This window comes from Klebsiella sp. CN_Kp100 (assembly GCF_040065315.1).
Classification (GTDB): Bacteria; Pseudomonadota; Gammaproteobacteria; order Enterobacterales; family Enterobacteriaceae; genus Klebsiella; species Klebsiella oxytoca.
Genome location: NZ_JBEAIJ010000006.1, coordinates 1 through 165,195, shown reverse-complemented (window position 1 = coordinate 165,195; position 165,195 = coordinate 1). Strand labels below are relative to the sequence as shown.

Below are 165,195 nucleotides of genomic sequence, written 5' to 3'. Positions count from 1 at the left end.
TAACGCTTAACGCTTAACGCTTAACGCTTAACGCTTAACGCTTAACGCTTAACGCTTAACGCGGGCTGAAAAATTACAGACCCGGCAGTCTGTCAGGCAGACGGATAGCCAATCATAATGTGTCTGTCATCGTACAACGATCGCCGCTTGCAAGGCCGGAGAACACAGATATGTTCTCCGGCCTTTTTACTTTTTGTCGCCGCTTCAGGAGCTCTTTCCGGCGGAACATTCGCGGTCCTCGAAGCTGTTATTTGGTATCAGGCTGCATCATTTTATTCATTTAATACAGAATGATTTAAAATGAAACTATCTTTTCAAATTTTAATAACGTTTGATATATCTATCCCGGGAATATATTTCGCTTAAATGTTTATTATATTACGATGATGAACTGATTCATTAATGTGATTTTTATCATTTATTAGCGTTTATGGTTATTATTTAATGGAGTGAAAATATATTTTTCAGAGCGGTCAGCTAGCATTGAATTTTATTTTAAGAACTTTAAGAATGAGATGAAGTACTATAAATTCATATGAATCATAGTTAATCCCTTTGTTTTTTAAGTGGTATTTTTTAATTGTGAAGGTTTTTGAAGTTTGTTTTAGTTGAGAGCTTTTTGTGAGATATAAAGACTTCTTTGTAAGTATAATATTAATCGAGACCGTAGTGCGTCTATCTTCAATTATTGCAATTTGTATTAGTGAGGTGATATTTTGTTTTTGCTCACCGTCTGGTGGGTATATATCCTGAGGAGGAGTAATATGGGTAATAGTTTTCAAAATGAGGTGCCAAAATCTCGAGTTAATCTTCAATTGGATCTTCACACTGGCGGGGCGGGAAAGAAAAGCGAGTTACCGTTAAAGTTACTTGCGGTAGGCGATTTTAGTAACGGAAAAGAACAACGGTCTTTATCTGAAAGAAATAAAATAAATATCAATAAAAACAATTTTGATAACGTAATGGCTGAACTCTTACCTACGGTCGATTTGCTGGTCGAAAGCACTCTGTCAGGAGAAGCCCGGGTAGAAAATATTAAACTTAACTTTGGTAGCGTCAAAGATTTTGAACCAGAACAGGTTGCTCGCAATATCCCATCGCTTCGTGCATTGATTTCTATGCGTAATTTACTACGCGATCTCAAATCCAACTTGCTGGATAACGTCGAGTTCCGTCGTGAACTGGAAAAGATTATGAAAGATCCTGCGATGAGTAGTGAACTACGCGCAGAGCTAACGGCACTCGCACCGTAAAAAAGTAATGGACAACGACCGGAATAAATACGGTTCATCAAGGAAATGAAGAGGAGGGCATGCTGATGTCTGTACAAGAACATGACGCACCGGTAGCGCAGGCGCAGGCTGTGACCACAGAAAATGTTTATCAGTCTCTGTTTAAAAAAATTCACCTGACGCCGGTTTCTTCTCTGAAACAACTCGGAGAGTGGCAAGATAGTGAAGCAATGGCGGAAGCATCAACGGAGGAGAGGGTCTCTGCAGCCATTCAGGTACTGCTTTCCTGCGTGGCGAAATCCGGAAAAAATGTTGAAAGGTTAGATAAATCACTGCTGGATTTTCATATCAGCGAGCTGGATCGAAAAATCAGCCAGCAGCTGGATGCCGTGATGCACCATCCGGTCTTTCAGGCGCTCGAATCGCTCTGGCGCGGCCTGTGGTTTCTCGTCCAGCGAACCGACGCTCGAAAGAATACCAAAATTGAGCTTCTGGATGTCAGCAAGGAAGACTTACGTCAGGACTTTGATGATGCGCCGGAAATTGTCCAGAGCGGGCTTTATCACCACACTTATGTGCAGGAATATGACACTCCCGGCGGCGAGCCAATAGCCTCAGTGATTTCCAGCTATGAGTTTGATAACAGCCCGCAGGACATCGCGTTGCTGCGTAATATCTCTCGTGTGGCCGCGGCTTCGCATATGCCGTTTATTGGTTCCGTCGGACCTGAATTCTTCCTTAAAAACTCAATGGAAGAGGTGGCTGCCATAAAAGATATCGGTAGTTATTTCGATCGTGCCGAATATATCAAATGGAAAAGTTTTCGCGACACTGATGATTCCCGCTATATCGGTCTTGTAATGCCCCGTGTACTTGGCCGTCTGCCGTATGGCCCGGATACGATTCCCGTCCGCAGTTTCAACTATGTGGAAGAGGTGAAAGGGCCCGATCACGAAAAATATCTCTGGACCAACGCGTCATTCGCCTTTGCGGCGAATATGGTGAAAAGCTTTGTTAACAACGGCTGGTGCGTACAAATTCGTGGACCGCAGGCGGGGGGAGCAGTCACCGATTTACCGATCCATCTTTACGACCTCGGTACCGGCAATCAGATCAAGATCCCCTCGGAGGTGATGATCCCGGAGACCCGTGAATTCGAATTTGCCAACCTTGGATTTATTCCACTCTCTTATTACAAAAATCGTGATTACGCATGCTTCTTTTCGGCTAACTCGGCACAGAAACCGGCGCTGTATGAGACGGCGGATGCCACTGCTAACAGCCGCATTAATGCCCGCCTGCCGTATGTCTTCCTGCTGTCGCGAATTGCGCACTATCTGAAGATTATTCAGCGCGAGAATATTGGTACCACCAAAGACCGACGTTTGCTGGAACTGGAGCTTAATACCTGGCTGCGTAATCTGGTGACGGAAATGACCGATCCTGGTGATGCGCTTCAGGCATCGCACCCGCTACGCGATGGAAAAGTGGTTGTGGAAGATATTGAGGACAATCCGGGCTTCTTCCGTATCAGGCTTTATGCCGTGCCGCATTTTCAGATTGAAGGAATGGATATCAGCCTGTCGCTGGTATCGCAAATGCCGAAGGCTAAATCGTAAGCCGCAGGCGCGATGAAAACCTCTCGTCTGCTGCGGGCTGAGGAGATCGACCTTCCTCTCAGCGGCGTTTCGTTGGGAAACCTTCAGTAAAAATGGCATTGCTCAACTCGCCATCTGCACTCCATCGGAGTGGCTGCTGTGGCGTTAGATAGCGCGGTGCTGGCGTTGAAAAAACTTAAAGATGCCATTCCTGCGCCTGTGTTTCCCCAACGATACGTTGATGGTACGGAAGTATCAGATGGGCTCTCTTCTGCTTGCGACCTGAATACGCGTGCGGAAGAGAATACGGTGGGCGCGGAGCAGAACATACCGTCGGAGGCGGCGGTACCTCAATCACACTAACAAGGAGAGTAATTCTCATGGCAATACCTGCTTACCTTTGGCTGAAAGATGACGGTGGCGCGGATATCAAAGGTTCCGTAGACGTACAGGGACGTGAGGGCAGCATTGAGGTCGTGGCGCTGGACCACGATGTGTATATCCCGACGGATAACAATACCGGCAAACTGACCGGCACCCGTACCCATAAGCCATTTACCTTCACTAAGGAAATCGACGTATCCAGCCCGTATCTCTACAAGGCCGTCACGACGGGTCAGACTCTGAAAACGGCAGAGTTCAAGTTTTACCGGATAAATGACGCCGGTCAGGAAGTTGAGTATTTCAACATTACGCTGGATAACGTCAAGCTGGTCAGAGTGGCTCCGCTGATGCACGACATTAAGGATCCTGCGCGCGAGAGGCACAATCATCTGGAGCGTATCGAATTCCGTTACGAAAAGATTACCTGGACCTACAAGGACGGAAACATCATTCATTCCGATGCATGGAATGAACGTCCTTCGGCCTGATAACCGCGGCAGACAGGCAACTGTCTGCTTTTTTATGCGTATTTGCTGATAAGCCGGTCCTTCCGGTGGGGCAAACCCTATCACATTCTGACAGAAACCTGCCAGGCACAGGGTTACGGCTACGGGCGGTAGCGTGCCTGAACAGGATTCAGTAAAGGAAAAATCACTACATTGAAGAAGGGATATCTATGACCGTAAACCAGCCAGCTGCACTGCTACGCCGCCTCAACCCGTTCTGCGCCCGCGCGCTAGACGCCGCCGCATCGCTGTGCCAGACCCGCGCTCACGCCGAGATTACTATTGAGCACTGGTTGTTGAAGCTGCTGGAACAGGGAGAAGGGGATATCACCGTCGTTGCCCGGCGCTATGAGTGGGATATGGAGATTCTCTGGCAAGCGTTGCTGGGGCATCTTGAAACGCTTCCACGCTCGGTACGTGAGCGTCCGCAGCTTTCTGAACGCCTGACGGCACTGATGACGCAGGCATGGTTGTTCGCTTCGCTGGAGAGCAACGAGCCGCAGATCCGTAGTCAGCACTTGCTGATGGCGCTGACGGAGAAGCCCGAACTGCTGGCTTGCGACGATCTGTGGGTGTTGTTGAGCGTGGGTCGCGTCCAGTTAGGGCGGCTGCGCGCGCTACTGGACGAGCAGTCGGAAGAGTGTCCGGTACGGCAAAGGCAGGCTGGCGAACCGCTGGCGGAAGATATAAGTGCAAATTCTTCTGCGCTTGCGGCGGATGATAGACAAGATGATGCGCATCGAGCGGTCCTTAAACGTTTCACCGCGAATATTACAGAAAAAGCCCGGATGGGCCAGATCGATCCGGTGTTCGGCCGAGATGTTGAGATCCGCCAGATGGTGGATATTCTGTCGCGCCGTCGCAAGAACAACTCGCTGCTTGTGGGCGAGCCTGGCGTCGGCAAAACCGCGCTGGTGGAAGGGCTGGCGCTGCGTATTGTAGATGGCAACGTGCCGGATAGCCTGAAAACCGTGCATATTCACTCGCTGGATCTGGGGCTGCTACAGGCAGGGGCTGGCGTTAAGGGGGAATTCGAGCAGCGGCTAAAAAACGTCATCGACGCGGTGCAGGCATCGCCGGAGCCGGTGCTGCTGTTTATCGATGAAGCCCATACTATCATCGGCGCGGGAAATCCTGCGGGCGGCGCAGATGCGGCTAATTTACTGAAACCTGCTTTGGCCCGCGGTGAGCTACGCACTATCGCAGCGACGACCTGGAGCGAGTACAAACAATATTTTGAGCGCGATGCCGCTCTGGACCGCCGTTTTCAATTGGTCAAAGTGGACGAGCCTGATGAGGACACGGCCTGCCTGATGCTGCGCGGGCTGAAGACCCGCTACGCGGAGCACCATGGGGTACACATCCAGGATAGCGCCATTCAGGCCGCGGTACGTCTGTCGCGGCGTTATCTGTCCGGACGCCAGCTGCCTGACAAGGCGGTAGATCTGCTGGACACTGCCGGGGCGCGTGTCCGGATGAGTCTTGATACCCTGCCGGAGCCGTTAACTCAGCTTCAGGGACATCTGGCCGCGCTGGATATTGAGCAGAAGGCGCTTGAAAAGGATCGCGCGTTTTATCCTGCATCCGCGCAGGCTCGACTGGCAGAGCTCGCCGACCAGCGGGATCAACTCCAGCAAAAGGCGGATCAGCTGGAGTATCAGTACCAACAAGAAAAAGCGCTGATGCAGCAGATTATAGCGCTACGCCGGGAAAGTCCGGACAGTGAACGGTTACCTCAACTACAACAGCAGCTGCTATTGCAACAGGGATTAACGCCATTGCTGGCGCTGGATGTGGATGCCCGGGCCGTCGCTACCGTCGTAGCTGACTGGACCGGCGTACCGCTCACTTCCCTGCTGAAAGATGAGCAGAGCGAGCTGCTGAATATGGAACAGATGCTCGCCAGGCGGGTGGTAGGCCAGGATGGTACGCTAAAGGCTATTGCGCAGCGGTTGCGGGCGGCAAAAACCGGGCTCACGCCGGAAAATGGCCCGCAGGGCGTATTTCTGCTGACCGGTCCTGGCGGCACAGGTAAGACCGAAACTGCGCTGGCGATGGCGGATGCGCTGTTCGGCGGCGAAAAGTCGCTTATTACCATCAATCTCTCAGAGTATCAGGAACCGCATACGGTTTCTCAGCTTAAGGGGGCGCCGCCGGGTTATGTCGGCTTCGGCCAGGGCGGCGTATTGACGGAAGCCGTCAGAAAACGTCCGTATAGTCTGGTTCTGCTCGACGAGGTAGAAAAAGCGCACCGCGACGTTATGAACCTTTTTTACCAGGTGTTCGATCGCGGTTTTATGCGCGATGGGGAAGGCAGGGAAATCGACTTTCGCAACACCATTATCCTGATGACCGCTAATCTCGGAAGCGATCACATTATACAACTGCTGGAAAAGAGGCCGGCGGCCACGGATCTGGATCTGCAGGAACTGCTGTATCCGCTGTTGCGGGAGCACTTCCAGCCTGCGCTGCTGGCGCGTTTCCAAACGGTAATTTATCGCCCTCTCGGGTGGGAGGCGATGCGGTTCATTGTGGAAATGAAGCTGGCGGCAGTGAGCCGCCGCCTGCGCGAACACTACGGTATGGAGACGGTGATCGGGGCCAGTCTTTACGATCAACTGGCCTCCTCCTGTCTGCTGCCGGATACCGGGGCGCGTAATATCGACAGCTTACTGAACCAGCAGATTCTGCCTGTACTGAGCCAGCAGCTGCTGGCGAATCAGGCGGCGCGACGGCAACCCAGGCTGCTGGCGCTCGGCTGGAGTCAAGAGGACGGCATCGTGCTGGAATTAGATACGGAATAACGGGGACGGCGATGAATGCGCTGTGCGCTGGGTGTTACGACTGCCGTTCCCCATTCATCCCGAAACCCGTCATGGCCGATAGTGCTGCAAGCCTTCCCCTTGCCGGGAAAATATTCCGGACCGGAAAAATCATCACCGATAGCCTAAGTTAGGGGGCGATGCGAATGAGTGAATTACTGCAGCAGTTAACCCGCAGCTGTTTTCCCGAACGGAATGCGCTTGAGGCAGGGCAACAACAGGCGGCGCTGTGGCAGACGTGGCTGCTGCCAGTGACGACGGAGTCTCCGGTCGGGAGAGACCCCGTCTACCACGACGATTTCCAGCTGATGCGCGACGAGCTGAATAAGCTTTCCGGCGCGGATACCGCTCTGATTTGTCAGCTTGCGGAATCCCTGCTGCTCACTCAGGCAAAAGATGTACGCATCGCCACCTGCTATATCTGGGCGCGATTGCACCGCGACGGCGAACGCGGATTAGCGGAAGGTCTCGCCCTACTGGCCGGGCTGGTGCAGCGCTTCGGAACGCAACTGCTTCCCTCTCGTCCGGCGGGCCGGAAAATGGCGCTGGAATGGTTAACTGGCGAAAAGATACTCGACAGCCTGGCGCGTTACCCGGAAGTGGCAAAAGAAGACTTTGCCAATATTGTCGCGGCTCTCAATCTGCTGGTCGCTTCTTTTTCTACATGGCCGGAAGAGCAACAGCCGCCGTCCCTGATACCGCTGATCCAGGCGCTGGAGTCGCGGCTGGCGCAGTCGGGCGGGATGAACGCGGTGGTGCCGCAGAACAGCGCGGCAACCGCTTCACCTCCGACAAATTCGCTACAGATACAGTCCATCAGTTCCGGGCGCGACCTGCTGGATCAGGCAAAAGCGCTGGCCCGCTACCTGAACGCGCAGCCGCAGGGCTGGCTGGCGGCACATCGGTTGATGAAAACTCTGCGCTGGGACACCGTGCATGAACTGCCGCCTGATGTGGATGGCAGAACCCGACTGGCTCCGCCGCGTACCGAGTCACGTACTCAGCTTAAGCGTTTGTACTCGCAACAGAACTGGACCGAGCTGCTGGAACAGGCCGACCTGATGTTCAGCGCCGGGGTCAATCATTTCTGGTTCGATATTCAATGGTATTTGTATCAGGCGCTGGGCAAAGCGGGCGCGCCGTGGGACAAGTGGACGGCAATTATCCGCCAGGACCTGATGCTGTTGCTTGAGCGTTTACCTGGGCTGGAGAGCCTGGCGTGGAACGACGGCACGCCGTTTGCCGATGAGGTGACCCGCAGTTGGATTACCCGGCAGGTGCTGCCGCAAGAGGAGGGGAACTGGCTTAGCAGGACGCCAACGGCCCCGGAGGAAGAGCCGGACAACGATGTGCTGGCGCTGGAACCGGAGGCGCTGGCGCTGGCGGACCGCGAGGGCGTTGATGCTGCGCTGGGCTGGCTCCAGTCCCGTGCGGGGATCGTCACGGCACGCCAGCGTTTGCTGTTGCGTCTGTTGATGGCTCGCATAGCGGAGCAGTACGGTAAAAGCGAAATGGCGCAGCTGCTGCTGGAAGAGCTGCATGGCGCTGCGCAGGGGCTGACGTTGACACAATGGGAGCCGGAGTTAATTTTCGAAGTCACGGCACGACAGCTGAAGCTGCTGCGCCTGCGGGCGCACCGCTATGCAGATAAAGCCCATCTGGCGCGGAAAATGGAAAATCTGCTGGCGGCGCTGGTGGCGATGGATCCTGCGCGGGCGGCAGTACTTTGTGATACGCAATATAAAGACTGAGAACTCACCCGGTATCGAGTTTAAAGGCGCCAATCCTGACGTTATTGCAAAGCCGAAATACGCTGCCGATAAGAAGCCGACAGAGACTTTGCCCGGCTTACCCTGACCGCGCACCATTGAGAAGATAAATAGCAAGCTGCGGCTGTTTCCGCTAAAGGATAAATAGTATGGAAATCGCTTCGTTATACCCAATGCCGACGTTTAATTTCAATCATGAATGGCCGCGAGCTCAAGGCAGTGAAAAGGATCGGCGGCTTCTTTCAGGGAGTCATAATATGCAATGCGCTCACTATTGCCGGGCGATTATGCATTATTTGCAGCAACAGGAGCGTATATGAAGACGCCGCATTCTTCATTTATCAGCCCGTTCCGCACGGGCGGCGATCCCTGTACCTTTCGGGAGGCCGGCGAACTGCAGGCCGAAATAGGCAAACTTACGCATCCGGCGCGGCCGGATGTGGACTGGGGCAGGGTAGAGAGCCTGAGTCTGGCTCTGTTTCGGCAAAACGGCGTGGAGTTGCAAACGCTGGTCTGTTACGCGCTGGCGAGGACCCGGCAGTATGGGATAGCAGGAATGGTGGACGCTCTGGATGCCCTCGCGGCATTGATAAACCAGCGCTGGGGAGATTTCTGGCCGCTGCAGGTCCATTCAAGGATCGCGCTGCTGGCGTGGCTTGCCGAGAAGATGAAGCAGGCGCTGCGCACGCAGGATCTTCAGTATCAGGATCTGGCGCAGATTAACCACTGCAGCCAGCACCTGACGGAAATAGAGAACGTGCTGCGGCGGTGCGAGGTCTGGCATATGTCAAAACTGGAGCAACTGGCCGTTCAGTTGCGAAATGCGGCGATGCGCCTGGAGCGGCTGGCGCCGCAGGGCGAAAAAACGGCGGCGAAGAAAATCGCCAGGGAGCGCCCCTGGCCGAGAGATGTAAAAAATGGGGCCAAAAAAACCGCTGAAGCGCAGGCATCGCGAAAGCATGACGAAAGCTTGTTATTGAAGAAAACTACGGAGAGTCCTCGCCAGCGGCGGGTATGGCCCGGTTTTATCGCCGGGATGCTGACGATGGTTTGCCTGGGAGGTTGCGGTTTCTGGGGTTGGTCATGGCTGAACCCGCCAGAAATGGGCCTACGGGAGGCACAGACCGCGACGTCGGTGTTGGCGTTGCCCTCAGCGCCGGAGAGGGATGGCAACAAGATGCTGAGCTGGGCGCAGGGAATGGCGACGACCCGCGCGCAGCTGAAGAGGCTGAATGACCTGCCGCCGCTGTGGCCCCTGCGCCAGGAAGAGGCGCTGCTCCTGGCCCTTGAAAGCCGCTGGCCGAATAATTCGCAAATTAAGGCGATGAGGGCCGAGTGGCGCAAGCTGCGGGAAGCCAGCGCGCTGCCGGTGCCTGAATTACAGCGCTATGCCCAGGCGCAGGCGAAGCTACGGCAGCTTTCGCTAAGGCTGGATGCGCTGGATGAACGCAAGGGGCGGTATATGACTGCTTCTGAGTTGAAATCGGCAATTTTCAGCATCCGGCAGCTGTTACAGACGCCGCCGCTGGAAGAACAGCTCAGGCAACTGGAGGCTCAGGTACGAGCCGGAAGTCTCTCACCGGTGCTGCAAATGCAGATTGATTTTCATTTTAAGCAGTTGCTAAGCCGCTACGCTATTTTGCTGGATAGCACGGAAGTGAAACCGAACCCTCAGTAGTAGGATGTCGGCTGCGGTAGAGTAAAAACAGACGGGAAAAGTTGGCCCAGGATTTTTTCAGCCCGCCATTTGATTATTGCTGTTTTAGCAAAAATCCTCTGCGTTAAACGATCTTTTTCTCGATCCTCTCGTTGGTCATAATGTTTCTCATTAACCGCTATTGATAAATAATGAGGAAAATCATGACAATCCCTGCATTTGGTCTTGGGACCTTCCGTCTGAAAGATGACGTAGTGATCGCATCTGTAAAAACAGCGCTTGAGCTGGGCTATCGCGCCATTGATACCGCGCAAATCTATGACAATGAAGCGGCCGTGGGCCAGGCTATCGCAGAAAGCGGCGTCGCGCGCGATGAACTGTTCATCACCACCAAGATCTGGATTGAAAATTTAAGCAAAGATAAGCTCATCGCAAGCCTGAAAGAGAGTCTGCAGAAGCTGCGCACCGAATATGTCGATCTCACGCTGATCCACTGGCCGTCGCCAAACGATGCGGTTGCCGTGGAAGAGTACATGGCTGCTCTGCTGGAGGCGAAACGTCAGGGACTGACTCGCCAGATGGGTATCTCTAACTTCACTATTCCGCTGATGGAGCGCGCCATTGCTGCCGTTGGGGTAGAGAATATCGCGACCAACCAGATTGAACTGTCGCCTTATTTGCAAAATCGTAAGGTCGTCGATTGGGCCTCTGAGCATGGCATCCACATTACCTCTTATATGACTCTGGCTTATGGTAAAGCGTTAAAAGATGAAGCCATTGCCCGGATTGCGGCGAAACACAATGCCACTCCGGCGCAGGTTATCCTCGCGTGGGCAATGGGTGAAGGCTATGCGGTGATCCCATCTTCGACCAGGCGCGAAAACCTGGCAAGCAACCTGAAAGCTCAGGAGCTGCAGCTTGATGAAGACGATCGCCTGGCGATCGCCGCGCTGGACTGTCACGATCGTCTGGTTAGCCCGGAAGGTCTGGCGCCTGAATGGGATTAAGCTAACCCCCTCTGTACTCTACAACCCTCTTACAGCTCCTGCGGGAGCTGTTTTACATGCTCACTAAGAAAGTCGATAAAAGCCCTGATCCGCGTGCTTACCGCCCTGTCGCTGTAGTACACCGCGCTAAACGGCATTTCAATCGGCAGCCGTTTGTCAGCCAGCAGTTCGACAAACGCCCCTTCAGCAATTTCTTTATCCACCATATAGTCCGACAGACAGGCTATACCGTTACCGGCCAGACACAGCTGCTTGAGCGTTTCCCCGCTATTGGAAGATATCTCGCTTTCGATTTCCAGCAGTTGGCCATCGCAGCAGGAAACTGGCCAGGTATTCAGGGATACGGGCTCGCTAAAGCCGAGGCACTGATGATGTTTTAGCTCGGCGACGCTTTGCGGCGTTCCGTGCCGGGCAAGATAGTCCGGCGAGGCGATAATTTTGCGGTAGCTATTGAACAGCGGCCGGGCGCGCAGGCTGGAATCGGTTAGCGTGCCGGCGCGGATCGCGACGTCCACTTTCCGCTCAATCAGATTGATAAAGGTCTCTGACGAGACCAGCGAAAGGCTCATTTCCGGGTAGCGCTCACGGAAGGGCCTGATCAAAGGCATCAGAAAATGCAATATCACCGGCGTCGCGGCATCAACGCAAAGTAATCCTCTTGGCGTCGTTCGGCTTTCCAGAAGCTCATTTTCGGCGGCGGCCATCTCCTGAAGCACAACCTGCACTCGGCGGAAATAACGCTCGCCCTCTTCGGTCAGGCTTAGCTGGCGGGTAGTACGGTTAAGCAGGCTGACGCCGAGCTTTGACTCCAGCTTTTTTACTGCCCGGCTGACGGCGGAATTAGCCTGACCAAGCTGTTCGGCAGCGCGACTAAAACTGCCGCTCTCTACCACGGCGACAAAAATGGCGATTTCTTCTGAGGTAGCTCTCATTGTTGCACCTGTGGCAAAATTCTATTGATACTTTGGCTATTTTTGTTATTAAAACATCTCTTCATACTACGTGTCATCTTAATCCTGTTGATACGGAGTACATTATGCCGCTGGCGCTACTTGCCTTAACTATCGGTGCCTTTGCGATTGGCACGACTGAATTTGTCATTGTGGGCCTGGTGCCTGACATTGCTGAGCAACTAGCTATTTCGCTACCTTCTGCAGGGCTGCTGGTTTCTATCTATGCGTTGGGCGTAGCGATAGGTGCTCCTGTGCTCACCGCGCTGACCGGGCGTATGCCGCGTAAGCAGCTACTGCTGGCGTTAATGGCGCTGTTTACCGCTGGCAATCTGCTGGCATGGCAGGCGCCGGGTTACGAGACTCTGGTTCTGGCGCGCCTGCTGACCGGGCTGGCGCATGGGGTATTCTTTTCGATCGGTTCGACAATTGCGACCAGCCTGGTCGCGAATGAGAAAGCGGCCTCGGCGATTGCGATTATGTTCGGCGGGTTAACCGTTGCGCTGGTGACCGGCGTGCCGCTAGGCACCTTCATTGGCCAACACTTTGGCTGGCGTGAAACATTCCTGGCCGTGTCTATTCTTGGCGTAATCGCGTTAATGAGCAGCCTTATTCTGGTTCCTAATAACATTCCTGGCCGCGTCAGCGCGGGTCTGCGCGCTCAGCTTAAGGTTCTGACCCATCCGCGTTTACTGATTATCTACGCGATCACTGCTCTGGGGTATGGCGGCGTATTTACGGCATTTACCTTCCTGACGCCGATGATGCAGGATCTTGCCGGATTTAGCCCATCGGCCGTCAGCTGGATCCTTCTGGGCTATGGTGTTTCAGTGGCGATAGGTAACGTATGGGGCGGAAGGCTGGCGGATAAACATGGCGCCGTGCCCGCGCTGAAGCTGATTTTTGCCGCCCTGGCTGCGCTACTGGCGATCTTTCAATTTACGGCCAGTGTGCATTATGCTGCTCTGGCGACGGTTTTGGTGATGGGGATCTTTGCTTTTGGTAACGTTCCGGGACTGCAGGTGTACGTGGTGCAGAACGCGGAGCAATACACTCCTGGCGCGGTTGACGTTGCCTCTGGCCTGAATATTGCAGCATTTAACATTGGCATTGCGTTAGGTTCGGTGATTGGCGGGCAGATCGTAGCGCATTATGGTCTGGCCCAGACGCCGTGGATCGGCGCTCTGATTGTGCTGGTGGCGCTCTTACTGGTCGGAATTAGCGGCCGGCTTGATAAGCCAGGGCTTCGCGCTAACGGCCCTGGCGTAGAAGGCTAAAGGTTTCTGGCAAATTGCATTGAAAGTGTCTACAAAAATCCCTATAACAGAAGAACCAGCCGCAGTCGGGCTGGTTTCCTGTTATCGAGGTTTGATGCCTAAATTGCGAAAGAATACCTATGCCATGCGCTATGTCGCCGGACAGCCTGCGGAGAGAATTTTACCTCCGGGGTCGTTTGCAGGCATGACTCCGGCTTTTCCGGCGGGAGTACCGTTAAGTTCGGATGAAAAAATCCGCGTACTGGTGTGGAACATCTTCAAGCAGCAGCGCGCCGAGTGGAAATCAGTTCTTAACAACTTTGGTAAAGATGCGCACCTGGTGTTGTTACAGGAAGCGCAAACTACACCTGAATTAGTGAAGTTTGCCACGTCCAACTACCTTGCAGCGGACCAGGTTCCTGCGCTAGTGCTGCCCCAGCATCCTTCCGGCGTGATGACGTTAGCCTCTGCGCATCCTATCTACTGTTGTCCTCTGCGTGAACGCGAGCCTATCCTGCGGTTGGCGAAGTCGGCATTAGTGACCGTGTATCCGTTACCGGATTCCCGCCTGCTGATGGTGGTCAATATTCATGCGGTTAACTTCAGCCTTGGCGTCGATGTCTACAGCAAGCAGCTGCTGCCGATTGGCGATCAGATCGCCCATCACAGCGGGCCGGTGATTATGGCAGGCGACTTTAATGCCTGGAGCCGCCCGCGAATGAATGCCCTGTACCGCTTTGCGCGCGAAATGTCGCTGCGCGAAGTTCGTTTCTCTGACGATCAGCGCCGCCGTACGTTTGGCCGCCCGCTTGATTTTGTCTTCTATCGTGGGTTAAGCGTACACGATGCTTCCGTACTGGTGACGCGTGCCTCCGACCACAACCCTCTACTAGTCGAATTCAGTCCCGGCAAGCCTGATTAATTAAGGTATGTCAGGCCTGCCACGGGGCAGGCCTGCGTATGCATGGTGCTGCCTTTATTACTCAAAAAAACCGAAGGACAATGCAATGACAACACGCTCTCATCATGACCATGTAGAAATGCAGTTTGGCTCACAGGCCAGCGCCTACCTGACCAGCGCCGTACACGCCTCCGGGCGCGATCTGCAACGTCTGGCCGAAAGGCTGGCGGATTTTCCTCAGGCGCACGTGCTGGATATGGGATGCGGCGCCGGCCACGCCAGCTTTGCGGCGGCAGGGCAGGTTGCACAGGTGACGGCGTATGATTTATCCAGCCAGATGCTGGACGTTGTGGCTCAGGCCGCACGTGATAAAGGTTTTGCTAATATTACCACTCAGCAGGGATATGCCGAGTCTTTGCCTTTCGCTGACGCCAGCTTTGATGTAGCGATCAGTCGTTATTCTGCGCATCACTGGCACGATGTCGGTCTGGCGCTGCGTGAAGTGAAGCGAGTGCTGAAGCCGGGCGGAGTAATGATTATTATGGATGTGATGTCGCCCGGTCATCCGGTTCGCGACGTCTGGCTGCAGACCGTTGAGGCCCTGCGCGATACTTCCCATGTCCGCAACTATTCCAGCGGCGAATGGCTGGCAATGACGAGCGAGGCCGGTCTGGTGATTAATCATCTGCTGACCGACCGCTTGCCGCTGGAGTTTGGCTCATGGATTGCGCGCATGCGAACGCCAGCGGCGCTGGCGGAAGCGATTCGCTTATATCAGGAGAGCGCATCGGCTGAGGTTAAGGCCTATTTTGCCCTGCAGCACGATGGTTCGTTCACCAGCGATACGATTATGTTTGAGGCCCACAAGGCGGCCTGACGCCGGGATAAAAAAAGGCACCGCATGGGTGCCTTTATCATGCCTGATGAATCATCAGGATTCTGGTCTGTCGCTGTTTTTCACGAACAGCGTCAGCTGATCGCCGGGCTTCAGGTTGCCAGTATCGCTATTCCAGCGCATGACATCACGAATGTTGACGCCATGGCGTTTCGCAATGCTCGACAGAGAGTCGCCTTTGCGCACGCGATAAGTGATGCTATCGCTGTTGTTAGCCAGACGCTCGGCGCTGCTGCCTGCGCCAATCACCAGATTCTGACCAACCTTCAGGTTAGAACCGCGAATACCGTTCCACTGCTGCAGATCTTTGGTTGATACGCCGAGACGCGACGCAATGCCGGAAATCGTATCGCCGGAACGCACCTTGTAGCTACGGCTGGTTAACGGCTTGTTGTCAGCCAGCAGCGTCGGCTGCACGGCTGCAATATCGCCGGAAGCCAACGATTCGCGCAGCTGTGCGGCGTGCTTCTGCGGCACCAGCACATAGTTTGGCCCATTCGCGCCCAGGGTTGATCCTTTGACGCCAGCATTGAAGGTCTTCAGCTTGCTGACCGGCATTCCTGCCATATCGGCTAACTGTGAAATCTCAACCGGGCTGTCGAGACGTACGCGCGCCAGAGCCCGGCTTTCGTCTGCCGTCGGCAGCCTCACGCCGTAGCGCTTGCTGTTCTTGAGGATATCGCTCAGGGCCAGCATTTTCGGTACGTATATTTTGGTTTCATGCGGCAAAGACAGCGACCAGAAATCGGTGGGTTTACCACGCGCTTTGTTCGCTTTGATCGCCTTCATGACCCGGCCTTCGCCGCTGTTATACGCCGCAACGGTTAACAACCAGTCGCCGTCGAACATTTTGTTCAGACGTTGCATCATGTTTAACGCTGCCGTGGTTGAGGCAACGATGTCACGACGCGCATCGTAACTGCGGGTCTGTTTCAAACCATAATTGCGCCCGGTGCTCGGAATGATCTGCCAGATGCCTGCGGCATTGGCGCCAGACGTTGCGTGCGGGTCAAAAGCGCTCTCCACTATGGGTAGTAATACCAGTTCCATCGGCATGTTACGTTTCTTAACTTGCCCGGCTATCCAGTACATATACGGCTCTGCCCGTAAAGTTACATCGTGGAGATAGCTCTTATTTCTTAAATACTTCTGTTTTTGTTCGCGAATCCGGACGTTTTCCGGAATTCCCATCTTTAGCTCGTCGCCTATCGAAGTCCACAGATCCTGGTCTTGCGCGTAGAAGGTTCCATCATCTAACCAGCGCGCTCGACTTGTGAACTTGCTTGCTTCCCCTTGACTCGCTGCAGAAAGGCTCTGTGCGTGCTGTTGTACGGTGCCATCGTTTTTAGACGCCTGGCACCCCACCAGCAGGACAGAGGCGAGTAAAATCGCTCGTGCCTTCATGTGTGTGTCAATAGTTGCTTAAAAGACGAGCAAGGATAACGGTGAAGTCCCCCGAAGACAAGAATTAAATCTCAGAAGTCGTCTTTCTTTGACCTTAACCACGCAAATCTCTGAACAGAGTGTTGCAAATTTGTTTCTTTGTTTATTTCTTCAATTAAATCATGATCATCTGTACGTAAAAATAAATTTATACGACGTTCATTTTTCAGAGTTACGGGTAGTGTCTTTTGTTTTTTTGCGCGTAACTCATTAACTTTGCGATAGTAATCATTTATATCCTTATCATGGGGCAAGATGCTCATTGCAAACTTCATATTTGCTAAAGTGTACTCATGTGCGCAACATATTAACGTTTCATCAGGAAGGGCGTTAATCTTGTTAAATGATTGATACATCTGGTCTGGTGTGCCTTCAAAGAGTCTGCCGCAGCCGCCGGAAAACATTGTATCGCCACAAAAGAGATAAGGTTTACTGTAGAAACAGATGTGTCCTAAAGTGTGACCTGGCGTAGCAAAAATAGAAAATTCGCGGCCCAAAACGGACAGGCTTTCTCCGTCCTTTACGATGCAGGTTGCTCCCTTATCCTGGGTTTCTGCCGGTCCGTAAACCGCTATTGCCGGGAATTTTTCACGTAGTTGTTTTACGCCGCCAACGTGGTCGTGATGGTGATGCGTTAAGAAGATGGCTTCTGGCTGCCAGCGGTTTTGTTCTATCGCGGCGAGCACCGGCTCGGCTTCTCCCGGGTCGACTATCAGACAGCGGCCGCTATCTTCACTGAGAACCCAGATGTAGTTGTCCTGAAATGCGGGAATACTGATAAGATTCATAAATTACCTCTAAAGCGTAGCGGAAGGTTGCGATGAAGCCGGCAAGGATACCTCAGACAGTTACAGCGCCAGAGCACTGGTCCAGCATGCCCTGGGGCGAATACTACCGCGAATCGCTGGAACGGCAGATGAAACCGTGGCTGGCTAAATTATATGGCTTTCATTTACTTAAGATTGGCAATCTGAGCGCGGAAATCAATACGGAGTCCTGTGCGATTTCCCATCAGGTGAATGTCTCTTTACAGGGTAATCCCGTGCAGGTAAAGGCCGATCCGCTGCATTTGCCTTTTGCCGAGAAGTCGGTTGATGCCTGCCTGCTGGCGCATACCTTACCCTGGTGTAGCGATCCGCATCGACTGCTGCGGGAAGCAGACCGAGTGCTGATAGACGATGGCTGGATCATTTTGACCAGTTTTAACCCCATGAGCCTGATGGGGTTGCGCAAGCTGGTGCCGGTCTTGCGCAATAAGCCCCCCTATAACAGCCGCATGTTTACTTTAACGCGTCAGATGGACTGGCTGGCGCTGCTGAATTTTGAAGTGATGCATCACGGTTGCTACCAGGTCCTTCCCTGGTCTCGTCACGGGGGGAAAATGCTCAGCACCCATTTACCTGCTTTAGGATGTTTACAGCTCATTATTGCCCGTAAACGTACGATCCCCTTGACGCTAAACCCGATGAAATCGGGCAAAGCAAAAAAACGGATACCGCAGGCAGTGGGCGCCACACGTCAGTGGCGCAAGGGGCAAAATTAGCGCTGCTCTGCCAGATAACCGGTATCATCCCGGGTGGGATGAGAGGCGGCCGCGCGCGCCAGTTCGTCGCAGCGTTCGTTTTCCGGATGCCCCGCGTGGCCTTTGACCCACTCCCATTTTATTTTGTGTTGACCCAGCGCAGCGTCCAGGCGCTGCCAGAGATCGACATTTTTAACTGGTTTTTTGTCCGCCGTTTTCCAGCCGCGCTTTTTCCAGTTGTGGATCCACTGAGTAATACCCTGACGCACATACTGGCTGTCGGTACTGAGGATCACTTCGCAATGTTCTTTCAGCGCTTCGAGGGCGACGATGGCGGCCATCATCTCCATGCGGTTATTCGTCGTGAGGTTAAAGCCTTCGCTAAAGGTTTTTTCTTTTCCGCGATAGCGTAAAATTGCACCGTAGCCGCCGGGGCCTGGATTGCCCAGGCAGGAACCATCGGTGAAAATTTCTACCTGTTTGAGCATCTCTGGTAGACTTCCTGTAATTGAAATCGATACGTAAAACGGTAAGTCTGACATAAATGACCGCTATGAGCACTGCAATTACACGACAGATCGTTCTCGATACCGAAACCACCGGTATGAATCAGATTGGTGCGCACTATGAGGGGCACAAGATAATCGAGATCGGCGCGGTAGAGGTGATCAACCGCCGCCTGACCGGGAACAACTTCCACGTCTATCTTAAGCCGGACCGTCTGGTGGACCCTGAAGCTTTTGGCGTCCACGGTATTGCGGACGAATTCCTCATGGATAAGCCCGTGTTTGGCGATGTTGTCGATGAGTTTCTCGATTACATCCGCGGCGCGGAGCTGGTCATCCATAACGCATCGTTCGATATCGGCTTTATGGACTATGAATTTAGCAAGCTGAATCGCGGCATTCCGAAGACCGATACTTTTTGCAAGGTGACCGACAGCCTGGCCCTGGCGCGTAAAATGTTCCCGGGCAAGCGCAATAGCCTTGATGCTCTTTGCTCGCGTTATGAAATAGATAACAGCAAGCGAACGCTCCACGGGGCTCTGCTCGATGCCCAGATTCTGGCCGATGTTTATCTGATGATGACCGGCGGCCAGACGACGATGGCTTTCTCTATGGAAGGGGAAGGGCAGCGGCAGGCCGGAGATACGGGAATACAGCGCGTTGTCCGGGCAGCCAGTAAGCTACGCGTAGTTTATGCCACTGATGAAGAGCTGGTGAACCATGAATCCCGCCTCGATCTGGTACAAAAGAAAGGCGGAAGCTGCCTGTGGCGGGCATGATTGGGCAGTAAACGCGTTAAAAATAATCTGATGGGTGATTTTTGCAGCAAGCGATTCAAAAATGAAGAAAAAGCGTTGACGGAGTAGAGGGGAAACCGTAATATTCGCCTCGTTCCCAACGGAACAGTATGTGGAGCGGTAGTTCAGTCGGTTAGAATACCTGCCTGTCACGCAGGGGGTCGCGGGTTCGAGTCCCGTCCGTTCCGCCACTATTCAGAAAGCCTGAATCAGAAATGATTCAGGCTTTCGTCGTTTTAGCCTGCTGAATCATTACTCTTCCCTCTTTTCGCCAGCGAGCGGTATGCCGCATTAACGCTTTTGCTCTGAGCAGCGTGAGTTTTCTCTGGGGTCTCAGGGGCGCGTTATCGCGGGGGTTTAAGGCATAAAGAAAGGGAGCACAGGCTCCCTGATATGCGGTTTTTAATTGAGCGTGAAGGGGTCGGCATCCTGCCAGGCTGGAAACTTCTCGCGATACTCGTTCAGCGCCGTCAATGAAAGCTCTGCGTCAAGGCGAGTGGCCTGATGCGGCTCGGCGGTGGCGATAATTTCGCCCTGCGGCGTAATTATCCGACTGTCGCCCCGGTAATGGTGGCCATTGCCGTCGGTACCGACGCGATTGCATCCGGCAACATAAGCCTGATTTTCGATAGCCCTGGCCACCAGTAGCGACTGCCAGTGCGTTGAGCGTGGTGCGGGCCAGTTGGCAACATACAGCGCTAAATCGTAGTCGTTATGATTGCGCGACCAGACCGGGAAGCGCAGGTCGTAGCACACCAGCGGCAGGATCCTCCAGCCGCGCCATGCAAAAATGACCCGTTCGTTACCCGCCTGGTAATGGTGATGTTCATCCGCCATGCGGAACAGATGTCGTTTATCATAGAAATGGATTTTACCCTCGGGCTCCACCAGCAAAAAACGGTTAACGGGCCCGCGTTCCGTTTGCAGCGCCGCGCTGCCGGCAATCAGCGCATTGGTTTGCGCGGCTTTAGCTCCCATCCAGGCAACCACTTCCTCTTGCGATAGCGACTGTTTTGCCGCCTCCATCGCGAAACCGGTGGTGAACATTTCGGGTAAAACAATGAGGTCCCGCCCGGTAATCCCTTCCAGTTGACGATCGAAATGACGCAGGTTGGCGGGACCGTCCATCCACACCAGCGGTTGTTGTAAAAGGGTAATTTTCAGTCCGGGCACGGTGGTAACTCCAGCGTTGTGAAAGGAATGATAAATACTTTAACACCATATCAGCAGGCGGAGGGCTCACGGAATAGTTTGTCAAAGAAATGACAGGACGGGATATCGCTTATGGAGAACTGCCAGAAAAAAGAGAGGCGGGAGGCCCGCCTCGATCGTGATGTGATTATTTTTTAGTTTTAGGCCGCTTCAATCTTGCGAACCTTCTCCGGCAGCTTTACCGGTCGGGTCGCCAGTTCATCCGGGGCGAAGTCGTCGACGTTAATGCTGCGCAGACGGCTGGTTTCAGCACGGACCAGGATGTCCGCCTCGTCCTGATTGATTAACCCTTTTGCCAGCGCGTTACGGGCCAATTCATCAAGTCGGGTAAAGGACAGATTCTTGCCCAGCTCTTTACAGATACGCTGGTGGATAGGATCTGCCGCCATCACATCAAGCAGCGCTTCCTCCAGCAGACCGACCGGGTTATGCTCGCTCGGCGTCAGATACTGACCGCGGCCGATACGAGAACGCGTCGCGCTCGGAACCTGCAGGATTTTCGCGACTTTATGATCCAGCTTGTCTGAAGGCGCCAGGTAATGACGTCCGGTCGGGAAGATAGCCACGCGAAGCGCGCCCGCTACCAGACGATTCGGGAAGTTCACCAACAGATCGTCAATCGCCTGCTCGGCCTGATACAGCGCATCCTGCACCCCCCAGTGCACCAGCGGTAAGTCCGCTTCGTTACGCCCCTCATCGTCATAGCGTTTCAGGACCGCCGACGCCAGGTAGAGCTGGCTCAGCACATCGCCCAGACGCGCAGAAATTCTTTCACGACGCTTCAGACTACCGCCCAGTACCGCCATTGAGACATCGGACAGCAGAGCCAGGTTGGCGCTCAGGCGGTTCATATGCTGATAGTAGCGACGAGTGGCATCGCGGGTCGGCGAGCTGCTGGTAAGGCCGCGAGTCAGGCCCAGCCAGAAACTGCGTACCTTGTTGCTTCCTACGTGGCCGATGTGTTTAAACAGCAGCTTATCGAAAGCGTTAACGTCGTTATTCTGCGCCGCCGCCATTTCATCCAGCACGTATGGATGGCAACGAATCGCCCCCTGGCCGAAGATCATCATGCTGCGGGTAAGAATATTCGCGCCTTCAACGGTGATGGCGATTGGCGCGCCCTGATAAGCCCGCGCCAGGAAGTTTCCGCTGCCGAGCATAATGCCTTTACCACCGGTAATATCCATTGCATCGATGATCGAGCGCTGGCCGCGGTGGGTACAGTGGTACTTCACGATTGCCGACAGTACCGCGGGTTTTTCGCCAAGCATAATGCCGTAGGTAATCAACGAGGCGGCAGCATCCATTACGTAGGCGTTGCCTGCAATACGCGCCAGCGGTTCTTCGATTCCTTCCATTTTACCGATGGAGATTTTGAACTGGCGGCGAATGTGCGCATAGGCGCCGGTGGCCATGGCGACAGACTTCAGGCCCCCGGTGGCGTTCGATGGCAGGGTGATACCGCGACCTACGGATAAGCACTCAACGAGCATCCGCCAGCCCTGGCCGGCCATGGTCGGGCCACCGATAATGTAGTCGATAGGAACGAAAATATCTTTTCCCTGGGTCGGACCATTCTGGAATGGAACGTTCAGCGGGAAATGACGACGACCGATCTCAACGCCCGGCGTGGTTGTCGGGATGAGGGCGCAGGTAATACCCAGCTCTTCTTCACCTCCCAGCAGACGGTCGGGGTCGGAGAGTTTAAATGCCAGCCCCAGCACGGTGGCGATAGGGGCAAGCGTAATATAGCGTTTGTTCCAGGTCAGACGCATACCCAGCACCTGCTGGCCTTGCCATTCGCCCATGCAGACCACGCCGGTATCCGGAATCGCGCCGGCATCTGAACCCGCTTCCGGGCTGGTCAGCGCGAAGCAGGGAATTTCCTGGCCGCGAGCCAGGCGTGGCAGATAGTGATTTTTCTGTTCTTCCGTACCGTAATGCTGCAGCAGCTCGCCCGGGCCTAATGAGTTAGGCACGCCGACGGTAATCGCCAGAATACCGGAGACGCCCGACAACTTTTGCAGAACGCGAGCCTGTGCATAAGCGGAGAACTCCAGCCCGCCGTACTCTTTCTTAATGATCATCGCAAAGAAGCGATGCTCTTTCAGATAAGCCCACAGCTCCGGCGGCAGATCCGCCATTTCGTGAGTGATTTCGAAGTCGTTCGCCATTCGGCAGGCTTCTTCAACCGGGCCGTCAATAAAGGCTTGTTCTTCGGCAGTCAGGCGCGGCTGCGGGTAGTTGTGCAGTTTCTGCCAGTCGGGATTGCCGCGGAACAGATCGCCTTCCCACCATGTTGTCCCGGCATCAATTGCTTCTTTCTCGGTACGCGACATCGGCGGCATGACCTTACGGAAAGCGCGGAAGGCTGGCACTGAAATCATAGATTTGCGCATCGGCGCAAAATTGAACGGCAGTAAAAGGATTGCCAGCGGGACCAGCAGCCAGATATTCCACAGCCCTGCAATGCCGAGCGCGGCGGTCCAGAGCAGCAAAATCGCGCTGCTGAGCAGCAGACTGATTCGGTGATAGAAGAGCGCACCGAGTAAAACAACGGTTGCAACAATACTCAAAATCATCATAGAGAAATGCTCCCTGTCTTGTAGGAGGTCTGACCACTTGTGATGATATGGTTGTAGTGGATGTAATTTGTTTTAGCAATGTGTTTACAAAATAATTACAACCTTGCTCACATTGTTGTACGGAATTGCGGCACATAAAAGCAAAACGCCAGAGGATAACCGCGCCTGCGGCTTCTCGCTTCGCCGGCTATCCGGTAAACTGCCTGGGTTATCCCACCCATACTGAAGGATTATCCTCATGTACCAGGATCTTATTCGTAACGAATTGAACGAAGCCGCCGAAACGCTGGCCAATTTTCTGCAGGACGAAGCCAATATCCATGCGATTCAGCGCGCAGCGGTGCTGCTGGCGGATAGCTTTAAGGCCGGCGGTAAGGTGCTCTCCTGCGGTAATGGCGGTTCGCACTGCGATGCGATGCACTTTGCGGAAGAGCTGACCGGGCGCTATCGTGAAAATCGCCCCGGCTATCCGGCCATTGCGATTTCAGACGTGAGCCACCTTTCTTGCGTGAGTAATGATTTTGGCTATGAATATGTTTTCTCGCGCTATGTGGAATCTGTGGGGCGTGCAGGGGACGTACTGCTGGGGATCTCCACTTCCGGAAATTCTGGTAACGTCATCAAAGCGATCGAAGCTGCCCGCGCTCAGGGCATGAAAGTTATTACCCTGACCGGTAAAGACGGCGGTAAAATGGCGGGCTCTGCGGACGTTGAAATCCGCGTACCGCATTTTGGCTATGCCGACCGCATTCAGGAAATCCATATTAAAGTGATACATATCCTGATTATGCTGATCGAAAAAGAGATGGTTAAAGCTTAAGAGGCTATTTTGTTAGCCATTTTGAACCCGGTCAGTGCTCAGACAAAACTCACCGAGTTTTGAACGCCCTTCAGGGCGGCCCGGAGGGTGAGCGTAGCGAATCATCCTCACGTACATGATGTACGCTCCGGTTTCTGTGCGCTGGCCGTGTCCAAACTGACAGCACCAATAACGCCTTTTATGTTTCAGTAAGTGGTATGAGGTGATCTATGTGCGAACTGCTCGGGATGAGCGCGAATGTGCCAACTGATATTTGTTTCAGCTTTACCGGGCTGGTTCAGCGCGGTGGCGGAACCGGGCCGCATAAGGACGGCTGGGGAATTACCTTTTATGAAGGTAAAGGCTGTCGCACATTTAAAGATCCGCAGCCTAGCTTTCAATCGCCCATCGCTAAGCTGGTGCAGGAATACCCCATTAAATCCTGCTCGGTTATCGCCCATATTCGTCAGGCCAACCGCGGTATTGTCGCGCTGGAAAATACTCATCCCTTTACCCGCGAACTCTGGGGACGTAACTGGACCTATGCGCATAACGGCCAGCTGGAGGGGTATGAGTCTCTCGAGACGGGAAATCTGTATCCTGTCGGGGAAACCGATAGCGAAAAGGCGTTCTGCTGGCTGCTACATAGCATCACCGAACGCTATCCGGAAATGCCGGGAGACATGGTTGAGGTTTTCCGGTTTATCGCCACGCTCGCCGGGGAGCTGCGTGAAAAAGGCGTGTTTAACATGCTGCTCTCCGATGGGCGCTACGTCATGGCGTTTTGCTCAACGAATTTATACTGGATTACGCGACGGGCGCCGTTTGGCGTAGCGACGCTGCTGGATCAGGATGTCGAGATTGACTTTCAACGCGAGACCACACCGAATGATGTGGTCACCGTTATCGCCACCCAGCCGCTGACCGGTAACGAAACCTGGCATAAAATCATGCCAGGCGAGTGGGCGCTATTTTGCCTCGGGGACCGTGTAGTTTGAAGCAAGCTGTGGCTGAACGACTTCGTGGCTGAGCGGTTTGCTCACTACGTAGCGGCCATCGACTACGGAAACCACCGGCGGCTTGTGCGTCAGGCGGAAGTAATCATACCCGGGTTTCAGCTGCTTCCAGAAATCCGCGAAGTAGGAAAACTTGTGGCGCGCCATGTTGGCATCGGTCATGCGGAAAGGATAAATACTCACCTGAACGTTGGGCTGACCAAAAACTAAGGCGCCGGTGACGAACTGGAAAATCTCGTCAATGCCGGTATCGGTCATGGCGTAGCAGCCGACCGATACGCAGGCGCCGTGAATCATCAGATATTTGCCTTCGTAACCATGCGCGCGATCGTAGGCGTTCGGAAAGCCGATATTGATCGCTTTATAGAAACGACTATCGGGTTTTAACTGGTTACGGGAAACATTGTAAAAACCTTCCGGGCTTTTGAAGTCGCCCTGACGCTGCTTTGGCCCGAGACCGCCGGAGTAGTTACAAATGCGGTAGCTGTCGAGAAGCTGCCAGGTTTCGCCCATCTTGACGTAAAGATCGAGCATGCGCTCTTCTTTAAAGATCTCAATGTAGACCGGCGAGCCCATGAGCTGCTGCTTATACTCTTTGCTCATCGGCGTTGTCGAGCTGTTACTGCTAAGTAGCCCTGCGAATGAAACGCATGGCAACAGAAGCATCGCAATAAATAATGCGATTTTGCGCATACTACTTGTTCCTTGATAAAACAAATAACCACATTGCCAGGACGGCAAGAGAGACCCGAAATCAGAGTATTCTGGTTTTAGAGCGCTCACATTAGCATCACGGCATTTTTTCGCAAGCACGACGTGCTGCGTTTACGTCTGAGTTTTCCGTTATAGCGAATCCTGGGGCAAAGCGCAGTCAGAACTTTGCGTAATAGCTCGCATTTTAGAACCACTTAGTGGCGGTTTGTCTACAGGCGCCGCTCACGAAATGTTACACTTGGCCCGCTAACTGTTCAGGGTAAGAAAGGATGCTTCTCTCCCGTCTTGTGAATCACCAGGACTATGATGTTCCTTTCTTCCTCATATATTCCATTAATTATGCTGGCCTCGGCCCGAAACCGGGGTTTAAGTAACGGATACCTGCTAACGATATGATTAAAATCACGAAAGGGCTGAATTTGCCCATAGCTGGCATGCCATCACAGCAGATTTCTTCGAAGACTGCGGTCAAGCGCGTTGCGCTGTTGGGTGAAGAGTACGTAGGTATGCGCCCATCAATGGCGGTGCGTGAAGGGGACCGGGTGCAAAAAGGTCAACTTCTGTTCGAAGATAAAAAAAATCCTGGCGTGCGTTTTACTGCACCTGCGAGTGGAACCGTCAGCGCCATTCATCGCGGCGAGCGCCGGGTTCTGCAGTCGGTCGTTATTGATGTGGATGGCGAAGAGTCCGTTCATTTTCCCCGCTATGAATTAGCCGAACTTGCCGGATTGACGCGCGAGAGCGTTCAGCAGCAGCTGCTGGAGTCCGGGCTGTGGACGGCATTTCGCACCCGCCCTTTCAGTAAAATACCTGCGCCGGGCAGCGTTCCTGCGGCCATTTTTGTCACCGCGATAGACACGAATCCGCTGGCGGCAGATCCTCAGCCAATCATTCTGGCCCAGCGCGAAGCGTTTGACGCCGGTTTGACGCTGTTGACGCGGTTGACCGACGGTAAAGTTCACGTGTGTCAGGCTGGCGGCGGCAAGCTTGGCGGGCATCCTGTCGGCCAGGTGACCTTTAATCAGTTTGCCGGTCCGCATCCGGCCGGGCTGGCGGGGACTCACATTCATTTTCTTGAGCCGGTCAGCCTGAAAAAGCAGGTCTGGCATCTTAACTATCAGGATGTTATCGCCATTGGCAAAGTGTTCCTTGAAGGGGAGTTGTACAACGAACGCATCGTTGCTCTTGGCGGCCCGCAGGTCAAAGAGCCTCGTTTGTTAAAGACCTGCTTAGGTGCCAGCCTTGATGAACTGCTTGAAGATGAGCTGCTGGACGATGAAAACCGCATTATCTCTGGTTCAGTCCTCAGCGGAACCCATGCGTGCGGGCCTCATGCTTTCCTTGGGCGCTTTCATTTACAGATAAGCGTTGTGAAAGAGGGGCGCGAGAAAGAGCTATTCGGCTGGGTGATGCCGGGGAAAGATAAATTCTCCATTACCCGTACCACCGTCGGTCACTTTCTGAAGCGTAAGCTATTTAATTTCTCGACGGATACCAACGGCGGCGAGCGGGCTATGGTACCGATTGGCAACTATGAGCGAGTGATGCCGCTGGATATTCTGCCCACCATACTGCTGCGCGATTTGCTGGCGGGCGATACCGACAGCGCGCAGGCGCTGGGCTGTCTGGAACTGGATGAAGAAGACCTGGCGCTTTGCACCTACGTTTGTCCCGGCAAGTATGAATATGGTCCGGCATTGCGCAGCGTGTTAACCCAGATTGAGCAGGAAGGATAAGTGATGGGCTTAAAGCAACTGTTTGACAAACTTGAGCCGCACTTTACGCACGGCGGCAAGCTGGAAAAATACTACCCGTTGTTCGAAGCGACGGCGACCCTGTTCTATACACCCGGTCAGGTGACGCGCGGAGCGGCGCACGTCAGAGACGCCATCGACCTTAAGCGGATGATGATACTGGTGTGGTTCGCCGTTTTCCCGGCGATGTTCTGGGGAATGTATAACGTTGGTCTGCAGACCATACCGGCGCTGGCTAAATTATATAGCGCTGAACAGCTGCAGCAGGTCATCGCCGGGAACTGGCACTACAGCATTGCCCAGTGGCTGGGGGTAAACTTCACCGCTGATGCCGGCTGGCTCAGTATGATGACGCTGGGTGCGGTATTTTTCCTGCCTATCTACATCACCGTGTTTCTTGTCGGTGGGTTCTGGGAAGTCCTGTTTGCTATCGTGCGTAAGCACGAAATAAACGAAGGCTTCTTCGTGACCTCAATCCTGTTCGCGCTGATTGTACCGCCATCGCTGCCGCTATGGCAGGCTGCGCTCGGGATCACGTTTGGCGTCGTCATGGCCAAGGAGATCTTTGGCGGAACCGGGCGTAACTTTCTCAACCCGGCGCTGGCGGGGCGGGCCTTTCTGTTCTTTGCCTGGCCGGCGCAAATTTCCGGCGATCTGGTGTGGACCGCAGCGGATGGCTTTTCCGGCGCGACGCCGCTGTCCCAGTGGGCTAGCGGCGGCGGTGAATCGCTGGTTAATGTCACAAGCGGACAGCCGGTAAGCTGGATGGATGCCTTCCTCGGCAATATTCCGGGCTCGATTGGCGAGGTTTCGACGCTGATGATTCTGATCGGCGGCGCCATCATCATTTTCGGTCGCGTGGCTTCCTGGCGCATTGTCGCTGGGGTATTCCTCGGCATGGTGGCTACCGCGACGCTGTTTAACTTCATTGGCTCTGATACCAACCCGATGTTTGCCATGCCGTGGTACTGGCATCTGGTTCTCGGCGGTTTTGCTTTCGGCATGATGTTTATGGCGACGGATCCGGTGTCCGCGTCGTTTACGGATAAGGGTAAATGGAGCTACGGCCTGCTGATCGGCGTGATGTGCGTCCTGATTCGCGTCGTCAACCCGGCCTATCCGGAAGGGATGATGCTGGCGATCCTCTTCGCCAACCTCTTTGCGCCGCTGTTCGATTACCTGGTGGTGCGGGCCAATATTAAGCGGAGGAAGTCGCGTGGCTGAGAATAAAAGTAACGATAGCATCGGCAAAACGCTGCTGGTGGTGCTGGTGCTTTGTCTGGTCTGCTCAATCGTGGTCGCCGGTTCTGCCGTGGGGCTAAAATCACGCCAGCAGGAGCAGCGCGCGCTTGATAAACAGCGCAATATCCTGGCGGTTGCTGGTCTGATGAAGCAGGGAATGAGCGCAGATGAAGTGGCCGATATTTTTAAGGCCCGCATCTCTCCACGATTAGTCGATCTCGCTAGCGGGGAGCTGCTGGATAAAGACCCGAGCAAATTTAATCAGGCCCAGGCCCTGAAAGATCCGCAGCAGAGCTTGCAGCTGGAAGCCAGCCAGGATCCGGCGGGTATTAAACGCCGCAGTAATATCGCCGAAATATATCTGGTGCGTGATGAAAAACAGCAGATTCAGGAAGTCGTACTCCCTATTTACGGCAACGGTCTGTGGTCGGTGATGTACGCGTTTGTGGCGCTGGAAACCGATGGCCGTACGGTAAAAGGGATCACTTATTACGATCATGGCGAAACGCCGGGGCTGGGCGGGGAAATTGAAAACCCCAACTGGCGCCAGCAGTTCGTCGGTAAACAGGTGCTTGATGATAAAGGGATGCCTGCGCTGAGAATCGTCAAAGGCGGCGCGCGTCCTGGCGACCTGCACGCCGTTGATGGCCTGTCGGGCGCAACGCTGACGTCAAACGGCGTGCAGCATAGCTTTGATTTCTGGATGGGCAAACTGGGCTTTGGCCCATTCCTGCAAAAGGTGCGAGAAGGGGAGCTGAATAATGGCTGATTTGGGCGACATGAAAGAAATGAAGCGCGTGCTGGTGGGGCCGCTTATCGCTAATAACCCTATCACTCTGCAGGTACTGGGCGTCTGCTCCGCGCTGGCGGTGACCACCAAGCTGGAGACCGCTTTTGTAATGACTATTGCGGTGACGCTGGTTACGGCATTCTCCAGCATGTTTATCTCCATGATTCGCCACCACATTCCGAATAGCGTGCGCATCATTGTACAGATGGCGATTATCGCTTCGCTGGTTATCGTCGTCGATCAGGTGCTACGCGCGTTTGCCTATGAGATCTCGAAACAGCTTTCGGTTTTCGTCGGTTTGATCATCACTAACTGTATCGTGATGGGGCGCGCCGAAGCCTATGCCATGAAGTCGCCGCCGTTGGCGAGCTTTATGGACGGTATTGGCAACGGTCTGGGATACGGGGCGATCCTAATCATCGTCGGTTTCCTGAGAGAGCTGATCGGCAGTGGTAAGCTATTCGGTATTACCGTGCTGGAAACGGTGCAGAACGGCGGCTGGTATCAGCCAAATGGTCTGTTTCTTCTGGCACCCAGTGCGTTCTTCATTATCGGTTTGTTGATTTGGGCGGTGCGCAGCTGGAAGCCTGAACAGCAGGAAAAGGAGTAACCGACCATGGCTCACTACATTAGCCTGTTTGTCCGCGCCGTGTTTGTTGAAAACATGGCGCTGGCCTTCTTCCTGGGAATGTGTACCTTCCTCGCCGTGTCGAAAAAGGTCTCAACCGCTTTCGGTCTCGGCGTTGCGGTAACGGTCGTACTCGGACTGGCGGTACCGATCAATAACCTCGTGTATAACCTCGTGCTGCGCGACGGCGCGCTGGTGGAAGGCGTTGACTTAAGCTTTCTGAACTTCATCACCTTTATTGGCGTGATTGCCGCGCTGGTACAAATTCTGGAGATGATCCTCGATAAGTACTTCCCGACGCTTTATAACGCGTTGGGGATCTTTCTGCCGCTGATTGCCGTTAACTGTGCGATTTTTGGCGGCGTCTCCTTCATGGTACAGCGCGACTATAACTTCACCGAATCCATCGTTTACGGCTTTGGTTCCGGCGTCGGCTGGCTGCTGGCGATTGTGGCGATGGCGGGTATTCGCGAAAAAATGAAATACGCAAACGTGCCTGCGGGTCTGCGCGGGTTAGGGATCACCTTTATTACCACGGGTCTGATGGCGCTGGGCTTTATGTCATTCTCCGGTGTGCAGCTATAAGGGCGGAAAGTATGGAAATAATTCTTGGCGTAGTGATGTTCACGCTGATCGTCCTGGTGCTATCCGGGCTGATATTGGCCGCGCGTTCGAAGCTGGTGAATGCGGGCGATGTGGTCATTGAAATCAATAACGAAGCGGATAAACAGATCCGTACTCCGGCGGGCGACAAGCTGCTGAATACGCTCTCCAGCAACGGAATCTTCGTCTCGTCGGCCTGCGGCGGGGGCGGCTCCTGCGGCCAATGCCGGGTGACGGTGAAAGAGGGCGGCGGTGATATCCTGCCTACCGAACTTTCTCATATCACCAAGCGTGAGGCGAGAGAGGGCTGCCGCCTGGCCTGCCAGGTCGCGGTGAAGCAGAACATGAAAATTGAGCTGCCGGAGGAGATTTTTGGCGTTAAGAAGTGGGAATGTGAAGTTATCTCGAACGATAACAAAGCCACTTTTATCAAAGAGCTGAAGCTGCGCGTGCCGGACGGCGACGCGGTTCCGTTCCGCGCAGGCGGGTATATTCAGATCGAATGTCCATCGCACAAGGTCGCTTATGCTGACTTTGACGTTCCGGATGAGTATCGCGGCGATTGGGATAAATTTAATCTCTTCCGCTATGTCTCGGATGTAAAAGAGCCTACGTTACGCGCCTACTCCATGGCTAACTATCCGGAAGAGAGGGGCATCATCATGCTCAACGTGCGTATCGCAACCCCGCCGCCGCAGGTACCTGATGCGCCTCCGGGAATTATGTCTTCCTATATCTGGTCGTTGAAGCCGGGCGATAAAGTGACGATTTCCGGGCCGTTTGGGGAATTTTTTGCCAAAGAAACGGACGCTGAAATGGTCTTTATCGGCGGCGGTGCCGGGATGGCGCCGATGCGCTCGCATATTTTCGATCAGCTTAAGCGCCTGCACAGTAAGCGTAAAATCAGCTTCTGGTACGGCGCGCGCTCTCTGCGAGAAATGTTCTATGATGACGAATTCGAGCAGCTGGCACGTGAAAATCCGAACTTTACCTTCCACGTGGCGCTCTCCGATCCGCAGCCTGAAGATAACTGGACCGGTCATACCGGCTTTATTCACAACGTCCTGTATGAAAACTATCTGCGCGATCACCCGGCGCCGGAAGATTGTGAATTCTATATGTGCGGGCCGCCGGTGATGAACGCCGCGGTCATCAAAATGCTGAAAGATCTCGGCGTTGAGGATGAAAACATCATGCTCGACGATTTTGGAGGCTAATGATGCTGACGGTATTTGTCGCGACCTTTGTGATTTTCGCGCTGGTTATTCTGGGAATGTCGCTCGGGTATCTGATCAAGCGAAAAACTATCCAGGGCAGCTGCGGGGGGATCTCATCGCTGGGTCTGGAAAAGGTCTGCGACTGCCCTGAGCCCTGCGATGCGCGTAAAAAACGCATGGCACGCGAAGCGCAGCGCAATCAGGATCGCATCATTTAACTAGCAGGCCGCACCGTGCGGCCTTTTTTGATTTACCACGTTTTCGCTTTTGCCGGTGAGTCAACCATTACGCCGTCGGCGCCAAGCTCGCTTGCCGTACGAAAATCATCAGCATTATTAATGCCGAAGAATATGATATGGGCTTTGCCCTGTGAGCGGAAACAGTCCATCGCTTCTTTATCCCAGGTGAGTGTGGCCGGCGATACGCCTTCGCCCAGGGTGAACTTCTCGATGACTTCTACTTTGCGTTTCAGCTCAAGGCCGTACCAGTGCTCGTCCCCTGGTGAGTTGGTGGGCTGACACTGGTGGCTAAGAGAAATGGTCGCCAGCTTTGTTCGCGTTTCGTCCCGGCTGACGAAATGGGGAATTGACTCTGGTAGCGCTGCGATATAGCGAGCGTCCGTTGAATACACGCGTACGCGGGCGAGGCTATGGGTTTTATTTAACACATCGCCAAGCCGAGCCGCCATTATCGCAGGGTCGGCATCAGGCGATTTGATATCGATATAAAAGAAGGTCTCCGGCCACTGTTCCAGCACCGATTGTAGCGTGGGAATCGTTGCATTTTTACCGCGCCAGGGGTGAGTTTCATCGCCCCATTTCCACCCCACGTCCATGCGTGCCAGTTCGGCTGCGCTATAGCTTGAGATTTTCCCTGTATGATTAGTCAGCGCGGAAAGATCGCCAGGACGATATAAAACCGGGACGCCATCCTGGCTTAATTGCACCGTTATCCAGATCGTCTCGGCCTTATTTTCCAGGGCGAGTTTTATTGCTGGAAGTGTATTTTCCGGGGCATCGCCGGTACCTCCGCGATGAGCAATAAGCTGAGGTGCTGCGCAGGCGCTGCTGGCAATAAGTAAACCGAGCGCAGTTACTATTGATTTCATGATTGGGTTTTACCTTACTTATTAATATAACTATATGAAAAATAAATCATATTTGTTGCATTTTTATGTTGTAGCACGTTTTTTAAGGTTGTGGATTTAAAAAGATTAAATTTCGCCATAGTTTGCTATACTGTATGCATGTACAGTCTAAGGTTTGGCTATGCGTAAAATCATCCATGTAGATATGGACTGCTTCTTCGCAGCGGTTGAAATGCGTGATAACCCGGCGCTGCGCGATATCCCTATCGCCATTGGCGGCAGTCGGGTACAGCGCGGCGTTATCAGTACGGCTAACTATCCGGCGCGTAAGTTCGGCGTGCGCAGCGCTATGCCTACCGCCACCGCCCTGAAACTTTGCCCACACCTGACGCTCCTTCCCGGCCGTTTCGACGCTTACAAAGAGGCCTCGAACCATATCCGGGAGATTTTTTCCCGCTATACCTCGTTAATCGAACCCCTATCGCTGGATGAAGCCTATCTTGACGTCAGCGACAGCGTCCATTGTCAGGGGTCAGCAACGCTGATGGCGCAGGAGATCCGTGAGACCATCCATCGCGAGCTCAATCTGACTGCTTCTGCCGGCATTGCGCCGGTAAAATTTTTGGCAAAAATCGCCTCGGATCTGAATAAACCTGACGGCCAGTTTGTCATTGCGCCGCACCAGGTAGCGGAGTTTGTCAAAACGCTGTCGCTGTCGAAGATCCCGGGCGTCGGCAAAGTCTCCGCCGCGAAGCTGGAAAGCATGGGCCTGAGAACCTGCGAAGATGTACAGAACAGCGATCTGGCAATGTTGCTCAAGCGCTTTGGTAAATTCGGGCGAATATTGTGGGAACGCAGCCACGGCATTGATGAACGAGAAATCAGCAGCGAGCGCCAGCGCAAATCGGTGGGGGTTGAGCGAACCCTGATAGAGGATATCCACGAATGGGCGGAGTGTGAGTCGATTATTGAGAACCTCTATCCAGAACTTGAAAGGCGCCTGGCGAAAGTTAAACCGGATTTGCGGATTGCTCGCCAGGGGGTCAAGCTGAAGTTTAATGATTTCCAGCTCACGACCCAGGAGCATGTCTGGCCCCGGCTGAATAAAGATGATTTGATTTCCACCGCGCATAAAGCCTGGCACGAGCGGCGCGGAGGTCGGGGAGTCAGGCTGGTGGGGCTACATGTGACGCTGCTTGATCCGCAGCTGGAGCGACAACTCGTTTTGGGACTGTAACAATGTTAACAATAAGAATGTACGAAGAGCGGGATTTTCCGGCGCTATGCGCACTATTTTTACGCGCCGTTAAAGAGACAGCCAGCGCCGATTATTCCCCCCGGCAAATTGCCGCCTGGGCGCAGGTTGATGAAGCCCGCTGGCGGCAAAAACTCGCGGCGTCACGCGTACTGGTGGCAATAAATGATGCCTCGCCGGTCGGGTTTATTACCGCCGTAGATGACTATATCGATTTACTCTTCGTTTCTCCCGACTATAGCCGCCAGGGCGTCGCCAGCGCGCTGCTCAATACGCTATTGAGGCAGCTTCCTGAGCGCATTTATACGGTAGAGGCCAGTATTACGGCAAAGCCCTTTTTTGCGCGTCATGGCTTCACGGTTATTCAGCCACAGGAAGTGGAGGCGCGGGGTGAACGTTTTCTTAATTATTTGATGCGGCGGCAAATCGGCTTACAATAGATTTAACGCCTGATTACCATACGCGCACTTTCACCTATTTATTAACTGCAAAGGAGGTTCGCCATGAATACAGATTTCCAGAACGCACTTTGCAGGCCTTCCCAGGAATAACTCTCTTTTTTGCCCTGGTAACGTCTGCCACATCCTTTATTTATTTTTTAATATGGATTGGTATATGGGCAATAATGTTCATTATACGTCTGAATCTATTTCTTATATTCGTTCAGACGATCTGTGGATCGAAGGTTTAGCGATCCAACAATTACACACGACGGCAAATTTACCCCACATGCAGCGCGTGGTGGGAATGCCAGACCTACATCCCGGGCGCGGCTATCCCATCGGCGCAGTCTTCTTCTCGCTGGACCATCTCTACCCGGCACTGGTGGGTAACGATATCGGCTGCGGCATGGCGCTGTGGCAAACGGATATCCTCGCGCGAAAATACAATGCGGATAAGTTTGAGAAGAAACTGTCCGCTATGGAGGACGTTGCGCAAGCAAGCTGGCTGGACGAGCATCTGCCGGAACATTTATTGACCCATCCCTGGCGCAGCGCCCTGGGATCGATTGGCGGCGGTAACCATTTCGCTGAACTGCAGCAGGTGGAGCAGGTTGTGGATAACGACCGTTTCCAGCAGGCCGGCCTTGATGCTCAGCGCCTGCTGCTGCTGGCGCACAGCGGATCGCGCGGCCTCGGGCAATCCATACTGCAGCGCCATATTGCGGCTTTTTCGCACGATGGCCTGGCGGAAGGTAGCGCTGCGGCTCGGGATTATCTGGCAGAACATGATGATGCGCTGGCTTTTGCACGCGTGAATCGTTATCTGATTGCCACCCGCATCCTGCAACAGATACGGGCCGACGGACGGAGCGTACTGGATATCGCGCATAACTTTGTCGAGTCCTGTTCTGTTGACGGGCTGCAGGGTTGGCTGCATCGCAAAGGGGCTACGCCGGACGACCGGGGCCTGGTGATAATCCCGGGCTCTCGCGGGGACCACAGCTGGCTGGTGCAGCCTGTTACCCGCGAGGAGACCCTGCATTCGCTGGCGCATGGCGCCGGGCGGAAATGGATGCGAACCGAATGCAAAGGGCGCCTGTCCGGCAAATATACGCCGGCTCAGCTGGCGCGCACCGAGCTGGGAAGCAGGGTGATCTGCCGCGATCGTCAGCTGATCTATGAAGAAGCGCCGCAGGCGTATAAATCCGTGGAAAGCGTACTTAACTGTCTGGTGCAGGCCGGACTGGTCGAACCGATCGCCCGTCTGCGTCCGCTGCTGACGCTGAAAACCAGCGGAGGGAAAAGCGCATGATTTTATTGCAACTCTCTTCCGCTCAGGGGCCGGATGAATGCTGTCTGGCGGTGAAACTGACGTTGGAGCGGCTCATAAAGGAAGCCGCAGAGCGGCGGCTTTCCCTGACGCTGCTGGAAAGTGAGCCAGGACGTCATGCCGGCACCCTGCGTTCTGTTCTGCTTTCGCTGAATGGCGACGGCGCGTTTGCTTTCAGCGAAAGCTGGCGCGGCACTTTGCAATGGGTCTTTTCCAGTCCGTTCAGGCCGCATCACGGGCGCAAAAACTGGTATGTTGGCGTAGGGCGCTTTTCCTGCGATGAACAGATGCTCTCCAGCGAGATCCGTTTTGAAACGCTGCGCTCTTCCGGGCCTGGCGGGCAGCACGTGAACAAGACCGATTCCGCGGTGCGCGCAATTCATACGGCAAGCGGCATCAGCGTAAAGGTGCAGTCGGAGCGGAGTCAGCATGCGAACAAACGGCTGGCGCGTCTGCTGATTGCCTGGAAGCTGGAACAGCAGCGGCAGAATGAGAGTGCGGCGTTGAAGTCTGAGCGGAGAATGTTCCATCATCAGATTGAGCGCGGTAATCCGCTGCGAACGTTTAGCGGGCGTTAATGAGCGAGTCGTTATAAAGAAAAGGCCCACTTCCTGAGGAGTGGGCCTTTGTTGTCTTACTTCGCCGGAATGGATTTCAGCAGCTCAGTCAGCAGCGTCCAGTACTGGCCCACGCTTTCGATATGCACCTGTTCATCCGGAGAGTGAGGGCCAGTAATGGTTGGCCCGATGGAAACCATATCCAGTTCCGGATACGGTTTCTTGAACAGACCGCACTCCAGGCCCGCGTGGATAATCTGGATATTCGGCGTTTTGTTGAACAGACGCTGATAGGTTTCACGTACCAGATGCATCACCGGAGAGTTGGCGTCCGGCTGCCAGCCTGGATAGGCGCCTTTGGCTTCGGTTTTCGCACCGGCCAGCTTGCCCAGAGAGTCCAGCATGCTCACGACGTAATCTTTACCGCTGTCAATCAGCGAACGAATCAGGCAGTGAATCTGCACGTTGTCGCTGGTCATGGTCACCACGCCGACGTTCAGAGAGGTTTCCACCACCCCTTTTGCCACGTCAGAGTTGCGGATGACGCCGTTCGGCGTGGCGTTAAGCAGGCGCACAAAGGTATCACGAGATTGAGTCGTCAGTGCAGGCTGGCCATTTTCCGCCGACTCCAGCAGCACAGCGAGATTTTTCTCTTTAGCCGCCAGCTCGTTTTTCAGGATCTCCTGGTACTCATTCGCTCGCGCTTTCAGCGTTTCCGCTTTGTCCGCGGCTACGGCTACCGTCGCGAACGCTTCGCGCGGGATGGCGTTGCGCAGGGTGCCGCCATTGAAATCGACCAGGCGCAAATCGAGCTCTTCAGCATGGCCCGCCAGGAAGCGTGCCAGCAGTTTGTTCGCATTGCCTAAACCGACGTGGATCTCGCCGCCGGAGTGGCCGCCTTTCAGCCCCTTAAGGGTCAGTTTAAAGCTCTGGAAACCGGCCGGAACGGCTTCACGGGTCAGCGCCAGGTCAGAGGTGAAGTCGATCCCACCCGCGCAGCCCATGTAAATTTCACCCTCTTCTTCGGAGTCGGTGTTGATCAGGATATCCGCCTGCAGCCAGTTGGGCTGCAGGCCAAAGGCGCCGTCCATGCCGGCTTCTTCCGTCATGGTCAGCAGCACTTCCAGCGGGCCATGAACAACGTTGTCGTCAGCCAGCACCGCCAGCGCGGAAGCCATGCCGATACCGTTATCGGCGCCCAGAGTCGTGCCGCGCGCTTTGACCCACTCGCCGTCGATGTAAGGTTGAATCGGGTCCTGAGTGAAGTCGTGAACGGTATCGTTGTTTTTCTGCGGCACCATATCGAGGTGCGCCTGCAGCACTACCGGTTTGCGGTTTTCCATACCGGCAGTGGCGCCTTTACGAATCAGAATGTTGCCAACCTGGTCGCGTTCCGCGTGTAAGCCTTTTTCTTTTGCCCAGCCCATAATGTGCTCAGCGAGCTGTTCTTCGTGATAGGACGGGTGGGGAATAGAGCAGATTTTGGCAAAAATATCCCACAGCGGCTGAGGGGATAATTGAGACAGTTCAGACACGATGAGTCTCCTTACAATCATCTGCAAAAGTCGTTTGCAGATCGAGGGTTAGCAATCAAATACACTACAAGCCCGGGCTTGCGCGATGGGGTTGAGAATACCACTTTCCGCGTACTCTGGTAGTGTAAACCACGTAAAAAGAGTCGTCGTGGCCGCTTAACGCTGGTTTTTAGCGCGTCAGATCTCTATAATCTCGCGCAACCATTTTCCCCCTCGAACATTATTTAAGCCGTATTACACAGGCTGGGACACTTCACATGAGCGAAAAATACGTCGTCACCTGGGACATGTTGCAGATTCACGCCCGCAAGCTGGCAACCCGCCTGCTGCCGGTTGAACAGTGGAAAGGCATTATTGCCGTTAGCCGCGGCGGTCTGGTACCGGGAGCACTACTGGCGCGTGAACTGGGTATTCGTCATGTTGACACCGTTTGCATCTCAAGCTACGACCACGATAACCAGCGTGAGCTGACGGTTCTGAAACGTGCAGAAGGCGACGGCGAAGGCTTCATCGTTATCGATGACCTGGTCGATACCGGCGGTACCGCCGTTGCTATCCGCGAAATGTATCCTAAAGCGCATTTTGTCACTATTTTCGCAAAACCGGCCGGTCGTCCGCTGGTTGACGATTATGTTATTGATATTCCGCAGGATACCTGGATTGAACAGCCGTGGGATATGGGCGTGGTGTTCGTACCGCCTATCGCAGGTCGTTAATTTCCCGCATAAATGCTAATTACCACGCCCGGTTTTGCCGGGCGTGGTTTTTTTTACCCTTGCGCAGGTTACAATAGCTTCAGTGGCAACATGATGGAGGCTGCACATGTCCCAGGCTAACCTTAGCGAAACGCTGTTTAAACCCCGATTCAAACATCCGGAAACCTCTACGCTGGTGCGCCGGTTCAATACCGGAGCGCAGCAACCGATCCAGTCCGCGCTCAGCGGCAATAACGTTGATCACTGGTATCGATTGATTAATCGCCTGATGTGGATCTGGCGTGGCGTGACGCCGCAGGAAATCCTCGACGTGCAGGCGCGCATCGTCATGAGCGATGCGGAGCGAACCGATCCGGAGCTTTACGATACGGTTGTCGGCTATCGCGGCGGCAACTGGATCTTTGAATGGGCGAAACAGGCGATGGACTGGCAGCAAAAGGCCGGCCAGGAAGAGGATCTGCTCATCAGCGGCCGCCACTGGCTGCATGCGGCAAACCTGTACAGCATTGCCGCCTATCCGCACATTAAAGGCGATGAGCTGGCGGAACAGGCGCAGGTGCTGGCATACCGGGCTTACGAAGAGGCGGCTCAGCGGCTGCCCGGCAAGCTGCGCGAGCTGGAGTTTTCCATCCCTGGCGCGGCGCCGATCACCGGGTTCCTGCATATGCCTCCAGGCGAGGGGCCGTTCCCGACGGTGCTGATGTGCGGCGGCCTTGACGCGCTCCAGACCGATTATTACAACCTGTATGAGAACTATTTTGCGCCATTGGGCATCGCTATGCTGACCGTGGATATGCCTTCAATTGGTTTCTCGTCAAAATGCAAGCTGACCCAGGATACCAGTATGCTGCACCAGTATGTGCTGCAGCATCTGGCCAATGTGCCATGGGTCGATCATACCCGCGTGGCCGCCTTTGGTTTCCGTTTTGGCGCCAACATTGCCGTACGGCTGGGCTATCTGGAATCTCAGCGCCTGAAGGCGGTTGCCTGCCTGGGCCCGGTGGTGCACGGCCTGCTGGTGGATCCGCTGCATCAGGGACGGGTGCCGGAAATGTATCTTGACGTTCTGGCTTCGCGTCTGGGAATGCACGATGCTTCCGACGAAGCGCTGCGCGTGGAGCTTAACCGCTACTCCCTGAAGGTTCAGGGACTGCTGGGGCGCCGCTGCCCTACGCCAATGCTTTCGGGCTTCTGGAAAGACGATCCGTTCAGCCCGGAAGAGGAGTCGCGATTGATCACTTCATCCTCATCCGACGGCAAGCTGCTGGAGATCCCGTTCAATCCGGTTTATCGCAATTTCGATCACGCCCTGCGGCAGATCGCCCGCTGGATTAGCCATAGATTTAGTTAATATATTGCTAAATTCTATCGATTTGGTAACGTCATGGCATCACCAAAGGAGATTGCAATGACGTTACCGAGTGGACACCTAAAGAGTAAGCTGATTAAGAAATTCACGGCGCTAGGCCCTTACATCCGTGAGGAGCAATGTGAAGACAACCGCTTCTTTTTCGATTGCCTGGCAGTTTGCGTCAACGTAAAACCGGCGCCTGAAAAACGCGAGTTCTGGGGATGGTGGATGGAGATGGAAGCGCAGGCATCGCGCTTCACCTATAGCTACCAGTTTGGATTATTCGATAAAGAAGGCGACTGGCGTCCGGTCGCGATTGACGATCCTGAAGTCACCGAAAAGCTCGAAAAGACGCTGCGCGATTTTCACCAACGAGCCGAAGCGCTATTGGCAACGTTTAACCTTAAGCTGGAACCTGCTGATGATTTTAGCGAGCCGGTTAAGCTGAGAGCCTAAGAGTCAACCTTCTGTTGCCATCCGGCTAGCAATAAAACCCGCGTTTCTACCAGCGTGGGTTTTGTCCCCAGGCAAACCCACACTAATTGCCGTTTAATACCCGATAGGGTTGACCGACGGCAATCATGCCTGCGGCCAGATCTTTGGTCACTACCGTGCCTGCCCCGACTTTGACGTTATCGCCTAGCGTGACCGCGCCGATCACCACGGCGTGGGCGCCAAATTCTACGTTATCGCCGATTCGCGGGCTGTTGCCTTCCTGACCCTGGCTATCGGTCACGCTGCCAATAGTGACCCCCTGGCGCAGAGTACAATTTTGGCCGATGATCGTTCCCCGATTAATAACGATGCAGTGCGGATGAAACAGCTTCAGCCCATATCCAATGCGCGCTCGCCACGGCAGCTCAATGCAAAATAAACACTCGTTAATCACGATATTGAGAATAACGAAGGGAATTGCGCAGATCTTCCACAGCGGGTTACGACTGCGGTAGAGCGTTGCCAGACGATAGAGCAGAAGCGCGATTTTCGCTTTAATGCCGCCGCAGGATTTGATTTCCCGTCCGACCAGCCTGATAGCCTCAAACATGGTTATTCCTTAAGGTTAAACGAAGCCAGTGAATACCATCCGTCACCGGTTTGACCTTCGTTAGCAAGTTGTATACGCGGTAGATTTTGATGGTTGGTCAGCGCCGCTTCCAGGCGGTACTGGCCGTCAGGCAGGCCCGCAGGCAGCGGCAGCGTGACGTTGCTTTGATGGTCGCCGGGCAGCCACTGGCGAACATCGTCCGACGTACGGACTTGCGTCATCGTCGTGCCCGCATCATTCACTATTCGCCACTGTACAAGCCACGGGAGATAGGCTGGAGCGACGCCGTTGTTACGCCAGGTAACATTCAGCGTAAGCGGAGTGCCGCTACGCACGGGCGTATCAAATTCCAGCCGGCTCACCCGGTAGCGATAGCCGATACGCAATAATGCGTTATCAACGATATCGCGATAGGCGGCCGGTACCGGACGCGATTTCAGATTCAGGGTACTGGCGTGCTGCGCTAATGCCCAGTCAAAGCTGGCCTGAACCTCCTCGCGGGTATAGTGCTGCACGCTTTCCCATTCCGCCATATAACCGCAAATTTCGAGGCTAACGGGAGCGTGCTGCCAGCCAGTGTTAAAACCGGCCCATGCCGTCTGCGCTGCGGCCAGGCGTTGAGGATAGTCATCGCGCATATGGCTCCACTCCGGGGAAAAGTTATGCCAGTCTCCCCAGCAGTCCGCGCGCCATCCGGCGCCCTTTTGGCTGGCCCAGGCCAGCGAGTCGCCGCCGCTGATTAACATAATTTTGGGCGTTTTCGGGAAACTGCTGAAGTGCATATCAACGTAGCGATTGAGCTGTTGCGGAGTGTACTTTTCCATCAACGGCGCGACGTCAGGGAAATTGGAGTTATGCCATTCGCCCCAGGAACCCACCATGCCGATATCGACAAACGCCAGTTCAGGATTGCCGTCATAACGCGCGCCGAGGGCGTTAAGCAGCTTTTGCGCATAGGCGATAAAAGTCGGATCGCTGAGATCCGGGACAAAGGTTTTGCCATTTTCGACCCATTGTCCCTGAATGCCTTTGGCGATAAGCCAGGCGGGGATTTTCGAGCCTGATTGTGGCTCATCGAGCGCCATGAAACGTAATCCGACGTTCATTGCCGGCTGATGTTGGGCGGCGACGCTGAAGGCATGATCGATCGGCGCAAAATTATAGACGCCTTCTTCAGGCTCCAGATCGCTCCAGTAAAAGCGATCGTATTCAAATCCGGTGTCCGGATACTCTTTCAGAGAGGGCTTCTGACCATAACCATCGTGGAAACTGGCCACGCCGATCCCAGGATTCGTTAACAGACCGGTGAAGGCCGGCGGGGTGACAACCGTACGTTCAGCCAGTACCGCTGCAGAGGGTATGGCTCCGGCCAGCAGTAGCGCCAAAAGCAGCGCGGCGCGGCGCAGTGAAAAAGAGCTCATCGTTAATTCACTTTATCGTGGAGGTTTACAAACCACGTCCAGATACCCACGTGGAAGTTCTTAAACACATCGATACCCAGCGCAGATTTAAGCATATAGAGCGCCAGCAGCACGGCAAGAATGGCGAACAGTACGGCAAACGTAATCGCCAGGGTGGAAAATATACGCCCGAGCAGCGTGCTTTCTCGCGGAATTTTGCGCAGATCGCGACCGCATAAAAAGACTACAAAATAGCGACGATGCAGAAACGGAAAGCTATGGCGAAAGTCGATACGATGGCGCGACGCCAGGCTCGATCTCACCAGCGCCTGTTCGATACCGCGTTTCTGCTCCGGCGTTAATGAGGCTTCTGTTTCCGGGTCAAGCGCGGAATAAAAGCGCTCGATGACCAGGTCGGATGTTGATTTTGTCACGGTTGACTCTTATTCGTTAATCGCTGATAGACCTGAGCCGTTTTCGCTGCAATGTCCGGCCAGCGGTATTTGGGCATTAACTGGCTGTAATCCACGGTCTCCTCGCCGCTCCAGGACTGCAACTTTTGCGCCAGCGCGGCGACATCACCTGCCGGGAAATAGTCCCCGGCAGGCAGGCCAATCTCCAGGTTAGCGGGGATATCGCTGACGATAACCGGCAGTGACCAGGACATGGCCTCCAGCAGGGCAATAGGCAGCCCTTCATGGTAAGACGGTAGAACAAAAAGCCCGGCCTGTGAGAACAGGGTATGCAACGGATCGCCGCTAATAAAACCGGTCATGATCACCCCCGGGGTAGCGGCCGCCTGTTTCTTCAGCCGCTCGCTATACTCATCCGGATGATCGGCATCGCCAATCAGCACCAGCGGCTGCGAGCAGTTGGCGGCTTTGTGGGCGGCAATCAGATCGTGCAGCCCTTTTTCTTCAACAAAGCGGGCGACGGCGACAACGTATTGCCCGGCTTTGAGAGAGTACTGATCCAGCGTGGCCTGGCGGGCCTCTTCGGCGGGAAGCTGCGGCTGGCGCACGCCGTTATAGATCACGTTCGCGTTATAACGGCCATGTTTGGTCTGAATCAACGTATTAATCACTTCCGAGATAACAATGACCTCGTTGGCATATTTCACCGCCCATTTTTCACCGAGGCGCAGCATCTCCTTCGCCATTTTCCCCCATTTCTGCCGGTCATAGTCCGGGCCGTGGTGGGTAAAAACGACGCGTTTGCCGAGCAGGCGCAGCAGCGGGACCACCAGGCCAGGCCCGACCGCGTGAACGTGCACGACATTTGAACCGTCGAACAGGGTACTGAAGGCGGCCAGCGTAGAGTGAATAATGGCTTCGAACTTGCGGCTTTTGGGCGCCCACAGGCTTTTCAGCTGTACGCCTTTATATTCGCTACGGCGGTAGTCGACGTACGGCGAGCGGGCAATGACGCAGATATCAGCATGATTCTGTTGATAGATTTCGGGATACAAATTCTGGCAATGGGTCTCCACGCCGCCCTGGACGTTCGGTATACCGCGGGTGCCGAGCACCGTCACTTTAAGCTTCATTTCGCTTCCCCCACAAGCTGCTGATAGAGTTCCTGCAGAACCTGCATATGCCGGGCGAGATCGTATTTATCCTCTAACCGCTGGCGTGCGTTAATGCCCATTTCACGCGCCTGCTGAGGATTGGCGGCCAGGCTATCCATGATGCGCGCCAGCGCGTCGGCATCTCCGGGTTCCACCAGATAGCCATCAATGCCATCGCGAATTTGCTCCGGAATACCGCCGATATTGCCGCCGACGACGGGGCGGCCGAACGCCATCGCCTCCAGCACCGACATCGAGCAGTTTTCATAATATTCGGAAGGGACGATCACCGCTCGCGCGCCGCGAATCAGCGCGTTGAGCGCTTCTCCATGGCGCATATAGCCGAGAAATTCCGGACCGCTAAAGTGGGCGCGCAGGTCGCTGCCGAGAGGGCCATCGCCGACAATTTTCAGCGGCATGGACTGCTGCATTTTTTGCTGCGCCAGCGCCAGGGTAGCCACGCCTTTCTCACGGCTCAAGCGGCCGATATAGAGGAAATAATCCCCCGTAGTATCGCCCGGGACCGTGGTGCTGGCATCAATACCGTTGACGATCACATCGATCCGCGACCTGGGTAATTTACGCAGCAGCGTCTGACGCATAAATTCGCTGGGAGCGATAATGCAATCGAGCATGGCGTAATTTTGCGCGAACTTTTGCCAGTAGGCCTCAAGCGAGAGCAGCAGGCTTTTAAAGGTGTCTCCCTGCTGGCAGCGATGGCGAAAGGCATTGCTCACCGAACCGGTAAGACAGTCATCGCAGATGTGGCCATCGCGCAGCATGGTGTAAGATGGACAAACGATTTTATAATCGTGCGCCGTCAGTACCGTTTTGCAGCCAAAGCGTTTAGCGACGCCAATCAATGCGGGCGTCAGCTGATGATAGATATTGTGAAAGTGCACAATATCCGGGCGCTGTTCCAGCAGCAGCGTATTGAGTTTATTGCAGGCCTCGGCGTTGTAGATAAAATCGATACCCGCTTTGAGCTTACCCGTCAGGCCGTGGCTTTGATGATAATCCACGTTATGTACGAAGAAATTCTCCCAGGGCGAAGGCTTATTTTCCGCATGCTGCATGCTAAAGTCGACAACCTGATAGCCGGCTTGCAGCATGGCGTCTCGTTCCTGAAAAAAAACGGTTTCCGCTCCGCCCTTAATAAAGAAGAATTTATTAACGAATAATATTTTCATGTTCTGTCTGGATATGTTTTGGGTTAGAGACGGTCACGGCGGGCTGTTTCAGCGGATCGCGAACGGGGTTAATGACGCCTCGCACCATGCCTGCGGAAAATAACGATAAGTTGATTACGCTCTGGACGCCGTCGCGCAGCGATTTATTTTTAATCGCCTTCAGCGCGATAAACGCCAGCAGCGGAAGCAGGGCGATGATAATCACTCCGGGATTGAACGTCAGCAGGCAAATAATCAATATCAGGATATACAGCGTGAATATCAGTTCGTTGCGAACAATCTTAAGCGCGGCGGGGAAATGCTTTTTTCCCCAGCAGTTGCGTAATAGTTCACCCGGCGCCCATAAAAAGCCGTTCTTCCAGCGATAGGCCAGCATTTTGAAGGTCGGCATGGTATAGGATGCATGGCTAAAATAGGGTGCGGCAAGACGATGGAGCTTATAGCCCGCGGCCTGCAAACGGATCCCCAGTTCAGCTTCTTCATAACCGTGAAGGTTCAGATTAGTCAGATAGCCTATTTTCTCGATTGCTGAACGGCGATAGAGCCCGCCGCCGCCAAGATGATCGGTATCGCCCTGCGGATAGATAAGATGCAGACGCTGCTTGCGCGATTTAAACTCATAGTTAGCGGCGTCATCCATCTCGACGCTGCCCGCCACGCCCGCATACTCGGGATGCGTTTCGAGAAAAGCCACAGCGGTGTCGAGAAAACCCGGCTCCAGCTCCATATCGCCATCCAGCAGCAGCAGGTAATCCCCTTCGCTGAACAACCAGCCCAGCTGATGACCCACGCCGCAGCAGCGATCTTTCGCGTTATCGAGGCAGACCACCATCGCGTCTTTGGCGACGGCCAGCTCCCGGGTATTGTCGGTGGACAGGCTATCGGCGACGATAATTTGATGCGGATAAGGCTGCAATTGCTTGCGGACGCTGTCGATCGTTTTTTCAATACCCTGCGCTTCGTTGAGGGTTTTAATGCTGACGGTAATTGATGGCGTTTTATTCATATTGGGTACCGGAATTCAGACGGACAGAACGATGAATGACAATAAGCGCCCCGAGGGCCAGCCATAATAAAAACTGTAGCATGGGAATGATCATCAGGATCTGGCTGTAGGGAAGACTGAGCAAACAGCCAATGGCAAAGACGTAAAATGCAGGCGCGGAGCTGAGCAGCTGTAAATCTTCACGTTTAAGATCGTAGCGGGAAAAGGTCTCTTTCGGCCGCATACCGACGAGAATAGAAGCAATCATGGCGATAAATAAGATCACCCCGATAATACCGACTTCCCACAGCAGCATGCTCAGCGCGGTGGAATCGAGAATAAGGTGATACCAGGCGCCAATATAGCCGGGGGAGACGGTACTGCCGCTGTTGGTGGCGTTCAGACCGTAACCAAACAGCATTCCGCCGGGGCCAAAAAGTTCGTTATGCTGGAGCCAGAAGAAAATAGTGGTAAATCGGCCGAGCTCGCCGCTTTCCATAATGTAGTTGGTATCAAAGATATAGCCGAGGGAATCGATAAATACCGAGAGCGCGCTTTTTGTCGGATCTCCGCCGAAGGCCGACGAGTAGTTGGACGCCAGAATAGTGATAGCGGCAAAAATTAATACCACCATGCCGGCGGCGATAATCATCAATGAGCGCAGGGTGACTTTACTGATACCGCTAACGTAAGCGGGCATGATCCACAGCAGCGCCAGTAAGAACGGCGACAGCAGAATCACGAATTTTACCTCGCCGACCACACAGAGGAAAAAGGCCAGCACGATATGCGCCGCCATCGACTTGAATGAGCAGATACCGTGCTTAAATTCGGACACCTTCAGCAGCATAATCAGCAGGCAGAACATCCCCATTGCTGCGGTATTGCCGCCGCCCATCGGGTCGCCGCCAAACGTGCCGACCACTGAATCCCACTTTTCATCCTCACCGCGTAGCGCCACGCGTTTTGGCACCACTACCAGCACCTGATAGATAGCCAGCGGGAACTGGACGTAGAATAGCCAGTAAAAAAGCTGTGTCAGGCGATGCAGCTGCGACTCGCGAAACATGCCGAGCAGCATGCAAAACATCACCAGCGACAGAGCCAGTTCGTTTTTAAAGCCGACGATAGCGGTGACGATGCCGGATTGTAAAACCGTGGCGCAGAGGCTGAGGATGATAAAAGTCAGGTACAGCGCCAGCACCACCTTCTCACGCGCGCTAAGCGCCAGCGGCTGCGCCCGGCTTTGCATCATCAGCAGAATCACCATCACCAGCACCATGAAAAAAGGAAGCCACAGTACGGCTGCCACGCCGGTGAAATACTGAATCGTGCCGCAGAAGACGATGGTCGTCAGCGCGAATGCTTCCAGATAGCGGCCGGTATTTAGCTGCATATTTTCTGCTCCTGCCGGGAGAGCTGTAGCGCCCGTTTGTTCATTTTCAGCAGGATGAACAGATAGCGAATGCTGGTCAGAAGAGAGAACGTCAGCAGGGCTATCTCATAGCTCTGGCCCAACTTAGGCAGAACGACAAAAGCGACGGCGATGATCAGCAACTGCTCTATCTGAATACGTAAAAAATAGCGTTTAGAACCAAAGATAAGCTCAATAACGGTCAGCGGACTGACGGCCAGCGCGGCGAACAGATAGGGCAACATATAGCGTGAGGTCGGAATGGAATTGAGCCACTCCTGGCTAAAGCCGAGGCGCATAACCAGCGGATAGAAAATCCAGATCCCAAGGATACAGATCAGCGCCGCGGCCATCAGCAGCAGGCGAATCTTTTTGTACTCCGGATAGTTAAAGGTGCTGTTGCGAAAATCCATCGACCATTTTGAAAAGATGGAGTTGCGCACCGCGTTACCGACAATCATCACCGGAGATAAACAGAAGCGGCTTACCACCGAGAAATAGCCCGCGACCAGCGGTGAAAACCAGACATTTATCAACATCGTCGGCAGGTTATTGCTGGCCATCGCCAGCACTTCCGCGCTGCCGACGCGACTGAGATGCTGCCAGTGCTGACGCGCAAAAAGAGCGTTCGCGCGCGGAGAAAAATGCGCTGGCGTCAGGGTCCTGAAGCGGAACAAGCGCAGCAGACAGAGGCTGAGCAGCAGCAAAATACCGGCCATCCAGGCGATATAGAACAGCGTGGTATTCGGCATCGCCAGTAGGGCTATCGCTACGACCAGCGACACGGCGATGCGCTGAAAGGTCAGAAACTGATAGTTGCCGCCGCGCAGCGAGAGGTTCTCGGCAATCAAAACCAGCGCATAGCCGAAGGTGAGCAGATAGAGAAACGCAATATTGAGATGGAAAATCAGCCCGGTGATGACCGCCCAGGGCAGCGCCAGAATCAGGCTTTGTAGCAGGCAAAACACTACGTTCTGCCCCAGCTCATGCTCCTCCTGGCGCGGGATCAGCAGCTGCGACGCAAAGGTGCAAACCTGAGCGCCAATCAGCACGTTGCTGTAGATCATCGCATAGTGTCCGACTTCCGCCATGCCGTAGCGATGGGAAATCAGCCACACGGAAAATGCGCCGATCGCCTGCGAAAGAACCGAGGAGCTGGCGATTGAAGAAATACTCTTAATTAAATTCATAATCGCTACTTCGGTGAAATCAGTTCGCCCATGCCGCGCTCGGGCAGGCGTTTGCCTTCCTGAGTCTCCAGATTCTCTTCTTGAACCCGGTTAAGCATGGTGGCGACTGGCGTAGGCGCGGCGGTTTGCAGACGATTCTGCGCGTCGCGAATGCGCGACGCCTGCTCGCCAGCGTTGATCGCCAGCAGGGTAATATCGACGTGCGGCGCCAGCAGCAGGGCGTCCTGCGCCAGCCCGAGCGAAGGCGCATTAATAATCAGATAATCGTAGGTCTGCCGCAGCGTCGTCAGCAGCGCCGGGAGCCGCTCAGAGGTGAACAGCAGCAGCGCGGAGTCGCTCAGCTCGCCTCGCGGCATAAAATCAAGCGTGTTGGCCAGGGGGACCACCGCCTGAGGCGCGGCGCTGCGGCCATCAAGACGCTCGCTAAAGCCCGTTTTATGCTGCGGATAGCGCGCGGAGAGCCCATCGCTTGCCAGGTAGTCCACATCAATGAGCAGTGTTTTACCTGACTTAGCGGCGGACCACGCCAGCATTTCGGCAATCAGGCTGCTGCCGGCATCGGCCTGCGCCGAGGTCACCAGTATCATCCCGCCATGATTATTCTGACCGAGCAGCGCCAGGCGCAGGCTGTGGATCATGTCGGCATACAGCAGGTTCTGGAACGTCAGCTTCGCGCTGTTCGCCTGAGGCAATTGCGGGAATTCACCGCTGGCATCAAGGCCCGTTTTAGCTTTAAGTTCGCTGATGCTGTTGACCGTTTTATCCAGCGCGGTGCTGACAATCAGGTACATAATGTACAGCGCCAGCGCCATCAGGGTCGCCATCACGATAAGCAGACCGCGCTGCGGTTTAGACGGTTGATTTGGCGGCACGGCGGCATCGTAGATCACTTCATCAGGAACCGAAAAGCTCTCGGAGAGCTTCTGCTCGTTCGCCCGCTGATACAGCGATTTATACAGCTCTTCGGTTTTGTTCAGCGCGGTCATCATGGTGTTGTATTTATCGCGCTTAGCGCCCAGCGCCTGGAAGTCGGCTTTCTGATCGTTGAGCATCTGCTGATAGTGCTGCTCATCGTCCAGCGCAATCTGATACTGCTGACGTAACCCATTGAGCAGTTCACCCAGCACCTGGCCTATTTGTCCGTTAACGACCTGCAGTTGGGCCTGAGCCTGGAGGTATTTCGGATGCTTAGGGCCATAGTGTTTTGCCGCTTCCGATAAGTTACGTCGCGTCTGGATCAGCGCGATCCGCAGATCCTGAATCTGCGGATGACCGGAAATTTCCGGCAGTGAGATGATCGCTTCCGGCGCTTTTCCCTGCTGGCGGCGCACTTTGTCCCATACCGTTTGCGCTTTCAAACGGCGCTGGGTCGCGTCAGCCAGATGGTTAATCACGATCCCCAGGCGCTCGGTTTCGTAGCCATCCATGCTGCGAAAAGTCAGCAGACCGTTCTGTTTGAGAAAATCATCGATATCGGCTTTCTGGCGATCGAGTTTATTGCGCAGATCGTCCATCATTTTTTCGTTCCAGCCCTGGGCCTGAAGTAATATTTTCTGCTTCTGCGCCAGGCTGTAATCGATAAAGGCCTGCGCCACGCCGTTGGCAATATCGGCGGCTTTTTGCGGCGATTTCGCCTCCATCGAAACGGATACCAGCTGCGTGGTGCGCACGCCGGAGATGGTCAGGTTTTTTTGCAGGGCGCGCACGGCATTATTGACGCGCGCGGCCTCATCAAGCTTATCCCCGCCGTTAAATTCCGGGTCCTGATCCAGCTTTAGCGCTTTCACTGCGGCTTCCAGTACCACGCGGGAGCCCATCAGCGCGTATTTGGTTTCATAGTAATCGCTGCGGGTGGAATCGTAGTTTTCCAGCCGCGGCAGGGGGGTTACATCCTGCGACTGCGCTTTAAACAGCACCGTTGCGGTTGCCGTATAGCTGGATGACATAAAGCGCGTCAGGATCCACGACGCCGCCGCAGCCACCACGACCACCACCAGGCACCAAATCAGCTTGTGCTTGATTTTGTTGAAATAAGGCGTGAAGTCGATAAAGCCTTCTTTCTTCTTTCCATTTTCAACTAATGAAATAGCCATATCAGAAGAAACTCATGCCAATGATGATGGTATCTCCGGCCTGTACGGCGGAGTCGGCGGCGACGTTTTCCAGCAGTTTACCGCTGCGAAACTGGCGAATGCGGATGTCATGGCGATCGGCGCGGTCGGTGAACCCTCCGGCCAGCGCAATGGCTTTTTCCGCCGTTAAGCCGGGCTCCCAGGCGTAGCCGTCCGGTTTTTTGACTTCGCCTAACAGATAAATTTTACGGTATTCGGCAATGCTCACGGTGACCATTGGCGCCTGCAGATAGCTTCCGCGCAGCTTATCGGCAATTTCATTGCCGACCTGTTCGGGCGTTTTTCCTTTCAGCATCAGGGAGCCTATATAAGGATAATCAACGCTGCCGCTATTATCGATTTTTACGCGCATAGTGAGATCCTGCTCGCCGGAAACCGCGATATTGATCTCATCCCCCTGGTCCAGATGATAAACGGCATCCGGCGGCGTTCGGATCGTCTGCGGCGGCGCCGAACAGCCCGCCAGCCATAGCGCCAGAAGAGAAACCACCGCCCGTTTTCCATAGCTAAGGATCATATTTGTACCTGCGTCATAAAAATAATGGCCGAGTCGTTGTAGCCCAGCGTGCGCTCGACCTCATGGTCATAGTCTGGCCCAATATAAAAGGCATCTTTTTCTTTATTCGAATGCATCGTGTTCCATTGCAGCTTCAGCTGAAAATTAACGGATGGTCGATAGTCGTAGTTGAAGGTCAGCGATACGAGGTTTGATCGATCTTTGCGTCCGTTGGTCTGGTGCTTGTAATCCTCTGTAATATAAGAGTAATCAACCAGGGTGGAGAATCTGTCGACCAGCCAGTGGTGCTCGTAGCCCAGGCCAAAATTGGATACCAGAATATAGCCGCCGGAGTCGGTGGGATCTTTTATCCGTTGTGAACTGTGTAAGTTGAGTTTTATCTGTTCAAGCGGTTTCCAGTCGGCATTAATATCCCAGTTCAGGCCGTTGAACCCCTGTGAGTCGGGGTTATGGATAAAATCTTTATACAGCCATGCGACGTTGCCGTTGATCTCGGTCTTGCCGGAAAGGCGGTTTTTCATACCCATCAGCAGATAGTATTCATTACTGTCTTTTAACGGGTTGAGCTCATAGCGACGCTGGTTGGTAATAAAACTGTAGCGATAGCGCAGCGTTTTGGCTTTTTGATCAAAAAGCTCGGCGACCAGGCTGTTTTCATGCCACTCCTGATCGTGCATGTAGTAATGAAAGTCGGCGCTGGCGTCCTCAATGCTGTCAAGATTGCGAAAGCGCAGGTGTTTATGCATCAGCGCAACTTCTGCTTTGCCGCGCCCTTCCGGCGCCCCGTAGCTATAGCGTAGTTCACTGTTAAAGAAGCGCGTGGCGATGGGTTTATTAATGCCAAACTCTTTGAACTGCTCGGGCAGAAACCCCTCGGTGGTATCGCGGCCGCGCTCTTCATGGCCGAACGTTTCATCAAGATCCAACGACAGGCCATGCATACTGCCGAAGCGCCACTTACCGTTAAACATAAAAAAATGGTTATCACGGTTATCAGCGCTATCGCTGGCGTAGCGGCGGTAATCGCCCGAGTACATCAGTAAATAGCGGTCTTCATAGCGCTCGCCGATCGCTTTAAAAATCGGCTTAATACCCTGCCAGGAGGAAGCAATTTCGTTGCCGCCGTAGCGTTGCCAGGTCACGTTGTCATTGTAACCGACGTCATAACCCACCAGGCTCTCGAAATCGATGCCAGCCACGCCGGTATGTGGTTTTGCCTGCAGGTCCGCCCATGCGTAAGGTATCGCCAGCAGACCCGCGAGGAAAGTGAGTTCAGAACGCATTTTTGCCCACAAATCCGCGGAAAAACGTTAAAAATACGATTTTGATATCCAGCAGCAGCGACCACGACTGAATATATTCCAGATCGTACTGAATGCGTTTTTCCATTTTATCAATCGTGTCAGTTTCGCCGCGAAAGCCGTGAATTTGCGCCAGCCCGGTAATGCCGGGCTTCACTTTATGGCGAATCATGTAGTTTTCCACCAGCACGCGATATTGCTCATTGTGCGCGACCGCGTGCGGGCGGGGACCCACTATCGACATGGTTCCCTGCAGCACGTTAAAAAACTGCGGCAGTTCATCAAGCGATGTTTTGCGTAGAAAGGCGCCGAAGCGGGTAATACGCGGATCGTTACGCGTGGCCTGGGTGACGACCGCGCTGTTTTCCATCACGCGCATGGTTCTGAACTTCCATACCGCGATCTGCTTACCGTTCAGACCATAACGACTTTGTTTAAACAGCACCGGGCCTGGCGACGTCAGCTTGATGCCGATGGCCACCGCGAGCATTACCGGCAGGCTGACGAGGGTGAACAAGGTGCCGAGAACAATATCTTCGATACGCTTGAGCACCGCGCCTTCGCCTTCAAACGGCGACGTAAAAATGCTGATGGTCTGGATATTGCCAAACATCCGCAGCTGCGAAATATGTGAGCTATAGGAAAACAGGTCCGGTACCAGAAACACATCTACGGTGGTATCGGAAAATTCGTTTAAGAACTGGCGAATGCGCTGCTGGGCGACCATCGGCAGGGCGATATAGACTTCATCTATCTCGCCTGCTTTTGCCAGCGCCAGCAGGTCGCGCGAGTTGCCTTTTTTCTCAATGCTGAGCAGGCGGCTGTCGCGCTGTACGGCGCGGTCCTCAAAGAAGGTAATTTCAATACCGTTATGGGTATACTCCTTAAACAGCGCCTGCTCAATGGCCAACCCGGCTGGCGTAATACCTAAAATAGCCACCTTGAGTCTGGATTTGAAAAAATAGCGGCTGGAGATAATACGAATAAGAAACATACTAATGAATATGGCCAGCGAGCATAGTGCAATCACTTCAGCCAGCAGCAGCGCGTTCGTACTGGCATGATTGTTCATTAATAGTTCAGCAATCACAAACAATAAAAACGTCAGCAGTCCGCTAATACAGACGCTAAAAAAAAGCTTCGTTAATTTTTTAAAATACTGACCTTTAAACTGGCCTGAATATAACTGAAAGTGCTCGTTGGCCCGGATAAAAATCAGGGAATATATTATTCCGAGGAACAGAGAGGCCGTAGATGGTTCGACGAGAAAGTATTTTAAATAAGCAAAAATGAACAGGTTAACGGCAAAAAAATCCAGTAGCTTCATTAGCTTACTGTAGCGGGCGTTATAAATTTTAATTGTGCTATCCGTCATCTTTTTGCTCGTTTTATAGTCAATAAAATGATGTCATATCCCGCTGAAAAGCAAAATTTATCTCTATGAATCTATTAAGAAATTAAGCTTCAGACCGGCGTTGATTATTGTAGCCTACGATTAATCCTATGTCGAACCTGCCCGGAATGGATGATTGATAACTTTTTCTTATAGCCAACGACCTTTTTCGTATTGTTATTAAGCATAATGAATGGCGCTGAGACGGGCAGGATATCGGGATGTCCTCATGAACCCAGCCGCGAAACGTATTTCCAGCTATTACCGAGGGAAATGACCGCTAAATAAGCTGCGCCAGCAGAAGCTGGCGCGAGGGTAGATTAAATCCCAATACACATGTATTTGATTTCTAAGTAATCCTCTATGCCATACTTCGAACCTTCGCGACCGAGGCCGGAGGATTTCACGCCGCCGAAGGGAGCCACCTCGGTGGAGATAAGGCCGGTATTAATACCGATAATGCCGTATTCCAGCGCTTCGCCAACGCGAAAGACGCGGCCCAGATCGCGGGCGTAGAAATAAGCCGCCAGGCCGAACTCGGTATCGTTGGCCTGAGCGATAACATCTGCCTCATCTTTAAAGCGGAAGAGCGGGGCGAGGGGCCCAAAGGTCTCTTCTTTCGCTACTTTCGCATCGCTGGGGACGTCCACCAGAATCGTGGGCTGAAAGAAGTTTCCGCCCAGCTCATGGGGTTTCCCGCCGGTAGCCACCCGCGCGCCTTTGTCCAGAGCATCGGCAATATGTTCCTGCACTTTGGCGATCGCTTTCTCGTCAATCAGCGGCCCGATGGTGACGTTCGGCTGCAGGCCATCGCCGATTTGCAGCTTACTGACCGCCTGCTGAAGCTTTTCGGCGAAGCGATCGTAGACGCCATCCTGAATGTACAGGCGGTTGGCGCAGACGCAGGTCTGTCCGGCGTTGCGGAACTTGGAGGCCAACGCGCCTTCGACAGCTTTATCCAGATCGGCGTCATCAAAAACGATAAACGGCGCGTTGCCGCCCAGCTCCAGCGAGACCTTCTTGATATCTTTCGCGCACTGTTCCATCAGCTGGCGACCTATTTCCGTCGAGCCGGTAAAGGAGAGTTTGCGCACCAGCGGGTTACCGGTGAGCTCGTTACCCACTTCGCTGGCCGAACCGGTCACCACGTTAAATACGCCTTCGGGGATCCCGGCGCGGTTAGCGAGCTCCGCCAGCGCCAGCGCGGAGAACGGCGTCTGGCTGGCGGGCTTGAGCACCATCGTGCAGCCTGCGGCCAGCGCCGGGCCCGCCTTACGGGTGATCATCGCCGAGGGGAAATTCCACGGAGTGATAGCGGCGGTTACGCCAATCGGTTGTTTAATCACCAGCAGCCGTTTGTCGGCCTGATGACCGGGAATGGTGTCGCCGTAAATGCGTTTACCCTCTTCGGCAAACCACTCGATAAAGGAGGCGGCGTAGCCGATCTCGCCTTTTGCTTCCGCCAGCGGTTTCCCCTGCTCCAGCGTCATCAGGCGCGCTAAATCGTCCTGATGCTCCATCATCAAATCAAACCAGCGGCGCAGGATAGTGGCGCGCTCCCTGGCGGTAAGGGCGCGCCACGCGGGCAGCGCGCGAGCGGCGGCATCGATCGCCTCGCGAGTTTCCTCGGCGCCCATTTTGGGCACGCGGCCCAGCTGCTGACCGTTGGCGGGGTTAGTAACCCCGAGGGTTTCTCCGCTGCTGGCGTCGCGCCAGCGTCCGTCAATGAATGCCTGCTGGCGAAAAAGGGTAGGGTCGTTAAGTTGCATGATTGCGTCCTGTCTTAATCTGTTTTAAACCGTGGATGCGCCTGAATCAGCTGCGTCAAACACCTGTCCCTGTTTAGTGTAGACGAACGCGTTCAGAGAACCGGGAGCAGTACTGGGTGATACAACAATAACCATAAATAATTTACGGATATTTGAACTGGCAGAACGTTATTGTGCAAACAATGCTGTATTTTTTATGCTCAATTTGCGAGAAAGGAGCGCCCTATGTCACAGCAAGAACGGTTTTGTCAGGCCTGCGGAATGCCGATGTCCGCCGAGGAGGCGAAAAGCGCAAGCGACGATTACTGCGCCTGGTGCTGCGATAGCGAGGGGAAGCTTAAGTCCTGGGAGGATGCCGTTTCCGGCCTGGCTGAGTTCCTCGATTCCTGGCAGAAAGTTGGGCCTGCGGAATCGCGCAAGCGAGCGATGCGCTATTTAACGGCCATGCCCGCGTGGGCTCATAAAGCGGAAGATTAACCTGCAGCCCGGAGCAAAAACTCCGGGCTTTTTAGCGCGATCAGAACTTCCAGGAGACGCTGCCGACGATACTGCGCTCTGCGCCAAAGTAGCAGTAAGAGAGCGAGTTACAGGCGGCAACGTAGCTCTTATCGGTCAGATTATTGACGTTCAGCTGCGCGCTGAGGCCTTTAATCCCGACCTGCGACAGGTCATAGCCAATCGTCATATCCACCAGCGTATAGGACGGCAGAGTGTGCGTATTCAGGCGGTCGCTGGTAATACCGTTGACGTAACGCACGCCGGAACCCAGCGTCAGACCATCCAGCGGGCCGCTTTTCACATCATAGCTCAGCCATGCGCTGGCCTGGTTGCGCGGGGCGTAAACGGCGCGCTTGCCTTGCTCTTCCGGGCTGCTTTTCTTATAGCGGATGTCGGTCCAGGTATAGGCCGCCTGCAGACGGAGGCTGTCGGTTAGCTGACTGATGGCCTCCAGCTCCACCCCTTTCGACTCAATTTCGCCAATCGAGCGGTACGGATCGGTCGGCTCTTCTTTGGTGGCGATATTGGTCTGATTGATGCGGAATACCGAGGCGCTGAACTGGCTGTTCATTCCTTCTGGCTCATACTTCAGCCCGGCTTCCCACTGCTTGCCTTTCATCGGATCGAGCACGTTGCCGTTTTCGTCGGCGAAGCTGGTGGGCGTAAAGGCGGTAGAGTAGCTGATGTACGGGGCAAACCCGTTGTCGAACAGATACAGCAGGGCGGCGCGGGTGCTGAAATTGTTCTTATCCAGATCGCTGCGCGTTTGATTCAGCTTATCGATATTCGACACGCTGACCTGATCGTAGCGCCCGCCCAGGGTGAAGCGCCAGCGGTCCCAGGACATCTGGTCCTGAAGATAGTAGCCGGTCTGGCGCAGCTTGTGTTTTTCACGGCTGTACATGGTGATGTAATCCGGCTTCGCGCCGTAAACCGGATTAAACGCGTCGATGGCCGGGAATGCGCCATAGTAGCCGGTGGTGTTGTTGCTGCGATCCTGATAGTCAATGCCTATCAGCAGGCGATGGTTCACGGCCCAGGTATCGACGCTGCCGTCGAGCTGGTTATCGAGAGTGATGGCGTTCATCTTTTCGTCCGAGCCGGAGTAACCGCGGTTCAGTTCGGTTTCGTTCAGCCAGCCCGCGGCATAGACCTGATTCAGCTCGACTTTGGTATGCAGGTAGCGCAGCTTCTGCCGCACCGACCAGCCGTTATCAAACATATGCTCGAAATTGTAGCCGACCATATTTTCACGGCGGTCGTACTTGTCGTAATCATCTTCACCTTCGAAGAAGGTGTTAGCAATTTTCTTGCCGTAGTGCGGTACCACGGTACCTTCATAGGGGAGACCCGAGTGGCTGCCGCCCTCCGGATCGCGATGCAGATAGGCCATTAAATCAAGGCGCGTCTGGTCGGTGATGCGCCAGGTCAGGCTGGGCATAATCGCGTAGCGCTGCTCTTTCAAGGTATCAAACTGGGAGTCCGCATAGCGGGTCATGCCGCTTAATCGCGCCGCCACCCGATCGTTATCGTCCAGCGCGCCGGTGACGTCAAACGCCGCCCCGCGCTGGTTGTTATTACCGGCAAACAGCTTGATTTCCCCTCCGGGATCGAAAGAGGGCTTACGCGAGGTGAGGGCGACGATGCCGCCGGGCGAAGAGCGACCATACAGCACCGAGGCCGGGCCGCGCACCACTTCGATATTCTCCAGGAACCACGGATCGACCACTAGTGAGCTATGGGAGTTGGTATCGCCCATCATTTTCAGGCCGTCAAGATAGACGTTATCCAGGCTGCCATCGGAGAAGCCGCGCAGGACGATATAGTCAAAGCGGTTGGAAGCGCCAATCTGGTTGCTATAAACACCGGGGGTGTAGCTCACGGCCTGACGGACGCTGATCGCTCCCTGCTCTTCAAACTGCTCGCGCGTGATGATGGATACCGATTGCGGGGTCTCAATATCCGGCGTGGCAATTTTGGTCGCGCCGCTTTGCATCTGCGAAGTGACGACGATGGTTTCGTTTTTTGTTGTTTCCTGGGCCAGCAGCGGGAAAGCGACGCCGCCGGTCACCCATCCTACCAGTAGCGCCAGGCGAGTTTTCGCAAACATGAACATCTCCAAAGGCATTTCTAATTGTTAATAAGAATTATTACCTTTTTGAGGCGTTCTATAGCTATGCGCAATGCCAGGATGCGTATGCGCGCTGCCAAAGCGGCGAAACAGACTTCGCGAAAAGGTGAAAAATAGATTAGCCCGTCTTTTGCACGTCGCAGGGGGAGATACCGTAGCGTCGACGAAAGGCGGTAGAGAAATTGGTGGCGTGCTGATAGCCCGACATCCAGGCCGCCTGCTGCACGCTGTACCCCTCCAGCAGATAGCCTCTGGCCCGCGCCAGCCGGCAATCGCGCAGGTAATCAAAAACCGAACAGCCGTAGGCCTGGCGAAACTTACTGCGCAAGCTGCTGGAGCTCATCGCGGCCCGCTGGGCCAGCTCGTTCAGGGTGTAGTCGTTTTCCGGCGCCTGCTCCAGCAGGCGGCGAACTCTCTCCAGGCGCAGCTGCTCGCCGCCCGCCGGGAGGATCTGCTTCGCGCTTTCATCCTGGCACACGCTCAGACCATGGCCGAACAGCTGCAGGATCAGCCCCTCCAGCATCAGTTGCCGGGAAACGCGGCCCGGCGCGCTCTGCTGGGCATATTGCAGGCCGCTCAGCAGAAAACCCGGTATCTGCCAGATGAGCGTTGGCGTCTGGCATCTTTCCCATTCGCGCATCAATGAAGCAAGCAGTCCGTCGCGCCAGGCGCCGTCCGGGTAGAGTCCAAGGGAGAGCGTGCGGAGCCTGCTGTTGGCATCGTGACGGGCGCACATGGCCTGATGTTCGCTAAGGCGTGAGGTGAACGCCATCCCGGAACGCACAAGGTGCTGCTCGCCGTTGAGAGTCAGGGAAACGCTGCCTTCCAGCACCACCAGCATATAGAGAGGGCTGCTATGGCGGGAGGTGGTTTCATAGGGCTGCAATACGTGAACATCTGAGTGGGTGATGCACATCCCGCAGGGCAGCGTCATCTCTTCCACTTCACCTTGCAGCACCGGGCTGGCGTGCGAGGGCTCCGGCGTTTGCAGCAGCGGAAAGCGATAGTCGATACCATAGCGTTCACCAAACGCCATAAACTCGCTGACGGAGAAGGTTCTTCTCAGCGCCCGGCGGGCCGGCTCGTTCTGCCCAGGAGTATTGTTCATGCGGTTTTCTGCACTGGAGATGAGGCTTCATCGGATGAGGTAACCTTACCATTGTGCGGGCAGGGCGACAATAAAGATGAGAATGATTATCAGTGTTTGCATTGCATGCTGCGGTTACTGCAGAACGGCGCGCGGATAGCCGCTATCCGCGCGCGGGAGAGTCAGGCGTCGGCGTTATCCAACGGCCAGGAGTCAAACAGGTAGCCGTCGAAGTAAATATCATCGACGTTGGAGAACTCCAGCAGACGGCGTTTAACATTTTCCAGATGCTGCCACATGGCGAGTTTTGCCGCCCGGGCGTCTTTTTTGATTAAGGCGGCAAGGATCCGTTTATGATCCACCAGCCACTCCTCACGGTAGTGAGTGTCGCCGAGATGGCGGTGCAGCTGGATCCACATGGGATTATTTTCCCGCCACTGCCATGACTGGCGGAACAGTTCTACCAGCATACTGTTGTGCGTCGCTTCGGCGATGGCCAGATGAAACTGCATATCGCCGCTTTCGGAACCGCCCGGCGCGCTGCTGGCCAGCTCGCGCTCTTCCAGCTGTAAGGCCTGGCGCATTTTGATGATATCTTCCCGGGTTGCCTGCAGGGCGGCAAATTCGGCGATATTGCTTTCCAGCAGTTGGCGGGCCTGCAGCAGCTCAAAAGGACCGGCATCATTACAATGCTTCATGTCCGCGCTCTCCACCGCGCCTTCCGCCGCGACGTTATCCAGCACATAGATCCCGGCGCCGCGGCGCACTTCGACCAGCCCTTTAATTTCCAGCATGATCAGCGCTTCGCGGACCACGGTACGGGTTACATCCAGCATCTCGGCGATCTCGCGCTCAGGCGGCAGGCGATCGCCAGGGTTATAGGGCGTCTTGACGATGAGATCGCGAATTAACGCGCCGACTTCCTGATAAGGTCTGTGCTGAGAAGTTTGTGATTTCATGGTGTTAAGTTGTGATATGCAGTAGCCCGGTGGTTGACTATAGCATTTGACCGGCGGGTTGGCATCACTCTCGGCCCGGAGAGGGAAAACGGGTCAACCAAATTATTGTTCAGTTGACCCGTGAAAGAAGGGAGATTACAGACTGGCGCTAACCGCCGCCACGCACTCGCGGGCGCCGCGCTCGCACAGCTGTTGATACGCCAGGGTAACCGCGTTGACGAAGTCGCCATTGTCCGGCAGATCGTGGGCAAAGATCCCGCTGATGGCCAGCAGCGCGGCGACGCGCTCCGCGCCCTGATAACGCTGATTAATCTGCTGGATCTCCGCTAGCAGCGGGTCGACAACATCAATGGGTTGTCCCTGCTCATCGCTTCCCTGGGTATAGCGCATCCAGCCCGCCACGCCGAGCGCCAGATGGCGCCAGTTGCTGCCGTTTTGCAGATGCAGACGAATTGGGTCAAGCAGGCGCTGCGGCAGCTTCTGGCTACCGTCCATGGCGATCTGCCAGGTGCGGTGACGCAGGGATGGGTTGCTGAAACGGGCAATCAGCAGCGTGGCGTAGGCCTGAAGATCGGTACCTTCCGGCATCGAGAGCGTCGGCGCCTGCTCCTGCATCATCAGGGCAAAAGCCGCTTTGCGGTATGCCGGGTTAGTCATGGTGTCGGCGATGGTTTCATAGCCGCCGAGATAGCCGAGATAGGCCAGGAAAGAGTGGCTGCCGTTGAGCATGCGTAGCTTCATCATTTCAAACGGCACGACGTCTTCAACAAACTGCGCGCCGACTTTGTCCCACTCCGGGCGGCCGTTGACGAAGCTATCTTCAATCACCCACTGACGGAACGGTTCACAGGCGATGGCGCACGGATCGTAGACCCCAAGCTGGTCAGCAATCTCCTGTAGGGTTTCAGGCGTTGCCGCGGGCACAATGCGGTCAACCATGGTGCACGGGAAGGTCGCGTGAGCTTCAATCCACGCCGCCAGCGCTGGGTCACGGGCCTGGGCCAGGCCAAGTACCGCCACTTTCGCCACGTGGCCATTCTCGCGAACGTTATCGCAGGACATCACCGTAAAGGCGTTTAGCCCCTCTTCGCGGCGCAGGCGCAGCGCTTCGACGATGTAGCCTATAGCGGATTTCGGCGTCGCCGGATGGGCGAGGTCGTGTTGAATCAGCGGATTATTCAGATCGAGCTGACCGCTGGCCGCATCGGTGCAGTAGCCTTTTTCCGTTACCGTCAGCGAAACGATCGCCGTTTGCGGTCGCGTCATGGCGCGCAGAATGCCGTCACAGCCGTCGATTTCCGGATGCAGCGCCTCTTTCATCGAACCGATAATTTTCAGCGTGGTGCTGTCAGCGCCTTTTTCCGCCACGGTATAAAGCAGCTGCTGATTTTTCAGATTCTCAATCAGGAGGCGGTCGTTGCCCGGCATCAGGTTGACTTCGCAGATGCCCCAGTCGCTATCGCTGGTTTCCAGCAGATGATGGGTATAAAGCGCCTGATGCGCGCGGTGAAATGCGCCGCAGCCCAGATGAACGATGCGGGATTCGAGACGAGAACGATCCCATGCAGGGCGCGTAACCGGCAGGTTGCTGTCGGCAATGGTTGCAGTCATAGCAAACTCCAGAGTGGGCCGCAACAGGCGGCCGAAGAGGAAAAGGCGGAGCCTGCTGCTCCGCCGGTCAGGAATTAGCGGCTAAAAAAAGCGCGCTGGATCGCCAGCTCCACGCCGCGGACTTCGGCCAGCCCTTTCAGGCGACCAATTGCGGAATAGCCGGGGTTGGTTTTCTTTTTCAGATCGTCGAGCATCTGGTGGCCGTGGTCAGGACGCATCGGGATAAGATCCTCTTTACCTTCCGCTTTACGGCGGTGCTCTTCTTCGACAATGGCCTTCACCACTTCATACATGTCCACGTCGCCGTGCAGGTGCGCCGCTTCGTGGAACGTTTTCGGGTTCTCTTCACGTAGCGTAGAGCGCAGGTGGGTGAAGTAAATACGCGGACCGAACTGCTTAATCATATCAACCAGGTCGTTGTCGGCACGTACCCCGTAGGAGCCGGTGCACATGGTAAAGCCGTTCGCCATGCTGTTCACGGTATCGACCATCCACTGCATATCTTCAATCGTTGAGACGATGCGCGGCAGGCCGAGGATCGGACGCGGCGGATCGTCCGGGTGGACCGCCATACGCACGCCAACCTCTTCGGCAACGGGAATAATCGCTTTCAGGAATACGGCGAAGTTCTCGCGCAGTGCGGCTTTATCGATATCTTTGTAGGTTGCCAGATGCTGGCGGAACTGGTCGAGGGTATATCCTTCTTCCGCGCCCGGCAGACCGGCAATGATGTTACGGGTCAGGCGCGCTTTATCCTCTTCGCTCATGGTGGCGAAGCGCTGATTCGCCTGGGCGACCTCTTCGGCGGTGTAGTCCGCTTCCGCACCCGGACGCTTAAGGATATGCAGCTCAAAGGCGGCAAATTCAATTTGATCGAAACGCAGGGCTTTGGAGCCGTCCGGCAGGACGTATTCCAGGTCGGTACGGGTCCAGTCGAGGACCGGCATAAAGTTGTAGCACACGGTACGAATGCCGCACTGGGCCAGATTGCGTAGGCTCTGCTGATAGTTAGCGATCCACTGCGCGTAGTTGCCGGTATGGGTTTTGATCTCTTCGTGAATCGGTACGCTTTCAACTACCGACCACACCAGCCCGGCTTCTTCCACGATGGCCTTACGCTTGAGGATCTCGTCAACCGTCCACACTTCGCCGTTCGGGATATGGTGCAGGGCGGTGACCACTCCGGTCGCGCCCGCCTGACGGACGTCAGCTAAAGTGACCGGATCGTTAGGGCCATACCAGCGCCATGTCTGTTCCATGCTTAACCTCTTTCACGTTTTGACCTGTTCCAGGCCGCTGCTTTGATGGGAGTGTCGGTTCCGGTCAACCATCGTAACGGAGAGAAACCAGACGATATGGCGTATAAGTTCCTCCAATTGGTCAAACATGTCAACCATAACAGCGAAATTGGTAAACCAAAATGTGATGGAGATTCGCTAATGGCCTGAGTGCTAACCCATCGATATTTTAGACTCGTTGCGTCGCGCGGAGAGATTCTGCTGAAGCTCAGGAGGGCATGAGGTCCCGCGAAGCGGGTCTTTATAAATGGTTAACCAATGGCGTCAACATATCGACCAGATGCGTCAGAAATCCGCTGGGCTTGCAACAGATCACACTTTTTAATTAATACGATTTCCTTATAAAAACTACGTGTTATCATTTCGCTGGTAAATATCTTTTCAACTCTCACCGAGGCTTTGATGCTGGAGAATGTCATCATTAGATAATCAGCTTCCCGACCTTATCAGGCCGGACTGGTTATCGCTGCGCTTAAACTTTACGCGAACACCCGTGGGTGTTGGCCCGTTTTTACGCATGATGATTAACAGGTTTCTTCAGTATGAATCTATCCCGTCAGGAACAACGTACCTTACACGTTCTCGCTAAAGGTGGCCGGATCGCGCATATTCGCGATGCATCAGGCCGCGTAACCTCTGTTGAATGTTACAGCCGCGAAGGGCTCCTGCTCAGCGACTGCACGCTCGCCGTTTTCAAAAAACTCAAAACCAAAAAACTCATTAAGTCCGTCAATGGGCAACCCTACCGTATCAATACCACCGGGCTGAACAACGTTCGCGCTCAGCTGGACAACCGCTAAGGAGCAACTGATGACAAACCATAACTTCACCTTTCACATCACCTCAGAGCGTGATGCTGATGATATTCGCGAAGTTGAAACCCGGGCCTTCGGCTTTAGCAAAGAGGCCGATCTGGTTGCCGCTTTGCTCAACGATGAAAGTGCTCACCCGAGCTTATCTCTGCTGGCCAAACATAATGGAAAAGCAGTTGGGCATATTTTGTTCACCCTGGCGACGTTCAAAGGGGTGTCTGACTCGCCGATGATGCACATTCTTGCTCCTCTGGCGGTGGTGCCGGAATACCAGGGCGTGGGCGTAGGCGGATTGCTTATCCAGCGCGGTATTGAGCATCTGAAAGCCGCAGGAAGCGAGGCGGTATTTGTTCTGGGACATGCCGCTTATTACCCGCGGCATGGCTTTGAACCCTGTGCCGGAGATAAAGGCTATCCGGCGCCTTATCCCATTCCCGAGGAGCATAAAGCCTGCTGGATGCTGCAGCGGCTTTCGTCCCGGCCGCTGGGGAGAACCGGTCAGATACAGTGCGCCCGGGCGTTAATGAAACCCGAGCACTGGCGCGAGTAATCAATAAGGAAATGATGATGACGATTAGTACGATTATCAGGGATTCCGCAAACGCAGTTTTGCCGGAGGAGGAGCGCAAAATCCCCTGGGATGAACCGGCGTTTAGCCAGCGTATGCTGGAGAATCATCTGTCGCAGGAGCACGACTGGGCCAGCCGCAGGCTGGCGGTTATTGAACAACAGGTGGCATGGCTTGCCGGGCAGCTGCCCGCCGGCGCGCGCATTCTGGATCTCGGCTGCGGGCCGGGTTTTTATACGCGCCAGCTGGCGGAGCGCGGCTTTTGCTGTACGGGCGTGGATTTTTCTCCGGCGTCGATCGCCTGGGCTCGTCAGCAGGCGCAGGCGGCCAGCCTTGATATTACCTATCACCAGCAGGACGTTCGCCACTACCAGCCGGAAGAGCAGTTCGATTTCATTATGATGACCTTCGGTGAACTGAATGTGTTCAGCGCGGCTGAAACCCGGGCGTTGGTTAATCGCTGCGCGCAGTGGCTGGTGGCGGGAGGAAAACTGCTTATCGAAGTTCATACTTATGCTGAAGTTAAACGGCAGGGGATGGCTGAACCCAGCTGGCAGCGCTGTCCGCAGGGGCTATTTCTGGATGTACCGCACCTGCTGCTGACGGAGCACGCCTGGGATCCCGCTGCGCAAACCAGCGCAACGCGATTTATGGCGATTGAAGAGAACGGCAACGTGACGCGCTTCGGCAGTCAGATGACCGCCTGGCAGGATGACGCCTGGCTCGACCTGCTGCATACGGCAGGTTTTACCTCAATTATCCGCCCGAATGGGGCGGCATGGCCGGTCAGCGATACTTTTACCGACAAGCTGTACGCGCTGCTGGCCGAAAAAAACGAATCTTATTCTCTTACTACCCACTCAATGAAAGGAATACCAACATTGGATATCCCACGTATTTTTACGATTAGTGAAAGCGCTCACCGCATCCATAACCCGTTTACGCCGGAAAAATACGCCACGCTTGGCCGCGTGCTGCGGATGAAGGCCGGAACGCGGATACTCGACCTTGGCAGCGGATCGGGGGAGATGCTCTGTACCTGGGCGCGCGACCACGGTATTAGCGGCACCGGCGTCGACATGAGCGCGCTGTTCAGCCAGCAGGCTAAGCAGCGGGCAGCAGAGCTCGGGGTTGCCGACCGCGTCACGTTTATCCATCAGGACGCCGCTGGTTATGTGGCCGATGAAAAATGCGACATCGCCGCCTGCGTAGGCGCAACCTGGATTGGCGGCGGCGTAGCCGGGACGATCGAACTGCTGAGTAAAAGTCTCAAGCCCGGAGGCATACTGTTGATTGGCGAACCGTACTGGCGCCGGGTTCCGGCAACGGAAGAGGTCGCGCAAGCCTGTGGCGCCTCTTCGCTCGCCGACTTTCTGACGCTTGCCGATCTGGTTTCCTCTTTCGATGCGTCTGGCTATGACCTCGTCGAAATGGTGCTGGCGGACCAGGAAGGCTGGGACCGCTACGAAGCGGCGAAATGGCTCACCATGCGCCGTTGGTTAGAGGACAACCCCGGCGATGAATTTGCGCCAGAAGTTCGGGCGGAGCTGACAATTGCGCCAAAGCGCCATGCGACTTACACGCGTGAATACTTTGGCTGGGGGGTATTTGCGCTGATCAAGCGGTAGTTGAAATCCCCGGCGTAGCAGGCAAGCTATGCCGGGGTATCGCGCTTAATGTTGCGGATGTTCTTTAATAAACAACGTCAGCACGAAGAAAATCGCCACGAAAGCAATAATCAAGTTGAAGCCCAGCGAGACGCCGTAAATCTGAGAAACCTGACCAATCAGCCAGCCTGCAAAGGCTCCGCCCATGCCTGAGGCGACATAGATCAGTCCCATCGTTGAGCCGCTTTTATCGGTGAGTTTTGTCGCCACGGCGGAGGCCGTAGGGAACAGTACCGACATCGCGAAACCAAATACCATAAACAGCCAGACAAACTGGCTGGCAAAGTAGCGGCTGGCAATAATGGCAATCAGCGAGAATAGTGAAAACAGGATCAGCGTTTTGCGATCGCCCAACTTCAGATTGATAAACCCGCCAATAAACCGGCCAACGGTGAACAGCATGGCAAAACTGGATATGACGTAGGCCGCCGTCACAATCTTCTCTTCTGCGGTAGCGCCGACGATATCCAGCGAGCTATAGAAGATAGGGAAAAAGTTCAGAAAAGCCGCTTCCGCAGCAACGTAGAACAGGATAAAACCAATCACCAGCATCAGGCGTTTCTGGCCAAGGATATGCATAAAATCAGAGAGCTGCATATCCATCCCCTGCGCTTTTTCCAACCGCAGACTGCTGAGTACCAGAATGATAATCGCAACAATAATGGCAATCCCGACATAGAACAGGCGCCATGAGACATGATGCGAGAAAAGCTGCTGTAAAATCAGCGGAGTGGCGATCATCCCCACGCCGAACATCGCGTTGGAAACGTTGAACATCATGCCGGCTTTTTCTTTGTAGAAGGTCGGGATGACGGTAATGATGGAGACCAGCATCGAGCCGATACCCAGGCCAACAATCAAATAGAAGCCGAAAAACAGCAGCACGCTGAACGCCAGGCTGGTGCCGACCAGACCAACGGCCATCATCAGCGAGCCAATCAGCATCATGATCTTCAGCCCCTTTTTATCGGTAAAGTAGCCGGTGAGCAGACTGGCGACCAGAAAGCCTATCTGGAAGAACATGATCAACGTGCCTATCTGCCCCATATTCAGATTGATATCGTGCTGGACCTGCTCAAGAATCAGACCCTTGGTGTTCTGTATGCCGCCAAGAAGGAACATGGTGACGAACAGCAGGAAAAATACTTTCCATTTTTGTTGGTTAGCCATTGTTTTATTTCCCTGTGTTAGCAAGTGGGCTTTTGGTAATGGTGGCCAGCGGCGTCGAAAAGCGACTGTTCCGCCCAGCCGTAGCAGTAATAGAGCAGGTCGTCGCAGTCGCTCTGTTCTGCCGCATCGATGGCTTCCAGTAGTGCCATCGGGGTCAGGTTCCACATCTGGATGCCGCTGTAAATGAAGGTGCCTGGCTGTGATTTTTCACGCACCAGATTGTTTTGCTGTTTTACAAATTCAATCGGGAAGCCTTCGGCTTTGAACTGTTGATAGCTAATGTTGTAAGGCAGTTTGAACAGGCGCATAAAGGCGCTGAAGGCGCTTTCACGCTGGGCATCATCTTTGGCGAAATGTTCAATGAGTCCCTGCACGTCCGCACCGCCGCCCAGCTTATGGTAGGGGAAGTGCTTGAGTGCTTTAGAATAACGGGTAAGAGACTGATAATCCTGACCTAAAATCCACGAGTAAGCCGGGGGCCAGAGATCGAGCCACAGTTCGCTGCCGCCAGCATCCCGGTCACTAATGCCGGCCAGCAGATTCTGTACAAAGCGGGAGACGCTATGCTGGCGGAATGCCATCCAGCGCTGCAGAAGTTCATCATTTAATAACGCATCGACGGTCGCATCATACTGGCCGCTGTGCATTTGCGCCGTGAGGGTGGCCAGACGTTGGCGGACCGCATCAGCATTGATGCCTGTCCGATGCATTTCGCGCTGACAGTGCGGGCAGAAGCAGGTGAATAATCCTCTGGGGCTCACGCTCTTTCCTGCCCAGTCGGGGTAGCGGATGCGGTCGATCAGAAACGTCGAATAACCGTACCGGGCCTTAATCGCGCTGAAGGTGTTGATCCACAGTTCAATGACGTCAGGGCCATTAGGGCATAGCCAGTGTTCAACCGGATTGCCGCGAAAATCGATCACCTGATTGTTTTCGATCTGCCCGGCAAAATCGCCGTTGAGAATATTCACCCAGGGGATCACTTTATAAGGGCCGCGATCGGTGGCCTGCTGCAGATCCCGCAGAGGATCGGCGCCCGCAACAATCGTAGGATCAACGCGCTGGTGCAGACGTAGTGGCGGCATATCGAGTTTGACATGCAGCGTGGCGGTACCTTGCACAAACTCATGTTTTGGATTGTGCGGCAGGCGGCCGGTAGGGTAGGGGTTACGTTCAAAAATGGTGTTAACCTCAACAAAGAGGCTATCGACGCCGTTCATTTTGTTAATACGTTCCAGTACTGAATCGACGCCTTCATCAAGAATATCGTGTGGGTGTAGATGGATCCCGGCCATGAGATGCTCCTTTTTTATTCCGGCTGCTGGTTTGTCTTTAAATAAGCTGCGTGTCGGGCATAAATTGAATCGAGGGATACACCGCATGGAGCGCCAGCATCGCCATTCCATACAGCGGTGCTTTTTCTTTTAAATCGGAAAGCTCAACGGATACCCGGGTATTGGCAAACAGATGCCTGTCGAGATTGGCTTGTACTCTTGGGAGAAAAAGCTCTGCGGATTGGGAAACGCCGCCGGTAAGAATGACTTTCTCAAGGTTGGCTATTGTCACCATATTGAGAATGCCGATGGTTAAGTAGTCCGCCATCTCCTCCAGCAACATGGCGGGTACCGTTTCCCCCTGGGCTGCGGCGATAAGTATTTCATGGGCGTTCATGCTTTGGCCGCTGAGCGCGGACATTCTCTCTTTGAGTCCGGAGCCGGAGCAGTAGTTTTCGAAGCAGCCCTTATTTTTCCAGTTCTGAGTCAGATGGTTGCGTTCGAAGAGCATATAGCCGATCTCACCGGCAGCATTATTGATACCCCGGATAATTTTGCCATCCATCAGCAGCGCCGAGCCCAGGCCGGTGCCGATACCAATAAGTGCGGCGCTATGAACGTGGCGACATTTCCCCTGCCACATTTCGCCAATCAGCGCTGCCCGAATATCATTTTCCAGTACCACCCTGATGTTCAGACGCGCGTTGAGCTCATCGGCAAGCGGAATGTTGTCCCAGTCAGGGAGATTGGGGGAGCCTTCAAGCACCGTTCCGCTACGGTAATCAACGATGCCTGGCGTGGCGATGCCGATGACTTTCAGCTTGTCGCGAGAAATAGGCTGCCGTTCGATAAACGCCTCGATACTGGCGCTGAATCGGTCGAGAAACTCCCGGCGAGTCGTGACCTCATAGGTTGATTCCTGATGCTGGGCCAGAAGCTGCGCATTGAGATTGAAGAGGGAGAAGGTGATTTTCGTTCCGCCTAAGTCAATGCCGATCCCAAGGCCATGGTTGGGATCGAAGTTAACCAGAATCCCTTTGCGCCCGAGACCGCCTTCTTCGCTGACGCCGCTTTCGTAGATAATTTTCTCTTCCAGCAGGTCGCTCACGATTTCAGAAATTGTGGCTTTAGTAATGCCGGTTGCCTTGGCGATCTGAGCGCGAGAAAGAGGAGAGTTCTCACGGATGACGTTGAGGACTACAGAGGCGTTCATTTGTCTTAATGTGTTGGGAACATTCAGCTTCAAGATGTTATTCCTTTAGTTTGTAAACCAAACTAATTAATCAAAAAAAAGCTTTTTTAGCTTGTTTAAAACACATTAACGCTTTTTGTTTCGGCTTATAAAGCGTTATTTTTGATCATATAGTTTGTTTTGTATATTTTATGGGGGCGATCACAAAATGTACTGTACGGCCATTATCGGGAGGGGCCACGGATGGAACCACGCCCTCGGTCATAGGCAGAGACTGATAACGAACACGCTCTGGAAACACCCACGCTATAGCATTGACAGCGTCGCCTGTAACGTTACACTAAACCGTTGTAGTGCATAATTTATAATAAGATGGCAGCGTTGACCGTTATGCCTGATGCCATTCATTCATTGCCGCAAAGGAGAGGTATGGCGAACATTCGTGATGTCGCAAAACACGCTGGCGTTTCCGTGAGCACCGTATCCAACGTGCTAAACGGTCGTACCGATCAAATGCGGGCTGAAACGCTGACGCGCATCCAGCAGAGCATGCAGACGCTGAACTACTTCCCGAATCGCGTGGCGCAGCAGTTGAAGACCGGCCAGGCCAAAATGATTGGCTTGCTGGTTCCCTCCATTGTGAATCCCAGTTTTGCCGCGCTGGCGCGTGAAGTCGATTTGGCGGCGAAAGAACGACAGTACCGGGTACTGATTGGCAACACCTATCGGCAAATCGAAGAAGAAGCAGCCTTTCTTGATGATATGTTCTCCCATGGCGTGCGGGGGATTATCGTCGCCGCTTGCGATATCGAAAAGCCGCATTTTGCCCGCGCGGTAGAGCAGGGCATGGTGATGGTGAACTATGATGGCCGTATGCCTGTGCGGGCACAGGCGGATAATTTTTCCCTCGACAGCGTCTCAATGGACAACATTGCTGCGGGGCGAATGGCCGCAGAACATCTTATCGCGCAGGGGTGTCGTCGTCTGGCGTTTGCCACCGTGGCTGGAATGACGCCGAGCCGCGCTCACAAAATAGAAGGGTTTCTTTGCGCGGTGAAAGAGCAGGGGATATATCGCGATGGGATGATCGTGGAAGGACAGGCGATGGCGGCCTATGGCGACACCGAAATGACCGAACTGGGGCGCTCGCTGGCGTTAAAAATCAGCCAGCAGCCTACGCTCCCGGATGGTATCGTAGCGATTAACGATGCGCTCGGCATCGGGCTGATGACCGGCCTGCACCAGGCCGGAATCACGATACCGCAGCAAATTTCCCTTGTGGGCATCGATAATATCTCCCTTTCCGGGTTGATTTTCCCGGGTCTCACTTCCATCATGCCGCCGCTGAAAACGATGGCAGAGGTGATGGTAGACCGGTTGATTATGCGCATAGATAACCCGTCTATCCCGCCTGCGGAGTTTTTATTCCCGCCATCGCTGGTTTCCCGGCAATCTGTGCGTAGCCCGGAGGCCTGAGCCCGGAGCGGCAGAGAAGAACAGGCTGTTCTTCTCTGCATTTCATACCAGCGTTGGGGCCACGGTCAGAAGAATGTTGGCGAAACGGCGCGTTTCACCAGAAGCGATGACCAGCATGGTGTCCGGCGATTTCGCCTGTAAATAAAATGCATTACGCTCAACATGTTCAAATTCGATGGTTTCTGCCAGCAGGCTACGATACTCACGCTCAATAGTGTTATCGAATTCCGCCGGGCTACTCATCAACGTTGCTTTTTCAACATTTATATACCGGAGAATTTTCTCGAGTATAATTACGCTACCGATCAGCCCCGGTGAAAAATTAAGCCAGATAATACGTGCCTGCGTTGAAGTATTGGTTAAAAAAGAGTAATTAGCGTCGGTGATTAAAATTTTCGCCTTATGCCCGCATTGCGCCAGCGCCTGTAATAAATCAGGATGAATAATCTCTGCGTTGATCATATAGCCTACCTTTTAAAAGCTGGCGGGCATAAATACCCGCCACGTTTTTATGCCCGATAAACTCCACCATTAATATCGATGGTCGCTCCGGAAACAAAACCGTCATATTCGGATGCGAGGAAGCAAATAACCCTTGCTACATCTTCCGCGGTGCCCGCTCTGCCTAAAGGAATCTCCTGAATTGTCCGATCGGCAGAGGCCTGGGTTGTATGCTGGTTATGAAAACGTGTCCCCAGAATCAGCCCCGGGGCAACGGCATTAACGCGGATGCCGTGTTCGCCCAATTCCGCAGCCAACGAGCGCGTCCAGGTCAGTACGGCTCCCTTGGTGGTGGAATAGACCAGAGATCCAGCATGCCCGCCAGAACGTCCGGCTAAAGAAGCCAGGTTAACGATACTTGCGCCTTCGGAGGCCGCTTTCAGCCAGGGGAGCGCCTGTTGGGTGACGTTCATCATCGTGGTCATATTGACGTCGATGACCGTGCGCCAGAAATGCGCGTCAATCTCTCCCAGCCATTTGCGGGCAATAATGCCGCCGACGTTATTGACCAGAATATCAATGCCGCCCAAAAATTCTGCCGCCTCCGCCACGCATCGTGCGGCATCGTCCTCATTGGTTAAATCAGCGAAACCGCAGGCCGCGCGAGCTCCCCGCTGTTCGGCAAATGCAATTAATTCCCTGGGGCCTTCCTCGCCGCTGAAATAATGTATATAAATATCACATCCGGCCTCGATCAGTTTTTTCGCGCTTTCTTTACCAATACCTTGTTCTGCGCCGGTAATAAACGCTTTTTTACCCGTTAATAATCCCATCTTATACTCCTGTTATTCAGTGTGAGACGGCGCCAGCTTATTATCTGGCACAGTGTTAGCGTTTTCTTCGCGTGGTTATCCCTGCCAGCTGAACGAGGCAAATAGCAGGGTTTAATAACTAATAGCCGGCGAGTCCTGGCAACCAGGTGGTTAAAGGGGGAGCCATGGCGACAATAATGATGCCGACAAAAACCACCGCCAGATATTTCGCCATGGGTTTAATCACGTGCTTCATCTCTACGCCGCAAATAGCGCAGGTGGTATATAATCCCAGACCGATCGGGGGGGAAAACAGGCCAAAACCCATCGCCATGATCATCACGATGCCAAAGTGCAAGGGATTAAAGCCAAGCTGAATGGCAATAGGCACCAGGATAGGAGCGAAAATAATCAGCGCAGGCGCGCCTTCGAGAACCGCGCCAAAGATTATCAAAATCACGATGGTTAATATCAGGAACAGCCAGGCACCTTGCTCCATACCAATTCCGACCAGCAGTTCAGCGATCTGCTGGGGGATCATTTGTATCGTCAGGGCATAGGACAAGCTGGTCGCGCAGGCCACGATGAACAGTAAAACACCCGACATCGCCGCAATATCCACGAACATTTTTATCGTCGCTTTCAGCGTCAGCTCACGAAACGCCAGTCGGCCCACCACAATGGCGTAGATGACGGCAAAAGCTGAAATTTCCGTTGATGTGGCAATCCCCATCATCACTCCACGGCCAATCATGAAGATCATAACCAGACCGACGGCGGCGCCAAGATAAAGCTGGGTTCGCGGGCGCAATTCCGGGTACGCTTCGCTGACGTTGATTTTCCCGCCGAAGCGGTTGGCGGCCACCATTAACAGCACCAACAGGCAGGCTGCCGGCACCAGACCGGCGATAAACAGCGCGCCGATAGAGATATTGGCGACGAACCCCATCACAATCAGGTTCACGCAGGGTGGAATGGTTTCTGCCATTACCGCAGATGCGGCAAAGACCCCAGCGGCCTCTTCGCCGTCTTGTTTCGCCCGGCGCACCGCAGGCATTAACACGCCGCCTACTGCCGCCACATCCGCCAGCTTTGAACCCGAGATGCCGGAAAAGAAGGCCATCGACAGTACGGTTGTCATATTCAGGCCGCCGCGAAATCGTCCCATGCCACGCACAATAAGCTCCACCAGACGCGTTGACATGCCGTTGATTTCCATCGCCGCACCGGCAAGTAAGAAGAAGGGAATTGCCAGCAGGACAAAGTGATCAACCCCAGCCGCGACCTGTTGAGAAAAGAAAACAAACGGCAGGGAAGGGTCGCAGATAAAAAATACCATTGCCGACATGCCGAGCGTGAAGGCAATGGGCACGCCGGCGAGGATGCCCATGACAAAGCAAATCAACATGAGTCCGGCAGCCGCGCTGGCCGGATCGGCCATCAGCGAGAGTTTCAGATAACCCAGTGCCGCTAGCGCCAGGATCCCCGCACCGCTGAGCAGAACGATCTTTGCTCGTTCGCGTAGGGCATGTTCCAGCGCAGCCACCATCATCACCACGGAGCCGATCAGGACCGGGATCACATAGATGGTTTGCGGTAAGCCCGTTTCGGTGGTTTGTAGCCGCGCAGCCTGGACGAGATCGTAGCTGGAGATGACCAGGCCGACGGAGACCAGGAACAGGATCCAGCGACTGGCATGCACGACATACGGTCTAATGGCATCAGGTAGAAAGCGCAGGAAAAGATCGACGCCAATATGTCCTCCTCTGCCCGTTGAGGTAGCGACACCAAAAAAGACCAGCGCTATCATCAGCGCGCGCGCCACCTCTTCTGCCCAATGAATGGGCGAATGCAGCGCGTAACGCCAGATAACGGAAGCAAATACCACCAGGACGTTGATAAATAACACCAGCGCTCCGGCCCAGGAGGTGAAGCAGGTTAAGCATTTGCTTAGCTGCCCCAACAGCGTCAACAAAGTATTTTCATCCTTTGTTTTCATAGAGATATCAGCCATGATGAACTCCTCACAGGGTTTATAGCTTTATCGTCAGCCTGGTTGAACCGCGTGGGCCGACGCTCTCCGGCTTAGGGTTTAGCGCTCGACGCCGTAGCGCTGAACTCATCCATCATCGGTTTTAAATCAGGATATTTATCAAGGAAGGTTTTCCACACGGGCTGTACGGCCTGCGCAAAGTAAGCGCGATCGGTTTCCCGAAAGGTCACTCCTTTAGCCTCGAGGTTTTTAATTGCCTCAAGCTCTTTTTGACTGGCCTGCTGACGTTCGTACTCGGTGGCTTCTTTTGCCGCGGCCAGTACGTCTGCGCGTAAGGGTTGCGGAATTTGCTCGAAGCTTTTCTTGTTCATGGCAATCATCAGCGGGTTATAGCTGTGGCGAGTCAGCGTACCGTTTTTGATAATTTCATAGTATTTGCTGGCGTAGATGGTTGGGGCATCGTGTTCCACTCCGTCGATAACGCCCATTTGCAGGCTGGAATAGACTTCCCCGCCCGGCATAGGAATGGCAACGGCACCCATGTGATTTAGCGTGGCGATAAAGTTGGGAACCGGCAGCACGCGGATTTTCAGATTTTTTAAATCCGCCGGTTTTTCAATCGTCTTTTTGGTATACACGTTACGTGCGCCGAGGTTATAGCCATAGCCCAGTACCATAACGTTTGCTTTATCCATCATCAGGCTGGAAAGCTTTTCGCCGACTTTGCCATCCAGCGCTTTTCCCACCTGATCGTAATCTTTGAACAGATACCCCAAATCCAGTACGCCAATTTCGGGTACCAGCGTCGCCCAGATTGAAGTGCCTGAAATCATCATGTTAATGGCGCCGATACGCACCTGCTGAGTAGCATCAGCCTCTTTTCCGAGCATCGCGTTTGCGAAGTAATTGAGCTTGATCTGGCCTTTTAACTTCTCGTTTTTATTGATATTTTCCTGGAAACGATTGAACCAAATATAGTGGGCGGAGGAATCATCAGCCGGCAAAGAAGAGTACACACGAAAATTGATGGCGGCCTGTGCTGAAGCGGTCAGTACACTACCTGCTATGAGCGCGGTACCGAGGCAAGCGAGTGCCAGAAAGCGCCTGGCGGAACGAAACGGTTTTGTTTTCATCATGATAATCCTTTCTCACAGTGTAGGGGTCGCGATAAGGTTCTCTGGCATGGCTGAGTCAGCCAGTAGGGTTAACGAAAAATGGTTGTTTTCTTTTTCTGTAACGTTTTAGTGTAACGTTACAGACGCTATCTGACTCATTCTGCAAATGCAAGATGCTTGCTTTATCATTGGGAGTGATATGTGAATTTTGTGGCGGGTATCGCTAATTTTTTGGGGCGTGTTACAAAACGGAAACGAGGCTTTCGCTGTTTAGTCACTGTTTAGTTGAGCTGGCCTGCTATAGATATGCACGGGTCGACGGCAGCACCTGACAAGCAGTCGATGCGCAGCGCCGCGCGAGAAGCCTTTGCCTGATCTATCTTGCCATGCTTTGTAAGATATCCACTTGATTATGTGGGAAAATTATTCTGACTCGTAAAACAACCTAATTTCTCGCTGCTATCCTATGAGATTTAAAAAGTCAGGAAGACGTTTAACTTCGTCCTTCGATATTCAGTAGAAATCTGATCGTCTGGCTCAATTTGCATCCAGAGAAAAAGGAGTGCGATGATTTCTCATCTCACTCCGTATTTATTTGGTCATCCCGTCGGACCGGGACCCAATACCCGGCGCTTAAACTTGATAAAGTAAGCCCATATTTTGGATGTTCACCATCGTCGCTCATTCTTATTAGACCTGACGGTAGCGGTCCGTTTTATCAGAATTTGATGGTTACCTGATTGCCGACAACCCACGCGTTTTTAATCTCTTCGCTTCCTCCCGGATGAACGAGCAGCTGCAGGTTAGGGCGGACGCTCAGCCATGGCGTCGCGCGAAAGCTATAATGCAGCTCTGCGGCATACTCGGCTCTGCGAACCGGGACATACAGGGGGTTATCATAATCATCGATCCCCCGCATCTGGTTCAGGAGCTGCGCCCGACGGGCGACTCTGTCGTTGGCGTGCATTTTACTGACGCCGAAGCTGATAAAGTCCTGCGGACGGCTGGCGAAAGGGCCTTTATAAATAGCCCCCGCCTGGATCTGATAATCCATGGTCGCCGTCTTTTTATCATTTATTGCCAGATGGCCGAAAAGGCTCAGGCCATTTTGGCGCTGGCTGCTCGAGTGGGTTATCTGCTGGCCAATATAGAGATAACCTCCGTAACGCCCTCCGTGTCGCCGGGCGGCCTGGTGCGTGAGGACATAGGGATCGCCATTGTCATCATCCAGCACATCATTGGCGTCCGCCGTGTTATACCATCCGCCGAGTTTCCAGATTCCGGAGAGTTTTGCCGCGCCGAGAGTAGGTCGATATCCCAGTTCAAAAAGGTACATGTACCCCAGATGCCCGGTACCATCCAGCTGGAAGCTTCCGTGGCGGGTGGCGTAGGCAGGATTGTACTGAAACGCGCCGGCCTGGACGTAAAGCACCGGGGCAGGGCTGTATTTAATACGGCCGCCCCACTGGCCTATGGGGGGGTTATACCAGACGCCGCTGCCATGGCCGGCCAAAGAGCCGCACAGCGACAGGTTTTGAAAAAAGCAGCCGTTGTTATCAAAATCCTCTCCTGGCGGCATCAGGCCCACCTTGAGATTCAGCTTTTTATCCCACCCCGTTTTTTTGAACCAAAACTGCGTCGCGTGCCATGTTTGTCCCCGACCGTAATTGCTCTGCACACCGGAGCCAATTACCGGCGCACGCGGATCCTGCAGGCGATCCTGAGTCAGGTCTCGCCCGTTACGATTATTCACCGAGGCTTTAAATTCACCGTCCTGAATACCAAAAACCTTTTCCAGGTCCATATCTATGCCGAGAATATACTGGTCGCTATAGCGCAGAGTTTTATCGCGATCGTAACCGCCGGACATATTTGTGGCCGTCATTGCGCTATATTCCAGCGTAAAATCATAACCATGACGGCGCAGATCCGTACGCACGCCTCCCCACTCTCCGGTCATATTTTTTGCCGTGGGAGAAAAAAGCGTCTCGTTGGCCAGCGCCAGAAAAGGATGTAGTAAAGCCAGCAGCATCGTGCCGCTGTGGATGAGTTTATTCATGTTTTTCACCGCCCGTTGATGAGCCAGGTCTATGAATGATCCCGGGTCAGGCGCAGCTGAATCAGCCGACTACGCCGACCTTCTGTCAGAAGCGGCTCCGTGCTTCCCGGAGCCACCGATCGTCTATGGCGACAGCTCTTCTAACGATTTCCCTTTGGTTTCAATGGCAAAAAGCCAGGTAATTAAGCCACCAACCAGCGCAATGACCGCGAAAGTGATAAACACAAAGCGGATCCCGAAGCCGCTGACGATAAAACCGACCATCAGGGGGCCTATGGAAGACCCCGCCCGGAGCCATGCGCTGGAATAGGCGGTGCCGATAGCGCGCAGTCGGGTGGGATAAAGCTCAGCCGCGTACAGATAAAGCGAAAAGGCGATGGTTTGCAGAATGGCGTAGGTGAGGCTGCCCAGAATCAGAATTTCAACGGCGGATTTTGCTCCCAGAACAGAAAGCGCAATCAGCGGAACGACGGCCAGGAGAAAGGCCCATGTGTACCAGCGCTTGCGGCCGACACGGTCGATCATCAAGGCGCAGATCACCGAAGCCACGACGCCGCAGGAGGAGGTGATCCAGCCGTAGGCCAGGCTGGTGTCGAGGGAGAGGTTAAACCAGGTTTTGTACAGGGTAGGGAACCAGGTGATCATCCCATTGTTGACGCTATATACGGTCAGCCACAGCCCCCACAGCATAAAGGTTCGGGATTTGTAGATACCGCCGAAGAGGGCTTTTACTCCTTCCGGAGCCGCTTTGTGCACCGTCGGGGCTTTTATTTCCGGTTCGGGCAATGACATCCCGCGCCTGATGACCTCAGATTCCAGCGTTGATACGACGTGCTCCGCTTCTTTCAGTCGGCCTTTTGCGGTCAACCAGCGCGGTGATTCCGGCATCAGCCAGCGCAGGGGAACGGTCAGCGCAGAAGGCACCAGACCGATTAAAAACATGACTTTCCATCCATAGATGGGCACCAGAAAATACCCCACCAACCCGGCAAACATCATGCCGATGGGGAAAATTACCTCATACAACAAAAAGAAACGCCCGCGCTTTTTGGCGCCGACAAATTCATTGATATAGGCGCTGGCCACGGGAACCTCGGCGCCGATGCCCACGCCCTGTAAAAAGCGAATGATAAGAATTGACCAGCCGTTCCAGGCAAAAAGGCAGGCGGCATCCATCAGCACGAACATGATAATGGTGATACGTAAAACGCCGATACGGCCTATTTTTTCCGCCAGTGAGCCAAAAAAAAGTGCGCCGCACAGCTGTCCCACATAGCTGGCAGCAATAATAAGACCGACAAATGTCGGCGTAAGACCCCATTCCTGAGTAAGCTGGGGGAGCGCAAATGCGATTGCAATAATGGTATAAGCATCGAAAAACGTCGATAAGCCGACGATAACGCGGATCGCTTTCAGCCGTCGGGTGATGGGGAGGCGTTCCAGCCTTGCCAGCAGCGCATCTGGCGTGGACGCCGTTCCGCTGGCAACGGCGTAATCTGAAGCAATGGCCTGAGTTGACATAGTATTACCCTGTTAAACGTTGTCTGGGGCATACACGTAAGGTTCTGAATAACCACAGGGCAACGAACCCTTATTCATAGACGTGCTGCATATAATGCTGTCTGAATTGGTTTGTGATAACGTTACTGCAATCGATTTCACTTGCAGCTAATCCTTTGCTGGATTTGTCGCTAAGTCAATTGCGCCAGTTGTATAAATGTCGAACAGTTCACAATCTGAAAAAACTTACGCGTAAAAAGGCCAGGCGGCGAACGTCGAGTAAAGTGAACAAGCTGAGTGAATTAACCACCGGGGGAGCGGACCCTGGCAAAGTGAAGCACCATTCCTTTTGTCCGGGCGAGGTTTGACGTAAGATCCTTTAATCTCTCGGTTTGCATGATGGTATCCCTTGAACGGGCAACACGGATATTTACCCGCTTTGATGAGTTGGAGCAGCAGATGGATCAAGAAAGTGAACTGAACGATTTGCCGGAAAAAAAGCTGGCGACAATGCGGGATGTTGCTCGCGCTGCGGGTGTGAGCGTCTCGACCGTTTCGCGCGTACTCGATGAAAGGTTACCCACCTCGCGCAGCGCCTCGGCAGATAAAATTCGCCAGGTGGCGCGCGAGCTTGGCTACCGTCGGGACTATGTTGCTTCCAGCCTGCGGCGTGGCGATACCGGAACGCTTGGCGTCCTGGTTCCGAGACTGACCGATGCCGTCACGGCGATGCTTTTTGAAGAGATAGCCAGGGCGGCGGCCCGGCGAGGTTACTTTGCTATTGTCGCGACCTGCGGTGATAGCAAGGAGCAGGAGAAAAACGCCGTTGAATCGCTGCTGGATCGCCGCGTCGATGGGCTGATCATGTCCACCTGCCGGCTGGACGATCCTTTGCCGCAAACCCTGCGTGAACGGGATGTTCCTCACGTACTGGCGCTGCGCACCGATGGCTTTAGCCCCTCATCGGTCGGGGACGATGAGCTTGGCGGCTATCTGGCTACCCGACACCTGATTGATTTAGGCCACCGGGATATTGGCCTGATTGGCGGCCCTGATTTTGCCTCCAACGCGCGCAACCGGCGTAAGGGTTTTGAGCGGGCAATGCAGGAAGCCGGGCTCAGGATCGAAGCGGAATGGTGCTGTCACTCTGATTTTAATATCGCCTCGGGGGAGCAGCAGGGAATGAAGATCCTCAGCCAGCCTCATCGCCCGAGCGCGCTGTTTGCCGTAAATGATGAGCTGGCGATTGGCGTCCTCGCGGCCGCTCACCAGCAGGGGCTGGTGATTGGCGAAGATCTTTCCCTGGTGGGCTATAATGACATTCCCCTGGTGAGCAGACTCCCCGTGGCGCTGACCTCGGTCAGGACGCCGCTGGAGCATATCGCCAGCAATGCGGTTGATATGTTATTGAATCCAGAGATAAATAATAATATGCGGGTTACCACGCCCTCCCTTATTCCACGTAAGTCTACCTCGTCTCCACGTAAATAATCCGCCTGAGATCCTCCCCGGCATTCCTGGAGAAAGCGGGGAGGGTTGATTTTTGTAAAACGGATCTCATCCCGGATGCGGATCGCTGTTTAGTTTGTGATCTGCGTTGCATTTTTAACCAACATGGCGTTGACGGTTTTATTTTTCAGGTTCAATGTCAATGGCGTGAAAACGATTGCGGAAACGATTTCACTCACGTTTCAAATAATCGCTTAACCGTAAACAAATGCTTATTCATCAAGGGGATATTTATGATTAACATCGATCTGAGAGGTTTGACTCCGGCTCCGGTTACACCATTCACTCGCGATGGACGCGTAGACTATGATGCCATTCAGCGCCTCGGTAGCTGGCTGGGCAGCATCGACGGTGTGAAAGGTCTGGTGGTGCTTGGACACGCGGGAGAAGGGACTTTTCTGACCCAGGAAGAGCAGGCGAATGTGATCCGCGCATTTGTGAAGTCCGTGGATGATAAGCTTCCCATTATTGCCGGTATCACCGGGGAAGGGACGGAAGTGGCCGCGCTGGAGGCGAAGCGCGCCGTTGCCGCCGGCGCATCCGCAGGTTTGCTCTATCCTTCACACGGCTGGCTGCGCTTTGGCTATCAGGACGGCGCGCCTCAGGATCGCTACCGCGTGGTGTATGAGGAAAGTGGCCTGCCGCTGATTCTTTTCCAGTATCCGGATGTCACTAAAGCCACCTACAACCTGAAAACGCTGCTGGATATCTCCGCGCAGCCGGGCGTATTTGCCATGAAGAATGGCGTGCGTAATATGCGCCGCTGGGATACTGAAATTCCGGTTATTCGCCGCGAGCGTCCGGATCTGCAAATCTTAAGCTGCCACGATGAATATCTGCTGCATACCGCCTTTGATGTGGATGGCTTCCTCGTCGGCTACGGCAATATCGCGCCTGAACCGTTAATTGAGATGATCAAAGCGGGTAAAGCGGGCGATTACGTTAAAGCGCGTCAGCTGCACGATCGACTGCTGCCGGTGACCAAAAGCGTCTACCACCGCGGTTCTCACATGGAAGGGACCGTGGCCCTTAAACATGCTCTGGTTGCGCGCGGGATCCTTGAACATGCCACCGTTCGCTCTCCGCTGCTGCCGCTGGAAAATGGCGCTGAAAAAGAGATCCACGACGCCATGCGCGCCGCTGAGCTGGGCCGCGTCGGTTAATTTGTTCTGAGTCTGTTGTTAATCCGCAATACAGAAATATCGCTTACTGTATTGCGGATCATCGGTTACTTCGCCCCGCTATCTTTTGCTGCTCTTCATCATAATGCCGGGGCTTTCACCTCTGTATATTCCTGGGTGATTTATGAAACTATTAAGCTTTCGCGTTAATGATAAAAACAAATATGGCCTGGCGACCGCTGACGGCGTCATTGATCTACAGGCGCTGTTTCCTCAATATGGCAGCCTGCTGGAATTTATACCGCATCTTCATCTTGTTGATACTCTGCCGCCGTCTGCGAAACAAGCGAACTACTCTTTCGACGAGATCGCTTTTCTGCCGGTCATGACTGAACCGAAAAAAATCATCTGCGCTGGCGTGAATTATCGCGATAAAAACGCTGCCGGTAACGAGAAGCCCTCTAATCCTGTGCTGTTTATCCGCTTTGCGGATTCACAGACCGGCCATCTGACACCGCTCCTCAAGCCGGAGTGCAGCAATGAGTTTGACTATGAAGGCGAAATGGCGCTGGTGATCGGCCGTGGGGGGCGCAATATTCCTCAGCAGGAGGCGCTGCATTATGTGGCTGGCTACAGCTGCTATATGGATGGCTCGGTGCGCGACTGGCAGCATGCCTGCTTTACCGGCGGGAAAAACTGGCCTGCGACGGGCGGCTTCGGCCCCTGGCTGGTGACGGCGGATGATATCCCCGACCCGCAAAATCTGAATATTACCACCCGGCTCAATGGCCAGACGGTGCAGCAGGATAATACGGGCAGCATGTTGTATTCAATTGCCGAACTCATTGCGTATATCAGCACCTTCAGCGCGCTCTCTCCGGGAGATGTCATTCTGACCGGTACGCCCGGAGGTATCGGAAAAAAACGTACCCCGCCGCTCTTTATGCAGCCCGGGGACAGGGTGGAAGTCGAGATTGAGCAGATCGGATGCCTGATGAATACCGTGCGTAGCGATGCCGCTGTAGCGCGATAAATTGTCTTTCACCGGCAGGTGACATCCAAAGATATGGTGAGCGCGCGTTTGTCCGGCGCCAGGTCTTCTTGCGAAGAGTTAATGCCGGACAGGGAGCCGTGGAGGCAATATATGATATTGGTTCAGTTTCTGGTGGTGCTGCTGTTTCTGTACATCGGCATGCGGGTCGGGGGGATCGGCGTGGGGTTTGCCGGCGGTGCCGGCGTAATTGTGCTCAGTGCGCTCGGCGCCACGCCGGGTGATATGCCGATGCTGGTTATCGTATTTATCATGGTGGTGATCGTGGCGATTGCCGCCATGCAGGAGGCGGGCGGTATTGAATATCTTGTTGACCTCACCGAGCGTCTGCTGCGCCGCTATCCGCGATTGTTAGTCATCACCGCGCCGCTTTCCACCTGGCTATTGACCATGATGGCCAGCACCGGTCAGGTCTCCTTTGCCTGTATGCCGGTTATTGTCGGCGTGGCGAAAGAGAACAATATAAAACCTACCCGGGCGCTTGCTCTTTCCGTCAGCGCCTCTTTGCTGGGCATTGTGGCGTCGCCCATTTCTGCGGCGGTGATTTTCTTCTCGGGGATTCTGGAAAAGGGTCATTCCGGCTGGGGCTATATTGAGCTCATTGCGGTATCCATACCCTCTACCTTTCTGGCGCTGCTGGTCACCTCCGTTTTTTACCTGTGCTGGGACAGGATCCGCCAGCAGGATCGGCTCGATGACAATCCGGTTCCGATTAAAGCAAGGACTGAGCGGGCGATCCCGCCCTGTGCCGGACGTTCGGTGCTGATTTTTATCGTCGGACTGGTTGTGGTGCTGGTTTATGCGATTGTCACCAGTCCAAAATTAGGGCTGATTGACCATCCGGTCATGAGCAGCGGACAGGTGCGGGTAGGGGTGATGCTGGGCGTTGCGCTGCTGATTGTAGTGTGCTGCCGGGTTAACGTACACAAGGTCCCGTCCGGAGCGGTGTTTAAAACCGGCATGACCTCCTGCATCTGTATCCTCGGCGTCGCCTGGCTGGGTTCAACTTTTATGGATAGCAATCAACAGTGGTTGCAAAGCGCGGTCTCGTCACACTTGTTGGATTCGCCCATTATGTTGGCCATCATTATTATGGCGGCCTCATGCTTCTTGTATTCTCAGGCGGCCTCCACAAAAATTTTATTTCCCGCCGCGCTGAGCATGGGCGTAGCCCCGGCTATTTTGGTGGCCTGCTTCCCGGCCACGGCTTCTCTTTTTATTTTGCCAAACTATCCGACGCTGTTGGCGGCGGTAGAGCTGGATGATACCGGCTCCACCAGACTGGGCCGACATATTATCGATCACCCTTTTCTGCTGCCCGGCCTGGCATCGGTGCTGCTGTCAATGCTCTTCGCCGCGGGGCTGGCTTATGGCATTCAGTGAATCCCAACAGTCCTTCATGTTGGGATGAGAAACGGATATGGGCCATATCATCATTTAGCTCAATCCGACATGTTATACCTTGTGTAGGCCGGTGGAATATCGAAGATAGCTTTATCTGGCAGGGAACTTAAAAAGCCTGCGAGGCTAAACGGGGGATTTACAGTTTTCCGGTATCCGTCTAACCAGCCGTACTCGGACTACCTGACCCGCCCCTTTCTTGCGGAAGGGGGCTTTCACAATGGGGCTGAAAATTGGGGGTGCCTACAAATTTGCGCGGGTGACGGAACGGGTTCTGGAGGACTGGGTAAATTAACGGGAACGGCTATCAGGGGAAATTCCCACCCATCAGCCTGTTCTGAGGGGGGTTATTTCTTTTTCACATCGGGCAAATCAGCGTCCTCCGTTCCGGGGGGCACGGGGACACTTTCGCAGCCGCGTTTCTGACTCATGCTGGCGCCCGTCAGTGATGCGGACGACAAGGGGGGCGACGTTTTCGCCTGAATATCGTGAATATAATTTGCCTGGCAGGCCGGTAGCTGCGGAGTGAAGGCAGCAACAGAAACCCTGTGTGAATATTTTTCATCTTTATTTACTCCTATAATAGTAATAATATCCGGAATGAGAACAACAGCTTGCAACGTTTTTCTTCCCCGCTGAGGGAATGTTGTTCTGACTAAGAGTTAGCCATAACGTCCCCCGTGAAAAGGAGTTTATATGGGCAACACTACTGTAGATAACCGGTATGCTAACCGGGCGTTACTGTTTGTTACGCTGGCCTGCATCATACCGTTGCTGATTATCTTCTCTGTTTCTCTCAGCAACCCGGGCAGCCCGTTTCTTAATCAGATCGCTGATGCCACCCGCAGCACTCCTTCCGTAACCTCGGCATTCAATCCGGTGATGACTAAAGTGATGGATATCTACGTTAAGTCGGCGCCTGTTGCAGGTATATTGGCCTTTATGTTCTTGCTCAAAAAAAGAAAACCTCTGGAAATAAAAAAACGGGCCGAACTTATACGGGCATGCTTTTTAAGTCCTTTCGTTTATGTGTTTTTTATTTATTTCTTTCTTATGCACAACCTTGAGCTGACCACTGCCGGAAGAACGATTAGATGGATGTCTGAAAATAACTTTAGTTTATTGCTTTTATATATCATGCTTTATATAGCAACATTCTTCATAACCTATGCTGTTTGCTACACTCCTGTTCTCGCCTGTAAATTAATGAGAGAAAGGCAGTAAGCTGCCTTTCTCCTGTTCAGTTAGTAGGCCGGGCGAATAATCTCGTTGTTCAGCTTGTCAATGAACTTATCGTCAATCAACGCCCCTATGAGACCCGCGATAATAATGCCAATAATGCCGACCACAGCTGTAGACACACCAGCAGCAACGAGCATAGCCCCCAATGTGGCCGAAAAAACGGCCAGAGCTACTGATGAGGTTAGTCCGCTGACAGTCCAGGACTCTACTTCCCTCATCAGAGGCCCCCAGTTACCGGTCTCGTAACCCGTAATTGACTTCTCCCTGACATTATTTCCCTTCGTGACATAATCAGCCACTTTAAAGGCTCTACCAAGCGCAGTGAATTTGTTTCCCATATCTTCAACATTAAATGCTTTCCATGCATTAATAACTGCAGTTTTATCCGCAGCCTTGATCTTCATATTGGGGTTAGTCATCAGTTTATTCATTGAAGCCATCGCCTGATCATAGGTGCGGATCTGCTTCCCCTGAAAATTTTGGATATTACTGGCAACTTCGCGGGATAGCGCTTTATATTTTTCCCCCAGAAGAGCACCGGCCTTATCCCCGACGCTGATGATGACTCCGCTGGTTTTATCCAGAACCTCTTTATCACTCTCATTTTTAACTGATGCAAAATTTCTGACAATATCTTTAGCAAATTCTGCAGTAAATAAAGGATGCCCCTGCGCAAGGGTGGTGAGTTTCATGTTATCCAGGTCACCGTTTTTTACCTCAATTTTATACAGTGCTTTGATATCTTTAGCCTTAAAATACATGGTGTATGTATCAGTCTCTTTATTCCTTGAGACTGTAAGATGGTGTAGTAGCCGCATTGGTACTGTCGTTCCGACATAATAAAAGGATTTCTCGTCAGTCGCTCTCCAGTTCCGGTATTTTTTTGGGGTAGTATCTATATTTTCACCTCCGTTAAAACCATCCAGTGGAGTACCGACTCCGATAGAATTGAGCTTTTCCGGATTTTTCAGATTGTATTTATGTCCTGTTTCAAAATCTCCGACCGAACCAATATATCCGGGTACAGTTATTCCCATGACTAGCCCCGTGAGACCAGCCTGTCTGGCCTGAGTGGCAGTAAGACCTTCCATACTTATCGCCATAGTCCCTTCCGGGGAGATTGCGTGCACTGTAATCTTCACTGAAGGGTTGAGCTTGCGCGCGGCCTTAATTAGATTTGATAGCCTGGCTCTTACGTTTTTATCAGCACGTATGGCATTGATCTGTTTCTGCTCAGCTGATGTCGTATTACTATGGTTCCCACTGTTGCCTGAAGATCCTCCACCTGGTAATGGACCCGTTCCCCGCTCTTTACTCCAGGTTGTACCGTCACCGAAACCACCATAACTGAATCCCGCCATATGAATTTCCTCTTTGATTTTAATAGAAAAAATAATGATAAACTGTATAAGTAAACACTGTATATTTATACAGTGTTGTACCCTGGTTATTTTCACCTGTCAACAGTGTGGATTACGTTTTCAATGAGTTTTATAAAATGGTAGATAGCAGGGGAATGATAACGGAATTGAATGTTTCCCTGTTGTGGCACACTAAATTTGGCCACATGATGAAAGTGGACTGACCCCACGCCTGTAGACAAATTCTGTCCTCACGACGAGGCCTGTTCAAAGGCCTCCTGACTGACGCCGCCGAGGTGGCTGTGGCGCCGGGCCCGGTTGTAGAACACTTCAATGTAATCGAAGATATCCGCCCGGGTCAGATCCCGGGTTTTGTATATTCTCTTCCTGATGCGTTCTTTTTTCAGTGAACTGAAGAACGATTCGGCCACCGCATTATCCCAGCAGTTGCCACGCCGGCTCATGCTCGGTGCCAGGTGATTGGCCCGGCAGAAGCGCTGCCAGTCGTCACTGCCGTACTGACTACCTTGATCGCTATGTACGATGACCTCGCCGTCCGGTTTTCGGCGCCAGACCGCCATCATCAGCGCGTCGAGCGCCAGTTCGCGCGAGAGAGTGGGTTTCATCGACCAGCCGACCACATTACGGGCAAAGAGATCGATAACCACCGCCAGATACAGCCAGCCCTGCCAGGTGCGGATATAAGTAATATCGGTGACCCAGACCTGGTTGGCCCGGACAACGGTGAACTGCCGCTGCACGCGATTAGGAGCAACGATTGAAGGCCTGCCAGCGATACGACGTGGCGCTTTATAGCCGCGCACGGCTTTAATCCGGTTCAGTTGCATGATCCGACCCACCCGGTTTTTACCGCAGGTTTCCCCGATTTCGTTCAGATCGCCATGAACCCGCCGGTAACCGTATACGCCTCCGCTCAGGGAATATGAGTCGCGGATAAGTATCAGCAGGCGCTGGTTATCTTTATCACGCGCCGAGACAGGGTTATGCAGCCACGCATAGAACCCGGCCCGGGCGACATTCAGTACCCGACACATCGTCATCACACCCCATACAGTGCGGTGCTCATTGATAAAGCGGTACTTCAGTTGGGCTCCCTTGCAAAGTACCGCGCGGCCTTTTTCAGGATATCCCGTTCTCCTTCGGTACGTTTTAGCTGCGCCCGGAGTTTCAGGATCTCGCTTTTCGCTTCCAGTAAATCCCGGGCATGCTGCTCGCTGTTATCAGGTTTGATAGCCCGTAGCCACTTGTAGAGGCTGTGTGCAGAGACGCCCAGACGGTCAGATACTTCGGCGACGGAATAACCGCGTTCCGTTATCTGACGGACGGCTTCTTCCTTAAATTCGGGTGTAAATCGTGGTGTGCCCATACGCTCCTCCTATGCTCAAACTATAGGGCAGGATCGTCTACCAGGGCGGGGTCAGTCCAAGTATCAATTAACGGTATCATCATTAAATATTGGTATCATAAAGTAAATATGCTGTATTGTTGACACTAAAACGAGACTATGCAAAGAGATATCAACAAATGAACGATTTATGACACCAAAGATAAGAGCTAGAGGTGTATGATATTCGAGCAAGATCGCGGTAAATTCTTGACGGCTGGCCTGTCACGTCAGGCAGTGCTCCAACAGAGCCGGGGATATTTTCAACAGGAGAATGTAAACTGGGAGGATAAAGAGACGGGACACCCACGGGGTAGGTTGTGGAAATGAAGAAAATTTTACTATGTGTTGTGGCACTGCTGCCGCTGACGGCACAGGCGGGAAGGATCACGTTGCAACTGACCGAGCAGACCGAGACAGCCAACGGGACGCTATGCCGTTATTCTAATTCTATCTACGATTTTGTGTACAAAACGAACAGCAAGCATTGCCCATCAGTGAAAAACTTCAATACGAAGGATTCAGGAAAGTAAAAACCACGCTTACAGCAAGCAACTACCAATTATTGTGATCAATGGAAATAAGAATACCCTTAAAATTGAATTAAAAATACCTTAATATTAGAAACTCTTTGAAACAACTATAATAACTCATTCTTTAGGGTGATCTAATGCGCAAAGGTTTACTGGTATTACTGGCTTCAACACTAGTGCTATCTGGTTGTGCCACTAAAAAACAACTTGTTCCGACTGGCGGTAGCAAATCTGATGGTACTGTCCGTATGAGCTATTCGTATGGAATGTTTGAAAGCCCGGTAGTTGACCCATCACAAGGCATGACCGCAGCTAAAGCACGTTGCGCAGCGTGGGGTTATTCTGGTGCAGAACCTTTTGGTGGATTTACTTCTCAGTGCTCACAGCCGTCTTCTTCTGGCTGTATGCAAACACTCGTGACTATTGAATATCAATGCACTGGTGATATTAAGAAGTAATGTCATAAGCCCCCTATGCCAAAGGTTTTGGCATAGGGGGGATAGTTACTTCCTTAAGCTCTCTGGTATGCCAAGGCTGAATTTTGAAACATATGTTACTATAGGTATTTCTTCATTAGATCCGGCGGGTTTCTTTGTAACTTCACCTTTGATAGGTTCCTCGGTTTGAAATCCTATTGCGTCAACCAATATTAAACTATGGAGATCATCATTTTTCCTATCTTGAATGATGCCTTTAGCTTCCAATTGGCTAACAACTTCCCGTAGGAAATAATCCATACGTCCAAAGTATTCTTTTTCAACCCTGATACTAATTAGCAGTTCTGAAAATATAGAATCTTTGTATATATCAACAGCATAACTCATAACCATCTCCATTTAACATTATTCTTTTTCGTAATACTCAATATCCTGGTTATCAAGCTCGCCTTTCCGGGAAATCTTAATCGAAAAACGTTTGAATGTTTTAAAAAATTCATCGAGCGTCATATCAACTCTTACTTTTCGTAAGCCATATTCATCATCAGTGATATATGCGTTAACACTTAGGTATCGCTGACCAGAGTAAAAAGAGATGGCTTTAACAATCTCCCCATCTTTCAGAAGCCCTTTATCTCTCAAAAAATCGCTAAAATCCTCTTGATCCGCACCATCTGCCGCAACACTGCCTTTCCAATCATCATACTGTGCAGAAGCCTTAAAATGATCTTTCTCCATCTTTTTATCCTTTAGTGTGTGTAGTTAGAAGTAGCGTAGTTCAAATTAAGGACAATACAAACCATTTAGCGCCGTGTTGGGCATACCAACATCCAGCGCCGAAGGCGTATCATCAGTTGCTTATCAGTTAACCGCTCTCTTATCGAGTACCGATCATTTATGGCTCGGTGAACACCACGGCAGAGCCAGCCCCTTTCCCGGACTGGTTAGGCTTCCCAACATTCGCTCGTTTATCCGTGGCGTGTCATCACGACAGGCTGTTACGGGACACCGCGCTAAGTGTGGAACGGTTAAAAGTTGTGGGATTGATTAAAGACGTTGGCAGCGTCATCAGCTTCGAGTTGATAGCGGTTCGTGGGGACTATTCACGCTTTATACCTGTTCGAGCTTTACAACTACAGGCCGCTACGTGCTAACATCCCTGAATAGCCACTGTTAACCATAGCTGCAACTGTTGGTCATAGAATCCCTTAAAAAAAGACTGTACCTTGAGATCGAAAATCGTCTCAAGTCATTATTTTAAAGGATTTTGTTGTGTGAGTGCCGATAATAGGAACATAACACAACCTATATAACCATTGATAAGTATATACATTTTCTTGTTTCATCTTTATAAATGCCCCCTTTTGTGCCCCCACCTTGTTTTTCATGCGACTCGATGAGCCTTTCACCGAGTCGCCAATATCACCAATTTGTTCACAGACCGTGCAAATCCTCTCGGCTCCTGAAGTCTTTCTCACTACCGCGATCGGCTAAGAACTATATTACTTACTTCCCGGTAAGAAAAACGAGTCATCAGTCCGCAAGCTCTTATGGCATGAAGTATGTCTTTCACGGTCAAATATGATGCTTGCTCCTGTGAGGTAAAACCTTTGCGATCGATCCGAACCAACTCATATTTCTCCACCAAAAAGTTAACGACATTAACCAGAGTGATACCGGCATCGATATGTTCCTGTATAACAGTTTCATCACAGAACGGCGTATCGTTCAGGGTCAAACCATAGTGTTGCTCCAGCAGGTGTTTAAGTAGCATTTGCCAGACGGGAACGGGCGAAAGACATGGCTTCGCCGCCCGCATGTTTCTTGCAGGTAGAAATTTCATTTTTGATCTCGTGTATTTAATTAGCGTTGAGTTGGGTAAACGGCGATGTATACGTAGCCGCAACTACCAAGTGTGTCAGCTTCGCAAGTGAGCCCATTATGATATAGCGTGACGCAGTGCTTATACTGCGGATTGAGCTCGCCGCTGGTCAGCATTAGTTCCAATTGTTTGAGTATCAGGGGAAAAGCCTGGTCCAGGCGCAACGCATCCTTGTCGCGGAAAGCACCGTTAAACCCGGCCCGGTCAGCAAGAAAATGCAGGCGGTTGCCTTCATGTACCAGACGAGCGCCAAAACAGGGTGTGATCGTGCGCTTTAGTCCCCACTGTTGGCAGGTAATATTCTCCGGTTTGGTACCGGATTCTGAGTGATTGTTCATTATTGTTCCTGATTAAATGGAAGGATTAATTGAGAGTGACACTTCGAAGAATGACATAGGGACCATTGCGATCCTGACGGCGCTCAGCAAACACTGCCAAAACACCGCGTATGTCCTGAACTTCCCGGCCAGCATAATGGCAGATACTGCCGGACCATTTATATTTGCCGGTACAGAAGCGAAACAGCCGGGAGCCTGGATGCTGTCGGTACAAAGCCATTGCCTGGCGTTTACTGATGATTTTCATATCCAGCCTCGCTCAGCAAACGACACAATGCCCTCTGAGCCGATGATCAGATGATCGAGCGTGTTCACATCAACCAGTGCTAACGCTTCTTTAAGCCTACCCGTAATGTTGCGGTCACATTGACTGGGCTCAGGATCGCCGGAAGGATGGTTGTGTGCGAGGACGACAGCTGCAGCATTGGAGCGAAGCGCTGACTTCACTACCTCGCGGGGATGGACCTGGACATGGTTAATCGAACCGGCAAATAGTGTTTCACTCTCCAGTAAACGGTGCTGGTTATCGAGATAGAGCACCATAAACACTTCCCGCTCCTGTCCGGCCAGCTGTAGCCGAAGCCAGTCACGAGCAGCAGTACTGGAGGTAAAGGATTTCCCGGGCTGACGCAGATATTTATCCAGTAGATTGATAGCGCGGCGAATGGTGCGTTGGGCATAGGGGGTTAATCCGGCGGTCGCAGGGAGCAAATAACCATGCGGGGCCATAATCAGTGGAGAGAGTTCAGGCTGCGTTGACACCGGGGATAATGCGGTATTCATGTCAGGTATTCCTCAGTCGATGAGATGCATAATGGCGCTGCATTCCGGATGGATTAGCGCGTAGTCGCGTAAGAGATAATAGTGTTCAGTCATCGCGTCACACTCGGTGCGACAGGCGTGGTGGTTGTAAGCCATCAGACAGGCGACCATCCCTGCAGCTTCACTGGTAAGCTCTGCGCCATTGCCGTTCATGCTGTTGAACAATGTCCACTTCTCATCGTGCTCTGACTCGGGAGCCATAAAAGCGCCGCCGTTGCTGAGCGTCGAAAAGCGCCAGATACCACCGTGGTAATCGGCACACAGCCGCTCCATCCAGGCGAAAATGCGGGGTTCAAGGGTTATCCATTGTGGGATGGAACCAAAGTGCTGCGGCCAGAAGCCGATGCGTAACTCGTCCGGGACCAATGAGGCAGTAATTGCAGTATGCTTCGCGAACTGATGATTTTGTGTATTCATTAAACTATCTCCTTATGCCGGAAGGGTTGTTTAACGCCCGAAAAAATCGAGCATGTTTTCTGCCATTACCCACAGGGCGCGATTGAGCTTCACATCGCCGTCAATGCCGGTAACAGCACGGGTGCGGCTGCTTTTCCCCTGTGCGGTTCGCCCTGACAGACCTCCTTTCATCAGGTTCTCCTGTACCCTCTGATAGACGGTCCACAGGTCGTCGCTGTAATCCTCCCGGCGACGAGGGGTCAGCAACTGCGATACCGTGACCGGCTGGTGGTCTTCACCAAAGCGATACTTCAGCGCGGCATTCGCCAGGACGTTACGGGCTGGTTCTGGCAGTGCCAGTGACTGCATTGCATCGCGCTTCTCCTCCACCCGGTCAAACACACCGAGCACTTCGTAAGCCCCTTCAATCACCTTCTCGACGACATTACCTTTATGCGGTACCCGCACTTCGCCGAATGACTGACCGCAGACCAGGCCGTTGGTACAGACGCCACGAAACAGTCCCGGAAGCATCTGATAGCTCGAGGAGCCGTCATGACTGTTGAGCAAAATGATTTCCGGTACCTGATGCCCGGTCAGTTGACCGGCACGACGCAGGCGAAGCATGTGTTTGGTGTGCTCCCGCTTGCTCAGGTCACGGACCTTCGTCTGGCAGGCAAAGAACGGCTCAAAGCCTTCACGCTGCAGGCTTTCGAGAATGGTAATGGTAGGGATGTAGGTGTAACGGTCTGAACGAGATTCATGCTTGTCACTTCCGAACACGCTGGGGACATGGCTCATCAGCTCTTCATGGGTCAGAGGCCGGTCACGGCGTATCTGGTTTATACGGCCAAAGCGGCTGGCTAATCGCATGGCTAACTCCTTATCTGATAATGAAATAAAAACAAAAAGGCCATGTTCCCGAAGGAGCATGGCCTGTTGGTATCTGGTGTTGGTGTGTTGCGGGCTGTAGAGAACTGAAATGTGAAGGATTAATCGCTGTAATGGGTGGTTCTGCAGCCACTGAGGTCAGACAATTCTTTCTGCGTATTCTTCAGCCCCGGACTGAAGGTGCCAACTTTGTTATTGTTGACGTAAACATCGAAATTAGACGAATGACCCAGCGCGTCAATAAATGACACCCAGGCATTGTCACCGTTTCGCCAGCCGAGGAATGACGGTAACGGATACTGACTGTTATCCATGACGACCGTTATTTCTGTCCCGTCGTCGTGAGAACTTACTGATGTTCCATCAGGCAGGGTGAGATCAACACCGTGTTGCAGAATATTCTGCGCATCCGGATTGCCAGTACAGTTCAGATTAAACACCACCTTCTCCGGGCTGGTAATGATATATTCGGTCACGCCCATCCCAAAACCACTTGTCCACATATTGGGAATAGCCTGTGCTGTTGATACAGAAGCCAGTATAGCTGCTGTAAATATTACGTAAGGCAATCGCATAATGTTGTCCTCAAATCATGTAATAAAGCTTTTGTTGTTCAAAACAATAAAGTAATGAATAAACAGCTGGGTCATTTTATTTGTTTGTAGCGAAACGCTTCTTTCCCGGCATAAATCCCGACGAGATCGTCATAACGAGGGTCCTTTTTATTCGTGCGGAACGTTACTTTCATATCCGGACTGCACATATCCTTCATGGTGAGATTGAATTCTTTATCTGGCGTAATCGTATAGCCTGTTGCTACACCGTCTTTACTGGGAGTGATCCACCCCCATATGCCACCCGGACAATCTCTGGAAGGTTTCGAGCGAACAACAATAAACCATCCCATTGAATCCACTTCCGTCGCTGTACACAGTTTTCTGACCTGACGGTGGGCATCGCACCAGAATATATTCCCACTCTTATTATTCACTGCCGCAGGCAGGAACCCGCTATAAGGACGTGCTGCGTGAGCATTACCTGCGATAAGTAAGGGGAACAACATGACTGGCAGTAAAGACAATAAGTTCAATTTTTTCATTGCATTAACCTTACATTTAATTATGGAGACCATCTCTAATCAGTTTGTCCGGATTGCCCCCGACTTTCTGATGGAGAAAATGAATTCAGCGACTGTTGAATAAAACGGAAATGAGGTAAGGCTAAGATAAAATGTTTGTCCTCCGACAGCTGATGGAGAAGCTCACTGCGAATAAATGTTTCCCGGGATGGCCTTACCAGATGAATCTCATCCAACCGGAAGACACGTAATTGCCTGTTATGTTCAGCGACCAGATACCAGTAACCATCCAGGGCGATTAGCCGGTAAGGTGCAACGGCCTCATGACGCTTCCCTTCAGTCAGAATGGTGATGCGCTGACATCCCGAAATAGCTCTGACCAGCCTGTAGAAGCAGAGCTTTCCTGCCGGGGGATGAGGTCTGTCCTGATGCCATACCAGACAAGGTCGCTCATCACAGTCCAGCAGGCTGCTGACCAGTCGCCGGTCAAAGCCCGGGAAAACCCCGGCCAACCCCGTGCGGTGAGCAAAGGTCAGAATATCTATTTCCTGCCGCGTACTGTGAATATCTGAGCGCAGACTGCACTGCCCCTGGTAATAATCCAGGTCGAGATACATCAGACGTTCCCGAAAGTCACGACGTAACGTGCGCTCTGACACCCCGAATTCAGTTGCCAGTTTGCGAATAAACAGAGTTTCACCGGACACCAGACGGCTGATAATCAACGACAACCTGACGGCAAGCCGGTCATGTCGCCGCTCCTGAAGCGTCATGAAAAATTTCTCCTGAGAAGTTAACTCTATGAATTAATGATGATTACTTTAAAGGAAGGAGTGGACAGGGTATGGACAACATCGGAACTATTTTTTATGAGCAGTCCAGCCTTGTGGGCGCTCGTCTGACAGATAATGATGCTTCGCCTGATTTAATTGATGATAAAACGCAGTGGAAAGGACGTGTCCACAATCAACACATCATTAACAACCAGTTCATCATTCGCAGAGAAAATTGCGATATCAGAAGAATATCCAGTCCCAGACGGCCCGTGCGACCGACACCACCGCATCATGCACGGTACGAATCACCGTTTTCAATGGCGCAGGCAGCAATGACGATGACTCAGCCGTATCGAAAACACGGCCCACAGCGTCACCGAAACTGTCACGGGCCTGCGACTTTACCGGCTCTGTGCAGAGTCTCCCGTGCAGTTGTGTCACCACCGGGCTGGTGGCGCGGTCAGGCAGACAGCGCATCATGGTTGCCACCATATCCTCAATGCCCCATCCAGTGCTGGCGGACACCGCACAGACCGGATGATGCGGTTTAAACATCGCCATAATCGCAGCCTGCTTCGCTTTAAGATTTCCCTGTTGGTGTGTTGAAGGTTTGCTGGTGAGGGTATCCCATTCATAACAGGGTTCGATTTTGTCGGCCTGGTTAATCACAAACAGTACCTCTTGCCTGTAAGGTTGCATCACACCGAGCCAGAACTGCTCGTCCACGGTCAGTGCCCGATCATCGGCCTTAATGACCCACAGCACCAGGTCCAGCTCCGGCAGCATTTGACGGTACAGGGCCCGGTACTCATGATCCCGTCGCCCGTTTTCACCTACACCCGGTAAATCGACAATCACCAGACTGTGACGACCGCTGCGCAACCGGAAGCGCAGTACGTCGCGAGTACAGGCGTTCACATCACTCACCGGGGACACCTCGCCCTGGAAAAGTTCGTTGCAGAGAGAGGATTTACCTGTACCACTTTTGCCCATGATTCCAATCACCGGCTCGTAATGGGTCAGGTTCTGGATACGTTCAAGAATAAGCTTGCGAAGTGTGCGCGGAAGCGACGCAAGCGGTTGTTCAAAGGCCTGGAGGCCGTCAGGTTTATTCATACAGTAGTCTCAGCGTGAAAAATTAAAAAACCCCGCGTTTCAGTCAGGAAGGCGGGGGATTCACAGAGATGATATCTATCTGAAATTACTTTGAATTTTAGATTAACACGTAAACGGACTTCTGCAGCGCAGAACTAAAAGATGTCCGCTTAGTGCCAGGAGCGGATGCGACCCATCGGCATGTTTTAGTCGTCGCAAGCAAATCATAACGGTTAATTGTTGAGTAGATTTTTCATGTCAATTTATATTATTGTAGATAAGTCTGATAAAAATTTCAGTCACATCCTCTTGGATAATAAGGAAGTTATATGAAAGCTCGTTTAATACCACCGTACGAAAACTACACTGGCAATGTTTTATGGCGAAAAGAGGATTTTATTAATAAAGTCGACGATATCTCAACATCTCTAAAAAAGTTAAGAGATATGGGATATTGGGCCAGTGCCTATCCTGAAGGAGATGGCATTACATTTAAATACACCAAGGATAGTTATCAAAAAAGCAGTATCGAAATTCTAGAAGACTTCTCAATATGCTTTGAGTGGGTAGAAATAGAGTTAGCTAAATCAAGAAGCTCTAACCTAGAATTAGCTGAATTAGAGGGTAAAAACAAAAATATGGAGTGCATAGTTATTGTGCCGATTGAGAAGATTTTCATTCAGGAAACCATCGAGATCGGAAAGTATATTTTTTATTGCGGAAGACAATTTGATGAAGAGTCACATAAGCGATTATCAGAGCAAGATGGTTCGTATATACAGTTTAACTGTGACCTACCATATGTTGATTTATTAAAACTTAATTCAAGCATTGATCATAACAGCCATGTTATAAACATGTGTTTGTCTATAGCTGAATATGCGCTTGATTTAGTCAGATTTTCTCACAGCTCATTTACACGTATGGAATATACCCCTAATCCTGCAGGTCAACGCTCTGACGGATTTTATGATATAGAAATCATTCCTCGTGAGATGACTCATCTTAAACCAATTAAGATAAGTGGAATATCAAGACCCCTTGCCGTGAGTAATAATTGGCTAGGCCCTCAGGTTGACAGCTTGTATTACCCTGGGTTGCAATATTTATCTTCTATCTACGATGGAATCGTTGAAAATGAACTTTCAAAATTAGTTAGCTCCGTAGTTAGGGCATGTAGGCAATCTTTTTATTCAATTGGCGCGGAATCACAATTTCTAAACCTAGTCTTTGCACTTGATGGTCTTGCTAATATTGACCCAAACTGGAAAGGATGGAAGCAAAGGACCTACATTGCAGCACTTACATGTAATAACTCACTAATCAAATTTAAGAAAAACCTAGAAGTTTATGACGAGTTATATACTGACGTAAGAAACAAGCTTGTTCATGATGGTAAAGATTTTTACGAACTTAACGTCAACGCGAACGAATCCTCTGAACAAATCTTTAAGTATATTAAGATAATTATAATACTCATCGAAAGTAACGGCTTTTCCACTTTGCAAGAATTAAGAGATTATGCAGTTCACCTACTTCAGCAGGAGGGTTATAGAACTGCTTCTGTTGAGATAATTGACAAAGTATCTCTTTTAAGAGGAAAAAAACCTAATTATCCTTCATGGTGATTAAATCAACGTGCTAATTAATTTTTAATATAACTTCTGCTCCTCGCTCATAGCGGACAGTTTCATCCCTATGTGCTCCCATCAGCCTTCATTGGCTCATATGTGGCTTTCGAGAGCTCCGCTGGTGCCAGCCTGTCAGCGATACTTGCGCAGCAAACTCGCCGCGCATATACGGTTTGGGGTTACCTTTTATCAAACGCTAAGACTACTATTCGCCTGCCAAATTTTTTGGATAAAAGCCATCATTACCAAAGCAACATTGAAAAATGCTTAATTAAAAGTGCTCACGCCTGCATTCCCTTAGCCCGTGCCAGGTTAATTCTTTCAACGCATTCCCTAAACGCTTTTAGTTGCTCCGTAGAGAGTTCAGATTCATCGATTTTGACCAGAAGAACGTTGAGAGAGCGTTCAATATCATTTTTAATTAACCGTAAGCAGATAACCTTAACCCAACGTGGAGAGAACTTACTAAGGCCAATTGCTCTTGTGATTTGAAATTTCATGCGATGCCTCTCAACCGCCAGTGTGCCGATTTTCAACCTCGGTTATAACACGCAATGGACAGGACGTCTGTTATTCCTTCGCCTAAAATTTAGCATGAAGCGCTTAGCTTGCGTGCAACCAGGATTTCATTAAACATCAAAATTAGTTTCGCATCATGACGCGCAAGCGCCACGTCATAACCAGAGTTACTAGCTCACCTTAAGGTAGTTTTTCATATTCTGACACAGGATGGGATATCTCCTTTATGCCATAGCGGATGTTATTAATCTCATGCAGTATGGATTCATGAAAAACATACGTTAAATTTTGTCCTGATTGACACGGGATGAAAGCTCCTGATAGCTCTCTTTTTTCTCGCTGTAACGATCTGCAAGATAACCAGTTTGTCCCTTAAGCAGCACAGTGATTTTAAACAGCTCCTCGGCTACATCGACGATACGGTCATACCATGACGAAGGTTTCATTCGGCCGTTTTCGTCGAACTCTTGCCATGCCTTAGCAATGGATGACTGGTTGGGGATAGTGAACATCCTCATCCATCGGCCCAGAATGCGCATTTGGTTCACCGCATTAAAGGACTGCGAACCACCGCAGACCTGCATCACTGCAAGTGTTTTGCCCTGTGAAGGACGAACCGCGCCTTCACTTAAGGGTATCCAGTCGATCTGCGCCTTCATAACTGCGCTCATAGCCCCGTGCCGTTCCGGAGAACTCCACACCATCCCGTCACACCATCTGACCAGACCGCGTAGCTCGGTGACTTTAGGATGCGTGTCCGGAGCATCATCCGGCAGGGGTAAACCGGAGGGGTTAAAGAGTTTTACCTCCGCGCCCATCGCCGTGAGCAGGCGACCAGCTTCTTCTTCGGAAAAGCGGCTGTACGAACGCTCTCTTACTGAGCCATACAGGATTAGAATCCGTGGCGGCTCCTGCAGGTGCAGGCGTTCAGCGATGTGTAGATCAAAGCATTCGGTGTTCAGGGCAGGAAATTGTTCCATTTTTCTCCTCCGGAGAGAATAGATGATTTCAAAGTCAATGCATATGATTTACCATATGTATATTCTAAAGGGAATGGAGTGATAAATGCTACAACCTGTTCAGCTTTTCAAAATCCTGTCGGATGAAACACGGCTTGCCATCGTCATGCTTCTCCGGGAGTCCGGTGAACTGTGCGTCTGCGATATCTGCGCGGTCACCTCCCAATCACAGCCCAAAATTTCGCGACATATGGCTATCCTTCGCGAGGCTGAACTGGTTCTTGACCGTCGGGAAGGCAAATGGATCCACTATCGTCTGTCACCCCATATACCGGCGTGGGCAGCAGAGACAATCACGACGACCTGGCTGTGTCTGCGCGAGGATGTACGTGAATGGCTGAACAAATCAGCCTGTACCTCCTGCTGAGACAGTAAACATATTTACATAATCATATATAACGGAGTCTGAGATGCTTTTGGCAGGGAGTATATTTTTACTGACGCTGGTACTGGTGATCTGGCAACCCAGAGGCCTGAGTATTGGCTGGAGCGCGAGTATCGGGGCAGTGCTGGCGCTTGGAACCGGTGTCATCCATATCGCTGATATTCCCGTTGTCTGGAATATCGTCTGGAACGCGACAGCGGCATTTATTGCGGTCATCATCATCAGCCTGCTGCTCGATGAGTCCGGCTTCTTTGAATGGGCCGCACTGCACGTCTCCCGCTGGGGTAACGGACGTGGCCGCCTGCTTTTCACCTGGATAGTCTTGCTCGGTGCCGCTGTTGCTGCGTTGTTTGCCAATGACGGCGCCGCGCTGATCCTGACGCCGATTGTGATTGCGATGCTGCTCGCACTGGGGTTCAGCCAGGGCACGACACTGGCCTTTGTCATGGCTGCAGGGTTTATTGCAGATACGGCCAGCCTGCCGCTCATTGTTTCTAACCTGGTTAATATCGTCTCGGCGGACTTCTTCGGTCTGGGCTTTACGCAGTACGCCTCCGTTATGATCCCCGTGGATGCGGCAGCGATTGCGGCCACGCTGATCATGCTGCATCTCTTCTTCCGCAGGGATATTCCGGCAACGTATGACGTTTCGCTGCTGAAGACGCCTGCAAGTGCGATCAAGGATCCGGCAACCTTCAGGGCGGGTTGGATTGTCCTGTTATTGCTGCTTGTTGGTTTCTTTGTTCTGGAGCCGCAGGGGATCCCGGTCAGTGCAATAGCGGCGGCTGGCGCAGCAGTGCTGTTTGTGGTGGCGAAAAGAGGCCATGCCATCAACACCGGGAAAGTCCTGCGCGGTGCGCCATGGCAGATAGTTATTTTCTCGCTGGGCATGTACCTCGTGGTCTATGGCCTGCGCAATGCAGGGCTCACGGAGTACCTGTCTGGCATGCTGAATCTGCTGGCAGACAAGGGGTTATGGGCAGCGACGTTCGGCACTGGCTTCCTGACGGCATTTCTCTCATCGGTGATGAACAATATGCCGACGGTACTGATTGGCGCGTTGTCGATTGACGGGAGTACGGCGACCGGCGTCGTCAAAGAGGCAATGATTTATGCCAATGTGATTGGCTGCGATTTAGGCCCGAAAATCACCCCGATTGGCAGTCTGGCAACACTGCTGTGGCTGCATGTGCTTGCCCAGAAAAATATTACTATCACCTGGGGATATTACTTCCGTACCGGCGTTGTCATGACTGTACCGGTGCTGTTTGTCACTCTGGCCGCGCTGGCGTGGCGGCTCTCTGTCACTTTGTAATGAGAAACTGATATGAGCAACATTACCATCTATCACAACCCGGCCTGTGGCACCTCACGCAACACGCTGGAGATGATCCGTAACAGCGGCAACGAACCGACGATAATTTATTATCTCGATACGCCACCGACCCGTGATGAGCTGATTAAACTTATTTCAGATATGGGAATTACGGTGCGTGCATTACTGCGTAAGAATGTTGAGCCTTATGAACATCTGGGTCTTAATGAAGAGAAATTTAGTGATGAGCAGTTGATTGATTTCATGCTTCAACATCCGATCCTGATTAATCGGCCGATTGTAGTTACGCCGCTTGGCACTCGTCTTTGCCGTCCTTCAGAAATAGTGCTCGATATTCTACCGGAAGGCCAGAAAGGAGCGTTTACCAAAGAGGATGGCGAGAAGGTCATTGACGAAACGGGGACGCGGCTTAGGTAATCTGTCCACTTCAAGATATCGGACGCCTGTTTAATCTACGAGGGCGTCCGCTTGCCGTTCACTAAAGACCTCCAGCCTACTAACCCCGTCCGCATCATGCTATGAGAGGAAAGACTGTGGTGTTGGCTGCATTACAACTGCGTAATGTCACCATTAATACCTTCTTTACCCAGTTTATAGCGCAACATAAACTCTTCATGAAACACCTTGTTGAAGCCAGTTACGAACCAGCTGCTTCTCGACGATCCTCTAAGGATGGTTGTGGACTATCCGTAAAAAGAGCCGGGTATGCCCGGCTCTTTTTTAGCTGATTTCGAAATCTTTTAATTCCCCACCTTCAGCAATCAGATTTGAGATCCGCTTCGGCATTCGCCCCTGACCTGACCATGTTTTTGACTCTCCAGTTTCGTCAGTATATCGATACTTCGCGGGGCGGGGGGAGCGCGTTCTTTTAGCCTTACCCGGAGAGCCAATAGCAGCCATAAGTTCGGATGGGTCGATACCCTCATCAAGCATCATCTGACGAAGTGATTCCAGTTTATCGCGGCGCTGACTTTCATTTGCAAGACGTAATGTCTCTTCTTCTCGTCGTTCTATAAGAATAAGTTTAAACTTTTCCAGAACATCTTCCAGCACATCTAAGGACATTTCACGAGTCTGGGAACGTAAGGTACGGATATTGTTCAACTGTGTGAGAGCATCTGACATAAAGAGACCTCTTAAAATTTCAGCAAATACCAATGTCGACGGTTGCTCATCAACCCGATTTTTCTTAATGAGCATTTTAATCCGATTGGTACATATTGTTATTAACGAGGTTTAGACTACTGATATAAATCTCTTATCGCAAGACAAAACTAAGAAGAATGTGCAAGAACTAAATTCTAACTCCTACGAAATGTCCATGCATTTTTGAAGGTACTTAAAACTATGATGCCAGGAGTCATCCGGAGAGTCTTTTTATACCCTCATAACTTATTGCTTCAGTTACACCTGATGAGATTTAAAATGAAGAGAGACATCGCCGCCACTTAGCAAGGTTTTTCACAAATGGCAAGATGGCACGCAGGGGAGAGACACTTGCATTTTGTCAGAGCGTAGCGAATTACTCTCTCTTTATAGAGGTGTTTCTAAAAAAGTGTAATGTAAAAAAAAGCCTGCTGTTAGCAGGCCATAAATGTTTTTAACTCTTTTTTTGTTCGATTCTGATAAATAGGGTAAGCATGCAATTAAACGTGGAGCAGAGAGCATGACAAAAATGCTATAAATATTTCCTGGCCGCATCAAGTATCTCCTGTGACGTTAACTCCCTGTCAGTAGCCACGTAAACAATATCATGATCGCCAGTTAAGGAAGGAAAACCTGCAGACATAATCCGAAGATGTGTTTCTTCACCGTTTGGATATTCCTGCCTGATAGACGATATACCTTCCAGAACGGTCATGACTTTACAGGATTCAGCATTAAAGAAAACAAGGACTTTAATCATATTCTATTACCCTGTTCTCGCATGGATATTAACTGGCAGATGCCATTAAGGTCAAAGCCATACACACTTCTTATTTAACATGTGGTTAGCTTGTGCTTTTAGACTTTTTATGCAGTAGTACTGTACTTCATCACATCGGTTAGCATACTCATAATTTTGAAAAATATGCTGATCAGATATTAAGAATAAACGACTTTCATCTGATTTAAGTTATGGATCTGTCTACTCAGGAATAATCCTTCATCGTTATCGCAGACCCACAATGATTTATTTATCGCAAAGTGTTACGTTTGCAGCAGCAGGACCCTTGTCTCCGCGGTGAATGGCAAATTCAACTTTCTGACCTTCAAATAAAGTTTTAAAGTTGTCGCCATTAAGTGCAGACAAATGGACAAAGATATCTTTGCTGCCATCAAGAGGAGAGATGAAGCCAAAACCTTTGTCTTCGTTAAACCATTTAATCAGGCCCATAATTCTCGAGGTCATACTGACTCCGTTATACATGATTGTATTGATAGTAAACGTATAAGATTAAACGTATGGACTCAAAAGAGGGGATATCAACGATAGCGCCTGGTAATGAGAACTGCCCGGAAAATTTCTAACTTTCATTAGTACATCGAACTGATGGGATTCATTAAGGCACAGGGAATCGATATAAGCAAATTATCTTTTAGCCGTCCAGAGGTCCTGTAGGGAAAATAAAAGTGGCTGAATGCCATTTTCAATGTATAGTCTTTAAGTGTTTTCAATAAGGAATTGACTTGTCCCATAAAATGACAGGAATTGTCAAAAGCTTTGATATTCTTAGTGGTAAAGGCCTCATCATCCCATCTGATGGACGAAAAGACGTTCTGCTTCACATTTCAGCCGTTAACTCTCGCTAATCAGAATTACTCATCCCTAGAAGCCGCATAGAGTTTTGCCGGATAAACGGTTTCAGGGGGCCTGTGGCTGCGAACATTTATCTTTCCTGATTTTCAGTATGTCAAAATAGATAGATTAAAACTTAACCACATGTGGTACGGTGAAGCTCATTCATTGAAAGGTTAATGGTTATGTCTGTTATCAATTACGCAATGAAATTCTTCAGCAGTGCGTCTACTGCCACTGCTGCCTGTCCTGTTTGTGGCTTAAAATCAGTACAACCGTTGTCAAAAATCCGGCTCAACCAAACCATGCTTTGCCCCGGATGTAAGGCTCTGTTTATCTCCCGACGCTAGCTCGACCAAAATCGCAGAACAGAGCTCATGTCCTATACTTATGTTAGATTCCGGCAGCTGTTAAATCCCTGATGCCTGACGCCCATCCTGAGAGAACGTTTCTGAACTGATTTCGCAACTGCTCCTGCGCGCTAACGTCGCATCAGAGCAATGCTATGAAAATGATCCCCAGAGCGTGGTTTAACCGCTCCCGTATTCTGATTAATGCTGCCGAAAACATAACGTTTTCGGCGAACGATCCTGCCGGTGAAAGCTCGCCGCGGTCAGAACTCTTTTCGACCGTCCAGATGGAACGCTACGGCCAGAAGCTGGCGCGGACTCATAAAGTATCACCGGATAGGCATCCTTATTATCTTCTGAAACGGCTTGGCGACAATGAGGCCGTCATTACCCAAAACTGCTATGAGCTTAACGCGGGTAAAAAGACCAGTATCATGCCCGCCGGTGAATGGCTGCTGGACAATTATTATCTGATTGAGGAACAAATCCGCACTGTCCGCCAGCATCTGCCGAAAAGCTTTGGCAAAGGTCTTCCGTCGCTTGTATCGCCGTTGAATTGCCCACGAATTTATCATATTGCATCAGAGGCCATTGCTCACGGCGATGGCCGCTGGGATGCCGCCAGCCTGACCAGCTATCTCACTGCCTATCAACAGGTGACGCCGCTGACGCTGGGTGAAGTCTGGGCGTTACCGGGAATGCTGCGCCTTGCGCTGATTGAAAATCTTCGTCGTATCAGTATGGAAGTGATAAAAGCGCAGCAGGACAGAAACCTTGCTGATACGTGGATAACAAGGATTGTCGAATGTGCAGAGAGTGCGCCTGGTGATTTAATCATGGTGGTTGCCGATATGGCGCGCTCCCGACCTCCGTTAACCAGTGCGTTTGTCGCAGAGCTGGTGCGGCGCCTGCAGGGGCATGGCAACGCGCTGTCGTTACCTCTGACCTGGGTTGATCAGTGCCTTCGGGAACAGGGGATCACCACTGACGTTCTCATACATAGTTTCAATCAGCAGCTTGCCGCCAGCCAGCTGTCCGTCAGTAACAGCATCGCGGGCCTGCGTTTATTGAGTGAAACGGACTGGGCTGATTTCGCCGAAACGATAAGCGTTGTCGAACAGGCATTACGCAATGATCCTGCCGGCATCTATCCCCGGATGCATTTCAATACCCGGGATCATTACCGGCACGTAGTTGAGGTTCTGGCCAGAGACAGCGGTCTCAGCGAGCCTGAGGTTGCTGAGAAGGCGCTGGCGTTTTCAGAGGAAAAAGCGCCTGATACACCGGAACATCATGTTGGTTATTATCTTGCGGGCGAAGGTCGACAGGCGCTGGATATTCATCTCCTGGCAGACGCCTCAAGGCTCATACGCTTGCGGCACAGTTTCAACAGAATAACCCTGCTGTCATGGCTTGGAAGCCTGGCGTTGCTGACAACCGCAGCGACCGCAGCAATATTGCACGAAACCGCCATGCAGGGCGCAGACTGGCTATTGATCGCGGTGATATTACCTCTGATTATCGCATTAACTCAGTTAATGAGCGATTTGCTCAGTGATGCAACCACCCGTTTTCGCGTTCCTCGACCCTTGCCGGGGATGGATTTTTCAGCCGGTATTCCCGCTGACAGTGCCACCATGTTAGTCATTCCCTGCATGTTGACCAGCCACGAAAGTTTCAGCCAGCTCCTCACCAGTCTTGAAGTCTGCTGGTTGGGGAATGAAAACGAAAATCTCAGGTTCGCGCTGCTCACTGATTTTGCTGATTCTGAAAATGAACCCTCGCCGGAAAGTCACGCGCTGCTCAGACAGGCTATCGCCGATACGCAGGCGCTTAATCGCCGCTACCCCTCCGGCCGACCACGTTTTTATCTGTTACATCGCCAGCCTGAATGGAACCCCTCGGAAGGAGCGTGGATGGGCTATGAACGCAAGCGGGGAAAACTGGCGTTACTGAACAGCTGGTTGCGCCATCCCGGAACGCAATTCGTCAGCGTTGCAGAGATGCCTGCCCACCTTTTACCGGGTCACATAAAATACGTCATTACCCTGGACAGCGATACGGTGCTCCCACGCGATACGGCACACAAACTCGTCGCGACGATGGCGCATCCGCTGAATACGCCTGAGTATGATCCGGTACGCCAGAGGGTTGTCAAAGGATTCGGTATTTTACAGCCCGGTCTTGCGGAGGAGATACCACGCAACGGTCAGGGGCGTTACGCAGCCCTGCGCAGCAGCGTACCGGGCAATAACCCTTATTCGATGATGTCTTCGGATATTTATCAGGATCTCTTTGGGGAAGGCTCGTTTGTGGGCAAAGGGATTTACGATGTTGATATTTTTATGCAGGCCACTACGAACATCTGCCCGGAAAATCTGGTACTCAGCCACGATCTGCTTGAAGGATGCTATGCACGTTCGGGTCTGCTGAGCGAGGTGTTACTGTACGAACAGTACCCTAATAATTATCTGTCGGATGTTGCACGACGTTCACGCTGGATCCGGGGTGACTGGCAACTGCTTAACTGGCTAAAACCACGCGTCAGAAAAGCCGATGGAACCCGGGTCAGGAATCCGCTGACCGCGCTTTCTTACTGGAAATTACTCGATAATCTACGTCGCAGTCTGGTCGCCCCCTCCTTACTGATATTGCTGTTCTTCGCTCTGCTTTGGGTACCCAATCCGGTTTACTGGCTGGGCATACTGTTGCTGATATGGCTGTTGCCAGCCATCCTCTGCATTAGCCATGACCTTCTGCATAAACCTCTGCGTCGCCGCGTGAAGCCGCATCTGTTACTGGTGGGGGCGGGCGCGCTAAAGCGTCTGTCAGGTATCAGCCTTAATTTTGCGATACTGCCGCACGAAGCCGGATATTCGCTGAAAGCGATCGCCGTGACGCTATGGCGACTGGGGATAAGCAGGCGTCACCTCAGCCAGTGGGTCAGCCACAGCCAGGACAGCAGTCAGGCCAGACCCACTGTTGCACGTTTTTATCAGGCGATGTGGCTGAACGTTGCCGGTGGCGTGGCGCTGACAATACTGACCGGACAATTTGCTCCACAGCTGCTGGGGATTGCGTTACCGATCGGTTTGGTATGGTGTGTGGCACCGCTGCTGATGAGCTGGCTGAGTCGCCAGCCCGTGCGTAAGGTTTTTTCGCCTAATCAGGAACAAAAACAGCTGTTACGCCAGACAAGCCGTGAAATCTGGGCTTTTTTTGAAACATTTGCCACAGCAAAAGAGAACTGGCTTCCGCCTGATAATTATCAGGAAATACCACAACCGACGGTGGCACACCGAACTTCTCCTACCAATATTGGTCTTTCACTTATGGCTAACCTGACGGCATGGGACTTTGGCTACCTGCCTGGCGGAGAGGTGCTCCGGCGCGTGTCGCTCACGCTCGACACGATGGATCAAATGGAGCACTACCGGGGCCATCTCTACAACTGGTATGACACCCGTACGCTGGTCCCCCTCAGTCCACGCTATATCTCCAGCGTCGACAGCGGCAATATGGCCGGGCATTTATTGACCCTGCGTGCAGGCCTGTCCGCCATGCGTCATCAGCCTGTTTTAAGCAACCAACAGATACTGGCAGGACTGAACGATACGCTGGATATTCTGGAAAAACAGTGGGGTAAGAACCCACCTGACAGCCTGAGTCTGCTGCGCAAGCATTGCCTGAACGCGGTGTCGCTCTCTCCGCAGGCGCTTTTCAGCGAACTGAAAAGCATGCGCACCCAGAGCAACCATCTGACCAGCGCATGTCATCAGGGATCTCCTCTTCAGATGCGCTGGGCTGGACATCTGGAGCATCAACTGGTTCAGCTTTGCCATGAGTGGTCTCTGTTGCTTGGCTGGTTGCCTGCATCCTGGAATGAACAGACGCTGCCGACGCTGAGTGAGCTTGCCCGTCCGACATTAACCGGTACAGGAACGCCTCCGGCGTCAGTGGCGGAGCAGGCCCGAATGCGACTCAATATTATCACCGAGCTGGAACAGCGGCTGGATGAGCATGCCCGGATGGATTTCGCCTTTCTGTACAGTGAAGCAACCAGTCTGCTCAGCGTCGGTTATAACTGTGACACCAATATGCCTGACAAGAGCCACTACGATCTCCTGCCGTCTGAAATCCGCCTGACCAGTTTTCTTGCCATTGCGACTAATCAGCTGCCTCTTAAAAGCTGGTACGCGCTGGGTCGATTGTTTACCACGATTGATAATGAAACTGCCCTGATGTCATGGAGCGGATCCATGTTTGAATATCTGATGCCGAATCTGGTGATGCCCACCTGGCCCGGCAGCCTGCTCGATGAAATGAGTCAGTCGGCGGTTATGCGCCAGATTCACTGGGGGAAAGAACGCGGGGTACCATGGGGTGTTTCAGAGTCTGGCTATCATGCTTTTGATGTTCAGCATAATTATCAGTATCAGGCATTTGGCGTACCGGGGCTCGGTCTACGCAGGGGACTTGCCGATGACATGGTTGTTGCTCCTTACGCCACGCTGCTGGCGCTGATGGTTTCCCCACAGAGAGCCTGTGAGAACCTGTTCAGGCTGCAAAAAAATGGTGCACGCGGAGAATACGGTTTTTATGAAGCGCTGGACTATACCCCCTCACGTCTTGCAACTGGTCAGCTCTATGCGGTGGTACAGTCCTGGATGGCGCATCACCAGGGTATGGCATTTCAGGCGCTGGCTCATGTGCTGCTTGACGCCCCCATGACTGAACGCTTTATGTCCAGCACGGTATTCCGGTCAGCGAGTCTGCTGTTACAGGAGCGTGTGCCGGATGCGGTCGATCTGTACAGTCCGCGCCGTCATTTTGAATCTCATGAGGGCATGGTCAAACCTGTTCGCTATGAACCCCGTATTTTCTATAGCGTGGATACCCCCGCCCCGGATATTCAACTCCTGTCCAACGGCCATTATCATCTGATGTTGACCGCGGGCGGCGGTGGTTACAGTCGCTGGAATGATATTGCACTAACGCGCTGGCGCAGTGATACCACCCGTGATAACTGGGGAGCATTCTGCTACATCCGTGATACCCAGACGGGAGATGTGTGGAGCAATACCTGGCAACCAACAGGCTACACCAGCGGACAAGACGAGGAAGTGTTGTTCACCGATGCGGGGGCAGAATTCAGACGCAGCTTAGGGGGACTCAGCGTCAAAACTCAGGTGGTGATCTCTCCGGAGGATGATGTTGAATTGCGACGGCTCACACTGATTCATCGTGGTCGTAAGCCTCGCTCTCTGGAGCTGACAACCTATGCTGAAGTGGTACTGGCACCTGATGCCAGCGATCTGGCACACCCGGCATTCAGCAATTTGTTTATTCAGACTGAGCTGGCTCCTGAGCGTGACGCTATTCTTTGCCACCGGCGCCCGCGCTCACCGGATGAACCGGGCTCTTGCCTGTTTCACATGATGGTGGTGCACGGCGATAACCGACATAACGTGTCGTTTGAAACGGACAGGGCAAAGTTTATTGGACGTGGCAGAAACCCTGCGAATGCACAGGCAATAGAGACGGGAGGGATGCTAGGCAACACGTCGGGCTCGGTGCTGGATCCGATACTGGCAATTCGCAACGCCATCATTCTGCAGCCGGGGCAGCCGGTTACGATTGATATCATTTATGGCATCAGCGAGACCCGTCAGCAGAGCCTGGCGTTGCTGGAGAAATATCGCGATTACCCTATCGCCGATCGCGTCTTTGAACTGGCCTGGTCTCACAGTCTGGTGGTATTGCGCCAGATGAACGCCAGTGAAGATGATGCCACGTTGTTCAATAGTCTCGCCAGCGCTGTGCTTTACCCTGTCCAGGAGCTGCGCGCCGAAGGCCACGCGATCGGCCGCAACCGGCGTGGCCAGTCCGGACTGTGGGGCTGGGCAATTTCAGGGGATCTGCCGATAGTGCTGCTGAGTATAACCAGCGAGGAAAGTATCACCTCAGTGACCACACTGATTCAGGCACACCGTTACTGGAGACAGAAAGGGCTGGATGTTGATTTGGTCATCCTGAATAACAGCCCCGGCGGCTACCAGCAGGGATTACAAAATCAGATTATGGAGTTAATTTATGCCGGGTCTGAAGCCAGTCTGCTGGATAAAAAGGGCGGGCTTTTTGTCCGGAACGGTGAGCATCTCTCCGCTGAGGATAAGTTGCTTTTGATGAGCGTGGCCTGTCTTTATCTTGATGACCGCGCAGGGGGTATTAATGAGCAGCTTAACCAGCGTATTCATACCCTGAAATCGCCGGCAAGGGCATTCATTCCGCGTGCTGTGCGCGAGCGTAATCAACATACGGGCTGGAGCCCTGATACCAGTCAGTTATGCCATTTCAATGGGTACGGTGGATTTTCTCAGGATGGGCGGGAGTATCAGATCGTCCTTCGGGAAAATGCGCTTACACCGGCTCCCTGGTCGAACATACTGGCAAATTCTCGTTTTGGCTGTGTGATCTCAGAGGCAGGGCAGGCCTATACCTGGTATGAGAATGCCCATGAATACCGATTGACGCCGTGGGAGAACGATCCGGTGAGCGATCGCAGCGGCGAGGCATTTTACCTGCGCGATGAAGAGAGCGGGGAGTGCTGGTCGCCGACGGCTTTACCTGTTCGCGGACACGGTGATTACCTGACCCGCCATGGTTTTGGCTACAGCGTTTTTGCCCATCGTGAGAGTGGTATAGACAGCGAGTTGACGGTCCTGGTTGCTGAAGAAGATCCGGTTAAACTGGTGCTCCTGACGCTCAGCAACTCTTCGGGACGGACACGTCAACTTTCCGTCACAGGCTATGTAGAGTGGACGCTCGGAGAAACACGAACGCGCTCAGCCCCTCACATTGTGACACATGTGGCCAGAACGCCCGGCGGCTGCGGGGTGCTTGCGAATAACTTTTATGGTGATAATGGTGGCGGCCGAACTGCATTTTTTGCCGTCAGCGGTAATGACTGTTCTCTGACAGGGGATCGCCGGGAGTTTATTGGCCGTAATGGTTCCCTTCACGCCCCTTCGGCCATGAAACTGCAAAAGCTTTCTGGTAAGACGGGGGCCGGTCTGGATCCCTGCGGAGCGGTGCAATCGGCGGTTACATTAATTGACGGGGACCAGAGGACGTTTATTTTTATCCTCGGCGCAGAGGAGAATGATGTTTGTGCTCAGGAGACGCTGGCCCGCTACATGAACGAGGATACGGTCCGCCAGGAGCTGAACCGGATTCATAATCACTGGCACAATGTTCTCGATAAAATCGTAGTTAACACCCCAGACACGTCCGTAAATTTACTGGTTAATGGCTGGCTGTTGTATCAGACGGTCGCCTGCCGTCTTATGGCCCGGAGTGGCTACTATCAGTCTGGCGGTGCATTTGGTTTTCGCGATCAGCTGCAGGATACGCTGGCTCTGAGCCACGCTGCTCCGGACCGGATGCGTGAACAGATAATACTCTGTGCATCACGGCAGTTTATCGAGGGGGATGTGCAGCACTGGTGGCACCCGCCACACGGCAACGGTGTGCGTACCCGCTGTTCCGATGACTATCTTTGGCTGCCGCTTGCTGTTTGCCACTATGTTGAAACGACGGGGGATATGGATGCACTGGAAATACGCATTCCTTATCTGGAGGGACGCTCGCTTCAGCCTGGTGAAGAGTCTGTCTATGACACGCCGGTCATCAGCGGCACCGAAGAGACACTCTGGTTACACTGCGTCAAAGCTATTCACTATGGACTTCGCTTCGGGGAGCATGGCCTGCCGCTGATGGGGGCTGGTGACTGGAATGACGGGATGAACCGGGTGGGTATCGAAGGCAAAGGTGAAAGCGTCTGGCTGGGCTTCTTCCTGTACGACATTTTGCAGCGGTTTGCAGCGCTGGCGGAGCGCAGGCTGGATGAAAGCGTCGCCGCGATGTGCCGTTCACAGGCTCTGCGCCTGCAAAGTAATCTCGAAGCCCACGCCTGGGATGGGGAATGGTACCGGCGCGGGTATTTTGACGATGGTACTCCCCTGGGATCGAAAACCTCACAGGACTGCCGGATTGATGCGATTGCGCAGAGCTGGTCTGTATTGTCCGGCGCCGCGAGCCCGGGACGGTGCGCAAAGGCCATGCAGGCGCTGGATAAGCACCTTGTGGATAACGAAGGAGGGCTGATCAAACTGTTAACGCCTCCTTTCGACGGACACGGTCCAAATCCGGGCTACATACAGGGGTACCTGCCCGGCGTGCGGGAAAACGGAGGGCAGTATACGCATGGCGCCATCTGGGCAGTGATGGCCTTTGCCCGAATGGGGAATGCCGGACGAGCCTGGCAACTCTGGTCAATGCTCAGCCCTATAAATCATACCCTGAATGCGGACTCTGTCGGGATTTATAAAGCTGAGCCTTATGTCATGAGTGCTGATGTCTACAGCGTCGCTCCCCATACCGGACGTGCAGGTTGGAGCTGGTATACCGGTTCAGCAGCCTGGGCCTGGCGTTTACTTACCGAGGAATTACTGGGGATAAAACGTTCCGGCACTGACTTTAGTGTTCATGCCAGGTTACCGGATGAGTGGTCGTCTTTTTCTATGGCATATCAATATGGTGAAAGCCATTATCAGATTAGTGTTTCACGCGGCGATGCAGAATATTGCGTGACGCTGGATGGTGTTCTCCTCCCTGATGACAGAATACCGCTGAAGGATGATGGACAAAACCATACGGTTGAGATCATTCAGAACTGACACTGATCCCGGAGGTGCATTAACGTCTGCCGTTAATGCGCTGATTATCCCTGAGAACATCAATCGCAGTCTGCATGGCGATTTTGTCATCCCGCCTTTTTTGTTTGTCCTGCATGACCTGAAGGTATTCCAGCAAGGTGCGGGTATTAATCGGTCGGCCCTGTTTACCCACAGCCAGCACGGCTTCGCCAAGAATAATTTTCACAGGCGGTAGTTGTGCCGGATACCAGTCAAGGGTGTCTTCTGATTTCATCTTAAATTTCTCACGGAAGGGTAGTGTATCATAAATAAGACGTTCAATTTTCAATATCTGATATCCTGATTCAGACACAACTTAACATAACTTATGCCAGTTATTTTTATATTAAAGCGTATAATAATTACTGTATTCCTCAGAGAATTATTTATGTCTTATACAAATGGGCTCAGGTATTTTAAAGAAAGACCGGTTCATGTTGCCTGCCCGGTATGTGCACACAGAGCCGATCAGAAAGCAGGTAAACTAAGAAAAGATGCGGTTCTTGAGTGCCCTGCCTGCGGACTGTTGTTCAGACCTTCAGAATGCTGGTGTATCGGCGGCTGATCAGCTTCTGCCACTTAACGTCAGTGATGTCGGAAAATGACAACATTCCTCCTGTACTGCTGTTGTCGAGGGTATGATAATGAAATCTAAAAAATCTGTTTTTATTGAAGGGCATATCATGTCGAACAGCTGTCACGGACAGCCTGGCCAACCTTTCTGTATTCACCGGGTCAGGTTTAGTAATGGTAAATATGCGATTATTCGGGTGGCATCCGGGATATGTTTCAAACCAGGCGAAATTATTCAACGAAACGATTGTGAGTGGTTTTATAAACTTACCAAAATTCGGCTTCTTTCTTTTGAGTACCTTGATGATGATGAATCAAGAAGACAATTCCTTGAGTATCAATGATAAAACCATGGATTTATAACAGAATAAATTTTCTGGCTTACAATTCACCCCTGGCTCTTTAAATTATTCACCAGTCATTGGGAAATATTTTTTCCTGAATTTAGATGAATTTAAATTATCTAAAACAAAATGTATCGCTAAAGACGAATTGCCTCATTGTTACCCTTTTGCGTTATAACCTTCATTAGCATTAAGGAAATTTATGGCACAGACTTTTACTCATAATTTACTTCATCCTCGCCACTGGCTTACCTGGTCTGGTTTGGGTCTGCTGTGGCTTCTCGTTCAGCTTCCTTACCCGGTTTTACATATTCTGGGCTCTGGTCTTGGAAAAATATCCAGACCCTTTCTGAAACGCCGGGAAGGGATTGCGAGTAGAAATATCGAACTTTGCTTTCCCGAGATGACACCGTTTGCCCGGAGCCAGATGGTCAATAAAAACTTTGTTTCTCTCGGGCTGGGACTGATGGAAACAGGAATGGCCTGGTTCTGGAGCGATGCGAGAGTCAAAAAATGGTTTGATGTCGAAGGGCTTGAAAACCTGACCGGTGCGACCAGAGGGGTAATGGTTGTCGGGATACATTTTATGTCCCTTGAATTGTGTGGAAGAGTAATGGGGTTATGCCATCCTATGATGGCAACGTATCGCCCACACAATGATCCATTAATGGAATGGGTACAGACAAAAGGACGTATGCGTTCAAATAAGGCTATGATTAATCGACGTAATTTATCAGGATTTGTTCATGCGCTAAAAGCTGGTGAAGCCGTGTGGTTTGCACCAGACCAGGATTATGGGTCTAAGGGAAGCGTTTTTGCACCTTTTTTCTCGGTAAAAAAAGCAGCCACGACGAACGGAACGTATGCTTTGTCAAAACTCGCTGGTGCAGACTTGCTCGCACTTAGCATGATTCGACGTAGCGATAAAAAAGGTTATCACATGTATATCAGCAATCCGCTGTCAGGCTATCCAGGGGAGGACAAGGTCGCCGCAGCGGCTTATATGAACAAGATCATCGAGCGTGAAATTCTCCGTGCCCCTGAGCAATACCTGTGGATGCATCGCAGGTTCAAAACGCGTCCTGAAGGCGAAGTCTCTTTATACAAATGAACCACTCAACTTGTCATGAGCCAGAATCTATCTTTCTTGCCACTGCGTATTTGTAAAAAATGCGATAAAGAATTTTCGATCGGCTTCATGTTAACGATGGCGTAACTGACAACCAAGGTTAATCAATTGAACCTGTGCGGATTTGAAGGTCCGCTTCTCGCTCACAGCGGACGTTCAGCTCAGTTAGCTTGTAAGGTTCGAGCCAAAAACATACATTCTAGTAAACAGGAAACCGCTCCATCATCCATACCCCGCCATATTAATCTTTAACAAGTATGTGCTCTCTACGTAACGGGACAAGAGAGAGATAGCTATAGACCTTGGTCCATTAAGATTCATTACAATACTGAGAAATCAGACGAAGAAACCACTGAGATCACAACGCTATTTAGCAGATCGCCGATAAGATTTTGCCGCTTGCCAGGCATGTTTCATCTTCTCAATAAACTCCAGCTTCTCTTCAGGTTGGACGTTCCACACATCTATAGCCGCAATAATCATGTCATAACGCATAGATATATTATAAGGGCGAAGATAGCCCGCTATTCGTCCTTTTCCCTTGAGATAGTCCCAGAGATATACTAGTTGAGTTTCATCATCACGGGACATCCAGTCAAAGTCTGACAGAAAAAAATCATATTGTTCAAGCCAGCGCTCATGCAGTTTTTTGAAATAAGAGATCTTATCTCCAAGTGAGCATGGCGCTTCATCAATGTACCTCATCACACCATTGATGAGTTCACGCTCAGTTACCGGAGTGGGGTTATACAGAGAGGTACTAGCTCCCGCGTTCAGATAAAATCGGGAGAAAACGCGTTTCGGTTTCTTTGAAGCAGTGGCCTGTGGATTTGTTATCAGGTCCCAATCTATATCGTCCAGGTCGGTATTCAAATTAGAGAAATCAAGATTTGTGAAGATATTATCGTCCATTAAAAGAGAATTAAAACCACCTGAACAATCAAAGCCATCCCCCAAACCACCAAGCGTCAGCCCTGCAGATAATACTGGGTATTCAAAAATATAATGGTGAGCAAACCACAATGCTCTTGGTGTACCTTTGAAACAATCAAAATAATCTTTATCAATCAGTAGCAGCTCAGCCCATTCTTTAAGAGTTTTCCGGCCAATTTTGATCCTGTCCTGATCGCCCAGGAAATGCCGTTCAAGGATCTCAGAGATTAAACGTCGAAACTGATCCGGCGAATCATAAGTACTCCACTGTAAGGAGTAATCAGTGTTGGAAAGCGCACCAAGCATTTTTAAATACATTATCTCGTAACGGATCATATCGTAATGCAACATCGTCTCTTCCCTCTAATTCTGGCTCCTGGACACAGATTAGCATGAGCATCTTTTAGGTAGAGGGAGGCGGGTCACAGGCTGAGGAATGGCTGATTTTTTACTGATATCCAACTGATTTTATTGTAATAATAATCTGACACTTTACTGCATTATTCCTGTGATTTTTACCCTAGGATCGTCCTCTGTTCACCTCATTAGCATCGTTCAACAGTAAATATGAACATTTGGGTTTTTAGTATAATTAAGGGGGACTCCCTGTTTCTATACCACCCTGTTCATAGTTCCTTCCCCTAACAAGCAACCCTGCCAGTATTCCCCTGGATACACGGCTCACTGTATCTGCCATAACCTCACTTCGCTTAAAAATTACATCTCATCCCAATCCTTTGCACTCCATCTGACAAAGGATAAATCAATGCACACACCTTACCCTTTTAATTCCAGATACACGATGAACTGGTTTCTGCTGTCTCTACTCAATGACCACTTAAATCAGCTACTGAACCGATATTCCCGAATACAGGCACTCCGACTCGACCTGTTCTATCAGAAAGGTACAGGACGCTATAAACATTATTCATGGAACGAAACCGAGCAAGAGGTGCGCATGCTGGTTGAACGCACCCTGCAGCACACAAATCTGGCAGGGTATTTCTGGGTACTCGAGAATTCTGTAGACCACGGCTGCCATGCCCATATCGTGTTATATCTCGACAGGCACCTTAACCAGGCTACCTACCCAATAGCTGAGAGAGTTGGAACAATATGGCGGGAAATAACGCAACGAGAAGGCTATTACAACCGCTGCGAATACAAACCCTCTTATGAAGCCAGTATTGATAAGCCGGTGAACTACGATGATACCGAAGCCATTGATAACCTGCGCTACATCATCAGCTATCTCGCCAAAGAAGAGCAAAAGCACGGTCACTATCACTACGGAGCCAGTGAGGTACCGTCGCCCAGCGGACTGGGGCGCCCTCGCGCGGTGTAACTCACGTTCTGCACTTTTTTACGTATCAATCCATTGATGTGGAAGGGCTGGTGGTAACGAGCAATCACCCACCAGCTCGGGCTAATCCCACAACGGAAGACAGCATCATGACTGAACAAATTTCTTTGCTTGATGACCAACTGGTGGATATGCGGTTCATCACGAAGCTAACGGGGCTGACAGATAAGTGGTTCTACAAGCTGATTAAAGATGGCCTATTCCCGAAGCCAATTAAGCTAGGTCGCAGCTCCCGCTGGCGACAGAGTGAAGTCGAAGACTGGCTATTAGAACGCATCCGTTGTTCGCGCGAGTAGCAAGAGCAAGTTATCGGTCTGAACATCTAGAGGGGAATAACCGAAAAATGTCAGTAGCCGCAATAAGTCTTTTTTAGAAATACAAACCGAAGCGGTGTTGATCAGAGGATGAAAGCCCAGTGAACGACTCGCTGATACAGAAGAATCGATAACAATTCGAATATCCCTCTCCTTGTTATGTGCAATAGCGAAAGGCGTAACCCCGCCAGGTTCCACACCGAGTATTTCTATTAACTCGTCTGGTTTAGCGAAAGACAGACGCGATTCATTAAGCTGGAGCGCTAACTCGCGAAGATCAGCCTTTTTATTGCCATCCAGAATATACAGATAGAAATGCTTACCAGAACTATTTTTCAGCAACAGGTTCTTCAGCAACTGTGCCGGAAAATCCACAGCAAAACTCGCATGGTCAGCGACCGTCTTCACTTCCGGATGTGATATGTACTGAAAAGATATATCCAGCTCATTAAGCAATTTCAGAACCGCATGCTCATTCATATTTCCCCCTAAGTTTCATCACTGCATTTAGCTTATGTCACAGGCAATGTAATTCACCTGAAGCTCATTTTGAATCGGTCCTTCTGCTAAGCCATTACCCTACAGGCACAACCGACCTCAAGATGAGCTTCTTACTTTTAACGATGTGTCAGAACAATCTTGCGCCGGGCGAACAGCGTTTCCGCAGACAGCTGGAATTCATATTCCTCTGCCTTCAGCTTTCTCGATTTAAGCATTTCCATCGTGATACCACTTATTTTCCCTGACTCAACGTGTCTCTTGATTTCGCCGGTGCTCAGCATGAGCTGTTGCTTCAAAATCGACAGCAGGGTGACCTGAAATGAACGGGAGATCCTGACACTAACGCGAACCCGCTGGTGGGCGGAGATGCTTAACTGCCAGCGCTCCTGAACGGTAAAATCAGGCCGACCCGATAGCTCGGCGTTGTTCCGCTTCAGCGTCGCGATATCACAGGCAAAATGTTGAACCGTGGCGGCATCGTTTGTCATTAGCCGATGATAAAGCTGGCGGTCGATTTTGCTGACGTGCAGGCGCCAAAACAGGGAGATATTCCAGGTGTAATCACAGTGTGTGCATTTATAGATACTCCACACGTCCAGCACCTTCTTTTGCGAATTAATCCGAAATGCACCTGATGGCGTGAAGTCCCGTTTAATGTTGCATGAAGGGCATCGTTTCGCGATGCGCTGATACCCCACAGGCGTGACGGTCCATGTAACTTTCATAACGTACCTTTTTTAACCCATACAAAATCGGATCCGTACTGAACGGACCATGAATGTTTGTGTATGAAAAATATTTAAGAGATATTTTTCAGCGGGTTAAAAAAAGATTTCCAACGTTACAATCCTGTAGATGTTCAACGAGATAAGTCGAGACTATCAAAATGGCGCTTTTTAGGTAAATGAGTTCAATCAATGTTCATAGTGGTTCCGTTCCATCAGGAGCTGTTGATCTGACCCGTTAAAGACAGTGCAGTAAGTTTGTATGTTTAGTAGACAATCAACTGACTGAAGGAGCACATGATGACACAGCACAAGTGGTTTAATCAGGCCTGCGGAATGGCGATGTATTCAACCGATGCACAAAGTGCTAGTGATAAATATTGTGCGTACTGCAGCGACAGAAACGGCAATCTTAAACACTGGTCATAGGCGATACAGAGTTGCCTTGATTGCTGGCAAAAAGTTATCTGACGACAATGCCAGCCTGGGAATTTCCAATCTGAATGGTTATCAGCAGGTGGCCCTTAACCGGGCCAGCCTGCATTTCGATTAAACTTTCTCTACAGGGAACTGTATTTCAGTCATCCACTCTGCGGAGTCTTGTTTGTTCCAGATGCCGTCGATGTAGCTTTCCCTTGGTGAATTTGTTAACAAGTAACCATTGTCTTCAACCCATTGCATAAGGTAAATGTAAGCATTTCTTAATGAATCATATGGTCCCTTGTGTATTACAGTTACAGCTGTTATGGCAGGGATTACCTGGAAAATAATATTTCCTTCATTTTTACCAAAATCATTAACAGCTTCGCAGAACTCCACATCCATGTTTTTCTCTTTATACTCTTTATCATGATAAAGAGTGAAACAATAAGCCGGGGTAGTTAAGGTTAAACCTGGATTTGCCTTCATAACCTCTCGTCCTATAGGCGGAATTAATTTGATATAAGAGGAAAAATCAGGAACAATGAAACGCTTGGAATAAACAATACATTCCGGGATCTTTTTCAAAACAGCTTGATATAACATAATTCTTTCCTTTTTTTTATGTTGCAGATAGTGGTTAATCCGGGAGAGCATATCGTTCATGTCCCGAATTTGTTTCTGTACTTCAAGGCGTCGCCGTTCAATTATGTGGCAGGAATTTTCATCCTGAGTAAGAGTAACTATTTCAGTTATTGTAAATCCAAGCTGACGTAAACTCGCAATCTGATGGAATTTCATTAATTGGTCAGAAGTATAAAATCGATAACCATTCTCAGGGTTAATATAGGCAGGGACGAGTAAACCAATTTCATTATAGTAATGAAGCGTTTTTATCGTCACACGGCAGATCTTTGAAAACAGCCCTATTTGATACATGTAACTATCTCCCTGAATGAATAAGTGGACCTTACAGTCTTACCTTACAGGAGAGTCAACAGCAAACTGACGCGTCTTACGCTGAGCCATCATTACAGTACTGGTTAATCATGCTTATTAAACCTGAGAATCCCCTGACCGGGATGTGACTGCATTGTGGCTCATCAGAAGGAGTTATCTCTCCAGTTCTCATAAGCACCTATTAATTAGCATTTCTGGATAGTTCAGGATTTGTTATTATTCGAGCGCGCATTATTCGATTAGTATTTTTTAAATAAACGCTAAACAACCTCTTATTTGATATGGATATACCGTTTTTATCCGTTAACCTGTTCTGGCTAACAAACGAACAGCTCTACAGGAGGACGCTGTCAATTCGGTAGGAAAACGGTTAGCCACTTGTGGCTTGTTTTTACCGCCTCGACCGTTACGTTAGCTCCACGGCAATTAACCTTACTCATAAGTGCCTTGGTTGTGGAATGATTCTTTTTTCATTGTTTAGCAGCCTGTGCAGGGGGCTCTTTTTCAGGAGGCAGCATGCCACTCAATAAAATGAAGCGTCATGCCATACTCCACACGCTCTCTATACCTGAACGTAAACTACGCCCCGTAAAATGGCTTGCTCTTATCTCATACCTGCTCGTTATATTACAACTGGCAATTGAGAGCCTGGTCATAAGCGAATAACGGAATAGCAATTCCTGTACAAAGACCAAATCTGGAATGATTTTCTGATATCTGTCGGGTTCAGAGCACAAAACTTAATGTATTTTTTTCCAACAACACAATCATTACGTAGAGTTGTGCCTCTGTTGAGTTTCACAGGTAAAGACCTGACTGACAGAATCTGAATAAGGAAATGAACCATGGATAACTATACGCTGCATCGTGGCAGACTTATCGACCATATCCAGCTCGTGGTAAACGACTTTGCCGCAAGCAAAGCGTTTTACACTGCTGTTCTGGCGGAACTTAAGATCCCCATGGTTATTACCGATGACGATTATATCTGGGCTGACGAACTGGTCATTTCGTCAGTAAAAAGTTCGGAGTCTGGCGGGGGGCCTACAGGACGGCACCATCTGGCCTTTCAGGCCGCAGACCGTGAATCGGTGAACGCGTTTTACCACGCAGCACTAAATCATGGCGGACGTGATAACGGCGCACCTGCCGAACGAACCTATCATCCCGGATACTATGCCGCTTTTGTTCTGGATCCGGACGGTAACAACATCGAAGCTGTTTACCATGGTGAGGGCGATCGCAGTGCCCGCTCTGTAGAAATCAGCTTCACTGTCTGAGAAAACAGGGAGCATATTTTCCCCTGTAGCTCCCGGTAACCGCAATGGAGAGCTTTATCTATGACCGTTATTCCGGTATCAGCCCTTGAATGCAGCATTACTGAGCTGTGCCGTATTCTTGCAGACAGCTTTAATGAATCATTGACACCGTTTGCGTTGCCACCGGAAATGTTTGCCTCACGTTTCATTTCCGAAGGACTCAGCCTTGAAGACTCGTTTGTCTGGCTGGTCAATGATAACCCGGCGGCAATAGCCATCGTAACCCGCAGAATGGACAAAGCGCGTCTGGCAGCATTTGGTGTGTTGCCCGAGTACCGGAGCCAGGGACTGGCAAAACAGATGCTTACTCCTCTGTTTACCTCCTTAAAAGAGAAAAAGTTATCCAGAGTGAGGCTGGAAGTGATGCGCGAAAATACCCGGGCCATCGCTCTCTATCACGCGCTCGGTTTTCAGGTTCGCCGACATCTGTGCAAATACCGGGGAGATCCACAGTCTCGTCTGGAAATACCTTCAGGGGATATGGAATCCAAGTCTGCTGATGACTTCCTGCGTACCGTCTGGTCTGCACCAGATGATGATCTTCCCTGGCTGACCAGCCCCCTGCAGCTCTTGTCTATTCCCTGCGACATCCTCAGGGATAACGAACATGCATGGTGTGCTGTTGCGGAGTTCATGGGACAACCTCAGCTCCGCTGTTTGTTTGTGGAACCGGTGTATCGTTACCAGGGACGGGCTAAAAGAATGCTTCAGAAAATCAATGCCAGATGGCCTGGTATAGGTACATCAGCCGCGCTCCCAGAAACGCTGGCACCATTATTTACTGCGGCGGGTTATCAGGCTGAACCGTTATGCCAGTTTGAAATGGAACTGACATTTTAAACTATCGTTATGCTGCATTCCGCATGACAGGAGAACAATGATGAGTTGCAAGTTTGAATGGATCAATGAGCCCGCCGTATGGTGCTACGAAAATAACGCCCTGTCGGTAATCACAGATGAGCATACTGATTTCTGGTACCGTACCTGGTACGGGTTTGAGCGTTTTACCGGCCACATCTACGCTACTGATGTAACAGGTGATTTTACTTTTCAGGTCAGGATCCGCGCAAACTTCACCACACTCTATGACCAGGCCGGAATTATAATGCTCGCTGACGAACAGCACTGGCTCAAAGCTGGCATCGAATTTAACGATGGAGCACCTGCAATCGGGAGTGTACTCACGATGAGAAATTCCGACTGGGCTACAGGACTCTTTCCTGGGGATCCGAAGGAATTCTGGCTGCGTCTGACCCATAAAAAAGATGCGTTACGACTGCAGTACTCCTCAGATGGACAGCACTGGCCATTACTTCGCTTATGCCATTTCCCTACGGGCCCTGTAAAAACGGGCATCATGTGTTGTACACCTCAGCGCAAGGGGTTGGAGGTAGAATTTCTTGATCTCAGACTGACTCCTGCGATGGATAAGGAACTGCACGATCTAAGTTGATAATAACCATTCAATAATAAAAAACGGAGAACCCGTTTATGAAGCCATTTTCGGGGCGCCTTGGCAGGTATGGCAGCGTGCTATTATTTCCACTGGCGATGATCATCTACGATTTTTCAGCCTACCTGACAACAGACCTTATTCAGCCGGGCGTCATTAACATTATAAATGAGTTACAGGCGGATGTTACGCTGGCTCCAGCATCAGTCAGTTTGTATATGGCAGGCGGACTGGCGCTACAGTGGCTCCTGGGGCCACTCTCCGACAAGATTGGCCGCCGCCCGGTCCTGCTCACGGGTGCAATGATCTTTGCCTTAGCCTGCCTGAGCATGCTGTTTGTCACCTCGATCGAACAATACTTCGTCGCCCGCTTTATTCAGGGCACCAGCATCTGTTTTATCTCCACCGTTGGTTATGTATCAATACAGGAGGCCTTTGATGAAAAAGATTCCATCAGGATCATGGCTGCGCTGACCTCCATTGTTCTGCTCGCCCCAGTTATCGGGCCGGTGGCCGGCGCTGCTCTGATGGCGTTCATTCACTGGAAACTGCTCTTTGCCATCATCGGTGTGTTTGGTCTGGTAGCATGGTTCTTACTACTGTTCAAAATGCCGGAGACAGTTATATCTCAGGGAAGATCATTCAAACCGGGTGAAGTGCTGTCAGATTTCATCGCGGCATTTCGCCATCCAGTGGTGCTGACCGGCTCACTGGCAGTCGCTTTTGGTAACCTGCCCATCATCACCTGGGGGGCGCTCTCCCCCGTGATCCTGATTGAGCACGGGGGGATGTCTCCCGGTACCTATGCCTGGACACAGGTGCCCGTGTTTAGTGGGATCATTATCGCCAGTGCGATCGTAGCGAATTTTATCAAAGACCCGACTTCACCGCGTTTTATCTGGGGTACTGTTCCGATACAGCTTGCTGGCTTGCTGGCTTTGCTGGTCGGCAACCTGCTATGGCCACACGTCTGGCTATGGTCAGTACTGGGAACGAGCTTTTATGCCCTGGGTATTGGACTGCTCTATCCGGTGCTGTTTCGCTTTACGCTCTTTTCTCATAACCTGCCAAAAGGCACCGTTTCTGCCACGCTGAATATTCTGGCGCTCGGCATAATTGCCCTTAGCATTGAAATAACCCGCTGGGTTTACTTCCATGCTGGCGGCAGGATTGCTTTCCACTGCGTGGCGCTGCTGGCCGGTATAGCCGTCATCATATCAGTTGCCCGCCTGCTTAAACTGCGTGGGCAGCATCAGAGCCAGTCAGTATCACCGGTAGGCTGCCAGGAGCAATAATGCAAAAGAGATTAAGGAGGGTTTATGTTTTCTTACGTGATGCTGGGTACTAACGATCTGCCACGCGCCATCCGATTCTACGATCCGTTGATGGAATTGCTTGGGTATCCAAAGGCAGGCCGGAATGAAGAAGGCGCATCCTGGGGGACGTTCAGCGGTAACCATACCATCGGATTGTGCGTCGGCAGGCCCTTTAACCAGCAACCAGCGAGCGTTGGTAATGGCACGATGGTCGCACTGAATACCCACTCGTTTGAACACATCCAGCAGTTGTACGAACTTGCTATCAGTCTGGGCGCCAGGGATGAAGGTACACCGGGGCACAGGCCACAATACGGACAGGGATTCCATAGTGCCTATGTACGCGATCCGGACGGGAATAAGCTGGCGTTTGTGTTCTATGCCGATGAGGGTTGAACATCAAACTGACAGTTTTCGTGTTGTGTATGAAAGCGGCGACACACCGGACATAGTCAGAGAGTAGCCGTCGGGTGTAGCTCAGACGGTAACTCCTGTGGTCGCAGAGACTGGTGCAGATGAATCATTTAAAAGGAAGTCTTATGCAAATAATTTCGCCAGGGTGCATTATTCGGCCATTTCAGCCACACGAAATCGATAGTTTTATGGTGTATCGCAATGATGCGGAGTGGATGAAATATCAGGGGTTTAAGGGGCTAACAAAAGAGGACTATGAATCAGCATTGCTGGGCGTTCTTACGCTTACTCAGGGAATTCAATTGGCCATCGTCAACAAGCTAACGCAGGTTTTGATTGGTGATATCTATTTACGTCAGCAATGCGATGTATTTTGGCTCGGCTATACCATCAGCCCCGCTCATGCTCGCCAGGGATATGCATTTGAAGCCATTACCACCACCATCGGCTGGATAAAAGAGAACGGTTTTTCACTCATCAAAGCCGGTGTGGATCCGGAAAATACCTCTTCAATAAAATTACTTATCAGGACTGGCTTTCATTTTTCAGGCATCGAAGAGGGTGAGCATATTTATGTTCTGGATTTAACAAAAGAAGAATAACCTCCGGAGGGGAAAAGCCAATGAGGCCATATAAGGGGTACTAAAACCTGCATTCGTCAGTTTCATCTGCTTTTTTCAGTAAATGGGCTGGCGTTCGATTTCCGAAGTACATCACACTTTTTCTACTGAAACATATCCCTGCTAAAACTACGTGTTACTATTCGCTCCGTAAATACCTTTCAACTCAACCCGAGGCCTTGATGCTGGAGAATGTAATCATCCGATAATCAGCTTACCGACCTTTTCAGGCCGGACTGATTATCAATGCGCCGAAATCGAATGCGGACACCGCGGTGTGTTTGCGCGTTTTGCACATGATGATTAAACAGGTTTTCCAGTATGAATTTATCCCGTCAGGAACAACGTACCTTACACGTTCTCGCTAAAGGTGGCCGTATTGCGCACGTCCGCGATTCTTCAGGCCGCGTCACTTCCGTTGAATGCTACAGCCGCGAAGGGCTGTTGCTGACCGACTGCACGCTCGCCGTCTTCAAAAAACTCAAAACCAAAAAACTTATCAAGTCCGTCAATGGTCAGCCCTACCGCATCAACACCACCGGGCTGAATAACGTTCGCTCACAGCTTGATAACCGCTAAGGAGAGCATAATGGATATCAGCACCCTTATTTCCTCATCCCGACACATTCAACTGTCGGCGGAGGAGAGCAAAATTCCCTGGGACGAACCGGCCTTTAGCCAGCGCATGCTCGCGAACCATTTGTCGCAGGATCACGACTGGGCCAGCCGCAGGCAGGAGGTCATTGAGCGGCAGGTGAATTGGATCGCCAGCCTATTACCCCCAGGCGCACGTATTCTCGATCTCGGCTGCGGTCCCGGCTTTTACACCCACCGCTTAGCAGAGCGTGGATTTCACTGCACCGGCGTGGATTTCTCACCGACATCAGTGAGCTGGGCCCGCCAGCAGGCGCAGCACGCCGGATTGAATATCGACTATGTTCAGCAGGATGTCCGCGCATATTGGCCCGATAAATCTTTCGATTTCATCATGATGATATTCGGGGAGTTGAATGTTTTCAGCGCGGCGGATGCGCGCTCACTCGTCGGTCGCTGCGCGCTGTGGCTGGAGTCGGGCGGCAGGCTGCTCACTGAAGTCCATACTTTCGACGAAGTTAAGCGTCAGGGAATGGCTGAAGCAAGCTGGCAACGCTGTCCGGACGGGCTGTTTCTGGGCGTCCCTCATCTGCTGCTGACTGAACATGACTGGGATGAAGAAGCCCAGACCAGCTCAACAAAGTTCTGGGCCATAGAGGCAAACGGCCAAACCACCCGTTTCGGCAGCCAGATGACGGCATGGCGCGATGACGAGTACGTCAGCCTGCTCGACAATGCCGGATTTAAGCTGCTTCCTCCTCCTGAAAGCCACGACTGGCCAGTCAGCGAAACATTTGAAGGAAAGCTGTTTGCTCTGCTAGCCGACAAAGCAAAAGCCTCAGAGGAACTTCCTCTTAATACTCAACGCAATAAAAGGAATTCCAAATTGGATATCCCACGTATTTTTACCATCAGTGAAAGCGAACACCGCATCCACAACCCGTTCACAGAAGAGAAGTATGCCACGCTGGGTCGCGTGCTGCGCATGAAGCCGGGCACCCGCATTCTTGATCTCGGCAGCGGCTCGGGCGAGATGCTCTGCACCTGGGCCCGGGATCATGGCATTACGGGGACTGGCATCGACATGAGTTCGCTCTTCACCGCGCAGGCCAGACGCCGCGCAGAAGAACTCGGCGTCAGCGAACGCGTACATTTTATTCATAATGATGCGGCGGGTTACGTCGCCAATGAAAAATGTGACGTGGCAGCCTGCGTCGGCGCGACCTGGATTGCCGGAGGCTTTGCCGGGACAGTCGAACTGCTGGCGCAGAGCCTTAAACCGGGCGGCATCATGCTCATCGGTGAACCTTACTGGCGCCAGCTTCCGGCAACGGACGAGATAGCCCAGGCCTGCGGCGTCAGCTCGACAAGCGATTTCCTGACGCTTCCAGGGCTTGTCAGCGCGTTTGACGACCTCGGCTACGACGTGGTGGAAATGGTACTTGCAGACCAGGAAGGCTGGGACCGGTATGAAGCCGCAAAATGGCTGACCATGCGCCGCTGGCTGGAAGCGAATCCTGACGATGACTTCGCCGCCGAAGTCAGGGCCGAACTAAACATTGCGCCGAAACGCCACGTAACGTACGCGCGGGAATACTTTGGCTGGGGCGTATTCGCGCTCATCGCCAGGTAACAACAAGCCCTGGTATTTCTGACTGGAGATACCGGGGCTTTGCCTTTGTTTTGATCTGATGCATCACCTGCACAATACATATTCCGTATATTTATTAATCATGACGTTACCATAAGGAGCATCATATGTCACAACATGAACAGTTCTGTCAGGCTTGCGGAATGCCAATGTCGGCACCAGATGCACACAGTGCCAGTGATCAATATTGTGCGTACTGCAGCGACAGCAACGGCAATCTCAAACCCTGGGAAGAAGCGGTATCAGGTTTAGCCAGCTTCCTTGATTCCTGGCAAAAAGTCGGCCCGGAGGAAGCTCGGAAGCGAGCAAAGCGTTATCTGACGGCAATGCCCGCCTGGGCTCATAAAGCAGATGAATGAAAAACAAAGCCTGCGTGATTTAGGCAGGCTATCTTCTCTCCCCTGGTTCCATAAAAGAGAGCAGATGTTTTCTTACATTATGCCAGGGACCAATGATCTGTCACGCGCCATTACATTTTACGATCCGCTGATGGATATGCTGGCGTATCCACACGGCGTCCTATTGTTCAGTAATTCATGAGGGCGTTTACAGTTATATACTGACACCCATCTTTCCGTGATTTCCCACACTTCATTCAGAGTTCTGAACAGATAAAAATCGAGTATTTCTTTGGGGTATGTTCGGTTAAAGCGCTCAATAAAAGCGTTCTGCGTCGGCTATTCGGACGGTAATGGTAAACCGTTCTGCTCAGGTTCAAACTCCGGCAGGCCTTGCGGATACTGAGTCCAAATGTCGTTATCAGATGAGTGATCAGCTTACGCTTATAGGCTGGTTTTAAAGCTTTTTTCGATAACGTCTTTCAGCGCCCGGCTCTCAAGGCTAAGGTCGGCAAACAACTGTTTGAAACGGCGGTTGTCGTCCTCAAGATCCTTGATTTTTTTATATCAGAAGCTTCCATACTGCCGTATCTGGACTTCCAGTAGTAGTAAGTGGCTTCAGAGATACCGGCCTCCCGGCAGACATCTTTAACGATTCGTCCGGCTTCAACCGACTTAATCAATGGGGAGCAGGTCAGCGGGCTTAGTATGCAAAAACGGATCTCCGTGGAGGTCCGTTGATATGAGTTTGGTGCCGGACTCGGTATCGAACCAAGGGTGTGGGGATTTTCAAAACTTGTGCTTAATTTGGTAAGTCTGACGGTAAAGGCCAGTCTTCTGGTACCAGGGCAGGGGGCTTGGTCCAAGGAAGCTCGGTTAAAGAATCCTGGAACCACTGGTCGCGAAGATTTGCGTGCTCTGTCACAATAAGCTGAAAGCCTGGGACCTCTTCTTTAGTAAACTTCAGCAGTAACGCAAACAGCCTACGTACTGCTGCTAAGTCAGCATCAGCTTCCGTTTTCTGAACAGTACCATCAGCTTCCTGGTAAATTTTTTCAGAAGGGAAATAAACTTGGGTAGGCTGATCAATTAAAAGAAATTGAGGGATGGGGCAATTGTTCTTTGAGGCAAAGAGATGAATGGCTAGCAATGCAGACAGGTGATAAGCGAGATGATTTTCTCCACCGCCAGTTCGACTCATAGGTACGGGACGATCTGTACGATCAAAGATAATAGTCATTTGGCTTAGATCAAATCGAGCAGGGAGCCCCTTAAATTCTGCATCAAAAGCCAGGATGTAGCGTGTAATCTGTGACGAAATGTTATTCAGAATAGATATGAGCCTTTCATGGCTGCTATCAGCACCAACTTTCCTTTGTAGTTCTTCGACTTTGAGCTTTAGACGACGATTTTCTGCTTCATATGTTGCCAGCTCTGAGTTAGGTACTAGGTCTTCCAAGAACAAACTTATACGACCAATTACTCTTGCCGCAGCATTATTGCGTGTGCCTAATTGCTCAATAACTTCGTTTGCCGCGATTGCAGCAGCAAGCTCCACTTCTTTGGCCCTTATCGAACTTACAATGGTCTGAACCTCATCTTCTAGTTCAGCAAGATAAGCATCCATTTTAGGGCGTTGTCCAGACACAACGCTCATTTCAGCGTCAAGAGTTGTTAGTTCGCTCAGGAGTGCTTTTGCAATTGGAGATTCCATTGCTAAGTTTGCTTCACAGAAAGGCCATTGCCATTCGCTAGTTTCCGGATTTTTCGGTAGAGCCTTGATAGAAGATAATCGGTCTTGCTGTTCTAAAACTTCGTTTTCAAAATTACCTGATTGCTTGGCATACATCCGAGCAGAATCAATTCGGGACTGGATCTTACGTCTGTCTTGTCGTAAACCAGCAATTTCATTTTCAAGAATGGATATTCTATGTCCATCGTCTTCAGGTAGGGGAGACGGAACCCATTGCATTGCAGAACGCAAAACATTAATTACTTCGTCAGTTCCGATTCTGTCTTTGTCTTGTGTGATGATACCTACGGCTCTGGCTTCAGATAAAAGCCCATAACCTTTTAGCAATGATGTATCGATTGTATCGCGCGCTTGTTCAAGACGTTTGGTGTTGATTTTCAGATCTCGCTGCGCTGTACGGAGTTTGGCCTCAAGTTCATAGCGATCATTTGATGAAATGCCTAGAAGAATCGGTAATGTATCGCGAATAGCTTGTGGCTGAAATGCCTCATTTTGTCGATAAAAAAGTTGATCTTTATTTGCTACAAGGCCCTGCTTTTGGAAAAGGTAATAAAAAGTATGCTTGATGTTTGCATCAAAGCTTTCTCTGCTGTGCCCAATTGCCACATCTGTACGGTTCTCGCGGATACCAAGTAATCGTGACAACAGTGCGACTACCGAATCATCATCGGTGTTAACCGAGAGGTCTTTGAAATTCGGTGCGGTCAGTTCATTTCCTCGTCGCAGCATAACAGTGCCACAGCTTGTGGCTCCTGCATTTGGTGTTGGTTTCGCAATAAGTATCTGTTCCTGTGAAAATTGATAAATGACTGCGAACCATGACACTTTATCGCGAATAATACCTTCTGGTACGTTAAAGGTAGATCGACCCATGCAGTATTCAATGATCTCAGAAAGAGCTGATTTACCGGTTGAGGAACGGCCAGTAATGACATTTAAACCATTAACCTTAAAGTGCAGGTCCCGACGTTGGCCATCATGGCTGTAGACATGAATCGACTTAATTTTCATGGGCGTATTCCAAAGGTCGTGTATACCGTAACGCGATCAGCAATACGGGCAAATTCTTTTCCTATATAGCGTGCGACACGCTGGCATGAGATAGATTCTTCAGTCCCTATGACCGATTTGCGAACTTTATTAGGTACTGTTTTCAACCGGCCGTCTTGTGTTACAACAAAACATCCTCGTTCCATGAGCATTCCAAAAGCTTCAAGCGTAAATGGAAGCATATTATTGACGCGGTTAGCAAAATTAACGAGTAATTTGGGATTGTTTTCTATAGTTTTCAAAAGGTAGCGGCGAGGATTTTCAGCAAACACTTGGCGAGAATCTTTTTGCAGACATAATGGTAAAACTAAAAGAGCCAGAGAAAATGGCATGCCCTGTGAGTTTTCCTCTTCGTAGCTCTGCATTGCTCTAAATAGCACAACACCACAAAATGCAGGATTGAAAAGATTTCTTATCTCGAATGGACGCTGATCCCATTGCTTCATGCTTGGGCTCCCAACAATTGACCAACTCTATTTAGGAAGTGGGGATGCCAGAAAATTTTGGGTAGTGGTCTACTGTTCGCAAGGATGTGAAATCCTCCTCGAACTACATAAGGCTCAGTCACTCGTTCTCGGATACGCAATGAGTGAATATTACCACTTTCAAGATCGGCCCATTGATACAATGCTTTTCCCGCAGTAATAAGTACTTCGTCAGCTGAATTTTCATCTAATTCTTCAAAAACGACGTCTTTATAGCGACTCCATTCATCAACAAGGCGGTCTTCATAATCTTCTATCTCTCCTGTAACCAAAAGGTTTTCACGAGCCCATGAAGAACGCTGCTCAAATGCTCGGTAGTAGTCGAGAATCGCATTTCGGATTCGATTAGAGGAAATCCCTATTTCACGGAGCTGCACAACAAAGAGCCTGTGATCATTCATAGCATCGATTTCTCCAACGGGCATTTTTCCTCTGAACGTAATCGGCAGATTGTCAGATTTATACTCTTCAGAAAATGCTGCAAGTTTGTCGGAAATCTCATAACCAAAAATCGCCTCTTTACGTTTCCCTGTTAGTAGATCGACTATGGTGTTATTCCACCACCCTTCAAGTCGTTCAAAAATAGCGTCTCGGTTATCGCGTCTAATGATACGCATGTGCTGATTTTTAATAATTGTTGGGAGGTCTTCAATGCGAGGCCCGCCATCAAATATGATTATCCGTGATAAGAAGTCATCTTTTTGCTCATCAGTAAGTTTATTGAATTCATCGGCTATTGCCGTGATCAGTTTTGACTTGCTTCTAGCCAGAGCTGTATTGGCGAGTTGAGTTATTGATACTGAATTATCGTCTTTTGTTGGCGCTTCGACTAAAAAATGTTGCAGGAACGAGGCGTTTGAGATAGTTCCGGTCGTAAACAGAAAGAAACGAAGATTTGCTTCGGTTTTACCATCACGATTATAGCGGTCAAGCCAGATGCGGACTGACTTCCAGAAATCGGTAGACAGGTCGGTTAGAGTATCCCCATCTCCTTTGTGTTTGAGCGATGCCAGTGTTTTGACACCATTAGAATTGACGAAGTCTAGGTCATCATCTTTTTCGATCAAAACAGATGTATCTTCTGGCCACTGTAGAAGCTTAAGTAGCGCAAAACGAGGCTGATAGATATACCCTAAGCCCTGTTCACCTGCAGCGTATTGATCGCTAGATACTCCGGTCATTTTTAGTCCCTGCGTCGGTTGCGCTTTCAGTTGTACGGCAGAATGACTCATGAAAGCAACAAGCTACCATCCAATGTTTGGTGGTACGTATCACACATCTGTATTAATTTAAAACAATACCACTGCGTTTCCTGCGTGAATAGAAAAAGTAAGTACTTGGGGATGCTAAATGTGAAATGAATAGCGTTCCGTGCCCTGGTTTATCGTGTTGAGGAGACACTGTAACCTGAATGGAAAACGGCGTTCGGTCAAGTGAAGGCTTTCGTTGGAAAAACGCTTTCATGACGGCCCCTCATGTTGCTGATGAAGACATTACTAACATCCCAATGAATTAATCAAGGAGGGGGGCAGGTCAAAGCAGTACTGGATCGCTTCACGCAAAAGTCCATACAGTGCGGTAAATATTCCAGAAGGTAAAGAACAGACAAAAAAATAAAAGAATGGCCTTCCCCGCATCTTCAGGCGCGGGGAACAACCACTTAACTATTTGTCGATGAACTTAGAAGCTTGTCAATATAATCAGCGTACCACTGCATCATTTCTAGCCTTCCATCCAGATACTGTGCATGGTTGTATGTCCCACGAATCGCATTCTTATCGACATGTGCAAGCTGGGTTTCAATCCATGCCGTATTGAACCCTTCCTCATGCAAAATCGTACTCATCGTGTGGCGGAAGCCATGCCCTGTTACCTTCCCTGTATACCCAATCCGTTTGAATACCTGATTAATACTCGCTTCGCTCATCGTTTTACGGGGGTCATTCCTCCCTGGGAACACCAGAGGATATTGCCCAGACATCACTTTGAGCTGCTGTACAATCTCCAGCGCTTGGGTAGAGAGGGGCACCAGGTGAGGCCGTTTCATCTTCATACGCTCTGCGGGAATTTCCCACACCGCTTTTTCAAGATCAAACTCACTCCAGCAAGCACCTCGGAGCTCGCCAGTGCGAACTCCCGTAAGGATCAGCAGACGAGCGGCAAGAACAACTAGTGGACTTCCTGTATAACCTGAGAGAGCTTTAAAGAAGTCTGGTAGCTCCATAACGGTAAGGAAGGGATAATGCTTCGATTCATGTCCTGACATCGCGCTGGTAAGATCTGCCGCAGGATTGTATTCCGCGCGACCGGTAACGATGGCATAACGAAAAACTTCGCTGCAGCGCTGGCGAACCTTCTTGGCCTTCTCTGTCGCGCCACGGCTTTCCATTCGACGCAGCACATTCAGCAGAACCAGCGGTTTGATTTCATTCACCGGCTGCTGGCCGATATAGGGGAAAATATCTTTATTGAAAGCTTCGATAATGTCGGAGGCATAACCTTCTGACCACCGGCTCACCTTCGTTCCGTGCCATTCAAGTGCCACAGCCTGAAACGTATTATTGAGCTGCACATCGCGAACCAACTTTTCTTCTTTCTTGGCAAACGATGGATCGATACCTTCGGCCAGCTTTTTCTTGGCTTCATCACGTAGTGCCCTCGCTTGTGCAAGTGACACTGCCGGATAGACACCAAAAGCCATACGTTTCTCTTTTCCATTGAAGCGATATTTCATCCGCCAGTATCGAGAACCAGAAGGAACAACTTCAAGATACAAGCCCGCACCATCTGCTAGCTTGTAGGCTTTCTCTCTGGGTTTAGCAGCATCTACCTGTCGTGCATTAAGCTTCATTGGGGGCATCTCCCTGGACCGAACACAGAATGCCCCCACTTATGCCCCCAGCTGTAATTTGATTCCGGTTGAGTCCAGTTGATAACAGGAGATAAGATACGGGCCAGAAACCGCAGTATACGGGCTTTAAGTTGATTTCGGTAGACTTGGGAAGAGTTTGAAATGGTGCCGATAATAGGAGTCGAACCTACGACCTTCGCATTACGAATGCGCTGCTCTACCAACTGAGCTATATCGGCCCTGCAAGACGTGCTGACGAGCGTAAGCACGGGTTAGAAGGTTAAAACTAAGTGGGTGATGCGTCAATGCCCTTGTGAATCAAACGGCTACTTTTGCATCACCCAATGCGCATTAAGCACGAATGGTATCGTCGCCGAAACCAATCCACTTATAGGTCGTCAGGGCTTCCAGCCCCATCGGGCCGCGCGCGTGCAGCTTCTGGGTGCTGACCGCCACTTCCGCGCCGAGGCCGAACTGGCCGCCGTCGGTAAAGCGGGTAGAAGCGTTGACGTACACTGCCGAGGAGTCCACCTCGTTGATAAAGCGGTTCGCGTTGCCCAGGGTGCGCGTCAGGATGGCGTCGGAATGCTGAGTACCGTGCTCGCGAATATGCGCTACCGCTTCATCCTGATCGGCCACCACCTTCACGTTCAGATCCAGCGACAGGTACTCATTGTCATACTGCTCCGCTTTCACCGGCTCTACGCTGGCCGGGCCGTTTTGCAGCGCGGGCAGGGAGGCCGCATCGGCGTGCAGGCTGACGCCGCTTTCCGCCATCTGCTTGCTCAGCGCGGGCAGGAAGCGTTCGGCGATATCCTGATGTACCAGCAGCGTTTCGACCGAGTTACAGGCGCTCGGGCGCTGCACTTTGGCGTTAACGATCACTTTCAGCGCTTCGGCAACGTCAGCGGAGTGGTCGATATAAATATGGCAAACGCCGATCCCGCCGGTGATCACCGGAATCGTCGACTGTTCGCGGCACAGCTTATGCAAACCTGCGCCGCCGCGCGGGATCAGCATATCGATATACTTATCCATCTTCAGCATCTCGCCGACCAGCGCCCGATCCGGACTCTCAATCGCCTGGACGGTGGCTGCCGGTAAGCCGCACTCCTGCAGCGCCTGCTGAATCACTTTCACCGTGGCGGCATTGGTGCGCCAGGTCTCTTTGCCGCCGCGCAGAATCGCCGCGTTGCCGGTTTTCAGGCACAGAGAGGCGACGTCGACGGTCACGTTCGGGCGCGCTTCGTAAATCACGCCGACCACGCCCAGCGGCACGCGGCGGCGCTCAATGCGCAGGCCGCTGTCCAGCAGGCCGCCGTCGATCACCTGACCAACCGGGTCCGCCAGGTTGCAGACCTGACGAACATCGTGAGCAATCCCGCTCAGGCGCGCCGGGTTAAGCGCCAGGCGATCGAGCAGCGCCTCGCTCAAACCGTTAGCGCGCGCTTCCGCCAGATCCTCAGCGTTAGCCCGCAGGATCGCGTCGGTCTGCGCTTCAAGATAGTCGGCAATCTTTTCCAGCACCTGGTTTTTTTCGCGGCTTGAAAGCTGCGCGAGTTTGTACGAGGCCGCTTTGGCAGCAATGCCCATTTGTTCCAGCATTTTCAGCTCCTTAACGGATAATCATGTCGTCACGGTGGACGGCGACCGGGCCATATTCATAGCCCAGAATGGCATCGATCTGCTGCGAGTGCTGCCCGGCGATACGGCGCAGCGCATCGCTGTTATAGCGGCTGACGCCGTGGGCGATATCGCGGCCTTCAAGGCTGCGGATGCGGATCACTTCGCCGCGCGAGAAGTTGCCGGTGATGGTTTTAATCCCTTTCGGCAGCAGGGAACTGCCGCGTTCAAGAATTGCCTGGGTCGCACCGGCGTCAACGGTAATTTCGCCCGCCGGCGGCGCGCCGAAAATCCAGCGTTTGCGGTTTTCCAGCGGCGACTCCTGGGCGTGGAAGCGGGTGCCTACGGAAACCCCCTCCATCACGTCGCCAATCACGCCAGGGCGGCTACCGGCGGCAATGATCGTATCAATACCCGCGCGGCAGGCGACGTCGGCGGCTTGCAGCTTGGTGCCCATACCGCCGGTACCTAAACCCGACACGCTATCGCCCGCGATAGCGCGCAGGGCGTCATCAATGCCGTAAACGTCTTTAATCAGCTCGGCCTGCGGGTTGTTGCGCGGGTCGGCGGTGAACAGCCCCTGCTGATCGGTCAGCAGCAGCAGTTTATCGGCGCCCGCGAGAATTGCCGCCAGCGCCGAAAGATTATCGTTATCGCCGACTTTAATTTCAGCGGTCGCCACGGCGTCATTTTCATTAATGACCGGCACGATATTGTTATCCAGCAGCGCGCGCAGGGTATCGCGGGCGTTAAGGAAGCGTTCGCGGTCTTCCATATCGGCGCGGGTCAGCAGCATCTGGCCAACGTGAATGCCATAAATAGAAAAAAGCTGTTCCCACAGCTGGATAAGACGGCTCTGGCCGACAGCTGCCAGCAGCTGTTTCGACGCAATGGTCGCGGGCAGTTCCGGGTAGCCGAGGTGCTCACGTCCGGCGGCTATCGCCCCGGAGGTGACGATCACAATTCGATGACCCATCGCGTGCAGCTGCGCGCACTGACGTACTAATTCAACGATATGGGCGCGGTTCAGGCGGCGGGATCCGCCCGTTAAAACACTGGTGCCCAGTTTTACCACCAGCGTCTGGCTATCACTCATGATTCTCTGCCGTTCAAAAAGGAGTTTCGATATCGAATTGATGTTGTAACAGGAGTGAGCCCGCTTGCCAACACCTGGCGTGGTGGACGAACCACTTCATTGCGCGGATCGGGCATTCTGGCGAGAAAATATGACACATTCATGACGGAAATAATTTAATACTCTTTTTAAGTAAAAGTTCCATGTTGTCATAAATTTTTAATATTAGAGCGTTAAAAAACCTGCAGTTTTTGACAGGGCTTCCGCCCGGAATTGATTAGCGCGTATAAATAAATTACCAGGACTGAATAATGAAAAAGAGCTCACTGGCATTAATGATGATGGGTCTTATTGCTTCTTCGGCTACCCAGGCGGCAGAAGTTTATAATAAAAACGGTAATAAACTGGACGTCTACGGCAAAGTCAAAGCGATGCACTATATGAGCGACTATGACAGCAAAGATGGCGATCAGACTTACGTTCGTTTCGGCATTAAAGGTGAAACGCAGATTAACGACGATCTGACCGGCTACGGCCGTTGGGAATCGGAGTTCTCCGGCAACAAAACCGAAAGCGACTCCACGCAGAAAACGCGTCTGGCGTTCGCCGGGGTTAAAGTGAAAAACTACGGCTCATTCGACTATGGTCGTAACCTCGGCGCGCTGTACGACGTCGAAGCCTGGACCGATATGTTCCCGGAATTCGGCGGCGACTCTTCCGCGCAGACCGATAACTTTATGACCAAACGCGCCAGCGGCCTGGCCACCTGGCGCAACACCGATTTCTTCGGCGTGGTAGATGGCCTGAATCTGACCCTGCAATATCAGGGCAAAAACGAAGGTCGCGACGCGAAGAAACAGAACGGCGACGGTTTCGGTACCGCCCTAAGCTACGACTTCGGCGGCAGCGACTTTGCCGTCAGCGCGGCCTATACCAGCTCCGATCGCACGAACGACCAGAACCTGCTGTCTCGCGGTACGGGTAAAAAAGCGGAAGCCTGGGCAACCGGCCTGAAATATGACGCCAACAATATTTACCTGGCGACCATGTACTCAGAAACCCGCAAAATGACGCCAATCAGCGGCGGTTTTGCCAATAAAGCGCAGAACTTCGAAGCCGTGGCGCAGTACCAGTTCGATTTCGGGCTGCGTCCGTCCCTGGGCTACGTGCTGTCAAAAGGTAAGGATATTGAGGGCGTAGGCAACGAAGATCTGGTCAACTATATTGACGTTGGCGTGACGTATTACTTCAACAAAAATATGAATGCCTTTGTGGATTACAAAATCAACCAGCTGAAGAGCGATAATAAGCTCGGCATTAACGATGATGATATCGTTGCTGTCGGTATGACCTATCAGTTCTGATAAGTTAACAGCTAACAGACAACAAAGCCGCCGTGGCGACAGGGCGGCTTTGTTATGAGTGATTAACGATTTTTTGCCAGATGCAGATTATCGTTATTCATGGTTATCTGGGCGTTATATTCCTTCGGCAGGCGGCGAGCCTGGTAGAATACCGATTGCCAGTATGGATTATCCAGCGAAGAGCGCATCACGCCCTGGCTGGTGGAAGCATGAAGAAAATTACGGTCGGTATCATAGAAACCGACGTGCATGCCGCCTTTAATACGGAAGAAGACTAAATCTCCCGGCCGCAGCTGCCGCGGGCTCACGCGCTCGCCCATATGCAGAAGCTCGCGCGTCGTAATGCGCTCCATCGGCAGGTTGAAGCGATCTTTGAGCGTGCGCCAGACAAACCCGGAGCAGTCGACGCCGCTTTGCTCCGTCCCGCCCCATTCGTAGGGCGTTCCCTCCCAGGTATGCATTTGATCGTGCAGCGCGGCGATCACCGGGATCAGATCGTCTGAACCTCCGTCGATGGTCGAGTGACTACTCTGGGCGGCGGTTTTATGCGGTTTCGATGAGGATGAACATCCTGCCAAAAGCAAAAAAGGAACAAACAGTAGCGCGTGAGAGAGTCTGGGCTTCATATCATTGTTTTTCATCACTGAAAACGGGCCGTGATATTTTATAGCCGATTCGCTACGGCCTCAGAATGACCAAACGCAAAATTTACGAAACCTTACGTAATTAATACGGGCAGGATCGTGCAGTGAAAAATAACGCGCATTATTTAACGCCAACCTGAACTTATCGTATTAATAAATTTTTTCTCCGTGAAACAATATTTCACAAATATTCGCGTGTGACGCAACCGGGCAGATTCACTTCAAGGTGAAAGATCCTCATCATCCCGCCATTGCGCCGCCAGGCTCCCCTCCAGTACTTTTGAGGAATAAAAGAGAGAGTGGGGCGGGCTAATGCATCTGGATTTTCGCCAACTGCGCAACTTTGTGGCGCTCGTTGAGTACGGCAGTTTTAATCGCGCGGCCGAGGCGGTGTGCCTGTCGCAGTCGGCATTCAGCCGCAGCATCCAGGCGCTGGAGCAGAGCGTCGGGCATCCTTTATTTGACCGGCAGAGCAAGCTACCGACGCTCACTCTTCACGGGCAAAAGCTGCTGCCCTACGCCCGCCGTTTTCAGGAACTTAACGTCGAGCTCAGCAGCCAGCTGCGCGAAGCGGACGATGCGCAAAACGGCGAGGTCGCCTTTGGCTGCGGCCCGGCCCCCGCCGCGAGGCTGATTCCGGCTGCCATCGGCGAGTTTCATCGTCTTTTGCCGCAGGCGAGGGTGCGCTTTCAGATTGATAACTGGCTGGCTCTGCATCAGGCGCTCACCTCCCAGAGCTATCCTTTTGTCGTCGCCGACAGCTGGCAGGCCGAGCTCGACCCGCAGCTGCGCGTTCAGCCACTCAGCCCGCAGCGCTGCTTTTTCGTCTGCCATGCCGGGCATCCGCTGGCAAAACAGGGTCCGGTCTCTATTCAGGCAATGCTGCGTTACCCCTTTGCGGCACCCTATCTGCCGCCGGGCGTGCGCAAAGTGCTGGCGACCCTCAGCCAGCAGCAGGACTTCGCGCCGGCGATTCAGTGCGACCATATCTACGCGCTGCTTTCGACCCTGGCGCGAACCAATGCGATTAGCTTCGCCAGCGAGGATGGCTTCGCGCTATGCCAGCACAGCCATCGGCTGGTTAAGCTGGAGCTCAGCGATCTGCCTGAAGAGTGGCGGCTGATGCAGACCCGGTTTGCCATTATCTCTCCGGTTCATGCGGCTCAGCCGCCGCTGGTTGCGAAACTGATAGAGATGATCCTCCATACCGATCGTCAGCATCAGCTGCAGCTGCTGGCCCAGGAGGAGGGGAGTTAACCGGCGTTTTTCGCCTGGCCTTCGGCATCGTACTGCGGCCAGCGATTTTCCAGCTGCTGGGCTTTCAGCGCCCGCTCGACAAACTGGCCGTCCACCCACTGGCTGACGTCGAAAGCGCTGCGGATCAGGCGGCCCAATTGAGCCTGCCCGACGCTGCTGCTAAAGCTGGCGGTCAGGAACGGGTCGATGCGCGGCGAGGTGGTAAAGTTCAGATCCTGCGGCTGCAGCTCTTCGAGAAACAGCGCCTGCGGGATCTGGCTCTGCTGCGCCATCTCGGCGGACCAGGCGTCGCGATTGGCCGGGTCACTGATTTCAGCGGCGTTCTTCACCAACACGTTAACGATCTGCTGGGTCGCCTGCGGCCAGGCGTCTATAAACGTCTGCGTGCCGAGGAACCCAGCCTGAGTGGTGTTCTGGCGGCCGGAGTCACCGCTTTTGACGACCACATCAATCTTATCGCCGCGTAGCGCCAGCAGCGAAACGCCGCCCCACACCGCATCGACGCGACCGGCCGCCAGCGCCGCTTTGCCGGCGTTCCAGTCGAGGTTGATCACCTGCAGGCTGCTCTCGTTGAGGCCGACGGTTTGCAGCGCCCGGTCAAAGGCCAGCTGGTCCGCCGTGCCGCGATAAACCGCCACCCGTTTGCCTTTCAGATCGGCGAGGGTTTTAATCCCGGAAGCTTTGGTCACCGCGAGGTAAGATTCCGAACCCCGGCTGCCCAGCAGCAGGCGCGTCGGCAGCCCGTTGGCCTTACCGATAATCGCCGCCAGATCGCCGAGGTAGACAAAATCCAGCTGGCGGTTGGCTAACGCTTCATTTACCGCCGGACCGGCGCCTTTGAAAAACTGCCACTGCACTTCCACGCCCTGCGGCTTAAACACCTCTTCCAGCTGATGGCGGATAAACGCCATGCCGACCGGCCCCTCAATAAAGGGTTTACTGCCCGCGCTCTGGTCCGGCACGCCGATGCGGATAGTGCGTAGCGTTTCGGCCTGGACGCTGGACGCCAGGCCGATGACCGCGACCAGCGCCAGCAAGGTGCGGTTGAATATTGCTTTCATCATAACGTGTTGCTCCCTTGAGTTTTTTCTCACCCTAAAGAGCCGACGGGCAACGTGTTAAATGCTTTTATTCGCCAAGCATTGCCGAAAAAAAGCTAAATCAGAAGCCGCGTGCCCGCCAGGCTGAAATGCATTTGATGCATCGGGATTATTCGCCTTACGCAATGGCGGCGAAGCGTGAGGCACGTTTTGATAGCGACATGACTGACTGAAAAGTGGACCGAAATGTCGCAGATGATCTTAAGAACGGATGCTCCCGGCAGGCCGGGGTTCAGGCTTAACGGCTGGCCGTGGCTGCTGCCTGCGTTACTGCTGCTGCTGTGGTACATCGCCGCGCGCGAGGGATGGATGCCGGAGCAAATTTTGCCCGCGCCGTCGGTGGTTGCCGATACCGCCCTGTCGCTGCTGAGCGGCGATCTACTGGCGCAGTGGGGATTCAGCCTTCAGCATCTGGCGCTTGGCCTGCTGCTGGGCGCCATCGCAGGCACGCTGCTCGGGGCGCTGTTCGGCCTGGTGCCGGCCGCCGCGCAGCGGGTGGAACCGCTGTTTTACGCGCTGGCGCAAATCCCGACGCTCGGCTGGATCCCGCTGTTTATGGTGCTGTTCGGGATCGATAACGGCCTCAAGCTGGCGGTGATCGTCAAAACCACCGTAGTACCGATGACCATTAATACGCAGCAGGCGGTGGCCGGCGTGCCGTTGACCCTGAGCGAAGCCGCAAGAGTAATGAATTTTTCCCGCTGGCAGCGGCTGCGCTGGCTGGTGATCCCGGCAAGCCTGCCGGGTTGGTTTACCGGCCTGCGTCTGGCGCTATCGCAGGCCTGGGTGTCGCTTATCGTCGTGGAACTGCTGGCGTCTTCGGAAGGTATTGGCTACCTGATGGTCTGGGGTCGTCAGCTGTTTCAGCTGGATATCGTCTTCGTCACCATTGCGGTGGTTGGCCTGAGCGGCATGCTGATGGAGTGGGCGGCGAACCGGGCCTGTTCCCGGCTGGTGTTCTGGCCGCAGCCTGCCGCCGGACGCCTGGCGTGGAAACCGCAGGCCAGCTGGCGGGCGCTGCAGCTGCCGTTAGTTCTGCTGGCGCTGTGGCAGCTGGCCAGCCAGTCAGGCTGGATTGATGAAGCCTTGTTCTCTTCGCCGCTGGCGGTAGCGGTGCGCTTTATTCAGGGCATCCTGAGCGGGGAGCTGACTACGGCGATGTTGGCCAGTCTCGGACGGGCCTTTGTCGGCGGCGCGCTGGGGATTACGGGCGGCCTGCTCTGCGGACTGCTGCTGGCGCTGCGCCCGCGCGCCGGGCAAATCTTCACGCCCACGTTAAACGTGCTGCGCCATATCGCCCTGTTTGCCTGGCTACCGCTGCTGACCGCATGGGTGGGCAACGATAACGGCGGCAAAATCGTCTTTATCGCGCTGGCGTCGTTCTTTCCGATGTTCTTCAGCACGCTGCAGGCCGTGCTGCAGCGTAACCCGCAGCTCGATGAAGTGGCCAGGGTACTGCGCCTGGGCGAATTAGCGCGCCTGCGCAGGGTTATTCTTCCCGGCGCGGCGCCGGGGATCTTCGCCGGTCTACGGCTGGCGCTGATTTACGCCTGGCTTGGCAATATCGGCGCGGAATATTTCATGTCCTCCGGCGTCGGCATCGGCAGCCTGATGATCAACGCCCAGCAGCTGCTGGATATGCCCACCATTCTCTGCGGCATGGTGCTGGTCGGTATCACCGGCGCGGCGCTGGATAAAGCCGGACGTTTACTGGAAATGCGCGCCACCCGCTGGCGTCAACAGGAGCAGCTATGACCTCTTCAACTCTGGTCTCTTTTCGCCACGTGCGTAAATCCTGGCAACAGGTAACGGCGCTACAGAATTTCAGCCTGGATATCGCCGCCGGTGAACTGGTGGCGCTGGTGGGCAGCAGCGGCTGCGGTAAATCGACGCTGCTGCGGATGCTGGTAGGCCTGGAGTCAGCGACCCAGGGCGAAATTCGCATTAACGGCGAGCCGGTCACCGGCGTGGGCAAAGAGCGCGGCATCGTATTTCAGGAGCCGCGCCTGTTTCCGTGGCTGAAGGTGATCGACAACGTGATGCTCGGTCTGGCGGATGAAAAGCTCAGCCGGGCGGAGAAGCGCCAGCGGGCGCTGGAAATGCTGGAACGCGTGCAGCTCAGCGAATTCGCCAACGCGCTGCCCGCGCAGCTCTCCGGCGGTATGGCCCAGCGGGTCGCCATTGCCCGCGGCCTGGTGGCCCGTCCGCAGATTCTGATGCTCGATGAGCCTTTCGGCGCGCTGGATGCCCTGACGCGCCATACCCTGCAGCAGGAACTTTTACAGATACATCAGCGCGCGGGAACCACCACGCTGCTGGTGACGCACGATGTGGAAGAAGCCGTCGCCCTGGCCGACCGGGTCGTTGTGCTCTCGCCGCGTCCGGGGCGGATACGGGAAGTGGTAAGCCTGGCGCTGCCCCATCCGCGCCAGCGCGACGATGCCGCGTTTACCGCCGCCTGCCGCCAGATACGCAATCTGATTACTTCTGCCTGATTCTTTAATGTAAGGAGCAACTTATGGGACACCCCTCCGTCTTCCCGACCGGCGCCACCCTCTACGATCCGCAGCGCGCCTGGAGCGGCTACACCCTTTTCCAGGCCACCGAACACGGCGCGGTGCTGGTAGATATGAACGGTCACGTGGTACGCGAATGGCCTGAACTGCATGGATTTCCCAATAAAATCCTGCCCGGCGGCGCCATCCTTGGCCACAGCGGCGAGCGCGATCCGCGCTACGGCATGCAGGATATGCTCGATCTGATCCAGGTGGACTGGGAAGGCAATGTGACCTGGAAATTCGATCGCTATGAGCAGGTGAGCGATCCCGGCAATGAAACGCGCTGGATGGCGCGAGCTCATCACGACTATCAGCGGGCAGGCAATCCGGTGGGCTATTACGCGCCGGGGCTGGAGCCGCAGGTGGATGGCGGCAATACCCTGATCCTCGCCCATACCAACCTGCTGAACGAAGCGATCTCCGACAAGCTGCTGCTGGACGACACCATTATTGAAGTTGACTGGCAGGGCAACGTGGTGTGGGAGTGGCGCTGCAGCGACCATTTCCACGAGCTGGGTTTCGACGACGCGGCGCGTACCGCGCTCTACAACAATCCGAATATGCGCGCCAGCGGCGGTGGAATGGGCGACTGGATGCATATCAATTCGATGTCGGCGCTGGGGCCGAATAAGTGGTATGACGCTGGCGATGCGCGTTTTCATCCCGACAACATTATCTGGGACGCCCGTGAATCCAACATTATCGCCATTATCGACAAACAGAGCGGCAAGATCGTCTGGCAGCTGGGCCCGGACTACAGCAAACCGGAGTTGAAACACATCGGCTGGATTATCGGCCAGCATCATGCGCATATGATCCCGCAGGGGCTACCGGGCGCGGGCAATATCCTGATTTTCGATAACGGCGGCTGGGCCGGATACGGCGCGCCGAATCCGGCATCGGCGGACGGAGTGAAAAACGCCTGGCGCGATTACTCCCGGATCCTGGAGATCAATCCGCTGACCCTTGATATCGAATGGCGCTATTCGCCTTATGAAGCGGATTTGCCGCAGCCGACCGATTCGTACCGCTTTTACAGCCCGTACATCAGCAATATGCAGCGCCTGGAAAACGGCAATACCCTGATTAACGAAGGATCGAACGGGCGCATTTTTGAAGTGACCCGCGATCACGAAATTGTCTGGGAATATATTTCGCCGTTCTGGGGCAAGACGCTGAACAACAATATGGTCTATCGCGCCTACCGCATTCCCTACGCCTGGATCCCGCAGCTGGCGCAGCCGCAGGAGACGCCGATTGCGGCGGTCGATGTACGAACCCTGCGCCAGCCCGGCGCGGCGGCAGCGGGACCGGCGCAAAGCGTGGTGCGGGTGGCGGGCGTACAGCCGTACAGTAAGAGCGCCGATGCGCTGTGCGTGGCAACCGATAACGATACCCTGCGCCGCAGTCCGAAGCTGTTCCGCGTCGCGGAAAGCGCGTTCACGCCGATAAGCGCGGCGAGCGAGCTGGAGAGTGAAAGGCCCGTGCTGCTGTTCGTAGGCGCGGAGCGCTGCGTGCACTGCCGCAAGCTCTGGCAACTGCTGGCGCATGAGAAACTCAGCTCGCGAATTGCTCAACTGGATACGCGCTATCTGGATGCCGACCAGCATCAGGATCTGGCGACCACGCTCGGCGTGCGCGGCCTGCCGACGTTGCTGCTGCTTAAAGCGGGGCAGCCAGCAACGCGCGCGCCCGCGCAGCTTTCGGTGGATAATCTGTTCGACTGGCTGAATCGCGCAGCAGAGTAAGTCGCGATTATTGCGGACTGGCGTTTGCCGGTCCGCCGTTGATCTGGCGGATAAAGGCCATCGGCGAATAGCCCATCGCTTTGCGGAACATCGCGGTAAAGGCGGCCGGATACTCATAGCCCAGACTCAGCGCGACTTCGGTAATCGAGTCCCCTTCACGCAGCGCCGTCATGGCGTACATCAGGCACGCCTGCTGGCGCCAGTCGCAAAACGCCATCCCGGTCTCCCGGCGAAACAGACGATTAAAGGTGCGTACGCTTTTGTTCAGCTTTTGCGCCCACTGCTGCGGCGTGCTGCGGATACTGGGCTGTTGCTGAAAATCGCCGCATAGCGCCGCGAGATGGCTGTTCTGCGGGAGCGGGGTAAACATCGGCAGCGGCGCGGCGGCGCCCAGTTCATGGAGCAGGAGCGCAATCAGGTCGGCATCGCGCCCGCTCTCTTCATACAGCAGCGGTAGCTGGCAGGCGGCCAGCAGGAGCTGATGGATCAGCGGAGAAACCTGTAACACTTCGCAGCGCTCGCTATCACGCGGGGCGACCTGCGCATCAATATACAGGCTGTGGGTGCTGACGCCGGGCATCCAGACGCGATGCGGTTTTGTCGCCGGGATCCATACTCCGCTGAACGGCGGGACCAGCCACTGGCCGTCATCCGTTTCGACCTTCATTAACCCGTTCATCGCGTACAGAAACTGCGCCCGGCGGTGGCTGTGGCGCTCCAGCAGCGTATTGGGCGGGTAGTCGCTGCCCAGCGCCAGCACCCGGCGAGGCAGATGATCGACGTCATTAATCGCAACGTTGCGCATAAAAAGTTGCCCTGGCTGAAATTCGTAATAGATTGGCTTTAAAGCGTAAGCCGGCCATGAGGTTATTCTATATCGTTACCTCCTTTTGTGGAGGAGTTCGAATGAGCGACTGGCTTTTTCTGTGCGGCATACTATCCGGCGTGACCACCTGGCTCTTTGGTTTCGGCGGCGGTTTCGTTACCGTCCCGCTGCTCTATTTACTGGTCACCGGCGCGTGGGGAGCGCAAAGCGCAGTCGGACAGCAGGCGATGCAAATCGCGGTCGCCACTTCGGCGCTAGTTATGCTTTGTTCCGCGCTGCTGGCGACCTGGCGGCATGTGCGTACCGGCACCCTGAGCTGGCGTCGTCTGTGGGCCATGCTCACCGGCATTGCCGTTGGCGGCATCGCCGGCGCGCTGCTGGCGCTTGAGGTGAGCGGGGAGTGGATCCGCTGGCTGTTCGTTATCTACCTGCTGGCAACCGTTGCCGATTGCTACCTTCGCGCCGGATTTATGACCCCGCCATCCCGCCGGGTGGTGCCGTCGGTGCCACATGAGCTTACGACAGGCGGTATCATTGGCCTGATCGCCTCTTTTCTCGGCGTGGGGGGAAGCGTGATGACCGTTCCTCTGATGCGCCGTCGCGGCGTGCTGATGTCCGAAGCAGCGGCGATGGCCAACGTGCTGACGCTGCCGCTGGCGGCAACGGCGACGCTGACCTGGCTATTGCTCGCCTGGCTGTCGCCGGTGGCGTTACCGAATGGGTTTATCGGCAACATCTGGCTATCGGCGGCGGCGCAGCTGGTGGCGGGAAGCTGGCTGGGATTAAAAATAGCCTCCCGCTGGCTGGCGCGTTTACCGGATCGCTGGCATGTGAGAATTTATCCGCTATTGCTGATAGCCGTACTGCTGGTGATGAGCGTGCGGGGATAATGAGGGACGCGGCGCTGCGCATCCATCCGAGAGTCGCCCGGATAAGCGTAGGGTATGAACCGGAAACATGGGTAACACTTTAGACCGGATACATGGGTAACAGTTATAACTGGCATAGAAGAGGAGACTCGTTATGCCCGGTTCATTCTGCTGTCATTTTACTTGCGCATGCTCTCGCGAGGCGCTGTGGCCGATAAAGGAAAATAAACGATGGGTAAAACGCTGACCATTTTCGATCTGGATAATACGTTGATTAAGGGCGATAGCAGTACGCTGTGGAGCCGCTTTATGGTGCGCGAAGGGTGGGTAAACGATGCCGATTACCTGGCGCGGGAAGCGATGCTGATGGACGATTACGATCGCGGCGAGATGAATATCGCCGATTATGTGGCTCTGATTCAGGCGCCGCTGGTTGGTGTGGCAAAGCAGGACGTGGATGCGCTACTGGCGCGCTGCGTGCGTGAAGAAATTTTGCCGCGCGTTTATCCGCAGGCCTGGGATCTGATTCGGACTTTACAGGCAAAGGGCGAGCAGATACTGGTGATCTCAGCCTCGGTCAGCCTGCTGGTACAGGCAGTCGCGGCGCAGCTGGGCATCGAGCAGGCGCTGGGCATTGACGTTGAGATGGTGGACGGCGGCTATAGCGGAGTGATTGCCGGTACGCCGAGCTATCAGCAGGGGAAGGTGGTGCGTCTTGAGCAGTGGCTGGCGGCGCATCCCGCCTGTTCGGGTGTGGTGACCTTCTACACCGATTCGATTAACGATCTGCCGCTGTGCCTGCGCGCCGATCGCGTACGGCTGGTCAACCCGTGTCCGCAGCTGACGGCGGCGAATGCGCAGCATCAGTGGCCGGTACTGACGTGGCGGCTGTGATTTTCCCCGGGGGGGCGGCGTAAACGCCTTACCCGGCTACTTTTTCGTGCAGTTTGGGTAAACCGGATAGCTGCGCAGCGCCGCCTCCGGGAATGTTGTGATATCAGACTTCCCCGGGGAGGCGTAGCGCGATCCGGAAAAAACTAATCCGCTTTAAACAGCGGCACCACGCTGCCGCCAATATAGCGGCGGCGTAGCCAGGCGGACAGCGTATCCATCGCCATCACCACCGCCACCAGCAGCAGGGTAATAAACATCACCACGTCCCAGTTCCACAGACGCATATTTTCCGCATAAATCAGGCCGATCCCTCCCGCGCCGACAAAGCCGAGCACCGCGGCTGAACGGGTATTCGATTCGATTTGATACAGGCTCAGCGCCAGGAAAGTGGGGAAAGATTGCGTGAAAATGCTGAAACGGTGCTTCTGTAACCCGTTCGCGCCTACCGCCGTCAGCCCGCGTCCCGGCGAGCGCTCAACCGCTTCGTGCGCCTCAGCGTACAGACGCCCCAGCAGCCCGGTATCCTGCATGATTATCGCCAGTACCCCGGCCAGCGGCCCGAGCCCCACCGCGCGGACAAAAATCAGCCCCCAGATCGCCATATCGATACCGCGCAGCACGTCGAACAACCGGCGCATCAGCAGGGCAATCGTCCCCGGAATCACGCCGCGCATAATGTTGCGCGCCGCCAGGAAAGAGAGCAGCAGGGCGATAACCGTCGCGGTAAGCGTCCCGGCGAAAACAATCGCCAGAGTAATAGCGATTTGCGTGAAGTAATAGCGGAACGGCCAGTTAAAAAAGTCGTGCCAGACGAACATCCGCAGCAGATAGCGACTGATTTGCTCCAGTCCGCTGGCGAGCTGCTCGCCGCTGATGCCGAACTGCATAAAGAACCAGATATAGTAGAGCAGGCAGGCCAGCGTCAGCAGGCCGATATAGCGCAGATAGCGCCCCTGGGCCTGATACAAATGCCGATGCCGGCGACGGCTGGCGGCGATATCCGGTTGATTTTGCCACTGACTCATTTTTTCCCCTCCAGAACCCACTGCCGCAGGCGGCCGGACAGCATATCCAGCAGCGAGACCACGAGAATAATCAGCAGCAGCGTGATGCTGACCTGATCGTAACGGTCCAGTTTGATATTGGTCATCAGCTCCTGGCCGATGCCGCCCGCACCCACCAGCCCAAGGATGGTTGAGGAGCGGAAGTTAATTTCGAGGCGCATAAAGCCGTATGAGAGGAAGATGGGTTTGACCTGCGGCCACAGGGCAAAGCGGATACGCTGCAGATGCGACGCGCCGCAGGCGGCCAGGCCGCGCACCGGTTTATCCTGGGCGCTCTCTACCGCTTCATAGAACAGCTTGGTCAGGCTGCCGATAGTGTGCAGCATTAATGCCAGGAAGCCGGGGATGGCGCCGATACCAAAAGCCATCACGAAAATCACCGCCCACGCCAGCTCCGGCATGGTGCGCAGAAAAGCCACCAGCACGCGGACGGCAACACGCAGCGGGGCAGGGGACCAGGCATTATTAGCGGCAACGAACGCCAGCAGGGTGGCAATCACCACCGCAACCAGCGTCGACGCCAGCGCCAGCTGCAGCGTTTCCCAGATAAGCGGTAGCTGAATCGGCAGGCGATAGCCCCAGTAAGCCAGAGAGCCCTTAGTATGCGAATCGGCAAACAGATCGGCGATGTGCAGCGTGGGCAACGTCTCAAACAGGTAATCGAGAAAATTGGGCAGCGAGTGCCAGATGGTAAGGAGATTAAACTCGGCCAGGCTGCCGGCGGCAAAATAGAGTACCAGCAGCAGCAGGGACCCGCTAAAGGTATCGCGCTTTTGTCGCGAGCGTACCTGCTGATAGTAGCGTTCGAATTGGGTATGGGTGTTATTCATGCGTCGCTGTGTCTTCAACGAGTCGCTGCCCCCCGCGACACTCGCCGGGCGGCAGCGTCAGGGTGGGATTAACGCGCGCTAACCAGTTCGCGTTTCATATCAATAATCTGCTGAAAATCAGCCACGCTGCCCGGGCCGATATGCTGCGTGCCGCCCATCGCTTTAATAAAGCAGGCGTGATCCTCGGTATCCAGCTTTTTAATCGCGGTAATGACTTTGGCCTTAAAATCAGCAGGCAGGGAATTGCTGACCAGGATCGGGCCGTTCGGGATCAGCGGCGATTGCCAGATAATGCGGATTTGCTTCATCAAATCCGGGTGATCCATGCGAATCAGGCGGTTGAAGGCGCCGACGCTGTAGCCGCTATTATAGTCACCGACCATGGAGGTCCAGGTCACCGCACCGGCAAACTGACCGTTCAGCACGCCGAGAATATCCTGCTCGTGGCCGCCGGAGAAGGTCACGCTGGAGAAGAAGTTATTATATTTATTATCCGCGGTGCCGCCGAACTGCTGTTTAAAGGCGTGGTTTGGAATTAAAAAGCCGGAAGTGGAATCCGGGTCGGCGAAGCCAAACGCTTTGCCCTTCAGATCCTCTAACTTTTTATACGGGCTGTCTGCTTTGACAATCACCACCGAGTGGTAGCCGCGGGACCCGTCTTTATCATCTACGGCAATCCCAACAATATCGACCGCTTGCGGATTGTTAATATAAACGGAGGCGTAAGAAGACGGCGACATACTTAATACCACGTCAACTTTGCCACCCAGTAATCCCTGAATGACGCCGGAATAGTCGGAGGAGTTACGTAATTTTGTATCGACCTTCAGCTCTTTATCAAGGAATTGCTTAACGCACTGGTTGTCGCCAATTTGCTGCGTTGCGTTCTGACCGCCAAGGATACCCAGGTTTAATTCCTTCGGTTGTTCAGCAGCGCTTGCCTGCCACGCAATCATAATGCCTGCAACCGCTGCGGATAAACGAACTGCGCCAGTGATGTACTTTTTCATTATTTTGCCCGTGTGAGTGAAATTAATGCAATTGGCTAATTTCATCGCCATACAGCCGATGCAGAATATCCTGATTCAGCTGCGTGGGATGGTCGTCAAAAATAATCTTGCCTTTGGCTATGCCGATAACCCGCGTGCAGTATTCTCGCACCAGCTCCACCGAATGCAGGTTTACCATCACGCTGATGCCCTGTTCGCTAATTTCGCGCAGGACATTCATGATCCGCTGCGTATTTTTCGGGTCGAGAGAGGCGACCGGTTCATCGGCCAGCAAAATCCCCGGGTTTTGCATCAGGGCCCGGCAAATGGCCACGCGCTGCATCTGGCCGCCGGAGAGATTTTCCGCTCGCTGCAGCGCATGCGGCAGCATATTCATCCATTCCAGCAGGGAGATAGCGCGGGCGCGGTCGGCGTCGGGGAAGATTTTGAATAATGATTTCAGGGTTGAGGTTTGGCTCAGGCGTCCCAGCAGCACGTTGGTCAACACGTCGAGACGCGGAACCAGGCAAAAATCCTGGAAAATCATACCGCACTGGCTACGCCAGGCGTTCATCGCCCGCCCGGACAGCTTTGATACGTCCTGCGGCGTCCCTCCTTCCGGGAAGCTGAGGATTTCGCCGGCGCTGGCGCGATGGGTACCGTTAATGACGTGCAAAAGCGTCGATTTTCCGGCGCCGGAGCGACCGATCACGCCAACCAATTCGCCCGCATGCAGATCGAAACTGATGCTATCCAGTACGGTTTGCTGCGCGCGCCAGGCTTTACTCAGGTTGCGTACGCTCAGGACCTTACGCTGCCGGTCGATAAACGGCGGCGTAAACGGTTGATAATCGGTTTCTGCAACCGCAGCCAGGGAACTGTTCATAAGTGCGTCCAGATTCGTCAGTAAACTGGGCACTATTAATGGTGTTTTATATGACTGCCAGATGACAATAAGGCGAACAAATAGTGAACGAACCGGTGAGTCAGCGTAACGGATGACGAAAAATTCCGTCAGAGATCACATTTTTGCATCGGCAATCCGGCGTCTGAAAATACTCAGCCTACCTTTAATACGCTATGCGTACGATATTAAGAATGATACGTATTTCATCTGATAGAGATGCCGCGTTTTATGCGACATTAGCCGCAACGGTTTTATTGCCGCTGGCGCAAAGCAAGGCCTCAGGATGTTCGTGCAAATCTTCTTTCTGCGTCGATTTAACCGAATAGATAATCTTTTCGTGCTTGTTTACGATTCACCGCGCTAAATTTTTTGTCGGCGACTATACCTTTCGTGCGGAGCATAATTTCATTATTTACGCTAATTAATGAAATTAACCACTATTTTTGTGTTGATTATTGGTTTTTTCTTCTTATTTTTTGAATTTCTTCGGTTTTTTTGCTTTTTCGAATGAAAGTGCGGTTAAGAATAGTCTTAACAGCTAATAGCTAAGATCCTGGAACATATAATATTCACTTAAGAATCGACGCATATCCCACCAATAACCATATGAAAACAAATACTTTTTGTGTTTAACTCAATATCCTTATTTTTATTCTTCAGGCTTAAATTGACCTGGTCGGTAATTAGCCCCCAGCGCACTTATTGACACACATGGAGAAAAATCCTAAATTTGGTGACACAAGAAACAAGCAAGTCATTTAGTGTTCTTTGCCTCAAGCAATACTATTTTGTGGTTTTAGATTGGATATATTTATAAGAGGGAATTTGCTGAATTAGACTTTGCAGGCCTGGGCTATCAGCAGTGTTGTGATACGTTCAAGATTTCCAGGACTATGGGGTTTAACACTATATGGATTATAAATATTCTTTAGATCAGTGCATCTGGCCGGCGCATGATAGCTTTTTTTTAAAAGGTCTCGCTGAGCTTATTCTGGATATCGATGACTTAATCTATCTTTCACTAGAAAAGGTACGCCGGGAATTTGTATTTATTAACCTTAGCGCCAGTTCGCTGAATTATTTTATCCGCCGCGATAATGAGTGGTTGGCTGAAATGAAAGGAAAGCAGATTGTACTTATTGCTGCAAGGCGCTCGGAGGCGCTTGCCAATTACTGGTATTACAATGGCTCCATTCGAGGCGTGGTCTACGTAGACTTAGCTAAGGATATTCGTCAGGAGCTGGCTTACGTTATCAATGGCCGTTTTCTACGTAAAGATATAAAGAAAGATAAAATTACTAACCGGGAAATGCAGATAATTCGTATGACGGCGCAGGGAATGCATCCGAAATCTATCGCCAAAATTGAGAATTGTAGTGTGAAAACAGTCTATACCCATCGGCGAAATGCTGAGGCCAAATTGTATTCAAAAATATATAAGTTAGCGCTGTAATTAGTAATAAACGTTGTATTTAAAAATTGTGCACCAGGTCGTAACACCCAAAATAATTTGCGTCGCAGATAATAATGATGCGGCCTGAACTATGGCGGGAATGCACACAGACGTGGGACATCAGGTCCCTTAATAAACTCAGGATGAAAAAGCTATGAAAAAAAAGGTTCTTGCAATTGCTCTGGTAACCGCGTTTGCCGGTATGGGTGTCGCTCAGGCAGCTGACGTTACTGCTCAGGCAGTCGCTACCTGGTCCGCAACCGCCAAAAAAGACACAACCAGCAAGCTGGTTGTGACGCCGCTGGGCAGCCTGGCTTTCCAGTATGCTGAAGGGGTTAAAGGCTTTAACTCACAGAAAGGCCTGTTTGATGTGGCTATTGAAGGTGACACCACCGCGACCGCATTCAAGCTGACCTCTCGTCTGATCACCAATACCCTGACTCAGCTGGATACCTCTGGTTCCACCCTGAGCGTGGGCGTTGACTACAACGGCGCTGCGGTCGAAAAAACGGCTGACACCGTCATGATCGACACCGCTGCGGGCACCCTGGGCGGCAACCTCAGCGCGCTGTCTAACGGCTATAACACCGCTGGTCGCACCACCGCTCAGGACGGCTTCACGTTCTCCATCATCAGCGGCACCACCAACGGCACAACTGCCGTTACTGACTACAGCACGCTGCCGGAAGGTATCTGGAGCGGTGACGTCAGCGTACAGTTCGACGCCACCTGGACCAGCTGATCCTCTCGTAGCACCAGGCAGGGGGTTCTCCCCCTGCTTTCTTTCACGGAATGAAATGATATGAAAAAACACATTCTGGCCATCGGCCTGTTGCTCAGCACAATGACGCCTGCCCTGGCGCTGGATGTGGGCGATATCTCTTCGTTTATGAACAGCGACAGCAGCACGCTGAGCAAAGAGATCAAAAATACGACCGACAGCGGTCGCTTAATCAACATCCATATGGAACGCCTCTCTTCGCCGCTGGATGGCGGTAAGGTGATCCCGATGGATAAGCAGGACGAGATTTTACTGACCCCCGCCAGCCTGCTGCTGCCCGCGAAGGCCAGCGACGTGATCCGCTTTTTCTATAAAGGCCCGGCGGACGATAAAGAGCGCTATTACCGCATCGTCTGGTTCGATCAGGCGCTCAGCGATGCCCAGCGCAATGGCTCGACCCGCAGCGCGGTAGCCACGGCTTCGGCACGCATCGGCACCATCCTGGTGGTGGCCCCGAGAAAAGTGAATTACCGCTATCAGTACGCCAACGGCACGTTGACCAATACCGGCAACGCCACCCTGCGCATTCTGGCCTATGGCCCGTGCCTGAAACCGGCGGATGGTAAGGATTGCAAAGAAAACTACTTCCTGATGCCCGGAAAAGAGCGCCGCTTTACGCGCGTCAATGTGGCTGACAAAAAAGGACGGGTCGCGCTCTGGCAGGGCGAGCAGTTTGTTCCCGTGAAATAGACAACTGTGCTGACGGACCAAAACTATGCTTATACCAGGGATTGCCCCAGGACTTAAAGTGCTCCTTGCCTCTGGCATGGCCATCTTGCTTGTTCCGCTCAGCGTTTCCGCCGCGGCTGACAAAGTACAGCAAATCGGCGGCGTCATTATCCCTCAGGCCTTCAGCCAGGCGCTGCAGGACGGAATGAGCATTCCTCTGTTTATTCACCTCGAAGGCAGCAACGGTACCCAGGACGATCAGCGCATCGGCAACGCTTTTATCTGGCTGGATAACGGCGTACTGCGCGTCCGGCAAATACAGCTGGAAGAGAACGATAACAATGCCACCGTCAGTGAACAGACCCGCAAGCAGCTGACCGCGCTGGCCAATGAAGCATTCACTAAAGAACTCAAAATTAGTCTGACAGATGATGCGCAGCTACAGCTCAGCCTGCGCCAGCTGCTGCTGCAGCTGGTGGTGAGAAAGGAGGCGCTGGGTACCGTGCTGCGTTCGCGCAGCGAAGATATCGGTCAGTCCAGCGTCAATACCCTCAGCAGCACGATGAACTATAACCTCGGCGTATATAACAACCAGATGCGCAACGGCGGCAACAATACCTCCAGCTATCTGTCGCTGAATAACGTCACCGCGCTGCGCGAGCACCACGTGGTGCTCGACGGCTCGCTGTACGGTATAGGCTCCGGCAATCAGGACAGCGAAGTCTATAAAGCGATGTATGAACGCGATTTTGCCGGCCATCGTTTTGCGGGCGGGATGCTGGATACCTGGAATTTACAGTCCCTCGGCCCGATGACCGCCGTTTCGGCAGGGAAGATTTACGGCGCCTCATGGGGCAACCAGGCCAGTTCAACGGTGTTCGACAACTCCCAGTCGGCGACGCCGGTGGTCGCCTTTTTACCCGCCGCCGGGGAAGTGCATCTCACCCGCGACGGGCGCCTGATGAGCGTGCAGAACTTTGCCATGGGTAACCACGAAGTGGACACGCGCGGCCTGCCGTATGGCATTTACGATGTCGAGGTTGAAGTCATTGTGAACGGCCGGGTGGTCAGCAAGCGTACCCAGCGGGTCAATAAATTGTTCAGCCGCGGACGCGGCGCCGGCGCGCCGCTGGCCTGGCAGTTCTGGGGCGGCAGCTTCCATATGGACCGCTGGTCTGAGAGCGGTAAAAAGACGCTTCCGGCTAAAGACAGCTGGCTGGCGGGCGCCTCGGCCTCCGGTTCGCTCAGCACCTTAAGCTGGGCGGCGACCGGCTACGGTTACGATAACAACGCCGTCGCCGAGACGCGCCTGACCCTGCCGATCACTGAGTCCATTAACGTGAACCTGCAGAATATGCTGGCCAGCGACAGCTCGTGGAGCAGCATCGGCAGCATCAGCGCCACGCTGCCCGGCGGCTTCAGCTCGGTGTGGGTCAACCAGGAAAAAACGCAGATTGGCGACCGGATTCGGCGCAGTAATGCCGACAACCGGGCTATCGGCGGTACGCTGAATCTCAATTCACTCTGGTCAAAACTGGGGACGTTCAGCATCAGCTATAACGATGACCGCCGCTATAACAGCCACTACTACACGGCGGATTACTACCAGACGCTTTATACCGGATCCTGGGGATCGCTGGGCCTGCGCGCAGGGATACAGCGCTTTAATAACGGCGATAGCAGCGCCAGCACCGGGAAGTATATTGCGCTCGATTTCTCGCTGCCGCTCGGCAACTGGTTCAGCGCCGGGATGACCCATCAGAACGGCTACACCATGGCCAACCTGTCGGCGCGTAAACAGTTTGATGAAGGCAGCACCATCCGTACCATCGGCGCCAACGTTTCGCGGGCGATTTCCGGCGACACAGGCGATGATAAAACCCTCAGCGGCGGCGCATATGCTCAGTTTGATACCCGCTACTCCACCGGTACGCTGAACGTGAACAGCGGCGTGGATGGCTACGTGAACACCAACCTGACCGCCAACGGCAGCGTGGGCTGGCAGGGGAAAAATATCGCCGCCAGCGGCCGCACCGACGGCAATGCCGGGGTGATTTTCAACACCGGACTGGAAAATGACGGCAAGCTGAGCGCCAAAGTTAACGGTCGCATTGTTCAGCTCTCCGGCAACCGCAACTACCTGCCGCTGTCGCCCTACAGCCGCTATGAAGTGGAGTTGCAGAACAGTAAAAATTCGCTCGACAGCTACGATATCGTGACCGGGCGCAAGAGCCAGCTGACCCTTTATCCGGGGAACGTGGCGGTGATTGAGCCGGAAGTGAAGCAGATGGTCACGGTCTCCGGGCGCATTCGCGCGGAAGACGGCACGCTGCTGGCCAATGCGCGGATTAATAACCATATCGGTCGTACCCGCACCGATGAGAACGGTGAGTTTGTGATGGACGTGGATAAAAAGTATCCCACCATCGATTTCAGTTACGGTAAAAACCAGAGCTGCGAAGTGGCGCTGGAGCTAAGCCAGGCGCGCGGCGCGGTATGGGTGGGCGATGTGGTCTGTAGCGGCCTCTCCACCTATGCCCGCGTGCAGCCGACAGGAGAAGGTAATGAAAGCTAAGTGGCTGGCATGTTTAGTGATGTTAACGGCGGCGCTGTGCGTGACGCGGGTCAACGCCGCGGTCACCAAAACCACCTGGCCGGATGCGGCGGCCATGCAGTTTGTTTTCGTGGAAAACAACTCGGATGATAACTTCTTTGTCACCCCGGGCGGCGCGCTGGACCCGCGTATGACCGGGGCTAACCGCTGGACCGGGCTGAAATATAACGGCTCGGGCACCATTTATCAGCAGAGCCTGGGCTATATCGACAACGGCTATAACACCGGCCTGTACGCCAACTGGTTCTTCGATATGTGGCTGGATAACTCACCGGCTTCGCACCCTTTACTCGGCCTGCGCTGTATCAACTGGTATGCGGGCTGCGATATGGCCACCAGCCTGATCTTGCCGCAAACTACCGATGCCAACGGCTTCTATGGCGCGACGGTAACCACCGGCGGACAAAAGTGGATGCACGGCATGATGTCTGATGCTTTCTACCAGTATCTGCAGCAGATGTCGGTGGGCAGCAGCTTCTCAATGACCATCAACTCCTGCATGACGTCGGTGAGCTACGATGCCAGCAGCGGCGCACGCTGCAAAGATCAGGCCTCAGGGTATTGGTACGTGCGTAACGTCACCCATACTAAAGCGGCAAACCTGAAGCTGATTAACACCCATGCGCTGGCGGAAGTGTTTATCAACAGCGACGGGGTTCCGACGCTTGGCGAAGGCAATGCCGACTGTCGCACCCAGACTATCGGTACCCGTTCCGGTCTGAGCTGCAAAATGGTGAACTACAATTTGCAAACCAACGGCCTCAGCAATACCTCAATTCATATTTTCCCGGCTATCAGTAACTCGGCGCTGGCCTCCGCGGTGGGCAGCTACGATATGCAGTTCAGCCTCGACGGCAACTCATGGAAGCCGGTGAGCGGCATCTCTCAGTACTATACGTTTAATGAGATGAAATCATCAGATTCAGTGTATGTCTTCTTCTCAAGCAACTTTTTTAAGCAGATGGTGACGCTGGGCATCAGCGACGTGAATACCAAAGATCTGTTTAATTTCCGTTTCTATAACACCACCTCGCCCGAGTCTGGCTGGTACGAGTTTTCAACCTCTAACACCCTGATAATTAAGCCGCGTGATTTCAGCATCAGCATTATTTCCGATGAGTACACCTCGGCGCCGACCCGTGAGGGCTACGTGGGCAGCGGCGAGCCGTCGCTGGATTTCGGCTATATTGTGACGACCAGCGGTAAGACCGCCGCCGATGAAGTGCTGATTAAAGTCACCGGCCCGGCACAGGTTATTGGCGGGCGTTCATACTGTATTTTTAGTTCATCCGACGGCACGGCGAAGGTGCCGTTCCCGGCGACGCTGGCGTTTACGACGCAGACCGGGTCAACCAAAACTTACGATGCCGGATGCGATGATACCTGGCGCGATATGACCGATGCCCTGTGGTTAGCCACGCCATGGACGGATATTTCCGGCGATGTCGGGCAGATGGACAAAACGACGGTGAAGTTTTCCATCCCGATGGATAATGCGATATCGCTGCGAACGGTGGATGATAACGGCTGGTTTGGTGAAGTGAGTGCTTCAGGAGAAATTCATGTCCAGGCGACGTGGCGTAACATTAACTAATTTGCTGCGGATGCTGATCTGCCTGCTGTCGCTGGGACTGGCGACAGCAGCGCAGGCTATCTCGGTGGGGAATTTAACCTTCTCGCTGGCGGCGGAAGACAATTTCGCTGCTAAGCGGGTTATCAACAACAATAAAAGCGCCCGGCTGTATCGGGTCTCTATCGTCGCTATCGACCGCCCCGGCGGCAAAGAGGTGCGTTCCCGTCCGGCGGACGGCGAGCTGCTGTTTGCCCCGCGTCAGCTCACTCTACAGGCGGGGGAGAGCGAATATTTTAAGTTTTACTACCACGGCCCGAAAGATAACCGCGAGCGCTATTATCGGGTATCGTTCCGGGAAATTCCGACCCGTAATTACGTAATGCGTAATCAAAGCGGTACGGAAGTGAGTATGGATCCGGTGGTGGTCATGGACACTATCCTCGTCGTTCGCCCGCGCGAGGTACAGTTCAAATGGGCTTACGATCGCGCGGCGGGGACCGTCAGCAACACCGGCAATACCTGGTTTAAGCTGCTGATCAAGCCCGGATGCGATACGACGGAAGAGGAAGGGGATGCATGGTATTTGCGGCCCGGGGACGTTGTCCGCAAGGCTTCGCTGCGCCAGCCGGGGAACCACTATATTATCTATAACGACAAATTTATTAAAATGACAAAAGACTGTCCGGTGAAGTAGCCGGGCAGCGCTCGCCATCCGGATAACATTCATCATTGAGAATGATCTATTTTTGATTTTTTATGTTTTTTTGATGTTATTTTGCGCCGAAAAAATATCAACATTATGTCCGCTTTGATACGTGATGAAATGATGTTTTCGTATCCCGAATATATATGATATTCCATCATTAAATAATTCATGCTAATTGTCTTTATCGTTCCGGCTATGAATTTTTTCTATTAATATGGCTTTTCCTAAGAAAGTTCCTAATGGCTGGTGGGGAAATTCCTGGACCAGATGAATAGAAAATTATTTTCAAGCGCCATGTTTTTCCTATCTCATTGTAATTAATGGTTTTTTTGTGATTTCGTGTTTTTAAGTTAATTAAGATACTCTAATTTTTTTTATCATTTTATTTTAGGGGTTCTAATTTCTTAGTTGTGAAGTGCCATTTCATCCATCCTTCATATTGACTCGTCTTAATTAAACACATAACTTCTGAAACATAAAGTGGCTGTTTCATATTGTGATTGCGCATTTAAATACAAATTATATGCCATGCGTATGTTTTATTTTGTGTTATATAGAATCTGAATTATTCATCTTATATATGTTTAGTGGCGTTTTTTGCGCAGAGGAGTCGCCTTCCTTTGTACTCTTCCCGTTAAGGAAAGCGGCAAATCATGGATGAGGAGCGCGTGATATATGGACTATCTCACTGATTTACGGTCATGTATCTGGCCGAGAGAAGATCGCTACTTTGTTGACGGATTATCCACGATTATTTTTGATATCCGCGATTTGATCTACCCATCTCTGGATGAACTACGCGACGGGTTTATGTTTATTAATATTAGCCCTAAATTTATGAGCCACTTTATCAGCCATGAACACCAATGGCTGAAAATCGCCGAGAAAAAACAAGTGATATTAATTGCCGCAACCAGGCTGGAGGCGCTGGCCAATTACTGGTATTTCAATAGCCAGGCCAGAGGCGTGGTTTATACGGAATCCTTATACGCTATTCGCCATGAGCTGACCCGAGCCATAAACGGTCGTTTTCGCCGCAGTGATATAAAAAAAGGAAAAATGACCCGTAAAGAGATGCAAATCATTGGTCATCTTGCGCAGGGGATACAGCCGAAATCTATTGCCAAAATTGAGAACTGCAGCGTCAAAACGGTTTATACCCATCAGCGTAACGCGGAGGTGAAGCTGGATTTTAAAATAAATAAATTAGCCATCTGAGATTTAAGCTCGGCGGCCGTTTATCCCTTCGCCGGGCGAGCGTAAATGTTATGGGTCGTAAATAATATATATTATATAAATCAATGGATTACCTGAAATAGTATCAAGCAGCCTTGCTCCGGCGCAGAAGAGACGCGTTGCTCAGGAAACGCAGCGTGGCGCGATAATCCTTCACCGCGCCACGGCCGATGGCTACCCGGTCGCTCTCCCATATCGGCGATTCGCCAGCAGACTCAGTCCGCAGCACAGCAGATAGTAAACCGCGCCGGTAAAAACAAAAATCGCCAGCGGGTAGATCTGCACCCGGTTATTGACCTGCCCGGCGACGGTAGTCAGCTCCGGCACGTTGACGATAAAGGCCAGCGAGGTGTCTTTGAGCAGGCCGATAAATATCCCAACCAGCGACGGCTGAACGTTACGCAGGGCCTGCGGTAGCAGGATCAGGCGCAGCGTTTGCCCGGGAGCGAAACCCTGGGTCAGCGCTGCTTCGTATTGCCCACGGGGTAGCGATTGCAGGCCCGCCAGCACTGAATGCATCACCGAGGCGGCGGTAAACCACGCCAGCGCCACCGTGACGGTGACCGCGCCCGGGAGATCGCTGCCGGTGAGCATAGGAAGCAGATACCACAGCCAGAAAATCACGAAGATCAGCGGGATGCCGCGAATAATTTCCGCCCACAGAAATAGCAGCCGCCGCACGATCCCTTCGTAGCGCCAGGCGATAGCTGCCAGCAGAACGCCGCCCGGCAGCGCCAGCGCGGCGGCGCCGATAGCCATCAGCAGCGTCAGCACCACGCCGCCGGGGATACCGTCCGCCAGCCGCCCCCACAGCAGATAATCGAGGTTATCAACGATGACCGCCAGATTAGCGTTCATAACCGGCTCTCCTTTGCTGAGCTCTTCCCGGACCGAGACGCGTCAGCGCCACGCCCATCAGCACCCCAAGCGCCAGATACAGCGCGGTGCCGACGGCAAACGCCTCCAGCGCATGCGCGTTGTAGCTCTCGATTTGCCGCACCTGATAGGTCAGTTCGGCAAAGCCGATACCGCTCGCCAGCGAAGAGAGCTTCATCAGGTTGAGATACTGGCCGATAATCGGCTGCCAGGCGTTCGCCAGCCCCTGCGGCAGCAGAATGTGGCGCAGCTCCTGCCAGGGCGTAAACCCCTGCGACAGCGCCGCTTCCCGCTGACCGTGGCTAACGGCGCGCAGCCCGGAGGCGATCTCTTCAATCAGAAAGGCCGAGGTAAAGACCCCGAGTCCCCACATTGAGCAGAGAAACTCCGGCGTCAGCCACCAGACGTTGCCCGGGAGAATCGACCAGCTGCGATCGTCATTAATAAAATCCCGCGCCCCCAGCGGCAGCAGATTCCAGGCGGCAAAATACCAGAACAGCAGCTGGACCAGCAGCGGCGTATTGCGGAACAGTGAAACCCAGGCCGCCACCAGCCAGCGGCCGGGCCTGCCGCCCCCGAGACGCAGCGCCAGCAGCAGGATGGCCAGCACGGTCGCCAGAACCATCCCGGCGATGCTGACCCAGACGGTGGTGAGAAAACCGGAGATGATCCATTGCAGCGGCTGCCCGCTCAGCACGCCATGCCAGTCGAGATGCGGGATCACGCCTCACTCTCCTGGTGCAGCGGATCGAGCACCTTTTGCAGGAAACGGCGGGTGCGGGCGTGCTGCGGCCGGGCAAAAAACTCAGCCGGCGGCGCGACTTCGAGAATATCGCCGCCGTCGATAAACACCACCCGGTCAGCAATCTCGCGGGCGAACTGCATCTCATGCGTCACCACCACCATGGTGATCCCGCTATGGGCGAGATTTTTCATGACCTGCAGTACTTCGCCGATCATCTCCGGATCGAGCGCCGACGTGGGTTCATCGAACAGAATAATCTGCGGCGAGGAGGCGAGGGCGCGGGCAATCGCCACCCTCTGCTGCTGGCCCCCCGAGAGCTGGGCCGGCATCTGCCGGGCTTTATCCGCAAGGCCGACCTGGTTGAGCAGCGCCAGCGAGCGTTCGCGGGCGGCGCTTTTGCCCCAGCCGTGAACGCGTTCCAGCGCGAGGGTGATATTCTCCTGCGCCGTCAGGTGGGCATAAAGATTAAACTGCTGAAAAACAAAGCCGACCCGGCTGCGCAGCTGGCGCAGAGCGCTGCCGGTGAGCTGCGCTGTCGGTTTGCCGTCGATCAGTATTTCGCCGCCGCTGAGTGATTCAAGCTGGTTGATCAGGCGGATCAGGGTTGATTTGCCCGATCCCGAAGGGCCGAGGATCGCCACCACTTCGCCGGGTTCAACCTGTAAGTTAACGCCGTTCAGCACCCGATGGTCGCCGTAGCTTTTGGCAACATCGCGAAACTCAATGCTGGCGCGCTGCAGATGCGAAAAATCCGCGGACGATGCCGCGGAGCGTGAAAATAGAGCCGATAACATCATCTTTCTCTGCTTATTTCGCTTCGATAGTAAAGGCGCGCGGCTGCGGGGTTTTGGTGCTCGGGCCAAACCAGACGTCGTAAATTTTGGCCGCCTCACCGGATTTCTCCAGCTTGACCAGCTCGTCATTGACCGCTTTCAGCAGGGCCGGTTCGCCTTTCTTCACACCGACGCCAATCTCTTCTTTGCTCAGCAGGTCGGGGATGATTTTGAAGTTAGCTTTGTCCGGCGCTTCCGCCAGCAGTCCGGCCAGGATGGTGCTGTCCTGAGTGATGGCCTGCACGTTGCCGTTGCGCAGGGCGGTCAGCGCCAGAGGAATATCATCATAAGAGAGCACGCGCGATTGCGGGAAACGCTGATGCAGCGCTTGTTCGCCGGTGGTGCCTTTTACCGCGCCGATGCGCGCTTTGCTGTAATCATCGAGCTTATCCGGTGATTTTGCCGGAACGAGGAACTGCTGGCCGGTCACAAAGTAAGGTGTTGAGAAATCAATGACCTGTGCACGTTCCGGAGTGATGGTGATATCGGCGACGATCAGGTCGGCCTTGCCGGACTGCAGCAGCGGAATGCGGTTGGCCGGGTTAGTGGCGACCAGCTCCAGCTTAACGCCGAGAGATTTGGCCAGCGCTTCGGCGAAGTCCACGTCGTAACCGACGATTTTATGCGTTTTCGGATCTACCGAACCGAACGGCGGGTTGGCGTCGAAGGTGGCGACTTTGACCACGCCGGCGGCTTTGATATCGGCTAATTGATCGGCCTGAGCCTGCGCGGCGAGCACCAGCATGCCCAGCGCCAGCGCGATTTTTGTTTTTGCAATGCGCATTGTTATTCCCCTGAATCCCTGTTTTGTTTTGTGTTTATCACGCTCCCACAAATCGCCCATCGGCGGCAAAGAAGAAAAAGTTCTTATCTATAACAAAAAAGAACTTAACAAAACTGTGGGTATTGTTTAACCGGATGGGCTACTACGCTGGGGAAAAGTAGCCCGGACAGGTGCGTAGCACCGCCTCCGGGAGGGTGTAGAGGGGTTCCGTTCACCATCAAGTCGCAGAAAATGCCTCATCGAGGTACGTGAACGGGAAAAGGGGGAGAAAACCGTCTCCCCCTTTACAATCCCCGCGGTCCCGCAAAGAAAT

150 protein-coding genes, 2 tRNA genes and 6 pseudogenes are annotated in these 165,195 nt (G+C 52.7%); 78 read left to right on the top strand and 80 right to left on the bottom strand.

Features of this window, described 5'->3' with window-relative positions; genetic code table 11:
* Positions 1-764: 764 nt before the first annotated feature.
* The 7 genes from tssB to dkgB all read left to right on the top strand — a co-directional run bounded on the left by tssB (position 765) and on the right by dkgB (position 10,975).
* Positions 765-1,253: a type VI secretion system contractile sheath small subunit gene (gene tssB, locus ABLV12_RS06800; RefSeq protein WP_160887791.1), complete on the top strand. Its 489-nt coding sequence runs from the start codon at positions 765-767 to the stop codon at positions 1,251-1,253.
* Positions 1,254-1,318: 65 nt separating this feature from the next.
* Complete coding sequence (gene tssC / locus ABLV12_RS06795; protein ID WP_348866932.1) at positions 1,319-2,851, top strand: type VI secretion system contractile sheath large subunit; 1,533 nt, start codon at positions 1,319-1,321, stop codon at positions 2,849-2,851.
* Positions 2,852-3,210: 359 nt separating this feature from the next.
* The gene (locus ABLV12_RS06790; RefSeq protein WP_004099111.1) at positions 3,211-3,702 is read left to right on the top strand and encodes an Hcp family type VI secretion system effector; all 492 of its coding nucleotides are present in this window, start codon (positions 3,211-3,213) and stop codon (positions 3,700-3,702) included.
* Positions 3,703-3,890: 188 nt separating this feature from the next.
* Positions 3,891-6,524: a type VI secretion system ATPase TssH gene (gene tssH / locus ABLV12_RS06785; RefSeq protein ID WP_348866931.1), complete on the top strand. Its 2,634-nt coding sequence runs from the start codon at positions 3,891-3,893 to the stop codon at positions 6,522-6,524.
* 164 nt (positions 6,525-6,688) lie between these two features.
* Entirely contained in the window at positions 6,689-8,293 is a 1,605-nt protein-coding gene (gene tssA, locus ABLV12_RS06780; RefSeq protein ID WP_335269546.1) for a type VI secretion system protein TssA, read from the top strand.
* 334 nt (positions 8,294-8,627) lie between these two features.
* Positions 8,628-9,989 (top strand): VasL domain-containing protein, encoded by a 1,362-nt coding sequence (locus tag ABLV12_RS06775; RefSeq protein WP_160887771.1) that lies wholly within the window; start codon positions 8,628-8,630, stop codon positions 9,987-9,989.
* 182 nt (positions 9,990-10,171) lie between these two features.
* The gene (dkgB, locus tag ABLV12_RS06770) at positions 10,172-10,975 is read left to right on the top strand and encodes a 2,5-didehydrogluconate reductase DkgB (protein WP_004099132.1); all 804 of its coding nucleotides are present in this window, start codon (positions 10,172-10,174) and stop codon (positions 10,973-10,975) included.
* Between the two features lie 29 nt (positions 10,976-11,004).
* On the opposite strand, the gene yafC is transcribed toward dkgB, so the two are convergent.
* Positions 11,005-11,907: a DNA-binding transcriptional regulator YafC gene (gene yafC / locus ABLV12_RS06765; protein ID WP_160887769.1), complete on the bottom strand. Its 903-nt coding sequence runs from the start codon at positions 11,905-11,907 to the stop codon at positions 11,005-11,007.
* Positions 11,908-12,011: 104 nt separating this feature from the next.
* On the opposite strand from yafC, the gene ABLV12_RS06760 reads away from it, so the two are divergent.
* The 3 genes from ABLV12_RS06760 to ABLV12_RS06750 all read left to right on the top strand — a co-directional run bounded on the left by ABLV12_RS06760 (position 12,012) and on the right by ABLV12_RS06750 (position 14,959).
* Entirely contained in the window at positions 12,012-13,202 is a 1,191-nt protein-coding gene (locus ABLV12_RS06760) for an MFS transporter (protein WP_348866930.1), read from the top strand.
* Positions 13,203-13,305: 103 nt separating this feature from the next.
* Positions 13,306-14,103 carry an endonuclease/exonuclease/phosphatase family protein gene (locus ABLV12_RS06755; RefSeq protein ID WP_024359141.1) on the top strand — a complete coding sequence of 266 codons (798 nt, stop codon included), beginning with the start codon at positions 13,306-13,308 and terminating at the stop codon, positions 14,101-14,103.
* 85 nt (positions 14,104-14,188) lie between these two features.
* Complete coding sequence (locus tag ABLV12_RS06750; RefSeq protein ID WP_004099138.1) at positions 14,189-14,959, top strand: class I SAM-dependent methyltransferase; 771 nt, start codon at positions 14,189-14,191, stop codon at positions 14,957-14,959.
* A gap of 54 nt (positions 14,960-15,013) precedes the next feature.
* On the opposite strand, the gene mltD is transcribed toward ABLV12_RS06750, so the two are convergent.
* Together mltD and gloB are read right to left on the bottom strand one after the other, a co-directional pair.
* Entirely contained in the window at positions 15,014-16,381 is a 1,368-nt protein-coding gene (mltD, locus tag ABLV12_RS06745; protein ID WP_004099139.1) for a murein transglycosylase D, read from the bottom strand.
* Between the two features lie 71 nt (positions 16,382-16,452).
* Positions 16,453-17,208 carry a hydroxyacylglutathione hydrolase gene (gloB, locus tag ABLV12_RS06740; protein ID WP_004110766.1) on the bottom strand — a complete coding sequence of 252 codons (756 nt, stop codon included), beginning with the start codon at positions 17,206-17,208 and terminating at the stop codon, positions 16,453-16,455.
* A gap of 32 nt (positions 17,209-17,240) precedes the next feature.
* On the opposite strand from gloB, the gene ABLV12_RS06735 reads away from it, so the two are divergent.
* Complete coding sequence (locus ABLV12_RS06735) at positions 17,241-17,963, top strand: class I SAM-dependent methyltransferase (protein WP_004099141.1); 723 nt, start codon at positions 17,241-17,243, stop codon at positions 17,961-17,963.
* On the opposite strand, the gene rnhA is transcribed toward ABLV12_RS06735, so the two are convergent.
* A complete protein-coding gene (gene rnhA / locus ABLV12_RS06730) occupies positions 17,960-18,430 on the bottom strand; it encodes a ribonuclease HI (RefSeq protein ID WP_064344793.1) in 471 nt (156 codons plus the stop codon). The two genes, ABLV12_RS06735 and rnhA, sit on opposite strands and share 4 nt — an antisense overlap.
* Positions 18,431-18,495: 65 nt before the next feature.
* Here rnhA and dnaQ point away from each other — a divergent pair, with 65 nt between their 5' ends.
* Both dnaQ and ABLV12_RS06720 read left to right on the top strand, forming a co-directional pair.
* Entirely contained in the window at positions 18,496-19,227 is a 732-nt protein-coding gene (gene dnaQ / locus ABLV12_RS06725) for a DNA polymerase III subunit epsilon (RefSeq protein WP_085955793.1), read from the top strand.
* A 132-nt stretch (positions 19,228-19,359) separates the two neighbouring features.
* Positions 19,360-19,436, top strand: a tRNA-Asp gene (locus tag ABLV12_RS06720).
* Between the two features lie 211 nt (positions 19,437-19,647).
* On the opposite strand, the gene ABLV12_RS06715 is transcribed toward ABLV12_RS06720, so the two are convergent.
* Together ABLV12_RS06715 and fadE are read right to left on the bottom strand one after the other, a co-directional pair.
* Positions 19,648-20,418 carry an amidohydrolase gene (locus tag ABLV12_RS06715; protein ID WP_004099144.1) on the bottom strand — a complete coding sequence of 257 codons (771 nt, stop codon included), beginning with the start codon at positions 20,416-20,418 and terminating at the stop codon, positions 19,648-19,650.
* 179 nt (positions 20,419-20,597) lie between these two features.
* Positions 20,598-23,042, bottom strand: coding sequence for an acyl-CoA dehydrogenase FadE (fadE, locus tag ABLV12_RS06710; RefSeq protein ID WP_004099146.1), 2,445 nt, complete (start codon positions 23,040-23,042; stop codon positions 20,598-20,600).
* A gap of 238 nt (positions 23,043-23,280) precedes the next feature.
* Between fadE and lpcA the strand changes: the two genes are divergently transcribed.
* Positions 23,281-23,862, top strand: coding sequence for a D-sedoheptulose 7-phosphate isomerase (lpcA, locus tag ABLV12_RS06705; RefSeq protein WP_004099149.1), 582 nt, complete (start codon positions 23,281-23,283; stop codon positions 23,860-23,862).
* 209 nt (positions 23,863-24,071) lie between these two features.
* On the top strand, positions 24,072-24,839 hold the full coding sequence (locus tag ABLV12_RS06700) for a class II glutamine amidotransferase (protein WP_004099151.1): 768 nt from the start codon (positions 24,072-24,074) through the stop codon (positions 24,837-24,839).
* On the opposite strand, the gene dpaA is transcribed toward ABLV12_RS06700, so the two are convergent.
* Complete coding sequence (gene dpaA / locus ABLV12_RS06695; RefSeq protein ID WP_004099152.1) at positions 24,810-25,550, bottom strand: peptidoglycan meso-diaminopimelic acid protein amidase; 741 nt, start codon at positions 25,548-25,550, stop codon at positions 24,810-24,812. The genes ABLV12_RS06700 and dpaA overlap by 30 nt on opposite strands.
* 413 nt (positions 25,551-25,963) lie before the next feature.
* On the opposite strand from dpaA, the gene ABLV12_RS06690 reads away from it, so the two are divergent.
* From ABLV12_RS06690 to nqrM, 7 genes are read left to right on the top strand one after another with little or no spacing between them, the layout of a single operon-like run.
* A complete protein-coding gene (locus tag ABLV12_RS06690) occupies positions 25,964-27,307 on the top strand; it encodes a Na(+)-translocating NADH-quinone reductase subunit A (RefSeq protein ID WP_064398582.1) in 1,344 nt (447 codons plus the stop codon).
* 3 nt (positions 27,308-27,310) lie between these two features.
* Positions 27,311-28,549: an NADH:ubiquinone reductase (Na(+)-transporting) subunit B gene (locus tag ABLV12_RS06685; protein WP_004099158.1), complete on the top strand. Its 1,239-nt coding sequence runs from the start codon at positions 27,311-27,313 to the stop codon at positions 28,547-28,549.
* Entirely contained in the window at positions 28,542-29,336 is a 795-nt protein-coding gene (locus ABLV12_RS06680) for a Na(+)-translocating NADH-quinone reductase subunit C (protein WP_004099160.1), read from the top strand. Before ABLV12_RS06685 ends, ABLV12_RS06680 begins: the two co-directional genes overlap by 8 nt.
* On the top strand, positions 29,329-29,967 hold the full coding sequence (locus ABLV12_RS06675) for an NADH:ubiquinone reductase (Na(+)-transporting) subunit D (RefSeq protein ID WP_004099162.1): 639 nt from the start codon (positions 29,329-29,331) through the stop codon (positions 29,965-29,967). The genes ABLV12_RS06680 and ABLV12_RS06675 overlap by 8 nt, the downstream gene beginning before the upstream one ends.
* A 6-nt stretch (positions 29,968-29,973) precedes the next feature.
* Positions 29,974-30,570, top strand: coding sequence for an NADH:ubiquinone reductase (Na(+)-transporting) subunit E (gene nqrE, locus ABLV12_RS06670; RefSeq protein ID WP_004099164.1), 597 nt, complete (start codon positions 29,974-29,976; stop codon positions 30,568-30,570).
* Between the two features lie 11 nt (positions 30,571-30,581).
* Positions 30,582-31,805 (top strand): NADH:ubiquinone reductase (Na(+)-transporting) subunit F, encoded by a 1,224-nt coding sequence (gene nqrF / locus ABLV12_RS06665; protein ID WP_004099166.1) that lies wholly within the window; start codon positions 30,582-30,584, stop codon positions 31,803-31,805.
* 2 nt (positions 31,806-31,807) lie between these two features.
* Positions 31,808-32,023 (top strand): (Na+)-NQR maturation NqrM, encoded by a 216-nt coding sequence (gene nqrM / locus ABLV12_RS06660; protein ID WP_004099168.1) that lies wholly within the window; start codon positions 31,808-31,810, stop codon positions 32,021-32,023.
* Positions 32,024-32,055: 32 nt separating this feature from the next.
* On the opposite strand, the gene ABLV12_RS06655 is transcribed toward nqrM, so the two are convergent.
* Positions 32,056-32,913 carry a glycerophosphodiester phosphodiesterase family protein gene (locus ABLV12_RS06655; protein WP_325905366.1) on the bottom strand — a complete coding sequence of 286 codons (858 nt, stop codon included), beginning with the start codon at positions 32,911-32,913 and terminating at the stop codon, positions 32,056-32,058.
* Positions 32,914-33,073: 160 nt separating this feature from the next.
* Between ABLV12_RS06655 and dinB the strand changes: the two genes are divergently transcribed.
* The 4 genes from dinB to prfH all read left to right on the top strand — a co-directional run bounded on the left by dinB (position 33,074) and on the right by prfH (position 36,498).
* Entirely contained in the window at positions 33,074-34,129 is a 1,056-nt protein-coding gene (dinB, locus tag ABLV12_RS06650; RefSeq protein WP_017146578.1) for a DNA polymerase IV, read from the top strand.
* Positions 34,130-34,131: 2 nt separating this feature from the next.
* Positions 34,132-34,587 carry a GNAT family N-acetyltransferase gene (locus tag ABLV12_RS06645; protein ID WP_004099173.1) on the top strand — a complete coding sequence of 152 codons (456 nt, stop codon included), beginning with the start codon at positions 34,132-34,134 and terminating at the stop codon, positions 34,585-34,587.
* A gap of 175 nt (positions 34,588-34,762) precedes the next feature.
* Positions 34,763-35,902: an RNA ligase RtcB family protein gene (locus tag ABLV12_RS06640; protein WP_348866929.1), complete on the top strand. Its 1,140-nt coding sequence runs from the start codon at positions 34,763-34,765 to the stop codon at positions 35,900-35,902.
* Positions 35,899-36,498: a peptide chain release factor H gene (gene prfH, locus ABLV12_RS06635; RefSeq protein ID WP_004099175.1), complete on the top strand. Its 600-nt coding sequence runs from the start codon at positions 35,899-35,901 to the stop codon at positions 36,496-36,498. The genes ABLV12_RS06640 and prfH overlap by 4 nt, the downstream gene beginning before the upstream one ends.
* Positions 36,499-36,554: 56 nt before the next feature.
* Here prfH and pepD read toward each other — a convergent pair whose 3' ends face one another.
* Complete coding sequence (pepD, locus tag ABLV12_RS06630; RefSeq protein WP_004110787.1) at positions 36,555-38,012, bottom strand: cytosol nonspecific dipeptidase; 1,458 nt, start codon at positions 38,010-38,012, stop codon at positions 36,555-36,557.
* Positions 38,013-38,269: 257 nt separating this feature from the next.
* Between pepD and gpt the strand changes: the two genes are divergently transcribed.
* From gpt to crl, 3 genes are all read left to right on the top strand, one after another.
* On the top strand, positions 38,270-38,728 hold the full coding sequence (gene gpt / locus ABLV12_RS06625; protein ID WP_004099178.1) for a xanthine phosphoribosyltransferase: 459 nt from the start codon (positions 38,270-38,272) through the stop codon (positions 38,726-38,728).
* A 106-nt stretch (positions 38,729-38,834) separates the two neighbouring features.
* The gene (gene frsA, locus ABLV12_RS06620) at positions 38,835-40,079 is read left to right on the top strand and encodes an esterase FrsA (RefSeq protein ID WP_004099186.1); all 1,245 of its coding nucleotides are present in this window, start codon (positions 38,835-38,837) and stop codon (positions 40,077-40,079) included.
* Between the two features lie 57 nt (positions 40,080-40,136).
* Positions 40,137-40,535 carry a sigma factor-binding protein Crl gene (gene crl / locus ABLV12_RS06615; protein ID WP_004099188.1) on the top strand — a complete coding sequence of 133 codons (399 nt, stop codon included), beginning with the start codon at positions 40,137-40,139 and terminating at the stop codon, positions 40,533-40,535.
* 82 nt (positions 40,536-40,617) lie between these two features.
* Here crl and ABLV12_RS06610 read toward each other — a convergent pair whose 3' ends face one another.
* The 13 genes from ABLV12_RS06610 to gabD all read right to left on the bottom strand — a co-directional run bounded on the left by ABLV12_RS06610 (position 40,618) and on the right by gabD (position 55,982).
* Entirely contained in the window at positions 40,618-41,124 is a 507-nt protein-coding gene (locus ABLV12_RS06610; protein ID WP_004099190.1) for a serine acetyltransferase, read from the bottom strand.
* Between the two features lie 2 nt (positions 41,125-41,126).
* Positions 41,127-42,545 (bottom strand): DUF4832 domain-containing protein, encoded by a 1,419-nt coding sequence (locus tag ABLV12_RS06605; protein WP_348866928.1) that lies wholly within the window; start codon positions 42,543-42,545, stop codon positions 41,127-41,129.
* Positions 42,546-42,547: 2 nt separating this feature from the next.
* Complete coding sequence (locus ABLV12_RS06600) at positions 42,548-42,958, bottom strand: hypothetical protein (protein ID WP_004110797.1); 411 nt, start codon at positions 42,956-42,958, stop codon at positions 42,548-42,550.
* Entirely contained in the window at positions 42,955-44,070 is a 1,116-nt protein-coding gene (locus ABLV12_RS06595; RefSeq protein ID WP_004099196.1) for a glycosyltransferase family 4 protein, read from the bottom strand. The genes ABLV12_RS06600 and ABLV12_RS06595 overlap by 4 nt, the downstream gene beginning before the upstream one ends.
* Complete coding sequence (locus ABLV12_RS06590) at positions 44,067-45,281, bottom strand: glycosyltransferase family 4 protein (RefSeq protein WP_348866927.1); 1,215 nt, start codon at positions 45,279-45,281, stop codon at positions 44,067-44,069. Before ABLV12_RS06590 ends, ABLV12_RS06595 begins: the two co-directional genes overlap by 4 nt.
* A complete protein-coding gene (locus tag ABLV12_RS06585; RefSeq protein WP_004099199.1) occupies positions 45,262-46,287 on the bottom strand; it encodes a glycosyltransferase in 1,026 nt (341 codons plus the stop codon). The genes ABLV12_RS06590 and ABLV12_RS06585 overlap by 20 nt, the downstream gene beginning before the upstream one ends.
* The gene (locus ABLV12_RS06580; RefSeq protein WP_108704181.1) at positions 46,280-47,662 is read right to left on the bottom strand and encodes a capsular biosynthesis protein; all 1,383 of its coding nucleotides are present in this window, start codon (positions 47,660-47,662) and stop codon (positions 46,280-46,282) included. Before ABLV12_RS06580 ends, ABLV12_RS06585 begins: the two co-directional genes overlap by 8 nt.
* Positions 47,653-48,870 carry a capsular biosynthesis protein gene (locus ABLV12_RS06575; RefSeq protein ID WP_049094098.1) on the bottom strand — a complete coding sequence of 406 codons (1,218 nt, stop codon included), beginning with the start codon at positions 48,868-48,870 and terminating at the stop codon, positions 47,653-47,655. Before ABLV12_RS06575 ends, ABLV12_RS06580 begins: the two co-directional genes overlap by 10 nt.
* Positions 48,871-48,875: 5 nt before the next feature.
* Complete coding sequence (locus ABLV12_RS06570) at positions 48,876-50,963, bottom strand: polysaccharide biosynthesis tyrosine autokinase (RefSeq protein ID WP_348866926.1); 2,088 nt, start codon at positions 50,961-50,963, stop codon at positions 48,876-48,878.
* Position 50,964: 1 nt separating this feature from the next.
* Positions 50,965-51,519: a polysaccharide biosynthesis/export family protein gene (locus ABLV12_RS06565; RefSeq protein WP_047720352.1), complete on the bottom strand. Its 555-nt coding sequence runs from the start codon at positions 51,517-51,519 to the stop codon at positions 50,965-50,967.
* A complete protein-coding gene (locus ABLV12_RS06560) occupies positions 51,516-52,802 on the bottom strand; it encodes an outer membrane beta-barrel protein (protein ID WP_348866925.1) in 1,287 nt (428 codons plus the stop codon). The genes ABLV12_RS06565 and ABLV12_RS06560 overlap by 4 nt, the downstream gene beginning before the upstream one ends.
* Positions 52,792-54,195: an undecaprenyl-phosphate glucose phosphotransferase gene (locus ABLV12_RS06555; RefSeq protein ID WP_004099218.1), complete on the bottom strand. Its 1,404-nt coding sequence runs from the start codon at positions 54,193-54,195 to the stop codon at positions 52,792-52,794. The genes ABLV12_RS06560 and ABLV12_RS06555 overlap by 11 nt, the downstream gene beginning before the upstream one ends.
* A gap of 338 nt (positions 54,196-54,533) precedes the next feature.
* Positions 54,534-55,982, bottom strand: a complete 1,449-nt coding sequence (gabD, locus tag ABLV12_RS06550) for an NADP-dependent succinate-semialdehyde dehydrogenase (protein WP_064398593.1) — start codon at positions 55,980-55,982, stop codon at positions 54,534-54,536.
* 225 nt (positions 55,983-56,207) lie between these two features.
* Between gabD and ABLV12_RS06545 the strand changes: the two genes are divergently transcribed.
* Positions 56,208-56,459: a zinc ribbon domain-containing protein gene (locus tag ABLV12_RS06545; protein WP_004099220.1), complete on the top strand. Its 252-nt coding sequence runs from the start codon at positions 56,208-56,210 to the stop codon at positions 56,457-56,459.
* Between the two features lie 40 nt (positions 56,460-56,499).
* Here ABLV12_RS06545 and foxA read toward each other — a convergent pair whose 3' ends face one another.
* The 5 genes from foxA to uxuA form a co-directional block, all read right to left on the bottom strand.
* On the bottom strand, positions 56,500-58,608 hold the full coding sequence (foxA, locus tag ABLV12_RS06540) for a ferrioxamine B receptor FoxA (RefSeq protein WP_126468324.1): 2,109 nt from the start codon (positions 58,606-58,608) through the stop codon (positions 56,500-56,502).
* A 121-nt stretch (positions 58,609-58,729) separates the two neighbouring features.
* Entirely contained in the window at positions 58,730-59,719 is a 990-nt protein-coding gene (locus ABLV12_RS06535; protein ID WP_016809598.1) for a helix-turn-helix transcriptional regulator, read from the bottom strand.
* A gap of 161 nt (positions 59,720-59,880) precedes the next feature.
* On the bottom strand, positions 59,881-60,657 hold the full coding sequence (gene uxuR / locus ABLV12_RS06530; protein ID WP_004099223.1) for a Uxu operon transcriptional regulator: 777 nt from the start codon (positions 60,655-60,657) through the stop codon (positions 59,881-59,883).
* A 135-nt stretch (positions 60,658-60,792) separates the two neighbouring features.
* Complete coding sequence (locus ABLV12_RS06525) at positions 60,793-62,268, bottom strand: fructuronate reductase (protein WP_335269520.1); 1,476 nt, start codon at positions 62,266-62,268, stop codon at positions 60,793-60,795.
* Positions 62,269-62,342: 74 nt separating this feature from the next.
* Positions 62,343-63,527 carry a mannonate dehydratase gene (uxuA, locus tag ABLV12_RS06520; RefSeq protein ID WP_004099225.1) on the bottom strand — a complete coding sequence of 395 codons (1,185 nt, stop codon included), beginning with the start codon at positions 63,525-63,527 and terminating at the stop codon, positions 62,343-62,345.
* Between the two features lie 581 nt (positions 63,528-64,108).
* Here uxuA and ABLV12_RS06515 point away from each other — a divergent pair.
* From ABLV12_RS06515 to ABLV12_RS06500, 4 genes and pseudogenes are all read left to right on the top strand, one after another.
* Complete coding sequence (locus ABLV12_RS06515) at positions 64,109-64,366, top strand: YjhX family toxin (RefSeq protein WP_004110819.1); 258 nt, start codon at positions 64,109-64,111, stop codon at positions 64,364-64,366.
* 10 nt (positions 64,367-64,376) lie between these two features.
* Positions 64,377-64,928 carry an N-acetyltransferase gene (locus tag ABLV12_RS06510; protein ID WP_348866924.1) on the top strand — a complete coding sequence of 184 codons (552 nt, stop codon included), beginning with the start codon at positions 64,377-64,379 and terminating at the stop codon, positions 64,926-64,928.
* Between the two features lie 11 nt (positions 64,929-64,939).
* Positions 64,940-65,467, top strand: a pseudogene (locus ABLV12_RS06505) (class I SAM-dependent methyltransferase); the annotation flags it as partial.
* Between the two features lie 342 nt (positions 65,468-65,809).
* On the top strand, positions 65,810-66,574 hold the full coding sequence (locus ABLV12_RS06500) for a class I SAM-dependent methyltransferase (protein ID WP_224227635.1): 765 nt from the start codon (positions 65,810-65,812) through the stop codon (positions 66,572-66,574).
* Between the two features lie 45 nt (positions 66,575-66,619).
* Here the strand turns inward: ABLV12_RS06500 and ABLV12_RS06495 are convergent, their stop codons facing one another.
* The 3 genes from ABLV12_RS06495 to ABLV12_RS06485 are packed head-to-tail and all read right to left on the bottom strand — an operon-like array spanning position 66,620 to position 70,303.
* On the bottom strand, positions 66,620-67,783 hold the full coding sequence (locus ABLV12_RS06495; RefSeq protein WP_024273763.1) for an MFS transporter: 1,164 nt from the start codon (positions 67,781-67,783) through the stop codon (positions 66,620-66,622).
* 17 nt (positions 67,784-67,800) lie between these two features.
* Complete coding sequence (locus tag ABLV12_RS06490) at positions 67,801-69,078, bottom strand: hypothetical protein (protein WP_064398600.1); 1,278 nt, start codon at positions 69,076-69,078, stop codon at positions 67,801-67,803.
* Between the two features lie 37 nt (positions 69,079-69,115).
* Complete coding sequence (locus ABLV12_RS06485; protein ID WP_024273765.1) at positions 69,116-70,303, bottom strand: ROK family transcriptional regulator; 1,188 nt, start codon at positions 70,301-70,303, stop codon at positions 69,116-69,118.
* A gap of 375 nt (positions 70,304-70,678) precedes the next feature.
* Here ABLV12_RS06485 and ABLV12_RS06480 point away from each other — a divergent pair, with 375 nt between their 5' ends.
* Positions 70,679-71,725, top strand: coding sequence for a LacI family DNA-binding transcriptional regulator (locus ABLV12_RS06480; protein ID WP_049128066.1), 1,047 nt, complete (start codon positions 70,679-70,681; stop codon positions 71,723-71,725).
* Positions 71,726-71,767: 42 nt separating this feature from the next.
* On the opposite strand, the gene ABLV12_RS06475 is transcribed toward ABLV12_RS06480, so the two are convergent.
* The 6 genes from ABLV12_RS06475 to ABLV12_RS06450 form a co-directional block, all read right to left on the bottom strand.
* Complete coding sequence (locus tag ABLV12_RS06475; RefSeq protein WP_024273767.1) at positions 71,768-72,187, bottom strand: RbsD/FucU family protein; 420 nt, start codon at positions 72,185-72,187, stop codon at positions 71,768-71,770.
* A gap of 47 nt (positions 72,188-72,234) precedes the next feature.
* A complete protein-coding gene (locus ABLV12_RS06470; protein WP_064344807.1) occupies positions 72,235-72,999 on the bottom strand; it encodes an SDR family NAD(P)-dependent oxidoreductase in 765 nt (254 codons plus the stop codon).
* Between the two features lie 118 nt (positions 73,000-73,117).
* A complete protein-coding gene (locus tag ABLV12_RS06465; protein WP_134882996.1) occupies positions 73,118-74,992 on the bottom strand; it encodes a TRAP transporter large permease subunit in 1,875 nt (624 codons plus the stop codon).
* 71 nt (positions 74,993-75,063) lie between these two features.
* Positions 75,064-76,107 (bottom strand): TRAP transporter substrate-binding protein, encoded by a 1,044-nt coding sequence (locus ABLV12_RS06460; protein ID WP_024273770.1) that lies wholly within the window; start codon positions 76,105-76,107, stop codon positions 75,064-75,066.
* Positions 76,108-76,804: 697 nt separating this feature from the next.
* Positions 76,805-78,145 (bottom strand): carbohydrate porin, encoded by a 1,341-nt coding sequence (locus tag ABLV12_RS06455; protein ID WP_348866923.1) that lies wholly within the window; start codon positions 78,143-78,145, stop codon positions 76,805-76,807.
* 123 nt (positions 78,146-78,268) lie between these two features.
* A complete protein-coding gene (locus ABLV12_RS06450) occupies positions 78,269-79,666 on the bottom strand; it encodes an MFS transporter (protein ID WP_064398607.1) in 1,398 nt (465 codons plus the stop codon).
* A gap of 438 nt (positions 79,667-80,104) precedes the next feature.
* Between ABLV12_RS06450 and ABLV12_RS06445 the strand changes: the two genes are divergently transcribed.
* The 4 genes from ABLV12_RS06445 (at position 80,105) to ABLV12_RS06430 (ending at position 84,709) form a co-directional block, all read left to right on the top strand.
* Positions 80,105-81,136 carry a LacI family DNA-binding transcriptional regulator gene (locus ABLV12_RS06445; RefSeq protein WP_024273773.1) on the top strand — a complete coding sequence of 344 codons (1,032 nt, stop codon included), beginning with the start codon at positions 80,105-80,107 and terminating at the stop codon, positions 81,134-81,136.
* Between the two features lie 251 nt (positions 81,137-81,387).
* The gene (locus ABLV12_RS06440) at positions 81,388-82,317 is read left to right on the top strand and encodes a dihydrodipicolinate synthase family protein (protein WP_032691959.1); all 930 of its coding nucleotides are present in this window, start codon (positions 81,388-81,390) and stop codon (positions 82,315-82,317) included.
* Positions 82,318-82,459: 142 nt separating this feature from the next.
* Positions 82,460-83,308: a fumarylacetoacetate hydrolase family protein gene (locus tag ABLV12_RS06435; protein WP_064398609.1), complete on the top strand. Its 849-nt coding sequence runs from the start codon at positions 82,460-82,462 to the stop codon at positions 83,306-83,308.
* Between the two features lie 111 nt (positions 83,309-83,419).
* Positions 83,420-84,709, top strand: coding sequence for an anaerobic C4-dicarboxylate transporter family protein (locus ABLV12_RS06430; protein ID WP_325905359.1), 1,290 nt, complete (start codon positions 83,420-83,422; stop codon positions 84,707-84,709).
* Positions 84,710-85,158: 449 nt separating this feature from the next.
* On the opposite strand, the pseudogene ABLV12_RS06425 reads toward ABLV12_RS06430, so the two are convergent.
* Positions 85,159-85,245 (bottom strand): annotated as a pseudogene (locus ABLV12_RS06425) (colicin release lysis protein); the annotation flags it as partial.
* 178 nt (positions 85,246-85,423) lie between these two features.
* On the opposite strand from ABLV12_RS06425, the gene cui reads away from it, so the two are divergent.
* Positions 85,424-85,951, top strand: a complete 528-nt coding sequence (cui, locus tag ABLV12_RS06420) for a colicin immunity protein Cui (protein ID WP_024273777.1) — start codon at positions 85,424-85,426, stop codon at positions 85,949-85,951.
* Between the two features lie 20 nt (positions 85,952-85,971).
* Here cui and ABLV12_RS06415 read toward each other — a convergent pair whose 3' ends face one another.
* The gene (locus tag ABLV12_RS06415) at positions 85,972-87,330 is read right to left on the bottom strand and encodes a colicin-like pore-forming protein (protein ID WP_160885634.1); all 1,359 of its coding nucleotides are present in this window, start codon (positions 87,328-87,330) and stop codon (positions 85,972-85,974) included.
* Between the two features lie 251 nt (positions 87,331-87,581).
* Positions 87,582-88,717, bottom strand: a protein-coding gene (locus tag ABLV12_RS06410) for an IS3 family transposase (RefSeq protein WP_348866922.1) whose coding sequence is annotated in 2 segments (ribosomal slippage) — positions 87,582-88,471 and positions 88,471-88,717 — 1,137 coding nt in all. Because the reading frame shifts where the segments join, the coding sequence is not laid out codon by codon here.
* A gap of 344 nt (positions 88,718-89,061) precedes the next feature.
* On the opposite strand from ABLV12_RS06410, the gene ABLV12_RS06405 reads away from it, so the two are divergent.
* Positions 89,062-89,268, top strand: coding sequence for a hypothetical protein (locus ABLV12_RS06405; RefSeq protein WP_348866935.1), 207 nt, complete (start codon positions 89,062-89,064; stop codon positions 89,266-89,268).
* Positions 89,269-89,405: 137 nt separating this feature from the next.
* Complete coding sequence (gene yecR, locus ABLV12_RS06400) at positions 89,406-89,726, top strand: YecR family lipoprotein (protein WP_075206124.1); 321 nt, start codon at positions 89,406-89,408, stop codon at positions 89,724-89,726.
* A 45-nt stretch (positions 89,727-89,771) separates the two neighbouring features.
* On the opposite strand, the gene ABLV12_RS06395 is transcribed toward yecR, so the two are convergent.
* The 12 genes from ABLV12_RS06395 to ABLV12_RS06340 all read right to left on the bottom strand — a co-directional run bounded on the left by ABLV12_RS06395 (position 89,772) and on the right by ABLV12_RS06340 (position 97,004).
* Entirely contained in the window at positions 89,772-90,092 is a 321-nt protein-coding gene (locus tag ABLV12_RS06395; protein WP_136846722.1) for a hypothetical protein, read from the bottom strand.
* Positions 90,093-90,110: 18 nt separating this feature from the next.
* Complete coding sequence (locus tag ABLV12_RS06390) at positions 90,111-90,443, bottom strand: hypothetical protein (RefSeq protein ID WP_109217463.1); 333 nt, start codon at positions 90,441-90,443, stop codon at positions 90,111-90,113.
* 739 nt (positions 90,444-91,182) lie between these two features.
* A complete protein-coding gene (locus ABLV12_RS06385; RefSeq protein ID WP_142472409.1) occupies positions 91,183-91,548 on the bottom strand; it encodes a TA system toxin CbtA family protein in 366 nt (121 codons plus the stop codon).
* Positions 91,549-91,568: 20 nt separating this feature from the next.
* The gene (locus tag ABLV12_RS06380) at positions 91,569-91,925 is read right to left on the bottom strand and encodes a type IV toxin-antitoxin system YeeU family antitoxin (protein WP_063955256.1); all 357 of its coding nucleotides are present in this window, start codon (positions 91,923-91,925) and stop codon (positions 91,569-91,571) included.
* 25 nt (positions 91,926-91,950) lie between these two features.
* Positions 91,951-92,172 (bottom strand): DUF987 domain-containing protein, encoded by a 222-nt coding sequence (locus tag ABLV12_RS06375; protein WP_032680445.1) that lies wholly within the window; start codon positions 92,170-92,172, stop codon positions 91,951-91,953.
* Positions 92,169-92,708, bottom strand: coding sequence for a DNA repair protein RadC (gene radC, locus ABLV12_RS06370; RefSeq protein ID WP_142472408.1), 540 nt, complete (start codon positions 92,706-92,708; stop codon positions 92,169-92,171). Before radC ends, ABLV12_RS06375 begins: the two co-directional genes overlap by 4 nt.
* 12 nt (positions 92,709-92,720) lie before the next feature.
* Positions 92,721-93,164, bottom strand: a complete 444-nt coding sequence (locus ABLV12_RS06365) for an antirestriction protein (protein ID WP_142472407.1) — start codon at positions 93,162-93,164, stop codon at positions 92,721-92,723.
* A 30-nt stretch (positions 93,165-93,194) separates the two neighbouring features.
* Positions 93,195-94,016 carry a DUF932 domain-containing protein gene (locus tag ABLV12_RS06360; protein ID WP_170726022.1) on the bottom strand — a complete coding sequence of 274 codons (822 nt, stop codon included), beginning with the start codon at positions 94,014-94,016 and terminating at the stop codon, positions 93,195-93,197.
* A gap of 119 nt (positions 94,017-94,135) precedes the next feature.
* The gene (locus ABLV12_RS06355; protein WP_348866920.1) at positions 94,136-94,609 is read right to left on the bottom strand and encodes a hypothetical protein; all 474 of its coding nucleotides are present in this window, start codon (positions 94,607-94,609) and stop codon (positions 94,136-94,138) included.
* A gap of 71 nt (positions 94,610-94,680) precedes the next feature.
* Positions 94,681-95,133: a hypothetical protein gene (locus ABLV12_RS06350; protein ID WP_170726020.1), complete on the bottom strand. Its 453-nt coding sequence runs from the start codon at positions 95,131-95,133 to the stop codon at positions 94,681-94,683.
* A 35-nt stretch (positions 95,134-95,168) separates the two neighbouring features.
* Positions 95,169-95,885 (bottom strand): WYL domain-containing protein, encoded by a 717-nt coding sequence (locus ABLV12_RS06345; RefSeq protein ID WP_170726018.1) that lies wholly within the window; start codon positions 95,883-95,885, stop codon positions 95,169-95,171.
* 243 nt (positions 95,886-96,128) lie between these two features.
* Positions 96,129-97,004 carry a GTPase family protein gene (locus ABLV12_RS06340; protein ID WP_348866919.1) on the bottom strand — a complete coding sequence of 292 codons (876 nt, stop codon included), beginning with the start codon at positions 97,002-97,004 and terminating at the stop codon, positions 96,129-96,131.
* Positions 97,005-97,312: 308 nt separating this feature from the next.
* Between ABLV12_RS06340 and ABLV12_RS06335 the strand changes: the two genes are divergently transcribed.
* Positions 97,313-98,611 (top strand): hypothetical protein, encoded by a 1,299-nt coding sequence (locus ABLV12_RS06335; protein WP_348866918.1) that lies wholly within the window; start codon positions 97,313-97,315, stop codon positions 98,609-98,611.
* A 284-nt stretch (positions 98,612-98,895) separates the two neighbouring features.
* Here the strand turns inward: ABLV12_RS06335 and ABLV12_RS06330 are convergent, their stop codons facing one another.
* Positions 98,896-99,114 carry a hypothetical protein gene (locus ABLV12_RS06330; RefSeq protein ID WP_142471948.1) on the bottom strand — a complete coding sequence of 73 codons (219 nt, stop codon included), beginning with the start codon at positions 99,112-99,114 and terminating at the stop codon, positions 98,896-98,898.
* 300 nt (positions 99,115-99,414) lie between these two features.
* Complete coding sequence (gene arsH, locus ABLV12_RS06325) at positions 99,415-100,113, bottom strand: arsenical resistance protein ArsH (RefSeq protein WP_142471947.1); 699 nt, start codon at positions 100,111-100,113, stop codon at positions 99,415-99,417.
* 85 nt (positions 100,114-100,198) lie between these two features.
* Between arsH and ABLV12_RS06320 the strand changes: the two genes are divergently transcribed.
* The 3 genes from ABLV12_RS06320 to arsC are packed head-to-tail and all read left to right on the top strand — an operon-like array spanning position 100,199 to position 102,290.
* Positions 100,199-100,519 carry a transcriptional regulator gene (locus ABLV12_RS06320; protein WP_142471946.1) on the top strand — a complete coding sequence of 107 codons (321 nt, stop codon included), beginning with the start codon at positions 100,199-100,201 and terminating at the stop codon, positions 100,517-100,519.
* Between the two features lie 43 nt (positions 100,520-100,562).
* Complete coding sequence (locus ABLV12_RS06315) at positions 100,563-101,852, top strand: arsenic transporter (RefSeq protein ID WP_023329310.1); 1,290 nt, start codon at positions 100,563-100,565, stop codon at positions 101,850-101,852.
* 12 nt (positions 101,853-101,864) lie between these two features.
* Positions 101,865-102,290: a glutaredoxin-dependent arsenate reductase gene (gene arsC, locus ABLV12_RS06310; protein WP_142471945.1), complete on the top strand. Its 426-nt coding sequence runs from the start codon at positions 101,865-101,867 to the stop codon at positions 102,288-102,290.
* A 303-nt stretch (positions 102,291-102,593) separates the two neighbouring features.
* On the opposite strand, the gene ABLV12_RS06305 is transcribed toward arsC, so the two are convergent.
* From ABLV12_RS06305 to ABLV12_RS06295, 3 genes are all read right to left on the bottom strand, one after another.
* The gene (locus tag ABLV12_RS06305) at positions 102,594-102,998 is read right to left on the bottom strand and encodes an H-NS family nucleoid-associated regulatory protein (protein ID WP_043017490.1); all 405 of its coding nucleotides are present in this window, start codon (positions 102,996-102,998) and stop codon (positions 102,594-102,596) included.
* A gap of 553 nt (positions 102,999-103,551) precedes the next feature.
* Entirely contained in the window at positions 103,552-103,779 is a 228-nt protein-coding gene (locus tag ABLV12_RS06300; RefSeq protein ID WP_086533269.1) for a hypothetical protein, read from the bottom strand.
* Positions 103,780-104,046: 267 nt separating this feature from the next.
* A complete protein-coding gene (locus ABLV12_RS06295) occupies positions 104,047-104,265 on the bottom strand; it encodes a cold shock domain-containing protein (RefSeq protein WP_142471944.1) in 219 nt (72 codons plus the stop codon).
* 278 nt (positions 104,266-104,543) lie between these two features.
* Between ABLV12_RS06295 and cspF the strand changes: the two are divergent.
* The 3 genes and pseudogenes from cspF (at position 104,544) to ABLV12_RS06280 (ending at position 113,740) form a co-directional block, all read left to right on the top strand.
* Positions 104,544-104,756: pseudogene (gene cspF, locus ABLV12_RS06290) on the top strand (cold shock-like protein CspF).
* A gap of 75 nt (positions 104,757-104,831) precedes the next feature.
* The gene (locus ABLV12_RS06285) at positions 104,832-105,002 is read left to right on the top strand and encodes a YnfU family zinc-binding protein (protein WP_305955329.1); all 171 of its coding nucleotides are present in this window, start codon (positions 104,832-104,834) and stop codon (positions 105,000-105,002) included.
* A 155-nt stretch (positions 105,003-105,157) separates the two neighbouring features.
* Complete coding sequence (locus ABLV12_RS06280) at positions 105,158-113,740, top strand: glucoamylase family protein (RefSeq protein WP_142471943.1); 8,583 nt, start codon at positions 105,158-105,160, stop codon at positions 113,738-113,740.
* A 19-nt stretch (positions 113,741-113,759) separates the two neighbouring features.
* Here ABLV12_RS06280 and ABLV12_RS06275 read toward each other — a convergent pair whose 3' ends face one another.
* Positions 113,760-113,993 carry a hypothetical protein gene (locus tag ABLV12_RS06275; RefSeq protein ID WP_004132711.1) on the bottom strand — a complete coding sequence of 78 codons (234 nt, stop codon included), beginning with the start codon at positions 113,991-113,993 and terminating at the stop codon, positions 113,760-113,762.
* 409 nt (positions 113,994-114,402) lie between these two features.
* On the opposite strand from ABLV12_RS06275, the gene ABLV12_RS06270 reads away from it, so the two are divergent.
* Complete coding sequence (locus ABLV12_RS06270; protein ID WP_016247220.1) at positions 114,403-114,675, top strand: hypothetical protein; 273 nt, start codon at positions 114,403-114,405, stop codon at positions 114,673-114,675.
* A 202-nt stretch (positions 114,676-114,877) separates the two neighbouring features.
* Positions 114,878-115,786: a kdo(2)-lipid IV(A) palmitoleoyltransferase gene (lpxP, locus tag ABLV12_RS06265; RefSeq protein ID WP_142471942.1), complete on the top strand. Its 909-nt coding sequence runs from the start codon at positions 114,878-114,880 to the stop codon at positions 115,784-115,786.
* Between the two features lie 384 nt (positions 115,787-116,170).
* Here lpxP and ABLV12_RS06260 read toward each other — a convergent pair whose 3' ends face one another.
* Positions 116,171-117,088: a hypothetical protein gene (locus ABLV12_RS06260; RefSeq protein ID WP_142471941.1), complete on the bottom strand. Its 918-nt coding sequence runs from the start codon at positions 117,086-117,088 to the stop codon at positions 116,171-116,173.
* A gap of 415 nt (positions 117,089-117,503) precedes the next feature.
* Here ABLV12_RS06260 and ABLV12_RS06255 point away from each other — a divergent pair, with 415 nt between their 5' ends.
* Both ABLV12_RS06255 and ABLV12_RS06250 read left to right on the top strand, forming a co-directional pair.
* On the top strand, positions 117,504-118,082 hold the full coding sequence (locus ABLV12_RS06255) for an inovirus-type Gp2 protein (RefSeq protein ID WP_142471940.1): 579 nt from the start codon (positions 117,504-117,506) through the stop codon (positions 118,080-118,082).
* A gap of 107 nt (positions 118,083-118,189) precedes the next feature.
* A complete protein-coding gene (locus ABLV12_RS06250; RefSeq protein ID WP_023227810.1) occupies positions 118,190-118,396 on the top strand; it encodes an AlpA family phage regulatory protein in 207 nt (68 codons plus the stop codon).
* Here the strand turns inward: ABLV12_RS06250 and ABLV12_RS06245 are convergent.
* Positions 118,367-118,894 carry a YbaK/EbsC family protein gene (locus ABLV12_RS06245; RefSeq protein WP_123629013.1) on the bottom strand — a complete coding sequence of 176 codons (528 nt, stop codon included), beginning with the start codon at positions 118,892-118,894 and terminating at the stop codon, positions 118,367-118,369. The genes ABLV12_RS06250 and ABLV12_RS06245 overlap by 30 nt on opposite strands.
* A 137-nt stretch (positions 118,895-119,031) precedes the next feature.
* Entirely contained in the window at positions 119,032-119,640 is a 609-nt protein-coding gene (locus tag ABLV12_RS06240; protein ID WP_142471939.1) for a DUF1062 domain-containing protein, read from the bottom strand.
* Between the two features lie 300 nt (positions 119,641-119,940).
* Between ABLV12_RS06240 and ABLV12_RS06235 the strand changes: the two are divergent.
* Positions 119,941-120,066 (top strand): annotated as a pseudogene (locus ABLV12_RS06235) (hypothetical protein); the annotation flags it as partial.
* 123 nt (positions 120,067-120,189) lie between these two features.
* Here ABLV12_RS06235 and ABLV12_RS06230 read toward each other — a convergent pair.
* A complete protein-coding gene (locus ABLV12_RS06230) occupies positions 120,190-120,999 on the bottom strand; it encodes a MerR family transcriptional regulator (RefSeq protein WP_348866916.1) in 810 nt (269 codons plus the stop codon).
* Positions 121,000-121,865: 866 nt separating this feature from the next.
* Between ABLV12_RS06230 and ABLV12_RS06225 the strand changes: the two genes are divergently transcribed.
* The 10 genes and pseudogenes from ABLV12_RS06225 to ABLV12_RS06180 all read left to right on the top strand — a co-directional run.
* Positions 121,866-122,300, top strand: a complete 435-nt coding sequence (locus ABLV12_RS06225) for a VOC family protein (protein WP_142471938.1) — start codon at positions 121,866-121,868, stop codon at positions 122,298-122,300.
* 60 nt (positions 122,301-122,360) lie between these two features.
* Positions 122,361-123,179, top strand: coding sequence for a GNAT family N-acetyltransferase (locus ABLV12_RS06220; protein WP_142471937.1), 819 nt, complete (start codon positions 122,361-122,363; stop codon positions 123,177-123,179).
* Between the two features lie 40 nt (positions 123,180-123,219).
* Positions 123,220-123,792, top strand: coding sequence for a DUF1349 domain-containing protein (locus ABLV12_RS06215; protein ID WP_142471951.1), 573 nt, complete (start codon positions 123,220-123,222; stop codon positions 123,790-123,792).
* 38 nt (positions 123,793-123,830) lie between these two features.
* A complete protein-coding gene (locus tag ABLV12_RS06210; protein WP_142471936.1) occupies positions 123,831-125,087 on the top strand; it encodes an MFS transporter in 1,257 nt (418 codons plus the stop codon).
* A gap of 24 nt (positions 125,088-125,111) precedes the next feature.
* Positions 125,112-125,504: a VOC family protein gene (locus ABLV12_RS06205; RefSeq protein ID WP_142471935.1), complete on the top strand. Its 393-nt coding sequence runs from the start codon at positions 125,112-125,114 to the stop codon at positions 125,502-125,504.
* Positions 125,505-125,647: 143 nt separating this feature from the next.
* The gene (locus ABLV12_RS06200; RefSeq protein WP_094986679.1) at positions 125,648-126,124 is read left to right on the top strand and encodes a GNAT family N-acetyltransferase; all 477 of its coding nucleotides are present in this window, start codon (positions 125,648-125,650) and stop codon (positions 126,122-126,124) included.
* A 339-nt stretch (positions 126,125-126,463) separates the two neighbouring features.
* The gene (locus ABLV12_RS06195; RefSeq protein ID WP_048267011.1) at positions 126,464-126,721 is read left to right on the top strand and encodes a YjhX family toxin; all 258 of its coding nucleotides are present in this window, start codon (positions 126,464-126,466) and stop codon (positions 126,719-126,721) included.
* A gap of 10 nt (positions 126,722-126,731) precedes the next feature.
* Positions 126,732-128,369, top strand: a complete 1,638-nt coding sequence (locus ABLV12_RS06190; protein ID WP_142471934.1) for a class I SAM-dependent methyltransferase — start codon at positions 126,732-126,734, stop codon at positions 128,367-128,369.
* 125 nt (positions 128,370-128,494) lie between these two features.
* A complete protein-coding gene (locus ABLV12_RS06185; RefSeq protein ID WP_063415696.1) occupies positions 128,495-128,746 on the top strand; it encodes a zinc ribbon domain-containing protein in 252 nt (83 codons plus the stop codon).
* Positions 128,747-128,810: 64 nt separating this feature from the next.
* Positions 128,811-128,894, top strand: a pseudogene (locus tag ABLV12_RS06180) (VOC family protein); the annotation flags it as partial.
* On the opposite strand, the pseudogene ABLV12_RS06175 reads toward ABLV12_RS06180, so the two are convergent.
* The 8 genes and pseudogenes from ABLV12_RS06175 to proB form a co-directional block, all read right to left on the bottom strand.
* Positions 128,864-129,447, bottom strand: a pseudogene (locus tag ABLV12_RS06175) (integrase core domain-containing protein). The pseudogenes ABLV12_RS06180 and ABLV12_RS06175 sit on opposite strands and share 31 nt — an antisense overlap.
* An 80-nt stretch (positions 129,448-129,527) precedes the next feature.
* A complete protein-coding gene (locus ABLV12_RS06170; protein ID WP_348866914.1) occupies positions 129,528-131,489 on the bottom strand; it encodes a DUF3732 domain-containing protein in 1,962 nt (653 codons plus the stop codon).
* Positions 131,486-131,974, bottom strand: a complete 489-nt coding sequence (locus ABLV12_RS06165) for a three component ABC system middle component (RefSeq protein WP_000815953.1) — start codon at positions 131,972-131,974, stop codon at positions 131,486-131,488. Before ABLV12_RS06165 ends, ABLV12_RS06170 begins: the two co-directional genes overlap by 4 nt.
* On the bottom strand, positions 131,971-133,194 hold the full coding sequence (locus tag ABLV12_RS06160) for an ABC-three component system protein (RefSeq protein WP_348866912.1): 1,224 nt from the start codon (positions 133,192-133,194) through the stop codon (positions 131,971-131,973). Before ABLV12_RS06160 ends, ABLV12_RS06165 begins: the two co-directional genes overlap by 4 nt.
* A 479-nt stretch (positions 133,195-133,673) precedes the next feature.
* Positions 133,674-134,864, bottom strand: coding sequence for an integrase arm-type DNA-binding domain-containing protein (locus ABLV12_RS06155; RefSeq protein ID WP_142471930.1), 1,191 nt, complete (start codon positions 134,862-134,864; stop codon positions 133,674-133,676).
* A gap of 163 nt (positions 134,865-135,027) precedes the next feature.
* A tRNA-Thr gene (locus ABLV12_RS06150) sits at positions 135,028-135,103 on the bottom strand.
* A 112-nt stretch (positions 135,104-135,215) separates the two neighbouring features.
* Complete coding sequence (gene proA / locus ABLV12_RS06145; RefSeq protein WP_004099295.1) at positions 135,216-136,469, bottom strand: glutamate-5-semialdehyde dehydrogenase; 1,254 nt, start codon at positions 136,467-136,469, stop codon at positions 135,216-135,218.
* Between the two features lie 10 nt (positions 136,470-136,479).
* Positions 136,480-137,583 carry a glutamate 5-kinase gene (proB, locus tag ABLV12_RS06140; RefSeq protein WP_004099297.1) on the bottom strand — a complete coding sequence of 368 codons (1,104 nt, stop codon included), beginning with the start codon at positions 137,581-137,583 and terminating at the stop codon, positions 136,480-136,482.
* Positions 137,584-137,873: 290 nt separating this feature from the next.
* Here proB and phoE point away from each other — a divergent pair, with 290 nt between their 5' ends.
* On the top strand, positions 137,874-138,926 hold the full coding sequence (gene phoE, locus ABLV12_RS06135) for a phosphoporin PhoE (protein ID WP_064398677.1): 1,053 nt from the start codon (positions 137,874-137,876) through the stop codon (positions 138,924-138,926).
* 62 nt (positions 138,927-138,988) lie between these two features.
* Here the strand turns inward: phoE and ABLV12_RS06130 are convergent, their stop codons facing one another.
* Entirely contained in the window at positions 138,989-139,552 is a 564-nt protein-coding gene (locus ABLV12_RS06130; protein ID WP_004099299.1) for an NlpC/P60 family protein, read from the bottom strand.
* Between the two features lie 330 nt (positions 139,553-139,882).
* Here ABLV12_RS06130 and ABLV12_RS06125 point away from each other — a divergent pair, with 330 nt between their 5' ends.
* Positions 139,883-140,827 (top strand): LysR family transcriptional regulator, encoded by a 945-nt coding sequence (locus tag ABLV12_RS06125; protein ID WP_032727853.1) that lies wholly within the window; start codon positions 139,883-139,885, stop codon positions 140,825-140,827.
* On the opposite strand, the gene ABLV12_RS06120 is transcribed toward ABLV12_RS06125, so the two are convergent.
* Positions 140,824-141,891 carry an ABC transporter substrate-binding protein gene (locus ABLV12_RS06120; protein WP_325905343.1) on the bottom strand — a complete coding sequence of 356 codons (1,068 nt, stop codon included), beginning with the start codon at positions 141,889-141,891 and terminating at the stop codon, positions 140,824-140,826. The two genes, ABLV12_RS06125 and ABLV12_RS06120, sit on opposite strands and share 4 nt — an antisense overlap.
* Before the next feature lie 222 nt (positions 141,892-142,113).
* Here ABLV12_RS06120 and ABLV12_RS06115 point away from each other — a divergent pair, with 222 nt between their 5' ends.
* The 3 genes from ABLV12_RS06115 to ABLV12_RS06105 are packed head-to-tail and all read left to right on the top strand — an operon-like array spanning position 142,114 to position 146,233.
* A complete protein-coding gene (locus tag ABLV12_RS06115) occupies positions 142,114-143,682 on the top strand; it encodes an ABC transporter permease (RefSeq protein ID WP_032727854.1) in 1,569 nt (522 codons plus the stop codon).
* Entirely contained in the window at positions 143,679-144,422 is a 744-nt protein-coding gene (locus ABLV12_RS06110; protein WP_004099303.1) for an ABC transporter ATP-binding protein, read from the top strand. Before ABLV12_RS06115 ends, ABLV12_RS06110 begins: the two co-directional genes overlap by 4 nt.
* A 23-nt stretch (positions 144,423-144,445) precedes the next feature.
* On the top strand, positions 144,446-146,233 hold the full coding sequence (locus ABLV12_RS06105; RefSeq protein ID WP_016809784.1) for an aryl-sulfate sulfotransferase: 1,788 nt from the start codon (positions 144,446-144,448) through the stop codon (positions 146,231-146,233).
* Between the two features lie 7 nt (positions 146,234-146,240).
* On the opposite strand, the gene ABLV12_RS06100 is transcribed toward ABLV12_RS06105, so the two are convergent.
* Positions 146,241-147,038: a helix-turn-helix transcriptional regulator gene (locus tag ABLV12_RS06100; protein WP_348866910.1), complete on the bottom strand. Its 798-nt coding sequence runs from the start codon at positions 147,036-147,038 to the stop codon at positions 146,241-146,243.
* A gap of 101 nt (positions 147,039-147,139) precedes the next feature.
* On the opposite strand from ABLV12_RS06100, the gene ABLV12_RS06095 reads away from it, so the two are divergent.
* Both ABLV12_RS06095 and ABLV12_RS06090 read left to right on the top strand, forming a co-directional pair.
* On the top strand, positions 147,140-147,949 hold the full coding sequence (locus ABLV12_RS06095) for a sulfite exporter TauE/SafE family protein (protein ID WP_024273811.1): 810 nt from the start codon (positions 147,140-147,142) through the stop codon (positions 147,947-147,949).
* A gap of 210 nt (positions 147,950-148,159) precedes the next feature.
* Positions 148,160-148,822: an HAD family hydrolase gene (locus ABLV12_RS06090; RefSeq protein ID WP_126488563.1), complete on the top strand. Its 663-nt coding sequence runs from the start codon at positions 148,160-148,162 to the stop codon at positions 148,820-148,822.
* A gap of 143 nt (positions 148,823-148,965) precedes the next feature.
* Here the strand turns inward: ABLV12_RS06090 and phnE (ABLV12_RS06085) are convergent, their stop codons facing one another.
* The 4 genes from phnE (ABLV12_RS06085) to phnC form a co-directional block, all read right to left on the bottom strand.
* Positions 148,966-149,847 (bottom strand): phosphonate ABC transporter, permease protein PhnE, encoded by an 882-nt coding sequence (gene phnE, locus ABLV12_RS06085; RefSeq protein ID WP_348866909.1) that lies wholly within the window; start codon positions 149,845-149,847, stop codon positions 148,966-148,968.
* Positions 149,844-150,716 (bottom strand): phosphonate ABC transporter, permease protein PhnE, encoded by an 873-nt coding sequence (phnE, locus tag ABLV12_RS06080; RefSeq protein WP_004099314.1) that lies wholly within the window; start codon positions 150,714-150,716, stop codon positions 149,844-149,846. Before phnE (ABLV12_RS06080) ends, phnE (ABLV12_RS06085) begins: the two co-directional genes overlap by 4 nt.
* A gap of 68 nt (positions 150,717-150,784) precedes the next feature.
* Positions 150,785-151,726 carry a phosphonate ABC transporter substrate-binding protein gene (gene phnD, locus ABLV12_RS06075; RefSeq protein ID WP_335269505.1) on the bottom strand — a complete coding sequence of 314 codons (942 nt, stop codon included), beginning with the start codon at positions 151,724-151,726 and terminating at the stop codon, positions 150,785-150,787.
* A 22-nt stretch (positions 151,727-151,748) separates the two neighbouring features.
* On the bottom strand, positions 151,749-152,591 hold the full coding sequence (phnC, locus tag ABLV12_RS06070; protein WP_348866908.1) for a phosphonate ABC transporter ATP-binding protein: 843 nt from the start codon (positions 152,589-152,591) through the stop codon (positions 151,749-151,751).
* A gap of 931 nt (positions 152,592-153,522) precedes the next feature.
* Between phnC and ABLV12_RS06065 the strand changes: the two genes are divergently transcribed.
* The 7 genes from ABLV12_RS06065 (at position 153,523) to ABLV12_RS06035 (ending at position 161,626) form a co-directional block, all read left to right on the top strand.
* Positions 153,523-154,065: a helix-turn-helix transcriptional regulator gene (locus tag ABLV12_RS06065; protein ID WP_004099317.1), complete on the top strand. Its 543-nt coding sequence runs from the start codon at positions 153,523-153,525 to the stop codon at positions 154,063-154,065.
* Between the two features lie 154 nt (positions 154,066-154,219).
* On the top strand, positions 154,220-154,807 hold the full coding sequence (locus tag ABLV12_RS06060) for a common pilus major fimbrillin subunit EcpA (RefSeq protein WP_004099318.1): 588 nt from the start codon (positions 154,220-154,222) through the stop codon (positions 154,805-154,807).
* Between the two features lie 60 nt (positions 154,808-154,867).
* Complete coding sequence (locus ABLV12_RS06055; protein ID WP_004099319.1) at positions 154,868-155,536, top strand: hypothetical protein; 669 nt, start codon at positions 154,868-154,870, stop codon at positions 155,534-155,536.
* 25 nt (positions 155,537-155,561) lie between these two features.
* Positions 155,562-158,090 (top strand): fimbrial biogenesis outer membrane usher protein, encoded by a 2,529-nt coding sequence (locus tag ABLV12_RS06050; protein WP_004099320.1) that lies wholly within the window; start codon positions 155,562-155,564, stop codon positions 158,088-158,090.
* A 19-nt stretch (positions 158,091-158,109) separates the two neighbouring features.
* A complete protein-coding gene (locus ABLV12_RS06045; RefSeq protein WP_348866934.1) occupies positions 158,110-159,723 on the top strand; it encodes a hypothetical protein in 1,614 nt (537 codons plus the stop codon).
* The gene (locus ABLV12_RS06040; protein WP_004099322.1) at positions 159,692-160,396 is read left to right on the top strand and encodes a fimbria/pilus periplasmic chaperone; all 705 of its coding nucleotides are present in this window, start codon (positions 159,692-159,694) and stop codon (positions 160,394-160,396) included. Before ABLV12_RS06045 ends, ABLV12_RS06040 begins: the two co-directional genes overlap by 32 nt.
* A gap of 687 nt (positions 160,397-161,083) precedes the next feature.
* Positions 161,084-161,626: a helix-turn-helix transcriptional regulator gene (locus tag ABLV12_RS06035; RefSeq protein ID WP_004099323.1), complete on the top strand. Its 543-nt coding sequence runs from the start codon at positions 161,084-161,086 to the stop codon at positions 161,624-161,626.
* Positions 161,627-161,818: 192 nt separating this feature from the next.
* Here the strand turns inward: ABLV12_RS06035 and ABLV12_RS06030 are convergent, their stop codons facing one another.
* Genes ABLV12_RS06030 through ABLV12_RS06015 form a run of 4 tightly spaced genes read right to left on the bottom strand, consistent with a single transcriptional unit; the run spans position 161,819 to position 164,882 of the window.
* Complete coding sequence (locus ABLV12_RS06030; RefSeq protein ID WP_004099324.1) at positions 161,819-162,502, bottom strand: amino acid ABC transporter permease; 684 nt, start codon at positions 162,500-162,502, stop codon at positions 161,819-161,821.
* Positions 162,492-163,244 (bottom strand): amino acid ABC transporter permease, encoded by a 753-nt coding sequence (locus ABLV12_RS06025; RefSeq protein WP_004099326.1) that lies wholly within the window; start codon positions 163,242-163,244, stop codon positions 162,492-162,494. The genes ABLV12_RS06030 and ABLV12_RS06025 overlap by 11 nt, the downstream gene beginning before the upstream one ends.
* On the bottom strand, positions 163,241-164,059 hold the full coding sequence (locus ABLV12_RS06020; RefSeq protein ID WP_004099327.1) for an amino acid ABC transporter ATP-binding protein: 819 nt from the start codon (positions 164,057-164,059) through the stop codon (positions 163,241-163,243). Before ABLV12_RS06020 ends, ABLV12_RS06025 begins: the two co-directional genes overlap by 4 nt.
* A 13-nt stretch (positions 164,060-164,072) precedes the next feature.
* The gene (locus ABLV12_RS06015) at positions 164,073-164,882 is read right to left on the bottom strand and encodes an ABC transporter substrate-binding protein (protein ID WP_004099328.1); all 810 of its coding nucleotides are present in this window, start codon (positions 164,880-164,882) and stop codon (positions 164,073-164,075) included.
* Positions 164,883-165,195 lie beyond the last annotated feature (313 nt).

Excerpts from the sequence above, each read along its gene's own strand:
- tssB (WP_160887791.1), top strand. The coding sequence starts at position 765 with ATGGGTAATAGTTTTCAAAATGAGGTGCCAAAATCTCGAGTTAATCTT.
- tssC (WP_348866932.1), top strand. The coding sequence starts at position 1,319 with ATGTCTGTACAAGAACATGACGCACCGGTAGCGCAGGCGCAGGCTGTG.
- ABLV12_RS06790 (WP_004099111.1), top strand. The coding sequence starts at position 3,211 with ATGGCAATACCTGCTTACCTTTGGCTGAAAGATGACGGTGGCGCGGAT.
- tssH (WP_348866931.1), top strand. The coding sequence starts at position 3,891 with ATGACCGTAAACCAGCCAGCTGCACTGCTACGCCGCCTCAACCCGTTC.
- tssA (WP_335269546.1), top strand. The coding sequence starts at position 6,689 with ATGAGTGAATTACTGCAGCAGTTAACCCGCAGCTGTTTTCCCGAACGG.
- ABLV12_RS06775 (WP_160887771.1), top strand. The coding sequence starts at position 8,628 with ATGAAGACGCCGCATTCTTCATTTATCAGCCCGTTCCGCACGGGCGGC.
- dkgB (WP_004099132.1), top strand. The coding sequence starts at position 10,172 with ATGACAATCCCTGCATTTGGTCTTGGGACCTTCCGTCTGAAAGATGAC.
- yafC (WP_160887769.1), bottom strand. The coding sequence starts at position 11,907 with ATGAGAGCTACCTCAGAAGAAATCGCCATTTTTGTCGCCGTGGTAGAG.
- ABLV12_RS06760 (WP_348866930.1), top strand. The coding sequence starts at position 12,012 with ATGCCGCTGGCGCTACTTGCCTTAACTATCGGTGCCTTTGCGATTGGC.
- ABLV12_RS06750 (WP_004099138.1), top strand. The coding sequence starts at position 14,189 with ATGACAACACGCTCTCATCATGACCATGTAGAAATGCAGTTTGGCTCA.
- mltD (WP_004099139.1), bottom strand. The coding sequence starts at position 16,381 with ATGAAGGCACGAGCGATTTTACTCGCCTCTGTCCTGCTGGTGGGGTGC.
- gloB (WP_004110766.1), bottom strand. The coding sequence starts at position 17,208 with ATGAATCTTATCAGTATTCCCGCATTTCAGGACAACTACATCTGGGTT.
- ABLV12_RS06735 (WP_004099141.1), top strand. The coding sequence starts at position 17,241 with ATGAAGCCGGCAAGGATACCTCAGACAGTTACAGCGCCAGAGCACTGG.
- rnhA (WP_064344793.1), bottom strand. The coding sequence starts at position 18,430 with ATGCTCAAACAGGTAGAAATTTTCACCGATGGTTCCTGCCTGGGCAAT.
- dnaQ (WP_085955793.1), top strand. The coding sequence starts at position 18,496 with ATGAGCACTGCAATTACACGACAGATCGTTCTCGATACCGAAACCACC.
- fadE (WP_004099146.1), bottom strand. The coding sequence starts at position 23,042 with ATGATGATTTTGAGTATTGTTGCAACCGTTGTTTTACTCGGTGCGCTC.
- lpcA (WP_004099149.1), top strand. The coding sequence starts at position 23,281 with ATGTACCAGGATCTTATTCGTAACGAATTGAACGAAGCCGCCGAAACG.
- ABLV12_RS06700 (WP_004099151.1), top strand. The coding sequence starts at position 24,072 with ATGTGCGAACTGCTCGGGATGAGCGCGAATGTGCCAACTGATATTTGT.
- dpaA (WP_004099152.1), bottom strand. The coding sequence starts at position 25,550 with ATGCGCAAAATCGCATTATTTATTGCGATGCTTCTGTTGCCATGCGTT.
- ABLV12_RS06690 (WP_064398582.1), top strand. The coding sequence starts at position 25,964 with ATGATTAAAATCACGAAAGGGCTGAATTTGCCCATAGCTGGCATGCCA.
- ABLV12_RS06685 (WP_004099158.1), top strand. The coding sequence starts at position 27,311 with ATGGGCTTAAAGCAACTGTTTGACAAACTTGAGCCGCACTTTACGCAC.
- ABLV12_RS06675 (WP_004099162.1), top strand. The coding sequence starts at position 29,329 with ATGGCTGATTTGGGCGACATGAAAGAAATGAAGCGCGTGCTGGTGGGG.
- nqrE (WP_004099164.1), top strand. The coding sequence starts at position 29,974 with ATGGCTCACTACATTAGCCTGTTTGTCCGCGCCGTGTTTGTTGAAAAC.
- nqrF (WP_004099166.1), top strand. The coding sequence starts at position 30,582 with ATGGAAATAATTCTTGGCGTAGTGATGTTCACGCTGATCGTCCTGGTG.
- nqrM (WP_004099168.1), top strand. The coding sequence starts at position 31,808 with ATGCTGACGGTATTTGTCGCGACCTTTGTGATTTTCGCGCTGGTTATT.
- ABLV12_RS06655 (WP_325905366.1), bottom strand. The coding sequence starts at position 32,913 with ATGAAATCAATAGTAACTGCGCTCGGTTTACTTATTGCCAGCAGCGCC.
- dinB (WP_017146578.1), top strand. The coding sequence starts at position 33,074 with ATGCGTAAAATCATCCATGTAGATATGGACTGCTTCTTCGCAGCGGTT.
- ABLV12_RS06645 (WP_004099173.1), top strand. The coding sequence starts at position 34,132 with ATGTTAACAATAAGAATGTACGAAGAGCGGGATTTTCCGGCGCTATGC.
- ABLV12_RS06640 (WP_348866929.1), top strand. The coding sequence starts at position 34,763 with ATGGGCAATAATGTTCATTATACGTCTGAATCTATTTCTTATATTCGT.
- prfH (WP_004099175.1), top strand. The coding sequence starts at position 35,899 with ATGATTTTATTGCAACTCTCTTCCGCTCAGGGGCCGGATGAATGCTGT.
- gpt (WP_004099178.1), top strand. The coding sequence starts at position 38,270 with ATGAGCGAAAAATACGTCGTCACCTGGGACATGTTGCAGATTCACGCC.
- frsA (WP_004099186.1), top strand. The coding sequence starts at position 38,835 with ATGTCCCAGGCTAACCTTAGCGAAACGCTGTTTAAACCCCGATTCAAA.
- crl (WP_004099188.1), top strand. The coding sequence starts at position 40,137 with ATGACGTTACCGAGTGGACACCTAAAGAGTAAGCTGATTAAGAAATTC.
- ABLV12_RS06610 (WP_004099190.1), bottom strand. The coding sequence starts at position 41,124 with ATGTTTGAGGCTATCAGGCTGGTCGGACGGGAAATCAAATCCTGCGGC.
- ABLV12_RS06605 (WP_348866928.1), bottom strand. The coding sequence starts at position 42,545 with ATGAGCTCTTTTTCACTGCGCCGCGCCGCGCTGCTTTTGGCGCTACTG.
- ABLV12_RS06595 (WP_004099196.1), bottom strand. The coding sequence starts at position 44,070 with ATGAAGCTTAAAGTGACGGTGCTCGGCACCCGCGGTATACCGAACGTC.
- ABLV12_RS06590 (WP_348866927.1), bottom strand. The coding sequence starts at position 45,281 with ATGAAAATATTATTCGTTAATAAATTCTTCTTTATTAAGGGCGGAGCG.
- ABLV12_RS06585 (WP_004099199.1), bottom strand. The coding sequence starts at position 46,287 with ATGAATAAAACGCCATCAATTACCGTCAGCATTAAAACCCTCAACGAA.
- ABLV12_RS06580 (WP_108704181.1), bottom strand. The coding sequence starts at position 47,662 with ATGCAGCTAAATACCGGCCGCTATCTGGAAGCATTCGCGCTGACGACC.
- ABLV12_RS06575 (WP_049094098.1), bottom strand. The coding sequence starts at position 48,870 with ATGAATTTAATTAAGAGTATTTCTTCAATCGCCAGCTCCTCGGTTCTT.
- ABLV12_RS06570 (WP_348866926.1), bottom strand. The coding sequence starts at position 50,963 with ATGGCTATTTCATTAGTTGAAAATGGAAAGAAGAAAGAAGGCTTTATC.
- ABLV12_RS06565 (WP_047720352.1), bottom strand. The coding sequence starts at position 51,519 with ATGATCCTTAGCTATGGAAAACGGGCGGTGGTTTCTCTTCTGGCGCTA.
- ABLV12_RS06560 (WP_348866925.1), bottom strand. The coding sequence starts at position 52,802 with ATGCGTTCTGAACTCACTTTCCTCGCGGGTCTGCTGGCGATACCTTAC.
- ABLV12_RS06555 (WP_004099218.1), bottom strand. The coding sequence starts at position 54,195 with ATGACGGATAGCACAATTAAAATTTATAACGCCCGCTACAGTAAGCTA.
- gabD (WP_064398593.1), bottom strand. The coding sequence starts at position 55,982 with ATGCAACTTAACGACCCTACCCTTTTTCGCCAGCAGGCATTCATTGAC.
- ABLV12_RS06545 (WP_004099220.1), top strand. The coding sequence starts at position 56,208 with ATGTCACAGCAAGAACGGTTTTGTCAGGCCTGCGGAATGCCGATGTCC.
- foxA (WP_126468324.1), bottom strand. The coding sequence starts at position 58,608 with ATGCCTTTGGAGATGTTCATGTTTGCGAAAACTCGCCTGGCGCTACTG.
- ABLV12_RS06535 (WP_016809598.1), bottom strand. The coding sequence starts at position 59,719 with ATGAACAATACTCCTGGGCAGAACGAGCCGGCCCGCCGGGCGCTGAGA.
- uxuR (WP_004099223.1), bottom strand. The coding sequence starts at position 60,657 with ATGAAATCACAAACTTCTCAGCACAGACCTTATCAGGAAGTCGGCGCG.
- ABLV12_RS06525 (WP_335269520.1), bottom strand. The coding sequence starts at position 62,268 with ATGACTGCAACCATTGCCGACAGCAACCTGCCGGTTACGCGCCCTGCA.
- uxuA (WP_004099225.1), bottom strand. The coding sequence starts at position 63,527 with ATGGAACAGACATGGCGCTGGTATGGCCCTAACGATCCGGTCACTTTA.
- ABLV12_RS06515 (WP_004110819.1), top strand. The coding sequence starts at position 64,109 with ATGAATCTATCCCGTCAGGAACAACGTACCTTACACGTTCTCGCTAAA.
- ABLV12_RS06510 (WP_348866924.1), top strand. The coding sequence starts at position 64,377 with ATGACAAACCATAACTTCACCTTTCACATCACCTCAGAGCGTGATGCT.
- ABLV12_RS06500 (WP_224227635.1), top strand. The coding sequence starts at position 65,810 with ATGAAAGGAATACCAACATTGGATATCCCACGTATTTTTACGATTAGT.
- ABLV12_RS06495 (WP_024273763.1), bottom strand. The coding sequence starts at position 67,783 with ATGGCTAACCAACAAAAATGGAAAGTATTTTTCCTGCTGTTCGTCACC.
- ABLV12_RS06490 (WP_064398600.1), bottom strand. The coding sequence starts at position 69,078 with ATGGCCGGGATCCATCTACACCCACACGATATTCTTGATGAAGGCGTC.
- ABLV12_RS06480 (WP_049128066.1), top strand. The coding sequence starts at position 70,679 with ATGGCGAACATTCGTGATGTCGCAAAACACGCTGGCGTTTCCGTGAGC.
- ABLV12_RS06475 (WP_024273767.1), bottom strand. The coding sequence starts at position 72,187 with ATGATCAACGCAGAGATTATTCATCCTGATTTATTACAGGCGCTGGCG.
- ABLV12_RS06470 (WP_064344807.1), bottom strand. The coding sequence starts at position 72,999 with ATGGGATTATTAACGGGTAAAAAAGCGTTTATTACCGGCGCAGAACAA.
- ABLV12_RS06465 (WP_134882996.1), bottom strand. The coding sequence starts at position 74,992 with ATGGCTGATATCTCTATGAAAACAAAGGATGAAAATACTTTGTTGACG.
- ABLV12_RS06460 (WP_024273770.1), bottom strand. The coding sequence starts at position 76,107 with ATGATGAAAACAAAACCGTTTCGTTCCGCCAGGCGCTTTCTGGCACTC.
- ABLV12_RS06455 (WP_348866923.1), bottom strand. The coding sequence starts at position 78,145 with ATGAATAAACTCATCCACAGCGGCACGATGCTGCTGGCTTTACTACAT.
- ABLV12_RS06450 (WP_064398607.1), bottom strand. The coding sequence starts at position 79,666 with ATGTCAACTCAGGCCATTGCTTCAGATTACGCCGTTGCCAGCGGAACG.
- ABLV12_RS06445 (WP_024273773.1), top strand. The coding sequence starts at position 80,105 with ATGGATCAAGAAAGTGAACTGAACGATTTGCCGGAAAAAAAGCTGGCG.
- ABLV12_RS06440 (WP_032691959.1), top strand. The coding sequence starts at position 81,388 with ATGATTAACATCGATCTGAGAGGTTTGACTCCGGCTCCGGTTACACCA.
- ABLV12_RS06435 (WP_064398609.1), top strand. The coding sequence starts at position 82,460 with ATGAAACTATTAAGCTTTCGCGTTAATGATAAAAACAAATATGGCCTG.
- ABLV12_RS06430 (WP_325905359.1), top strand. The coding sequence starts at position 83,420 with ATGATATTGGTTCAGTTTCTGGTGGTGCTGCTGTTTCTGTACATCGGC.
- cui (WP_024273777.1), top strand. The coding sequence starts at position 85,424 with ATGGGCAACACTACTGTAGATAACCGGTATGCTAACCGGGCGTTACTG.
- ABLV12_RS06415 (WP_160885634.1), bottom strand. The coding sequence starts at position 87,330 with ATGGCGGGATTCAGTTATGGTGGTTTCGGTGACGGTACAACCTGGAGT.
- ABLV12_RS06405 (WP_348866935.1), top strand. The coding sequence starts at position 89,062 with ATGAAGAAAATTTTACTATGTGTTGTGGCACTGCTGCCGCTGACGGCA.
- yecR (WP_075206124.1), top strand. The coding sequence starts at position 89,406 with ATGCGCAAAGGTTTACTGGTATTACTGGCTTCAACACTAGTGCTATCT.
- ABLV12_RS06395 (WP_136846722.1), bottom strand. The coding sequence starts at position 90,092 with ATGAGTTATGCTGTTGATATATACAAAGATTCTATATTTTCAGAACTG.
- ABLV12_RS06390 (WP_109217463.1), bottom strand. The coding sequence starts at position 90,443 with ATGGAGAAAGATCATTTTAAGGCTTCTGCACAGTATGATGATTGGAAA.
- ABLV12_RS06385 (WP_142472409.1), bottom strand. The coding sequence starts at position 91,548 with ATGAAATTTCTACCTGCAAGAAACATGCGGGCGGCGAAGCCATGTCTT.
- ABLV12_RS06380 (WP_063955256.1), bottom strand. The coding sequence starts at position 91,925 with ATGAACAATCACTCAGAATCCGGTACCAAACCGGAGAATATTACCTGC.
- ABLV12_RS06375 (WP_032680445.1), bottom strand. The coding sequence starts at position 92,172 with ATGAAAATCATCAGTAAACGCCAGGCAATGGCTTTGTACCGACAGCAT.
- radC (WP_142472408.1), bottom strand. The coding sequence starts at position 92,708 with ATGAATACCGCATTATCCCCGGTGTCAACGCAGCCTGAACTCTCTCCA.
- ABLV12_RS06365 (WP_142472407.1), bottom strand. The coding sequence starts at position 93,164 with ATGAATACACAAAATCATCAGTTCGCGAAGCATACTGCAATTACTGCC.
- ABLV12_RS06360 (WP_170726022.1), bottom strand. The coding sequence starts at position 94,016 with ATGCGATTAGCCAGCCGCTTTGGCCGTATAAACCAGATACGCCGTGAC.
- ABLV12_RS06355 (WP_348866920.1), bottom strand. The coding sequence starts at position 94,609 with ATGCGATTGCCTTACGTAATATTTACAGCAGCTATACTGGCTTCTGTA.
- ABLV12_RS06350 (WP_170726020.1), bottom strand. The coding sequence starts at position 95,133 with ATGAAAAAATTGAACTTATTGTCTTTACTGCCAGTCATGTTGTTCCCC.
- ABLV12_RS06345 (WP_170726018.1), bottom strand. The coding sequence starts at position 95,885 with ATGACGCTTCAGGAGCGGCGACATGACCGGCTTGCCGTCAGGTTGTCG.
- ABLV12_RS06340 (WP_348866919.1), bottom strand. The coding sequence starts at position 97,004 with ATGAATAAACCTGACGGCCTCCAGGCCTTTGAACAACCGCTTGCGTCG.
- ABLV12_RS06335 (WP_348866918.1), top strand. The coding sequence starts at position 97,313 with ATGAAAGCTCGTTTAATACCACCGTACGAAAACTACACTGGCAATGTT.
- ABLV12_RS06330 (WP_142471948.1), bottom strand. The coding sequence starts at position 99,114 with ATGAAATTTCAAATCACAAGAGCAATTGGCCTTAGTAAGTTCTCTCCA.
- arsH (WP_142471947.1), bottom strand. The coding sequence starts at position 100,113 with ATGGAACAATTTCCTGCCCTGAACACCGAATGCTTTGATCTACACATC.
- ABLV12_RS06320 (WP_142471946.1), top strand. The coding sequence starts at position 100,199 with ATGCTACAACCTGTTCAGCTTTTCAAAATCCTGTCGGATGAAACACGG.
- ABLV12_RS06315 (WP_023329310.1), top strand. The coding sequence starts at position 100,563 with ATGCTTTTGGCAGGGAGTATATTTTTACTGACGCTGGTACTGGTGATC.
- arsC (WP_142471945.1), top strand. The coding sequence starts at position 101,865 with ATGAGCAACATTACCATCTATCACAACCCGGCCTGTGGCACCTCACGC.
- ABLV12_RS06305 (WP_043017490.1), bottom strand. The coding sequence starts at position 102,998 with ATGTCAGATGCTCTCACACAGTTGAACAATATCCGTACCTTACGTTCC.
- ABLV12_RS06300 (WP_086533269.1), bottom strand. The coding sequence starts at position 103,779 with ATGATTAAAGTCCTTGTTTTCTTTAATGCTGAATCCTGTAAAGTCATG.
- ABLV12_RS06295 (WP_142471944.1), bottom strand. The coding sequence starts at position 104,265 with ATGACCTCGAGAATTATGGGCCTGATTAAATGGTTTAACGAAGACAAA.
- ABLV12_RS06285 (WP_305955329.1), top strand. The coding sequence starts at position 104,832 with ATGGTTATGTCTGTTATCAATTACGCAATGAAATTCTTCAGCAGTGCG.
- ABLV12_RS06280 (WP_142471943.1), top strand. The coding sequence starts at position 105,158 with ATGAAAATGATCCCCAGAGCGTGGTTTAACCGCTCCCGTATTCTGATT.
- ABLV12_RS06275 (WP_004132711.1), bottom strand. The coding sequence starts at position 113,993 with ATGAAATCAGAAGACACCCTTGACTGGTATCCGGCACAACTACCGCCT.
- ABLV12_RS06270 (WP_016247220.1), top strand. The coding sequence starts at position 114,403 with ATGAAATCTAAAAAATCTGTTTTTATTGAAGGGCATATCATGTCGAAC.
- lpxP (WP_142471942.1), top strand. The coding sequence starts at position 114,878 with ATGGCACAGACTTTTACTCATAATTTACTTCATCCTCGCCACTGGCTT.
- ABLV12_RS06260 (WP_142471941.1), bottom strand. The coding sequence starts at position 117,088 with ATGTTGCATTACGATATGATCCGTTACGAGATAATGTATTTAAAAATG.
- ABLV12_RS06255 (WP_142471940.1), top strand. The coding sequence starts at position 117,504 with ATGCACACACCTTACCCTTTTAATTCCAGATACACGATGAACTGGTTT.
- ABLV12_RS06250 (WP_023227810.1), top strand. The coding sequence starts at position 118,190 with ATGACTGAACAAATTTCTTTGCTTGATGACCAACTGGTGGATATGCGG.
- ABLV12_RS06245 (WP_123629013.1), bottom strand. The coding sequence starts at position 118,894 with ATGAATGAGCATGCGGTTCTGAAATTGCTTAATGAGCTGGATATATCT.
- ABLV12_RS06240 (WP_142471939.1), bottom strand. The coding sequence starts at position 119,640 with ATGAAAGTTACATGGACCGTCACGCCTGTGGGGTATCAGCGCATCGCG.
- ABLV12_RS06230 (WP_348866916.1), bottom strand. The coding sequence starts at position 120,999 with ATGTATCAAATAGGGCTGTTTTCAAAGATCTGCCGTGTGACGATAAAA.
- ABLV12_RS06225 (WP_142471938.1), top strand. The coding sequence starts at position 121,866 with ATGGATAACTATACGCTGCATCGTGGCAGACTTATCGACCATATCCAG.
- ABLV12_RS06220 (WP_142471937.1), top strand. The coding sequence starts at position 122,361 with ATGACCGTTATTCCGGTATCAGCCCTTGAATGCAGCATTACTGAGCTG.
- ABLV12_RS06215 (WP_142471951.1), top strand. The coding sequence starts at position 123,220 with ATGAGTTGCAAGTTTGAATGGATCAATGAGCCCGCCGTATGGTGCTAC.
- ABLV12_RS06210 (WP_142471936.1), top strand. The coding sequence starts at position 123,831 with ATGAAGCCATTTTCGGGGCGCCTTGGCAGGTATGGCAGCGTGCTATTA.
- ABLV12_RS06205 (WP_142471935.1), top strand. The coding sequence starts at position 125,112 with ATGTTTTCTTACGTGATGCTGGGTACTAACGATCTGCCACGCGCCATC.
- ABLV12_RS06200 (WP_094986679.1), top strand. The coding sequence starts at position 125,648 with ATGCAAATAATTTCGCCAGGGTGCATTATTCGGCCATTTCAGCCACAC.
- ABLV12_RS06195 (WP_048267011.1), top strand. The coding sequence starts at position 126,464 with ATGAATTTATCCCGTCAGGAACAACGTACCTTACACGTTCTCGCTAAA.
- ABLV12_RS06190 (WP_142471934.1), top strand. The coding sequence starts at position 126,732 with ATGGATATCAGCACCCTTATTTCCTCATCCCGACACATTCAACTGTCG.
- ABLV12_RS06185 (WP_063415696.1), top strand. The coding sequence starts at position 128,495 with ATGTCACAACATGAACAGTTCTGTCAGGCTTGCGGAATGCCAATGTCG.
- ABLV12_RS06170 (WP_348866914.1), bottom strand. The coding sequence starts at position 131,489 with ATGAAAATTAAGTCGATTCATGTCTACAGCCATGATGGCCAACGTCGG.
- ABLV12_RS06165 (WP_000815953.1), bottom strand. The coding sequence starts at position 131,974 with ATGAAGCAATGGGATCAGCGTCCATTCGAGATAAGAAATCTTTTCAAT.
- ABLV12_RS06160 (WP_348866912.1), bottom strand. The coding sequence starts at position 133,194 with ATGACCGGAGTATCTAGCGATCAATACGCTGCAGGTGAACAGGGCTTA.
- ABLV12_RS06155 (WP_142471930.1), bottom strand. The coding sequence starts at position 134,864 with ATGAAGCTTAATGCACGACAGGTAGATGCTGCTAAACCCAGAGAGAAA.
- proA (WP_004099295.1), bottom strand. The coding sequence starts at position 136,469 with ATGCTGGAACAAATGGGCATTGCTGCCAAAGCGGCCTCGTACAAACTC.
- proB (WP_004099297.1), bottom strand. The coding sequence starts at position 137,583 with ATGAGTGATAGCCAGACGCTGGTGGTAAAACTGGGCACCAGTGTTTTA.
- phoE (WP_064398677.1), top strand. The coding sequence starts at position 137,874 with ATGAAAAAGAGCTCACTGGCATTAATGATGATGGGTCTTATTGCTTCT.
- ABLV12_RS06130 (WP_004099299.1), bottom strand. The coding sequence starts at position 139,552 with ATGAAGCCCAGACTCTCTCACGCGCTACTGTTTGTTCCTTTTTTGCTT.
- ABLV12_RS06125 (WP_032727853.1), top strand. The coding sequence starts at position 139,883 with ATGCATCTGGATTTTCGCCAACTGCGCAACTTTGTGGCGCTCGTTGAG.
- ABLV12_RS06120 (WP_325905343.1), bottom strand. The coding sequence starts at position 141,891 with ATGATGAAAGCAATATTCAACCGCACCTTGCTGGCGCTGGTCGCGGTC.
- ABLV12_RS06115 (WP_032727854.1), top strand. The coding sequence starts at position 142,114 with ATGTCGCAGATGATCTTAAGAACGGATGCTCCCGGCAGGCCGGGGTTC.
- ABLV12_RS06110 (WP_004099303.1), top strand. The coding sequence starts at position 143,679 with ATGACCTCTTCAACTCTGGTCTCTTTTCGCCACGTGCGTAAATCCTGG.
- ABLV12_RS06105 (WP_016809784.1), top strand. The coding sequence starts at position 144,446 with ATGGGACACCCCTCCGTCTTCCCGACCGGCGCCACCCTCTACGATCCG.
- ABLV12_RS06100 (WP_348866910.1), bottom strand. The coding sequence starts at position 147,038 with ATGCGCAACGTTGCGATTAATGACGTCGATCATCTGCCTCGCCGGGTG.
- ABLV12_RS06095 (WP_024273811.1), top strand. The coding sequence starts at position 147,140 with ATGAGCGACTGGCTTTTTCTGTGCGGCATACTATCCGGCGTGACCACC.
- ABLV12_RS06090 (WP_126488563.1), top strand. The coding sequence starts at position 148,160 with ATGGGTAAAACGCTGACCATTTTCGATCTGGATAATACGTTGATTAAG.
- phnE (WP_348866909.1), bottom strand. The coding sequence starts at position 149,847 with ATGAGTCAGTGGCAAAATCAACCGGATATCGCCGCCAGCCGTCGCCGG.
- phnE (WP_004099314.1), bottom strand. The coding sequence starts at position 150,716 with ATGAATAACACCCATACCCAATTCGAACGCTACTATCAGCAGGTACGC.
- phnD (WP_335269505.1), bottom strand. The coding sequence starts at position 151,726 with ATGAAAAAGTACATCACTGGCGCAGTTCGTTTATCCGCAGCGGTTGCA.
- phnC (WP_348866908.1), bottom strand. The coding sequence starts at position 152,591 with ATGAACAGTTCCCTGGCTGCGGTTGCAGAAACCGATTATCAACCGTTT.
- ABLV12_RS06065 (WP_004099317.1), top strand. The coding sequence starts at position 153,523 with ATGGATTATAAATATTCTTTAGATCAGTGCATCTGGCCGGCGCATGAT.
- ABLV12_RS06060 (WP_004099318.1), top strand. The coding sequence starts at position 154,220 with ATGAAAAAAAAGGTTCTTGCAATTGCTCTGGTAACCGCGTTTGCCGGT.
- ABLV12_RS06055 (WP_004099319.1), top strand. The coding sequence starts at position 154,868 with ATGAAAAAACACATTCTGGCCATCGGCCTGTTGCTCAGCACAATGACG.
- ABLV12_RS06050 (WP_004099320.1), top strand. The coding sequence starts at position 155,562 with ATGCTTATACCAGGGATTGCCCCAGGACTTAAAGTGCTCCTTGCCTCT.
- ABLV12_RS06045 (WP_348866934.1), top strand. The coding sequence starts at position 158,110 with ATGTTAACGGCGGCGCTGTGCGTGACGCGGGTCAACGCCGCGGTCACC.
- ABLV12_RS06040 (WP_004099322.1), top strand. The coding sequence starts at position 159,692 with ATGTCCAGGCGACGTGGCGTAACATTAACTAATTTGCTGCGGATGCTG.
- ABLV12_RS06035 (WP_004099323.1), top strand. The coding sequence starts at position 161,084 with ATGGACTATCTCACTGATTTACGGTCATGTATCTGGCCGAGAGAAGAT.
- ABLV12_RS06030 (WP_004099324.1), bottom strand. The coding sequence starts at position 162,502 with ATGAACGCTAATCTGGCGGTCATCGTTGATAACCTCGATTATCTGCTG.
- ABLV12_RS06020 (WP_004099327.1), bottom strand. The coding sequence starts at position 164,059 with ATGTTATCGGCTCTATTTTCACGCTCCGCGGCATCGTCCGCGGATTTT.
- ABLV12_RS06015 (WP_004099328.1), bottom strand. The coding sequence starts at position 164,882 with ATGCGCATTGCAAAAACAAAAATCGCGCTGGCGCTGGGCATGCTGGTG.